180 protein-coding genes, 4 tRNA genes, 1 rRNA gene, 2 pseudogenes and 1 riboswitch are annotated in these 189,261 nt (G+C 70.2%); of the genes and pseudogenes, 135 read left to right on the plus strand and 52 right to left on the minus strand.

What is annotated here, in order from left to right; all coding sequences use genetic code 11:
• The first annotated feature begins 148 nt into the window (after positions 1-148).
• The 9 genes from rrf to J2Z30_RS38855 all read left to right on the plus strand — a co-directional run bounded on the left by rrf (position 149) and on the right by J2Z30_RS38855 (position 7,297).
• Positions 149-265 (plus strand): 5S ribosomal RNA (gene rrf / locus J2Z30_RS38815).
• 76 nt (positions 266-341) lie between these two features.
• Positions 342-998, plus strand: coding sequence for an HAD family hydrolase (locus tag J2Z30_RS38820; RefSeq protein WP_044571902.1), 657 nt, complete (start codon positions 342-344; stop codon positions 996-998).
• Positions 999-1,022: 24 nt separating this feature from the next.
• Complete coding sequence (locus tag J2Z30_RS38825; RefSeq protein WP_044571900.1) at positions 1,023-2,231, plus strand: MFS transporter; 1,209 nt, start codon at positions 1,023-1,025, stop codon at positions 2,229-2,231.
• Positions 2,200-3,372 carry an acetoin utilization protein AcuC gene (locus tag J2Z30_RS38830; RefSeq protein ID WP_044571899.1) on the plus strand — a complete coding sequence of 391 codons (1,173 nt, stop codon included), beginning with the start codon at positions 2,200-2,202 and terminating at the stop codon, positions 3,370-3,372. The genes J2Z30_RS38825 and J2Z30_RS38830 overlap by 32 nt, the downstream gene beginning before the upstream one ends.
• Before the next feature lie 223 nt (positions 3,373-3,595).
• Positions 3,596-4,411 (plus strand): phosphatase, encoded by an 816-nt coding sequence (locus tag J2Z30_RS38835; RefSeq protein WP_044571897.1) that lies wholly within the window; start codon positions 3,596-3,598, stop codon positions 4,409-4,411.
• 129 nt (positions 4,412-4,540) lie between these two features.
• Positions 4,541-4,750, plus strand: a complete 210-nt coding sequence (locus J2Z30_RS38840) for a helix-turn-helix domain-containing protein (RefSeq protein ID WP_014053989.1) — start codon at positions 4,541-4,543, stop codon at positions 4,748-4,750.
• 128 nt (positions 4,751-4,878) lie between these two features.
• Positions 4,879-4,977 (plus strand): 30S ribosomal protein bS22, encoded by a 99-nt coding sequence (locus J2Z30_RS38845; RefSeq protein ID WP_003948845.1) that lies wholly within the window; start codon positions 4,879-4,881, stop codon positions 4,975-4,977.
• A gap of 215 nt (positions 4,978-5,192) precedes the next feature.
• Entirely contained in the window at positions 5,193-6,236 is a 1,044-nt protein-coding gene (locus tag J2Z30_RS38850; RefSeq protein WP_044571895.1) for an NAD-dependent epimerase/dehydratase family protein, read from the plus strand.
• A gap of 14 nt (positions 6,237-6,250) precedes the next feature.
• Positions 6,251-7,297: a lysophospholipid acyltransferase family protein gene (locus tag J2Z30_RS38855; RefSeq protein WP_044571893.1), complete on the plus strand. Its 1,047-nt coding sequence runs from the start codon at positions 6,251-6,253 to the stop codon at positions 7,295-7,297.
• A 103-nt stretch (positions 7,298-7,400) separates the two neighbouring features.
• Here J2Z30_RS38855 and J2Z30_RS38860 read toward each other — a convergent pair whose 3' ends face one another.
• The 4 genes from J2Z30_RS38860 to J2Z30_RS38875 form a co-directional block, all read right to left on the minus strand.
• Positions 7,401-8,645 carry a DUF5667 domain-containing protein gene (locus tag J2Z30_RS38860; RefSeq protein ID WP_044571891.1) on the minus strand — a complete coding sequence of 415 codons (1,245 nt, stop codon included), beginning with the start codon at positions 8,643-8,645 and terminating at the stop codon, positions 7,401-7,403.
• 217 nt (positions 8,646-8,862) lie between these two features.
• A complete protein-coding gene (locus J2Z30_RS38865; RefSeq protein ID WP_044571889.1) occupies positions 8,863-9,669 on the minus strand; it encodes an ECF subfamily RNA polymerase sigma factor, BldN family in 807 nt (268 codons plus the stop codon).
• Between the two features lie 515 nt (positions 9,670-10,184).
• Positions 10,185-11,108 (minus strand): HAD family hydrolase, encoded by a 924-nt coding sequence (locus J2Z30_RS38870; RefSeq protein ID WP_044571888.1) that lies wholly within the window; start codon positions 11,106-11,108, stop codon positions 10,185-10,187.
• Between the two features lie 129 nt (positions 11,109-11,237).
• The gene (locus tag J2Z30_RS38875; protein ID WP_044581600.1) at positions 11,238-11,516 is read right to left on the minus strand and encodes a glutaredoxin family protein; all 279 of its coding nucleotides are present in this window, start codon (positions 11,514-11,516) and stop codon (positions 11,238-11,240) included.
• 355 nt (positions 11,517-11,871) lie between these two features.
• Here J2Z30_RS38875 and J2Z30_RS38880 point away from each other — a divergent pair, with 355 nt between their 5' ends.
• The 5 genes from J2Z30_RS38880 to hemB are packed head-to-tail and all read left to right on the plus strand — an operon-like array spanning position 11,872 to position 17,819.
• Positions 11,872-12,675 (plus strand): redox-sensing transcriptional repressor Rex, encoded by an 804-nt coding sequence (locus J2Z30_RS38880; RefSeq protein WP_044571886.1) that lies wholly within the window; start codon positions 11,872-11,874, stop codon positions 12,673-12,675.
• Complete coding sequence (locus tag J2Z30_RS38885) at positions 12,672-14,159, plus strand: glutamyl-tRNA reductase (protein ID WP_044571885.1); 1,488 nt, start codon at positions 12,672-12,674, stop codon at positions 14,157-14,159. The genes J2Z30_RS38880 and J2Z30_RS38885 overlap by 4 nt, the downstream gene beginning before the upstream one ends.
• Entirely contained in the window at positions 14,156-15,145 is a 990-nt protein-coding gene (gene hemC / locus J2Z30_RS38890; RefSeq protein ID WP_044571883.1) for a hydroxymethylbilane synthase, read from the plus strand. Before J2Z30_RS38885 ends, hemC begins: the two co-directional genes overlap by 4 nt.
• Positions 15,142-16,806, plus strand: a complete 1,665-nt coding sequence (locus tag J2Z30_RS38895; RefSeq protein WP_044571881.1) for a bifunctional uroporphyrinogen-III C-methyltransferase/uroporphyrinogen-III synthase — start codon at positions 15,142-15,144, stop codon at positions 16,804-16,806. The genes hemC and J2Z30_RS38895 overlap by 4 nt, the downstream gene beginning before the upstream one ends.
• Positions 16,803-17,819 (plus strand): porphobilinogen synthase, encoded by a 1,017-nt coding sequence (gene hemB / locus J2Z30_RS38900; RefSeq protein WP_044571879.1) that lies wholly within the window; start codon positions 16,803-16,805, stop codon positions 17,817-17,819. Before J2Z30_RS38895 ends, hemB begins: the two co-directional genes overlap by 4 nt.
• 62 nt (positions 17,820-17,881) lie before the next feature.
• Here the strand turns inward: hemB and J2Z30_RS38905 are convergent, their stop codons facing one another.
• The 3 genes from J2Z30_RS38905 to J2Z30_RS38915 form a co-directional block, all read right to left on the minus strand.
• A complete protein-coding gene (locus J2Z30_RS38905) occupies positions 17,882-18,652 on the minus strand; it encodes a LysR substrate-binding domain-containing protein (protein ID WP_245388947.1) in 771 nt (256 codons plus the stop codon).
• Positions 18,652-19,272 carry a nucleoside/nucleotide kinase family protein gene (locus J2Z30_RS38910; protein ID WP_044571878.1) on the minus strand — a complete coding sequence of 207 codons (621 nt, stop codon included), beginning with the start codon at positions 19,270-19,272 and terminating at the stop codon, positions 18,652-18,654. The genes J2Z30_RS38905 and J2Z30_RS38910 overlap by 1 nt, the downstream gene beginning before the upstream one ends.
• Before the next feature lie 129 nt (positions 19,273-19,401).
• Positions 19,402-20,085, minus strand: a complete 684-nt coding sequence (locus J2Z30_RS38915; RefSeq protein WP_044571875.1) for a haloacid dehalogenase type II — start codon at positions 20,083-20,085, stop codon at positions 19,402-19,404.
• Positions 20,086-20,224: 139 nt separating this feature from the next.
• On the opposite strand from J2Z30_RS38915, the gene ilvD reads away from it, so the two are divergent.
• The 5 genes from ilvD (at position 20,225) to J2Z30_RS38940 (ending at position 26,106) form a co-directional block, all read left to right on the plus strand.
• Positions 20,225-21,868, plus strand: coding sequence for a dihydroxy-acid dehydratase (gene ilvD / locus J2Z30_RS38920; protein WP_044571873.1), 1,644 nt, complete (start codon positions 20,225-20,227; stop codon positions 21,866-21,868).
• 35 nt (positions 21,869-21,903) lie between these two features.
• Entirely contained in the window at positions 21,904-22,572 is a 669-nt protein-coding gene (locus J2Z30_RS38925; protein WP_044571871.1) for a GntR family transcriptional regulator, read from the plus strand.
• 77 nt (positions 22,573-22,649) lie between these two features.
• Positions 22,650-23,093, plus strand: a complete 444-nt coding sequence (locus tag J2Z30_RS51920) for a dihydrodipicolinate synthase family protein (RefSeq protein WP_078956739.1) — start codon at positions 22,650-22,652, stop codon at positions 23,091-23,093.
• A 566-nt stretch (positions 23,094-23,659) separates the two neighbouring features.
• The gene (locus J2Z30_RS38935; protein WP_044571869.1) at positions 23,660-25,027 is read left to right on the plus strand and encodes an MFS transporter; all 1,368 of its coding nucleotides are present in this window, start codon (positions 23,660-23,662) and stop codon (positions 25,025-25,027) included.
• Positions 25,028-25,224: 197 nt separating this feature from the next.
• A complete protein-coding gene (locus J2Z30_RS38940; protein WP_044571867.1) occupies positions 25,225-26,106 on the plus strand; it encodes a D-alanyl-D-alanine carboxypeptidase family protein in 882 nt (293 codons plus the stop codon).
• A gap of 132 nt (positions 26,107-26,238) precedes the next feature.
• Here J2Z30_RS38940 and J2Z30_RS38945 read toward each other — a convergent pair whose 3' ends face one another.
• Positions 26,239-26,826: an AMIN-like domain-containing (lipo)protein gene (locus J2Z30_RS38945; RefSeq protein WP_044571865.1), complete on the minus strand. Its 588-nt coding sequence runs from the start codon at positions 26,824-26,826 to the stop codon at positions 26,239-26,241.
• Positions 26,827-27,041: 215 nt separating this feature from the next.
• On the opposite strand from J2Z30_RS38945, the gene J2Z30_RS38950 reads away from it, so the two are divergent.
• Positions 27,042-28,535: an alpha/beta hydrolase gene (locus J2Z30_RS38950; RefSeq protein WP_044571863.1), complete on the plus strand. Its 1,494-nt coding sequence runs from the start codon at positions 27,042-27,044 to the stop codon at positions 28,533-28,535.
• A gap of 77 nt (positions 28,536-28,612) precedes the next feature.
• On the opposite strand, the gene argS is transcribed toward J2Z30_RS38950, so the two are convergent.
• On the minus strand, positions 28,613-30,403 hold the full coding sequence (gene argS / locus J2Z30_RS38955; protein WP_044571861.1) for an arginine--tRNA ligase: 1,791 nt from the start codon (positions 30,401-30,403) through the stop codon (positions 28,613-28,615).
• Positions 30,404-30,559: 156 nt separating this feature from the next.
• On the opposite strand from argS, the gene lysS reads away from it, so the two are divergent.
• Positions 30,560-32,308: a lysine--tRNA ligase gene (gene lysS, locus J2Z30_RS38960; protein ID WP_078957337.1), complete on the plus strand. Its 1,749-nt coding sequence runs from the start codon at positions 30,560-30,562 to the stop codon at positions 32,306-32,308.
• 94 nt (positions 32,309-32,402) lie between these two features.
• On the opposite strand, the gene J2Z30_RS38965 is transcribed toward lysS, so the two are convergent.
• From J2Z30_RS38965 to J2Z30_RS38975, 3 genes are all read right to left on the minus strand, one after another.
• Complete coding sequence (locus J2Z30_RS38965; RefSeq protein ID WP_044581598.1) at positions 32,403-33,857, minus strand: DUF2637 domain-containing protein; 1,455 nt, start codon at positions 33,855-33,857, stop codon at positions 32,403-32,405.
• Between the two features lie 97 nt (positions 33,858-33,954).
• Positions 33,955-34,659, minus strand: a complete 705-nt coding sequence (locus J2Z30_RS38970; RefSeq protein WP_044571858.1) for a hypothetical protein — start codon at positions 34,657-34,659, stop codon at positions 33,955-33,957.
• Positions 34,660-34,806: 147 nt separating this feature from the next.
• Positions 34,807-35,778 carry a hypothetical protein gene (locus J2Z30_RS38975; RefSeq protein ID WP_044571856.1) on the minus strand — a complete coding sequence of 324 codons (972 nt, stop codon included), beginning with the start codon at positions 35,776-35,778 and terminating at the stop codon, positions 34,807-34,809.
• A gap of 163 nt (positions 35,779-35,941) precedes the next feature.
• Between J2Z30_RS38975 and J2Z30_RS38980 the strand changes: the two genes are divergently transcribed.
• The 3 genes and pseudogenes from J2Z30_RS38980 (at position 35,942) to J2Z30_RS38990 (ending at position 38,868) form a co-directional block, all read left to right on the plus strand.
• On the plus strand, positions 35,942-37,135 hold the full coding sequence (locus tag J2Z30_RS38980; RefSeq protein ID WP_044571854.1) for an RtcB family protein: 1,194 nt from the start codon (positions 35,942-35,944) through the stop codon (positions 37,133-37,135).
• A gap of 210 nt (positions 37,136-37,345) precedes the next feature.
• Positions 37,346-38,083 (plus strand): annotated as a pseudogene (locus J2Z30_RS38985) (FHA domain-containing protein); the annotation flags it as partial.
• 251 nt (positions 38,084-38,334) lie between these two features.
• Positions 38,335-38,868, plus strand: a complete 534-nt coding sequence (locus tag J2Z30_RS38990) for a hypothetical protein (RefSeq protein ID WP_078956737.1) — start codon at positions 38,335-38,337, stop codon at positions 38,866-38,868.
• 240 nt (positions 38,869-39,108) lie between these two features.
• Here the strand turns inward: J2Z30_RS38990 and J2Z30_RS38995 are convergent.
• Together J2Z30_RS38995 and J2Z30_RS39005 are read right to left on the minus strand one after the other, a co-directional pair.
• Positions 39,109-39,835, minus strand: a pseudogene (locus tag J2Z30_RS38995) (FAD-dependent oxidoreductase); the annotation flags it as partial.
• 329 nt (positions 39,836-40,164) lie between these two features.
• Positions 40,165-40,920: an SDR family NAD(P)-dependent oxidoreductase gene (locus J2Z30_RS39005; protein WP_044571853.1), complete on the minus strand. Its 756-nt coding sequence runs from the start codon at positions 40,918-40,920 to the stop codon at positions 40,165-40,167.
• 256 nt (positions 40,921-41,176) lie between these two features.
• Between J2Z30_RS39005 and J2Z30_RS39010 the strand changes: the two genes are divergently transcribed.
• Positions 41,177-42,496: a hypothetical protein gene (locus tag J2Z30_RS39010; protein ID WP_209469020.1), complete on the plus strand. Its 1,320-nt coding sequence runs from the start codon at positions 41,177-41,179 to the stop codon at positions 42,494-42,496.
• Here J2Z30_RS39010 and J2Z30_RS39015 read toward each other — a convergent pair.
• The gene (locus J2Z30_RS39015; RefSeq protein ID WP_020869425.1) at positions 42,486-42,818 is read right to left on the minus strand and encodes a YnfA family protein; all 333 of its coding nucleotides are present in this window, start codon (positions 42,816-42,818) and stop codon (positions 42,486-42,488) included. The genes J2Z30_RS39010 and J2Z30_RS39015 overlap by 11 nt on opposite strands.
• 86 nt (positions 42,819-42,904) lie before the next feature.
• Here J2Z30_RS39015 and J2Z30_RS39020 point away from each other — a divergent pair, with 86 nt between their 5' ends.
• The 3 genes from J2Z30_RS39020 to J2Z30_RS39030 are packed head-to-tail and all read left to right on the plus strand — an operon-like array spanning position 42,905 to position 45,342.
• Positions 42,905-43,348 (plus strand): effector-associated constant component EACC1, encoded by a 444-nt coding sequence (locus J2Z30_RS39020; RefSeq protein WP_052701431.1) that lies wholly within the window; start codon positions 42,905-42,907, stop codon positions 43,346-43,348.
• Positions 43,345-44,763: a caspase family protein gene (locus J2Z30_RS39025; RefSeq protein ID WP_052701430.1), complete on the plus strand. Its 1,419-nt coding sequence runs from the start codon at positions 43,345-43,347 to the stop codon at positions 44,761-44,763. Before J2Z30_RS39020 ends, J2Z30_RS39025 begins: the two co-directional genes overlap by 4 nt.
• 42 nt (positions 44,764-44,805) lie before the next feature.
• Positions 44,806-45,342: a DinB family protein gene (locus J2Z30_RS39030; RefSeq protein ID WP_044581595.1), complete on the plus strand. Its 537-nt coding sequence runs from the start codon at positions 44,806-44,808 to the stop codon at positions 45,340-45,342.
• A 31-nt stretch (positions 45,343-45,373) separates the two neighbouring features.
• Here the strand turns inward: J2Z30_RS39030 and J2Z30_RS39035 are convergent, their stop codons facing one another.
• Positions 45,374-45,922 carry a hypothetical protein gene (locus J2Z30_RS39035; protein ID WP_078956736.1) on the minus strand — a complete coding sequence of 183 codons (549 nt, stop codon included), beginning with the start codon at positions 45,920-45,922 and terminating at the stop codon, positions 45,374-45,376.
• A gap of 117 nt (positions 45,923-46,039) precedes the next feature.
• Between J2Z30_RS39035 and hemL the strand changes: the two genes are divergently transcribed.
• The 7 genes from hemL (at position 46,040) to ccsB (ending at position 53,999) form a co-directional block, all read left to right on the plus strand.
• The gene (hemL, locus tag J2Z30_RS39040) at positions 46,040-47,356 is read left to right on the plus strand and encodes a glutamate-1-semialdehyde 2,1-aminomutase (protein ID WP_044571847.1); all 1,317 of its coding nucleotides are present in this window, start codon (positions 46,040-46,042) and stop codon (positions 47,354-47,356) included.
• 8 nt (positions 47,357-47,364) lie between these two features.
• Entirely contained in the window at positions 47,365-48,051 is a 687-nt protein-coding gene (locus J2Z30_RS39045; RefSeq protein ID WP_209469021.1) for a histidine phosphatase family protein, read from the plus strand.
• A gap of 284 nt (positions 48,052-48,335) precedes the next feature.
• Complete coding sequence (locus J2Z30_RS39050) at positions 48,336-49,523, plus strand: polysaccharide deacetylase family protein (protein ID WP_044571844.1); 1,188 nt, start codon at positions 48,336-48,338, stop codon at positions 49,521-49,523.
• 121 nt (positions 49,524-49,644) lie between these two features.
• Positions 49,645-50,262 (plus strand): TlpA family protein disulfide reductase, encoded by a 618-nt coding sequence (locus J2Z30_RS39055; RefSeq protein WP_044571842.1) that lies wholly within the window; start codon positions 49,645-49,647, stop codon positions 50,260-50,262.
• A 6-nt stretch (positions 50,263-50,268) separates the two neighbouring features.
• On the plus strand, positions 50,269-51,033 hold the full coding sequence (locus J2Z30_RS39060; RefSeq protein WP_044571840.1) for a cytochrome c biogenesis CcdA family protein: 765 nt from the start codon (positions 50,269-50,271) through the stop codon (positions 51,031-51,033).
• Between the two features lie 3 nt (positions 51,034-51,036).
• The gene (resB, locus tag J2Z30_RS39065) at positions 51,037-52,908 is read left to right on the plus strand and encodes a cytochrome c biogenesis protein ResB (protein ID WP_044571838.1); all 1,872 of its coding nucleotides are present in this window, start codon (positions 51,037-51,039) and stop codon (positions 52,906-52,908) included.
• Positions 52,905-53,999 (plus strand): c-type cytochrome biogenesis protein CcsB, encoded by a 1,095-nt coding sequence (gene ccsB, locus J2Z30_RS39070; RefSeq protein ID WP_044571836.1) that lies wholly within the window; start codon positions 52,905-52,907, stop codon positions 53,997-53,999. Before resB ends, ccsB begins: the two co-directional genes overlap by 4 nt.
• 103 nt (positions 54,000-54,102) lie before the next feature.
• Here ccsB and J2Z30_RS39075 read toward each other — a convergent pair whose 3' ends face one another.
• On the minus strand, positions 54,103-54,597 hold the full coding sequence (locus J2Z30_RS39075) for a PLD nuclease N-terminal domain-containing protein (RefSeq protein WP_044571834.1): 495 nt from the start codon (positions 54,595-54,597) through the stop codon (positions 54,103-54,105).
• Positions 54,598-54,687: 90 nt separating this feature from the next.
• On the opposite strand from J2Z30_RS39075, the gene J2Z30_RS39080 reads away from it, so the two are divergent.
• From J2Z30_RS39080 to J2Z30_RS39090, 3 genes are all read left to right on the plus strand, one after another.
• On the plus strand, positions 54,688-56,139 hold the full coding sequence (locus J2Z30_RS39080; RefSeq protein WP_044571832.1) for a menaquinone biosynthesis decarboxylase: 1,452 nt from the start codon (positions 54,688-54,690) through the stop codon (positions 56,137-56,139).
• Positions 56,136-57,059: a menaquinone biosynthesis prenyltransferase MqnP gene (gene mqnP, locus J2Z30_RS39085; RefSeq protein WP_044571831.1), complete on the plus strand. Its 924-nt coding sequence runs from the start codon at positions 56,136-56,138 to the stop codon at positions 57,057-57,059. Before J2Z30_RS39080 ends, mqnP begins: the two co-directional genes overlap by 4 nt.
• Positions 57,060-57,140: 81 nt before the next feature.
• Complete coding sequence (locus tag J2Z30_RS39090; RefSeq protein WP_044571829.1) at positions 57,141-57,815, plus strand: UbiX family flavin prenyltransferase; 675 nt, start codon at positions 57,141-57,143, stop codon at positions 57,813-57,815.
• Here the strand turns inward: J2Z30_RS39090 and J2Z30_RS39095 are convergent.
• Positions 57,812-57,988, minus strand: coding sequence for a hypothetical protein (locus tag J2Z30_RS39095; RefSeq protein WP_209469022.1), 177 nt, complete (start codon positions 57,986-57,988; stop codon positions 57,812-57,814). The genes J2Z30_RS39090 and J2Z30_RS39095 overlap by 4 nt on opposite strands.
• Before the next feature lie 112 nt (positions 57,989-58,100).
• Between J2Z30_RS39095 and J2Z30_RS39100 the strand changes: the two genes are divergently transcribed.
• From J2Z30_RS39100 to J2Z30_RS39125, 6 genes are all read left to right on the plus strand, one after another.
• A complete protein-coding gene (locus J2Z30_RS39100) occupies positions 58,101-58,562 on the plus strand; it encodes an Lrp/AsnC family transcriptional regulator (RefSeq protein WP_044571827.1) in 462 nt (153 codons plus the stop codon).
• A gap of 46 nt (positions 58,563-58,608) precedes the next feature.
• Entirely contained in the window at positions 58,609-59,787 is a 1,179-nt protein-coding gene (gene mqnE, locus J2Z30_RS39105; protein ID WP_044571826.1) for an aminofutalosine synthase MqnE, read from the plus strand.
• A 110-nt stretch (positions 59,788-59,897) separates the two neighbouring features.
• Positions 59,898-60,557: a UdgX family uracil-DNA binding protein gene (locus tag J2Z30_RS39110; RefSeq protein WP_044571824.1), complete on the plus strand. Its 660-nt coding sequence runs from the start codon at positions 59,898-59,900 to the stop codon at positions 60,555-60,557.
• A 144-nt stretch (positions 60,558-60,701) separates the two neighbouring features.
• On the plus strand, positions 60,702-61,226 hold the full coding sequence (locus J2Z30_RS39115; RefSeq protein ID WP_044571822.1) for a GNAT family N-acetyltransferase: 525 nt from the start codon (positions 60,702-60,704) through the stop codon (positions 61,224-61,226).
• A gap of 122 nt (positions 61,227-61,348) precedes the next feature.
• A complete protein-coding gene (locus J2Z30_RS39120; protein WP_044571820.1) occupies positions 61,349-61,615 on the plus strand; it encodes a DUF4229 domain-containing protein in 267 nt (88 codons plus the stop codon).
• 375 nt (positions 61,616-61,990) lie between these two features.
• The gene (locus J2Z30_RS39125; protein ID WP_209469023.1) at positions 61,991-63,316 is read left to right on the plus strand and encodes a dicarboxylate/amino acid:cation symporter; all 1,326 of its coding nucleotides are present in this window, start codon (positions 61,991-61,993) and stop codon (positions 63,314-63,316) included.
• A gap of 61 nt (positions 63,317-63,377) precedes the next feature.
• Here the strand turns inward: J2Z30_RS39125 and J2Z30_RS39130 are convergent, their stop codons facing one another.
• Both J2Z30_RS39130 and J2Z30_RS39135 read right to left on the minus strand, forming a co-directional pair.
• A complete protein-coding gene (locus tag J2Z30_RS39130; RefSeq protein WP_044571816.1) occupies positions 63,378-63,698 on the minus strand; it encodes a DMT family transporter in 321 nt (106 codons plus the stop codon).
• Positions 63,699-63,731: 33 nt separating this feature from the next.
• A riboswitch (guanidine-III (ykkC-III) riboswitch) is annotated at positions 63,732-63,796 on the minus strand.
• 7 nt (positions 63,797-63,803) lie between these two features.
• Positions 63,804-64,820 (minus strand): alpha/beta hydrolase, encoded by a 1,017-nt coding sequence (locus J2Z30_RS39135; RefSeq protein ID WP_044571815.1) that lies wholly within the window; start codon positions 64,818-64,820, stop codon positions 63,804-63,806.
• Positions 64,821-65,042: 222 nt separating this feature from the next.
• Here J2Z30_RS39135 and J2Z30_RS39140 point away from each other — a divergent pair, with 222 nt between their 5' ends.
• Positions 65,043-65,657, plus strand: coding sequence for a TetR/AcrR family transcriptional regulator (locus J2Z30_RS39140; protein ID WP_078957336.1), 615 nt, complete (start codon positions 65,043-65,045; stop codon positions 65,655-65,657).
• A gap of 35 nt (positions 65,658-65,692) precedes the next feature.
• Here the strand turns inward: J2Z30_RS39140 and J2Z30_RS39145 are convergent, their stop codons facing one another.
• Both J2Z30_RS39145 and J2Z30_RS39150 read right to left on the minus strand, forming a co-directional pair.
• Positions 65,693-66,862, minus strand: coding sequence for a lipase family protein (locus J2Z30_RS39145; RefSeq protein ID WP_044571811.1), 1,170 nt, complete (start codon positions 66,860-66,862; stop codon positions 65,693-65,695).
• Positions 66,863-66,964: 102 nt separating this feature from the next.
• Entirely contained in the window at positions 66,965-68,056 is a 1,092-nt protein-coding gene (locus J2Z30_RS39150; RefSeq protein WP_044571809.1) for an AraC family transcriptional regulator, read from the minus strand.
• 196 nt (positions 68,057-68,252) lie between these two features.
• Here J2Z30_RS39150 and J2Z30_RS39155 point away from each other — a divergent pair, with 196 nt between their 5' ends.
• Positions 68,253-68,699 carry a cupin domain-containing protein gene (locus J2Z30_RS39155; protein ID WP_044571807.1) on the plus strand — a complete coding sequence of 149 codons (447 nt, stop codon included), beginning with the start codon at positions 68,253-68,255 and terminating at the stop codon, positions 68,697-68,699.
• 132 nt (positions 68,700-68,831) lie between these two features.
• Here the strand turns inward: J2Z30_RS39155 and J2Z30_RS39160 are convergent, their stop codons facing one another.
• Positions 68,832-69,035 (minus strand): cold-shock protein, encoded by a 204-nt coding sequence (locus J2Z30_RS39160; protein WP_030834854.1) that lies wholly within the window; start codon positions 69,033-69,035, stop codon positions 68,832-68,834.
• A gap of 362 nt (positions 69,036-69,397) precedes the next feature.
• On the opposite strand from J2Z30_RS39160, the gene J2Z30_RS39165 reads away from it, so the two are divergent.
• From J2Z30_RS39165 to J2Z30_RS39190, 6 genes are all read left to right on the plus strand, one after another.
• Positions 69,398-70,249 carry a menaquinone biosynthetic enzyme MqnA/MqnD family protein gene (locus J2Z30_RS39165; RefSeq protein ID WP_078957335.1) on the plus strand — a complete coding sequence of 284 codons (852 nt, stop codon included), beginning with the start codon at positions 69,398-69,400 and terminating at the stop codon, positions 70,247-70,249.
• An 80-nt stretch (positions 70,250-70,329) separates the two neighbouring features.
• The gene (locus J2Z30_RS39170; RefSeq protein WP_044571802.1) at positions 70,330-72,096 is read left to right on the plus strand and encodes a serine/threonine-protein kinase; all 1,767 of its coding nucleotides are present in this window, start codon (positions 70,330-70,332) and stop codon (positions 72,094-72,096) included.
• A gap of 125 nt (positions 72,097-72,221) precedes the next feature.
• Positions 72,222-73,421 carry a cyclic dehypoxanthinyl futalosine synthase gene (gene mqnC, locus J2Z30_RS39175; RefSeq protein WP_044571800.1) on the plus strand — a complete coding sequence of 400 codons (1,200 nt, stop codon included), beginning with the start codon at positions 72,222-72,224 and terminating at the stop codon, positions 73,419-73,421.
• Positions 73,421-73,870, plus strand: a complete 450-nt coding sequence (locus J2Z30_RS39180; protein ID WP_044571798.1) for an imidazolonepropionase-like domain-containing protein — start codon at positions 73,421-73,423, stop codon at positions 73,868-73,870. Before mqnC ends, J2Z30_RS39180 begins: the two co-directional genes overlap by 1 nt.
• A gap of 55 nt (positions 73,871-73,925) precedes the next feature.
• Positions 73,926-74,618, plus strand: coding sequence for a demethylmenaquinone methyltransferase (locus J2Z30_RS39185; protein WP_044571796.1), 693 nt, complete (start codon positions 73,926-73,928; stop codon positions 74,616-74,618).
• Between the two features lie 222 nt (positions 74,619-74,840).
• Positions 74,841-76,151 carry a geranylgeranyl reductase family protein gene (locus tag J2Z30_RS39190; RefSeq protein ID WP_209469024.1) on the plus strand — a complete coding sequence of 437 codons (1,311 nt, stop codon included), beginning with the start codon at positions 74,841-74,843 and terminating at the stop codon, positions 76,149-76,151.
• A gap of 114 nt (positions 76,152-76,265) precedes the next feature.
• Here J2Z30_RS39190 and J2Z30_RS39195 read toward each other — a convergent pair whose 3' ends face one another.
• On the minus strand, positions 76,266-77,048 hold the full coding sequence (locus tag J2Z30_RS39195) for a VOC family protein (protein ID WP_044571793.1): 783 nt from the start codon (positions 77,046-77,048) through the stop codon (positions 76,266-76,268).
• A 266-nt stretch (positions 77,049-77,314) separates the two neighbouring features.
• Between J2Z30_RS39195 and J2Z30_RS39200 the strand changes: the two genes are divergently transcribed.
• Complete coding sequence (locus J2Z30_RS39200) at positions 77,315-77,734, plus strand: CBS domain-containing protein (protein ID WP_044571791.1); 420 nt, start codon at positions 77,315-77,317, stop codon at positions 77,732-77,734.
• Positions 77,735-77,815: 81 nt separating this feature from the next.
• On the opposite strand, the gene J2Z30_RS39205 is transcribed toward J2Z30_RS39200, so the two are convergent.
• Positions 77,816-78,631 (minus strand): C40 family peptidase, encoded by an 816-nt coding sequence (locus J2Z30_RS39205; protein WP_078956735.1) that lies wholly within the window; start codon positions 78,629-78,631, stop codon positions 77,816-77,818.
• A gap of 712 nt (positions 78,632-79,343) precedes the next feature.
• Here J2Z30_RS39205 and J2Z30_RS39210 point away from each other — a divergent pair.
• Genes J2Z30_RS39210 through nuoN form a run of 14 tightly spaced genes read left to right on the plus strand, consistent with a single transcriptional unit; the run spans position 79,344 to position 95,466 of the window.
• On the plus strand, positions 79,344-79,703 hold the full coding sequence (locus J2Z30_RS39210) for an NADH-quinone oxidoreductase subunit A (protein WP_020869381.1): 360 nt from the start codon (positions 79,344-79,346) through the stop codon (positions 79,701-79,703).
• Positions 79,704-79,735: 32 nt separating this feature from the next.
• Complete coding sequence (locus J2Z30_RS39215) at positions 79,736-80,290, plus strand: NuoB/complex I 20 kDa subunit family protein (protein WP_020869380.1); 555 nt, start codon at positions 79,736-79,738, stop codon at positions 80,288-80,290.
• Positions 80,287-81,030 carry an NADH-quinone oxidoreductase subunit C gene (locus J2Z30_RS39220; protein ID WP_044571790.1) on the plus strand — a complete coding sequence of 248 codons (744 nt, stop codon included), beginning with the start codon at positions 80,287-80,289 and terminating at the stop codon, positions 81,028-81,030. The genes J2Z30_RS39215 and J2Z30_RS39220 overlap by 4 nt, the downstream gene beginning before the upstream one ends.
• Complete coding sequence (locus J2Z30_RS39225; protein WP_044571788.1) at positions 81,030-82,364, plus strand: NADH-quinone oxidoreductase subunit D; 1,335 nt, start codon at positions 81,030-81,032, stop codon at positions 82,362-82,364. Before J2Z30_RS39220 ends, J2Z30_RS39225 begins: the two co-directional genes overlap by 1 nt.
• Before the next feature lie 17 nt (positions 82,365-82,381).
• Positions 82,382-83,191, plus strand: a complete 810-nt coding sequence (nuoE, locus tag J2Z30_RS39230) for an NADH-quinone oxidoreductase subunit NuoE (RefSeq protein ID WP_044581592.1) — start codon at positions 82,382-82,384, stop codon at positions 83,189-83,191.
• Positions 83,191-84,573, plus strand: a complete 1,383-nt coding sequence (nuoF, locus tag J2Z30_RS39235) for an NADH-quinone oxidoreductase subunit NuoF (protein ID WP_044571781.1) — start codon at positions 83,191-83,193, stop codon at positions 84,571-84,573. The genes nuoE and nuoF overlap by 1 nt, the downstream gene beginning before the upstream one ends.
• Positions 84,570-87,059, plus strand: coding sequence for an NADH-quinone oxidoreductase subunit G (locus tag J2Z30_RS39240; RefSeq protein ID WP_044571780.1), 2,490 nt, complete (start codon positions 84,570-84,572; stop codon positions 87,057-87,059). Before nuoF ends, J2Z30_RS39240 begins: the two co-directional genes overlap by 4 nt.
• A 26-nt stretch (positions 87,060-87,085) precedes the next feature.
• A complete protein-coding gene (gene nuoH, locus J2Z30_RS39245; RefSeq protein WP_245388965.1) occupies positions 87,086-88,411 on the plus strand; it encodes an NADH-quinone oxidoreductase subunit NuoH in 1,326 nt (441 codons plus the stop codon).
• Positions 88,404-89,018 carry an NADH-quinone oxidoreductase subunit NuoI gene (nuoI, locus tag J2Z30_RS39250; protein WP_308280231.1) on the plus strand — a complete coding sequence of 205 codons (615 nt, stop codon included), beginning with the start codon at positions 88,404-88,406 and terminating at the stop codon, positions 89,016-89,018. The genes nuoH and nuoI overlap by 8 nt, the downstream gene beginning before the upstream one ends.
• Positions 89,015-89,941, plus strand: coding sequence for an NADH-quinone oxidoreductase subunit J (locus J2Z30_RS39255; protein WP_044571777.1), 927 nt, complete (start codon positions 89,015-89,017; stop codon positions 89,939-89,941). Before nuoI ends, J2Z30_RS39255 begins: the two co-directional genes overlap by 4 nt.
• Entirely contained in the window at positions 89,938-90,237 is a 300-nt protein-coding gene (gene nuoK / locus J2Z30_RS39260; protein WP_009715954.1) for an NADH-quinone oxidoreductase subunit NuoK, read from the plus strand. The genes J2Z30_RS39255 and nuoK (J2Z30_RS39260) overlap by 4 nt, the downstream gene beginning before the upstream one ends.
• A 16-nt stretch (positions 90,238-90,253) precedes the next feature.
• A complete protein-coding gene (gene nuoL / locus J2Z30_RS39265; protein WP_044571776.1) occupies positions 90,254-92,149 on the plus strand; it encodes an NADH-quinone oxidoreductase subunit L in 1,896 nt (631 codons plus the stop codon).
• Between the two features lie 3 nt (positions 92,150-92,152).
• Positions 92,153-93,817, plus strand: coding sequence for an NADH-quinone oxidoreductase subunit M (locus tag J2Z30_RS39270; RefSeq protein ID WP_044571775.1), 1,665 nt, complete (start codon positions 92,153-92,155; stop codon positions 93,815-93,817).
• Complete coding sequence (nuoN, locus tag J2Z30_RS39275) at positions 93,814-95,466, plus strand: NADH-quinone oxidoreductase subunit NuoN (protein WP_044571774.1); 1,653 nt, start codon at positions 93,814-93,816, stop codon at positions 95,464-95,466. Before J2Z30_RS39270 ends, nuoN begins: the two co-directional genes overlap by 4 nt.
• 311 nt (positions 95,467-95,777) lie before the next feature.
• On the opposite strand, the gene J2Z30_RS39280 is transcribed toward nuoN, so the two are convergent.
• The 8 genes from J2Z30_RS39280 to fahA all read right to left on the minus strand — a co-directional run bounded on the left by J2Z30_RS39280 (position 95,778) and on the right by fahA (position 104,888).
• Positions 95,778-98,570: a fumarate reductase/succinate dehydrogenase flavoprotein subunit gene (locus tag J2Z30_RS39280; RefSeq protein WP_044581591.1), complete on the minus strand. Its 2,793-nt coding sequence runs from the start codon at positions 98,568-98,570 to the stop codon at positions 95,778-95,780.
• 176 nt (positions 98,571-98,746) lie between these two features.
• Positions 98,747-99,538, minus strand: a complete 792-nt coding sequence (locus tag J2Z30_RS39285) for an ABC transporter ATP-binding protein (protein ID WP_209469026.1) — start codon at positions 99,536-99,538, stop codon at positions 98,747-98,749.
• Positions 99,535-100,434, minus strand: a complete 900-nt coding sequence (locus J2Z30_RS39290; protein WP_245388952.1) for an ABC transporter permease — start codon at positions 100,432-100,434, stop codon at positions 99,535-99,537. Before J2Z30_RS39290 ends, J2Z30_RS39285 begins: the two co-directional genes overlap by 4 nt.
• Entirely contained in the window at positions 100,431-101,789 is a 1,359-nt protein-coding gene (locus tag J2Z30_RS39295; RefSeq protein WP_044571773.1) for an ABC transporter substrate-binding protein, read from the minus strand. Before J2Z30_RS39295 ends, J2Z30_RS39290 begins: the two co-directional genes overlap by 4 nt.
• 11 nt (positions 101,790-101,800) lie before the next feature.
• Entirely contained in the window at positions 101,801-102,028 is a 228-nt protein-coding gene (locus tag J2Z30_RS39300) for a 4Fe-4S dicluster domain-containing protein (RefSeq protein ID WP_014054080.1), read from the minus strand.
• A gap of 52 nt (positions 102,029-102,080) precedes the next feature.
• The gene (locus J2Z30_RS39305) at positions 102,081-102,851 is read right to left on the minus strand and encodes a GntR family transcriptional regulator (RefSeq protein ID WP_044571770.1); all 771 of its coding nucleotides are present in this window, start codon (positions 102,849-102,851) and stop codon (positions 102,081-102,083) included.
• Positions 102,852-103,079: 228 nt separating this feature from the next.
• Positions 103,080-103,577: a hypothetical protein gene (locus tag J2Z30_RS39310; RefSeq protein ID WP_044571768.1), complete on the minus strand. Its 498-nt coding sequence runs from the start codon at positions 103,575-103,577 to the stop codon at positions 103,080-103,082.
• Positions 103,578-103,637: 60 nt separating this feature from the next.
• Positions 103,638-104,888 carry a fumarylacetoacetase gene (fahA, locus tag J2Z30_RS39315; protein WP_044571765.1) on the minus strand — a complete coding sequence of 417 codons (1,251 nt, stop codon included), beginning with the start codon at positions 104,886-104,888 and terminating at the stop codon, positions 103,638-103,640.
• Between the two features lie 339 nt (positions 104,889-105,227).
• Here fahA and J2Z30_RS39320 point away from each other — a divergent pair, with 339 nt between their 5' ends.
• The 6 genes from J2Z30_RS39320 (at position 105,228) to J2Z30_RS39345 (ending at position 112,563) form a co-directional block, all read left to right on the plus strand.
• Positions 105,228-106,451 carry a carboxylate--amine ligase gene (locus J2Z30_RS39320; RefSeq protein ID WP_044571764.1) on the plus strand — a complete coding sequence of 408 codons (1,224 nt, stop codon included), beginning with the start codon at positions 105,228-105,230 and terminating at the stop codon, positions 106,449-106,451.
• A 22-nt stretch (positions 106,452-106,473) separates the two neighbouring features.
• Entirely contained in the window at positions 106,474-107,676 is a 1,203-nt protein-coding gene (locus tag J2Z30_RS39325) for an FAD-dependent oxidoreductase (RefSeq protein WP_044571762.1), read from the plus strand.
• Positions 107,677-108,028: 352 nt separating this feature from the next.
• Positions 108,029-109,039: a polyprenyl synthetase family protein gene (locus J2Z30_RS39330; RefSeq protein ID WP_044571760.1), complete on the plus strand. Its 1,011-nt coding sequence runs from the start codon at positions 108,029-108,031 to the stop codon at positions 109,037-109,039.
• A gap of 265 nt (positions 109,040-109,304) precedes the next feature.
• On the plus strand, positions 109,305-110,549 hold the full coding sequence (locus tag J2Z30_RS39335; RefSeq protein WP_044571758.1) for a LolA family protein: 1,245 nt from the start codon (positions 109,305-109,307) through the stop codon (positions 110,547-110,549).
• A 72-nt stretch (positions 110,550-110,621) separates the two neighbouring features.
• Positions 110,622-111,605, plus strand: a complete 984-nt coding sequence (locus J2Z30_RS39340) for an ABC transporter ATP-binding protein (protein WP_044571757.1) — start codon at positions 110,622-110,624, stop codon at positions 111,603-111,605.
• The gene (locus tag J2Z30_RS39345) at positions 111,592-112,563 is read left to right on the plus strand and encodes an ABC transporter permease (RefSeq protein ID WP_078956734.1); all 972 of its coding nucleotides are present in this window, start codon (positions 111,592-111,594) and stop codon (positions 112,561-112,563) included. The genes J2Z30_RS39340 and J2Z30_RS39345 overlap by 14 nt, the downstream gene beginning before the upstream one ends.
• Positions 112,564-112,624: 61 nt before the next feature.
• Here J2Z30_RS39345 and J2Z30_RS39350 read toward each other — a convergent pair whose 3' ends face one another.
• From J2Z30_RS39350 to J2Z30_RS39390, 9 genes are all read right to left on the minus strand, one after another.
• A complete protein-coding gene (locus J2Z30_RS39350) occupies positions 112,625-113,566 on the minus strand; it encodes a M28 family metallopeptidase (RefSeq protein WP_044571754.1) in 942 nt (313 codons plus the stop codon).
• Between the two features lie 195 nt (positions 113,567-113,761).
• Complete coding sequence (rarD, locus tag J2Z30_RS39355; protein ID WP_044571752.1) at positions 113,762-114,871, minus strand: EamA family transporter RarD; 1,110 nt, start codon at positions 114,869-114,871, stop codon at positions 113,762-113,764.
• Between the two features lie 136 nt (positions 114,872-115,007).
• Positions 115,008-115,865, minus strand: coding sequence for an SDR family oxidoreductase (locus tag J2Z30_RS39360; protein WP_044571751.1), 858 nt, complete (start codon positions 115,863-115,865; stop codon positions 115,008-115,010).
• Between the two features lie 89 nt (positions 115,866-115,954).
• On the minus strand, positions 115,955-117,979 hold the full coding sequence (locus J2Z30_RS39365) for an APC family permease (RefSeq protein WP_044571749.1): 2,025 nt from the start codon (positions 117,977-117,979) through the stop codon (positions 115,955-115,957).
• Between the two features lie 105 nt (positions 117,980-118,084).
• Positions 118,085-119,167 carry a 2-oxoacid:ferredoxin oxidoreductase subunit beta gene (locus J2Z30_RS39370; protein ID WP_044571747.1) on the minus strand — a complete coding sequence of 361 codons (1,083 nt, stop codon included), beginning with the start codon at positions 119,165-119,167 and terminating at the stop codon, positions 118,085-118,087.
• Complete coding sequence (locus J2Z30_RS39375; protein WP_044571746.1) at positions 119,160-121,112, minus strand: 2-oxoacid:acceptor oxidoreductase subunit alpha; 1,953 nt, start codon at positions 121,110-121,112, stop codon at positions 119,160-119,162. Before J2Z30_RS39375 ends, J2Z30_RS39370 begins: the two co-directional genes overlap by 8 nt.
• A 251-nt stretch (positions 121,113-121,363) precedes the next feature.
• A complete protein-coding gene (locus tag J2Z30_RS39380) occupies positions 121,364-122,077 on the minus strand; it encodes a response regulator transcription factor (protein WP_044571744.1) in 714 nt (237 codons plus the stop codon).
• 74 nt (positions 122,078-122,151) lie between these two features.
• Positions 122,152-123,495 carry a sensor histidine kinase gene (locus J2Z30_RS39385; protein ID WP_044571743.1) on the minus strand — a complete coding sequence of 448 codons (1,344 nt, stop codon included), beginning with the start codon at positions 123,493-123,495 and terminating at the stop codon, positions 122,152-122,154.
• Between the two features lie 220 nt (positions 123,496-123,715).
• Complete coding sequence (locus J2Z30_RS39390; protein ID WP_044571742.1) at positions 123,716-124,978, minus strand: sensor histidine kinase; 1,263 nt, start codon at positions 124,976-124,978, stop codon at positions 123,716-123,718.
• Between the two features lie 180 nt (positions 124,979-125,158).
• On the opposite strand from J2Z30_RS39390, the gene J2Z30_RS39395 reads away from it, so the two are divergent.
• The 12 genes from J2Z30_RS39395 to J2Z30_RS39450 all read left to right on the plus strand — a co-directional run bounded on the left by J2Z30_RS39395 (position 125,159) and on the right by J2Z30_RS39450 (position 136,976).
• The gene (locus tag J2Z30_RS39395; RefSeq protein WP_044571740.1) at positions 125,159-125,581 is read left to right on the plus strand and encodes an NADH-quinone oxidoreductase subunit A; all 423 of its coding nucleotides are present in this window, start codon (positions 125,159-125,161) and stop codon (positions 125,579-125,581) included.
• Positions 125,572-126,255 (plus strand): NADH-quinone oxidoreductase subunit B, encoded by a 684-nt coding sequence (locus J2Z30_RS39400; RefSeq protein ID WP_078956732.1) that lies wholly within the window; start codon positions 125,572-125,574, stop codon positions 126,253-126,255. The genes J2Z30_RS39395 and J2Z30_RS39400 overlap by 10 nt, the downstream gene beginning before the upstream one ends.
• Positions 126,252-127,754: an NADH-quinone oxidoreductase subunit C gene (locus J2Z30_RS39405; protein ID WP_245388954.1), complete on the plus strand. Its 1,503-nt coding sequence runs from the start codon at positions 126,252-126,254 to the stop codon at positions 127,752-127,754. The genes J2Z30_RS39400 and J2Z30_RS39405 overlap by 4 nt, the downstream gene beginning before the upstream one ends.
• A complete protein-coding gene (locus tag J2Z30_RS39410) occupies positions 127,751-128,716 on the plus strand; it encodes a complex I subunit 1/NuoH family protein (protein WP_044571732.1) in 966 nt (321 codons plus the stop codon). Before J2Z30_RS39405 ends, J2Z30_RS39410 begins: the two co-directional genes overlap by 4 nt.
• On the plus strand, positions 128,716-129,345 hold the full coding sequence (locus J2Z30_RS39415; RefSeq protein WP_044571730.1) for a NuoI/complex I 23 kDa subunit family protein: 630 nt from the start codon (positions 128,716-128,718) through the stop codon (positions 129,343-129,345). The genes J2Z30_RS39410 and J2Z30_RS39415 overlap by 1 nt, the downstream gene beginning before the upstream one ends.
• Positions 129,342-129,956: an NADH-quinone oxidoreductase subunit J family protein gene (locus J2Z30_RS39420; RefSeq protein ID WP_044571728.1), complete on the plus strand. Its 615-nt coding sequence runs from the start codon at positions 129,342-129,344 to the stop codon at positions 129,954-129,956. Before J2Z30_RS39415 ends, J2Z30_RS39420 begins: the two co-directional genes overlap by 4 nt.
• Entirely contained in the window at positions 129,956-130,357 is a 402-nt protein-coding gene (gene nuoK / locus J2Z30_RS39425) for an NADH-quinone oxidoreductase subunit NuoK (protein ID WP_044571726.1), read from the plus strand. The genes J2Z30_RS39420 and nuoK (J2Z30_RS39425) overlap by 1 nt, the downstream gene beginning before the upstream one ends.
• Positions 130,354-132,372, plus strand: a complete 2,019-nt coding sequence (locus J2Z30_RS39430; protein WP_044571725.1) for an NADH-quinone oxidoreductase subunit 5 family protein — start codon at positions 130,354-130,356, stop codon at positions 132,370-132,372. The genes nuoK (J2Z30_RS39425) and J2Z30_RS39430 overlap by 4 nt, the downstream gene beginning before the upstream one ends.
• Before the next feature lie 3 nt (positions 132,373-132,375).
• Positions 132,376-133,974, plus strand: a complete 1,599-nt coding sequence (locus J2Z30_RS39435) for a complex I subunit 4 family protein (protein ID WP_044571723.1) — start codon at positions 132,376-132,378, stop codon at positions 133,972-133,974.
• The gene (locus J2Z30_RS39440; protein ID WP_044571721.1) at positions 133,971-135,554 is read left to right on the plus strand and encodes an NADH-quinone oxidoreductase subunit N; all 1,584 of its coding nucleotides are present in this window, start codon (positions 133,971-133,973) and stop codon (positions 135,552-135,554) included. The genes J2Z30_RS39435 and J2Z30_RS39440 overlap by 4 nt, the downstream gene beginning before the upstream one ends.
• Positions 135,555-135,720: 166 nt before the next feature.
• A complete protein-coding gene (htpX, locus tag J2Z30_RS39445; protein ID WP_020869341.1) occupies positions 135,721-136,587 on the plus strand; it encodes a zinc metalloprotease HtpX in 867 nt (288 codons plus the stop codon).
• Entirely contained in the window at positions 136,584-136,976 is a 393-nt protein-coding gene (locus J2Z30_RS39450) for a YccF domain-containing protein (RefSeq protein WP_044571720.1), read from the plus strand. Before htpX ends, J2Z30_RS39450 begins: the two co-directional genes overlap by 4 nt.
• Positions 136,977-137,049: 73 nt before the next feature.
• Here the strand turns inward: J2Z30_RS39450 and J2Z30_RS39455 are convergent, their stop codons facing one another.
• Positions 137,050-137,538, minus strand: a complete 489-nt coding sequence (locus tag J2Z30_RS39455; RefSeq protein WP_037963620.1) for a YajQ family cyclic di-GMP-binding protein — start codon at positions 137,536-137,538, stop codon at positions 137,050-137,052.
• A gap of 189 nt (positions 137,539-137,727) precedes the next feature.
• Between J2Z30_RS39455 and J2Z30_RS39460 the strand changes: the two genes are divergently transcribed.
• Together J2Z30_RS39460 and J2Z30_RS39465 are read left to right on the plus strand one after the other, a co-directional pair.
• Positions 137,728-137,809 (plus strand) — tRNA-Tyr (locus J2Z30_RS39460).
• Between the two features lie 175 nt (positions 137,810-137,984).
• The gene (locus tag J2Z30_RS39465; protein WP_044571715.1) at positions 137,985-138,959 is read left to right on the plus strand and encodes a quinone oxidoreductase family protein; all 975 of its coding nucleotides are present in this window, start codon (positions 137,985-137,987) and stop codon (positions 138,957-138,959) included.
• Between the two features lie 106 nt (positions 138,960-139,065).
• Here the strand turns inward: J2Z30_RS39465 and J2Z30_RS39470 are convergent, their stop codons facing one another.
• Positions 139,066-140,586 carry a glycoside hydrolase family 30 protein gene (locus J2Z30_RS39470; protein ID WP_052701429.1) on the minus strand — a complete coding sequence of 507 codons (1,521 nt, stop codon included), beginning with the start codon at positions 140,584-140,586 and terminating at the stop codon, positions 139,066-139,068.
• Positions 140,587-140,946: 360 nt separating this feature from the next.
• On the opposite strand from J2Z30_RS39470, the gene J2Z30_RS39475 reads away from it, so the two are divergent.
• On the plus strand, positions 140,947-141,393 hold the full coding sequence (locus tag J2Z30_RS39475; protein ID WP_044571714.1) for an MscL family protein: 447 nt from the start codon (positions 140,947-140,949) through the stop codon (positions 141,391-141,393).
• Between the two features lie 24 nt (positions 141,394-141,417).
• On the opposite strand, the gene J2Z30_RS39480 is transcribed toward J2Z30_RS39475, so the two are convergent.
• Positions 141,418-142,656 (minus strand): amidohydrolase family protein, encoded by a 1,239-nt coding sequence (locus J2Z30_RS39480; RefSeq protein WP_044571712.1) that lies wholly within the window; start codon positions 142,654-142,656, stop codon positions 141,418-141,420.
• A gap of 172 nt (positions 142,657-142,828) precedes the next feature.
• On the opposite strand from J2Z30_RS39480, the gene J2Z30_RS39485 reads away from it, so the two are divergent.
• Both J2Z30_RS39485 and J2Z30_RS39490 read left to right on the plus strand, forming a co-directional pair.
• Positions 142,829-143,674 carry a DUF1206 domain-containing protein gene (locus J2Z30_RS39485; protein ID WP_372453380.1) on the plus strand — a complete coding sequence of 282 codons (846 nt, stop codon included), beginning with the start codon at positions 142,829-142,831 and terminating at the stop codon, positions 143,672-143,674.
• Positions 143,675-144,074: 400 nt separating this feature from the next.
• Positions 144,075-144,542: a DUF3574 domain-containing protein gene (locus J2Z30_RS39490; RefSeq protein ID WP_044571707.1), complete on the plus strand. Its 468-nt coding sequence runs from the start codon at positions 144,075-144,077 to the stop codon at positions 144,540-144,542.
• Between the two features lie 27 nt (positions 144,543-144,569).
• Here J2Z30_RS39490 and J2Z30_RS39495 read toward each other — a convergent pair whose 3' ends face one another.
• Positions 144,570-145,235 carry an NAD(P)H-binding protein gene (locus J2Z30_RS39495; protein WP_044571706.1) on the minus strand — a complete coding sequence of 222 codons (666 nt, stop codon included), beginning with the start codon at positions 145,233-145,235 and terminating at the stop codon, positions 144,570-144,572.
• A gap of 24 nt (positions 145,236-145,259) precedes the next feature.
• The gene (locus J2Z30_RS39500; RefSeq protein ID WP_044571705.1) at positions 145,260-146,540 is read right to left on the minus strand and encodes an amidohydrolase family protein; all 1,281 of its coding nucleotides are present in this window, start codon (positions 146,538-146,540) and stop codon (positions 145,260-145,262) included.
• 228 nt (positions 146,541-146,768) lie between these two features.
• Between J2Z30_RS39500 and J2Z30_RS39505 the strand changes: the two genes are divergently transcribed.
• The 6 genes from J2Z30_RS39505 to J2Z30_RS39530 all read left to right on the plus strand — a co-directional run bounded on the left by J2Z30_RS39505 (position 146,769) and on the right by J2Z30_RS39530 (position 149,428).
• Positions 146,769-146,841, plus strand: a tRNA-Thr gene (locus J2Z30_RS39505).
• A 59-nt stretch (positions 146,842-146,900) separates the two neighbouring features.
• Positions 146,901-146,973 (plus strand) — tRNA-Met (locus J2Z30_RS39510).
• An 87-nt stretch (positions 146,974-147,060) separates the two neighbouring features.
• Positions 147,061-147,225, plus strand: a complete 165-nt coding sequence (gene rpmG / locus J2Z30_RS39515) for a 50S ribosomal protein L33 (protein WP_009715907.1) — start codon at positions 147,061-147,063, stop codon at positions 147,223-147,225.
• An 84-nt stretch (positions 147,226-147,309) separates the two neighbouring features.
• Positions 147,310-147,780 carry a MaoC family dehydratase N-terminal domain-containing protein gene (locus J2Z30_RS39520; RefSeq protein WP_044571704.1) on the plus strand — a complete coding sequence of 157 codons (471 nt, stop codon included), beginning with the start codon at positions 147,310-147,312 and terminating at the stop codon, positions 147,778-147,780.
• A complete protein-coding gene (locus J2Z30_RS39525) occupies positions 147,777-148,211 on the plus strand; it encodes a MaoC family dehydratase (RefSeq protein ID WP_044571702.1) in 435 nt (144 codons plus the stop codon). Before J2Z30_RS39520 ends, J2Z30_RS39525 begins: the two co-directional genes overlap by 4 nt.
• Positions 148,212-148,372: 161 nt before the next feature.
• Positions 148,373-149,428, plus strand: a complete 1,056-nt coding sequence (locus J2Z30_RS39530; protein ID WP_044571701.1) for a UDP-N-acetylmuramate dehydrogenase — start codon at positions 148,373-148,375, stop codon at positions 149,426-149,428.
• 21 nt (positions 149,429-149,449) lie between these two features.
• Here J2Z30_RS39530 and J2Z30_RS39535 read toward each other — a convergent pair whose 3' ends face one another.
• Together J2Z30_RS39535 and J2Z30_RS39540 are read right to left on the minus strand one after the other, a co-directional pair.
• The gene (locus tag J2Z30_RS39535; RefSeq protein WP_044571700.1) at positions 149,450-150,469 is read right to left on the minus strand and encodes an adenosine deaminase; all 1,020 of its coding nucleotides are present in this window, start codon (positions 150,467-150,469) and stop codon (positions 149,450-149,452) included.
• Between the two features lie 236 nt (positions 150,470-150,705).
• Positions 150,706-151,944: a pyridoxal phosphate-dependent aminotransferase gene (locus tag J2Z30_RS39540; protein ID WP_044571698.1), complete on the minus strand. Its 1,239-nt coding sequence runs from the start codon at positions 151,942-151,944 to the stop codon at positions 150,706-150,708.
• Positions 151,945-152,125: 181 nt separating this feature from the next.
• Here J2Z30_RS39540 and J2Z30_RS39545 point away from each other — a divergent pair.
• The 16 genes from J2Z30_RS39545 to J2Z30_RS39620 all read left to right on the plus strand — a co-directional run bounded on the left by J2Z30_RS39545 (position 152,126) and on the right by J2Z30_RS39620 (position 171,914).
• A tRNA-Trp gene (locus tag J2Z30_RS39545) sits at positions 152,126-152,198 on the plus strand.
• A 107-nt stretch (positions 152,199-152,305) separates the two neighbouring features.
• Positions 152,306-152,596: a preprotein translocase subunit SecE gene (gene secE / locus J2Z30_RS39550; protein ID WP_044571697.1), complete on the plus strand. Its 291-nt coding sequence runs from the start codon at positions 152,306-152,308 to the stop codon at positions 152,594-152,596.
• 83 nt (positions 152,597-152,679) lie between these two features.
• The gene (gene nusG / locus J2Z30_RS39555) at positions 152,680-153,516 is read left to right on the plus strand and encodes a transcription termination/antitermination protein NusG (protein ID WP_044571695.1); all 837 of its coding nucleotides are present in this window, start codon (positions 152,680-152,682) and stop codon (positions 153,514-153,516) included.
• Between the two features lie 180 nt (positions 153,517-153,696).
• Entirely contained in the window at positions 153,697-154,131 is a 435-nt protein-coding gene (rplK, locus tag J2Z30_RS39560) for a 50S ribosomal protein L11 (RefSeq protein ID WP_044571693.1), read from the plus strand.
• Between the two features lie 95 nt (positions 154,132-154,226).
• Positions 154,227-154,946: a 50S ribosomal protein L1 gene (gene rplA / locus J2Z30_RS39565; RefSeq protein ID WP_044571692.1), complete on the plus strand. Its 720-nt coding sequence runs from the start codon at positions 154,227-154,229 to the stop codon at positions 154,944-154,946.
• A gap of 151 nt (positions 154,947-155,097) precedes the next feature.
• A complete protein-coding gene (locus J2Z30_RS39570; RefSeq protein ID WP_486389179.1) occupies positions 155,098-155,988 on the plus strand; it encodes an SCO4651 family lipoprotein in 891 nt (296 codons plus the stop codon).
• 275 nt (positions 155,989-156,263) lie between these two features.
• Positions 156,264-156,827, plus strand: a complete 564-nt coding sequence (gene rplJ, locus J2Z30_RS39575; protein WP_044571690.1) for a 50S ribosomal protein L10 — start codon at positions 156,264-156,266, stop codon at positions 156,825-156,827.
• An 84-nt stretch (positions 156,828-156,911) separates the two neighbouring features.
• Positions 156,912-157,301 (plus strand): 50S ribosomal protein L7/L12, encoded by a 390-nt coding sequence (gene rplL, locus J2Z30_RS39580; RefSeq protein ID WP_044571688.1) that lies wholly within the window; start codon positions 156,912-156,914, stop codon positions 157,299-157,301.
• 608 nt (positions 157,302-157,909) lie between these two features.
• Positions 157,910-161,392, plus strand: a complete 3,483-nt coding sequence (gene rpoB / locus J2Z30_RS39585; protein WP_044571687.1) for a DNA-directed RNA polymerase subunit beta — start codon at positions 157,910-157,912, stop codon at positions 161,390-161,392.
• 98 nt (positions 161,393-161,490) lie between these two features.
• Complete coding sequence (locus J2Z30_RS39590; protein WP_044571686.1) at positions 161,491-165,405, plus strand: DNA-directed RNA polymerase subunit beta'; 3,915 nt, start codon at positions 161,491-161,493, stop codon at positions 165,403-165,405.
• A gap of 330 nt (positions 165,406-165,735) precedes the next feature.
• Positions 165,736-166,107 carry a 30S ribosomal protein S12 gene (rpsL, locus tag J2Z30_RS39595; RefSeq protein ID WP_014054153.1) on the plus strand — a complete coding sequence of 124 codons (372 nt, stop codon included), beginning with the start codon at positions 165,736-165,738 and terminating at the stop codon, positions 166,105-166,107.
• Positions 166,108-166,109: 2 nt separating this feature from the next.
• On the plus strand, positions 166,110-166,580 hold the full coding sequence (gene rpsG / locus J2Z30_RS39600) for a 30S ribosomal protein S7 (RefSeq protein ID WP_014178748.1): 471 nt from the start codon (positions 166,110-166,112) through the stop codon (positions 166,578-166,580).
• Between the two features lie 38 nt (positions 166,581-166,618).
• Positions 166,619-168,739 (plus strand): elongation factor G, encoded by a 2,121-nt coding sequence (gene fusA, locus J2Z30_RS39605; protein WP_044571684.1) that lies wholly within the window; start codon positions 166,619-166,621, stop codon positions 168,737-168,739.
• A gap of 226 nt (positions 168,740-168,965) precedes the next feature.
• Positions 168,966-170,159 carry an elongation factor Tu gene (gene tuf / locus J2Z30_RS39610; RefSeq protein WP_037952879.1) on the plus strand — a complete coding sequence of 398 codons (1,194 nt, stop codon included), beginning with the start codon at positions 168,966-168,968 and terminating at the stop codon, positions 170,157-170,159.
• 113 nt (positions 170,160-170,272) lie between these two features.
• Complete coding sequence (locus tag J2Z30_RS39615; protein WP_044571683.1) at positions 170,273-170,833, plus strand: hypothetical protein; 561 nt, start codon at positions 170,273-170,275, stop codon at positions 170,831-170,833.
• Positions 170,826-171,914: an SRPBCC family protein gene (locus J2Z30_RS39620; RefSeq protein WP_044571682.1), complete on the plus strand. Its 1,089-nt coding sequence runs from the start codon at positions 170,826-170,828 to the stop codon at positions 171,912-171,914. Before J2Z30_RS39615 ends, J2Z30_RS39620 begins: the two co-directional genes overlap by 8 nt.
• 308 nt (positions 171,915-172,222) lie before the next feature.
• Here J2Z30_RS39620 and J2Z30_RS39625 read toward each other — a convergent pair whose 3' ends face one another.
• The 3 genes from J2Z30_RS39625 to J2Z30_RS39635 all read right to left on the minus strand — a co-directional run bounded on the left by J2Z30_RS39625 (position 172,223) and on the right by J2Z30_RS39635 (position 176,639).
• Positions 172,223-174,376: a PIG-L family deacetylase gene (locus J2Z30_RS39625; RefSeq protein WP_044571680.1), complete on the minus strand. Its 2,154-nt coding sequence runs from the start codon at positions 174,374-174,376 to the stop codon at positions 172,223-172,225.
• Positions 174,377-174,571: 195 nt separating this feature from the next.
• A complete protein-coding gene (locus tag J2Z30_RS39630) occupies positions 174,572-175,075 on the minus strand; it encodes a RipA family octameric membrane protein (RefSeq protein WP_052701428.1) in 504 nt (167 codons plus the stop codon).
• Positions 175,076-175,829: 754 nt separating this feature from the next.
• Complete coding sequence (locus J2Z30_RS39635) at positions 175,830-176,639, minus strand: DUF3152 domain-containing protein (protein WP_044571679.1); 810 nt, start codon at positions 176,637-176,639, stop codon at positions 175,830-175,832.
• A gap of 624 nt (positions 176,640-177,263) precedes the next feature.
• Here J2Z30_RS39635 and rpsJ point away from each other — a divergent pair.
• From rpsJ to J2Z30_RS39750, 23 genes are all read left to right on the plus strand, one after another.
• Complete coding sequence (gene rpsJ, locus J2Z30_RS39640) at positions 177,264-177,572, plus strand: 30S ribosomal protein S10 (protein WP_003948644.1); 309 nt, start codon at positions 177,264-177,266, stop codon at positions 177,570-177,572.
• Between the two features lie 13 nt (positions 177,573-177,585).
• Positions 177,586-178,230 (plus strand): 50S ribosomal protein L3, encoded by a 645-nt coding sequence (gene rplC, locus J2Z30_RS39645; RefSeq protein WP_044581586.1) that lies wholly within the window; start codon positions 177,586-177,588, stop codon positions 178,228-178,230.
• An 8-nt stretch (positions 178,231-178,238) separates the two neighbouring features.
• On the plus strand, positions 178,239-178,892 hold the full coding sequence (rplD, locus tag J2Z30_RS39650) for a 50S ribosomal protein L4 (RefSeq protein WP_044571677.1): 654 nt from the start codon (positions 178,239-178,241) through the stop codon (positions 178,890-178,892).
• Entirely contained in the window at positions 178,892-179,218 is a 327-nt protein-coding gene (rplW, locus tag J2Z30_RS39655) for a 50S ribosomal protein L23 (RefSeq protein ID WP_044571675.1), read from the plus strand. The genes rplD and rplW overlap by 1 nt, the downstream gene beginning before the upstream one ends.
• A 48-nt stretch (positions 179,219-179,266) precedes the next feature.
• Positions 179,267-180,103, plus strand: coding sequence for a 50S ribosomal protein L2 (gene rplB, locus J2Z30_RS39660; RefSeq protein WP_030835102.1), 837 nt, complete (start codon positions 179,267-179,269; stop codon positions 180,101-180,103).
• A gap of 12 nt (positions 180,104-180,115) precedes the next feature.
• Positions 180,116-180,397: a 30S ribosomal protein S19 gene (gene rpsS / locus J2Z30_RS39665; RefSeq protein WP_020869258.1), complete on the plus strand. Its 282-nt coding sequence runs from the start codon at positions 180,116-180,118 to the stop codon at positions 180,395-180,397.
• 40 nt (positions 180,398-180,437) lie between these two features.
• Positions 180,438-180,785 (plus strand): 50S ribosomal protein L22, encoded by a 348-nt coding sequence (rplV, locus tag J2Z30_RS39670; RefSeq protein WP_044571671.1) that lies wholly within the window; start codon positions 180,438-180,440, stop codon positions 180,783-180,785.
• Positions 180,785-181,615, plus strand: a complete 831-nt coding sequence (gene rpsC / locus J2Z30_RS39675; protein WP_037952894.1) for a 30S ribosomal protein S3 — start codon at positions 180,785-180,787, stop codon at positions 181,613-181,615. Before rplV ends, rpsC begins: the two co-directional genes overlap by 1 nt.
• 4 nt (positions 181,616-181,619) lie before the next feature.
• Positions 181,620-182,039: a 50S ribosomal protein L16 gene (gene rplP, locus J2Z30_RS39680; protein ID WP_014178774.1), complete on the plus strand. Its 420-nt coding sequence runs from the start codon at positions 181,620-181,622 to the stop codon at positions 182,037-182,039.
• Positions 182,039-182,263, plus strand: coding sequence for a 50S ribosomal protein L29 (gene rpmC / locus J2Z30_RS39685; protein WP_009715874.1), 225 nt, complete (start codon positions 182,039-182,041; stop codon positions 182,261-182,263). Before rplP ends, rpmC begins: the two co-directional genes overlap by 1 nt.
• Positions 182,263-182,550, plus strand: coding sequence for a 30S ribosomal protein S17 (rpsQ, locus tag J2Z30_RS39690; protein WP_014054172.1), 288 nt, complete (start codon positions 182,263-182,265; stop codon positions 182,548-182,550). Before rpmC ends, rpsQ begins: the two co-directional genes overlap by 1 nt.
• A 103-nt stretch (positions 182,551-182,653) precedes the next feature.
• Positions 182,654-183,022 carry a 50S ribosomal protein L14 gene (gene rplN / locus J2Z30_RS39695; RefSeq protein ID WP_003998823.1) on the plus strand — a complete coding sequence of 123 codons (369 nt, stop codon included), beginning with the start codon at positions 182,654-182,656 and terminating at the stop codon, positions 183,020-183,022.
• A gap of 3 nt (positions 183,023-183,025) precedes the next feature.
• Entirely contained in the window at positions 183,026-183,349 is a 324-nt protein-coding gene (rplX, locus tag J2Z30_RS39700; protein WP_014054173.1) for a 50S ribosomal protein L24, read from the plus strand.
• On the plus strand, positions 183,349-183,909 hold the full coding sequence (gene rplE / locus J2Z30_RS39705; protein WP_020869255.1) for a 50S ribosomal protein L5: 561 nt from the start codon (positions 183,349-183,351) through the stop codon (positions 183,907-183,909). Before rplX ends, rplE begins: the two co-directional genes overlap by 1 nt.
• A gap of 3 nt (positions 183,910-183,912) precedes the next feature.
• On the plus strand, positions 183,913-184,098 hold the full coding sequence (locus J2Z30_RS39710; RefSeq protein WP_003948630.1) for a type Z 30S ribosomal protein S14: 186 nt from the start codon (positions 183,913-183,915) through the stop codon (positions 184,096-184,098).
• Between the two features lie 209 nt (positions 184,099-184,307).
• Positions 184,308-184,706, plus strand: a complete 399-nt coding sequence (gene rpsH, locus J2Z30_RS39715; RefSeq protein WP_044571663.1) for a 30S ribosomal protein S8 — start codon at positions 184,308-184,310, stop codon at positions 184,704-184,706.
• A 20-nt stretch (positions 184,707-184,726) separates the two neighbouring features.
• Entirely contained in the window at positions 184,727-185,266 is a 540-nt protein-coding gene (gene rplF / locus J2Z30_RS39720) for a 50S ribosomal protein L6 (RefSeq protein ID WP_044571661.1), read from the plus strand.
• Between the two features lie 3 nt (positions 185,267-185,269).
• Positions 185,270-185,653 carry a 50S ribosomal protein L18 gene (gene rplR, locus J2Z30_RS39725; protein WP_044571659.1) on the plus strand — a complete coding sequence of 128 codons (384 nt, stop codon included), beginning with the start codon at positions 185,270-185,272 and terminating at the stop codon, positions 185,651-185,653.
• A gap of 43 nt (positions 185,654-185,696) precedes the next feature.
• Positions 185,697-186,302: a 30S ribosomal protein S5 gene (gene rpsE / locus J2Z30_RS39730; protein ID WP_020869250.1), complete on the plus strand. Its 606-nt coding sequence runs from the start codon at positions 185,697-185,699 to the stop codon at positions 186,300-186,302.
• Between the two features lie 2 nt (positions 186,303-186,304).
• Positions 186,305-186,487 carry a 50S ribosomal protein L30 gene (rpmD, locus tag J2Z30_RS39735; RefSeq protein ID WP_044571656.1) on the plus strand — a complete coding sequence of 61 codons (183 nt, stop codon included), beginning with the start codon at positions 186,305-186,307 and terminating at the stop codon, positions 186,485-186,487.
• A 1-nt stretch (position 186,488) separates the two neighbouring features.
• Complete coding sequence (rplO, locus tag J2Z30_RS39740; protein ID WP_044571655.1) at positions 186,489-186,944, plus strand: 50S ribosomal protein L15; 456 nt, start codon at positions 186,489-186,491, stop codon at positions 186,942-186,944.
• Positions 186,945-187,148: 204 nt separating this feature from the next.
• Positions 187,149-188,462: a preprotein translocase subunit SecY gene (gene secY / locus J2Z30_RS39745; RefSeq protein ID WP_044571653.1), complete on the plus strand. Its 1,314-nt coding sequence runs from the start codon at positions 187,149-187,151 to the stop codon at positions 188,460-188,462.
• On the plus strand, positions 188,462-189,118 hold the full coding sequence (locus J2Z30_RS39750; RefSeq protein WP_044571652.1) for an adenylate kinase: 657 nt from the start codon (positions 188,462-188,464) through the stop codon (positions 189,116-189,118). Before secY ends, J2Z30_RS39750 begins: the two co-directional genes overlap by 1 nt.
• Positions 189,119-189,261: the final 143 nt, after the last annotated feature.

Raw genomic sequence — 189,261 nt, forward strand, 5'->3', positions numbered from 1 at the left:
GCCGGGTGACCGGTGGAGTTGACTGGTACTAATAGGCCGAGGGCTTGTCCTCAGGTGCTCGCGTCCACTGTGTTGGTTCTGAAGCAACGAACCGTCTGATCCCCATATCTTTGGGTGTGGGTGGGTCCGGTTTGGTGTTTCATAGTGTTTCGGTGGTCATTGCGTTAGGGAAACGCCCGGTTACATTCCGAACCCGGAAGCTAAGCCTTTCAGCGCCGATGGTACTGCAGGGGGGACCCTGTGGGAGAGTAGGACGCCGCCGAACAAATCTTACGAAAAGCCCGGTTGGGAGCTTCAGCTCTCGACCGGGCTTTTCTCATTTCTGTTTGTAGGCTGGCCATATGCGCTATGACCTGGTCATCTTCGACAACGACGGAGTGCTCGTCGACAGCGAGCCCATCTCCAACCGGCTCCTCGCCGCCTACCTCACCGAGTTGGGGCACCCCACCAGCTACGAGGACTCCATACGCGACTACATGGGCTCCGCCATGCACCGCATCCACGACCTGGTCCTCGAGCGCTCGGGCCGGCGGCTTCCGCCGGACTTCGACACCACCTTCCACGACCGGGTCTTCGACGCCTTCCGCCGCGAGCTGCGGCCGGTGACCGGTGTGGCCGAGGTGCTGGAGAAGCTGCGGGCCGACGGCGTGCCGTACTGCGTCGCCTCGTCCGGAAGCCATGAGCGCATCCGTGTCGCCCTCCGTACGACCGGGCTGTACGACCTCTTCGGTGAGGACCACATCTTCAGCTCCGAGGACGTGGGCCGGGGCAAGCCCGCCCCGGATCTGTTCCTGCATGCGGCCGAGCGCATGGGCGTGGCGCCCGAGCGCTGTGCCGTCGTCGAGGACAGCCCGCTCGGGGTCCAGGCCGCCCTGGCCGCCGGGATGGATGTGTACGGCTACACGGCCATGACACCCGCCGCCAAACTCTCCACGGCCCGGGGCCTCTTCGTGGAGATGGCCGAGCTGCGAGGGCTGCTCACCTCTACCCACAGGTAGCCTGGGGCCGTACGCTCCACGGCCATGACGGATTCGCGTCCGAGCCCCCGGCTACGGCACGGCCGGGCCTCTTTGGCCATCAGCTTCTTCGTCCAGGGCGCGATCTTCGCTCTGTTGGTGACGCGCATACCCGCGCTCCAGGACCGGTACGGGATATCCGATGGGCTGCTGCCCCTCTTCCTGGCCGCCGTGCCGATCCTCGCCGGGGTGGGCAGCGTCGCCACCGAGCATCTCGTCAAGCGGATGCGGCCGGGGCTGGTCCTCCGCGTGGTGCAGCCCGTCGTCTCCCTCGCCCTGCTGTCCGCCGGATCGGGGACGGCGGTGTGGCAGCTCGCCTTGGCGCTCGCCGTTTTCGGGCTGACGGTCGGGGCGCTCGACGCGTCGATGAACATGCTCGGGGTGAGCCTCCAGCGCGCGTACGGGCGCAGCATCATGCTCGGCTTCCACGGCGCGTACAGCCTGGGCGGGATCGCCGGGGCCTCGCTCGCCTGGGTGGGGGCGCACTGGGACCTGCCGCTGCCCACGCTCTACGCGCCGCTGGTGGCCACCCTGGTGCCCGCCGCGCTGATCGCCGGCCGCTGGTACGTCGATCACCAGGGCGCCGAGCCGACCGAAGTGGTGAGGGACGAGACGACCGTGAGCATGCGCGTGCTGCTGCCGCTCTGTCTCGTCATGGCCTTCGCCTACATCGGCGACTCCACCGTCTCCAACTGGAGCGCCAAGTACCTGGAGGACGTGCTGCACAGCTCCGAGCAGCTGGCCACGGTCCCGTACAACGTCTATATGGTCACCACGCTCCTCGGCCGCTCCTTCGGCGACCTCGGGGTGCGGCGCTTCGGCGCGGTCGCGGTGGTCCGGGCCGGGGCGCTGCTCGCGGGCGGCGGCTTCGCGGTGGTGGCGGCGGCGCCCGGCGCCTGGGTGGGGATGGCCGGATTCACGCTGCTGGGGCTCGGGTTGTGCGTGCTGGTGCCGCAGACCTTCGCGGCCGCGGGGCGGCTCTTCCCCGGGGCGTCCGATGCCGCCGTCGCGCGCCTCAACATCTTCAACTACGTGGGCTTCCTCATCGGCTCCCCGCTCGTCGGTGCGCTGGGCGGGGCGTGGAACTATCGTGCGGCGATGCTGGTGCCGATGGTGCTCGTGCTGATGACGATCCGGTACGCGAGGTCGTTCAGCCCTGTACCAGCCGGATACGGTGACGGGCATGAGCGGCCGCGCACAGTTGATGTGGGATGAGGAAGTAACCGGATACGACTTCGGCGCCGGGCATCCGATGGACCCGGTGCGGTTGGCGCTGACCATGCGGTTGGTGCAGGCGTACGGGCTGGACCGGGCGGTCCGGGTGGTGGCCGCCAAGCCGGCCGGGGAGTCGACGCTGCGCCTGGTCCATGGGCAGGAGTACATCGAGGCGGTACGCCGCGCCTCGGCCGCCCCGGAGGCGGCGGACGGCTCCTACGGTCTCGGGACGATCGACGATCCGGCCTTCGCGGGGATGCACGAGGCGTCCGCGCTGATCGCCGGGCAGTCGGTGGGCGCGGCCGAGGACGTATGGCGCGGAGAGGCGCTGCACGCGGTGAACTTCGCGGGCGGGCTGCACCACGCCATGCCGCGGGGCGCGTCCGGGTTCTGCATCTACAACGACGCGGCGCTGGCGATCGCGCGGCTGCTGGAGCTGGGGGCGGAGCGGGTCGCGTACGTGGATGTGGACGTCCACCACGGGGACGGGGTGCAGGCGGCCTTCTGGGACGATCCGCGGGTGCTGACGATCTCGCTGCACGAGCACCCCCGGACGCTGTTCCCGCAGACCGGCTGGCCGGAGGAGGCGGGCGGGGAGGGCGCCGAGGGCTCGGCGGTCAATCTGGCGCTCCCGGCCGGGACCGCTGACGCGGGCTGGCTGCGGGCCTTCCACGCGGTGGTGCCGGAGCTGCTGGCGGCGTTCCGCCCGCAGGTGTTGGTGACCCAGCACGGCGCGGACACCCATGTCGAGGACCCGCTGGCCCACTTGGCGGTGACCGTCGACGCGCAGCGGGCGGTCGCCGAGAGCTGTCACCGACTGGTGCACGAGCACGCGGACGGGCGCTGGGTGGCGCTCGGGGGCGGTGGCTACGCGGTGGTGGACGTGGTGCCGCGGTCCTGGACGCATCTGGTCGCGATCGCGGCGGGGCGGCCGGTGGAGGCCACCACGCCGGTGCCGGAGGAGTGGCGGCAGGAGGTGTACCGGCGGACCCGGATGGACGCGCCGCGGCGGATGACGGACGGGCGGGAGCCGGACTGGCAGGACTTCCACGAGGCCGGGTACGACCCCGCGGACCGGCTGGACCAGGCGATCCTGGCGACGCGCCGGGCGGTCTTCCCGCACCACGGACTGCTGCCGTAAAAGGCCTGCGGCGGGCTGCTCCCCTACCCGCCCCTTCCCGGCAGCATCGATATGCGGCTCCGCCGCGTGGGGGGCTCCGCCCCAGACCCCGCTCCTCAAACTCCCCCAGCTACCGCTGGGAGGTGCCCCCTGGAGGGGCTGGAAATAGCAGGCGTTACGCCAACCGTGGGGTCTGTCCGCGTATCCGGGCGGCCGAGGGGGTGGGTCCGCCAGCATCGGTGGCGTGTTGAGTACCGCGGCGCTGCGCGCGCATCTGCTGGCGGCGCGGCTCGCCGGGCCCGTGGCCACGAGCCGGGAGGAGAGCCTGCGCCGCTATCGGCTCTTCGCGGCCCGGGACCCCCGGGTGCTGCTCGGGTTGGAGCCCGAATACGACTGGTCCTTTATGGAATTGCTCGGCCTGATGAGCGAGAAATGCGGGGTTTCGGCCGACCCGGCCAACGTTTCGGGGCCGGATGTGATCGATCCGGAGCTGACGATCGCCGCGCTGGACGCCTTCGCGGACCGGCTGCGTGGTGCCGCCCGGGACCGGCTCCCGGTGCTCCTCGGCACCGGCCACCCCCACCGTCTCCTCGGCTTCTACGCCGCGTTGGCGTCGGCGCTCTCGGCGGCGGGCTGCCGTGTCCTCACTCCCGCGCGGGGTAGATGTATCGACATAACGACGCGGTTCGGCGTACGTACCCACCAGCTCACCTACGTACGAGGTGTCGCGATGGTGCGGGCGCCCGGCGCTCGCCCGACCGCGAGTGAGCCCGGCGCCCACAGCCATTCGCCGCTCCCGGTTCGGGTCGCCCTCGGCTGCGCAGCGGCGTCCGGCGGGCCCCTGCCGGGGCTCGTCATCGGGGACCATGGATGGGTCTGCGGAGCAGGTCAGCTGGGCTTTGAGGCCATCGGGCCAGGGGACACGGACGACCCCGCGCTGTTCGTCGGGGAGGCCGAGGGACGGGTGTCCGTCGCCGTTCCGCTTGATGACGGTGTGCGGTCTGGTTACTACCGGCCGATTACTCGCTATGTACTCAATCGAGCGTGTCTGTCACAGTAGGCGTCCGATCGCTACTCCTCTTCCCCACTTGCATCACCCGCCCCTAACCTGGGGTGGAGCGCGCATGCGACCAGGAGTCACCGGAGGGGAAGCCGGTGCCCGACATGTGCGGAAGGTTCAGGTGTTGTCATGGCTGCTGGCGAACGGCCTCTGAACGAGGTTCAGTTTCTGACCGTGGCGGAAGTCGCCTCGGTGATGCGAGTGTCCAAGATGACCGTGTACCGCTTGGTGCACAGTGGTCATCTGCCGGCGATCCGGGTGGGCAGGTCTTTCCGGGTCCCAGAGCAAGCGGTTCATGAATACCTCCGCGAATCGTATGTGGGGGTGGAGTCCGCCTAGGCCGTTTCCGGGCCCGGGGAGGACCCTCGGATTACGTGGTTCGCTCGGTGCCGGGTAGGCTGGCCCGATGTAGGTCGTGTGGGCTCGGACGCCCCGCACCGAGTGAATCGAAGTGAGCGAGGGTAGTCGTGGGCTCTGTTATCAAGAAGCGGCGCAAGCGGATGGCCAAGAAGAAGCACCGCAAGCTGCTCAAGCGCACGCGCGTCCAGCGTCGCAACAAGAAGTAAGCAAGCGACGCTGTGTTCGTCCCACAGCCCTCCCACCACCGGTGGGAGGGCTGTGGTGCGTGGGTGCCACCGGTCTGAAGCCACGTTTTTCGCCTCTTTGGCCCCGGCTTAAAACGTCGCACCGCGCGGCGAGTGGTCATCACAGCGCAACATCGACCGGTTACGGTGTTCGGCACAGCCCAGCTCGGACGAGGGTGGGAAGGAAGGCGCTGATCTTGGGAAAGGTCGTGCTCGTCACCGGAGTCGCTCGCCGGCTGGGAGGCCGCTTCGTCCGGCGCATACAGCGCGAACCCGATGTGGAGCGGGTGATCGGCGTGGACGCCGTGCCACCCGAACACCACCTCGGCGGCGCCGACTTCGTCCGGGCCGATATCCGTCACCCCACGATCGGGAAACTGCTCGCCGAATACGGCGTCCACACCGTTGTCCACATGGATATCAACGGCACTCCGCTGGGCGCGCGCGGCAATCGCGCCTCGGTCAAGGAGACCAATGTCATCGGCACCATGCAGCTGTTCGGCGCCTGCCAGAAGGCCCCGTCGGTGCAGCGGCTGGTGGTGAAGTCCAGCACCAATGTGTACGGCTCCGCGCCCCGCGACCCCGCCGTCTTCAGCGAGACCACCCCGCCCAAATCCCTCCCCAGCGGCGGCTTCGCCAAGGACACCGTCGAGGTCGAGGGGTATGTCCGCGGCTTCGCCCGGCGCCGCCCCGATGTCGCGGTGTGCGTGCTGCGCTTCGCCAACATCCTGGGGCCGTGCGCGGACTCCCCGCTCGCCGAGTACTTCGCACTGCCGGTGCTGCCCACCGTCATCGGCTACGACCCGCGGCTCCAGTTCGTCCATGAGAAGGACGCCATCGAGGTGCTGCGGATCGCGGCCTCCGAGCCACGCCGGTCCACGCTCAACAGCGGCACGTTCAACATCGCCGGAGACGGGGTGCTGCTGCTCTCCCAGGCCGCCCGGCGGCTCGGCCGCCCCACCCTGCCGCTGCTGCTGCCCACCCTGCGCTGGGCTCGCACCGCGCTGCGGTCCCTCGGCATCACCGACTTCTCGCCCGAGCAGATCCGGCTGCTCACCCACGGCCGGGTCGTGGCCACCACCCAGATGCGCGAGACCCTGGGATTCGAACCCGAGCACACCACCGCCGGCGCCCTCGCGGACTATGCGCACAGCCGCGGCCCCGGGCTGCTCCCGCCCGAGACCCTCGCCCGTTCCATCGACCGGCTCGCCGCGCTGCTACCCGCCGGCGCCCAGCCTTAAGGAGCGCAACCACCATGGCGGACGCCAAGGTCATTCCGTTCGGTGAGGAACCCCGGTCGTCCCGGAAGAAGGTCCCCCGGCTGGGCCGCGGCGGCCGCTCCCAGGGCTCGCTCAAGCCCGTACCGCAGCAGCGCGACGAGGCGCTCGAGCAGCGCCCCCAGACGGCGGCCGCGGCCGTGCCGCCCCTGCCGCCCGACTCGCCCAAGCCCGCCCCGGGCAGCGGCGACTGGGAGCGCAAGCTGGCCCATGGGCTGAGCTTTCTGCGTCGCCGGATCACCGGGGACTACGAGGTCGACGACTTCGGCTACGACCACGATCTGACCGAGCAGGTGCTGATGTCCCTGCTCCGCCCGCTGTCCGACAAGTACTTCCGGGTCGAGGTGAAGGGGATCGAGAACATCCCCGACAGCGGTGGCGCGCTCGTCGTCGCCAACCACTCCGGGGTGCTGCCGCTGGACGGGCTGATGCTCCAGGTCGCCGTGCACGACAACCACCCGGCCAAGCGCCATCTGCGGTTGCTCGCGGCCGATCTGGTCTTCGTGCTGCCGGTCGTCAACGAACTGGCCCGCAAGGCCGGGCACACTCTCGCCTGCGCCGAGGACGCCCAGCTGCTGCTGGAGCGCGGTGAGGTGGTCGGGGTGATGCCGGAGGGCTTCAAGGGGATCGGCAAGCCGTTCTCGGAGCGGTACAAGCTGCAGCGCTTCGGGCGGGGTGGCTTTGTCTCGACGGCGCTGCGCGCGGGGGCGCCGATCGTGCCGTGCTCGATCGTGGGCGCGGAGGAGATCTACCCGATGGTGGGGAACGCGAAGACCCTGGCCCGGCTGCTCGGCATTCCGTACTTCCCGATCACGCCGACCTTCCCGCTGCTCGGGCCGCTGGGCGCGGTGCCGCTGCCGACGAAGTGGACCATCCAGTTCGGCGAGCCCATCCCCACCGACGGGCATCCGCCGGAGGCGGCGGACGACCCGATGCTGATGTTCAACCTGACCGACCAGGTACGAGAAACGATCCAGCACACGCTCTACAAGCTGCTCGTCCAGCGCCGGTCGGTGTTCTTCTGACGGCTGCTCGGCGAGGGCCGTGATGTGGCGCGGCCGCGCGGCCCGACGGATGGAGTTGACAGGGGAGGTCCGGGGGTGGGCGGTGTGCCCACCCCCGGCATTTTCACCTCGTGTCGTCGCCGTCGATGCTCAGGCCCGGCAGCAGGTCCGGGAGCAGCGGGGGGATGGTGATGTCCGGCTGGGACGGCTTGCCGCCCGGGTCGCCCTTGCCCGTGGACGGGCTGGGGCTGGATCCGCCGCCGAGTGGCGGGTCCAGCAGGTCGCCGGCCCCGCCCACCAGGCCGCCGCTCTGGCTGTGGGTGCTCGCCGAGGACGACGGGTGCGGGCGGGGGGCCGTCTTCTCGTCGGTGCGGCTGCCGCTCGGGGTGGCCGAGGCGGACGCCGGGTGGTCGTCCGGGCCCATCCCGCCCGCACGCTGCGGCGTGTGGCCGGTCTGCGGGCCGGACTGGGCCTGCTGCTCCTTCTTCGTGGGCAGCAACGCCCGCAGCGGACCGACCTCTTGGTCTATGGCGTCGAAGACCGAGCTCACGTCGTCGCCGACGTCCATGAGCTGGACCGGCAGCTGCTCGCGCAGTCGGCTCCAGCCGTCGCGGTGGGCCTGGGAGAAGGTGGACAGCTGCTGGATCGGGCCGAGCGAGCCGTCGCGCTCGTAGACCTGGTGCAGCAGCCGGTGGCCCTCGGAGGCGTCATGGCGCATCCCGGCCAGGACCCGGCGGATCTCGCCCAGCGAGTCATGGTCCAGATCGCCGGTGCGGGTCCGCTCCATCAGGCGGCGCGCCTCGCTCATCCGGGTGGACGCCTGGTCCAGATAGATCCGGCCCCGGTCGGCGTCGCCGTCCGCCATCTCGAGCTTGAGGTCTTCCATACCGCGCTTGAACCCGTAGAGGGTGTCGCCCGGCAGCGCGTTCGAGCTGGCCGCGGCGACGCCGCCGAATGCGCCCGCCGCCACGCCGACCGTGAGCCCCCCGGCCGCGAGCCCCTTGGACCAGCGGGAACGGGGGCGGAATCTTGCCACCGGGGGTTTGGCCCGGTGGGCGCCACTGGGGCGGCGGCGCTGCTCGGGCACGCGCGGTGCCCCCTCGGCGAAGGCCGCCTCCATGGCGGCGAGCAGCTGCGCCCGCTGGGTGGCGCGGACCTCCGGGTCCAATGTCGGTGCCGGCAGCTCGCCCAGCCCGCTCGCCAGGGCCAGCAGCCGTCTCCGCTCGGCGCTCTCCGCCGGTGGGGAACCTGGCTGTTGCTGCGGCGTCTCGTCCCGGGCGGCCTGGTGGTTGCTCTCCAGGGCCTCCAGGGCCTCCAGGGCCTTGGCGAAGGCGTTCGCCCGCCGGTGTGCCGATACGTTTGCGATCACAGGCGGCACCTCCTCTCGTCGTGACGGTCGACTCCCCAGGACACCCGAGGGTTCCGTGCCATGCGCGCGTCCACCCGATCGAGTGAGTGGATCACGGGCAGGGTACGACCACAAGGCGCCTGCATCCCGCACAACGAGCGGCGCAGCACCCGGGTTACGCCCTCCCCGAGGGCCCTCCCGACTGGCGGACGGACCGTGGCCGGGAGGCTACGGGCGGTCAGCGGGCGTCGTCCGGAAGAAGCCGGGCCAGGGTGCGGACGGCCCGGTACTGAAGCGTTTTGATCGCACCCTCGTTCTTCCCCATGACCCGGGCGGTCTCGGCGACCGAGAGGCCCTGGAGGAAGCGGAGCGTCACGCACTCCTGCTGCTGCGGGTTGAGTTTTCGCACCGCCTGCAGCAGGGCGGCGTTGGACAGCGATTCGAGGACGGAGTCCTCGGGGCTGCGCTCGACCTCGTTGGCGTCCAGCATCTCGCCGGTGGTGACCTCCAGCCGGAAGCGGCTGGACTTGAAGTGGTCGGCGACGAGGTTGCGGGCGATGGTCACCAGCCAGGCGCCGAAGTCGCGGCCCTGCCAGGTGAAGGTGCCGATGCGGCGCAGGGCGCGCAGGAACGTCTCGCTGGTGAGGTCCTCGGCCGTGGCCCGGCCGCCCACGCGGTAGTAGATGTAGCGGTAGACCGTGTCGGCGTACTGGTCGTAGAGCCTGCCGAACGCCTCGGCCTCCCCGGCCTGGGCGCGCTCGACGAGGTCCATCATGCGGCGGCTGTCGCTGTCGGCGCCGGGGCGCCGGGCGGTGGGGGTGGAGCCGCGGGAGCGTCTGCTGACCGCGGCGCCGCCGTCCGCCAGGGCGTAGCACGGACCGGCCTGGCCGGGGCGGTCGACCGTGCCGACGGCTGGGCTGACGGGCTGTGGGGTGGCGAGGGCGGGGACGGCATACGCGGTGGGGACAAAGCCGCGCAGACAGTCGAGGACCGTTGCGCGCAGCGTAGCCAGGCCCGAGGCGTCAACCCCGACGTGTGGGTACACGGGACTCCCAGAGGCAGAGCTTCCATCACGTGCAGTACGGGACCGTCACCCGCCGTAGGGACGCGTGGGTACCGGTTTGCGTCTAAGGAGAATAACGCTTCGTACAGGCGGCACTACACCCAGTTGCTCAAATCATCGTTTCCGTTCGCTCTGTTATGGATTGATGACGCATCAAGTATCGAATGCGTACCGCCAATTGACCGGAACTGTTCGTGGGTTGTGCGATTGTGTGGCGTGTTGTGACAAAGCGGCGGTAAGGGGACTGGCGGGGGCGCTGTGGGGTAGGAAGCGCGGAATGACCGAAACAGGGCGGGCGCGTTCGGTTGGTGACGCTGTGTATCGATGGGTACGTCGTCACGGAGCGCGATCGGCGGTCAACCTTGACCGTCCTCGGTCACGGTCGTACGCAGGCGGTCAGCACCGCCCGAACGGGGCACTCCGGAAGGGGCTCAACGGGAGGTCAGGCGGGGGATCAGGGGTGACGCCAGGGAGCGAGCGGGCCCCGGCCGCGGTGGTCAGCGGCGCCGGCGGTGCAGGGCCACGGCGGCCGCCGTGCCGCCCGCCACCGCGCCCACCCCGGCCGCCGCCGGGATGCCGATCTTGGCCGCTTTACGTCCGGTGCGGTAGTCGCGCAGTCGCCAGCCGTGCTCACGGGCGTGCCTGCGCAGCCGGGTGTCCGGATTCACCGCGTACGGATGGCCCACGATCGACAGCATCGGGATGTCGTTGGCGGAGTCGCTGTAGGCCGCGCAGCGGGTCAGGTCCAGCCCCTCGGCCCCCGCCAGCGCCCGTACGGCCTCGGCCTTGGCCGGGCCGTGCAGCGGCTCGCCGACCAGCCGGCCGGTGTAGATGCCGCCCACCGACTCGGCCACCGTGCCCAGCGCCCCGGTCAGCCCCAGTCGCCGGGCGATGATCGTCGCGGTCTCGACCGGCGCGGCGGTCACCAGCCAGACCCGCTGCCCGGCGTCCAGATGGGCCTGGGCGAGGGCGCGGGTGCCGGGCCAGATGCGGTCGGCCATGTACTCGTCGTAGATCTCCTCGCCGATCGACATCAGCTCGGCGACCCGGTGGCCCTTGACGATGGACAGGGCGCTGCTGCGCACGTCCTCCATATGCGCCGGATCCTCGACCCCGGCCATCCGGAACCAGGTCTGCTGCCAGGCGAAGCGGGCGAGCTCGCGCTTGCGGAAGAAGTGCCGCTTGTAGAGGCCGCGGCCGAAGTGGAAGAGGGCGGCGCCCTGCATGACCGTGTTGTCCAGGTCGAAGAAGGCGGCGGCCCGCTCGTCCCCGACAACGGGGAACTCCGGTTCGGCGGGGGGCTGTGCCGCGGGGGTCTCGGCCGACGACTTGCGCGCGGCCTCGGCCGATGCCTCTCCGGCGAGGACGCTCCGCTCGGTGGCGGGTCGTCGACGTCGGGTGAACCATCCCAGTGCGGCCATGGGGCGAGCATAGCCAGCGCTCCGGCGCATCCCGTTACGCCCGGGTGTCGGGCCGATTCAGGTTACGCGAAAGGGATGCGCGCAAGGGATGCGCGCAAGGGTGGGACGAGCCCGCGCCGGGGGCCGGAATCAGCCGCCGAGCGCGGTGCGCAGCCGCTGGGGGTTCACCCGCCAGAAGTCGTGCTGCTCGCCGTCGATCAGCACCACCGGGATCTGCTCCCAGTAGGCGCGGTACAGCTCCTCGTCCTGGGTGATGTCCTTCTTCTCCCAGGGGGTGCCCAGCTCGCCGCAGACCTCCTCGACCACGGCCTCGGCGGCCTCGCACAGATGGCAGTCGGGCTTGCCGATCAGCGTGACCGTGCGCTCGGTGGGCTTCTTGCGCGGGGCGCGGCGCAGCAACGGACTCATGCTCACCATTCTGCCCGCCCGCGCGAGCGGCGGGTCCGCTCCCGGCGAGTTCGGAAGTGGGCTCTCGGTCGATTACGATCGTGGGCGTTTTGTTGCTGTCCGGGGGTAAAAAGGTGAGGAGTGAGGGCCTGTGCTCCCGTCGGCGGCCCAGCGGGGCGGGCGAGCCCGCGGGGAACGGTGCGACGCAGGTAGTGGTTCCGCGGCTGGCTCGATAGGGCGCGTGACACCGGTCACTTTGCCAGGACAAAGCGGACACCATCTTTGTGCACGCGTTCACAAAGACATAGCCTGCTGTCGATGGGGCGGTCATGAAACACCCGGCCGCCCGCAGCCTCGCTCTACCCGCAGGAGCACCGTGGCAACTGGCCGAACTCACCGACCGGCGACCCGCAGCCGAGGGATCCCCGAGGCCACCGTCGCCCGGCTACCGCTGTATCTGCGTGCGCTGACCGCTCTCTCCGAGCGTTCGGTGCCCACAGTGTCCTCGGAGGAGCTGGCCACCGCGGCCGGCGTCAATTCGGCCAAGCTGCGCAAGGACTTCTCCTATCTCGGTTCGTACGGCACCCGCGGTGTCGGCTACGACGTGGAGTACCTCGTCTACCAGATCTCGCGGGAGCTCGGGCTCACCCAGGACTGGCCGGTTGTGATCGTCGGCATCGGTAACCTCGGCGCCGCGCTCGCCAACTACGGCGGCTTCGCCTCCCGTGGCTTCCGGGTCGCCGCGCTGATCGACGCCGACCCCGCGATGGCCGGGAAGCCGGTCGCGGGCATCCCGGTGCAGCACACCGACGAGCTCGAGAAGATCATCACCGACAACGGCGTCTCGATCGGCGTCATCGCCACCCCGGCGGGCGCGGCCCAGCAGGTCTGTGACCGGCTGGTGGCCGCCGGGATCACCTCGATCCTCAACTTCGCGCCCACCGTGCTGTCCGTTCCGGACGGGGTGGACGTGCGCAAGGTCGATCTCTCGATCGAGCTGCAGATCCTCGCCTTCCACGAGCAGCGCAAGGCGGGCGAGGAGGGCAGCGCCCCCGAGGAGGCCGCGGGGGCGGTTCCACCGCCGCCCGCGGCGCCCCACCGAGCGCCCTCCGGCGCCCCCGGCGCCGACAGCGGCCGGCAAGGACCTGACGGGGACGTGCCCGCCGTGATGCCGGCATGAGTCTCCTCGTCGTCGGACTGAGCCATCGCAGCGCGCCCGTGAGCGTGCTGGAGCGCGCCGCCCTGGTGGGGGACGAGCCCGCGAAGCTGGTGCAGGACACCCTCGCCGCCGAGCCCGCCACCGAGGCCGCGGTGCTGGCCACCTGCAACCGCATCGAGCTCTACGCCGACGTGGACAAGTTCCACGCCGGGGTCGCCGAGCTGTCCACGCTGCTCGCCCAGCACACCGGCGTCGGACTGGACGAGCTCACCCCGTACCTCTACGTCCACTACGAGGACCGGGCCGTCCACCATCTGTTCTCGGTGGCCTGCGGGCTGGACTCGATGGTCGTGGGCGAGGGCCAGATCCTCGGCCAGATCAAGGACGCGCTGGCGCTGGGGCAGGAGCTGCACACCGCCGGGCGGCTGCTGAACGATCTCTTCCAGCAGGCACTGCGGGTCGGCAAGCGGGCCCACAGCGAGACCGGGATCGACCGGGCGGGCCAGTCGCTGGTCACCTTCGGCCTGGAGCAGCTGGCCCAGGGCGCGCCGGTGGCGGAGTGGGCCCGGGGCAGGCGTGCCCTGGTGATCGGCGCCGGTTCGATGTCCTCGCTGGCCGCGGCGACGCTCGCGCGCGCCGGTGTATCAGAACTGGTGATCGCCAACAGGACGTTGGAGCGGGCGCTGCGCTTGGCCGAGTCCCTGGCCCAGCAGCACGCCGCCACACCGGCCGCGATCACCCCTGTCGGTGATGACACCTCCGCCGGTGCGGAAACGTTGCGCGAGGGCCTGGTGGCCCGCGCCGTGCCCCGGGACCGGGTCTCCGCCGAGCTGCCGCACGCCGACATCGTCGTGTCCTGTACGGGCGCGACCGGGCTGGTCCTGACCGCCGCCGAGCTGCGCACCGCGCTCGCCCAGCGCGCGGCCTGCCCGCCCGGGGCGCACCGCGCGGAGGCGGACGTCTCGCTGCTGGATCTGGCGATGCCGCGCGACATAGACGCGGCGGCGCACCGGATCGAGGGGCTGCACCTGGTCGACATCGAGTCCCTCGCCGAGGCGGCCGCCGAGCCGTCCGGCGCGCCGGGCTCGTCCGCCGGGGCGATGGCCGCCGACGTGGACAGGGTGCGGGCCATCGTCTCCGAGGAGGTGGCCGCCTTCGGGGCGGCCCAGCGTGCCGCGCACATCACCCCGACGGTGGTCGCGCTGCGTACCATGGCGGCGGACGTCGTCGCCAGTGAGATCGCCCGCCTCGACGGGCGGCTTCCCGATCTGGACGACAAGCAGCGGGCCGAGATCACGCAGACCGTGCGCCGGGTCGTCGACAAGCTGCTGCACGCGCCCACCGTGCGGGTCAAGCAGCTCGCGAGCACTCCGGGAGGCGCCGGTTACGCGGACGCGCTGCGGGAGCTCTTCGACCTCGATCCGCAGGCGGTCGCCGCCGTCAGCCGCGCCGACGGCTCGGCCCGCACCGCAGAACCGAACGACCCGAAGGGAGGCCGGGCATGAACCCCACCCCCTCACCCGCCGCCTCCGGCGGCGCTCCGCCGCTGCGCCTGGGCACCCGCCGCAGCGCGCTCGCCATGGCCCAGTCCGGTCTGGTCGCGGACCTGGTCCGCGAGGTCACCGGGCGCCCTGTCGAGCTCGTCGAGATCACCACGTACGGCGACACCTCGCGGGAGCACCTCGCACAGATCGGCGGCGCCGGCGTCTTCGTATCGGCGCTGCGCGAGGCGCTGCTCAGGGGCGAGATCGACCTGGCCGTGCACTCGCTGAAGGACCTTCCCACCGCGCAGCCGGAGGGGCTGACGCTGGCCGCGGTCCCGCGCCGGGAGGATCCGCGCGACGCGCTGATCGCCCGGGACGGGCTCGCCTTCGCCCAGCTTCCGCCGGGGTCCCGGATAGGCACCGGATCCCCGCGCCGCGCGGCCCAGCTGAACGCGTGGGCCCGCTCCCTCGGCCTCGACATCGAGACCGTGCCGATACGCGGCAATGTCGGCACCCGCATCGGCTACGTCCGCTCGGGACGGCTGGACGCCGTGGTGCTCGCCGCCGCCGGTCTGATCCGTCTGGGGCGGATCGGCGAGGCGACCGAGCTGCTCGACGCCGACCATGTTTTGCCCGCCCCCGGCCAGGGGGCCCTGGCAGTGGAGTGTGCCGCGTCCAGCGTGCCGCTCGCTGCCCGGCTCGCCGAGATCGACGACCCGTCCACACGGGTCGCCGTGACCGCCGAGCGATCCCTGCTCGCCGCCCTGGAGGCCGGCTGCAGCGCACCCGTGGGGGCGCTGGCCGACCTGTTGGGCGACGGTCAGGCTGTCACCGAAATGCGCCTGCGCGGCGTCGTCGGCACGCTCGACGGCACGACGCTGGTGCAGCTGTCCACCACCGGTCCCGTACCCGCATCGCCCAGTGCGGCCGCGGACCTCGGTCGCGTACTCGCTGCCGAGATGCTCGCCAAGGGTGCGGCCGGTCTTATGGGGGAGCGAGCACTTTGAACCCCACCGCCCCGAATCACCCCGGCTGCGGACACGTCACCTTTCTCGGTGCGGGCCCCGGAGATCCGGGCCTGCTGACCTTGCGCGCCGTGGAGGCACTCGCCACCGCGGACGTGTTGATCGCCGACCCTCAAGTGCTCGACGTGGTGCGTCAGCACGTCAGGCCGGGCGTGGCCGCGGAGGCTCAGGGCACGCCGCAGCAGGCGGACGCTGATGGGTCGTCAGGCACCGCCACCGTCCCGGTACTAAGGGACAGCGCCAATCTTGTCATGACGGCCGCGCGCGGCGGCAAGCGGGTCGTGCGCGCGGTCGCGGGCGACCCCGGCCTCGACGGATACGCCGCCGACGAGATGCTCGCCTGCGCGGCCGAGGGCATCGTCTTCGAGGTGGTGCCCGGTGTGGCCGCCGCGGTGGGCGTGCCCGCCTACGCGGGGGTGCCGCTGCGGGACGCCCACAGCGCGGATGTGCGCTTCGTGGACGCCCTGAGCGCCGACGAGCGCTGCTGGAGCGAGATCGGCTCGTCCGACGCGACCGCCGTGGTCTCCGCGACCCTGGAGACGGTGGCCGCCGCCGCGGGTGAGCTGGTGGCCGCGGGCCGCAAGCCGGACACCCCGCTCACCGTCACCGTCGCGGGCACCACCACCCGCCAGCGGACCTGGACCGCGACGCTGGGGACCATCGCCCAGGTGCTGAAGGCGGCCAAGGTACTGCCGTCGCCGCAGGGCGCCCAGTCGGTGATAGCCGTGGTCGGCGAGCAGAGCGCGGCCGGCCGGCGCGATCAGCTGTCATGGTTCGAATCCAAGCCGCTGTTCGGCTGGAAGGTCCTGGTGCCGCGCACCAAGGAGCAGGCCGCCTCGCTCTCCGATCAGCTGCGCGGCTACGGCGCGGTGCCCAGTGAGGTGCCGACCATCGCCGTGGAGCCGCCGCGCACCCCGCAGCAGATGGAGCGCGCGGTCAAGGGCCTGGTCACCGGGCGCTATGAGTGGATCGCCTTCACCTCGGTCAACGCGGTCAAGGCGGTGCGCGAGAAGTTCGAGGAGTACGGGCTCGACGCCCGCGCGTTCGCCGGGATCAAGGTCGCGGCGGTGGGCGAGCAGACCGCGAAGTCGCTGATCGACTTCGGGGTGAAGCCGGATCTGGTGCCCAGCGGTGAGCAGTCCGCGGCCGGGCTGCTGGAGGACTGGCCGCCGTACGACCCGGTGTTCGACCCGATCGACCGGGTGTTCCTGCCGCGCGCCGACATCGCGACGGAGACCCTGGTCGCCGGGCTGATCGAGCTGGGCTGGGAGGTCGACGACGTGACCGCGTACCGCACCGTGCGCGCCTCGCCGCCGCCGGCCGAGACCCGTGAGGCCATCAAGGGCGGCGGGTTCGACGCGGTGCTCTTCACCTCGTCGTCCACTGTGCGGAACCTCGTCGGCATCGCGGGCAAGCCGCACAATGTCACTGTCATCGCCTGTATCGGCCCGGCCACCGCGAAGACCGCGGAGGAGCACGGACTGCGGGTGGATGTGCTGTCGCCCGAGCCCTCGGTGCTCAAGCTGGCCGAGGCGCTCGCGGACTTCGGGGCGGCGCGGCGGCAGGCCGCGATCGAGGCCGGGGAGCCGGTCACCCGCCCGAGCGAGCGACGGCCTGGTTCGCGAAGGAGGGCACGCTCTTGAGCATCTCGTACGGCAGCTTCCCCGGTACGCGGCCGCGTCGGCTGCGCACCACGCCCGCGATGCGGCGCATGGTCGCGGAGACCCGGCTGCACCCGGCCGAGCTGATCCTGCCCGCGTTCGTCCGCGAGGGCGTGAGCGAGCCGGTGCCGCTCCAGTCGATGCCGGGCGTGGTCCAGCACAGCCGGGACACGCTGCGGAAGGCGGCGGCCGAGGCGGTCGCCGCTGGGATCGGCGGGATCATGCTCTTCGGGGTGCCGGAGGAGTCCAAGAAGGATGCGGTCGGCACCCCCGGCACCGACCCGGACGGCATCCTCCAGGTGGCGATCCGCGATGTGCGCGCCGAGGTCGGCGACGACCTCGTGATCATGTCCGACCTCTGTCTGGACGAGCACGTCGACCACGGCCACTGCGGGGTCCTGGACGCCGAGGGCCGGGTGGACAACGACGCCACGCTGGAGCGGTACGCGGAGATGGCGCGCGTCCAGGCCGACGCGGGCGTCCACACCGTGGGCCCCAGCGGGATGATGGACGGGCAGGTCCGGGTGGTCCGTGAGGCGCTGGACGGCGCCGGGCACCAGGACGTGTCGATCCTCGCCTACACCGCGAAATACGCCTCCGCCTTCTACGGCCCGTTCCGCGAGGCGGTGGGCTCCTCGCTGAAGGGCGACCGCAAGACCTACCAGCAGGACCCGGCCAACGCCCGCGAGTCGCTGCGCGAGCTGGAGCTGGACCTGGCCGAGGGCGCGGACATGGTCATGGTCAAGCCGGCCCTGCCGTACCTGGACATCCTGCGGCAGTTCGCCGACGCCGTGGACGTGCCGGTGGCCGCGTACCAGATCTCCGGCGAGTACGCGATGGTCGAGGCGGCCGCGGCCAACGGCTGGATCGACCGCGACCGCGCCATCATGGAGACGCTGACCTCGGTGCGGCGCGCGGGCGCGGGGCTGATCCTCACGTACTGGGCGACCGAGGTGGCCCGGCGGCTGAACCGGGGGGAGCAGCCCGGCGGCTGACCTGGAGTCGTCGTCTGCCGTGCCGGGGGCTGACCTGGAGTCGTCGCCGCCGTGCCTGAGGCTCACCCGGCGCGGCCGTCTCCCGTGCCTGATCGGCCTGGGTCCGTGGCCGACGGGGCGAGGACGGTGGCCGCCAGGTGGTCGTGGAACCAGCGGTGCCCCGGGTCGGCCGAGTTGCGGGGGTGCCAGGCCATGGCGAGGTCGACGGGTGCCAGGTCGAGGGGGATGGGGAAGGTGCGCAGCCTCAGGGCCGAGGTGGCGTCGGGGAGCCAGTCGCCCAGGGTGAGTGCGACGAGGTCGGTGTCCCGGGCGAGCATCATCGCGCTCGTGTGGCTGGGTACGACGACCGCGATCCGGCGCCGCAGTCCGCGTTCGGCGAGTGCGCTGTCAATGGGGCCGAGGCGCTTGCCGTGCCGGGAGATACCGATGTGGTCGGCGGCGGCGTAACGGCGGGCGTCGATCCGCCCGTCGAAGAGGGGATGACCGCCGCGGGCGATGCCGGCCATCGTCATCCGGGTGAGCGGTCGGCTTCGGATCTCCGGGTCCAGGGGTCCGAGGACGCCCAGTTCGACGTCCACCCACCCCTGCCGCGCCGAGGCCGCGGCTCCCGGCCGCGGCCCCCCAGCCCCGGCCCAAGCCCCGTGCGTGGCCCCCGGCTCCGGCCCCGGCGGGCGGGGCGGGGGCCCAGGGTTGGGCATTGAGCGCCCGGCGAGGAAGAAGTCACCGGTGGTGTGGTCGGCCCGCTTGGTGATCAGGCCGATGGCGGTGATCGCGCCGAAGGAGACGGTGAGCAGGGACCAGTCGACGGCTCCGAGATTCGGGGCGCCGGTCATCATCGGTCCCCGACCACGAAGTCGGCGGCCGCCCGCCCGGGGGCGACCAGCCGGGCGTTGGCCTCGTCGGAGCTGAGGACGAAGCGCTCGGCCTCCTCGCGCGGCTTGCCGAACCGCTCATGGCGGTCGATCAGCCGGCGCACCCGCTCCTCGGTGTCCAGGTCGACCCACCAGGTCTCGTCCAGCAGTTCGCGGACCGGGAGCCAGGGCGCCTCGTCGAGCAGCAGGTAGTTCCCGTCGGTGATCACCAGCGGGATCTCCGGCGCCACCGGGATGGAGCCCGCGACCGGCTGCTCGAGCTCGCGGTCGAACCCCGGCGCGTAGACGACCTCCCCGGTGCGCGGCGCCCGCAGCCGCCGCAGCAGCGCGGTGTAGCCGTACGGGTCGAAGGTCTCCGGTGCGCCCTTGCGGCTGATCAGGCCGAGTCGGCGCAGTTCGGCGTCGGCGAGGTGGAAGCCGTCCATCGGCACCAGGACGGCCCGGTCGGCGCCGAGGGCGTCGACCAGGTACGCGGCGAGGGTGGTCTTACCGGCCCCGGGCGGTCCGGCGATGCCGAGCAGGCGGCGGCCGCCTGCGTCGGCCAGGCGCTGGGCACGCTCAAGGAGTTGCTGGGGAGTCATGGCGGATGCTTTCGGCGGTTTCGGAGATTCTGTCGTGGTGAGCTTCCCCCTCTTTTCGCCTTCGTCCCTGCTGCACATCGCAGCCGGCCGACGGGGTCGTGACGACCCCACCAGCGGCTCCGGATCACGTCAGGGGCGCGGGGTGCCAGTCAGCTCGGCGAGCGAGCCCAGGTGCATGTCGAACCGGTCCCCGGCGGCGGGCGGGTCGCCGCCGGGCCGCTCGAGGTAGGCGGTACGCAGGCCGATCGCCTGCGCGCCGCGCAGGTCCCAGGCGTGCGCGGCAACCATCAGCATCCGGTCCGGGGACCCGCCCGCGCAGTCGATCGCCAGTTGGTACACGGCCGGGTCGGGCTTGTAGGTGCCGACGGCCTGTGTGGACAGCGCAGTGTGCCAGCGCAGACCGGCGGCCGCGTTCATCCGCAGCAGTGCCGTCACATCCGCGTTGGACAGGCCGATCAGCTCGTGGTCGGCGCCGAGCCGGGCCAGCGCGTCCGCGGAGTCGGACCAGGCGGGCCGCTGCCGGGCGGCGCGGACCAGCGTGTCGACGACGGCCGGGTCGGACAGACCCGTGGCGTCGACGACCACCTGCGCGGCCTCGCGGTCCAGCACCGCGCCGGGCACATAGGCCCGCTCGAGGTCGACGATCCGGCGGTGCTCGGTGGAGATGTGGCGACCCCAGAGTGTGACCAGGTCGTCGACCCGCCCGGGGTCGGGGACAAGCTCGGCCAGGGCGGCGCGCAGGCCCGCGGTGTCGTCCACGAGGGTGCCGAGGATGTCGAAGACGATCGTGTCAACGTCGTGCAGGGGCGGCATGGCTCTCCCATATGCGTCATCGGTTGGGGGGCGATTCTGCGTGCCCTGGCTGTAAAAAGTAAAGTGTTGACATTTTCCATGTCCACTCCTAGCGTCGTCGGACAGTGATTGACGCCTTGACGAAGTGGAGACGGAGCCGATGAATTCGCGCCGCAGCTGGGTCCGGTACCAGGGCACCGACCGTGCGTTCGCCCGGTCGTGGTTCTACGGAACCGGACGCACCGAGGAGGAGCTGCGGCGCCCCCTGGTCGCCGTGGCCTGTGCATGGAACGAGATCGCCGCCGAAAATGTCCACCTCGAGCGGGTCGCCCGCCGGGTCAAGGACGGGGTGCTTGCGGCGGGCGCGACCCCGATGGAGTTCGGGGTCATCCACGCGACCGACGTCCTCAGCGAGGCCAGCGAGGGGATGCGCTATGTCCTGCCTGCCCGGGAGACGATCGCGGACTCCGTGGAGCTGATGGTCCAGGCGCACGCGTTCGACGCGCTGGTCGTGATCGCCGGTGGCGACAAGGTGACCCCTGGCATGCTCATGGGGGCACTGCGCTGCGAGTTGCCGACCGTCTACGTCTACGCGGGCACCACCGAGACCGGAGTCCTCGACGGGGAGGAGCTCTCCTGGGAGACCGTGTTCGAGGGTATCGGCCGCGTGCACGCCGGCGAGATCGACGCGGCCCAGCTCGCCCGCCTCGAGCTGGCGCAGATGCCCGGCGCCGGGGGCGGTGCGAGCGCGTACACCGGCAACACGATGGCACTGTGCGCCGAGGCGATGGGCCTGTCGCTCCCGGGTGCGGGCAGCGTCGTGGCCGGCAGCGCCGAGCACCTGCGGATCGCCTACGCCAGCGGGCGCGAGATCGTCTCCCTGCTCGAGAAGGAGCTCACGATCGACCAGGTCGTCACCTCCGAGGCGATCCGGAACGCGGCCCGGGTGGCCCTGGCAGTGTGCGGCTCGACGAACATCTCGCTGCACCTGCCGGCGATCGCGCACGAGGCGGGGGTGAAGTTCGACTGGCACGACTTCGGGTTGCTCGCCGCCAGCACGCCGACGCTGGTCAAGCTGCGCCCGTCCGGCGAGGTCTCGCTGCCGCAGTTCCACCGGGCCGGGGGTGTGCAGGCGCTCCTGCGCGAGCTGGCCCCGCTACTGGAGGACAGTGCGCGGATCCGCCCGGTCGCCGACGCCGACCCGGGCTGGACCGAGGGCGTGATCGCGCCGCTGGACGAGCCGCTGGACACGACGGGCGGGCTGACCGTGCTGCGCGGCTCGCTCGCCCCGAGTGGCGCCATTGTCAAAAGCGGTGGCGTTCCGGCTCAGTTGCTGCGCCACACGGGCCCGGCCAAGGTGTTCGAGAACGAGGAGGACGCGATCGTCGCCATCCACGGCGGCCGGATCCATTCCGGCGACGTGGTGGTGATCCGCAATGAGGGCCCCCGGGGTGGCCCCGGCTTCCGTGAGATGCTGGGCGCGACCGCGGCCATCGTCGGCATGGGGCTGGCCGAGACCGTCGTACTGATCACGGACGGCCGGTTCTCCGGCGCTTCGCACGGCGCGGCCATCGGCTACGTCTGCCCGGAGGCGGCCTCCGGCGGGCCCATCGCCTTCGTCCGGGAGGGCGACCAGGTCTCGATCGATCTTGTTGACGGACGGCTCGACATCGACGTCGACGAGGCGACCCTGCGGGCCCGCACGCCGTCGCCCGGCCGTCAGGTCCCGGAGAAGGGCGTGTTGGCACGCTACGCACGGTCGGTATCGGAAGCATGTGATGGCGCCGTCACAACGAACCAGTGACAGGCGGGCGGGACGAGGAGAGGCACGGTGCGGTGATGCGCAAGGTCGAGCACAAGCTGCTGTTCGAATCGGTGGCGGACACGCTGCGACAGGCCATCCTGAACGGCGACTTCCAGCCCGGCGAACGCCTCAACGAGGTGTCGATCTCGCGGACCCTGAACCTCTCCCGCGGGCCCATCCGGGAGGCACTCCGCCAGCTCGCGCAGGAAGGGATGATCACGCTCATCCCGCAGCGCGGAGCGCGCGTCGTGGAGGTCGACCAGCGGGAAGCGCTCGCGGCGCTCGCCATCCGCGAGCTGCTGGAGACGATGGCCGCCGAGGACCTGTGCGAGGTCATCACCCCCAAACAGATCGGCCACCTGCGTGATCTCACCGAACGCATGCGACGGGCGGAACAGGACCGGGAGTTCGTCGACATGGTGAGCCTGGACTTCCAGTTCCACCGGGACCTGATGGACATCGCCTCGACCGACACCGCGAGGCGCACCTGGACCATCCTGAGTGGCAAGCTGATGCTGTTCCAGTCGATCGGTGACCGGACCTTCGCCGCGAGCCTGTCGGTGAGCGACTCGCACTGGCCGATCATCGACGCGCTCGAGAGGCACGACGCGAAGCGATTCCGCACGACCATGCTCGGCCATATCGAGGAGAACCGGAGCTCGGTGCTCGGATTCCCCGAACCGTCGGCAGACGACGGCCACTAGGGCGGGCTGTGCCGGTCCGGCCCGCGCCGCCCCCAGCTGCCGGATCGGGTATCGCCGCCTGGAAAGGGTTCGCCACCATGAACAACAGCAATCCCGCACCGAGCGGCTCGATCGTCGCCGCCGTCACGCCGTTCCACCCATCCGGCGAGATCGACGAGGAGGTCTTTGCCGAGCACGGGGGGCATCTCCTCGGCAAGGGTGCCGATGGCGTTCTCGTCGAAGGCTCGACCGGCGAGGTCCGGGCCCCCGAACGGAACGAGAAGACGCGGCTGGATCAGGAGGAGAAGACGCGGCTGCGCGCCCTGGACCGGCGACGCCGTCGGCCCGGACGCCCAACTCGCCCGGGGTCCCAGCGGAATCCGCACCGGCGGAACCTTGGCGGCCTCCCTCGCGACCCGGGCGGCCGGTGCGGACGCGGCACTGGTCGTCCCGCCGTAGTTCGTCGACCGCATCCGGGAGGCGGGGCGCGGGCGCTTCCGACGCAGCGGCCCCGGCGAGCGTTACCCCACTTACCCCAGTGAAGCCTGCAAGGCCACTGTGACCACAGCAAACGTCGCGTACGTCGCGTACGTCGAGCACGTCGAGCACGTCGCGTAGGAGCGTTCCCGCACGCCGCGGTGGTGCGCGATCGGCCGTCGCGGACACCAGGTGACCTGCTGTACGTCTCGGGACAGCGCCGCTGCCCCTGACACCTGACGTTCCTCCCGTGCGACCTGAACACACTTCCGGGTCCCCGCACCGCCCAACGCGCCGACACCTCCATCGTCGACAGCATCGGGGAGCACGAGCTGCCCGCGTCGACGGGGTACGTCCCCGACGGCTTGCCCGAGGTTGTCGCCGAGACCGGCGAAGTGCCGGCCGGTGTGAAGCCCGGTCGTGAGAACACCGGCGTCATCTCCGCGCTGGGCGCGTCCTCTCCGCAATGGGCGCGTCCTCTCCGCGCTGGGCGGACGGCGACGGTGACCGAACTTCCTCAGCCCCCTGACTGGTGCCACGAGGCGCCACGAAGAGAGCCGCATCCGCACCACACTCACCTCCTCCCGGCCCGATCGGGCTTCCTCGCCCGGCAACAGCACAGGAGTTCCCCATGACAGCATCAAGCGTCCTGGACGATGCGCCGCTGAACGGATTCCACAAGAAACTCGCCCTGTACTCCTCCGGAGGCCCCTTCCTCGACGGCTACATCCTGAGCATCGTGGGCGTTGCCATCGTGCAACTGGGGCCGCAGATGCATCTCTCCGATGCCGCCCTGGGGCTGATCGGCGCTTCCGCCCTCATAGGCATCTTCTTCGGCGCCTTCCTCGGCGGATACCTGACCGACAAGTTCGGCAGGCAGGTGTTGTACACCATCGATCTGATCGCCATCATCGGATGTTCGGTGGCGCAGTTCTGGGCCACCGATCCGGTATGGCTGTTCGTCCTGCGCCTGCTGATCGGCATGGCCGTGGGCGCCGACTACCCGATCGCCACCTCGCTCCTGGCCGAGTTCACGCCGCGCCGCTACCGAGGCCCGCTCCTCGGCGGCCTGATGGTGATGTGGTTCGTCGGCGCGGCGACCGCCTATGTCGTCGGCGAAGCCCTGTTGACCGTCGACGGCACCGGCTGGCGGTGGATGCTTGCCAGCGCCGCGTTGCCTGCCCTCCTCATCGTGCTGCTTCGGCTGGGCACTCCCGAGTCCCCGCGCTGGTTGGCCAAGAAGGGGCGCGTCGACGAGGCCAATGCCGTGATGCGCAAGGTGTTCGGCGACCAGGCCAGCATTTCTGACCTGCCCGAAGAAGAGCACGAGAGCGTCGGCCTGATGCTGCTGTGGCGGTCCGGCTACGTCGGACGCATGCTGTTCGTCAGTGCCTTTTGGACATGCTCGATCGTGCCGCTGTTCGCGGTGTATGCCTTCGGACCCCGCATCCTCGGCGCGCTCCACCTCAACGGCCACCTGGCCAACATCGGCTCGGCCCTGATCACGGTCTTCTTCGTGGTCGGCTGTGTCCTCGCCATGGTGGTCATCAACCGCATGGGCCGGCGGGCCCTGATCATCCACAGTTTCACCTGGTCCGGTCTGGCACTTCTGGTGCTCGGCCTGTTCCCCTCCGCCCCCGCCGCCGTGATCATGATCTTGTTCGCCGCCTACGCCGTCCTCATCGGAGGCGCCCAAAACCTCCAGTGGATCTACCCGAACGAACTGTTCCCCACCGAGGTTCGGGGAACCGCTGTCGGCCTCGCCTCGTCGCTGAGCAGGGTCGGCGCGGCGATCGGTACCTATCTCGTCCCGCTCGCCCTGACCTCGTGGGGAATCGGCCCGACGATGCTCGTGGCAGCGGCCATCACCCTGCTCGGAGCAGGCATCTCGATGCGATGGGCCCCGGAGACGCATGGCCTGGCCCTCCACGAATCCGCTGCTCTGGCCGAACCGGCGACCGCCAACGCTGAGCCTCGATCCACGCATCACGTCATGTGACGGTGAACCGCACTCTCTGCGCGGTTCCTCCTCGCCCCCCGTGGCCGGGGGCGCCCAGGCGTACAGCCGGGGGAATTTCCAGGAAATCTCGGCAGAGGGCACATCCATCGGGCCCTTCCGGACGTCTGATCAGGGAGCGGCCCTGTGATGTGGCCGCAGGCCAGGGGCATTTGGAGATATTCACGTTGAAAACCGGCATGAAGGGTCTACGTCGCGTATCCGCGGTCACGATCACCGCTGGAGCCGTGCTGGCGGCGGGGGCGTTCACCGCCTCCGCGCAGGCCGCGACGACCGCAAGTCCCACGATCGCCGCCAAGGGCGGGTTCGTGATGAACAACGCCACGGGGAAGAGCCTGTTCACCAAGGCCGCGGACAACCGTCTTTCCACCGGCTCCACCACCAAGATCATGACCGCCCGGGTGGTGCTCGCGCAGCCGAACCTGAACCTGGACGCCAAGGTCACGGTCCAGAAGGCGTACAGCGACTACATCGTCGACAACAACTGGGCCTCCTCGGCCAAGCTGATCGTCGGCGACAAGGTCACCGTCCGCCAGCTGCTGTACGGGCTGATGCTGCCGTCCGGCTGTGACGCGGCGTACGCGCTGGCGGACAAGTTCGGCACCGGCTCCACCCGGGCCGCGCGGGTGAAGTCGTTCATCGGCAAGATGAACACCACCGCCAAGTCCCTCGGGCTGACGAACACCCACTTCGACTCGTTCGACGGCATCGGGCACGGCGCCAACTACTCGACACCGCGCGATCTGACCAAGCTGGCCAGCAGCGCGATGAAGTACTCCACGTTCCGCTCGGTCGTGAAGACGAAGTCGACCAAGCAGAAGGTGACCACGAAGAGCGGTGGCTACCGCTACATGTCGTGGACCAACACCAACAACCTGCTGGGCAGCTACTCGGGCACCATCGGAGTCAAGACCGGCTCGGGTCCGGAGGCCAAGTACTGCCTGGTCTTCGCCGCCACCCGGAACGGGAAGACGATGATCGGCACCGTCCTCGCCTCCACCTCGGTGGACAACCGCACAAAGGACGCGAAGAAGCTGATGGACTACGGCTTCAGCAGGTAGCCGTCACCCGCGGCACAGCGAGGGGCCTGCCCCGTGAACCCATCGGGTCGCGGGGCAGGCCCCAGTGTCCTTCTTCCACGGAGATCCGCCAGAAGGACCCTGGCCGTGGCCCGGCGTGGCCCGGCGCCGTGCTCAGCGCACCGCGTTCCAGGAGTGCGCCACGTCCACCACGACATGCCCGCCGGTCTGGAAGGCCCGGAACGGCAGCCGTGCCCGCACCCCGAGGCCGACCTGGGTCTCACCCTCGAAGCTGGCGCCGAAGCGGGTGTCCCGGAAGGTCTGGTAGCCGGAGATGTCCACGCCCGGCAGCGGCTTGCGCGCCCGCCCCGGGTACGACTCCGCGCCGCTGCCCGGGTCATAGCTCGGCGCGGACACATGGATGTCCAGGATCGCGCCGCCGCGGACCGGGATCTCCTCGCCCGAGCCGTCCTGGTACAGGGTGTTCACGTACCCCACGCGGTAGCCGACGGGATCGGCGGCCGTGGCCCCCTTCACGTCGAACACGATGCGGTCGTAGCACGCGTGCCGGCCCGTCCTGATGTTCCCCAGCGGTGCGTGTCCCGCCGGCTGGGCCGTCTTCTCGCCGCTGCCCCAGCCGGTCTCACAGGTCGTCGCCGCCTTGGCCGCGGTCGGCGTGACGGCCCCGGCCGTCCCCGCCGTCGCCGCCAGCGCGCCGCCCGCGAGCGTCATCGCCGCGAGTGCGGTCCCCCACCGTCGCATGGTCGAGCCCCCAATGGTCCGTTGTCCGTTGATGACAGGTGATTCACGGGGTTGGACGGGCCGGGGCGGTGAGAGGTTGTCCCGGTCCGGGAAATGTGTCCCGAATGCTACGTGCGCGGGGGGTACTCATGGCGGTCGTCCGGGGGTTTTCCCCCGAGCGGGTCGGCCGGTTGCCCGGATGGGACGGGAGAGCCGGTTCGACAAGTCTTGTGCATATGAGACCGACGACCGGCAGAACCGCCGCACTGGCCCTCGCCACCGCCGCCACCGCCTCCCTCCTCGGGGTCGCGTCCGCGAACGCGACCCCGGACCCGGCGGCCGACCCGACCGCCGCCGCGCCCGACTGGGGCGCCTGCGAGGGCACCGGGCTCGACCCCCGTCAGGAATGCGCCACGATCAAGGTGCCGCTGGACTACCGCGACCCCGGCGGCAAGCGGATCTCCCTCGCCGTCTCCCGCATCCCCAGCGAGCGGCCACAGGCCCGCCGGGGCGCCCTGCTGCTGATCCCGGGCGGCCCCGGATCGCCGGGTCTTGACCGGCCAAGCACGCTCGGCAAGCGGCTGCCGAAGTCGGTGCGGGACGCCTACGACATCGTCAGCTTCGACCCGCGCGGCCTGGGGAAGTCCACGCACACCGGATGCGATCTGAACACCGACGATCTCTCGCTGCTCGCCTCCCGCCCCTGGCCCGCCCCCGGCGGGGACATCACGCGGAACATCACCACCGGCCGTCGCATCGCCGACACCTGCGCCCGCAACGGCGGCGAACTGCTGCGCAACATCAGCACCGTCAACGAGGCGCGGGACATCGACAGCGTCCGCCGGGCGCTCGGCGAGCGGAAGCTGTCCGCGTGGGGCGTCTCCTACGGGACGTATGTGGGCTCCGTCTACGCGCAGATGTTCCCCGAGCACACCGACCGCTGGGTGCTGGACAGCAATGACGACCCGAACCCGGAGCGGGTGGAGCGCGGCTGGCTGGCCAACTACGCCGTGGGCGTCGAGGACACCTTCCCCGACTTCGCCCGCTGGGCCTCCGCGCCCGACAGCCCCGTGCGGCTCGCCGGGACCCCCGACGGGGTGCGGCGGCGGGTCCTGGACCTCGCCGCCCGGCTGGACGCGAAGCCGCTGCCGTGGCCCGGCGCCAACCCGCCCGAGCTGAACGGCAACGCGCTGCGCCAGAGCATGCTGGACGCTCTGTACTCCCGGGACGACTTCGAGAGCCTGGCCCGGCTGATCGTCGACGCGGACGCGGGCAAGGTGCCCGCCGAGGCACCGGCCGACCCCCCTCAGGACGCCGCGGCCGTGTCCCTCGCGACCATCTGCAACGACGTGGAGTGGCCCACCTCCCTGCCCGGCTACGCGCGGGATGTCGCCGCCAGCCGTAAGAGCCACCCGCTCACCGCGGGCATGCCGGTGAACGTCACGCCGTGCACGTTCTGGCACGACGAGCCGCGGGACAAGCCGGTGCGCATCACCGACCAGGGGCCGTCGAACGTCCTGCTGGTGCAGAACAAGCGCGATGTGGCCACCCCGTACAGCGGGGCGCTGGGCCTCCGGCGCTCTTACGGAGACCGGGCCCGGATGGTCAGCGTGGACGCGATGGGTCATGGCGCGGCGTACCTGGAGAACGGCAGCGCCTGCGCGGACCGGAGGGTCACGGACTTCCTGCTGACCGGGGAGCGGCCGAAGCGCGATGTGCTCTGCCGGTGACGCCTGTGACGAGCCACCGATGAACGCGGAGAGCCCCGCCCCGGGAAACCGGGGCGGGGCTCTTCACACGCGGTGGCTCAGAGGCGCTCGGGGGTGCGGATGCCCAGCAGGGACATGCCCTGTCCCAGCGTGCGCGCCGTGATGTCGCACAGGAAGAGGCGGTTCTCCACCTGGGACGGGCCGCCCTCCGCCTTCAGGACCGGGCACTGGTCGTAGAAGGTCGTGTAGAGCGAGGCGAGTTGGTAGAGATACCCGGCCAGCTTGTGCGGCTCGTACCCGGTGGCCACCTCGCGCAGCGTCTCCCCGAACTGGTCGAGGTGCAGGCCCAGCGCCCGCTCGGCCGGGGCCAGCGGAAGCTCCGGGTGGGCCAGCGGCCGCTGGTCCTCCCGGGCGAGCCGCAGGATCGACTTGATCCGGGCGTACGCGTACTGGAGATAGACCGAGGTGTCCCCGTTGAGCGAGACCATCTGGTCGAGGTCGAACTTGTAGTCCCGCGAGGCGGAGGTGGACAGATCGGCGTACTTCACCGCGCCGACACCGACCTGGGCGCCGCGTTCGAGGATGTCCTCCTCCGTGAGGCTGAGCTTCTTCTCGCTCTTCTCCCGGACCACGGCCGCGGCCCGCTCGGTGGCCTCGTCCAGCAGATCCTCCAGCCGCACCGTCTCGCCCGCGCGGGTCTTGAACGGCTTGCCGTCCTTGCCCAGGACGGTGCCGAAGGCGAGCTGCGCGGCGTGCACCTGGTCATTGAGCCAGCCGATCCGGCGGGCGGTCTCGAAGACCATCTTGAAGTGCAGCGACTGCCGGGCGTCCACCACATACAGCAGGGTGTCGGCCTTCAGGTGCTGCACCCGGTCGCGGATCGCGGAGAGGTCGGTGGCCGCATAGCCGAAGCCGCCGTCGGACTTCTGGACGATCAGCGGCACCGGATTGCCCTCGGGGCCCTTGATGTCGTCGAAGAAGACGCACAGCGCGCCCTCGGAGCGCACGGCGACACCGGACTCCTCCAGCAGCCGGCAGGTCTCGGCCAGCATGTCGTTGTAACCCGACTCACCGACCACGTCGGGGTCGTGGATCTCGATGTCCAGCTTGTCGAAGACCGAGTAGAAGTAGATCTTCGACTCGTCCACGAACTTCCGCCACAGGGCGATGGTCTCCTCGTCGCCCGCCTGGAGGTCCACCACCCGCCGCCGGGACCGCTCCTTGAACTCCGCGTCGGAGTCGAAGAGCACCCGCGCGGCCTTGTAGAGCCGGTTGAGGTTGGACATGGCCTCCTCGCCGGAGGAGGCGTCCTTGTGGTCCAGCTCGTGCGGGTGCTCGATCAGATACTGGATGAGCATGCCGAACTGGGTGCCCCAGTCGCCGATGTGGTGGCGGCGGATCACCTGCTCACCCGCGAACTCCAGGATCCGCACCACCGCGTCGCCGATCACCGCCGAGCGCAGATGGCCGACGTGCATCTCCTTGGCCACATTCGGCTGGGCGTAGTCGATCACGGTGGTGCCGGGCGCCTGCGCGAACGGCACGCCGAGGCGGTCGTCGGCGGCGCGGGCGGCGAGGGTCGCGGTGATCGCGGAGTCGGCGATCGTGATGTTGAGGAAGCCGGGGCCGGAGACCTCGATGTCGGCGATCACCGGATCGGGGTCGGCCGAGGTGGCGGCGACCGGAAGGTGCGCCACGACCTTGGCGGCCAGCTCACGGGGGTTTCCCTTGAGCTGCTTGGCCAGCGCCAGCATCCCGTTGGCCTGGAAGTCGGCCCGGTCGCTTCGTCGCAGCAGCGGATCCGCGGAGCCGGCCTCCGGCAGAGCAGCCGAGAGGGCGTCCGCGACGCGCTGATGGACCGTAGCGGCGAGGGAAAGGACCGATGCCATGGATGAGGTGCCATTCCGATAGTGGTGGTATGGACAACCCAGTATTTCACGGCGGGTCCAACGATTTCCCCGGCCTGTGGACAACCCGGGCTCGCCCGGCGGGCCCTGTGGGCAAATCCGGAGGGGCCTGTTCCGTCTGGGACAATGGGCGGTGCCATGACCGCAAGGAAGGAAGTGCCGACCGTGGCTCAGAGCACCGAGACCGACTGGGTCTCCCGATTCGCCGACGAGGTCATTGCCGAGGCGGAGCGCCGCGCCCCGGGCAAACCTGTCGTCGTCGCCTCGGGCCTCAGCCCGTCCGGCCCGATCCACCTCGGCAATCTGCGCGAGGTCATGACCCCGCACCTGGTCGCCGACGAGATCCGGCGCCGGGGCCGCGAGTGCGTTCACATCCTGTCCTGGGACGACTACGACCGGTATCGCAAGGTTCCGGCCGGGATCGACCCCTCCTGGTCCGAGCACATCGGCAAGCCGCTCACCTCGGTCCCGGCCCCGCCCGGGTCCCCGTATGCGAACTGGGCGGAGCACTTCAAGGCGCCGATGGCCGAGGCGCTGCGGGAGATGGGCATCGAGTTCCACCCCGTCAGCCAGACCGAGATGTACACCTCGGGGGCGTACCGGGAGCAGATCCTGCACGCGATGCGCCACCGCCGGGAGATCGACGCCGTCCTGGACCGGTACCGCACCAAGGACAAGCCCGGCGCCAAGAAGCCCAAGCAGCAGCAGAAGCCGGTGGACGAGGCCGAGCTGGTCGCCGCCGAGGGCTCGGGCGCGGCCGCCGAGGACGACGGCAGCGCGGGCGCGGCGGGTTACTACCCGTACAAGCCGTACTGCTCGGTCTGCGAGCGCGATATGACCACGGTGACCTCGTACGACGACGAGACCACCGAGCTGGCGTACACCTGCGCGTGCGGCCACGGCGAGACCGTCCGCCTGAGCGAGCACAACCGCGGCAAGCTGGTCTGGAAGGTCGACTGGCCGATGCGCTGGGCGTACGAGGGCGTGGTCTTCGAGCCCTCGGGCGTCGACCACTCCTCGCCCGGCTCGTCCTATGTGGTCGGCGGCCAGATCATCCGCGAGGTCTTCGGCGGGGACCAGCCCATCGGGCCGATGTACGCGTTTGTGGGCATCAGCGGCATGGCCAAGATGTCCTCCTCCAAGGGCGGTGTGCCCACCCCGGCCGACGCGCTGGAGATCATGGAGGCGCCGCTGCTGCGCTGGCTGTACGCCCGCCGCCGGCCCAACCAGTCCTTCAAGATCGCCTTCGATCAGGAGATCCAGCGGACCTACGACGAGTGGGACGCGCTGGAGCGGAAGATCACCGAGTCCACGGCCCAGCCCGGGGACGCGGCCGCGTACCGCCGCGCGACCCGCACCGCCACGGGCGAGCTGCCCAGCACCCCGCGCCCGCTGCCGTACCGCACGCTGGCCTCGGTGGTGGACATCACCACCGGCCATGACGAGCAGACGCTGCGCATCCTCGGCGAGCTCGACCCCGACAATCCGGTGAAGTCCCTGGAGGAGACCCGGCCCCGGCTCGACAAGGCCGAGCGCTGGATCACCACCCAGGTCCCGGCCGATCAGCGCACCCGGGTCCGGGACGAGCCGGACACGGAGCGGCTGGCCGCGCTGGGCGACACCGAGCGGGAGTCGCTGCGGCTGCTGCTCGACGGCCTGGACGACCACTGGTCGCTGGACGGCCTCACCACGCTGGTCTACGGGGTGCCCAAGATCCAGGCGGGGCTGTCGCCGGAGGCCAAGCCGACGCCGGAGCTGAAGGTCGCCCAGCGGTCGTTCTTCGCACTGCTCTACACCCTGCTGGTCGGGCGGGACACCGGCCCCCGGCTGCCCACGCTGCTGCTGGCGGTGGGGGCGGACCGGGTGCGCAAGCTGCTCGCGGCCTGACCTCCGCCACCCCCGGGCGCCGGGCGGAATGGCCTTACGGCCGCCGCCCGGCGTTCCGGCTTCGCGAAGTGGTTGCGGGACGGCTGCGGGACGGCTACGGGATGGCCTCGCGCTCCAGGCGGACGCGCTCCTTGAAGTCCTCGACGTACCCGGCCAGCTCGCTGTTGCTGAGGTCGGTCACGCCGTAGGTCTCTCGCAGCCGCTGCCCGAACTGGTACGCGGAGGGGTACCGGCTGTGGTCGGCGAGGAACTGGCGGAAGGTCGCGTAGTAGACCTCCTCGCGCGGCACGTCGTCCGGCAGCTGGTTGAGCTGCTGCTCCGGCTGCAGCTCCTCGTACGCGAACCGCTCGGGCTCGCGCTGCTCCGGTACGTAGACGCCCTGATGGCTCCCCACGCCCTCACCGCCGAGCGGCCGCACCCGGCCGCCGGGCCCGACCGGCACGGTCAGCTGGGGCTGCGGGGGCTGTGGCTGCTGGAACTGCTGCGGCTGCTGCTCGGGCTGCGCCGCCTGGCCCGGGACCTGCTGGTCCTGCGGCTGGAGCTGCTGCGGCTGCTGTGCCTGCTGCGGGTGCTGGAGCTGCTGGGGCTGTTGCTCGACCGGCGCGGGGTGGGCGGCCGCCGGGTCGAAGGGCACGGCGTTCCGGCCGTCATGGCCCTGCCCGGCGGGCTGCTGGTACACCGGCAGGGGCAGCGAGAGCGGCAGCTCCTGCGTCTGGGGCTGCTGGGGGTGCTGCTGCGGGCCCAGGTCCACCAGGGCCCCCGGCGCGCCGTACGGGCCCGGCTGGGCCTCCAGGGACGCGCTGCTGGGCCGCGTCCCGTCCGCCGCGGCCGACCGGCCAGGGGGGAGCGCGGTCGCCGACACCGTGGACGGGTCCAGACCGGCCGCCGCGAGCCCCGCCGGTGCGGTGTCCGCCAGTGGCACCCCGTACCGCGCCAGCCGCAGCGGCATCAGCGACTCCACGGGCGCCTTACGGCGCCAGGACCGTCCGTAGCGGGCCCGCAGCCGGGCCTGGTAAACCAGCCGGTCCTGCTCCAGCCTGATGACCTCCTCGTAGCTGCGCAGCTCCCACAGCTTCATCCGGCGCCACAGCCGGAAGGTGGGCACCGGCGCGAGCAGCCAGCGGGCGATGCGGACCGACTCCATGTGCCGGTCGGCGGTGATGTCGGCGATCCGGCCGACCGCGTGCCGGGCGGCCTCGACGGAGACGACGAACAGGATCGGGATCACGCCGTGCATGCCGACGCCGACCGGGTCCGGCCAGGCGGCCGCGCCGTTGAAGGCGATGGTGGCCGCGGTCAGCAGCCAGGCGGTCTGGCGCAGCAGCGGGAAGGGAATGCGGATCCAGGTGAGCAGCAGATCCAGCGCGAGCAGGACCACGATCCCCGCGTCGATGCCGATCGGGAAGACATTGGCGAACTTGCCAAAGCCCTTGTCGAGGGCGAGATCGCGCACCGCGGCGTAGGAACCGGCGAAGCCGATCCCGGCGATCACCACCGCCCCGGTGACGACCACCCCGGCCAGTATTCGGTGCATCCGTGTCAGTTGCATCGCGGCCACCCGCGACCCCTCCCCGTCCTCAACAACAGCCGCATCAGAGTCGCATACACGTCAAGGCTCAGGGGCGGGAAGGGGTCGTGTCGGCGAATCAGGCCCCGCTCTTGGCGCCCTTACCGATGGCGCCGACGGTCTCCTTGGCCGCGGACTTGGCGTCCTTGAGCAGGTCGGCCGCGTCCGGCGCCTTGGCGGTCTCATAGCCCGCGCCGTCGTACTGGAGGGTGATGACGACATTGGCGGTGCGGACCACGACCGTCTGGTCGCGGAAGTCGTCGCCGTCCTTCTTCTCCTTGGTGCTGACCGTGGTCGCCTCGTCGCCGATGCCCGCGACCTTCTCGGTCTTGGGGTCGGTCACCTTGCCGGCGGTGGCGGCCCTGCTCGCCTGCTGGGCGGCGTACTCCCCGGCGCGCTTGTCGCCGGAGCCGAGCCCCGGGTCGGAGCGGAACAGCTTGAGGGAGACGGTCAGCGAGCGGTAGTCGAACTTGTCGAGGCCGCTCCACAGGCAGCTGGCCGACGTATTGGTGTCGGCCGAGGGAAGGGCCTTGCCCTTCTTGTTCTGAGCCTTGGGGACGAGATCGTCGACCGTCTTCCCGGAAAGCGTGGAGCACACATCGGGCAGCTTGCTGAACTTCGCTGCCGCGACGGTGGGTGAAGCGCTGGGCGAGCCGGGTCTCGCTGAGCCACCGGCGTTCTTGTCGTCCTTCTTGTCCGAGCCGGAGGAGCAGCCGGCGACGAGCACCACCGGTACGGTCGCGCAGGCGAGTATTCGGGCGAGTCGCGGGGCTGAACGGTGCATGGGTCCTTCGCTCATTCTCTGTCGATGGGCGGACGTGCCGCCCGCGTCATTAGTCGGCACGGTACGCGGCCGACGCGCGGGCGTCCCAATTTCCGAGGTCTCCGCGGGGAGGGGCCGGGGTGCTCGCGGGGGTGCGGCGAGGACCCGTTATTCGTTGAGGCGACCGGTCAGTTCATCGGCCAAGTCCTGGGCGCTTTCCTGCAGTTCCTGGCTGTTGGGAATGTGCTTCTTGTCGGTCGTCCACTGGTCGTACTCAATGGTGGCAATCACATTCGAGGACCGGAACACGACGGTGATGTCGCGGTGGATACCCGAGTCCTTGGTGATCAGTTGGTCGTTGAGAAAGGCGTCGTCACCGAGGTCGTCCAGCCGGCGCGGGGCGGTGTCCTCCGAGGTGGTGTCACTTTCGTCACTTCCACCGCTCGCATCGGCGCCCGCGGAGGGGCTATCGGTGCTTTTGCCCCCCTTGTCGCCCTTACCCGCTTCATCGCCCTTGTCGCTCTGGCTGCCCTGGCCGCCCTGGCCGGGCTCATCGGCGCTCGAACTGGCGGAGGCGGAGGAGTTGCCCGCGCCGCCCTCGTCGCCCGCGCCACCCTCGCCGCCCGCGTCGCCGCCCGAGCCGCTCGCCGAGCTGGAGGGGCTCGAGGGAGGGCTCGTGGCGTCCGGGATGTCGGCGGCGACGGCCTTCTTCTCGTACGTCTCCTGAGCCCGGTCGTCATCGCTGACCGAGGGGTCGTACGAGACCACCCGCTGGAAGTCGATCGTGAGGTAGCGCGTGCCGCTCGTGGTCTCCACCTTCCAGCGGCAGCCGTCCCGGCGGTCTATGTCATACGTCACGGCCGCCTGGCCGTCGTACACCTTGTCGTCCTGCTCGGCGCCGGGCAGCAGGGCCTGGAGGGTCTTCCGGCTCGCCGCGCCGCATGCCTCGGGCAGCGTGCGATAGCGGCCGGGCTCGGCCGAGACGGCCGTCCCGGAGTCGTCGGAGGCGCCGTCGTCCGGGTCGGTCGTCGAATCGGAGCCAGTGCATCCGCCGAGCCCCGCGACGGCGAGCACGGTGATGAGCACGGCTACGACCGGGGTGGCCCGCCGTCCGTACGCCCTTCGCTGCGCTGGCTGCACTGTCCGTGTCCCTTCGAGCGACGGAAAACTCCTTGCCGCCCGCGGGCGGTGGCTGGACACAATGTCTATCGCACGCACTGCCGTGCCTGCCGGTCGCCCGCCGTCTATGGGGTACTGGCCCGGCTTTTGCGTTTTCAGTCTTTTACGGGGGAATGAGTACATCATGTCGTATGTCGAGGTGCCCGGCGCGCAGGTGCCGATCCGGATGTGGACCGACCCCTCGACGGTTGAGGGCGTGGCCATGCAGCAGCTGCGCAATGTGGCCACCCTGCCCTGGATCAAGGGCCTCGCCGTGATGCCGGATGTGCATTACGGGAAGGGTGCCACGGTCGGCTCGGTGATCGCGATGCAGGGCGCGGTGTGCCCGGCGGCGGTCGGGGTGGACATCGGCTGCGGGATGTCGGCCGTCAAGACGTCGCTGACCGCCAACGACCTTCCGGGGGACCTCTCGCGGCTGCGGTCCCGGATCGAGCGGGCGATCCCGGTGGGGCGCGGAATGCACGACGACCCGGTGGACCCGGGGCGGCTGCACGCGTTTCCGACGACGGGGTGGGACGACTTCTGGAGCCGGTTCGGGGGAGTGGCCCAGGCGGTCAGGTTCCGCCAGGAGCGGGCCGTCAAGCAGATGGGTTCGCTCGGATCCGGTAACCACTTCATCGAATTCTGTCTCGATGACGAGGGTTCGGTCTGGCTGATGCTGCACTCCGGCTCCCGCAACATCGGCAAGGAGCTGGCCGAGCACCACATCGGCGAAGCCCGGAAGCTGCCCCACAACCAGAATCTGGTCGACCGCGACCTGGCCGTCTTCATCGCGGACACCCCCCAGATGGCCGCGTACCGGCACGATCTCTTCTGGGCGCAGGAGTACGCGAAGTACAACCGCGCGATCATGATGGCGCTCTTCCAGGACGTGGTGCGCAAGGAGTTCAAGAAGGCCCGCCCGGTCTTCGAGCCGGTGATCAGCTGCCACCACAACTACGTTGCCGAGGAGCGCTACGAGGGCATGGACCTTCTCGTGACCCGTAAGGGCGCCATCCGCGCCGGAGGCGGGGACTACGGGATCATTCCGGGCTCGATGGGCACCGGTTCGTACATCGTGCGCGGTCTGGGGAACGAGGCGTCGTTCAACTCGGCCTCGCACGGAGCGGGCCGGAAGATGAGCCGTAACGCGGCGAAGAAGCGCTTCTCGGTCCAGGATCTGGCGGACCAGACGCGGGGTGTGGAGTGCCGTAAGGACTCCGGCGTCGTGGACGAGATCCCGGGGGCGTACAAGCCGATCGAGAAGGTCATCGACCAGCAGCGGGACCTCGTCGAGGTGGTGGCGAGGCTCAAGCAGGTGGTGTGCGTGAAGGGCTGAGCTCAGGACCGTACGCGATCGACAGGCCCCGGACCGGCGACGGTCCGGGGCTTCTGCCTGCTCGGGCGGAGTGCCGTACGACGTGGTGCGCGATTGTGGTGTCGGTGCCACGTTCCCGCCGGCGGCGGCTGGGGTATGTCCGAGTCTGGCGGCGATGTCACATCGTCGAGTGAGCAGGAGGCCGGTAGCACTGGGCCAGGGAGGTGCTCATTGGGAGGAATGAAACGCTTCGAGCAGCGTCTCGAAGGTCTGATGAGCGGCAGCTTCGCCAAGGTTTTCAACTCCCAGCTCCAGCCCGCCGAGATCGCGGGAGCGCTCCTGCGCGAGTGTGACAACAACGCCACGATCTGGAACCGCGACCAGACCGTCGTACCCAACGACTTCGTCGTGGAGTTGAGCGCTCCGGATAACGAGCTCCTCAGTCCCTACGTCGACCGACTCGGCGACGAGCTCGCCAACATGGTGCGCGACTACGCCAATCAGCGGCGGTACACCTTCATGGGCCCCGTCAAGGTCCACCTGGAGAAGACGGCCGACCTCGACACCGGCCTGTACCGGGTGCGCAGCCGTACGCTCGCCGGCTCCACCAACCGGCAGGCTCCCGGGTCTGCCCCGGCCGACCCCCAGTCCGACCGCGATGAATCCCCGCCCACTGTGGCGCGGTCCCGTGCCCAGGTGCGCCACTGGATCGAGGTCAACGGCACCCGCCACCAGATCTCCCGCCCGACGCTGGTGCTGGGCCGCGGTATGGATGCCGATGTGCGGATCGACGGCGTCGGCGTCTCCCGTCGGCACTGCGAGATCCGGATCGGAACGCCCTCGACGATTCAAGATCTCGGGTCCACCAACGGCATGGTGGTGGACGGACAGCACACCACCCGCGCTACGCTCCGCGACGGCTCGCGGATCGTTGTGGGTGGCACCACCATTGTTTACCGGCGAACCGAGGAGCCAACGCTCACCCCCGGCATGGATCAGCAGGGCGCGCGAGGCCATCAGCAGGACACCCGAGGCCCCGAGCGCTCCGCTCCGGCTTCCGGTCAAGGCACCCGCGGCGGCTATGAAGTCGAAGACGTCATCCCGGCCGCTGATTCGCTGGACAGCGCGCTCGCGCGACTCTTCCTTCGGCTGGGCCCCCCGCCTGAGCTGACGGGTCTTCAAATCACCCCTGTGGGGTCTGATGATGGAGGGGCACAGGAGTGACAGACCCGGCTGAAAACCATCCAGATCCGAACATCAATGTTGGGTTGGCTATCGCCGCGCAATGGGGCGAGGCTCTTGGGGCGGAAAAACTCGAAATCGCTTTGAAGGCGCTTGAACCCCAGCTCAAGCGTGAGCATCAGGCGCGCATGAAGCAGCTCGACAATGAGCGTGCCCTGGCAGCGCAGCAGCATGCCGCTGCCGAAGCTGCCGCGAGTCGGGCGGCCGAGGTGGAGAAGGCCGCGGGGGGACGAGCCGCTCGTGACGCTGAGCGGCGACGTAATCATGTGTACCGAATGAGCGGGCTGATATCCGGAGTCGTGCTGTCGCTGGCGCTGCTCGGCGCCGGTGTTGTGGTTGCGCCCACTCAACCGTGGCTGTCGGCATGTCTGTGTGGGCCGAGTCTTCTCGCCCTCGCGAAAATCTTTGTCCTGCGGCGCAGTGATGCGGAAGACATCCGGGCGTCGGAGCGGGCAGCCCGGGAGGCTGCCACCGCGGTTGCTCCTCCACGGCCCCCGCAAGGTGCTGTGTGAGCTGCGCGCCCTTGCGTGCCGCAGGTGTCCGCGCGCCCTTCCGTGGCGCGGGCGTCATGATCCGTCGGACGCCCCCTGGCGCTTGAGGCCGTCGTACGCGACGGCCAGGTGCCGCGGCCCTCTGAGGACGGCGTCGCGGCGGTACGGACGCCTCCCTCGACGGCCGGACCGGCCTGCTCATCGGCCCCGAGGCCACCCCCGTCCCCGCCTCCCGCGCAATCCAGCGCCGTCGCGCGCCCTGACGAGGATCTGGTCGGCCATGTTCGGTACCCCGACGGACTTGATGTTGACGCCGAACTGGGCCGACCAGAAGTACGGCGTCCACGGGTGCGGGCGGCGCCGCTCACCGGGGCTGATCATGTTGTGGGCCCCCACCTCGGCCTGCGCGACCGCGTTGCCCCAGTGCTCCAGGGACAGGAACTGGTAGCCGAACAGCGGATGCGGGGAGCGGGCCACGTCCCCCGCGACGCCATTCGGCGTTGCGCGTCGCGCCCAGGGCGACGACGGCCACCTCCGCGTCCAGCGCGTCGCCGTCGGATAGGTCGGAGAAGTGGGCCCGCCGCAGCCTGCCCGCGCCGTCGCCTTCCAGCCCGGTGACCATCACACCGCGGCGCAGATCGACGCCGTACTGGTGCTGCAGCTCGGCGGCCACCTCGCCGATCACACCGCCCGGGGCGCCCATCAGGGGAGCCGGGCCGCGTTCGGCGACCGTGACGGGCAGCTCCCGCTCACGGCAGACGGAGGCGATCTCCGAGCCGGTGAACCCGGCGCCGATCACCAGCACCGGCGGGGCCCGGCCCGCAGCCGGTCGTACGGCTCGTACGGCTCGTCACCGATCATGGTGAGCGTGCCGGTGAAGCCCTCCTCCCGGAGCGTCTCGGCGGCCCGCAGCCCCGCCAGGGATGCGCCCACGACGGACGATGTGGCCCTCGCGCCGGAGCCGCTCCAGGGAGCCGTCAAGCGCCATCGGAGGCACCCACCCGGTCCGCCGTCCACCTGCCGCCCGCGCCCTCCACGGTGATGGCCCTGACCGGGCACGCCGCCACCGCCCGCGGCACGTCCGCGCGCCGCGCGCCGCGCGTCGTCCGGCCGCGCGTCGTACAGCAGCGCTTCCTCACCGTACATCGCGAACACATCGGGGGCGAGGAAGGCGCGCTGCGCGACTGCCGGCATCGGAGCGCCCCCGGGGCGGCGCAGACACACTGAGCCGAACGGGGGACGGCGGGCTGTGTTGTGGCGGGGCTGTCGAAGCAGGGCTGGGAGGGGCCGTGGAGGGAGGGACGAGGGCGGACGGGCTCAGCGCTCGCGGTGGACCTTGTGCTGGGCGGCCTGGGCGCGGGGGCGGATGACCATCATGTCGATGTTCACATGCGAGGGGCGGGTGACCGCCCACTCCACCGTGTCGGCCACGTCATCGGCGGTCAGCGGCTCGGCCACGCCCTCGTAGACGGCCGCGGCCCGGCTCTCGTCGCCGCGGAAGCGGTTCACCGCGAACTCGTCGGTCCTGACCATGCCCGGGGCGATCTCGATCACCCGCACCGGCTCACCGCACAGCTCCAGGCGCAGGGTGGCCGCGATGGCGTGGGAGCCGTGCTTGGCCGCCACGTACCCGCCGCCGCCCTCGTACGCCACATGGCCCGCCGTGGAGGACAGCACGACGATCGTGCCGTCGCCGGAGGCGGTGAGGGCGGGCAGCAGGGCCTGGGTCACCTGGAGCACGCCCACCACATTGACCTCGTACATCGCCCGCCAGTCGGCCGGGTCGGCGGTGGCCACGGTCTCGGCGCCGACCGCGCCGCCCGCGTTGTTCACCAGGACGTCGCAGCGGTCCAGACCGGCGGCGAAGGACTCCACGGCGGCGCGGTCGGTGACGTCCAGGACGAACGCCTCGGCCTCGTGCCCCGCCTCGGTCAGCTCGGCGGCGAGCGCCTCGATGCGCTCCTTACGGCGGGCGGCGAGGACGACGCGGAATCCGGCGGCCGCCAGGCGGCGCGCGGTCGCGGCTCCGATCCCGCTGCTCGCGCCGGTGATGACTGCGGTTCGGGTGGTCATCGGCCCTCCAGTGGCGACGTGGCGCAAACGGTGGTGTGTGCGCATGATCCATATGCAGGATATGACGGCCCGATTTACCTCCAACCGGGGGACTGAAGATAGGAATCCGCTAGGGGCTCTCGGGCTCGGGGAAGGGTGCACTGCGTCCGGCGCGGCGCCGGTAGTTGGAGCACCCATGCCCAAGGAGTGAATTCAGGTAATGACCCAGCAGAGCAGATTCCTTCAGCGGTCCCGTCGTTCTTTCCAACGCTGGGGCGTGGCCTCGGCGGGCGCCATCGCGGCGGCGGCCCTGGTCGCCGGTGCTCCGGGAACCGCATGGGCCTCGGGCAGCACCCCCGACCCGCACTCGGCGCAGGGCAACCACTGTCCCCAGGACCGGGCGCACGGTGACAACAAGGAGAACCACGACAAGGGGAACCACGAGAACGGCCGTCACGAGGACAAGAAGGGCCAGCACGAGCACGGCCGCTACGAGGTGAAGGACCCGAACGGCCGTCACGAGGACAACGGCCACGAGGACAACGGCCACGAGGACGGCCGCTACGAGGCGAACAGCCACGAGGACCCCAACGGCGGCCGCCACGATGACCACGCCCGGGACGACCAGGGCGGTCGTCACGACGAGGGCGGGCGGTACGAGAAGAAGGAGAGCGACCCGCGCGAGGAGAGCGACCAGCGCGAGGACCACGGCCAGCGCGAGGACCACGGCCGGTACGACGAGAAGATGGACAGCGGTCGTGAGGACAGCGGCAGCAAGGAGGACAGCCGCAAGGAGGACAGCCGCAAGGAAGACAGCGGCCAGGAGGACAGCCGCAAGGAGGAGAGCGGCCAGCGCGAGGACCAGGGCCGTCAGGACCCGACTCGCTACTTCCCCGCCGGGAAGTACTGGCACGGCATCCAGGGCCGCAGCGCGGCGCGCCCCGAGCAGGTAGCGCAGCCGGAGCAGGCCGCGCAGCCGGAGCAGGCGACGCAGTCCGAGCAGGTGGCTCAGCCCGAGCAGGCCGCGCAGCCGTACGAGGCCGCCCAGTCCGGTGAGGAGGCCCAGGGCCGCGGTGCCGTCCGTCCCGTCGCCGTTCCCGTCCACGAGGACGACCAGGCGCGCCACGGCCAGGAGCACAAGGAGCACCAGGACCAGAAGAAGCAGGACCAGAAGAAGAACGACCCGGTGACGCTCGCCGAGGCGGTCGAGATCGCCGAGTGCGAGGTCGGCGGCCAGGCGGTCAGCGCCGAGCTGGTGGACTGCCCCGAGGACGACCCGCACCACAAGGGCAAGCACGAGGACGGCCGTAAGGACGACCGCAAGGACCCGCGCCACCACGACGACCACCGCAAGGACGACCAGCGCAAGGACGAGCACAAGGACCCGCACAAGAAGGAGGTCAAGCAGGTGTGGGTCGTGGAGGTCGAGTGCGACCACACCATCACGACCGTCTTCATCGACCCGGACACCGGCTGCGTCCTCGGCACGGAGCAGGAGCAGGACGACCACCACGGTGACCACGGCCAGCAGGGCAAGGACAACCACGGCGACCATGAGGGCAAGGGCGGCCACGGCCGGCCGATGGTTACCGCCTAGGCACGTACATGATCACGGCGACTCCGGCCAGACAGATCAGCGCTCCGAGCACATCGAAGCGGTCGGGCCGGTAGCCGTCGGCGACCATGCCCCAGGCGAGCGATCCGGCGACGAACACGCCGCCGTACGCCGCGAGGATGCGGCCGAACTCCGCGTCCGGCTGGAGCGTGGCCACGAACCCGTAGGCGCCAAGAGCGATGACCCCGGCGCCGATCCACGCCCACCCCCTGTGCTCACGCACGCCCTGCCAGACGAGCCACGCGCCGCCGATCTCCAGGAGCGCGGCCACGGCGAACAGAGCGATGGAACGTGCGATGAGCATGGGGGAAGGGTACGGCCCGCCCATGCGAGGCCCCGTAGCGGAGCGGAACGCTACGATCGGCGCCCACCACAGGATCACACCGGGGGATGGGTGCCGTGCAGTTCCGCCTTCGAGTCGACGCCGCCGAGGGGTCTCCGGGCGTCCTCGACCTCTATCGCTGGCTGACCGGGGACCCCGACGTCGCGTGCGCCGCGGAGGTGGCGCTGGTGGACGAGGAGGGCCGCGACGACACCCTGGGCGGCCTCGAGGTCATCTCCATCGTCGTCTCGAACCTCACGTCCCTCGGCAATCTGCTGCTCGCCGTGGCCACCTGGCGTGACGCTCGGGCGCGCGGCGCGGACACCCGGGTGGAACGCGATGGCGTCTCCCTGCGGGTCGAGAGCACCGACCCGGAGACGATCCGCCGCCTCCTCCGGGAATTGGAGACCCCGGAGGGCTCCCAGCCCCCAGAGGATTCCCCGGACAATTCCGACCGCCCGGACAATTCCGACCGCCCGGAGGACTCCGACCGCCCCGAGAACCCGGCATGACCTGGCGCTCTGGCACCTCCCGTACCTCCCGTACCTCCCGTACGACGGGAGAGACCACGGCACCGGCGGCACGCCTCTCCGACCCCTCCGCGTCCCGGGCCGTCCTCATCGAGGCCCACGCCTTCACCCGGGGCGGGGCCGCCTCCCGGGACCGGCAGCGGCATCTGGACGACCGGCCGTCCGTGGCGGCGGGCTGTCGGCGGCTGGCCGGGCTGTTCCGGGATCCGGAGGTGTGGGGCCTCCCCGAGGAGCACTGCACGGTCGTCTCGCAGCCGACGCGCGACAGCATGCTGGAGGCCGTCCACCGCGCGGCCGCCGAGGCCACGGACACGCTCGTCGTCTACTACGCGGGCCATGGCCTGCTGTATCCGCTCAGCGGCGGCTTACATCTGGCCGTACCGGAGACGACGAAGGACAAGTCGTTCACCGCGGTGAAGTACGACGATCTGCGCGAGATCCTGCTGAGCGCCACCCGTGTCCGCCGTAAGGTCGTCATCCTCGACTGCTGCTTCAGCGGCACCGCCCTGCGCGGCCATCTGTCCGCCGGGGGTGACACGATCCGGCTGGCCGACGTCGAAGGCACCTCGGTCCTCGCCGCCTCCCACGCCACCAAGCAGGCGCTGGCGCCCCCGGGGGAGCGGTACCCGGCCTTCACCGGCGAGTTGGTCGCCCTCCTCGAAGAGGGCGACCCGGACGCGCCGGAGTTGCTCACCATGGCGGACCTCTACGACCGCGTGGACCGCGCCCTGATGCGCAAGAACCGCCCACGCCCCCAACAGCTGAACCGCGACCGCGGCGCCCATATCTCCATCGCCCGCAACCGCGCTCCCCGCCAGGAACCCCCGGAGCCCGACGAGACCGCCGCCGCCCCCAAAGCCCACCGCCTGAGCACACGCCAACGCACCCTCGCCGCGGCCACCCTGGCCCTCGCCGTCATCGTCGGCCTGACCTTCTGGCTCCTGCCGAACGGCGACGGTGAGCGCGGGGCCGACGGCAAGGGTCTGAGTTGCGGCAAGGCGCACTCGACCTTCGACTGGGGAGACGGCACCCAACGCCGCGAGCCATCCGTCGACTCCGTGCACAACGCGGCGTGCCGGGGCGACTTCGACACCATGGAAGTGGCCATGGACCGCGGGGGCTTCGACGGCACGGGCTTCTCGGCCGAGGCCCCGGACGAGGTCATCGCCTCCTGGAAGAAGCGCTCGGACCGAGCGTCCTTCCTCCGCGGCCTGGCCACCCTGTTGGAGAGCGAACCGACGGTCGATCAGGGCGGCTTGACCTTCTCCAACGGCGATCAGATGGCCACCTGGCAACGGGGGCCGGGCACCGTGCCCGACAGCCACTACCGCTGGACGGGCTACTTCCTCTGCGACGGCCCGGACTCCCGCCACCCGGTCTGCGAGCCCCGTGAATGAAATTCCCTTTGCGCGCATCCACCCGTGTGCCAGGGTCGGCTGATGACGACTCCGACGACCTCCCGCCGCGCCTTACTCCGCTGGCAGTCCGACCTGATCTGGTCGCTCTTCGAGTACCACCTGGAGCGATTGGAGCCCGAGGACTTCCTGTGGGAGCCCACGGCCCACTGCTGGACGGTGCGTCAAGGCGCCGATGGATCGTGGCTGCCGGACTGGGCGGAGACCGAGCCCGACCCCGTGCCCGTCCCCACCATCGGCTGGCTGACCTGGCATATCGGCTGGTGGTGGAGCGTGACCATCGACCATGCGGAGGGACGCGAGCCGCGGGAGCGGACCGAGGTCGGCTGGCCCGGCGACGGTAAGGCGGCCATCGAGTGGCTGCGCGGGCTGCGGGCGGAGTGGACGGCCGTACTGGACCGGCTCACCGAGGAGGACCTGGACGCCATAGCGCCGTTCCCCTGGGACCGGGACCCCGAGCACACCATCGCCCACATGGCCGCCTGGGTGAACGCCGAGCTGATGAAGAACGCCACCGAGATCGGCCAACTCCGCCTGCTGCGCGCCGCCTCCGCGCCGTAGGGGCCATGACCTCAGGGCCACAGCCCTCGGCTCAGGGCCAGACCAGGCAGTACGGCTGGTGCCCCGCCTCGTGCAGCCGGTGGCTGAAGTCCTGCCACTCGTGAAGCAGTTGATAGACCGTGAAGGCGTCCCGGGGGCCGCCGCGGTCGGGGACCGTGGACCAGATGAAGGCCGCGGCGCCCACCGCCTCCTCGCCGACGCCGCGCAGCGGATCGACGGCGGTCATCGGGAGTTTGACGACGGCGTAGTCCGGGTGGAGGACGACCAGTTCGAGCGGGGGAACCTTGTGCAGCGGGACGCCCTCGATGCCGGTGAGGACCATCGCCGCCACCGTTTCCGGCTTGATCTTCGTGAACATGCCGTGGCCGAGCTCATCGCCGCCGAGCTCCTCGGGGCGCATGGAGATGGGGACCCTGGCCGCGGTGGCGCCGTCCGGCGCACCGAAGTACTTGTAGGTCACCCCCATGCGGCCCCCGCTTCTGCCAGCCCTGCCCGCCTCGTCCCGCCGATGGCGTCCGGGCCGGGACCGCTCGGGGCCTCGGTCGTCAGTCCCTTCACCCAGTTCGCCACCGCGATGCATATCTCCACCCGACCACTCGCGGCCACTACCGCGCAACCCGATCTCTGTTCACAGAGACCTCCCCCACCATAGAGCTGTGAAACGCCCGGCCGCGGGGATACGTCCGCCTCTGACAACATGGCGTGCGTGAGCTATTCGTACGCAGCCCCAGTTTCGCAGACGCTTTTCGATCGCGCGGCCGCCGTGACGCCCGGCGGCGTGAACTCTCCGGTGCGGGCGTTCCGCGCCGTGGGAGGTACGCCCCGGTTCATGGTGTCCGGGGACGGTCCGTACCTCACCGACGCCGACGGGCGCGAGTACGTGGACCTCGTGTGCTCGTGGGGACCGATGATCCTCGGCCACTCCCACCCCGAGGTCACCGCGGCCGTGCAGGCCGCCGTCGCCCGGGGTACGTCGTTCGGCACGCCGGGCGAGGGCGAGGTCGAGCTCGCCGAGGAGATCGTGGCGCGGGTCGCCCCGGTCGAGCAGGTGCGCCTGGTGTCCTCCGGTACCGAGGCGACGATGTCGGCGATCCGGCTGGCCCGTGGGTTCACCGGGCGGTCGAAGGTGATCAAGTTCGCCGGTTGTTACCACGGGCATGTGGACGCCCTGCTGGCCGCGGCCGGGTCCGGGGTGGCGACCTTCGGGCTGCCGGACACTCCGGGGGTGACGGGAGCGCAGGCGGGGGAGACCGTGGTGCTGCCGTACAACGACCTGGAGGCGGTTCGGGCGGCCTTCGCCGCGCACCCCGGGGAGATCGCCTGTGTGATCACCGAGGCGTCGGCGGGCAACATGGGCGTGGTGCCGCCGCTGCCCGGGTTCAACGCGGGCCTCAAGCAGCTCTGCTCCGACCATGGCGCGCTCTACATCTCCGACGAGGTCATGACCGGCTTCCGGGTCTCCAGGGCCGGGTGGTTCGGGCTGGACGGCGTGGAGCCGGACCTGATGACCTTCGGCAAGGTCATGGGCGGCGGGTTCCCGGCCGCGGCCTTCGGCGGGCGCACCGACGTCATGGAGCGCCTGGCCCCGGCCGGCCCGGTCTACCAGGCGGGCACCCTGTCCGGGAACCCGGTCGCCACGGCCGCGGGCGTCGCCCAGCTGCGGCTGCTGGACGACGCGGCGTACGCACGGGTCGACGCGGCTTCCGAGCGGCTGCGGGCGATGGTGACGGAGGCGCTCTCCAAGGAGGGCGTGGCGCACCGGGTCCAGGTCGCGGGCAACATGTTCTCGGTCTTCTTCACCGCCGACGAGGTCACCGACTACGAGAAGGCCAAGGCGCAGGAGGCGTTCCGCTTCACCGCCTTCTTCCACTCCATGCTGTCCCAGGGCGTCTACCTCCCGCCGTCCGCCTTCGAGTCGTGGTTCGTCTCCACGACGCACGACGAGAAGGCGCTGGAGCGGGTGGCGGCGGCTCTGCCGGGGGCGGCGCGGGCCGCCGCCGAGGCCACTGAATGATGGATGACATGACACAGAGCGAGAACGACATCACCGTCGTCCATGTGATGCGCCACGGCGAGGTCCACAACCCGGAGGGCGTGCTCTACGGCAGGCTGCCCGGCTACCACCTCTCCGAGCTGGGGCGGCAGATGGCCGACCGGGTCGCCGAGCACCTCGCCGACCGTGACATCACCTATGTGGTCGCCTCCCCGCTGGAGCGGGCGCAGGAGACGGCGGCGCCGATCGCCAAGGCGCACGGCCTGGACGTGGCCTCGGACGAGCGGCTGATCGAGGCGGCGAACGTCTTCCAGGGCAAGACCTTCGGTGTCGGCGACGGCGCGCTGCGCAAACCGGGCAACTGGCGCCATCTCACCAACCCGTTCCGCCCGTCCTGGGGTGAGCCCTATGTCGACCAGGTGGTGCGGATGATGGCGGCGCTGGGCCGGGCGCGGGACGCCGCGCGCGGGCACGAGGCGGTGTGCGTCAGCCATCAACTGCCGATCTGGATCGTGCGCAGCTTCGTGGAGCGGCGGCGGCTGTGGCACGACCCGCGCAGGCGGCAGTGCACGCTGGCCAGCCTCACCAGCTTCACCTTCCGCGGCGACCGGATCGTCTCGGTGGGCTACAGCGAACCGGCCCGTGATCTCGTTCCGCCCCATCTGCGCGCGGGCGCCAAGCCGGTGAAGGGCGCTTCCAAGGGCTATGGCGCCTGAGCGGTGCGCCCGGCCGCGGCCGGGCCGGGGGGTGCGGGCCGCCGTGTGCGGCCCGCGATGCGCGGCCCGCGGTGTGCGGCCCGCGATGTGCGGCCCGCGATGTGCGTGACGGGCGCATGGCCGTGGGATGACCGTTGGGTCGCGCGGCGTGGCACCGAATGGAGACATTGTGTCCGCCGTGTAATTGACCGCGTTCTTTCGGAACCTCGCTATTCGCCTCGCCATCTCCAGGGTTGTCCGGACACCCCGGGCAATCAGAACGGCGAGTGCGAATTGAGGACGTTATGCGTGAGGTCAGCCGGAGGGGGATCCTCGGTCTTGGTATGGGAGCGGCGGCATCACTGGCCGTCGCCGGCTGTTCCTCGGGGTCCGGATCCGGTACGCCGAAGCCCGCGAAGACGACCCAGGCGAAGCCGATCGGTGACGGCTCCACTTCGCACGGTGAGCGGCGTAAGGAGGCCCCGAAGCCGGAGCGGCTGGAACGGGGGCAGAAGCCGCCGCAGTTCGTGGTGTTCTCGTGGGACGGAGCGGGAGAGGTCGGCAACGGTCTCTTCCCGCGGTTCCGCAAGCTGGCCCAGGACCACGGCGTGACCATGACCTTCTTCCTCTCCGGTATCTACTGCCTTCCGGAGTCGAAGAAGTCGCTCTACCGGCCGCCGAACAACCCGGTGGGCGCCTCCGACATCGGCTATCTCACCGATGAGCACATCAAGGCCACGCTGCGGAACGTGCGCGAGGCGTGGCTCGAGGGCCATGAGATCGGCACCCATTTCAATGGCCACTTCTGCTCCGGAAGCGGCTCGGTGGAGAACTGGACGTCCGCGCAGTGGAAGTCCGAGATCGATCAGGCCATGTCCTTTGTCACGGAGTGGCGGACGAATACGCGCTTCACCGATGTGGATCCGCTGCCCTTCGACTACCACAAGGAGCTCATCGGCGGCCGTACGCCGTGTCTGAAGGGCCAGACCAATTTGCTGCCGACCGCCCGGGAACTCGGCTGGCGCTATGACGCCAGTTCGCCGGGCGGACTTCAGGTGTGGCCGTCGAAGAAGCAGGGCGTCTGGGACTTCCCGCTGCAGCAGATTCCCTTTCCGGGGCACTCCTTCGAGGTGCTCTCGATGGACTACAACATCCTGGCGAACCAGTCGAAGAATTCCACCAATGCCCCGCCCGCGAACTACCCGGGCTGGCGCAAGCAGGCCGCCGAGGCGTACATAGCCGGTTTCAAGCGGGCCTATGAGACCAATCGCGCTCCGTTCTTCATCGGAAACCACTTCGAGGAGTGGAACGGCGGCATCTATATGGACGCCGTCGAGGAAGCGCTCAAGCACATGGCCGATGAGAAGCACGAGGACGTCCGGCTGGTCTCCTTCAAGCAGCTCACCGACTGGATGGACGCACAGGACCCCGCGGTCCTGGACGAGCTGCGCGGGCTCGGTGTGGGCCAGGCGTGGAGCGCGAACGGCGGCTGACGGCCCCGGTGGGCGCGGGGCGAGCCGGGAGTGAGCCGGGGGCGAGGCCCCGCAGGGGCCCGCCGGGGTGCCCGGAGGGGGGTGGCGAAGATCCGCAAAAGGGCCATGCGAAACTTTTCACATGAGTGCCTGCCGTGCCCCTCGGGGCCTCGCGACCCGTCGTCGCGCAACCGTGCTGGCCGTCGGGGCCACGGTTGCCACGCTGTCCCTGACCGCCTGCGGCGGGGGCGGCACCTCGGGCGGCTCCGCCGACACCAAGTTCGTCCAGGGCAAGGGTGGCGTGGACACCGTCGCCAAGGAGAACCGTAAGGACGCACCGCAGCTCTCGGGCAAGACCCTGGAGGGCAAGCCGCTGGACGTGGCGGACTACAAGGGCAAGATCGTGGTCCTGAACGTCTGGGGCTCCTGGTGCGCCCCCTGCCGGGCCGAGGCGTCGAACCTCGCCAAGGTGGCCAAGGACACCAAGGCCAAGGGCGTGCAGTTCATCGGGATCAACACCCGTGACTCCAACCGCGCCCCCGCGCTGAGGTTCGAGAAGGAATACGGCGTCGACTACCCGAGTCTGTACGACCCGATCGGGAAGCTCATGCTGCGCTTCCCCAAGGGCAGCCTCAACCCGCAGGCCATCCCCTCGACGATCGTGCTGGACCGGGAGGGCAGGATCGCGGCCCGCGCTCTGACGCCGCTCAGCGAGGAGCGCCTGCGCACGATGGTCACCCCGCTGATCGCGGAGAAGTGACCTTTCGTGAACACGCTGGCCGCCGCGACCGATCCCAACCAGACCGTCCTGACCGGGGCGCTGCTGCTGGCGCTTCCGGTCGCCGTGCTCGGCGGACTGGTCTCCTTCTTCTCCCCCTGTGTGCTGCCGCTGGTGCCCGGCTATATGTCGTACGTCACAGGGGTCACGGGCACGGACCTTGCCGAGGCCAAGCGCGGCCGGATGGTCGCGGGCGCCTCGCTCTTCGTGCTCGGCTTCACCGCGGTCTTCGTCTCCGGGGGCGCGCTCTTCGGCAACTTCGGCTGGACGCTCCAGGAGCACAAGGAGACCATCTCCAAGATCCTCGGGGTCGTCACGATCGTGATGGGCCTCGCCTTCATGGGGGTGCTGGGGGGCTTCGGACAGCGGGAGTTCCGCTTCCACATCAAGCCCACGCTGGGGCTCGCGGGGGCGCCGGTGCTGGGCGCCCTGTTCGGCGTCGGCTGGACGCCGTGCCTGGGACCGACGCTCACCGCCGTCAACGCCCTGGCGTTCAATGAGGCGAGTGCGGGGCGCGGGGCCCTGCTCACCGCCGCGTACTGCGTGGGGCTCGGGCTGCCGTTCGTGGTGGTCGCCGTGGCCTACCGCCGGGCGCTGGGTGCCTTCGGCTGGGTCAAGCGGCACTACGTCTGGGTGATGCGAGCCGGGGGCGGCATGCTCGTCGCCCTGGGGGTGCTGCTGCTCACAGGTGTCTGGGACACCATGATGGGCTCCATGCAGACCTGGGCTCAGGGCTTCAACGTTGGGATCTGATCGATGTCCACCACCGATACCGACACCGCGGCCGGCAAGGGGGCCGGCACGCCGCCCGAGGGTGGCGCGACCGCCGAGGAGCGCGAGCTCGGCGCCGCGGGGTCGCAGCTGTCCACCGCCCCGGCCGAGGAGATCAACATCCCCTCGCTGGGGCCGCTCGGCTGGGCCCGGTGGTTCTGGCGGCAGCTGACCTCGATGCGGGTGGCGCTGCTGCTGCTCCTGCTGCTCACCCTCGCCACGATCCCCGGTTCCCTGGTCCCGCAGACCAGCATCGACCAGCTCAAGGTGCAGGACTTCCAGGAGCGGCACCCGACGCTCACCCCGATCTACGAGAAGCTCCAGCTGTTCCACGTCTACAGCTCGGTGTGGTTCTCTGCGATCTACCTCCTGCTGTTCATCTCGCTCATCGGCTGCATCGTGCCGCGCACCTGGCAGTTCATCGGCCAGCTGCGCGGCCGCCCGCCGGCCGCGCCCCGCCGGCTGACCCGGCTTCCCGCATACACCACCTGGCGCAGTGAGGCCGAGCCGGAGCAGGTGCTGGCGGCCGCCCGGAAGATCATGAAGGGGCGCCGCTTCCGCATCGAGGCCTCGGGTGACGCGGTGGCCGCGGAGAAGGGCTATCTGCGCGAGGTGGGCAATCTGCTCTTCCACAGCGCGCTGATCGTGCTGCTGGTGTCCTTCGCCGCCGGGCAGTTGTGGAAGACCGAGGGCAGCAGTGTGATCACCGAGGGCGGCGGCTTCTCCAACAGCCTCACCCAGTACGACGACATCAAGACGGGGCAGCTGTTCAACAGCGACGATCTCGCCCCCTTCGGCTTCCAGCTGGACCGCTTCACCGCGACCTACGAACGCAGCGGTCCGCAGATGCGCACCCCGCGCACCTTCCGCGCCGATGTGAGCTACTGGGACGGCGCGGACGGCGCCAGCCACAAGACCTCCATCGAGGTGAACGAGCCGCTCGAGATCGCGGGCTACAAGGTCTTCCTGCTGAACCACGGCTACTCGCCGGTGGTCACCATCCGGGACGGCAAGGGCGATGTGGTGCACCAGGGCCCGGTGGTCGGCCTGCCGATCGACGGGGCCAACCTCACCGAGAGCATGGTCATCAAGGTCCCGGACTATCGGGACAAAAACGGCAAGAAGGATCAAATCGGCTTCCAGGGGCAGTTCCTGCCGACCTGGGTGCGCAGCCAGGGCATGTTCTCCGTCTTCCCGGCGCTGGACAATCCGACGCTGGTCCTGACGGCCTACCACGGCAGCCTCGGCGTGGACGGCGGCACTCCGCAGAGCGTGTACCAGCTGGACAAGTCGCGGATGAAGCAGTTCAAGGAGTCCGACGGCAAGACCAAGTTCGCCCGAGCGCTCAAGGTCGGCGACACCATGAAGCTGCCGAACGGCGCCGGAACGCTGTCGTTCGACGGCGTCAAGGAATGGGCCAGCTTCCAGATCTCGCACAAGCCGGGTGACCAGGGCGCGCTCATCGGTGCCGTGGCCGCCCTGGTGGGCCTGGCCGCCTCCCTGTTCATCCAGCGCCGCCGGGTGTGGGTGCGCGCGGTGACGGGCGACGACGGCACCACCGTGGTCGAGATGGCGGGGCTCGGCCGCAGCGAGTACGCCAAGCTGCCCGAAGAACTCGCCGATCTGGCCGTCCGTCTCCAGGCGGACGCGCCCCCGGCCCCGGAAGCGGAACCCGGCCCGGAGCCCGACCGGAACTCCACCGAGGACCCCGGTAAGGATTCCACCGAGGACCTCGGTAAGGACTCCACCGGAGACTCCGGTAAGGACTCCGCCAAGGAATCCACCGAGGACTCCGCCTCGGAATCCGCATCCGACACCGCAGATCCCGCAGATCCTGCCGAAGGAGCGCGCGCGTGAACCTCGCCGCCGAAGTCAACGAGAACCTGGCTCATTACAGCAACGTGCTGATCTACTCGGCGATGGCGGTCTACACCCTCGCCTTCCTGGCGCATATCGCCGAGTGGGTGTTCGGCAGCCGCAGCGCCGTCGGCCGCACCGCCGCCGCGATCACCGCCGACGCCGAGACCGCCCAGCGCGCCAAGGTGACCGTGCGGGTCGGCGGGCAGGGCGGTGGCACCGCCGTCCTGGACCGGCCGAAGATCGTCACCCGCTCCGCGGCGGGCAGCCGCGACGTCCCGGACGGGCCGGGCGCCGCGGGCGGTACCGAACAGGGCGATGTGTACGGCCGGATCGCGGTGGGCCTGACCGTACTTGCCTTCCTCTTTCATGCCGCGGGCGTCCTCCTCCGCGCGCTGTCCGTGCAGCGGGCGCCGTGGGGCAACATGTACGAGTTCTCCACGACCTTCGCCATGGTCGCGGTGGCCACGTATCTCGTGCTGCTGGCGCTGAAGAAGAATGTGCGCTGGATCGGGCTGCCCCTCGTCACCACGGTCCTCCTCGACCTCGGTCTCGCCGTCTCTGTCTTGTACACCGCGAGCGACCAGTTGGTTCCGGCCCTGCACTCGTACTGGCTGTGGATCCACGTCAGCTGCGCGATCGTCTCCGGCGCCTCGCTCTACATCGGGGCCGTCGCCACGCTGCTCTACCTCTTCCGCGACCGCTACGAGGTCCAGCTGGAGAACCCGGAGGGCAAGCAGTTCGGCCGGTTCGCCAAGTCCGTTCTGGAGCGGGTGCCCTCGGCGGCGTCGCTGGACAAGTTCGCGTACCGCATCAACGCCACGATCTTCCCGCTGTGGACCTTCACGATCATCGCGGGCGCGATCTGGGCCGAGGCCGCCTGGGGGCGCTACTGGGGCTGGGACCCCAAGGAGGTCTGGTCCTTCATCACCTGGGTCGCCTACGCCTGCTACCTGCACGCCCGCGCCACCGCCGGCTGGAAGGGCCGCAAGGCCGCCTACCTGGCCCTGATCGCCTTCGGCTGCTACCTGTTCAACTACTACGGCGTCAACATCTTCATCACCGGCAAGCACTCCTACGCCGGGGTCTGACACCGGACAGCGCAACGGCCGGTTCCCCTGACCTCGGTCAGGGGAACCGGCCGTTGTCGCGCTTCTCCGGCCGCCTGGCCGCTCCTCAGGACGCGGCCGTTCTTCAGGACGCGGCCGGCGGGGTGTCCTCCGGACCGGACCCGGAGCCGGAGCCGGAACCCGAACCGGAGCCCGGCCCCTCACCCTTGCGGCGTAGCTCCTCCTCGCGGCGGCGGAGGTCGGCCTCCCAGTCCTTCAGCCGCTCCTCGTCGCTCTCGCGGTCGCCGGGCGGGTCGGCCGGTTCGTTCGCGTCGTCCTTACGGCCCTTGTCGTTCAGGGACTTGAGGAACTCGGGGTTGTCGTCCGGCGCGACCCAGCCGCCCCCGCCCCGGCCGCCGCCCGTGCCCCGGACGCCGGGCCGGCCGGCGCCTCCGGGGACAGCGCGCTTGCGGCCCGCGATCAGCCAGGAGACGGAGCCCACGATGGGGAACAGCAGGACGAGGATCGCCCAGATGGGCTTGGGGATATAGCGGATGTCCTGTTCGTCGGTGGTGATGCAGTCGATGAACGCGTAGATGCTCAGTGCCAGCGGCACCAGGATCATCAGCACCCGTAGCATGAGGCGATTCCCCCTGCGTGTGGTGTTCGGGGCGGTGGCTCGGGCCCCCAGTTACGGGACCAGGGTAGTGCGTACCGGATACTGGGACGTATGGCTTATGACGATCTTCGTTCCTTTCTGCGGGCGCTCGACAGGGAAGGCGACCTCAAGAGGGTCAAGGCCGAGGTCGATCCCTATCTCGAGGTCGGGGAGATCGTCGACAGGGTCAACAAGGCGGGCGGCCCCGCGCTGCTCTTCGAGAACGTCAAGGGCTCGGCGATGCCGCTGGCCATGAATGTCTTCGGCACCGACCGCCGCCTCCTGAAGGCACTGGGACTCCGCTCGTACGACGAGATCAGCGAGAAGATCGGCGGGCTGGTCAAGCCCGAACTGCCGCAGGGGTTCGTGGGGCTGCGCGAGGCGTTCGGGAAGCTGGGCTCGGTGGCCCATGTGCCGCCGAAGAAGGTGAAGGAGGCGCCCGTCCAGGAGGTGGTCCTCACCGGCGACGACGTCGATCTGGACCGGCTTCCGGCGCTGTTCACCTGGCCCGAGGACGGCGGGTCGTTCTTCAACCTCGGCCTGACCCACACCAAGCACCCGGAGACCGGGGTGCGCAACCTCGGCCTCTACCGCCTCCAGCGCCATGACCGCCGCACCATCGGCATGCACTGGCAGATCCACAAGGACAGCCGCAACCACTACCAAGTGGCCGCCCGGCGCGGGGAGAAGCTCCCGGTGGCGATCGCCTTCGGCGCGCCGCCCGCCGTGACCTACGCCGCGACCGCGCCGCTGCCCGGCGACATCGACGAGTACCTCTTCGCGGGGTTCGTCCAGGGACGGCGGGTCGAGATGGTCGACTGCGAGACGGTGCCGCTCCAGGTCCCGGCGGCCGCCGAGGTCGTCATCGAGGGCTGGCTGGAGCCGGGGAAGACGCTGCCGGAGGGCCCGTTCGGCGACCACACGGGCTTCTACACGCCCCAGGAGCCGTTCCCGGCCCTGACCATCGACTGTGTGACGATGCGGCGGCGGCCGCTGCTCCAGTCGATCGTGGTGGGCCGTCCGCCGACCGAGGACGGGCCGCTGGGGAGGGCGACCGAGCGGTTCTTCCTCCCGCTGCTCAAGATCATCATCCCGGACATCGTGGACTACCACCTCCCCGAGTCCGGCGGGTTCCACAACTGCGCGATCGTCTCGATCGACAAGAAGTACCCCAAGCACGCGCAGAAGGTGATGCACGCCATCTGGGGCGCCCACATGATGTCGCTCACCAAGCTGATCGTCGTGGTCGACGCCGACTGCGATGTCCACGATCTGCACGAGGTTTCCTGGCGCGCTCTGGGGAACACCGACTACGCCCGCGATCTGACCGTGGTCGAAGGCCCCGTCGACCATCTCGACCATGCCTCGTACCAGCAGTTCTGGGGCGGCAAGGCGGGTATCGACGCCACCGCGAAATGGCCCGAGGAGGGCTATACGCGCGACGGCGGATGGCCGCGCATGGTCATGTCCGATCCGGAGACCGCCGATCGGGTGACAAAGCGATGGAAGGAGTACGGGCTGTGAGCGCCGATTCCGCGACCCCCGATCTCTTCGGCCCCGAACCGGCGCCGCCCGGCCGGGTCCGCGCGTTTCTGCGGCTGGTGATGATCGAGCACTCGGTCTTCGCGCTGCCCTTCGCCTACATCGCCGCGCTGACCGCGATGCACCTGGAGGGCGGCACCGTCCACTGGACGCGGCTGCTGCTGATCACGATCGCCATGGTGGGCATGCGCACCTTCGCGATGGCCTGCAACCGGATCATCGACCGCGAGATCGACGCCCGCAATCCGCGCACCGCCGGCCGTGAGCTGGTCACCGGCGCCGTGTCGGTGCGCACCGCGTGGACCGGCGCGCTCATCGCGCTCGCCGTCTTCCTTGGCTCGGCGGCGCTCCTGAACCCGCTCTGCCTTGCGCTGGCGCCGATCGCGGTGGTGCCGATGGTGGTCTATCCGTACGGCAAGCGGTTCACCGACTATCCGCACGCCATCCTGGGCGTGGCCCAGGCCATCGGCCCGGTCGGCGCCTGGATCGGGGTCACCGGCGAGTGGTCGTGGGACGCGGCCATCCTGGGGCTCGCGATCGGCATCTGGATCGGCGGTTTCGACCTGATCTACGCCTGCCAGGACGTGGCGGCCGACCGGGCGCACGGGGTGCGGTCGGTGCCGGCCCGCTTCGGCATCGCGGGTGCCCTCTACGGGGCGCGCGTCTGCCATGTGGTCACCACGGCCCTGCTGGTCTGGTACGCGCTGGCCACGGACGCCGGGGCGTTCTTCTGGGTCGGGCTGGCGATCGTCGCGGCGGCGTTCGCGTACGAGCACACGATCGTGCGGCCGGGCGATCTGTCCCGGCTGAACCGCGCCTTCTTCACGGTCAACGGCTTCATCGGGATCGCCCTGTTCTGCTGCGCGCTCCTCGACCTGATGGTGCGGGGCCTCGGCCTGTGAGACCCGCCGGATAGGCTCGGTGCTGTGGAGACGCCGCACGAGCCTTACGGGCCGCATGAGCCGTATGGGCCGCACGAAGAAGTGAGCGGGCGCCGTCCCTGGGTGGTCGGTGTGTCCGGCGCGTCCGGGACGCCGTACGCCGCCTCGGTGCTGCGCACGCTGCTGGCGGCGGGGGAGGCGGTCGACCTGGTGGTCAGCCGGGCGTCACGGCTGACGCTGCTGGACGAGACGGGGATCGGGTTCCGGGACGCCCACTGGCGCGACGATCTGTGCCGCTGGCTGGCGCGCGGCGCGGACGGCACGCCCGACGCCTTCGAGGTGCCCGCCGAGGTGGCGGACGTGACCCACTGGGCACCCGGGGACCTGGCTGCCGGGCCGTCCTCCGGCTCGTATCCGGCCAAGGGGATGCTGATCGTCCCGGCCAGCACCGCGTGTGTGGCCGGGGTGGCGCTCGGGCTGTCGAAGGATCTGCTCCAGCGGGCCGCGAGCGTCACGCTCAAGGAACGGCGCAAGCTCGTGGTGGCGGTGCGCGAGACACCGCTGAGCGGACAGACGCTGAAGGCTCTGGTGACGCTGGACGAGGCGGGCGCGGTAGTGCTCCCCGCCTCGCCGGCGTTCTACGCGGGGGCGACGCACATCCAGGATCTGGTGGACTTCGTCGCGGGGCGGGTGCTGGACGCGGCAGGGGTGCCGCACAAGCTGTACCGCCGGTGGGAGGGGGAACTCGGTGGGGACCGGGACCGGGGAACGGCCTAGCGGGTCCAGCGCCGCCTGGTGCGCGCGGTGCGGGCGGCGACGACCGCCGCGCGGCGGGCCGCGCGGGAGACGGGCCGGTCGGTGGTACGGGCTGCACGCGAGCGGTTGGCCAGGTCCCGCAGCTTGCGCATGCGGGCCTCAAGACCCTCGATCGTGTACACGGTGAGTCTCATCTCCTGAGGGATGGTCGATCGCCTAAAAGATTTACAGGCCTTGTGGTCCTGGTGCCTTAGATTCTACATGTAATCTTGCTCAAACTTTGAATAATGGAAGGCGTACGTGCTTATGGACGCGGTGGACAGGCAGCTCATCCAGGCCCTGCGGGAGAACGGCCGGGCCTCCTACGCGGAGCTCGGCAGGCTCGTCGGCCTCTCGGGGCCCAGCGTCACGGACCGGATCAACCGCCTGGAGGCCGCCGGTGTGATCACCGGCTATCGCGCGACCGTGGACGCCGCCTCCCTGGGGCTCGGCGTCACCGCGCTGATCGGCATCCAGCTCTCGGACGCCACCGACCACGAGGAGGTGGCCCACCGGTTGCGCGACCTCGCCGAGATCGAGGACTGCTGGTTCATCGCGGGCGACGACTCCTACATGCTCAAGGTGCGCGCATCCGACGTGGACGGCCTGGAGCGGACCATCCGCCGGCTCTCCGGCACCAAGGGCGTCTCCCGCACCCGGACCACGATCGTGTTGTCCACGAAGTGGGAGAACCGGGTCGGCGAGCTTCCCGAGGACATCGAGGCGTAGTCTCGGCGAAGGCTGGCATCAGCAGACGTATTGGGAGGCGACCGGGGTGACCGGGACCACACACGACGCGGGTTTCAAGAGGGAGTTGGAGCAGAAGGTCCGCGCGGGCGAGCGGCTCTCGCGGGAGGACGGCATCGCCCTCTACGAGTCCGACGATCTGGCCTGGCTGGGCGGTCTCGCCCATGAGGTGCGCACCCGTAAGAACGGCGACGTCGTGCACTTCAACGTCAACCGCCACCTCAACATGACGAACGTGTGCACCGCGTCCTGCGCGTACTGCTCCTTCCAGCGCAAGCCCGGCGAGAAGGACGCCTACACGATGCGCATCGAGGAGGCCGTCCGCCTCGCCAAGGCGATGGAGAACGAGAACCTCACCGAGCTCCACATCGTCAACGGCCTGCACCCGACCCTCCCCTGGCGCTACTACCCGCGGTCGCTCAAGGCGCTCAAGGAGGCCCTTCCGCAGGTCTCCCTCAAGGCGTTCACCGCCACCGAGATCCACCACTTCGAGAAGATCTCCGGTATGCCGGCCTCGGAGATCCTCGACGAGCTGATCGACGCCGGACTGGAGTCGCTCACCGGCGGCGGCGCCGAGATCTTCGACTGGGAGATCCGGCAGCACATCGTCGACCACGAGACCCACTGGGAGGACTGGTCGCGCATCCACCGGCTCGCGCACGAGAAGGGGCTCAAGACGCCCTGCACGATGCTCTACGGGCATATCGAGGAGCCCCGCCACCGGGTGGACCACGTGCTGCGCCTGCGTGAGCTCCAGGACGAGACCGGCGGCTTCCAGGTCTTCATCCCGCTGCGCTACCAGCACGACTTCGTGGACATGAAGGACGGCAAGATCCGCAACCGTCTTCAGGCCCGCACCACCATGGCCACCGGCGCGGAGGCCCTGAAGACCTTCGCGGTCTCGCGGCTGCTCTTCGACAACGTGCCGCACGTCAAGGTCTTCTGGGTGATGCACGGCGTGCAGACCGCACAGCTCGCGCTCAACCACGGCGCGGACGACATGGACGGGTCGGTCGTCGAGTACAAGATCACCCACGACGCCGACGCCTACGGGACGCCCAACAAGCTCACCCGGGACGATCTGCTCGACCTGATCCGGGACGCCGGGTTCCGGCCGGTGGAGCGGAACACCCGCTACGAGGTCCTCCGCGAGTTCGAGGGCCCGGACCCGGCCCGCCGCGAGACCCCGCAGCCGATGCGGGTGTGATCCGTACGGTGGGTGTGGCGCACATCGCGGGCGTACCGGCGGTGTGACCCGTATCGCCCTCCGCCCGGCGGTCGCTGTCTGACGGCCGCCGAGCGGGGCACTCGGGGGCCATGGCCGGTACGAGGAGCCCCGAGGACGAGTACACCGCCGCCCCCTTCGTCCCGGAGGGCGCCGACCTGGGCGCGCTCCGGGAAGCGGCGGCCGGATGCCACGGCTGCCCGCTGCACCGCGACACCACGCAGACCGTCTTCGGCGCCGGGGACCCGGACGCCCGGGTCGTGCTCGTCGGCGAGCAGCCGGGCGACCAGGAGGACCGGCAGGGCAAGCCCTTCGTGGGCCCGGCGGGCAAGGTCCTCGACCGGGCCCTGGACGAGGCCGGGATCGACCCGGACGAGACATACATCACCAACGCGGTCAAGCACTTCAAGTTCACCCACGTCCCCGAGCGCGGCAAGCGGCGCATCCACAAGCCGCCGAGCCTGCGCGAGCTCTCCGCCTGCGGGCCCTGGCTGGCGGCCGAGCTGGAGCTGATCGAGCCCGAAGTGGTCGTGGCGCTCGGCGCCACGGCGGGGAAGGCGCTGCTGGGCTCGTCGTTCCGGGTGACCAAGCAACGCGGCACGCGGCTGGAGGGCGACCCGTCGGGACCTGCGCGCGGCGCCCTGATCGTCCCCACGATCCACCCCTCCGCGGTGCTGCGGGCCGATGACCGGGAGGCCGTGTACGAGGGGCTGGTGGCCGATCTGAGGGTCGCGGCGGAGGCGCTGGGCTGAGCAGCCGGACCGCAGTGCGTACGGTCTCGGGGCGCGAGGGCGCGAGGGCGCGGGGACCCGGGTGCGCGGGGACCCGGGTGCGCGAGGATCCGGGGGCGCGGGTGCGCGGAGGCGCTGACAGACCCCCTGGGTATCGTCGATCGCATGTCCCTGCGCTGTGAACTCGACCCCGAGACCACCCCCGAGCTGCTCGACTCGGTCTGCGCGCTCTGGACCGACGTCTCGAACGCGGGGGGCGCCGTCGGCTTCGTACCGCCGGTGGTCAAGGACGACATACGCCCCGAGCTGATCCAGCACCTCGCCGCGATGACGGAGGGCCGGACCCGTCTGCTCGTCGGCCGCGACGGGGACGGCGCGTTGGCCGCCACCGCCTTCTTCACCTTCAACACCCACCGGCTGATGCGCCACTGGTGCTGGCTCTACACCGTGATGGTGCACCCCTCCCACCAGGGCAAGGGATACGGCCGCGCCCTTATGGCGGCCGCCGAGGACGCCGCGCGCGATATGGACGGCATCCGGGGGATACGGCTCACCTGCCGCGGCGGCACCGGGGCGGACCTCTTCTACGAGCGGTGCGGCTACAAGGAGGTCGGGCGGGTGCCCGGCGCGATCAAGGTCACGGACGACAACTTCCGGGACGACGTCACCATGTGGCTGCCGCTGAATTGATCAGAAACCGGCCGTGGTTCACTGGGAGGACAGCTTTTCCCAGCAGCAGCCCCGGAAGAACTCCGGCAGACCAGCCGAACTCCCAGGAGAGAGGACGAGTCGTGTCCTTCACGCCGAGTGCCATGTTCCGCTACACCCTCATGCGCCTGGGAATCTTCGTCGGCTCGTTCCTGGCCATCTGGGCCCTGGTCTACTTCCGGGTGCTGCCCTCCGGCCTCGGCGACTCCAATCTCTTCTGGGTGGCGCTGCTCGCGCTGGTCGTCTCCGCGCCGCTCAGCTGGGTGACGCTGCGCAAGCAGCGGGACGCCGTGGCCATCCAGGTCGCCGAGAAGGTGGACCGCGCCAAGGAGCGGCTGGCGGCGAACCAGAGCCAGGAGGACGGCGTCTGACCGGCGCTGGGCTGTAACCCTCCTCACACCACCCCACACACTCCACCGACGCCCCTTGGGCCAGTTTCCGCTGGTGCAGGGGGCGTTGATGTCTTTTCGCCCCTCGGGCGCCCCCAAATACCCTCAGGCACCCCCAGAAGTCAAAGATTTCCTTTGGGTTCCCCAAAGCGGCGGTGTTAATGTACTTGTCATGAAGACAGCAGCCGCGCCCCACATCGCAGCGAGCGTTCCGCTCGTGGCGCGCCTGCACATCGATCTTTGCCGCTGTCTGTCCGCGGCCTGTCGTCGCCGCTGATCCACTTCGCGCACAGCGGCCGGAGATCCCGTACGGACTCCTGGCTTTCTCCCTCTCTTACCTCCACCGGAGTGTGTCCGTTGTCGTCCGCCCTCAAGGCGTCCCCCCAGGGGTCGTCGTCCTTCCGCCTGCCCAAGGTGCCCTTCTGGGCGCAGATCCTGCTGGGCCTCGTCCTCGGTGTGGTGCTCGGCTGGATCGCCCGTAGCGGTGATGTCGGCTGGCTGGTGACCACGCTCGACAAGATCGGCACCATCTTCGTCCAGCTGCTGAAGCTGGCCGTCGCCCCGCTGGTGTTCTTCGCGATCCTGATCTCGATCACCAACCTGCGGAACGTCAACAACGCCGCCCGGCTGGCGACCCGCACCCTGCTGTGGTTCATGGCCACCTCGCTCATCGCCGTCGCCATCGGCCTGGCGATCGGCCTGGTGACCAACCCGGGCGCGGGCACCGATCTGACCTCCAAGGACGGCGCCAAGCCCGACCACGCGGGCTCCTGGCTGGACTTCCTCACCGGCATCGTGCCGACGGACGTCATCAGCCCGTTCACCGAGCTGAACGTGTTGCAGATCGTCTTCATCGCCGCCGTCGCGGGCGTCGCCGCCCTGCAGCTGGGCGAGAAGGCCCAGCCGATCCTCACCCTGAGCCAGTCGGTGCTCGAACTGCTCCAGAAGGCCCTGTGGTGGGTCATCCGCCTCGCCCCGCTGGGCACCCTGGGCCTCATCGGCACCGCCATCGCCGACTACGGCTGGAACCTGATCGGCAAGTACGCGACCTTCACCGCCGACATCTACATCGGCTGCGCGCTGGTGATGTTCGGCGTCTACCCGCTGCTGCTCGCGACGGTCGCCAAGGTCAACCCCCTGAACTTCTTCAAGGGCGCCTGGCCCGCCATCCAGCTCGCCTTCGTCTCCCGCTCCTCGGTCGGCACCATGCCGCTGACCCAGAAGGTCACCGAACGGCTGGGTGTCCCCAAGGAGTACGCCTCCTTCGCGGTGCCCTTCGGCTCGACGACGAAGATGGACGGCTGTGCCTCGATCTACCCCGCGATCGCCGCGATCTTCATCGCCCAGATCTTCGACGTGAACCTCGGCGTCGGCGACTACCTCCTGATCGCCTTCGTCTCGGTGATCGGCTCCGCCGCCACCGCCGGCCTTACGGGCGCCACGGTCATGCTGACCCTGACCCTCTCCACCCTGGGCCTCCCCCTGGAGGGCGTCGGCCTGCTGATGGCCATCGACCCGGTCCTGGACATGATGAGGACCGCCACCAACGTGGCCGGGCAGTCGCTGATACCGGTGATCGTCTCGGCCCGCGAGAAGATCCTCGACCACGAGGCGTACGCCCACGCCAGCGCCTCCCCGCTGGACGACCACGACGAGCCGGAACCCCAGCTGGCCGCCGCGTAACACCTGCCGGGCGACAAGTGGTGCCCCCGGACCTCTCCGCGGTCCGGGGGCACCGTGCTGTTCACTCGCCCGCCGTGGCCTCCAGGCCCACGATGGCCACCACCAGCAGGAGCAGGAAGAACATCCGGGCCGGGGTGACCGGCTCCTGGAAGAGGAGCATGCCCAGCAGGGCGGTGCCGACCGCGCCGATGCCGACCCAGACGCCGTAGGCCGTGCCGATGGGCAGGCTCTTCACCGCCGCGCTCAGCAGCCCCATGCTCACGATCAGACCGGCGACGGTGAACACAGTGGGCCACAGCCGGGTGAAGCCGTCGCTCAGCTTCATGCCGATCGACCAGCAGATCTCGAACAGCCCGGCCGTGAGCAGCAGGACCCATGCCATGACGGCACCTCCGTGAAGTCTCTCGATTACGGGGGTGCGTCGTCTTTGCGGGTCCCGGTACGGCGCGTCTCGTCGGGCCCTCCCGACCGTAGCAAACCTCCCGTGTCAGACGAGCCCGGCGGTGAGCAGGGGGAGGGCGCGGGTGAGTTCGCGTTCCCAGTAGGGCCAGGTGTGGGTGCCGGGTCCGTAGAGGTGGGCGGTGACGGCCAGGCCGTGGGCGCGGGCGCGGCGTACCCAGAGCTGGGCCATCTCGCCGAGGCCGCGCTCCAGGGCGTCCTCGGGGCGGCCCGGCGGGTCGAGGGGGCCGGGGGCGCCGTTGCCGCAGGCGACGTAGAGCGGGTAGCCGCGGGGGAGCCGGGGGATGAGGGCGTACGGGTTGTGGGCGTCCCAGAGCGCGGACTCGGCGGTGGGGTCTCCCCAGAGGGCCGTCGGGTCGGCGCCTTGGCTCGTAAGGATGTTCGACACGCCGGTGGGGTCCAGGGTGGTGTGGATGACCCCGCTGAAGGAGGCCGCCGCGCGGAAGAGGCGGGGGTGCCGGGCGGCGTAGGAGAGGGCGCCGAAACCGCCCATGGACAGACCGGCGATCGACCGGCGGCCGTTGGCCCGCAGGGCGCGCTCCAGCAGGGGGCGCAGCTCGGCCAGGTGGAAGGTCTCCCAGGCGGGCGGGCCGTAGTTGCCGCCGTTCCACCAGTTGGAGTAGAAGCCGACGGGGCCGCCCTCGGGGGAGACGATCAGGGCCGGGGTGGCGGCGGTGATGGCCTCGACATCGGTGTTGCGGGTCCATGCCTCCCAGCCGGGGCCCGGGTCGCAGCAGCCGTGGAGCAGATAGAGGACGGGCCAGCGGTGGTGGGGTCTGCGGTCGTAGCCGGTGGGGAGGAGGACGCGGGCATGGCCCTCGCGGCCCAGGGCGGGCGAGTCGATCGTCAGGTCCAGGACGCGCTCGCCGACCCGCTCCGCGGCGACGAGGCGCGCGCGGGTGGGCGCCGTGCGTCCGGAAAGGGCTTCCGGGGGCCGGGCCTTCGAGGAGCCGGGCTCCGGGGAACGGGCTTCCGCGCGGGCGGTGAGGAGCGGTGCGGCGGCCAGCGCGGTCAGCGCGGCGAGCGTGCGACGGCGGTTCGGCATCGTTCGTTCTCCTTCGCGGCACTGCGTTACGGAGCTGAACGGGGCACGGTGCGTGGTCAGTTGAAACTTTGATGTCGTCGGGCGGCCGTGGCAAGAGCGCTGACAGTGGTCCCACGTAGGCTTGTTCGCGATATGTGTGCGGGGGCACGATCGAAGGGGGCGGCCTGCGTGGGCGGGGCGACGGGGAGCAAGCGCGTGCCACGGGCGGTGCGGGAGCAGCAGATGCTGGACGCGGGGGTGCGGGCCTTCGCGCGCAGCGGCTATCAGAAGGCCTCGATGGACGACATCGCCGAGCTGGCCGGAGTCTCCAAACCGCTGGTCTATCTCTATCTCAACTCCAAGGACGAGCTGTTCACGGCGTGCATACGGCGGGAGGCCACGGCGCTGGTGACCGCGGTCCGGGCCGCCGTGGAGCGGGACGCGCCCGCCGACCGGCAGTTGTGGAGCGGGCTGAGCGGCTTCTTCGCGCACACGGCCGAACATCCCGAAGGCTGGACGCTGTTGCATGTGCAGGCCCGTACGCAGGGGCGGTCCTTCGCGCGTGAAGTGGTCGCGATGCGGGCGGAGATCGTGGAGTTCGTGACGCAGCTGATAGGCGCGGCGGCGCGGGAGCAGGCACGCGGCGAGGCGCGCGCCCGGACCCTCGCGGGCACCGAGGTGTCCGGGCTCGCGCACGCGCTGGTGGGCGCGGCCGAGTCGCTCGCGGACTGGACGGCGGACGGACGAGCGGGTGGGCCGTCGGCCAAGGAGGCCGCGGCCACCCTGATGAACTTCGCCTGGGCCGGGCTGGGGAATCTGCTCCAGGGGCAGGGGTGGTCGCCCGAGCGGGTCGGCTGACGGGTGGGGCGGCGTCGTACGGTGTCAGCCGGGCCTCACACGGCGCAGTTGCCCCGCGTCGGCTCGTCCGCCAGCCGTCCGGCCATCCACTCCAGGGCCGTCGGTATCCCGGTCAGCGCCGTGGTGACATGGTCCAGCGGATAGTCCTTCCACTCCACCGGCACACCCCGGGCGCACCAGCGGTCGCGCAGCGCCGCGCCGACCCGGTACGGGATCAGCTCGTCCAGCGTGCCCTGGTAGAGGTAGACGGGGCGGTCGGGGGAGCGAGTGCCCAAGAAGGAGGCGCGGAGCGCCAGTTGCCAGGCCGGGCTGGCCAATGGGTCCCTTACGGTCACCTCGGACCTGTGCTGGAAGAGCCCGCCGATGGTGCTGAGCGGCACGCAGTTCCGCTTCATGAAGTCCAGATAGCCGCGGCCCCGGTCGTTGAGGTACGAGTCGAGCCGCAGCGCGGGGAAGGCCGCGTCCTGTCCGGTGAGCGCCATAAGGGCGAGCCCGGCGCCCGGTCCGCCGTCGTTGTACTCCAGCGTCGTGGGGAGGTCGGCGGGCACGCCTCCGGCGACCGTGCCCTTGAGCCGCAGCTCGGGGGCGTACGAGGCATGCAGTTCGGCGGCCCAGCCGGCCGCCTGGCCGCCCTGGGAGTAGCCCATGATGCCCACGGGCGCGTCCGGTGAGAGCCCGGCCTCCGGAAGCCGCTGGGCGGCGCGCGCCGCGTCCAGGACGGCATGGCCCTCGGACCGGCCGGCCGTATAGGTGTGGTCGTCCGGGGTGCCCAGGCCCTCGTAGTCGGTGACGGCCACGGCCCAGCCACGGCGCAGCGCGAGGTCGATCAGCTGGGCCTCGCTCGAGGTGCCCCGCGGGAACCGGCCGGACACCGCGCAGTCGTCGGCGAGGCCGACCGCGCCGATGCCCCAGGTGAGGAGCGGCCGGGAGCCCTGCTTGCCGTCGTCGGGGACGAGGACCGTGCCGGAGACGACGTCGGGACGGCCGGTGGCGGTGGTGGACCGGTAGGTGATGTGCCATGCCTTGGTGGCGGTCGGCACCCCGGGCTGGGTGCGGAAGGCGGTGGGGGCGGAGGTGACGATGTCGCCGGGTCTGCCGGTGAAGGCGGCCGGGGCGCCCGACGCGGCGGCGGCCGGGGCGGCGGGTAGCGCCGAGGTCAGGGCGAGGGCGGCGAGGCTGGCGAGCACGGTGGTGCGGATGCGCATACGGCTCTCCCAACGGTGCGGGCGGTGCGCCTTGTTGGTGGTGCTGAGTCGCTCTGCGAGGACCGTAGGGACGAGCGGGGCATCTGTGGCTGACCGCGGCGCTCAGATGTGCTGACTCCACGTCTCATGTCGGTATGCGCCCGGTGTTGTCCCGGTCCAGCGCCGGAACGCCCGGTGGAACGCCGTGTCCGCGGAGAAGCCCAGCCGTAGGGCCAGATCGGCGATGGGCTCGCCCCCCTCGGCCAGGCTGCTGACCGCCTCGTCACGCCGCACGGTGTCCTTCAGCTCCTGGAAGGACGTGCCCTCCTCGCGCAGCCGCCGTCGCAGCGTCGCCGGGCTGACCGCCAGCCGGGCGGCGACCTCGGGCAACTCCGGGAGCCGCGCGGTGTGCCGGGCGCGTGGCACGTCGGCCGGGCCGACGCGCGTCCGCAGCGCACCCGTGACCACGTGCCGCACCTGCTCGGCCACGGTCGTGCCGTAGTCACGGCGGCTGAGCAGCCCGGCGGGCGCGTGCCGCAGCAGCGTCTGGAGCGTGGACTCGTCCTGGACGACGGGGGCGGTCAGCCAGCGGCGGTCGAAACCGGCCGCGGTGCGCGGTGCCCCGAAGCGGGGCGGGCAGCCGAAGAACGGCTCGTAGTCCTCGGCGTACGGGGGCGGGGGATACGCGAACTGGGCCCACAGCAGCGGGATCCGGCGCCCGATCAGCCAGCCCGCGACCCGGTGCCAGATGAGCATGAGCCATTCGGCGACGATATGGCTCTCGGCCGCCGTAAGGGCCTCCTCATGCGGGCCCAGCCCGCCGCGCAGGGCGAACACCGCCTCCCGGCCCCGGCCCGCACCGCGCTCCAGGGCCAGATTGGGGCCGCCCGGGAAGAGCCGGTAGAAGCGGGCGCCGCGCTCCACCGCCGTGCCGAGGTCGGGGCAGCCCAGGGAGGCGTAGCACATCATCGCGAAGGTGCCGGGCCGGCTGCGGATGGTCCCCAGCCCCAGGAACTCGTCCCCCGTGGCCCGGTGCAGGGCGCGCACCAGCCGGGCGAACTGCTCGGGGGAGACGCGGGCGCGGTCGTCGGTGAGCAGCAGTGGGGGTATCCGGGCCCGCTGCAGCAGGGGGACGGTGTCGAGGCCGAGCCGCTGCGCACCGCGCAGCGCGGCCCGCACATGGTGCACCGTCACCGTCCGCCGCCCGTGCCCCATGGTCGAAACCGTAGCCCGAGCGGGCGCGCCGCGTCAGCGGTGCGTCGCGGGGCCCCTACACGCCGTGAGCACCGTAAGGACGACATCGGTGCTTCAGGGGCGGCTTCAGGGGCGGTGCAGGCGCCTTGAGACGGGCGTGAGGCCCTACGGGCTATCCTCGACGGGCCCGGACGGACGTGTGAGAGCGGGGAGCGACATGGCCACGACCCGACGGCCCGCGACGGCCGAATGGCTCGGTCTCGAGCCCCATCCGGAGGGCGGCTGGTACCGGGAGACCTGGCGCAGCGATGTCACGGTGCGGCCGCCGGGGTACGACGGCGAGCGCGCGACCGCCACGGCGATCTACTTCCTGCTGACTCCCGGTGAGGAGTCCCGCTGGCATGTGGTGCGCTCGGCCGAGCTGTGGCTGTGGCACAGCGGCGGTCCGCTGCGGCTCCGGCTGGGCGGTACGGGCGACACCCCGGAGGCGGCCCCCACGGAGGTGCTCCTCGGCCCCGATATCGCCTCCGGCCAGCGTCCCCAGGTCGTCATCCCGCCGGGCGTCTGGCAGGCGGCCCGTCCGGAGACGGACGAGGAGGTCCTGGTGAGTTGTGTGGTCTCCCCGGGCTTCGACTTCGCCGACTTCCGGTTGCTGGAGGACTGATCACATCCGGGCACAGGGCCCAGAGCCACGGGCTCCGAAACCACCGGCCTCCCAAGGGAGGAGCCCCAAAAGGCAGGAGCCCCGCCTCCCCGCTGGGCGGGGAGCAGGGCTCCTTGGGTGGTGCTGCTTGAATCAGACGGCGCTGACGTTCTCCGCCTGCGGGCCCTTCGGGCCCTGGGTGACGTCGAAGGTCACGGCCTGGTTCTCCTCGAGAGAACGGAAGCCGGTCGCGTTGATCGCGGAGTAGTGAACGAAGACATCGGGGCCGCCGCCGTCCTGGGCGATGAAGCCGAAGCCCTTCTCGGCGTTGAACCACTTGACGGTTCCGGTAGCCATAAGCCCTCCTTGGGCCAAAGGGTTGCCCTGCTCCAGAACCTGCAAGAAGTCTGAAAACTACAAAAGCCTGCGGTTACATGCTCCGCAGGCTCTGTACTGCAAGGAAACCAAACTGCAACTTGCGGCGAGCCTAGCACGCTCCGTGTGCGCGAGGAAAGAGCCGAAGATCACGAAAACGAGGGGTTTCCCGGGCCTCTGAGGTGGATAAGATCGCAGGTCGAGCGCTTACGCGCCAGTCAGCGCAAGGCTACCGGACCACCCCGCCGCCATTACCCGGGGCGAGCGGGGCTAGCCTCCGAGACGTGGACAATTCACCGAGTTCCCCCTCGCGGAGTACACAGGACGCCTCGGAAAGCCTCGGACTGCCGGGCGGTCATCGGCTGAGTCGGCCAAAAGTGGGGCACATCCAGTACCTCAATTGCATGCCGTTGTACTGGGGCCTCGCCAGGACCGGATCCCTCCTGGATTTCGACCTCACCAAGGCATCTCCCGACGCCCTGAACGACCTGCTGGTCCGCGGCGATCTCGACATCGGGCCGATCAGCCTGGTGGAGTATCTGCGCAATGCCGACGATCTCGTCGCGCTTCCGGACATCGCGGTGGGCTGTGACGGGCCCGTCATGTCCTGCGTGATCGTCTCGCAGCTGCCGCTCGAGCAGTTGGACGGGGCGCGCGTCGCACTCGGTTCCGCCTCGCGCACCTCCGTGCGCCTGGCCCAACTGCTGCTCGCCGAGCGGTACGGACTCGCCCCCGACTACTACACCTGCCCGCCCGACCTCAGCCTGATGATGCAGGAGGCCGAGGCGGCGGTGCTGATCGGCGACGCCGCGCTGCGGGCCAACCTCCATGACGCGCCCCGGCTGGGCCTGCGGGTCCACGACCTGGGCCAGATGTGGAAGGAGTGGACCGGACTCCCCTTCGTCTTTGCGGTGTGGGCCGCCCGCCGTGAGTATCTGGAGCGGGAACCGGAGATCGTCCGGCAGGTCCACGAGGCGTTCCTGTCCTCGCGGAACCTCTCCCTGGAGGAGGTCGGCAAGGTCGCCGAGCAGGCGGCGCGCTGGGAGCAACTCGGGGCGCCGGTGCTGGAGCGCTACTTCACCACCCTCGACTTCAGCCTGGGCCAGGCGCAGTTGGAGGGCATCGCCGAGTTCGCCCGCCGTACGGGGCCGACGACCGGATACCCCGCGGACGTCCGGGTCGAGCTGCTGAGCTGACCTTCCCGACCGCACGACCTGCGGTGGATGGCCGCAACACCCCCTAAGCTGGACCGGCGCACGGAGGGGGAGGCAACGCGATGGATCCGCTGGGAGCGGACGATCCGCAGGTCATCGGCGCCTATCGGCTGCTCGGTCGGCTCGGTTCGGGCGGTATGGGCCGGGTCTTTGTGGGCCGCAGCGCGGGCGGGCGCACGGTAGCGGTGAAGGTCGTGCACGCCCAGTTCGCGCTGGACGAGGAGTTCCGCGCCCGTTTCCGGCGCGAGGTCGACGCCGCGCGCCGGGTTGGCGGCGCCTTCACCGCGCCGGTCCTGGACGCCGACCCGGAAGCACGCATTCCGTGGGTGGCCACCGGCTATGTGGCGGGCCCTCCGCTCAACCAGGCCGTGTCCGACGAGGGGCCGCTGCCCGAGTCGTCGGTGCGGGCGCTGGGCGCGGGGCTCGCCGAGGCACTGGCCGCGGTGCACGCCCTCGGCCTGGTCCACCGCGACGTCAAGCCGTCCAATGTGCTGCTCGCGCTCGACGGCCCGCGGCTGATCGACTTCGGTATCGCCCGAGCCACCGAGGGCACGGTGTCGCTGACCTCGACCGGCGCCTCCATCGGCTCGCCCGGCTATATGGCGCCCGAGCAGATCCTGGGCGAGAACGTCGAGGGCGCGGCCGATGTCTTCTCGCTCGGCGCGGTGCTGGCGTACGCGGCGACCGGTGAACCGCCGTTCCCGGGCGACACCTCGGCCGCGCTGCTGTACAAGGTGGTGCACGACGAGCCCCGGTTCGGCCGCGGGCTGACCGGGGAGCTGCGCGATCTGGTCGCCGCGTGCCTCGCCAAGAACCCGGCCGACCGCCCCACCCCCGAGCAGATCGTGCGGCGCCTCGCCCCGGAGGACGGCGCCTCGGGGCTGGCACGGCCGGGCTGGCTGCCGGGGCCGCTGGTCGAGCGGGTGAGCCGGCAGGTGGTGGAGCTGCTCGACCTGGAGGCGGAGGCCGTGGCCCCGCCGTCCGCGCCCGAGCCGACCGATGTCCGGCCGTCCGGCGCCCGGCCGTCCGTCACGGAGCCGCCCGCCGCCGGGCCCTCCGGCGCCGCACCGTCCGCCGAGGACCGCCCGACCCCGCCGCCCACCCCGGCCCTGGGACCGGCCCCGGCCGCGCCCGTGCTGGGCGCCTTCGGCCCGCCCGACCCGTCGTACGCCGACAGGCCGCAGGAGAAGGACCGGTCCGCCGCCCACCCGCTCCCGGCCCCGCCGTCGTCGAAGCCGGGCGGCGGCCGTAGCGTCTCGCTCTCCGCCGCCGTCGGCGGTAAGAAGCGCCCCAAGGCGCTGAGCTGCACGCTGGTGCTGTCCGTCGCGGGCGCGCTGGCCGCCGCGACGACCGCTGCCGTGCTCTTCCAGGTGCTCCCCGGCGGCTCCGACGACAGTGCCGACCAGAACGCCGGGAGACCCCATCCGTCCGCCACGGAACAGGAGCCGGGAGCCGGGGACACCGGATCCGGGAAGGGCGATGTGCCCAAGAGGTTCATCGGCACCTGGCAGGGCGATCTGACCTCCGACTCGGGCATTCCGGTGGGCACCCTGACCATCACCTTCCGCCAGGGGCACACCGGGCGGGACGTCGCCAGTGGCCGGGTCAAGCTGTCGGTGCTGCGCTGCGACAGCACCTGGAAGCTGGTCTCGGCGGGCCCGAAACAACTCCACCTCGACGCGCGCCTCAAGGGTTCCGAGCCCCAGCAGGGGTGCAGTGACGCCTCGACGGACGAGCAGTTCACCCTCACCTCCGAGGGGACGATCAGCTACAAGGCGAAGGACAAACAGGCGGGCGATCCCACGGGCACCCTTCGCAAGCTCAAATGAGCGCGGAGCGAAGGATGCGGTGGCTACAGGGGTCGCAGATGTGCCCGACACGTGCTCGTACGGGCGTAAAGGCCCTGGCGTACTCTGGGTCGGTCCACCCATAAAGCTCCGAAAGGTACGCCCCGGTGACCGCAAACGCAGAGGTGCAGGCACTCCTCGACCGCGCCGCCGAGGGGGGGCGGATCACCCCACAAGAGGCCCTCGACCTTTACCGCTCGGCTCCGCTGCACGCGCTGGGGGCCGCGGCCGACGCGGTCCGGCGCCGTCGCTACGCGGGCACCGAGCACATCGCGACGTACATCATCGAACGGAACATCAACTACACCAACGTCTGCGTGACGGCGTGCAAGTTCTGCGCCTTCTACGCCCCTCCGAAGGACACCGCGAAGGGCTGGACCCGCGACCTCGACGACATCCTGCGCCGCTGCGCGGAGACCGTCGAGCTGGGCGGCACGCAGATCATGTTCCAGGGCGGCCACCACCCGGACTACGGGGTGGACTACTACGAGAAGCACTTCTCGGCGATCAAGCAGGCGTTCCCGCAGCTGGTGATCCACTCGCTGGGGGCCTCCGAGGTCGAGCACATGGCGCGGATCTCGGGCGTCTCGGCCGAGGAGGCCATCCGCCGCATCCACGCGGCCGGGCTTGACTCCTTCGCGGGCGCGGGCGCCGAGCTGCTCCCCGAGCGGCCGCGCAAGGCCATCGCGCCGCTGAAGGAGTCCGGTGAGCGCTGGCTGGAGATCATGGAGATCGCCCACAACCTCGGCGTGGAGTCCACCAGCACCATGCTGATGGGCACCGGCGAGACCAACGCCGAGCGGATCGAGCACCTCCGCATGATCCGCGACGTACAGGACCGGACGGGCGGCTTCCGCGCCTTCATCCCGTACACCTACCAGCCCGAGAACAACCACCTGAAGGGCCAGACGCAGGCCACTGTCTTCGAGTACCTGCGGATGATCGCCATCGCCCGGCTGTTCCTCGACAACGTGGCGCACATCCAGGGTTCCTGGCTGACCGTCGGCAAGGAGGCCGGCCAGCTGGCCCTGCACTACGGGGCGGACGACCTCGGCTCGGTGATGCTGGAGGAGAACGTGGTCTCCTCGGCGGGCGCCCGCCACCGGTCGAACCGGATGGAGCTGCTCCACCTCATCCGTGCCGCCGGGCGGATTCCCGCACAGCGCGCCACGACGTACGAGCACCTGGTGGTGCACGACGACCCGGCGAACGACCCGGTCGACGACCACGTCGTCTCGCACCTGTCCTCGACGGCGATCGACGGTGGCACGGCCCACCCCGAGCTGACGGTGATCCAGGCGTCCTGATGCTCACGCTCCACGCCGCGCCCGTCGTCCGGGTCACCCCCGGCGCCGCGGCGCCGCTGCACGACGCCGCCGTAGCGGTCGACGGCGACCGCATCGCGGCCATCGGCCCCCTGGCGGAGCTGCGGGAGACCTATCCGCGGGCCCGGGTGCGGGAGTGGCCCGGGGAGCTCGGTCCGGCCCTGGTCCACGAGGGCCCGGTGCCGGACGCGCCCAGCCCGCGGGAGCGGATCCACGCTCTGCTGCGGCGGGGCGCGACCGCCGTCCTGGCCCACCACCTCGGCGACGCCGAACTGCGCGCGGCCGCCCACCGGGGCGGCATCGCCGTCCTGGACCGGCCACGGCCGCCCGCCCTCGCCCCGGCGGGCCGCGCCGACCTGGCCGTCTTCGACGCGGACGGTGCCTGCCTGGCCACGGTGGTGGCGGGGCGGCTGGTGCACCGGCGCCGCTGATGGCACGCCGGGCCCCGGGCGGGGACGCGGGACCCGCGAGGTGAACAATGGGGGCGTGAGCCGAGCATCCCTGGACAAGCAGCCGCACGAAGTCGCCGCCATGTTCGACGACGTGGCGGCCAAATACGACCTCACCAACGATGTGCTGTCGCTCGGGCAGGCCCGGCTGTGGCGCAAGGCCGTCGCTCGGGCCGTGGACGCGCGCGCCGGTGAGCGGGTGCTGGACCTGGCCGCCGGTACGGGGACGTCCTCGCTCCCGTTCCGGGACGCGGGCGCGTACGTGGTGCCGTGCGACTTCTCGCTCGGGATGCTCCGCGAGGGCAAGAAGCGTCATCCGGCGCTGCCGCTGACGGCGGGCGACGCGACCCGGCTGCCCTTCGCGGACGGGGTCTTCGACGCCGTCACCATCTCGTTCGGGCTGCGGAACGTCCAGAACACACAGGGAGCGCTGGGCGAGATGCTGCGGGTGACCCGGCCCGGCGGACGGATCGTCATCTGCGAGTTCAGCCACCCCACATGGCAGCCGTTCCGCACGGTCTACACCGAGTACCTGATGCGCGCGCTGCCGCCGATCGCGACGTCGGTCAGCAGCAACCCGGACGCGTATGTCTACCTCGCCGAGTCCATCCGGGCCTGGCCGGACCAGCCCGGTCTCGCCGCCCGGCTGCGGTCGGCCGGCTGGGAGCGCCCGGCCTGGCGCAACCTCACCGGCGGCGTGGTGGCCCTCCACCGGGCGTACAAGCCGTAAGGCGGCCGGTAACCGGGATACAAGCCGTAAGGCGGCCGTACGACCCGTAAGGCGGCCGTACGACCCGTAAGGCGGCCATGGGCGGTCCCGGGGCCGGTCCGCGGGGGCGAGGGCGGGGATGACGGCCCTTCGCGAGTGCCGGAGTACCGCCCCCCATAGACTGCAGCTGTCCAGTGCCCGGCGTGACCGGCACGCCGTTACCGAGGCTTGGGGAGACCCCGCGTGAGCGAGACCGCACCCACCGAGAGCGCGTCCTCCGGGATCTCGGAGCGCAGCGCCGATGTGATCGTCGTCGGCGCCGGACCGGCCGGCTCCACCACCGCGTACTACCTCGCCAAGGCGGGGCTGGACGTGCTGCTGCTGGAGAAGACGGCCTTTCCGCGCGAGAAGGTGTGCGGTGACGGCCTGACCCCGCGCGCCACCAAGCAGCTCGTGTCCATGGGCATCGACATCTCCGAGGAGGCGGGCTGGCTGCGCAACCGCGGCCTGCGGATCATCGCCGGCGGGGTGCGGCTCCAGCTCGACTGGCCGGAGCTGGCCGCGTACCCCAACTACGGCCTGGTCCGTAAGCGCGATGACTTCGACGAGCAGCTGGCGCGGCAGGCGCAGAAGGCCGGGGCCCGGCTGTACGAGCGCTGCACTGTGGGAGCCCCGATCATCGACGGGCGCACCGGCCGGATCACCGGGGTCGAGGCCAAGCTGGGCGAGGAGAAGACGCCCGTCACCTTCCACGCCCCCCTGGTGGTCGCCGCCGACGGCAACTCCACCCGGCTCTCGCTCGCCATGGGGCTGCACCGGCGCGAGGACCGTCCGATGGGCGTGGCCGTACGGACGTACTTCACCTCGCCCCGCCATGACGACGACTACCTGGAGTCCTGGCTGGAGTTGTGGGACCGGCGCGGCGCGGAGGACCGGCTGCTGCCCGGCTACGGCTGGATCTTCGGCATGGGCGACGGCACGAGCAACGTTGGCCTTGGCGTCCTCAACACCTCGTCCTCCTTCAAGGAGCTCGACTGGCGCGAGGTGCTCAAGGCGTGGTGCGCCTCGATGCCGGAGGACTGGGGCTACACCCCGGAGAACATGACCGGCCCGATCCGCGGCGCCGCGCTCCCCATGGCCTTCAACCGCCAGCCGCACTACACCCGCGGGCTGCTGCTCGTCGGGGACGCGGGCGGCATGGTCAACCCGTTCAACGGGGAGGGCATCGCCTATGCGATGGAATCCGGGCAGATCGCCGCGGACGTGATCGTCCAGGCTCATGCCCGCGCCACCGCCTCCCAGCGCGAACTGGCCCTCCAGCGCTACCCGAAGGTCCTCAAGGACACCTACGGCGGCTACTACACGCTGGGCCGGGCGTTCGTGAAGCTGATCGGCAATCCGAAGGTCATGAAGCTGGCGGCGCAGCGCGGGCTGACGCATCCGATGCTGATGCGGTTCACGCTCAAGCTGCTGGCGAATCTGACGGATCCGACGGGCGGCGACGCCATGGACCGCATCATCAACGGCCTCACCAAGGTGACCCCGCGCGCCTGACGGCGCCCCGAAAGGGGCGCGGGGAACTGCGCGCCCAGCCACAACGGCGCCGCAGCCGACCGACAACCCACCGCGGCGCTTCCAACAACGTATTGCGGCCCTCCCAGCGGAGCGCTACGCGCCGGGGCCGCCGCTCGCTATGACTCCGAACGGCGCCCGGCCCGCATCCGTCAGCCAGGCCATCCGGCCGATCCCCTCGGCCGACATGGCCGGCATCAGCACCGAGCCGCCCAGATCCTGTCCCCTGGCCACCACCGCGTCGCAGTCCGTCACCTCGAAGTACGGCAGCCACTGCGGCGGTGTCGAATGCCCCTCCTGGAGCTGGGCGACGCCGCCGAAGGAGCCCTCCCGGCCGGCGCCGGACGTCATCAGCACCGTGTACGACCCGCCGGGGAAGGGCATCTCCTCGGTGTCCCAGCCGAAGATCTTGCGGTAGAAGGCGAGGTCCTTGGCCGGATCGGGGGAGTGCAGCTCGGTCCAGCACAGGGTGCCCGGGTCGGTGACCGCGTCCAGCCCCGCCGTCCTGCCGGGCTGCCAGACGGCGAAGCGGGCGCCGCCGGGGTCGGTGAACTGGGCCATCCGCCCTTCCTCGAAGACGTCGAACGGAGCGAGCCGCACCGTGCCGCCCGCCTGCTCGACGGTCTTCGCGGTCGCCTCGGCGTCGGGGGTGTGGAAGTACGGCGTCCAGGCGGCGCGCGCGCCCTCCTCGGTGAGCGGCCCGACGGCCGCGACGGTCTTCCGGTCCAGGGTGAAGAAGCCGTACCCGCCCGCTTCGGGGCCTGCCGACTCGAAGCGCCAGCCCAGCAGGGAGCCGTAGAAGGCCACGGCCGCTTCGGTGTCGGGGGCGCCCAGATCGAGCCAGTTGGGGGCGCCGGGGACGTAATCGGTGGTGAGCATGGGGCGCTCCTTCGACGGTCGGGCGCGAAGGCGCAGGGAGTTCTGCAGGAGTGTTCTGCCGGAGATTGTCTCGTTCTGTCCGGGACTGCCTTGTTACTCAGTCTGGCACCGGGTACCGACAGCCGCCGCCGGGCTCGACATGACGCCGCCGTGCGGCGGTGGTGACAATGAAGTCAGGGGGCGCCGTGTGCGCCAGCCGCGGCGACGCCGGACCGATGGCCCACAGGGCCGGATCCACCGCCGGTGGGCCTGGCAGGAGGTACACCATGACGAAGGCAGCGGACATCATGCACCCGGGCGCGCAGTGGGTACCGGAGAACGAGACGGTGCTGCGTGCCGCCCAGCTGATGCGGGAGCTGGGCGTGGGGGCCCTGCCGGTCAGCGACGCCAACGAGCGGCTGTGCGGCATCGTGACCGACCGCGACATCGTCGTCGGTTGCATCGCGGAGAGCGCCGACCCCTCGGGGACGCCCGTCGGGGCGCTCACCAAGGGCACCCCGCGCTGGATTCCCGCGGACGCCGATGTCAGGGACGTCCTGCGGGAGATGGAGGAGCACAAGATCCGCAGGCTTCCGGTGATCGACCAGAACAAGCGGCTGGTCGGAATGATCTCCGAGGCGGATCTGGCCCATCACCTCAGCGACGACCTCCTCGGCCAGTTCGTGGAGAAGGTCTACGCGCAGTAGGCGGTAGGACGGGAAGGACGTGAGGCCGCCGTCCACGGCGGGAACGGCGGCCTCAGGATCCACATATGACCGGCGGGCGTCTTACAGGACGCGCACGGCCCCGGTGGGCGTGTCGTAGTCCAGCGGGCGCTCGACGATCCCGGTGCTCGAGTTCTGGGCGCCGATGAACTTGCCGCCGCCGACGTAGACGCCGACGTGGTACGCGCTGCCCGCGCTGCCCCAGTAGAGCAGGTCGCCCGGCTGCAGGGAGTCCAGCGAGACCGGGGTTCCGGCGGTGGACTGGTCCTGCGAGACCCGCGGCAGGCTCACGCCGACCTGCTTGAAGGCGGCCTGGGTCAGCCCGGAGCAGTCGTAGGAGGACGGACCGCTGGAGCCGAGCACGTACGCCTTGCCCAGCTGCGCCTTGAGGAAGCTGATCAGGGCCGCGGCATTGCCGGAGGCGTTGCTGACGCTGGTGGTCGAGAGCGTGGTGCGCTCGGCGGAGCGCGACGCCTTCGCCGCCTGGGTCTTGGCCTCGGCCGCCCGCTTGGCGGCCGCCTTACGAGCCGCCTCCCGGGCTTCCTTCGCCTTGCGGTCGGCCTCGGCCTTGGCCTTCTTGGCGGCGATCTTCGCGTGGGCGGCCGCCTGGTCCTTCTGGGCCTGGAGCTCGTAGTCGGACGCCGCCTGCTGGGTGGCGTCCGCGGTCTGGGCGGCCGTGTTCGCCAGCGTGGCGCTGACGGTCGGCATCTCCAGGGTGGACTCGGCGGGAGCGGCGTTGTTCTCCGTGGCGGAGGCGGGCACGGCGGCACCGGCCACCGCGAGGGTGAGGAAGCCACCGGTCACCCCTGCGCGGAGCGCACGCGTCGACGTGGCACGGCGGGGCTTCCGGTGGCTGGGTATGTGTGCGACTGGGGACATAGGTCACTGGCTACCAGGGCCCTAAGGCCCAGATCAACAAAAGTGGGGTGCGCCACATTTGGCGTGCACACGCCCAAAAACCGGGCCAAATGATCTCCACGGCCCACTCAGCCGGCTTGCCCGGATTTCGCGATCATGTGTCTACGCACGGCATTTGACGGCCAAACCGGGGCAGCGCGGGACCTACCACCGATCTGACCCTCGTACAAAGGATTCCCGTGAAATCTAGATCCACAACCCGTCTCGGCGTGGGATACCTCACTCGCTCCGACCCGCTCGTGAACGCGTGCGCGGAGCGGTGATCGCGAACGTGCGCCAACCCGTGATCCTTCGTCCCGGGACGAAGGTCACTCATGAGAATGGAAGGCAGCTATCAGCTGACGTCGGCCAGGGCAAATTTGCATGTATGTACCATGTCTTGGTAGGGGCGCAACGCGCTCACCTGTGATGACGTCTCTGAATGTCACTTCTCGTGGTCGTTCGGATGCTTCATGTACAAGATCACCGCTCATCCGACTTCATGATCGTTCGTCAGGTGGTGGAGATCACAAAGACGTTGTCGTACCCCGTGTCGCAGATCACAGACCGACGGGCATAGGATGCAGGCGAAACGGGCTTGTGAACTGCCTCACATGTACGCGATCTTCGTGGGGCGGCGGCATGTCCGTGCGGTCCGCCAAGCAGTCATCGTCGACTGAAGGGAGCGAGGACGGTGAACGCATACGCGCCCATCCTCGTACTGGGAGCCCTCGGGGCTGGTTTTGCGATCTTCTCGGTTTTCATGGCCGCGATCATCGGCCCCAAGCGCTATAACCGGGCCAAGCTCGAAGCCTATGAGTGCGGCATCGAGCCGACTCCGCATCCGGCCGGCGGTGGGCGCTTCCCCATCAAGTACTACCTGACGGCGATGCTCTTCATCGTCTTCGACATCGAGATCGTCTTCCTCTACCCCTGGGCCGTCACCTTCGACGCCCTCGGCCTGTTCGGGCTCGTGGAGATGCTCCTCTTCGTGCTCACGGTCTTCGTCGCCTACGCCTACGTGTGGCGGCGTGGCGGCCTGGAGTGGGACTAAAGGGGCTCTAGAGGAGATAGGGGAAACATCGCATGGGTATCGAAGAGAAGCTCCCGAGTGGGTTCCTGCTCACCACCGTGGAACAGGCCGCCGGGCTGGCCCGTAAGTCCTCCGTCTTCCCGGCCACCTTCGGCCTGGCCTGTTGCGCCATCGAAATGATGACCACCGGCGCGGGGCGCTACGACCTCGCGCGCTTCGGCATGGAGGTCTTCCGCGGCTCGCCCCGCCAGGCCGATCTGATGATCGTCGCCGGGCGCGTCAGCCAGAAGATGGCCCCGGTGCTGCGCCAGGTCTATGACCAGATGCCGAACCCGAAGTGGGTCATCTCCATGGGCGTCTGCGCCTCCTCCGGGGGGATGTTCAACAACTACGCGATCGTGCAGGGCGTCGATCACATCGTCCCGGTCGACATCTATCTGCCCGGCTGTCCGCCGCGGCCCGAGATGCTCATGGACTCGATCCTCAAGCTGCACGAGAAGATCCGCGAGGAGAAGCTCGGCGTCAATCGCGAGCGTGCGGCCCGTGAGGCGGAGGAAGCGGCGCTGAAGGCGCTGCCGATGATCGAGATGAAGGGGCTTCTGCGTTGACCGAGGCCAATGGGTCCAACGGGGTCAACCCGGACAAGGACCTCAACGCCGAGAACCTCCCCGGCCGCCGCGGCGACCAGGGCGAGCCCATCCGCGTCCAGCGCGGGATGTTCGGCGCCAACAACGGCGGCGACACCACCGGCTACGGCGGTCTTGTGCGCCCCGTACGGCTGCCCGGCCAGGCCACCCGGCCGTACGGGGGCTGGTTCGACGAGGTCGCCGACGAGCTCGAGGGCGCGCTCGAGGAGCAGTCGCTGCTCCCGGAGAACGCGATCGAGAAGACCGTCGTGGACCGCGATGAGCTGACCTTCCACATCGCCCGGGAGCACCTCCCGCGGGTCGCCCGGACCCTGCGCGACGACCCGGCGCTCCGCTTCGAGCTGTGCACCGGCGTCAGCGGAGTCCACTTCCCCGGCGACAAGGGCCGTGAGCTGCACGCCGTCTACCACCTGCGGTCGATCACCCATGGCCGGGTGCTCCGGCTGGAGGTGAGCGCTCCGGATGACGACCCGCACATCCCGTCGATCGTCGATGTCTATCCGACCAACGACTGGCATGAGCGCGAGACCTACGACTTCTTCGGCCTGATCTTCGACGGTCATCCCGCGCTGACGCGGATCATGATGCCCGACGACTGGCAGGGCTTCCCGCAACGCAAGGACTACCCGCTCGGCGGCATCCCCGTCGAGTACAAGGGCGCCCAGATCCCGGCTCCGGACCAGCGGAGGTCGTACAGCTGATGACTGCCCCCCATGCAACGCCTTCCGCCTCCGCCCGCGAGACGACAGAAGGCACCGTCTACACCGTCACCGGCGGCGACTGGGACGAGGTCGTGGCCGCCGCGGCGAGGACCGACGACGAGCGGATCATCGTCAACATGGGTCCGCAGCACCCCTCCACCCATGGGGTGCTCCGGCTGATCCTGGAGATCGACGGTGAGACGGTCACCGAGGCCCGCTGCGGAATCGGTTATCTGCACACCGGAATCGAGAAGAACCTCGAATTCCGGAACTGGACGCAGGGCACCACCTTCGTGACGCGCATGGACTATCTGACGCCCTTCTACAACGAGGCGGCGTACTGCCTGGGCGTCGAGAAGCTGCTCGGCATCGAGGACCAGGTCCCGGACCGCGCCTCGGTGATCCGGGTGCTGCTGATGGAGCTCAACCGGCTCTCCTCGCATCTGGTGGCCATCGCCACCGGGGGTATGGAGCTCGGCGCGACGACCATCATGATCTACGGCTTCCGGGACCGCGAGCTGATCCTGGACATCTTCGAGCTGATCACCGGTCTGCGGATGAACCACGCGTACATCCGGCCCGGCGGGCTCGCCCAGGATCTGCCGCCGGGGGCGGTCGACCAGATCCGGGCCCTTCTGAAGACGATGCGGAAGAACCTGCCCGAGTACGACAAGCTCGCCACCGGGAACCCGATCTTCAAGGCCCGGCTGCAGGACGTGGGCTACCTCGACCTCGCCGGCTGCATGGCACTCGGCATCACCGGCCCGATACTGCGGGCCACCGGGCTGCCGCACGATCTGCGCAAGACCGATCCGTACTGCGGCTATGACACCTACGACTTCGAGGTGCCGACCGCCGAGACCTGCGACGCCTACGGCCGGTTCCTGATCCGGCTGGAGGAGATGCGCCAGTCGCTGCGGATCGTCGAACAGTGCCTGGAGCGGCTGGAGCCGGGCCCGGTGATGGTCGCGGACAAGAAGATCGCCTGGCCCGCGCAGCTCGCGCTCGGCCCGGACGGCCTCGGCAACTCCCTGGACCACATTAAGAACATCATGGGCACCTCCATGGAGGCCCTGATCCACCACTTCAAGCTGGTGACCGAGGGATTCCGGGTCCCGCCCGGACAGGCGTACGCGGCGATCGAGTCGCCCAAGGGCGAACTGGGCGCCCATGTGGTCAGCGATGGCGGCACCCGCCCGTATCGCGTCCACTTCCGCGACCCGTCCTTCACCAATCTGCAGGCCGTGGCGGCGATGTGCGAGGGCGGCCAGGTCGCCGATGTGATCGTCGCCGTCGCGTCCATCGACCCCGTGATGGGAGGAGTGGACCGGTGACTGATGTCCAGCTGGGGATGCCGGAACTGCCGGCCCCCGACTACCCGGCCGAGGTGCGCACCCGGCTCGAGGAGGACGCCCGGGAGGTGATCGCCCGCTACCCGGACAGCCGCAGCGCGCTGCTGCCGCTGCTGCATCTGGTGCAGTCCGAGGAGGGCCATGTCACCCGCACCGGCATGCGGTTCTGCGCCGAGGTGCTGGGCCTCACCACCGCCGAGGTCACCGCGGTCGCCACCTTCTACACGATGTACCGGCGCAAGCCCTCCGGCGACTACCAGGTGGGGGTGTGCACCAACACCCTGTGCGCGGTGATGGGCGGCGACGCGATCTTCGAGGAGCTGCAGAGCCATCTGGGGGTGGGCAACGGGGAGACCACCGAGGACGGCAAGGTCACCCTGGAGCACATCGAGTGCAACGCGGCCTGCGACTACGCACCCGTGGTGATGGTCAACTGGGAGTTCTTCGACAACCAGACCATCGAATCCGCCAAGGCGCTGGTGGACGAGTTGCGGGCGGGCCGGACCGTCGAGCCGACCCGGGGCGCGCCGCTGTGCACCTACAAGGAGACCGCCCGCATCCTGGCCGGCTTCCCCGACGCCCGTCCGGGCGCCGTCGAGGCCGGTGGCTCCGCGGGGCCCGCCTCGCTGGTCGGGCTGCGGCTGGCCAAGGGCGAGGTCACCCCCGGCCGGGTCGTCTCGCCGAGGTCCGCGGACGCCCCGCAGGACGAGGCGCCGCCGACGCATCCCAGCTCGCATGACGCGCCGCAGCGGACCTCCGCCTCCGATCCGCACCACCCGGCCGGTCCGGTCGCCGAGGAGGGGGAGTGATGACCGTGACAACCGAGATCAATGGGCACAGCCCCGAGAAGCTGCTGGCACCCGTGCTCTCCGCGTTCTGGGACCAGCCGAACTCCTGGTCCCTGCGCACCTATCTGCGCCACGAGGGCTACGAGGGCATGCGCAAGGCCCTCGCGATGGACCCCGACGCGGTGATCGCGCTGGTGAAGGACGCGGGTCTGCGCGGCCGCGGCGGCGCCGGCTTCCCCACCGGGATGAAGTGGCAGTTCATCCCGCAGGGCGACGGCAAGCCGCACTATCTCGTCGTCAACGCCGATGAGTCGGAACCGGGCACCTGCAAGGACATCCCCCTTCTCTACGCCAATCCGCACTCCCTGATCGAGGGCATGATCATCGCCTGTCATGCCATCCGCTCCGAACACGCCTTCATCTATCTGCGCGGCGAGACCGTCCCGGTGCTGCGGCGGCTGCACGAGGCCGTGCGCGAGGCGTACGAGGAGGGCTACCTCGGCACCGCGGAACAGCGGCGGCAGAAGCTCGGGGTGGATGGACTGCCCGGTCTCGACATCACCGTGCACGCGGGCGCCGGCGCGTACATCTGTGGTGAGGAGACCGCGCTGCTGGACTCGCTGGAGGGCCGCCGCGGCCAGCCCCGGCTGCGGCCTCCCTTCCCCGCGGTCGCCGGTCTGTACGCGTGCCCCACTGTTGTCAACAACGTCGAATCCATCGCCTCGGTTCCCGCGATCCTCAACAAGGGCAAGGAATGGTTCCGTTCGATGGGCAGCGAGAAGTCCCCGGGCTTCACGCTCTACTCGCTGTCCGGCCATGTGGCCAACCCCGGACAGTACGAGGGCCCGCTCGGGATCACCCTGCGCCAGCTGCTCGACATGAGCGGCGGGATTCGCCCCGGCCACCGGCTGAAGTTCTGGACCCCGGGCGGCTCGTCCACCCCGCTGCTCACCGATGAGCACCTCGACGTCCCGCTGGACTACGAGGGCGTGGGCGCGGCCGGTTCGATGCTGGGCACCAAGGCGCTCCAGTGCTTCGACGAGACCACCTGTGTGGTGCGGGCCGTGACCCGCTGGACCGAGTTCTACGCGCATGAGTCCTGCGGCAAGTGCACACCCTGCCGCGAGGGCACGTACTGGCTGGTCCAGCTGTTGCGCGACCTCGAGGCCGGTAAGGGGCGCATGGAGGATCTCGACAAGCTGGCGGACATCGCCGACAACATCAACGGCAAGTCCTTCTGCGCTCTCGGCGACGGCGCGGCCAGTCCCATCTTCTCCTCGTTGAAGTACTTCCGTGAGGAGTACGAGCAGCACATCACCGGCGGAGGCTGTCCGTTCGACCCGGCCAAGTCCACTGTGTGGGCCGACGAGCCGCGCTCCACTCACCTGGGGGTGAACGCATGACCGTGACCACCAACGCACCCTCGTCGGGCGGGGAGGCGGCGGTGCCGCGAGAAGATCTGGTCTCCGTCACCATCGACGGGATCGAGATCTCCGTCCCCAAGGGGACGCTGGTCATCCGCGCCGCCGAACTGCTCGGCATCGAGATCCCGCGGTTCTGCGACCATCCGCTCCTCGACCCGGCCGGCGCCTGCCGCCAGTGCATCGTCGAGGTGGAGGGCCAGCGCAAGCCGATGGCCTCCTGCACCATCACCTGCACCGACGGCATGGTGGTCAAGACGCAGCTCACCTCGCCGGTGGCCGAGAAGGCCCAGCGCGGGGTGATGGAGCTGCTGCTGATCAACCACCCGCTGGACTGCCCGGTCTGCGACAAGGGCGGTGAATGCCCGCTGCAGAACCAGGCGATGAGCGCCGGACAGGCCGACAGCCGGTTCGAGGGCCAGAAGCGGACGTTCGCCAAGCCGGTCCCGATCTCGGCCCAGGTGCTGCTGGACCGCGAGCGCTGTGTGCTGTGCGCGCGCTGCACCCGCTTCTCCAACCAGATCGCGGGCGACCCGATGATCGAGCTGCTGGAGCGGGGCGCGCTGCAGCAGGTGGGCACCGGCGAGGGCGACCCGTTCGAGTCGTACTTCTCCGGGAACACCATCCAGATCTGCCCGGTGGGCGCCCTGACCTCGGCGGCGTACCGATTCCGCTCCCGCCCCTTCGACCTGGTCTCCTCGCCAAGCGTGTGCGAGCACTGCGCGGGCGGCTGCGCCACCCGCACCGACCACCGGCGCGGCAAGGTCATGCGGCGGCTGGCGGCGGACGACCCCGAGGTCAACGAGGAGTGGATCTGCGACAAGGGGCGCTTCGGCTTCCGCTACGCCCAGCTGCCGGAGCGGCTCACCATCCCGCTGGTGCGCGACCGCGAGACGGGGAAGCTGGAGCCGGCGAGCTGGCCCGCGGCGCTCGACGCGGCGGCCGAGGGGCTCAGCATGGCGCGCGGCCGCACCGGCGTGCTGACCGGCGGCCGGCTGACCGTCGAGGACGCCTACGCCTACGCGAAGTTCGCGCGGCTCGCCCTGGACACCAACGACATCGACTTCCGGGCCCGCCGGCACAGCGACGAGGAGGCCGACTTCCTGGCCACCCACATCGCGGGCCGGGGGCGTGACCTGGACGGCGGCGGACTCACCTACACCGCGCTGGAGAAGGCACCGGCCGTGCTGCTGGTCGGCTTCGAGGCGGAGGAGGAGTCGCCCGGCGTCTTCCTGCGGCTGCGCAAGGCGCACCGCAAGCACGGACAGCGCACCTTCTCGCTCGCCACCCACGTCACCCGGGGCCTCGAGAAGGCGGGCGGCACTCTGCTGCCGGCCGCCCCCGGCACCGAGACCGAGTGGCTGGACGCCATCGCGGGCCGCACCGGCCTGGACGCGGACGGGGAGCGGGCCGCCGAGGCGCTGCGCGAAGAGGGCGCGGTGATCATCGTCGGCGAGCGGCTGGCGTCCGTGGCGGGCGGGCTGACCGCCGCCGTACGGGCCGCCGCCGCCACCGGGGCCACACTCGCCTGGATCCCGCGCCGGGCGGGGGAGCGGGGCGCGATCGAGGCCGGGGCGCTGCCCGGACTGCTGCCCGGCGGCCGCCCGGCCCATGACCCGCGGGCCCGCGAGGAGGTCTCCTCCGTCTGGGGCACCGTCGACCTGCCGCATCAGGTGGGCCGGGACACCGGCCAGATCATCGAGGCCGCGGCGGTCGGCGGGCTCGGCGCGCTGCTGGTCGCGGGCGTCGAGGTCGCCGATCTGCCCGACCCCGCGCGGGCTCTGGAGGCCCTGGACGCGGTGGACTTCGTGGTCAGCCTGGAGCAGCGGCCCTCGGAGGTCAGCGAGCGGGCCGATGTGGTGCTGCCGGTCGCGGCGGTCGCCGAGAAGTCCGGCACCTTCCTCAACTGGGAGGGCCGGGCCCGGCCGTTCGAGGCCGCGCTCAAGCCCGACCAGATGACCCGCCGCCATACGCTCCCGGACGCCCGGGTGCTGCACATGCTGGCCGACGCGCTGGACGCGCCCCTGGACCTGCCGGACGTCGAGGCCGTACGGGCCGAGATGACCCGGCTCGGCACCTGGCAGGGACCGCGCGCCACCGCCTCGCTGGAGACGGGCGGTCCGCTGCCCCGGCCGGCCGAGGGCGAGGCGGTCCTCGCCGGCCATCGGCTGCTGCTCGACCAGGGCCGGCTCCAGGACGGCGATCCGGCGCTGGCCGGGACCCGCCACGCGGCCGTGGCCCGGCTGTCGGCGGCCACGGCGGACGAGGCCGGGGTCGAGGACGGCCAGCTCCTCCGCGTCACCGGCCCGGCCGGCTCGGTCCAACTGCCGCTGAGCGTCACCGCGATGCCCGACCGGGTGGTCTGGCTGCCGCTGGCCTCGGTCGGCGGCGGTGTCCAGCGCGATCTGGGGGCCCGCCCCGGCGATGTCGTGACGATCACTGCCCCCGCGACGGAGGTGACCCAGTGAGGATTCTCGCCGCAGAGGACCTGTCGATGTTCGGCCGCGACCCGTGGTGGCTGATCGTGATCAAGGCCGTCTTCTGCTTCGCGTTCCTGATGGTGACCGTGCTCATCTCCATCGTCATGGAGCGCAAGGTGGTCGGCTGGATGCAGCTGCGCATCGGGCCCAACCGCCACGGCCCCTGGGGCATGCTCCAGTCCCTCGCGGACGGCGTGAAGCTGATGCTCAAGGAGGACGTGGTCGTCAAGGGCGCGGACAAGGCGGTCTACGTCCTGGCGCCGGTCGTCGCGGCCATCCCCGCCTTCATGGCGGTCGCGGTGATGCCGTTCGGCCCGGCCGGCGGCGAGGTCTCGGTCTTCGGGCACCGCACCGCGATGCAGCTGACCGATCTGCCGATCGCCGTCCTCTACATCCTCGCCACCGCGTCGGTCGGCATCTACGGCATCGTGCTGGCCGGCTGGTCCTCCGGATCGACGTATCCGCTCCTGGGCGGTCTGCGTTCCTGCGCCCAGATGATCAGCTACGAGATCGCGATGGGGCTCTCCTTCGCGGCGGTCTTCCTCTACTCCGGGTCGATGTCGACCTCGCAGATCGTGGAATCGCAGCAGGACCGCTGGTACGCGGTGCTGCTGCCGGTCTCGTTCCTCATCTACATCGTCTCGATGATCGGTGAGACCAACCGGGCGCCGTTCGACATGCCGGAGTCCGAGGGCGACCTGGTCGGCGGCTTCAACACCGAGTACTCCTCGATCAAGTTCGCGATGTTCATGCTCGCCGAGTACATCAACATGGTCACCGTCTCGATGGTCGCCGTCACCCTCTTCCTCGGCGGCTGGCGGGCGCCCTGGCCGATCAGCACCTTCTGGGAGGGCGCCAACCACGGCTGGTGGCCGCTGCTGTGGTTCGTCGGCAAGGTCGTGACATCGCTCTTCGTCTTCATCTGGGTGCGCGGCACGCTTCCTCGTGTCCGCTACGACCAGTTCATGAAGCTGGGCTGGAAGGTGCTCATCCCGATCTCGATGGTCTGGCTGATGCTGGTCGCCACCGTCCGGGCACTGCGCAACGAGAACTACGACTACCAGGACATCGTGCTCTACGTGGGCAGCGCGGTGATCGCGCTGCTGCTGCTGTCCTTCGTGGTCGACTTCTTCCGCGACCGCTCGGCGCAGGCCGAGCCCGGAGCGGAACAGGGACCGGAGCCCGCCTTCGATCCGATGGCGGGAGGTTTCCCGGTGCCGCCGCTGCCCGGCCAGACCTTGCCGCCCGTCCCCCGCCGACGTCCGCACACCGAGCGTGAGTTGATTGTCAGTGGTGGCCCCGACACTGTCAGTGACGGAAAGGAGGCCGACGGTGTCTGACTTCCAGAATCCGGTGGCCGGCTTCGGCGTGACCTTCAAGGCCATGTTCAAGAAGCGGCTCACCGAACAGTACCCAGAGGTGAAGAAGCCCACCGCGCCCCGCTTCCACGGACGCCACCAGCTCAACCGGCACCCGGACGGGCTGGAGAAGTGCATCGGCTGCGAGCTGTGCGCCTGGGCCTGCCCCGCCGACGCGATCTACGTGGAGGGCGCGGACAACACCGACGAGGAGCGCTACTCGCCCGGTGAGCGCTACGGCCGCGTCTACCAGATCAACTATCTGCGCTGCATCCTGTGCGGCCTGTGCGTCGAGGCGTGCCCCACCCGGGCGCTGACCATGACCAATGAGTACGAGCTCGCCGACCGCACCCGCGAATCGCTCATCTACACCAAGGAGGAGCTGCTCGCGGGCCTCGAGGACGGGATGGTCGACTCCCCGCACGCCATCTACCCCGGCACCGACGAGCAGGACTACTACCGGGGCCTGGTGACCGAGGCCGCGCCCGGCACCACCCAGCAGGCCGCGGTCAGCAAGGGCGAGACCCTGTCCGACCAGGCCGCGGGGAACGAGGAGTCGCAGGAGCGGCAGCAGGGGGTGCAAGGATGAGCGGCGGCGCTCTGGCCGCGGCGGCCTCCACCACCTCCACCGGTGAGGCCCTCCAGTTCTGGGTGCTCGGCACCGTCGCCGTGATCGGCGCGCTGTGCACGATCCTGATGCGCAAGGCCGTGCACAGCGCTCTGTGTCTGGCGGGCACCATGATCGTCCTGGCGATCTTCTACCTCGCCAACGGCGCGTACTTCCTGGGCGTCGTCCAGATCGTCGTCTACACCGGCGCGATCATGATGCTCTTCCTCTTCGTGGTGATGCTGGTCGGTGTCACGGCCGCCGACTCCCTCAAGGAGACCCTGAAGGGGCAGCGCTGGCTCGCCGCCCTCTGCGGGCTCGGCTTCGGCATCCTGCTGTGCGCCGGGATCGGCAACGCCTCGCTGAAGACGTGGAACGGCCTGGGCCAGGCCAACTCCGGCGGCAATGTGGAGGGTCTGGCGTCGCTGATCTTCACCAAGTACGTCTTCGCCTTCGAGATCACCGGCGCGCTGCTGATCACCGCGGCGGTCGGCGCGATGGTGCTGACCCACCGCGAGCGCACCGAGCGGGCCCGTACCCAGCGCGAGCAGTCCGAGGCGCGGGTGCGCACCGGGCGGAACGTGCCGCCGCTGCCGGCGCCCGGTGTGTACGCGCGGCACAACGCGGTGGACATCCCCGGTCTGCTGCCCGACGGCACCCCGTCCGACCTCACGGTCAACGCGACGCTGCGCGGCCGTGGTCAGATCCGGGATGTCTCCAGCGAGGCGCTGGCCGAGCTGGCGGCGCTGGAGCAGCGCTCGCAGCGCTGGCTGGGCCGGAAGGGCAACGGGACCGGCAAGCCGTCCGGAGGCCCCGGGAAGCCGGGCACTTCCGAGAACGGCGAGAACGGCGAAGACGGCGAGAACGCGGGCAGTGCGCCGAATCCGAGGGGAGTCGCCAAGTGAATCCGGTCAACTACCTCTACCTGGCCGCCCTGTTGTTCACCATTGGTGCGGCCGGCGTCGTCATCAGGCGGAACGCGATCGTCCTCTTCATGTGCGTCGAGCTGATGCTGAACGCGTGCAACCTGGCGTTCGTCACCTTCTCCCGGCTGCACGGCAATCTCGACGGCCAGATCATCGCCTTCTTCACGATGGTCGTGGCCGCGGCGGAGGTTGTGGTCGGTCTCGCGATCATCGTGACCGTCTTCCGCTCCCGCCACTCGGCCTCGGTCGACGACGCCAGCCTGATGAAGCTCTAGAAGGGGTCGCGTTCAAGTGGAGAACCTCATCGGATTGCTTGTAGCGGTCCCGCTGCTCGGCGCGGCCCTGCTGCTGTGCGGAGGGCGGCGGCTGGACGGCAAGGGCCACTACATCGGCACGGTGCTCGCCGGCGCCTCCTTCGTCATCGGCGCGGTGCTCTTCGCCGACATGCTCGGCCGCGGCGAGCACGACCGGGCCCTGCACAGCAAGGTCTTCAGCTGGATCCCGGTGGGCGGCTTCCGCGCGGACGTCGCCTTCCAGCTCGACCAGCTGTCCATGACCTTCGTCCTGCTGATCACCGGTGTGGGCACGCTGATCCACATCTACTCGATCGGCTATATGGAGCACGACGAGCGCCGCCGCCGCTTCTTCGGCTATCTCAATCTCTTCCTCGCGGCGATGCTGCTGCTCGTCCTCGCCGACAACTACCTGCTGCTGTACGTCGGCTGGGAGGGCGTCGGCCTCGCCTCGTACCTGCTCATCGGCTTCTGGCAGCACAAGCCCAGCGCGGCCACGGCGGCGAAGAAGGCGTTCATCGTCAACCGCGTCGGCGACGTCGGCCTGTCGATCGCGATCATGCTGATGTTCACGACGTTCGGGACCTTCACCTTCGCCCCGGTGCTGACGAACGCGGACCACGCGAGCGAGGGCAAGCTCACCGCGATCGGGCTGATGCTGCTCCTCGCGGCCTGCGGCAAGTCGGCCCAGGTGCCGCTGCAGTCCTGGCTCGGGGACGCGATGGAGGGCCCGACCCCGGTCTCGGCCCTCATCCACGCGGCGACCATGGTGACCGCGGGCGTGTATCTGATCACCCGCTCCGGCGCGATCTTCAACGCCGCGCCGGACGCACAGGCCGCGGTGGTCGCGGTCGGCGCGGTCACGCTCCTGTTCGGTGCGATCGTCGGTTGCGCCAAGGACGACATCAAGAAGGCCCTGGCCGGGTCCACCATGTCGCAGATCGGCTACATGATCCTGGCCGCCGGGCTCGGCCCCATCGGCTATGTCTTCGCGATCATGCACCTGGTGACCCACGGCTTCTTCAAGGCGGGGCTCTTCCTCGGGGCCGGGTCGGTCATGCACGCCATGAACGACGAGGTCGACATGCGCAAGTACGGCGGTCTGCGCAAGTACATGCCGGTCACCTTCATCACCTTCGGGCTCGGCTATCTCGCGATCATCGGCTTCCCCGGACTGTCCGGCTTCTGGTCCAAGGACAAGATCATCGAGGCGGCGTTCGCCAAGGGCGGCACCGAGGGCTGGATCCTCGGCGGCGCGGCCCTGCTGGGCGCGGCCATCACCGCGTACTACATGACGCGGGTGATGCTGCTGACCTTCTTCGGCGAGAAGCGCTGGGTGCCGGACGAGGAGGGCCACGAGCCGCATCCGCACGAGTCGCCCTCGTCCATGACCATCCCCATGATCGTCCTGGCCGTGGGATCGGTCTTCGCGGGCGGGCTGTTCAGCGTCAACGACGCGTTCCTGAAGTGGCTGGAGCCGGTCACGGGTCACAGCCACGGCGACTCCCCGCTCAGCGCCGCGGCGGTCACCGCCGGGACGATGGTGGTGCTGGCGATCGGCGTCGCCCTCGCCTGGGCGCAGTACGGACGCCGGCCGGTGCCGCGCACCGCCCCCCGCGGATCCCTGCTCACCCGGGCCGCCCGGCGCGATCTGCTCCAGGACGACTTCAACCATGTCGCGCTCGTCAAACCAGGCCAGTATCTGACCCGCGGTCTGGTCTATGTCGACCACAAGCTGGTCGACGGGGTGGTCAACGGCACCGCGGCCTCGGTCGGCGGGCTCTCCGGCCGACTGCGAAAGCTGCAGAACGGCTATGCCCGTACGTACGCGGTCTCGATGTTCGGCGGTACGGCGGTGCTCATCGCCGCGACCCTGCTGATGAGGGCGGTCTGAGTCATGTCATTTCCCCTGCTGACGGCCACGGCCGTGGTACCCGCGCTCGGCGCGGTGGCCACCGCCGCCATGCCCGCCGCCCAGCGCGCCGCCGCCAAGTGGGTGGCGCTGGGCTTCTCCCTGGTCACCCTCGCCCTCGCGGCGGTCATGCTGGTCCGCTTCGACCCCGGCGGTGCCCGCTTCCAGCTCACCGAATCCCACGCCTGGATCAAGGACTTCGGCGTCCGCTACGAACTGGGCGTGGACGGGATCGCGGTCGCGCTGATCGCGCTCACCGCCGTGCTCATCCCCTTCATCATCCTGGCGGGCTGGCATGACGCCGATCCGCTGGAAAGCGCCCGCCCCAACCGCCGCTGGCGGCCCACCCAGGGCTTCTTCGCGCTGATCCTGATGGTCGAGGCGATGGTGGTGATCTCCTTCGAGGCCACCGACGTCTTCCTCTTCTACATCTTCTTCGAGGCCATGCTGATCCCGATGTACTTCCTCATCGGGGGCTTCGGGGACCGGGCCGGGGGCCGCTCCGAGGAGGAGACGGCCACTCAGCGCTCGTACGCCGCGGTGAAGTTCCTCCTCTACAACCTGGCGGGCGGGCTGATCATGCTCGCCGCGGTGGTCGGTCTGTACGCGGTCACCGCCGATCAGCTCGGCACCGGCACCTTCTCGCTCCAGGAGATCGTCCAGGCGCGGGCGGGCGGCCGGCTGGACATGGCGTCCGGCACCGAGCGGCTGCTCTTTCTCGGCTTCTTCTTCGCCTTCGCGGTGAAGGCGCCGCTGTGGCCGCTGCACACCTGGCTGCCCAATGCGATGGGGGAGTCCACCGCCCCGGTCGCCGTGCTGATCACCGCGGTGGTCGACAAGGTCGGCACCTTCGCGATGCTCCGCTTCTGTCTCCAGCTCTTCCCGGAGGCCAGCAAGTGGGCCACCCCGGCGATCATGATCCTGGCGCTCATCAGCATCATCTACGGGGCGCTGCTGGCGATCGGCCAGCGGGACATCAAGCGGCTGATCGCCTACGCCTCGATCTCCCACTTCGGCTTCATCATCCTGGGCATCTTCGCGATGACCACCCAGGGCCAGGGCGGCGCCACCCTCTACATGGTCAACCACGGCGTCTCCACGGCCGCGCTGATGCTGGTGGCCGGGTTCCTGATCACCCGGCGCGGTTCGCGGCTCATCGCCGACTACGGCGGGGTGCAGAAGGTCGCCCCGGTGCTCGCCGGCACCTTCCTGATCGGCGGGCTCGCCACCCTCTCGCTGCCCGGACTCGCGCCGTTCATCAGCGAATTCCTGGTCCTGGTCGGCACGTTCAGCCGCTACCCGGCGTTCGGCGTGATCGCGACCGTCGGAATAGTGCTGGCGGCGCTCTACGTCCTGATCCTCTACCAACGCACCATGACCGGTCCGGTGAAGGCCGAGGTGCGGTCCATGCCCGATCTGCGGGTGCGTGAGCTGGTCGTCGTGGCCCCGCTCATCGCGCTGCTGATCTTCCTCGGGGTCTATCCGAAGCCGCTGGCCGACATCGTCAACCCGGCGGTCGACCACACGATGTCCGTGGTGGACAAGAAGGATCCCAAGCCCGATCACCCCGTCACCGACGCGGGCTGGTTCAGCTACAGCCCGAAGTCCGAGGGTGCTTCCCACGACGGTGCTTCCGGAGGTGCCAAGTGACCCACGCGGCCACTGTCCACAGCCTGTGGACAACAGCGGCGGCGGCGCCCGACAAGATCCCGTCGCCCGATATCGAGTACGGGCAGCTGTCGCCCACGCTGATCGTGCTCGGCGCCGCGATCGTCGGCGTCCTGATCGAGGCGTTCCTCCCGCGCCGCCAGCGGTATGTGGCGCAGCTGTTCGTCTCCGTGGTCGCCCTGGCCGCGGCCTTCGCCGCCGTGATCGGCCTCGCCGCCGGTGACTACGGCACGAGTAAGGCCCATGTCGCGGCCATGGGCGCGATCGCGGTCGACGGACCGGCGCTCTTCCTGCAGGGGACCATTCTCCTGGTGGCGCTGGTGGCGGTGTTCACCTTCGCCGAGCGGCGGCTGGATCCGGTGGTGCACGGCAACCGCGTCGACTCCTTCGCGGCCCAGGCCGCGGCCGTGCCCGGCGGCGACGCCGAAAAGGCCGCCGTCAAGGCGGGGTTCACCACCACCGAGGTCTTTCCGCTGGTCCTCTTCGCGGTCGGCGGCATGCTGGTCTTCCCGTCCGCCAACGATCTGCTGACACTCTTCGTGGCGCTGGAGGTCTTCTCCCTGCCGCTGTACATCCTGTGCGCGCTGGCCCGGCGCCATCGCGCGCTGTCGCAGGAGGCCGCGGTCAAGTACTTCCTGCTGGGCGCCTTCTCCTCGGCGTTCCTGCTCTTCGGCATCGCCCTGCTGTACGGCTACGCGGGCACGGTCGCCTACTCCGGGATCGCGGACGTCGTCGACGGCCAGGTCAGGAACGTCACCCCGGCGCTCGCCGGGACCATGGGCAATGACGCGCTGCTGCTGATCGGCGGGGCGATGGTGCTGATGGGGCTGCTGTTCAAGATCGGCGCCGTGCCGTTCCACATGTGGACCCCCGACGTCTACCAGGGCGCCCCCACCCCCGTGACCGGTTTCATGGCGGCGGCCACCAAGGTCGCGGCCTTCGGCGCGCTGCTGCGGCTGCTCTACGTCGTGCTGCCCGGATTGCGCTGGGACTGGCGGCCGGTGATGTGGGGCGTCGCCATCGTCACCATGCTGGGCGGCGCGATCGTGGCCGTCACCCAGACCGATGTGAAGCGGCTGCTGGCGTACTCCTCGATCGCCCACGCCGGGTTCATCCTGGCCGGTGTCATCGCCACCACGCCCGACGGCATCTCCTCCGTCCTCTTCTACCTCGCCGCGTACTCCTTCGTGACCCTCGGCGCCTTCGCGGTGGTCACCCTGGTGCGGGACGCGGGCGGCGAGGCCACCCACCTGTCCAAGTGGGCCGGTCTCGGCCGCCGTTCGCCCCTGGTGGCCGCCGTCTTTGCGGTCTTCCTGCTGGCCTTCGCCGGTATCCCGCTGACCAGCGGCTTCGCCGGAAAGTTCGCGGTCTTCAAGGCGGCGGCCGACGGTGGGGCGGGCCCGCTGGTGGTGATCGGTGTGATCTCCTCGGCGATCGCCGCGTTCTTCTACATCCGGGTGATCGTGCTGATGTTCTTCAGCGAGCCGCGCACGGACGGCCCGTCCGTGGCCGTGCCGTCCCCGCTGACCTCGTCGGCCATCGCGATCGGGGTGGCGGTCACGCTCGTCCTGGGCGTCGCCCCGCAGTACTTCCTGGACCTCGCGAGCCAGGCGGGCGTCTTCGTCCGCTAGCCATCCCCCACCCCGCCCCAACCCGAACCCATGGGGCTCCGCCCCTGGCCCCCGGCCGGGCCCGGACACCACCACGGTGCCCGCGCCCGGCCGGAGCCATTCCCCACCCCGCCTCTCCCCGAACGTGGGGGGCTGGGCCTCTTGGCTTCCGGCCGGGCGGGGATACCGCGTCGGGGTGCAATTCCAGCCCCTCCGGCGATTGAGGAGCGGGGTCCGGGGCGGAGCCCCGGCGGGGGTCAGGGGGGCGGAGCCCCCTGGTTCGGGAAGGGGCGGGGTGGGGCAAGCCCGCCGCAGGCGTCGATGCGCCGACGCTAGGCCGTCGCCTTGGCCGCGTACGCGCGGACGTCCGCGTCCGGGTCGGAGCGGACCGAGGACAGGGCCTCCCGGGCACCCGGCTCCCGCTCAGCCAGCGGCAGCAGCGCCAGCACCGCCGCCTTACGGACGTCGGCGTGCGAGTCGGCCAGGGCACGGGCCAGCGCCGGGACGCCGACTTCCGGCGCGGCGGCGGACAGCGCCGTCGCCGCCCCCTTGCGCACCTGCCAGGCGGCATCGCCCAGCGCCGCCACCGCCTCGGCGTCCAGCGGCGCCGGGCACCCGGCCGAGGCCAGGGCCTCCAGGGCGGCGGCCCGGACGAGGACGTCCGGGTCCCGCAGCAGCGGGGCGAGCAGCCGCCGGGCGTCCGCCGCCCGGCCACCGGGCGCCAGGGTCCCCAGCGCCCCCGCCGTCGCCACCCGCACCTCACGCGACGCGTCCACCGCTCCCGGCTCCAGAGAGGTGAGCGCGTCCACCGACACCAGCGCCCGTACGGCCTGGATACGGACCCCGATCGCCGCGTCCGTCAGCGCCCGCGCGAAGAGTTCCGCGTCGCCGAGGCCCAGCGCGCGCAGGACGTCCAGCGCCGCCGCCCGCACCACCGGATCGGCCACGGCCAGCCCGTGGACCAGGGGTTCGCGCAGAGCGGGCTCCGGAGGCAGCACCTCGACCAGCTCGCGCAGCGAGGCCGCCGCGTCGGCGCGTACGGCGACGTCCGTGTCGGCCAGGGCCGCCGCGAGGGCCGGGCCGGTGCCCGGCGGGGCGGTCTCGGTCAGCGCGGCGACGGCGGCCCGGCGTACCGACGGGTCGGCGTCGGCCAGATAGGGCCGGAGCGCGCCGAGTTCGGGCTGCTCCTCGGCGAGGGCGAGCAGTTCGAGGATGCGCGGGGAGGCGGCAGAGGCGGCAGAGGCGGCAGAGACGGCAGAGTTGGCAGAGGTGGCAGAGACGGCCGTGTCGACGGCCGAGGCGCCCGTCCCCTCCTTACGGCCTTCATCGGCCCGTCCCGCCCCCGCCCATGGCGCACTCTCGCGCGGCCCCGCCGTGGCCACCTGCTCCGGCCGCACCTCGCCGAGCGCGCGGGACGGCCCGCCCGCGGGCGCGTACTCCGCCACCGGGACGAGATACGGGGCGACGGGACGCGCGGTGAACTCCATCGCCCCCGACGCCGACTTGCGCAAGTCCAGATGGTGCAGCCAGCCCTCGTCGTCGCGCAGCGGATGGTCGGTGCGCTCGTGGTAGAGCCCCCACCGGCTCTCCGTCCTGGCCAGCGAGGAGCGCGCGGCCATCTCCGCGCAGTCGCGGATGAAGCTCACTTCGGCGCAGCGCATCAGCTCATGGGGGGTGTGGGCGCCCATCGCCGCGATGTCCCCGCGCATCCGCTCGAACGCCTCGATGGCGAGCGACAGCCGGGCGCCGCTCTTGGGCGGGGCCACATAGTCGTTGACCAGGCGCCGGAGCTTGTATTCGACCTGCGGCTGCGGCGGCCCCCCGGGGTTCCGCAGCGGGGCGTAGATCAGCTCATGCGCCTCGGCGAGCTGTTCGGGGGGCAGTTCGCCCCGGTACGCCGTCTGGCGGGAGGCGTCCTCGCCCGCCAGATCGCCGAAGACAAAGGCCCCGATCATGTAGTTGTGCGGTACGCAGGCCAGGTCCCCGGCCGCGTACAGCCCGGGGACGGTGGTCCGGGCGTGGGCGTCGACCCGCACCCCCGAGGCCGAGTGGCCGCCGCACAGCCCGATCTCGGAGATGTGCATCTCCACGTCATGGGTGCGGTAGTCATGGCCGCGTCCCGCGTGGAAGGTGGCGCGGGTGGGGCGTTCGGTGGAGTGCAGGATGGATTCCAGCGCGGCCACCGACTCCTCCGGCAGATGGCTGAGCTTGAGGTAGACCGGGCCGCGCTCGCTCGCCACCTCCGCCGCGAACTCCGACATCATCTGCCCCGACCAGTAGTCGGAGTCGACGAACCGCTCACCGTGCCGGTTGACCTGGTAGCCGCCGAAGGGATTGGCGACATAGGCGCAGGCCGGGCCGTTGTAGTCCTTGATCAGCGGATTGATCTGGAAGCATTCGATCCCGGTCAGCTCGGCGCCCGCGTGATACGCCATGGCGTAGCCGTCGCCCGCGTTGGTGGGGTTCTCGTACGTCCCGTAGAGATAGCCGCTCGCGGGCAGGCCGAGCCGGCCGCAGGCGCCGGTGGCCAGGATCACCGCCCCGGCGCGCACGGTGACGAAGTGGCCGGTGCGGGTGTGGAATCCGGCGGCGCCGACGGCCCGGCCGCCCGCGGTGAGGACCCGGACCGGCATCACCCGGTTCTCGATGCGGATCCGCTCGCGCATCTCGCGCCGCCGCAACTGCCGGTAGAGGACCTTCTTGACGTCCTTGCCCTCGGGCATCGGCAGTACGTACGAGCCGGAGCGGTGCACCTGGCGGACCGCGTACTGGCCGTGCTCGTCCTTCTCGAACTTCACGCCGTACCGCTCCAGCCGCTGGACCATGGCGAAGCCGCGGGTGGCGGTCTGGCGCACGGTGGACTGGTCGACGATGCCGTCGTTGGCGCGGGTGATCTCGGCCACGTAGTCATCGGGTTCGGCGCGGCCGGGGATGACGGCGTTGTTGACGCCGTCCATGCCCATGGCGAGCGCGCCCGAGTGGCGGACGTGCGCCTTTTCGAGGAGGAGGACGGAGGAGCCGTGTTCGGCGGCGGTGAGCGCCGCCATGGTTCCGGCCGTGCCGCCGCCGATGACGAGGACGTCGCAGGTCAGCTCCTCGGCCGCGGCGAGGGCGGGGATCTCCACGGTCGCGGCGTCCGCGCCGTGCTCCCCGCCTGCCACGCGTTCCCTGTCTGTCCCGTACTCCCCGTCCGCCACGTTCTCCCCGTTCTCTGCGTGCTCCCTGCGCTCCGGACGCTCCCTGTGCTCCCTGCGCTCTCTGTGCTCTCTGTGCTCCCTGTTGTTCACGCCAGTTGGGCCTTTCACATGCCGAGGGATTCGAGGACCTGGCGGCGCAGCGCGACGGTCGCCGCGGCGTCATGGGCGGCGCGCTCGCGCGGATGCGGGATGTCCAGCACCCGGCCGCCGCCCTCCGCGCCGCCCAGCAGCGCCACCCGGTCGCCGAGGAACAGCGCCTCGTCCACGTCGTGGGTGACGAAGACGACGGTGGCGCGGGTGCCCTGGAGCACCTCGACCAGCAGCCGCTGCATTCCGGCGCGGGTCTGTGCGTCGAGCGCGCCGAACGGCTCGTCCATCAGGACGGCGCGCGGTTCGCCGACGAGCGCTCGGGCGAGCTGGGCCCGCTGCCGCTGGCCGCCCGAGACCCGGTGCGGCAGCCGCCCGCTGTGCTCGGCGAGCCCGACGCGCTCCAGCCATGCCTCGGCCCGGCCGCGGCGCTCGGCGCGCGGTACGCCCCTTATGGCGAGCGGGAGTTCGACGTTGGCGCGCAGGGTGCGCCAGGGCAGCAGCGCGTCCTCCTGGAAGATCAGCGCCCGGTCGGCGTGCGGCCGGGTGATCGGGGTGCCGTCCTGGGTGACCCGCCCGCCGAGGGCCGGCAGCAGCCCGGCGAGTGTGCGCAGCAGGGTGGACTTGCCGCATCCGGACGGGCCGACGACCGTAAGGATGTCACCGGGCGCGACCTCCAGGTCGAGACCGTGGAGGACGGGTGCGCCGGGGCGCCCGAGAGCGGTGTCCGCCAGGCGCAGCCGCACGCCCGGCGGGGCGGCTTCGGCGGTCGGCGCGGCCGCGGTGGTGGTGACGTCGGATGTGCTCACGGGGTGGCTGCCTCCTTGCGCGCTGGCGCCGGCCGGCCCGTGGTCTCCGTACGGGGCAGCCATCGGGTCAGCCGCCGTCCGGCCAGCTCGACCGCCGTGGAGGTGAGCCAGCCGAGCACGCCGATCGTGGTCATGCCGACGAAGACGCCCGGGTAGTCGACGATCGTGTAGTCCTGCCAGGTGCGGTAGCCGACCCCGTAGGCGCCGGAGATCATCTCGGCGGAGATCACACAGATCCATGAGACGCCGATGCCGACGGAGAGCCCGCCGAGGATCCCGGGCAGCGCCCCCGGCAGGACGACGGACACCAGGACGCGTCCGCGCCCGCCGCCCATGGTCAGCACCGCCTCCTCCCAGACCGGGGCCAGCGCGCGGACGGCGTGCCGGGTGCTCACCATGACCGGGAAGAAGGCGGCGGTGAAGGTGATGAAGACGATCCCCTGCTCATTGCTGGGGAACATCAGGATCGCCACCGGCACCAGCGCGATGGCCGGGATGGGGCGGCACACCTCGAGGACGGGGCCGAGCAGATCGGATACGAGCGGGGAGCGGGCGATGGCGGTGCCGACCGCCACGCCCAGGACGGCGGCGAGCGCGAATCCGGTGAGGATGCGGCTGAGGGAGTCGGTCAGGTCCTGCCAGTAGGCGCCGGTGCCGAGACGGTCGGCGAACTCCCGGACCACATCGGTGGCGGACGGGAACTGCGCGAAACGCAGCCACAGGTTGACATCGAGGGCGGTGAGCGACTGCCACAGGCCGAGCGCGGCCAGCAGCGAACCGGCCCGCAGGGTGTAGCGGACCCAGGGGCGGCGCCGAAGCGGCCGGGGCGCGGCGGCGCGGGCTCCGGGGGCCTCCGGGGCCGGGCGGGACCGTAGGGACGAGGTGGGCGCGCTCATCGGGCCGCCGCCAGGGCCGCCGGGTAGCTGAGGGTGCGGGCGCCGTGGTGTCCGGCGATCCAGCCGCGGGCGTTGTCCGGGGTGACGAAGGCCCGCAGATCGTGGCCGTCGCGGACCCAGATCGCCCGGTCCGCGAACCACCGGGTGCCGGTGGCCGCGTCGGGTACGTAGGCGGCCCGGACGCGGTCACGGTGGCTTCCGGCGAAGCGCAGCAGCTCGGTGGGGGTGGCGAAGGTGCGGAGCCGGTCCTCGCCCTTGAGCCAGAGCTGGTTCGGGGAGGCGGGCGGGGTGGCGCGCAGCGCCTTGGCGTAGGCGTCCGCGCTTCCGTACGCCCGTTTGAGATAGCGGTCGTCGACAAAGGACGACACGTCGACCGGGCCGACCAGTTTGGCGTCACGCAGCACCGGGACGTCCTTCTTGAGCGCTGCGGTCAGCCGCGGCTTGAGGGTCGGGTCGAAGGTCGCGATGCCCCCGGCGCCGTTGTAGAGGTAGACCACTTCGGGCGGCAGCCCGGTCGCGGTGGCGACCTTACGGGCCGCGTCGAGCGGATGGGCGCGCAGATAGCGGGTGGCGTCGATCTGGGCGGCGAGGAACGCCTGGACGACGGCCGGGCGCTCGTCGGCGAACGCCTTGCGCGTGGTGACCCCGTGGAAGGTGGGGAGGTTCAGCCGGGCGCCGTCGTACAGCGCCTTGGCCTTGCCCTGGAAGGCGAGCAGCCCCGGCCAGGCCACGAACTGAGAGAGGGCGTCCGCGCTGCCCGCCTCGAGGGCCGAGGCCCCCACGGCGGGCTGCTGGTTGAGCTTGTGGATGCCGTCCTCGGGGTCGATGCCCGCCTGTCGCAGGGCGCGCACGAGCGTGCCGTCCGCGGCGGAGCCGACGCTGGTGGAGACGTTCTTGCCGCGCAGCCCGGACAGGGCGCGCAGCTTGGAGCCGGGTGCGGTGAGGACCGTATTGAGGCCACCGCGCAGGTTGTAGCCGGTGACGGAGACGAGGCGGGTCGGCGCGTTCAGCTGGGTGCCGCGCCCGGAGTTGATCAGGAGCGGGAAGTCGCCCATCGATCCGATGTCGACCTTACCGGCGACCATCTGCGCGGTGATGGGCGCTCCGGTGGCGTAGTCCTCCCACTTCACCTTGTACGTATGGCCGTCGCGGCGGCCCAGGGCGCGCAGCTCGCGCTCGAAGGCGCCGAGCGAGCGCAGCAGGGTGCCCGCGGTCACGGTGTTGATGGTCTTGGACTGGTAGCCGACGGTGACGGTCACGGTCTTGCCGTCCGCGTCCGCGTCGCCGCCGCAGCCGGTGAGGGACAGCAGCAGGGCGCCGGCGGCGAGAGCCGACGGGAGGGTCGTGCGCTGCATCGAGGGGCCTTTCACCTCAGGAGATAGGGCATGTTGACCGTGACCGCGCCGGTGGGACAGCGGGCGGCGCACGGGCCGCAGTACCAGCACTCGTCGACGTGCATGTACGCCTTACCGCTGTCGGGGTGGATCGCGAGGGAGTCGAGGGGGCACATGTCCACGCACAGGGTGCAGCCGTCGATGCACTTGGACTCGTCGATCGTCACCGGCACATCGGCACGTTGGGGCGCCAGAGGCATGGCTGTCTCCAGGGAAGGGCGTGAAGGGGCAGAGGGGTGTGGTGGGTGGGTCTCAGGCGGTGCGGCGCAACTGGCCGCTCATGGTGATCCGGTCGCCGCGGAACCGGATGAACTCCAGGTCCACCGGGCGTCCATCGCACAGATGGGTGAGCCGCTCCAGCATCAGGACCGCCGCACCGCGCGGGGCCTGCAGAACGGCGGCCGAGTGGGAGTCGGCGTTGACGGCCTCGAGGGTGATCTCGGCGGTGCCCAGGGGCTGTCCGGTGATCTTCTCGATCAGCCGGAAGACATCGGTGTTCTCCAGGTCGGCGCCGATGAGGTCGGCACCGATGTCCATCGGGAGGTAGGTGAGGTCGAGGGAGAGCGGGAGTCCGCCGAGCCGGCGCAGCCGCTCGACGTAGAGGACATCGGAACGGGCGGGGACGCCCAGCCGGTCGGCCACGCAGGCGGGCGCGGGGACGGGGCCGACGGTGCGTACCTCATTGGTGACCCGGCCGTGCTCGTGGAGGGTCTCGGCCAGGCCCATCAGCCGGTCCAGGCCGTGTAGGTACTTCTCCGCGACGACGACCGTGCCCACCCCGGGCTGCCGCTCCACCAGGCGCTCGGAGCGCAGCAGGTCGAGCGCCTGGCGCACGGTGTTGCGGGAGGTGCCGTAGTCCTGGCCGAGCGCGTCCTCCAGGGGGAGCACACCCCCGGGGAAGCCGCCGGTGAGGACCTGGTGGCGGAGCAGATCGGCGAGTTGCCGTGCCCGGTCGGCACGGAGCCGCCGGCGGCGCGCGGCGGCGACCGGCGGGGCGTGCTCGCGGGGGCGTTCGGCTGGCATCGGCCGGCTCCGGGGGTGTGCTGGTCGGCGGGGTCGTATCGGGACCATACCGACGGGGCCGGGCCGATGGTGTTGCCGAAGTATTGCGCCACCTGACGGCGGCTTTCCTACCGCTTCTGCCTGCGGTTTCGTGTCCGCGGCGGCAAGATCTGCCACCGTGCGCGGCGGGCCCCCGGCGCGCCTGCGCGCCAGGGGCCCGGAGTGCCGGAGGGAGTCCGGCGCCGTGGTTCAGCCGGTCGGGAGGCCGGTCGGCACATCGGTCGGGAGGCCGGAGGGCAGCGACGTCGGCAGGCCCGAGGGGAGGTCGCCGGGCGAGGTCGCCTTGACGAACGTGTCGTTCTTGGCGAGCGCGTCCCAGTCGACCGTGAGGGTCTTGCCGTCCGCGCTCGCGGTGACCTTGCCCGCGCTGCGGTCGGTGTTTCCGTCGGCGCACTTGAGCATGAGCATCTTCCCGCCCATGTCTGCGTACTCGCCGTTGCAGATGTGCTTGTCGGCCATCAGGACGGCCTTCTTGCCGCTGATGGACAGGATGACCGCCCCCTCACCGGCCTTCGCCACATAGGTGCCGGAGACCTTCGCGTCCGCGCCCCCCTCCGCCGGGGCGCTCGACGCGGAGGAGGGATCCTTGGAGGTGTCCTTCTTGTCGTCGCCACCGTCGCTGCCGCATGCGGTCAGCAGCAGGGCGGCCGCGGCCGCCGTGCCGGCGATGCTCACTGCCTTCTTCACGTGCTTCTCCTTGGTCGTCCGGGATCGTCAGGGCAGGAGCACGACAAATTAGCAGCCGCGTCAGGGCGTGGCCGGGACGACCTGGCCGGTCACCTCGCCCAGGCCGATACGGGTCCCCTGCGGACCCGGCGCCCAGGCCGTGACGGTCACCTCGTCGCCGTCCTCCAGGAAGGTCCGGGCGCCGTCGGGGAGCCGCAGGGGGTCGCGGCCGCCCCAGGTGAGTTCGAGGAGACAGCCGAGCTCGTCCGGGCGCGGACCGCTGACCGTGCCGGAGGCGAAGAGGTCGCCGGTGCGCAGCGAGGCGCCGTTCACCGTCAGGTGGGCGAGTTGCTGGGCCGCGGTCCAGTACATGGCGGAGAAGGGCGGGCGGGAGATCGTGTGGCCGTTGAGCGCGACCTCCAGGCGCAGATCGAGCCCGCCGGGCTCGGCCGCGCTGTCGTCCAGGTAGGGGAGGGGCGGGACATCGCGGGCGGTAGGGCCGGTACGGGCCGCGGCGAGGGCGTCCAGCGGGGTGACCCAGGCGGCGAGGGAGGTGGCGAAGGACTTGCCGAGGAAGGGGCCGAGCGGGCGGTACTCCCACGCCTGGATGTCACGCGCGGACCAGTCGTTGAGCAGACAGACGCCGAAGACGTGGTCGTGGAACCCGGAGAGCGGCACCGGTGTATTCACAGTGGAAGGAGCGCCGACGACGAAGGCCACCTCCGCTTCGAAGTCGAGGCGCAGGGAGGGGCCGAAGACCGGAGTGGGGGAGGAAGCGTGTGGTGCGGAGGTATCGGCCGGGGGCAGATGCTGGCCCTGCGGGCGGACGATGGGCGTGCCCGAGACGAGGATGGTGCCGGCCCGGCCGTGGTAGCCGATCGGCATGTGCTTCCAGTTGGGGGTGAGCGCCTCGCCGCCGGGGCGGAAGATCCTGCCGGTGTTGGTGGCGTGGTGCTCGCTCGCATAGAAGTCGGCGTAGTCGGCCACCTCGAAGGGGAGGTGGAGCGCCACGGTGGGGAGGGGGTGCATCAGGGGCTCGATGGTCGAGCGGTGCGCAGGGTCGGTCAGCCAGTCGAGCACCTCGGCGCGCACGGCCTGCCAGACCGGGCGGCCCGCGGCCATCAGCGGGTTGAGGGTGTCGGCGCCCAGCGGCTCGGCGTGCGGGGAGGCGGTGGCGGCCGCGGCGGCGCCCACATCGAGCACATGGTTTCCGTAGCGCACCCCGATCTTCCGCAGATGAGGAGCGTGCGGCGCGGTGAAGACGCCATAGGGGAGGTTGTGCGGGCCGAAGGGGTCGCCTTCGGGCAGGTCCAGCGGGGATCGCTGCGGCATCGGGGCTGCCTCGCCTTCTCCTCGTCACTGTGGGACGCAGCACACCCTAAGGCGCGCGGAGCGCGGGAAAGGCCCAGGGCAAGGCCGGTGGTCAGGGCGGCGTCGATGGCCGGGGAAGGGCCGGTGTCCAGGGCGGCGCCGGTGGCCGGGCGCGGGCCATGGCGGAGGCCGGGGACAAGGAGGATGACACAGTGTCGGCTACTCCCTAAAGAGATGGCAATGTCCGGAAAATCCTTGCTGGAGGCGGCGATTCCGAAGTAGCGTCCTTCATCAGGGTCACGCACAGTGGGGGGGCCACTGCGCTGCGGTGACCAAGGGGGACTCGTGGCGAGCAGTGCCATGCCGTTCGCGGTGGACCGTTCCGTGCCCGCTCTCATCGTGAAGATCGGCCACTATCCGCTGCATCACGGCGGCGTCGGCGCCATCCGGTCCCTGGGGCGTCTCGGTGTCCCCATGTACGCGGTCACCGAGGACCGTTGGACCCCGGCGGCGCTCTCGCGCTATCTGAGGAGGGCCTTCGTCTGGCCGACCACCGGCGAGGAGCGGCCGGAGCGGCTGGTGGAGGGGCTGCTGCGGATGGGGCGGGCGATCGGCCGGCCGACGGTGCTGCTGCCCACCGACGAGGAGGCGGCGGTGCTGATCGCCGAGCACGCGGACCAGCTCGCCGGGGAGGGCCGCTTTCTCTTCCCGCGCGCCGAGCCCGAGTTGCCCAGACGGCTGGCGAGCAAGCGGGGGCTGCACGAGCTGTGCGTCAAGCACGGGGTGCCCACGCCCGAGGGTGCCTTCCCGGACACCTATGCCGATGTCAAGGCGTTCGCGGCCGTCGCCCGGTTTCCGGTGGTCGCCAAGAACCGGGAGGCGTTCGAGCGGCGGAAGAAGCCCGCGGTGTGCGGCACCACGCGGATCGAGGGCCCGCGGGAGCTGATGGAGCTGGCGCGGCGGTGGGGGCCGCGGCCAGGGGTGGTCCTGCAGGAGTATCTGCCGAGAGAGGAGGCCGAGGACTGGATCGTGCACGCGTACTTCGACGCCCGGAGCACACCGCTGGCGATGTTCACCGGGGTCAAGGTGCGGTCCTGGCCGCCGCACGCGGGCATGACGGCGTGCGCCTATGTGGTGGAGAACGAGGAACTGGCGCGGATGGCGGCCCGGTTCGTCCAGCGGATCGGCTTCAGCGGCATCGTCGATCTGGACTGGCGCTTCGACCGGCGTGACGGACGGTACAAGCTGCTGGACTTCAATCCGCGGATGGGCGCCCAGTTCCGGCTGTTCGAGAACGCGGCGCGGATCGATGTCGTACGGGCACAGCATCTCGATCTGACCGGACGCGCGGTCCCCGCGGCCCGGCAGCGGCCGGCCCGGCGGTTCCTGGTCGAGAACATCGACCTGCCCGCGCTGCTCGCCTACCGCCGCAGTGGTTACACCACCCCGCACGCCCCGGCGCGGGCGAGCGGGACCGAGCTCGCCTGGGCCGCGCGGGACGACATGAGGCCGTTCTTCACCATGCTGGCCCGCTCGCTGCGGCCCGGCACGGCACAGCTGTACCGGCTGTGGCGCGCCAAGTGAACGCGACACCTTGGGGGGATTCATGAACGATCCGGTAGCGGTCATCGGCGCCGGTCCATACGGTCTGTCGACCGCCGCACACCTACGCGCCCGTGGACTGCCGGTCCGTGTCTTCGGGGAGCCGATGGTGAGCTGGCGGGAGCAGATGCCCGCGGGCATGCTGCTCAAGTCCACACCGGTCGCCTCGAACATCGACGCACCGCAGCCGGGGCACACCCTGCTCGACTTCTGCCATGCGGTAGGCGGCCCGCGCTATGAGTCCGACTGGGACCTCATCCCCGTGGAGACCTTCTCGGCCTATGGACTGTGGTTCCAGGAGCGGCTGGTGCCGGAGCTGGAGCGGGTGCGGGTGGTGGCGGTGGACCGGCGGGGCGGCCGGTTCGAGCTGAAGCTGGACTCGGGGGAGCAGTTCACGGCGCGCGCCGTCGTCGTCGCCAGCGGGCTCAGCGGGCTCGCCCACCTCCCCCGGGAGCTGGCCGCCGCCGTACCGGATGGACCCGCTCCGGGCGGCCCCGTCTCCCACAGTTCGCAACATCGCGACCTCGGCCGCTTCCGGGGGCGTGAGGTGGTGGTCGTCGGGGCCGGGCAGTCGGCGCTGGAGAGCGCGGTGCTGCTGGCCGAGGCGGGCGCCGCCGCGGTGCGGGTGGTGGCCCGGGAGCCGCGCGCGGTCGCCTTCGGCACCCCGCCGGACCGCCAGCCCAGGCTGCGGCCCGAGTCGCCGTTCGGCCGCGCCTGGTCGCTGTACGCGCTGTCCTACCACGCCGTGGGCTTCCGGCGGTTGCCCGCACCGGCCCGGGAGTATCTGGTGCGCAGGGTGCTGGGGCCCAAGGGCGCCTGGTGGCTGAGGGACCGGTTCGCCGGGCGGGTCCGGGTCACCGAGGGGCGGCGGATCGGCCGGGTCACGGTGGGGGACGACGGCCGGCCGGTACTCACCCTGCGCGGGGACGGCCGGATCGGTGAGCTGGCCGCCGACCATGTGATGGCCGCTACGGGCTATCGGATGAGCGTCGCGGCGCTGGACTTCCTCGGTCCCGGGCTCCGCTCCGAGTTGATCACCGGAGCCGGGGGACCGTGGCTCGACGCCGGTTACGGCTCCTCGGTCCCGGGGCTGTACTTCACCGGGCTGCCCGCGGCGGCGAGTTTCGGCCCGGTGATGCGGTTCGTCTGCGGTACGGAGTACGCGTCGCCACGGCTGGCGAAGGCGGTGGCCGCCATGCACGGATGAGCGGGCCCCGCCCGCGGCCATCGGCCTGCCCCGGCCGGTGACCAGCCCCGGCCGGTGACCAGCCTCGGCCGGTGACCAGCCCCGCTCGACGGCCGGCTCGGCGGACCGTCCGGCGGTCCGGCCGAGCGGACGGCGGGATCCGGCCGAGCGGCCGGGTGGGGTCCGGGGCATGAATGATCTGCTGCGATCGCGGTACTGCGATGTGAAGCGGTCGGTTCGGGAGAGAACGCTGAGAGGCGCACAAGGCGGGAAGGCGCCAACAGTGATCGATACCCGACCGGATACGCTGCCTGTTGGTGGAGGCAGCGACACATCGACATTCGCGTCATTCGTAGGCAGACAGGAGTACCCCGTGAGCTTCGTCGGGCCCTTGGGGCTGAGCGTGCGGGACCGGACTCTGGAAGCCGACACCCTGGCCGGGCTGACGGCGGTCGAAGAGGGCCTGCTGGAGGCCACCAAAAGCGATGTGCCCTTCATCACGGAGGCCGCCCAGCATCTGGTACGGGCCGGGGGGAAGCGGTTCCGGCCCCTGCTGGTGCTGCTGGCCGCGCAGTTCGGTGACCCCCACGCCCCCGGAGTGGTGCCCTCGGCCGTGGTCGTCGAGCTCACCCATCTGGCGACGCTGTACCACGACGATGTGATGGACGAGGCGGAGGTGCGGCGCGGCGTCTCCAGCGCCAACGCCCGCTGGGGCAACTCGGTGGCGGTCCTCACCGGCGACTTCCTCTTCGCCCGCGCCTCGCACATTCTGGCCGACCTCGGCCCCGAGGCGGTGCGGATCCAGGCCGAGGCGTTCGAGCGACTGGTCACCGGCCAGATCCTGGAGACGGCGGGTCCCCGCGACGGCCGTGACCCCGTCGAGCACTACCTGGATGTGCTGGCCGGCAAGACGGGCTCGCTGATCGCCGTCTCCGGCCGGTTCGGCGCGATGATGGCGGGCGCCGACGAGAGCATCGTCAGCATCCTCACCCAGTACGGCGAGCGGCTCGGCATGGCCTTCCAGCTCGCCGACGACGTACTGGACATCGCCAGCGACAGCCGTGAGTCCGGCAAGACCCCCGGCACCGATCTGCGCGAGGGCGTGGCCACGCTGCCCGTGCTCTATGTGCGGGAGCAGGCCGAGGCGACCGGTTCGGCCGAGGACCGCGAGCTGTGCGAGCTGCTCGCGGGCGATCTCACCGATGACGCGCGCCATGCCGAGGTGCTGCGGCGGCTGCGCGCCCATCCGGCGCTGGAGCGGGCCCGCCGGGTCACGGTCCGCTATGCGGCGGAGGCCCGTTCGATGCTGACGCCGCTGCCCGGGGGCCCGGCGAAGGCGGCCCTCGAGGGGCTGTGCGACGCGGTGGTCCACCGGGCCGGGTGATCCCCGGCGGCGCCCGTTCCGCCCGGACCGGGCCTCTGATCCCGGGGAGCCCGCCCGTGACTCCCGGGGGAGTAGGACCCTGACTCCCGGTGGAGCGGCGTCATACCCGAGCATTACGCCGAGGTGATCCTGCGGGCTGACGCGCCACGTCGAACGATTTGGTGGGATGAAAAGACCACCACATGGCGGGATCGGGTGACAATGGCCCGAGAGGTGGACGAGTGCAAGCTGACGAACCGCCGCCGACGACGGAGGTAGAGCACACATGGCACGGATCCGACCGACACAGGTCGCCGACGACGGCTTCTGGGATGAAGAGCGGCCATCACGAGGAAAGAAGGCCGCCCGGTACGCCGCTCCGGTCGCCGTCGCGGGCATCGCGGCGGCGACCATAGGACTGGTCCCGGCGCTCGCCAGCACCGGCGACCCCGATCTGCCGAAGATCTCGGCGCAAGAGCTCATCAGCAAGATGGCGGCATCGGACGCCCAGCAGATGTCCGGTTCGGTGAAGATCACCACTGATCTGGGCATCCCCTCGCTCCCCGGCGGCGGCTCCCTCGCCGACCTCGGCGGGGCGCGGGGCGGCGACGCGTCCGCCGCGCCCGAGTCCAAGCTGATGGAGCTGATCTCCGGCTCCCACACCCTCCGGGTGGCCACCGACGGCCCCGACAAGCAGCGGGTGTCGATCGTCGAGAACGCCGCCGAGTACAGCATGGTCCACAACGGCGACGACGTCTGGGCGTACGACAGCGGGAGCAACTCCGCCTATCACGCCACCGCCCCGAAGGACGCGAAGGCCAAGGGCGACCACCGGCAGGAGGTGCCGAAGGACCTGCGGGACGCCACGCCCCAGGAGATCGCCAAGACGGTGCTCTCCTCCGTGGACGACACCACCGATGTGACCGTCGACGGCACCTCCCGGGTCGCCGGGCGGGACGCCTACGACCTGCTGATCAAGCCCAAGCAGAACAGCGACTCCACGATCGGATCCGTCCGTATCGCGGTGGACGCGGACAACGGTGTCCCGCTGAAGTTCACGCTCTCCCCGAAGAGCGGTGGCAAGGCGATCGTCGACGTGGGCTTCACCGATGTGGACTTCGGCAAGCCCAAGGCGAGCACCTTCGACTTCACGCCGCCCAAGGGCGCCAAGGTCACCGAGGAGCCCAAGGCCGACCGCAAGGACGCTCCGAAGAACTTCGGCACCAAGGACTTCAAGGACGCCCAGGGCGCCCTGTCCGGACTGAAGGTCGTCGGCGAGGGCTGGGACTCGGTCGCCCGGCTCGACACCCCCGGCGGTGCCGCGGCGTCCACGACACCCGGCGGCGACAGCGGCCCGGGTGCGGCCTCCGGCCTCCTCGGCGGCTTCGGCAAGGAGGTCAAGGGGAAGTTCGGCTCGGGCACCGTGGTCAGCACCCGGCTGGTGAACGCGCTGCTCACCGACGACGGCAAGGTGTTCGTCGGCGCGGTCGACAAGGACGCCCTGGTCAAGGCCGCCAACGCGGCCAAGTGAGCCCACTGGGCGCATAAGGCGCGGTGACGGACGACGTAGGGCGCGGATACGACGCAGAACGAAGGGGAGCCCGTGGATCAGCGGTCCACCGAGGGGGACGATGCCGTGGTGGAGACCCGCGGGCTCACCAAGCGCTACCGGGGCGGACAGCTCGCGGTCCACGCGCTCGACCTGTCCGTGCCGCGTGGCAGTGTCTTCGGCTTCCTCGGGCCCAATGGCTCGGGGAAGACGACGACCATCCGCATGCTCATGGGTCTGATCGAGCCCACCTCGGGCAGAGCCAGCCTGCTCGGCGAGCCGATGCCGCGCGCCGCCCGGAGCGTGCTGCCCAGGGTGGGCGCCCTCATCGAGGGCCCCGCCCTCTACCCCTTTCTGACCGGCCGCGACAATCTGCTGCGCTACGACGCGGCCGACCCCACCGCCGACCCCCGCACCCGCGCCCCCCGCGTGGCGGCCGCCCTGGACCGGGTCGGGCTGGCCGCCGCGGCCGGGAAGAAGGCCCGTGCGTACTCGCTCGGCATGAAGCAGCGCCTGGGTCTGGCCGCCGCACTGCTCCAGCCGCGAGAGCTGCTGGTGCTGGACGAGCCGACGAACGGCCTCGATCCGCAGGGCATGCGCGAGATCCGCGCCCTGGTGCGCGAGCTGGCCGAGGAGGGCACCACCGTCTTCCTCTCCTCCCATCTCCTCGACGAGATCGAACAGGTGTGCACACATGCCGCCGTGATGGCTCAGGGCCGTCTGATCACCCAGGGCACGGTGGCCGAGCTGGCGGCGGGCAGCCGTGGCCGACTGGCCGTCACCACCCCGGACCCGGTGGACGCCGTCCGGGTGCTCAAGGAGCACGGGGTGACGGACCTGGTGGTCCTGGACGAGCGCGTCTCCGGCGAGCTGCCGGTGCCCGGCCCCGGGGTGGACGACGCACCGCTGGAGCTGGCCGATCTCAACGCCGCCCTCGTACGCGCCGGGGTGCGGGTCCGGGCCTTCGGGGCCGAACGCGCCTCGCTCGAGGACGCCTTTGTCGCGCTGACCGGGGAGGGCTTCGATGTCGCGGGCTGACGAAACGAGGGTGGCCGACACCGGCGTAGCAAAGACGGCCGACACCGGCGTAGCAAAGGCGGCCCACACCGGCGCACCGGCCGGGAGGGCCGCGAATCAGCCCCGCCCGAGCCCGCTGTGGGCCCTGGCGCTCTTCCGCTCCGAGCTGACCATCACCCTCCGCCGCTGGCGGACCCTGGCCCTGCTCGGGGTGCTCGCGCTGATCCCGATCCTCATCGGCATCGCGGTGAAGATCGAGACGAGCGACGGCGGCAGCTTCGGCGGCGGCCGTGGGGGAGAGGGGCAGGGCCCCGCCTTCTTCCCCCAGATCACCAACAACGGGATCTTCCTGGTCTTCGCGTCACTGGCGGCGACGCTGCCGGTCTTCCTGCCGATGGTGATCGGCGTGATCGCCGGTGACGCCATCGCAGGTGAGGCGGGCTCGGGGACGCTGCGCTATCTGCTGGTCGCCCCCGCCGGGCGGACCCGTCTGCTGCTGGCCAAATTCACCACCACCATGGCCTTCTGCCTGATCGCGACCCTGGTGGTGGCCCTCTCGAGCCTGGTGACGGGGGCGCTGCTGTTCCCGCTCGGCGATGTCACGCTGATCTCGGGCATCACCGTCTCGTTCGAAGAGGCGCTGCTCCGGGCGCTCGGCGTGGCCGCCCTGGTGGCCCTGTCGCTGGTGGGGATCGCCACGGTGGGGCTGTTCATCTCCACCCTCACCAACAGCGGGATCGCGGCCATGGCCACGACCGTGGGGCTGGTGGTCACCACGCAGATCCTCGACACCATCCCGCAGCTGCACGCGATCCACCCGTATCTCTTCCCGCACTACTGGCTGAGCTTCGCCGATCTCCTCCGCGAGCCGGTCTACTGGGACGAGCTGGTCAAGAATCTGGGGCTGCAGGGGCTGTACGTGGCCGTGTTCGGCTCGGCGGCCTGGGCCCGGTTCACCGCGAAGGACATCACGGCCTGAGTGGCCTGGGCGGCCTGGGCGGCCGGAGCCGGCGGAGCCGAACACGGCACGTCATCCGGGATCAGGCGCCGCCGAGCGACCAGACCGCGTAGGCGATGGCGTCGCTGTTGCGGTCCAGGGCGGTGTCGTCGATGTTGCCCGAGGTGTCGCAGGAGCGGTGGTAGCAGCGGTCGAACGCCTGACCGGAGGTGCCGCCCCACTTCTGGGCCTGGGCGGCGGTCTTGATGTAGTCGGCGCCGCTGAAGAGGCCGCCCACCGGGATGCCCTTGTTCTTGAACGGAGCGTGGTCGGAGCGGCCGTCGCCCTCGGTCTCGATCTCGGTGGGCACGCCCTTGGCGGAGAAGAACGCCTTGAAGACCGACTCGATCCCGGGGTCGTCGTCGTACACGAAGTAGCCGGGGTTGGGCGAGCCGATCATGTCGAAGTTGAGATAGCCGTCGATCTTCGCCCGTTCGGATGACGGCAGGTTGTTGATGTAGTAGGTGGAGCCGACCATCCCCCGCTCCTCGGCGCCCCACCAGGCGAACCGCAGATGCTTGGTGGGCTTCGCGCCCTGGCGGGCCACGGTGAGCGCGGTCTCCAGGATTCCGGCGGAGCCCGAGCCGTTGTCGTTGATCCCGGGGCCCGCGGTGACGGAGTCGAGGTGGGCGCCGGAGAACACCACGTTGTTGGTGTCGCCGCCGGGCCAGTCGGCGATGAGGTTGTAGCCGGTGGCACCGCCGGAGGTGAACTGCTGCACGGTGGTGGTGTATCCGGCGGCGTCCAGCTTGCCCTTGATGTAGTCGAGCGACGCCTTGTAGCCGGAGCGGCCATGGGCCCGGTTGCCGCCGTTGGCGGTGGCGATGGACTGCAGCTGGGTCAGATGGGCCTTCACATTGGCCACGGAGATGTCGGGTGCCGCGAGGGTGGTACGGGCGTCCGCCGGGTGCCGTGCCGATGCGGCGGCGGAGGTGGCGGGGGCGGCCGAGACCAGGGCGGCGACCGCCGTACCGGCGGCGGCCATGGCGGCCGTACGCCGTATCAGGGATCTTCGGGGGCGGGCTTGCGCGCATGAGGACATGGGGGGCTCCGGTTCCGAACGTGGACAGGACGGAATGACGTGACGCTGTGTGGTGCACGTGCCCGTGGGGCGGTGGAGCGGCGAACGTGCTGATGCTCCGGGCGTGGCTGACTCCGCGTCAAGGGCGGAAACCGGACATCACCCGCCGGATATCGGTCCCGGCCGGACATCGGGCCCGACGGCGTCCGATGCCGCGACCTCCGGCGCGACCGCCTCCGGCGCGACCGCCTCCGGGACGACGGCCTCGGGCACAACAGCCTCCGGAACGACATCAGCCTCCGGAACCACAGCGGCCTCCACTGTCGCCGACAGCGCCCCCGCCCGCGCGGCGGCGTCGGCCAGCGCCCGCCGCGCCCGCCGGGCGGTGCGCAGCGCGTCCCAGGTCAGCAGCGCGAGCGCGAGCCAGACGAGGGCGAAGCCCGCCCACCGTTCGGGTGGCATCGACTCGTGGAAGACGGTGAGCCCGAGTGCGAACTGGAAGGTCGGCGCCACGTACTGGAGCATCCCGATCGTCGACAGCGGCAGCCGCACCGCCGAGGCCCCGAAGCAGATCAGCGGCAGCGCCGTGACGAAGCCGCAGCTCGCCAGCAGCGCCGCGTGCCCGGCGCCCTCGCGTCCGAACGTGCTGCCGCCGTGCGCCCCGAGCCAGATCAGGAAGCCGAGCGCGGGCAGGAACTGCACGGCGGTCTCGGCGGCCAGCGACTCCAGCCCGTCGAGACCGACCCGCTTCTTGGCCAGGCTGTATGTCGCGAAGGTGAAGGCGAGGGTGAGCGCGATCCACGGCGGCTTGCCGTAGCCCACCGTCAGCACGGCCACGGCCACCACTCCGACGCCGACCGCCGCCCACTGCGCGGGCCGCAGCCGCTCACGCAGCAGCAGCACCCCGAAGGCGATGCTGACCAGCGGGTTGGTGAAGTATCCGAGCGCGGTCTCCACCACATGCCCGCTGTTGACGCTCCAGATGTACAGACCCCAGTTGACCGAGATCACGGTCGCGGCGAGCGTGATCATGCCCAGTCGCCTGGGCTGCCGCAGCAGCGGCCGTATCCAGCTCCAGCGGCGCAGCACCAGCAGCACCAGACCGACGGCCGCCAGTGACCACACCATCCGGTGGGCGAGGATCTCCATCGCCGCGGCGGGCTCCAGCAGCGGCCAGAAGAGCGGCACCAGACCCCAGATGCCGTATGCCGCGAAGCCGTAGAGGAGACCGGCGCGATCGACGCGGTCCTGCTGGTTCTGCGGCGTCACGGCACCCTCTCCGACGGCATGACGAACCTCCGGCGGGCCCGTTCCGAGGGTCCGAAGGTAGCGCTGGTGAGGCCCGCCTGTCATTTCCGTATCGGAATACGGTCATGACAGGCGGGCCGCGGCGCGTACGGGTGGGTCAGCCCTTGAGCGCGGCCGCCACCGAGTCCGCGATGGGCGTGGTCGGACGGCCTATGAGCCGGGACAGCTCACCCGGGGTGGCGTCCAGCCGGCCGCGCCCGATGGCCGCCTCGACATCGGAGAGGATCACGGCGAGCGGCTCGGGGACGCCCGCGCCGGTGAGGATGGACTGGTACTCGGCGGGGGAGACGGCGCCGTAGACGATCTCCTTGCCGGACTGCCGGGCGACCACCTCGGCGTACTCGGCGAAGCCCCAGGCGGTGTCGCCGGACAGCTCGTACGCCTTGCCCTCGTGGCCCTCACTGGTCAGGACGGCGACGGCGGCCGCCGCGTAGTCGGCGCGCGCGGCGGAGGCGACCCGGCCCTCGCCCGCGGCGCCCACGACGGCGCCGTGCTCCAGGACGGTGGAGAGGTTCTCGGTGTAGTTCTCGTTGTACCAGCCGTTGCGCAGCAGTACGTACGGCAGGCCGGAGTCGGTGATCGCCTGCTCGGTGGCCTTGTGCTCCTCGGCCAGCGAGAAGTCGGCGGCGGGGCCGCCCAGGACGCTGGTGTAGGCGAGCAGCGCGACACCGGCCTCCTTGGCGGCGTCGATGACGGCCTGGTGCTGCGGCACCCGCTGCCCGACCTCGCTGCCGGAGATCAGCAGCACCTTGTCCCCGGCGGCGAAGGCGCCGGGGAGCGTCTCGGGCCGGTTGTAGTCGGCCACATGCAGCCGCACCCCGCGGTCGGCGAGGGCGGCGGCCTTCGCGGTGTCGCGCACGACCGCGGTTATCCGGTCGGCGGGGACCTTCTCCAGCAGCCCCTCGACGACGAGGCGGCCGAGGTGGCCGGTGGCTCCGGTGACGACGATGCTCATATGCGTGACTCTCCTGGTTCGGGATCGGCACACCCACTCTAAGGGAAGCGCTAACCAAGAGAAAGGTACTTCCGGTTAAGTAAGTGTGTTCATTCGGGGCCGGGCCGCTCCCCGGGCCCCCGCTCCCCGGCATCCCGCTCCCCGGCATCCCTCTCCCCGGGCCCCCGCTCCCGCGCCGCGAGGCTGACGGCGAACGGCAGGATCGTCACCGCGACGCCCGGCAGCCGCTCCAGCGCTTTGGCCAGCGACTCCGCCGTGCCCCGGTGCAGCAGCTTGCCCAGCGGGGAGGCGTAGGTGCGGCGCGGCACCAGCAGGGTCAGCGCGGTCCGCCCGTCCTCGGTGGTACGGGCCGCCAGCTCCATCACGGCGTGGCGCAGCCGCCGGTCCGGGCACTCCACGACCTCCAGCGGCACCGTCACCCCCGCCGTGGCCTCCCATCGCGCCATCAGCCGCCTGGCGTGCGTCTCGTCCACCATGAAGTGCACCGCGCGGACCTCGTCGGGCCGCAGCTCGTGCGCGTACCGCAGCGCCTTGACCGTCGCGAGGTCGATGCTGTCCGCCAGGACGAAGACCACATGGCGCCGCCAGCGCGGGACGTCGTCCCCGGGGCGCTCCACCGCCTCCAGGGCGGCCGCCTCCGCGCGGTACTCGCGGTTGATCCGGATCAGCGCCCAGACCCCGAGCGGGAAGACCACCACGACCAGCCAGGCGCCCTCGGTGAACTTGGTGATCCCGAAGATCAGCACCACGGCTGCGGAGACCACCGCGGTGCTGAGGTTCACCGCGACCTTCCACATTCGCCCCGGCTCCCGGCGCCGCAGGTGATGGGCCGTCATCCCGGACCCGGCCATGGTGAAGGCGGTGAACACCCCGATCGCGTACAGCGCCACCAGCCGGTCCACGTTGGCCTTGGTGACCACCAGCAGCGCCAGCGCCACCACGGTCAGCGACACGATCCCGTTGGAGAAGGCCAGCCGGTGGCCGCGCCGGGTCAGCTGCCGGGGCAGAAAGCGGTCCTCGGCCACGAAGCTGGCCAGGAACGGGAAGCCGGTGAAGGGCGTGTTGGCGCCCGTGTAGAGGATGAGCGCGGTCGCCAGCTGGACGAACGCCAGCCCCAGGGCGCCCGGCACCCCGCCGCCGAAGACCAGATGGGCCTCCTGCGCGAGGACGGTCGGGGTGCCGTCCCGGTACGGGATGGCGTGGGTGAAGTGGGCCAGGGCGGAGACCCCGAGGACCAGCGTGCCCAGGACACAGCTCATCGTGACCAGCGTGCGGCGGGCGTTGCGGCCCTTGGGGTCGCGGAAGACCGAGACGCTGTTGGAGATCGCCTCCAGACCGGTCAGCGACGAGCCGCCGTTGGCGAACGAGCGCAGCACGATGAAGAGCGAGGCGCCGTAGAGCCAGCCGCTGTCCGGAGTGCCGAGGTGCACGGCGCCCGCGGCGTGCATATCGGCGTGCGGCAGCGTCCCGGTGAGTCCGCGGATCACGCCGACCACCAGCATCAGGCCGATGGCGAGGATGAACAGGTAGGCGGGCACCATGAAGACCCGCCCGGCCTCCCGCAGTCCGCGCAGATTGCCGTAGGCGAGGATCAGGATCACCAGGGCGCTCAGCGGCAGTTGGAGATGGTCGATACCGGTCCAGGTGCCGCCGACGAGATGGGCGAACGAGATGATCGCGTTGGTGCCCGCCGAGACCTGGACCGCGACGGTGACGATGTAGTCCACCAGCAGTGCCACGGACGCGATCTGGGCGATGTCCGGGCCGAAGTTCTCCCGCGCCACCACATACGAGCCGCCCGCCCGGGTGTAGATCATCACCACATCGCTGTAGCAGAGCGTGACCAGCAGCAGTACCAGCAGGATCGCCCCGGTCACCGGGAGGATCATGGTGAACGCCGCGACCCCGATGACCGGCACCAGCACCCGCAGCATCTCCTCGCTGCCGTACGCCGTCGAGGAGATGCAGTCGGAGGCCAGCACGCCCAGCGCGGCCGGGTTGCTCAGCTTCTCGCGCCGGATCCGCTCGGTGACCAGGGGCGGGCCGAGCAGCAGCCGCTTGAGGCGGTAGCCGGGGCGGTCGGGCGGCTGGAGCGGGGCGGCGGTGTCGGCCATGCGGATAGCAGAGCGGGTGCCCGGCCGGGGCGCGGTCAGACGCTCCGGCCGGGCACCCGCCTGTGCCCGGATGTACGAACGCGCCCGCCGGGCGCCTTACGGGGGTCAGCCCACGACGGTCCAGGTGTCGCCGCCCGCGAGCAGCGCACCGAGGTCGCCCTTGCCCTTGAGCTCCACGGCGTTGTCGAGCTGGTCGGACATCTGGGTGTCGTAGACCGGGCGCTCCACATCGCGCAGCACCCCGATGGGGGTGTGGTGGAGGGTGTCGGCGTCGGCGAGCCGGGTCAGCGCGAACGCATTGGTGGGCGAGGCCGCGTGGGCGTCGTGCACCAGCACCTGGTGCTCGTTCTCGGCGGTGACGGTGACCACTTCGAGGTCGCCGGTGCGCTGGTCGCGGACGACGCCCTTGGACTGGTCGGTGCCGAAGCGGATCGGCTGCCCGTGCTCCAGCCGGATCACGGCCTCCTGGGCCTGATCCTTGTCCTTGAGGGTCTCGAAGGCGCCGTCGTTGAAGATGTTGCAGTTCTGGTAGATCTCCACCAGCGCGGTGCCCGGGTGGGCCGCCGCCTGCCGCAGCACCTCGGTCAGGTGCTTGCGGTCGGAGTCCACGGTGCGGGCCACGAAGCCCGCCTCGGCGCCCAGCGCGAGCGACAGCGGGTTGAACGGCGCGTCCAGGGAGCCCATCGGGGTCGACTTGGTGATCTTGCCGACCTCGGAGGTGGGGCTGTACTGCCCCTTGGTCAGGCCGTAGATGCGGTTGTTGAAGAGCAGGATCTTCAAGTTCACATTGCGGCGGAGTGCGTGGATCAGGTGGTTGCCGCCGATCGACAGCGCGTCGCCGTCACCGGTGACGACCCATACCGACAGATCGCGGCGGGAGGCGGCCAGGCCGGTGGCGATGGCCGGGGCGCGGCCGTGGATGGAGTGCATCCCGTAGGTGTTCATGTAGTACGGGAAGCGCGAGGAGCAGCCGATGCCGGAGACGAAGACGATGTTCTCCTTCGCCAGGCCCAGTTCGGGCATGAAGCCCTGGACGGCGGCGAGGACCGCGTAGTCACCGCAGCCGGGGCACCAGCGGACCTCCTGGTCGGACTTGAAGTCCTTCATCGTCTGCTTGGTGTCGCTCTTGGGCACCAGGGAGAGCGCGTGCCGAGCCGATGCCGCGCCCTCGGCGATGGTGTCAGTCATCGATGGCCTCCTTGAGGGCGGTGGCGAGCTGTTCGGCCTTGAAGGGCAGTCCGCGGACCTGGGTGAAGGAGCGGGTGTCGACCAGATAGCGGGCGCGCAGCAGCGTCGCCAGCTGCCCCAGGTTCATCTCCGGCACCACGACCTTCTCGTAACCCGCAAGCACCTTGCCGAGGTTGGCCGGGAAGGGGTTGAGATGGCGCAGATGGGCCTGGGCGATCCGGTCGCCCGCGGTGCGGACGCGGCGCACCGCCGCGGTGATCGGGCCGTACGTGGAACCCCACCCCAGGACCAGGGTGCGGGCGTCGCCGGTCGGGTCGTCCACCTCGATGTCCGGCACCGCGATGCCGTCCACCTTGGCCTGGCGGATGCGGACCATGTGGTCGTGGTTGGCCGGGTCGTAGGAGATGTTCCCCGTGCCGTCCTGCTTCTCGATACCGCCGATCCGGTGCTCGAGACCGGGCGTTCCGGGCACGGCCCAGGGGCGGGCCAGCGTCTTGGGGTCGCGCTTGTACGGCCAGAAGACCTCGGTGCCGTCGGCGAGTTCGTGGTTGGGGCCGGCCGCGAACTGGACGCGCAGATCGGGCAGCTCGTCGACGTCCGGCACCCGCCAGGGCTCCGAGCCGTTGGCCAGATAGCCGTCCGACAGCAGGAACACCGGGGTGCGGTAGGTCAGGGCGATCCGGGCGGCCTCGAGCGCGGCGTCGAAGCAGTCGCCCGGGGTCTTCGGGGCCACGATCGGCACCGGGGCCTCGCCGTTGCGCCCGTACATGGCCTGCAGCAGGTCCGCCTGCTCGGTCTTGGTGGGCAGCCCGGTGGAGGGGCCGCCGCGCTGGATGTCGATCACCAGCAGCGGCAGCTCCAGCGACACCGCGAGCCCGATGGTCTCCGACTTCAGCGCCACACCGGGGCCGGAGGTGGTGGTCACGGCGAGGGAGCCGCCGAAGGCCGCGCCCAGCGCGGCACCGATACCGGCGATCTCGTCCTCGGCCTGGAAGCTGCGCACGCCGAAGTTCTTGTGCTTGGACAGCTCGTGCAGGATGTCCGAGGCCGGGGTGATCGGGTACGACCCCAGGAACAGCGGCAGATCCGCCTGGCGGGAGGCCGCGATCAGCCCGTACGACAGCGCCAGGTTTCCGGAGATGTTCCGGTAGGTCCCGGTGGGGAACGCGGTGGTGGCCGGGGCGACCTCGTAGGAGACGGCGAAGTCCTCGGTGGTCTCGCCGAAGTTCCAGCCCGCCCGGAAGGCGGCCACGTTCGCCTCGGCGATCTGCGGCTTCTTGGCGAACTTCTGGCGCAGGAACTTCTCGGTGTTCTCGGTCGGCCGGTGGTACATCCACGACAGCAGCCCGAGCGCGAACATGTTCTTGCTGCGCTCGGCCTCCTTGCGGGACAGCCCGAATTCCTTCAGCGCCTCGATGGTCAGCGTGGTGAGCGGCACCGGGTGGACGCGATAGCCGTCCAGCGAGCCGTCCTCCAGGGGGCTTTGGTCATAGCCGACCTTGGCCATGGGGCGCTTGGTGAACTCGTCGGTGTTGACGATGATTTCCGCCCCGCGCGGCACATCGGGGAGGTTGGCCTTCAGTGCGGCCGGGTTCATCGCCACCAGCACGTTCGGCGCGTCACCTGGTGTGAGGATGTCGTGATCGGCGAAGTGGAGCTGGAAGCTCGACACTCCGGGCAGCGTGCCGGCGGGGGCGCGGATCTCCGCCGGGAAGTTCGGCAGGGTCGACAGGTCGTTTCCGAACGACGCCGTCTCCGAGGTGAACCGGTCACCCGTGAGCTGCATACCGTCGCCGGAGTCCCCCGCGAACCGGATGATCACCCGGTCCAGACGGCGGACCTCCTTGCCACCGTCTGCTGATCGCTGCCCCCCGGCGGGCATCTGCCCGCCCTGCTGATCGGCTGGTTCGGCCTGCTCGGCCGGGCTACTGACCTGGCTGGTCACTGCTTCGGACCTCCCTTGAGGCGGCGCTCCTGGACAGTCGGTGCCGACCGGTTGTTGTCCCATGACCATCGTACGTCGGTAAGGGTGGCCTTCCTTGGCCGGATCACATGGTGGACGCCGAAAGAAGAACCATATATGTCCTGGTTTGGCACGACGTGTCCCTCCCCCCTTGCTGTCATTCCTGCTGATCCCCCGTTCAGCCTTTGGCCCCGCTTTGGCGCGCGGGAGTCTGCTTTCAGGAATTGAGAGTCTCAGGAATTGAGATAAGTGAGGACGGCGAGCACCCGACGGTGATCCCCGTCACTCGGCGACAGGCCGAGCTTCAGGAAGATGTTGCTCACATGCTTCTCGACCGCGCCGTCGCTCACCACGAGCTGCCGGGCGATGGCCGAATTGGTACGGCCCTCCGCCATCAGCCCCAGGACCTCCCGCTCCCTCGGGGTGAGCCCGGCCAGCACATCCTGCTTGCGGCTGCGGCCCAGCAGCTGGGCGACCACCTCCGGGTCGAGCGCCGTGCCGCCCTGGGCGACCCGCACCACCGCGTCCACGAACTCGCGCACCTCGGCCACCCGGTCCTTGAGCAGATAGCCCACGCCCCGGCTGCTCCCCGCCAGCAGCTCGGTGGCGTACTGCTCCTCCACGTACTGCGACAGGACCAGCACCGCGAGACCCGGGTGGTCGCGGCGCAGCCGGACGGCCGCCCGCACCCCCTCGTCGGTGTGCGTGGGCGGCATCCGGACGTCGGCCACCACCACATCCGGTGGCGCGCCCTCGTCGGCCAGCTCCCGCACCGACTTGATCAGCGCTTCCGCGTCCCCGACGCCCGCGACCACGTCATGGCCCCGGTCGGTCAGCAGCCGGGTCAGCCCCTCCCGCAGCAGCACCGAATCCTCGGCGATGACTACCCGTACTCTGTCCGCCACGATGCTCGGCCCCCGTTTCACTCGGTTCGTCGGGACCAGCATCCCAGGGTTCGGCCGCTCGCGTCGCGCAGAACCGGCCGCGTACGGGCCGCGTACAAGTGGAGGGGTGTGCGCCGTCAGCGCCAGGGGAGCTCGGCGGTCACCGTGGTCGGGCCGCCCGCCGGGGAGTGGACGACGAGGACCCCGTCCACCGCGTCGATCCGCTCGGCCAGCCCGGCGAGACCCGAACCGGTGGAGGTGTCGGCCCCGCCCCGCCCGTCGTCCGTGATCTGGATCAGCAGCCGGTCCTCGGTGCGCCAGACGTCGACCTCGGCGGTGCGGGCGCCGCTGTGCTTGCTGATGTTCTGCAGCAGCTCGGAGACGGTGAAGTAGACGATGCCCTCGATCGCGGGCGCGGGCCGCTGCGGAAGGTCCACGGTCGCCTTCACCGGGACGGTGCAGCGGGCGGCGAGGGCGGAGAGGGCGGGGTCGAGGCCGCGGTCGGTGAGGATGGCGGGGTGGATGCCGCGGGCGAGGTCGCGCAGTTCCTGGAGGGCGAGCTTCACCTCGCCGTGGGCCTCGTCGACCATCTTCGCGGCGGCCTCCGGGTCCTCGTCCAGCTTCTCCTTCGCCAGGCCCAGATCCATGGCGAGGGCGACCAGCCGGGCCTGGGCGCCGTCGTGGAGGTCGCGTTCGATCCGGCGCAGGTCGGCGGAGGCGGTGTCCACCACCGTCCCCCGGTCCGACTCCAGCTCCCAGACCCGGCTCGCCAGCCGGGACGGGCCGAGCAGCCCGGTCACCATGATCCGGTCGACCGAGGTCAGCGCCCGCATGATCCACGGGGTCAGCAGCAGGACCAGCACCCCGGCGGCGCAGGTCACGGCGATCTCGAACGGGGTGTCCAGATAGAAGTCGTGCCCGCGGTCGTCCCCGAAGACCTGCAGACCCGGCTCGTCCAGATACCGCGGGAAGACCCAGCGCCACAGCGGATAGGTCGCGAAGCCCCAGCCGTAGGAGGTGAACGCCACCGCGAAGCCGAAGGAGAACACCGCCCACGGCAGATGGATCAGCGCGTAGATCACATGCCGCCAGGACGTGCCGCTCCTGAGCAGCGCGCCCACCCAGGCGACCGGCCCGCGCCTGCCCCCGCGACCGCCCCTCCGGCCGAGCACGGGCTCGGGCTCGGCCACCTCCAGCCCCAGCAGCGCCCTGGCGCGGGCCCGCTCGACGACGCCGAGCGCCCGGCAGCCCGCGAGGGCGGCGCCGAGCACCGGGACGCCGAGGAAGGTGATCAGCAGTCCGGCGCCGAGCGCGATCATCGTGACCGTGTAGACGAAGGTGAGGATGGCCATCGGCAGGCTGATCAGGACATAGAGGAACTCGCGCCACACGCGGCCCTGGAACGGCGCCTTCAGCGCTGCGGGCAACAGATGGCCACGGGGCTCGGTCCCCGGCTCGTAGGGGCGGTATGCGGTGGCCATCGTCTCGTCCGTCCTCCGGGGGCCTGATCGGTCGCGCGTCTGCGTAACCCCAAGAGTCCCGGAGCGGGGTCGGCCCGGCCATCGGGTGGGTCGGCCTCTTCACCGGGGGGTTAGCCCTACCTCGAGGGGTGCGGTCAGGACCTCGAGGGGTGCGGTCAGGACCTCAAGGGGTGCGGTCAGGACCTCAAGAGGTCAGGACCTCAAGGGGTGCGGTCAGGGGTCAGACCCTTCGCCCGGACCGTGCCACCGCCGCGCCCGCCGCCGACCCGGTCCGGTGGCGCCAGGGCAACTCGGCGGTCACGGCGGTCGGCCCACCGGACGGCGAGTCCACCACGAACAGCCCGTCCACCGAGCCCAGCCGCTCCGCCAGGCCCGCGAGCCCCGTGCCCCCGTCGGTGGACGCCCCGCCGCGCCCGTCGTCCCGCACCTGGATCAGCAGCCGGTCCTCGGTGCGCCACAGCTCGACCTCGGCGGTCCGGGCGCCGCTGTGCTTGCTGATGTTCTGCAGCAGCTCGGAGACGGTGAAGTAGGCGATGCCCTCGATGGCCGGCGCAGGGCGTTCGGGCAGCTCGACCGCCACCTTCACAGGCACGGTGCAGCGGGCCGAGAGCGCGGAGAGGGCGGGGCCGAGGCCGCGGTCGGTGAGGATGGCGGGGTGGATGCCGCGGGCGAGGTCGCGCAGTTCCTGGAGGGCGAGCTTCACCTCGCCGTGGGCCTCGTCGACCATCTTCGCGGCGGCCTCCGGGTCCTCCTCCAGCTTCTCCTTCGCCAGACCGAGCCCCATGGCGAGGGCGACCAGCCGGGCCTGGGCGCCGTCGTGGAGGTCGCGTTCGATCCGGCGCAGGTCGGCGGCGGCGGTGTCCACCACGGTGCCCCGGTCCGACTCCAGCTCGGCGATCCGCCGCTCCAGCTCGTCGGAGGGGAACAGCAGCCCGCGCACCATCGCCCGGTCCGCATGCGTCAGCCCCCGGGCGATCCACGGGAGCACCGGCCAGGCCGCGAACAGCGAGGTCAGTGTGATCGCGAAGGTGACCACCGACCACGGCAGCCGGATCAGGGCGTAGAGCGTGGCCCGCCAGCCGACCGGGTCCCGCAGACTCGTCCACAGCCTGCCGAGGAAGCTGCTGTCCGGCTGGTACGGCAGGGGGCTGGGCTCATCGATGTGCACCGAGAGCAGCGCCCTGGCGCGGTTGCGCTCGAACCGGCCGAGCAGCCGGCTGAACCGCAGTCCCAGGGCCAGCAGGGGCAGGCCCACCACCGTGACGGCCAGTCCCAGACCCACGGCCAGCCAGACCAGGGTGAAGACGAAGCACACGATGCCCACCAGCAGATTGGCCAGGAGATGCGCGATCTCCTTCCAGGTCTGCGTGGGAAAGGCGAACGCGGGCGGGCGCGGCAGCCGCTCGTCGGCGCGGCCACGGCCGCCGCCGTCGGGGCCGTCGGAGCCGTCGACGGGCCCGTCGACGGGGGAACTGGAGGTCATGACAGCAAGACTGCCCGGCCCCGCGGGGGCTCCGCCATGGGGCTACCCCCACCGCATGGCGGACGGGCCGCCCGGCCGGGTGGCGGCAGGGCCTAGACTTCCCGTCCGTACGGATCGTCGAACACGCGAGGTCGACGAGGAGCGGACAAGCACCACGAGACCAGGGAGCGAGGGGCGGACGTGCCGGAGGCGACGACCGTACGCACCACCAGCGTCACCAGCGTCCAGCTCGCGGCCGACTACTTCCATGGCTATACGGTGGTCGGACTGCTGGCGGCGATCGGCGTGATCTTCGTCGCCGTGGCCTTCGGGGCCGGGCGGCTGCTACGGCCTGTCGTGCCCACGCCCGAGAAGCTGCTGACCTACGAGTGCGGAGTGGACCCCGTGGGCGAGGGCTGGGCCCACACCCAGGTCCGCTACTACGTCTACGCTTTTCTGTATGTGATTTTCGCCGTGGACTCGATCTTCTTGTTCCCGTGGGCGACGGTCTTCGCGGCGCCCGGCTTCGGGGCCGCCACGCTGGTGGAGATGTTCATCTTCCTCGGGTTCCTCGCCGTAGGTCTGCTGTACGCATGGAAGAAGGGCGTCCTGGAGTGGACGTGACACCGAACCCGACGCCGACGCCGACGCCGACGACGGCCTCCGGGCCGCCGATCCCCGCGCCCGCCCCGGTGGACCTGCCGGAGCCGCGCCGCCTCGGCACGCTGGCCCGGCTGGCCCCCGAGCCGATGAAGGTGGTCCTGAACTGGGGCCGCCGCTACAGCCTGTGGGTCTTCAACTTCGGGCTCGCCTGCTGCGCGATCGAATTCATCGCGGCGTCGATGGCCCGCCACGACTTCATCCGGCTCGGCGTGATCCCCTTCGCGCCGGGGCCGCGCCAGGCCGACCTGATGGTCGTCTCCGGCACGGTCACGGACAAGATGGCGCCCGCGGTGAAGCGGCTGTACGAGCAGATGCCGGAGCCGAAGTACGTGATCTCCTTCGGAGCCTGCTCGAACTGCGGCGGCCCCTACTGGGACTCGTACGCCGTGACCAAGGGCGTCGACCAGATCATCCCCGTCGACGTCTACGTCCCCGGCTGCCCACCCCGGCCCGAGGCGCTGCTCCAGGGCATCCTCAAGCTGCAGGAGAAGATCGCACGCGAGTCGCTGGGCGAGCGCTACGGCAATTCCGGCGCCGCCGCCTCAACGACAGCGGCCGGGGCCGCGGGCCGCCCGTCGGCGGCCGCGCTGCGCAGCGGGCTGGTCACGCCCCCGGGGCGGGAAGACACGCGATGACCGAGCGGAACGAGGCCAACGAGCCGAGCGGGACGGCGAACGAGCCGAGCGAGACGGCGGGGCCGAGGGCGGCCGTGAGGCCGAGCGGGACCGGGCCGACCGGGGCCGTGGCGCCGAGTGGGGCCGAACCGACCGAGGCCGGGCCGACCGAGGCCGAGCCGACCGGGGCGGCGCAGGCTGCGGGGGCCGCGAAGTCGACCGGGGCCGTGGAGGCGACCGGGGCGGCGGAGGCCGCGGAGGTCCCGGAGACCGAGGCATCCGGGACGGAGCCCGCGGCAGAGGCGGCGCCGCCCGTGGGCTGGCTGCCGCGTTCCGCCGCCGAACTGTTCGGCGAGGGCGCCACGGCGGCGGAGGCGTACGGCCTGCTGACCGTCGACGTCCCCGCCGACTCCTGGATCGCGGCGCTGGAGACGGCCCGCGACACCCTTGGCTGCACCTACTTCGACTGGCTGAGCGCGGTCGACGAGCCGGGCACCGGCTTCCGGGTGGCCGCGCGCGTCGTCGCCCTGGGAGCCCCCGGGGCAACGCCTGGGGCCACGCCCGGGGCTGGGCCCGGGGCCGGGCCCGCGGTGCGCGGTCTGCTGCTGCGCACCACCGTGCCGCACGAGGTCCCCGCGCTGCCGACCGCGACCGGCGTCTACGCCGGGGCGGCCTGGCACGAACGCGAGACCCACGAGATGTTCGGCATCGGTTTCCCCGGCCATCCCGGTCTCGCGCCGCTGCTGCTCCCCGACGGCTTCGAGGGGCATCCGCTGCGCAAGGACTTCGTACTGGCGGCCCGGGTCGTCAAGGCGTGGCCGGGCGCGAAGGAGCCGGGGGAGTCCGAACACGGCGGCCCCAAGCGGCGGCAGATGCTGCCACCGGGCGTCCCCGACCCCAACGAGTGGGGCCCGCTCAAGGGTCAGCTGCCCCCTGCCCCGGCCCGCCCGGCGCGGGGCGCCCGCGCGGCGGGCGCCGCCGCGGGCGAGCGTCCCGCCCGCCGCACCCGCAGCGCGACGGCGGGCTCGGCGAGCCAGCGCCCGGCGGGCGCGGAGGCGGCTGCGGAGAGCCAGCCCCCGGCGGCCGAACGCCCGGCCCGGCGCTCCCGCAGTGCGGGCGAGGGTTCGGCGAGCCAGCGTTCGGCGGGTGCGGAGGCTGCGGCCGAAGCCTCGGCCACGGACGCTGCCGCAGACGAGCCGTTGGCCTCCGCCGAGCCGACAGCGCCCGAGGCCCCGGCCCGCCCGCGCCGCCCCGCGCCGCAGAGCCGCTCGTCCGACGCTCCCTGGCACCACGCGCGCCCCGCGCGGGACGAGGACGCCGAGTCAAAGCGTGAGCCACAGGCACAGGCACATGAACCGGAACCGGAACCGGAACCGGAAGCGGAGACCGAGGCAGCCGGAGACGGACGCGGCGCGAAACCCGCACCCGCACCCGCACCCGCACCCGAACCCGGCGCCCCCGGCACCCCGGACGCCACCCCCGACAACGACACCGACGACCAGCCAGGAGGCACCGCGTGAACGACGTCCTCGACGTCGCGCTGCGACTGCTCGCCCTCCTGCTCGCCTTCCTCGTGCTGCCCCTGGTCGTGGGGCAGACCGAGCACAAGGTCATGGCCCATATGCAGGGCCGCCTCGGGCCGATGTACGCGGGCGGCTTCCACGGATGGGCCCAGCTGGTCGCGGACGGCGTGAAGTTCGCGCAGAAGGAAGACGTCGTACCGGCCGGTGCCGACCGGCGGATCTTCCAGCTCGCGCCCGCCGTCGCCCTGTTGCCGTACCTCCTCGTCCTCGTCGCGATCCCGATCGGCCCCGCCGAGGGCGCGGTCGGCCAGGTCGTGGACGCGGGCATCTTCTTCGTGCTCGCCGTGATGGGCGTCGGGGTGCTGGGTTCGCTGATGGCGGGCTGGGCCTCGGCGAACAAGTTCTCCCTCCTCGGCGGCCTGCGCACGGCCGCCCAGCTCATGGCGTACGAGCTGCCGATGCTGCTCACCGCCGCCTCCGTGGCGATGGCGGCGGGCACGGTCTCGCTGCCCGGCATCCTCGACGCGTTCGAGTGGTGGTGGGTGCCGTGGCAGATCGTCGGCGGGGTGGTGTTCTTCACCGCCGGTCTCGCCGAGCTCCAGCGCCCGCCGTTCGACGCGCCGATCGCCGACTCCGAGATCATCTTCGGTGCGTACACGGAGTACACGGGCCTGCGGTTCGCGCTCTTCCTGCTCGCCGAGTACGCGGGCATCGTCGTCCTGTGCGGGCTGACCACCATCCTCTTCCTCGGCGGCTGGCACGGTCCGTCCGCCGACGGCCTCGGCTGGCTGTGGACCCTGCTGAAGACGGCCGTCCTCGCCTTCATCGTGATCTGGCTGCGGGTCAGCTATCCGCGGCTGCGTGAGGACCAGCTGCAGCGGTTCGCCTGGACCTGCCTCATTCCGCTCTCACTGGCCCAGATCGCCCTCACCGGCGTCGTCAAGGTGGTGATCTCCTGATGGGCATCCCCGGATCCGGTCTGGCCAAGGGCCTGGCCGTCACCCTCCGCACGATGACCCGGAAGTCGCACACCGCGCAGTATCCGGACGCGCAGCCCGAGCTGCCGCCCCGCACCCGCGGGGTGATTGGGCTGTTCGAGGAGAACTGCACGGTCTGCATGCTGTGCGCCCGCGAATGCCCGGACTGGTGCATCTATATCGACTCGCACAAGGAGACCGTGCCCCCGGTCGTCCCGGGCGGGCGCGAGCGCAGCCGCAATGTGCTGGACCGGTTCGCGATCGACTTCGCGCTGTGCATGTACTGCGGTATCTGCATCGAGGTGTGCCCTTTCGACGCGCTGTTCTGGTCGCCGGAGTTCGAGTACGCGGAGGAGGACATCCGCGATCTCACCCATGAGCGGGACAAGCTCCGCGAGTGGATGTGGACGGTGCCCGCGCCGCCCGCGCTCGACCCGCGCGCCGAGGAGCCCAAGGAGCTCGCCGCCGCCCGTAAGGCCGCCGACAAGCTTGCCGCCGCCGAGGCCGCACAGGCCGCCGAGGCCGCGCAGGCGGAGGCCGAGCGCGGACCCGGCGGGACCGAGAACGGGAACGAGAACGGGACCGAGAACGGGAACGGAGCCGCCTCGTGAGCCCTGCGGTCCACTTGGCCGCTACCGGCCACGGGTTCCTGTCGCCGACCGGAGTCGAGATCGCCTTCCTGCTGGTGGGCATCGCGACCTTCGGCGCGGCCATCGTCACCGTCACCACCAAACAGCTGGTGCACGCCGCCCTGTGGCTGGTGGTGGCGCTCGGCGGCCTCGCCGTGGAGTACCTCCTGCTCACGGCGGAGTTCATCGCCTGGGTGCAGGTGCTGATCTACGTCGGCTCCGTCGTCGTCCTCCTCCTCTTCGGGCTGATGCTCACCAAGGCGCCCATCGGCCGCTCCCCGGACGCCGATTCGGGCAACCGCCCGGCCGCGCTCGCGGTGGCCGTGGCCGCCGCGGGCGTCCTGGTGTGGGTGGTCGTGGACGCCTTCCGGACCACCTGGATCGAGCTGGACAAGGGCGTGCAGGGCTCCACCGCCGTCTCCGGTGAGAGCCTCTTCCGCCACTGGGTGCTGCCGTTTGAGGCGCTGTCCGTGCTGCTCCTCGCCGCGCTCGTCGGCGCGATCGTCCTCTCCCGCAAGAGCGGCCACGACAGCGGCCCAGGTGTCGGCCACGAAAGTGGCCCACGCGCCGGCCACGGCAAGGAGATGCGCTGATGCACCTCGCCTACCCCGCCGTGCTCGCCGTCCTCCTCTTCTGCACCGGTCTGTACGGCGTCCTCGCCCGCCGCAACGCGATCCTGATGCTGATGTCGGTCGAGCTGATGCTCAACGCCGTCAACCTCAACCTCGTCGCCTTCGACGTCTGGCTCCGCGACACCCTGCACGCGGGCCAGGCGCTGACCCTCTTCACCATCGCCATCGCCGCCGCCGAGATCGGCATCGGCCTCGCCATCGTCCTGCTCGTCTATCGCAACCGCGGCACCTCCGACGTCGACCGGCTGCGGGACCTGGCCGACCCCCCGTCGGCCGGCCAGGACCCGATGGACGACAGCATGGCAGCACCCACTGACAACGACGCCGACCAGGCACGACGCGCCCGGAGGCAGACCGCGTGACGACCACGACCGCCGCCGTTCTCGTCCCCCTCCTGCCGTTCCTCGGCGCCGTCGCCGGGCTCCTGCTCGGCCGCCGCGCCCCCGGTTTCGTCCGCCCCCTCGCGGTGCTGCCGACCCTCGCCGCGGCCGGGCTCGCCGTGCTCGTCGCCGTGCGGCAGGGCGGCGGAGCGGGCGGCGGCACGGCCCCGCTCACCGCCGTGACCCGGCTCGCCGACACCGGCTCGGTCCCCGTCGACCTGGCCCTCCAGGTCGACGGCTTCGCCGCCCTGGTCGCGGTCCTCGTCGCCGTCGTCGCCTGCTGTGTGCAGATTTACTCGACCGGCTATCTGCGGGACGACCCCCGCTACCCCTCCTACGCCGCGCTCGTCTCCCTCTTCACCGCCGCGATGCTCCTCGTCGTCTACTCCGACGACCTGATCGTGCTGCTCGTCGGCTGGGAGATCATGGGCATCTGCTCGTACTTCCTGGTGGGCCACTACTGGGAGACCGCGGCCGCGCGCTCCGCGTCCCTCAAGGCGTTCCTGGTCACCAAGCTCGGCGACGTTCCGTTCCTGATCGGCATCTTCGCGCTCGCGGGCGACACCGGCACGTTCCGCATCAGCGAGATCCACACCCGGCTGACCTCCGGGACCGCCGGGGCGCCGCTGGACCACCCCACCCTGATCGCGCTGCTGCTGCTCGCCGGGGTCGCGGGCAAGTCCGCGCAGTTCCCGCTGCACACCTGGCTGCCGGACGCGATGGCCGGTCCCACCCCGGTCTCCGCGCTGATCCACGCGGCCACCATGGTCGCCGCCGGTGTCTATGTGGTGGCCCGGCTGCTGCCCGTCTTCGCCTCATCCGCCGCCGCGCTCGCCGTACTGGCCGCCATGGCGGCCGTGACGATGGTCGGCTCGGCGCTCGCCGCGCTCGCCCAGGACGACATCAAACGCGTCCTCGCCTACTCGACCGTCGGCCAACTCGGCTATATGACGGGCGCGCTGGCCGTCGACGACCGGGGCGCCGCCGTCTTCCACCTCATCACCCACGGCGCGTTCAAGGCGCTGCTCTTCCTCGGCGCGGGCGTGGTGATCCACGCCGCCGGCAGCAACTCCCTGGCCGCCATGTCCCGGATGAGCGGCCTCGCCCGGCGCATCCCCGACGCCTTCTGGACGATGACGGTCGCACTGCTCGCGCTCGCCGCCATCCCGCCCTTCGCGGGCTTCTTCTCCAAGGAGGCCGTCCTCGGCGCGGCCGAGCACGCCGCCACCGGCCACACTTCCGGCGTTCCGGAGGGCGTCGGCTGGACCGTGCTTCTCGCCGGACTGCTCACCGCGCTCCTGACCGCCGGATACGCGGCCCGGCTGTGGCTGCTCGCCTTCCGCGGCCAGGGCGAGCCGGTCCCCGACCACGGCAAGCAGCCGGTGGCCATGAACGTCGTCCTATGGGTGCTGTTCCTCCCCACGGCCGCCCTCGGCCTCGCCTACGGCACGCTGCCCGACTGGTTCGACGGCGAGTCCCTCACCCCGACCCTCACCACGTCCGTCCTCGGCACCGGGCTGGCCCTCGGCGGCGCCCTCGTCATGTACGGCGCCTGGCGGCACAGTTCGGCGAGCGCCCGCCGGGTCCCGCTCGGGGCGGTGGCTGCCCACCCGGAGGCCGCCGACGCCGTCTCCGAGGCCGAGGCCATCGCCACTCACGAGGCGGCCTACGGCTCCATCGCGGGCGCCAGCGACCCCGCCGACCCCGGGCGGCTGCTCCTGGGCCCGCTGCACCGCCACGCGGCCGTCGGCTTCCACCTCGACGCCGTCTACAGCGCCCTGTTCGTCCGGCCCGTGCGGGCCGCCGCCCGGCTCGTCCACTTCCTGGACCGCGAGGTCGTGGAGACGTACGTACGCGGCGCGGGCGGTGCGCCCCGGCTGCTAGGCGCGGCCGTGCGCCGCGCCCAGACCGGCAATGTGCAGACCTACCTCGGCGCGCTGCTCGCGGGCTCCCTCGTCCTGGCCGTGGCCGCCGTCCTCGTCGCAGCGGGAGCCTGACCCGTGAACCACACCGTCCAGCAACTCCTCCTCGCCGCCCTGGTCGTGCTCCCCCTGCTCGGCTCCGTCGCCGCGCTGCTCCCGGCCCCGCCCGGACTGCGCGGCCGCGGGCCCGACCAGGCCGTCATGCGCCACGGCGTGACCGTCACCGGTGTGGTGCTCGCCGCCGCCATCGCCCTGGCCGCCGGTTTCGACCACGACCACCCGGCCAGGATGCAGGCCCAGACCGACATCGGCTGGATCCCGGCCCTGGACATCCGCATCCACCTCGGCGTGGACGGCGTCTCGCTGCCGCTGCTCGTGCTGACCGCGCTGCTGACCTTCCTCAGCGCGCTCTACGCCTACTTCAACCGGCCCTCCGGACCGTCCCCCAAAGCGTTCGTGGCGCTGCTGCTCCTCCTGGAGTCCGGCACCCTGGCCAGCTTCGCGGTGCTGGACCTGATGCTGTTCTTCCTGGCGTTCGAGATGGTCCTCATCCCGATGTACTTCCTCATCAACCGGTGGGGAGGCGCCGAACGGGAGCGCGCCGCCTGGCGGTTCATCCTCTACACGCTGCTCGGCTCCGTCGTCATGCTGCTCGGCCTCCTCCTCGTCGGGCTCAAGGGCGGCACCTTCGACATGGTGGCACTCGCCACCGATGCGTCTGACGGCGCCTCCGGACTGAGTCACACCACCCAGCTCATCGCGGCCCTCGCCATCATCGCCGGACTCGCCGTCAAGGCCCCGATGTGGCCGCTGCACAGCTGGCTCCCGGACGCCCACACCGCCGCCCCCACCGTGGGCTCGGTGCTGCTGGCGGGCGTGCTGCTCAAGATGGGCACGTACGGCCTCGTCCGCATCGTGCTGCCGATGACCCCCGACGCGGCCCACACCTACGCGCCCTACCTCGCCGCGTTCGCCGTGGTCGGCATCATCTACGGATCCCTCGCCTGCCTCGCCCTCGCTCGCGCGGGCGCCAAGGGCGACCTCAAGCGGCTGATCGCCTACTCCTCCGTCGGCCATATGGGCTTCGTGCTGCTGGGCATCGCGACCCTCACCCCCACCGGCGTGAACGGCGCGCTCTTCGCCAACATCGCCCACGGCCTGATCACCGGACTGCTCTTCTTCCTCGTCGGTGCCCTCAAGGACCGCTCCGGCACCACCGACCTCGACCAGCTCTCGGGCACCAGCGGCGCCGCCCTCTACGGCAGGGCGCCGCGCCTCGGCGGGCTGCTCGCCTTCGGCGCCGTGGCCTCCCTGGGGCTGCCCGGACTCGCCGGGTTCTGGGGCGAGATGCTCGCCATGTTCGGCGCCTTCGACCCCGCCGACGGGCTCAGCCGCCCGGCGTATCTCACCTATATGGCGCTCGCCGCCTTCGGCACCCTGCTCACCGCCGCCTACATGCTCATCGTCGTACGGCGCGTCTGCATGGGCGACCATCCGATCGAGCCCGGCACCGGGAGCGAGGCCGAGCGGCCCGCCCTGGCCGACGTCCACGGCCATGAATTCGCCGCCTGGAGCCCTCTGGTGGCCCTCACCGTCCTCGCGGGACTGTGGCCCGCGGCCCTCCTCGGCCTCACCGACCCGGCCGTGCAGCAGCTCCTCGCGGGAGGCACCCGATGACTCCGAACGCCTCGAGTCTCGCCACGAGCCTCGTCCAGTCCGTCGACTGGCTCGCCGTCGCACCGCCCACCATCGCGGCCCTGGCGGGCCTCGCCGTCCTCGTCGCGGACCTCTTCCTGCCCGAGCGCAGAAAGCACCTGCTGGGCTGGGGAGCGATAGCGGGACTGGCCCTGGCCGCGCTCGCACTGCTGCCGCTGCTGGACGGCGACCGCTCCACCTTCTGCCTGACCACCGGCGCCCACGCGTGCAGCTACACGGCCGACACGTTCGCGCTCGTCATCCAGTTCCTGGTGCTCGGCGGGGCGCTGCTCACCGCGCTGCTGTCCTTCAGCGCCCTCGACGACCTCAAACTCCCCGCGGGCGAGTTCTGGTTCCTGCTGCTGTCCTCCGCCGCCGGGGCCGCGCTGCTGCCCGCCTCCCGCGATCTGGCCACCCTGGTCATCGCCCTCGAAGTGGCCTCGCTCCCGGCCTTCGCCCTCGTGGGCCTGCGCCGCGGCGACCGCCTCTCCTCCGAGGCCGCGCTGAAGTTCTTCCTCTCCTCGGTCACCGCGACGGCCGTGATGCTGCTCGGCGTCAGCTTCGTCTACGCCGCCACCGGCAGCCTCCACCTGTCCCGGATCGCCGACGCCCTCACCCATGTCGACCCGCGGCTGGACACGCTCGCCCAGGCGGGCGTCGTGCTCACGCTGGTCGGCTTCGCGTTCAAGACCGCCGCCGTGCCTTTCCACTTCTGGGTGCCCGACACCTATGTCGGCGCGCCGGTGCCCGTCGCGGCGTATCTGTCCGTCGTCGGTAAGGCGGTCGGGTTCTCCGGCCTCATCCTGGTGACCGTCCTCGCCTTCCCCTCCTACGCCGATGTGTGGGGCCCGGCCGTGGCGGTCCTGGCCGCCCTCACCATGACCGCGGGGAACGCCGCGGCGCTGCGCCAGCGCCCGGAGCGCTCCTTCAGCGCCGTACGGCTGCTCGCCTGGTCGTCCGTCGGCCAGGCGGGCTATCTGCTGGTCCCGATCGCCGCCGCCGGCTACGCCGACTCGGACCAGGACGCGTCCCGTGCCATCGGCTCCACGGTCGCGTACGCCCTGATGTATGCGGTCGTGAATCTCGGTGCCTTCGCCGTGGCCGCCCTGGTGGCCCGTACGAGCCCGGCCAACCGGCTCACCGACTACCGCGGCCTGTACGCGGCCCGTCCGGCCGCCGCCCTGGCCCTCGGCTTCTTCCTGCTGTGCCTGGCCGGGCTGCCCCCGGGGGTCATCGGCCTCTTCGCCAAGGTGACCGTCTTCTCGGCGGCGGTGGACGCGGGGCTGGGCTGGCTCGCGGTGGTGATGGCGCTGAACGTGGTGGTGGCGCTCTACTACTACCTCCAGTGGACGACGGTGCTCTTCCGCGCCCCGGAGCCCGCCGCGGAGCCCGCCCCGGAGCCCGCCGCGGAGACGGAGCCCGTGCCCGCCGCCGGGCCTGCCACCACCCGCCCCCGCGCCGTCCCCCTTACGGCCGCCATCGCCCTCACCGCGGCCGCCGGCATCGCCCTCTCCGGAGCCCCGCAACTCGTCCTCCGGTTCGCCTCGAGCACCCTGCTGTAAGCATCCCCGCGGCCCCGTGGGTCACCCCACGGCCCCCACGCGGCCGCGCCCATGTGCACAAGGGAACTGGTGCCCTTCGCCTGGCGTTGACTTTTTCAGGAGGGTCCACTGGAAGGTGGAGACACCAGGCAAAGGGTTCCCCTGCGGCACATCGGGAGGGCACACCGTGCACCGCCGGCACAACGGGCTGAAGACCGCCGTACTCCTCGGTGGTCTGTCCGCGCTCATCATCGTCATCGGCAGCCTCTTCGGCCGTACCGGACTGATCATCGCGGTGATCGTCGCACTCGGGACCAACGCGTACGCCTACTGGAACAGTGACAAGCTGGCCCTGCGCGCGATGCGCGCCCGCCCCGTCAGCGAGTTCGAGGCGCCAGGGCTGTACCGGATAGTGCGCGAGCTCTCCACGGCCGCGCGCCAGCCGATGCCCCGGCTCTACATCTCCCCGACCGAGGCCCCCAACGCCTTCGCCACCGGCCGCAACCCCCGTAACGCGGCGGTGTGCTGCACCGACGGCATCCTGCGGCTGCTGGACGAGCGCGAGCTGCGCGGGGTCATCGGCCATGAGCTCAGCCATGTCTACAACCGCGACATCCTGATCTCCTCGATCGCGGGCGCGCTGGCCAGCGTCGTCATGTTCCTGGTGAACTTCGCCTGGCTGATCCCCATGGGCCGGTCCGACGACGACGACGGCCCCGGCTTCCTCGGCATGCTGCTGATCATGCTCCTGGGCCCGCTCGCGGCCTCCATCATCCAGCTCGCCGTGAGCCGCTCCCGCGAGTACGAGGCGGACGCCTCCGGCGCCCAGCTCACCGGCGACCCCCTGGCCCTCGCCAGCGCCCTGCGCAAGCTGGAAGCGGGCACCAAGCAGCTTCCGCTGCCGCCCGAGCCCCGGCTGGAGACCGCCAGCCATCTGATGATCGCCAACCCTTTCCGCGCCGGTGAGGGCATGGCCAAGCTCTTCTCCACCCACCCGCCCATGCGGGAGCGCATCGCCCGCCTCGAACAGATGGCAGGAGGCCGCCGACCGTGAAAACCCTTCTGAACCTGATCTGGCTGATCCTCTCCGGCATCTGGATGGCGATCCTCTATCTCCTCGCCGGGGTCCTGCTCTTCATCACGATCATCGGCATCCCGTTCGCGATCGCCTCCTGGCGCATCGCCGGCTTCGCCCTGTGGCCCTTCGGCCGCACCGCCGTCCCCCGCCGCGACGCCGGAGCCCCCTCCTGCGTCGGCAATGTCCTCTGGCTCGTCCTCGCGGGCTGGTGGCTGGCGCTCGGCCACCTCCTCACCGGTGTGGCCCTCTGCGTCACGATCATCGGCATCCCCCTGGGCCTGGCCAACTTCAAGCTCATCCCGATCTCCCTGGCCCCCTTGGGCCACGAAATCGTCCCCACCGACCAGCCCTTCGCCCACCGCTGAGCGGGGACGCCGACAACACCAGGGGCGGCACGGCCATGCCGCGCCGCCCCTGCCGCACCGGTCCGGGCACTGCCTACCGGTAGTTGACGAACTGCACCGCGAAGTCGAGGTCCTTGCCCTTGATCAGGGCGATCACGGCCTGAAGGTCGTCCCGGCTCTTGGAGGTCACCCGCAGCTCTTCGCCCTGCACCTGCGCCTTGACGCCCTTGGGGCCCTCGTCGCGGATGATCTTGGCGACCTTCTTCGCGTTCTCCTGCGAGATCCCCTCCTGCAGCGAGGCGAAGATCTTGTACTCCTTGCCCGACGCCTGCGGCTCGCCCGCGTCCAGGGCCTTCAGCGAGATCCCGCGCTTTACCAGCTTGGACTGGAAGACGTCGAGGATCGCCTTGACCCGCTCCTCGGAGTTGGCTCGCATCTCGATCCGCTCGCCCGACCACGCGATGGAGGCGCCGACGTTCTTGAAGTCATAACGCTGGGAGATCTCGCGGCTCGCCTGGTTCAGAGCGTTGTCGACCTCCTGCCGCTCGACCTTCGAGACGATGTCGAAACTGGAGTCGGCCATCTTGAGTTGGCTCCTCGTACGTAGATCCGTCAGTGGCACGGCCCAGCGGACCGCTCCGGCCAGCCTAGCGATCTCGGCCATGATCGAGCGGCGATCAACCGGGTGGCGAAGCACCCCTGCGCATCAGGTATTGTTTACGTCGTTGCCAGGGAGCAGCGCCGCGAGAGCGGGGCACCTGGCCACATCCCAGGCGGTGTGCCCGAGTGGCCAATGGGAGCGGACTGTAAATCCGTCGGCTTAGCCTACCCAGGTTCGAATCCTGGCGCCGCCACACTCAAGAAACGGCCCCCGAGCTGCGAAAACGCAGCCGGGGGCCGTTTTCTTTTATGCCCGAACCCCGGGCCCGGCCTCGTTCTGCGGGCGTCGCGGTTGCGCGTGATGATCGGTGGAGGGGGACCTGCCGCACTGGCGAGCCGATCACCAATCCGACTGAGAGAGGTGCCATCATGCGTGCTCTGCGTTTCGACCGCTTCGGCGATCTCCAGGTCCTGGGCCTGGCCGAGGTGCCCGACCCCGTGGCGGGGGACGGTGAAGCGGTCATCGAAGTCAAAGCGACCTCGGTGAGCCGCTCGGACCTGGTGAACATCGCCGGCGGGTTCGAGGAAACGACTCTTCCCCGCATCCCGGGTCGTGACTTCGCCGGCGTTGTCGTCGATGGGCCGCCCGACTGGGCCGGTGTCGAGGTCTGGGGGACCGGCGGAGACGTCGGGTTCACCCGCGATGGTTCACATGCGCAGATGATCAAGGTTCCGGCGGCGGCGCTGGCCCGTAAGCCCGAGCGGCTGAGCTTCGAGGAGGCCTCGACCGTGGGGGTCAGCTTCGTCACCGCCTGGCTCGGCGCCGTCGAGGCCGCCGACCTGGGCAAGGACGAGGCCATAGCCGTCTTCGGTGTCTCCGGTGGGGTGGGCGGCGCCGTCGCGCAGATCGCCCATACCCTCGGCGCCTGGGTGATCGGCGTGGACCGGGTCCGTCCCGCCGAGGGATCCCCGGCCGCGGCGATCATCAGGGATTTCGTGGCGCTCGGCGGAAGCCCTCAGGAGGCCGCCTCGGAGATCAAGCGGGTCACCGCGGGCAAGGGCGCGGATGTGGTGTACGACGCGGTCGGTGGCGTCACCACACCCACGGCGCTGGCGTCGCTGGCCCGCCGGGGCCGACTCGTGGTGATCAGCGCCGTGGGCTCGGGGACCGTGGAGATCGACCTGGTCGGGCTGTACCGCAACGAGACCCGGGTCTACGGATGCAACAGCGCGCATTACGACCTCGTGGAGTCGGGCGCCCGGCTCCAGCGACTCGCCCCGTTCTTCGACTCCGGTGACCTCCGGCCCCAGTCCATCGCCGGCCGCCACAGCCTGGAGGACAGCGTGGACGCCTACCGCGCGGTGGAGAACCGGGTGCGGGGCAGGTCGGTCATCTGCCCCTGAACTGGTGGGTCCCTGAATCCGGTCTGCCAGAGAGATGGCCCCTGAGCTTCGGGAACGCGGTCAGGGGCCATTGGCGTGCACGCGGGGCCGCGTACCGGCGCCGCGCTTACGACTGGTTGCCGGTCCAGGTGAAGGTGGCGGAGGCTCGGGCGGGGAGCTGGTAGCTGAAGGACTGGCTGCCCCAGTTGACCTTCAGGGTCTGCTGGCTGCCGGTGTCGTTGTAGGCGATCAGAGCCTTGGAGCCGTCCGGATTCTTCCAGGCCACGTTCGGCACCGTGGAGCTGGCGCTGGAGTCGATGCGACGGGCTCCGGGCTTCACGAACTTCGTGAGGTGGCCCATCGTGTAGTACTCGACGGTGTAGTCGACCCGGCCGCTCTGGCTGTCGCCGTTGTGCACGGTGACCAGCCCGGTGCAGGTTCCGCAGCCGCCGTTGTGCGGGCCCTTGTTCTGGTCGACGGCGAGGCTCCACTTGATCCAGCTCTTGCCCCAGTTGCGGGTGTAGTCGATCAGGTTGTGCATGTCCTCCTGCTGCTGATTGGCGATCCAGGTGCCGCCGGAGTGCTCGGTGTCGAAGGCGTCCACGTTCGGGTACTGGTTGTGGACTGTCGTCTGCTGGCCGACGCTGCCGCCGTAGCCGTGCCAGGCGATGCCGCCGAAGTTGGGGTGGTTGCGGATGGCGGCGTCGTCCACGACGGGCGCGCCGTAGCCCGCCCACTGGTCCCAGTTCCAGTCGAGGGCGAGCACCTTGGTCTTCAGGCCCGCGTTCGCCAGCTTGGGCAGCAGCTCACTCTTGGTGAAGTAGTTGAGCCCGGAGCCGTTCCACTGCATCGAGGGGTAGCCGGGGCAGCAGGTGGGCTCGTTCTGCACGGTCACGTAGTCGATCGGCACACCCCGGCTCTGGTACTCCTGGATGTACTTCACGAAGTAGTTGGCGTACGTGCCGTAGTACTGCGCCTCCAGCCAGCCCTGGTTGAGCTGGTCGTTGTCCTTCATCCAGGCCGGGGCGGTCCATGGCGAGGCCATGACCTTCAGTGCCGGGTTGAGCTGCCTGGCCTGCTTCGTCAGCGGCAGGACGTCGGCCAGGTCGTGGTTGATGGAGAACTTGGCGAGGCCGGGGTCGGTCTGCCCGGCCGGTACATCGTCGAAGGTGTAACCGAAGCGGGCCAGGTCGGAGCCGCCGAGCGGGTTGCGCAGAAAGCTCACCCCGATGCCGTCCGTGGGCGAGAAGAGCTTGCGCATCACCTCGTCGCGGGTGCTCTGGCTCAGCGCGCCGCTGCTGTTGAACAGCCATGCGGCGGTGTCCGTGAACGACGCCCCGGCGCCCGAGAACTCCTGGTACGTCCTGGATTCGTCGACGGTGACACTGCCACCCCCGCCCGAGCCGAACCGGATGGGTGCCTGCTGCTCCAGGCCCTTCACGACGGTGCGGCCGTCGGAGCCGGAGGTGGTGGTCAGATAGACGTTGACGGTCTCGCCCGCCGATGCCGAGCCGGTGTGGGCCACCTGGGCGCCTGCTGGAGAAGTCAGCCAGGGGCCGACGGCCACCGCGACCGCCGCGAGAGCGCCCACCAGCGCGGAGCGCGGTGCGGCAGGTCTTGTCAGGGCCCTGACAGGTCTGTATCTCATGAAAGTCGATGCCTTCCTGTGCGGACAGGGACGGCCGGTGCGGTCACGGCCGCAAGGGGGAGAGCGAGCCCGATGGCCGGTAGGTTCACGGCCGCGTCGGACGGAGCGCCGGTGTGGTCACGGTGCTCGGTGACTGAATGATTCAAGGCCGGGCGAAGGACGTCAATCCTCGCGGCACGGCTTATTTCATTCCATGACTTAAGTCGTTTCGGAAAGTCCTCGGTGGTCGAGGCCCAGTTCCGGCGTTGTGCGCGGGGACCTGCCGCCGTACGGGCGGCCGTCCGTCGTGGCGCGCCCTGGGCTCCGCGGTACCGCTCCTAGGGTGGTGATTCCCCCGTATCAGGACAGAGAGGGCGGATCGTGCTCAGGGGCTTCAAGAACTTCCTCATGCGCGGTGATGTCATCGTCGTCGCCGTCGGCCTGGTCACAGCGCTGGCGTTCTCGACGCTGATCAAGGCTTTCACCGACTCCGTGATCAACCCGATCATCGCCCGGCTCCAGGGCGGCAAATCGGCCGGGCTCGGCTGGCAGCTCGGCGACCAGGGGAACACCTCGACCTACCTCAACATCGGGTCGTTCATCTCCGCCCTGATCTACTTCATCATCTTCATGGGCGTCATCTACTTCCTGATCGTCGTGCCGTACAAGTACACCCAGCGCCGCCGGGGCGCCGAGGTCTTCGGGGAGCCCGGCCCGCTCAAGACCTGCCCGGAGTGCCTCGCCGAGGACATCCCCGAGGCGGCGCGCAAGTGCCGCTACTGCGGCTCGGACCAGCCGCGCACGAGCGAGCCGCCGCGCACGGCCTAGTCGCCGCGCACGGGGCTGCCGGGGCTAGCCGCCCGCCCCCGCCCGCCGCCCCCGGTCGAGGTCCAGCTCCAGCATGCGGATCGCGTTGCCGCGGAGGATCTTGTACGTGGTCTCGGGGGAGAGGTCGGCCACATGCTCGGCGGCGATGCGGCGGGTGTGCGGCCAGGTGGAGTCGACGTGGGGGTAGTCGGTCTCGAAGGTGGCGTTGTCCACGCCGACCGTGTCCAGCGAGGCGACCCCGTGCTTGTCGCGGAAGAAGCAGCAGAAGATCTGCCGGTAGTAGTACGTGGACGGCGGCTCGGGGATGAGGTCGCGGACGCCGCCCCAGGCGCGGTGCTCCTCCCAGACGTCGTCGGCGCGCTCCAGGGCGTAGGGGATCCAGCCCATCTGGCCCTCGGCGTAGGCCAGCTTCAGGCGCGGGAAGGAGACCAGGACGCCGCTGAAGAGGAAGTCCATCATCGACGCCATGGCGTTGTTGAAGCTCAGCGCGGCCTGGACGGCCGGCGGGGCGTCGGGGGAGGCGGCGGGCATCTGGGAGGAGGAGCCGATGTGCATGCACACGACCGTCCCCGTGGCCTCGCACTCGGCGAAGAACGGGTCCCAGTAGCCGCTGTGGATGCTGGGAAGCCCCAGGTAGGTGGGGATCTCGCTGAAGGTCACCGCGCGGACGCCGCGGGCCGCGTTGCGGCGGATCTCCTGCACGGCGAGGTCGACGTCCCACAGGGGGATCAGGCAGAGCGGGATGAGGCGGCCGCCGCTGTCGCCGCACCACTCCTCGACCATCCAGTCGTTGTACGCGCGGACGCACGCGAGCCCGACCTCCTTGTCCTTCGCCTCGGCGAAGGTCTGGCCGCAGAAGCGGGGGAAGGTCGGGAAGCACAGTGACGCCTCGACATGGTTGAGGTCCATGTCGGCGAGGCGGTCCTTGGGGTCCCAGCAGCCGCGGCGCATCTGCTCGCGGGTGATGCCGTCGAGGGTCATCTCGTCGCGCGAGAAGCCGACGGCGGCGATGATCCGCTTGTAGGGGAAGAGGTCGCCCTCGTAACTCCACCAGTCGGTCAGCTGGCCTTCCGGGTCGGTGGTGAACTTGTACTTGCCGCCGATGTAGGCAAGTTCGCCGATCCCGGCAGTAAGGGGTTTGGGGCCGCGGTCCCGGTACTTGGCCGGGAGCCAGGTCTCGAAGAGGTGCGCGGGCTCGATCACATGGTCATCGACGCTGATGACCAGGGGCAGCTCGGTGGTGCCGTTCGTCTCGCCGGTCATCTCGCCATCTCTCCCCGGTCTCCTCGTGGTGGTCCTGTCCGTTCCCTCGATCTGACGGTTCGTCAGATTCGGTGGCGGCAGCGTAGGGCGGATCGCTTCAACCAACAAGAGAAAGTCCCGTTTCCGCATGTACGTCCAGGGCAAACGATGAGCGACAACTGGGGAGGAAACGGTGAACGCATCGTCGATCGCACGCGGATTGGGTTCGGCAACGCGCACACGCACCCCGCGCCAGGCGGGCACCCGGGCCATCGAGGCGGCGGCCCGCTGGGGGCTGACCACCCGGGGAGTGCTCTATCTGCTCATCGGCGTCCTGGCGCTGCGCATCGCCTCGGGCGACCACGGAGAACAGGCCGACCGGGGCGGGGCGCTCCAGATCCTCGCCAAGCAGCCGTTCGGCGCGGCGCTGGTCTGGGCGGTCGGCATCGGGCTGGCCTCCATGGCGCTGTGGCGGCTGTCCGAGGCGGTCTTCGGGGCGGCGGGCCCGGACGGGGGCGCGGCGCGGAAGCGGCTGGCGGGGGCCGTCCGCGCGGTCTTCTACGGCGTCGTCGCGTACTCGGTGCTGTCCTTCGCCACCGGCGAGCAGGGCAGCGGCTCCAGCGACCGGCAGTCGAAGGACGTGACGGCCCGCGCGCTCGACCTGCCGTACGGCCGGTGGCTGGTCGCCGCCGCCGGAACCGCGGTGGCCGTGGCGGGGGTGTGGATCGCGGTACGGGCGATCCGGCGCGGCTTCCGCAAGCACCTCAAGGTGGGCGCGATGTCCCGGCGGGCGCGGCGGGCTGTGGAGGCGCTCGGGATCTGCGGCGGGGTGGCCCGCGGGGCGGTGTTCGCGGTGGCGGGCGGCTTCGCGCTCACGGCGGCGGTGCGCTACGACCCGGGCAAGGCGAAGGGCATCGACGACACCCTGCGAACCTTCGCCGGGACGGCGGCGGGCCCCTGGCTGCTGATGGCGGTGGCGCTGGGGCTGGCGCTCTTCGGGGTGTTCTCGTTCGCGATGGCCCGGTGGCGCAGGGTCTGAGCGACGTCCTGGGCCGGGTGGTCCCGGAGCGGGCCGCTGCCGCCTGACACCGGGTCGGACCAGCCCCCGTGCCTCGCGCGGACGTGTCGCATGTCTCGCACGGATGCGCCCCGCGCCTCGCGCGGACGTATCGCACGTCTCGTAAGGAGGCGTCCCGCGTCCCGCGGGGATGTGCCTCGCGTCTCGCGGGGATGTGCCTCGCGTCTCGCGGGGATGTGCCTCGCGTCTCGCGGGGATGTGCCTCGCGTCTCGCGGGGATGTGCCTCGCGCCTCGCGCGGACGCGCCTCACGTCTCTCACGGATGCGTCCCGCGCCTCGCGCGAATGCGCCCCGCGCCTCGCACGGATGTGCACCGTAAGGCGCTCTTCCCGAGGGGCCCCGGCGTCGGGACGATCGGACGATGCCGACCATGAAGCCACGCGTCCGTCTCGCCGCCGTCGGAGCGGCCTTCGCCTTCGCCGCCGCCACCCCCGTCGCCGCCTACGCCGCGCTGGACGACCCGCCCGCCGCGGCGGCCTCCGGCGCCGTGGGCCGGGGCAAGCCGTATGTCGAGACCCGGCTCTTCTTCGGCACCGAGCGCCCCGACGGCGGGCCGCCCGTCACCGAGAAGCAGTTCCTGGCCTTCGTGGACCGGCGGATCACCCCGCGCTTCCCCTCCGGCCTGACGATCCACGACGGCCGGGGGCAGTGGCGGGACCAGAACGGGACGATCGAGCGGGAGCGCTCGTACGAGGTGGTCCTGTTCTACCCGGCCTCCGAGGCGGGGGCGCAGGACCCGCGGATCGAACGGATCCGGACGGCGTACGAACGCCAGTACGCCCAGGAGTCCGTGGCTCGGGCCGACGCCCCGGCCCGGGTGGACTTCTGAGCGTTCGGGCCGGGCCGACCCGGCCCATCACCCCCGGTCGGCGACCGCCCCCACCGCGTCCGCCACCGCCGTGTCGCCGTTGATCAGTTCCAGCGTGCGGCCCGCCGTACGGGGCTCGTCCAGGAGGGCGACCAGGACCGCGGCCACGTCGTCGCGGGTGATCTCGGCGCGGCCGGTGCGTTCGGCCAGCTTCACCCGGCCCGTGCCCGGCTCGTTCGTCAGCCGTCCCGGGCGCAGCACGGTCCAGTCGAGGCCGTCCCGGGCGCGGATGTCGTCGTCCGCCGCGGCCTTGGCGCGCAGATAGGCGGCGAAGACCGGGTCGGTGTCCGGTGGCGGCTCGTGGGAGGCGCCGGTCGAGGAGACGATCAGGAAGCGCCGGGCCCCGGCCCGTTCGGCCGCGTCCGCGAAGAGCACCGCGGACCGGTGGTCGACGGTGTCCTTACGGGCGACACCGCTGCCGGGGCCCGCTCCGGCGGCGAAGACGGCCGCGTCCGCGTCCTCCAGATGCTTGACCACGTCCTCGAGCGAGGCCGACTCCAGGTCGCAGACGACCGGTTCGGTGCCCGACGCCAGCAGGTCGCCCGCCTGTTCCGGCTTGCGGACGATGCCCGCCACTTCGTCTCCGCGCGCGGTGAGCAGCCGCTCCAGCCGCAGCGCGATCTGTCCATGTCCACCAGCGATGACAATGCGCATGATCCCGACCGTACGCCGTGCGGCCTACTGTTGCTCGCCGCCGCTCTGCGGCCGCGCCTGCCGGGGCAGATCCAGTGCCACCGCGGCCGCCGAGTCGCAGTACTCCCGCACCGCGCTGGTACGGGCCACCACCCGCCCCCGGTGCACCACGACCCTGCTGTACGCGAGCGAGAGCACCCCCGCGAGGCCGTCCCCGCGCACCGCGAGCAGCTCCGCCGGGAACCCGGCCTCCACCCGCACCTCGGCGAGCCCCATCGCGGCCCGCGCCCGCGCGCACACCGCCTCGTACGCCTCCTCCGGGCGCAGCTCGCCCCGGGACGCCAGCAGAAAGGCGGCCTCCAGGGGATCGCCGCGCCCCACGGGGTTCACCGCGTCCCGCAGCGCCCCGCTGCCCGCGGCCACCCGGACGCCCGCGGCGCGCAGCAGCCGCACCGGCGCGCAGGCGCGGGTGCGCGCTCCCCGCATGCCCTGGTGCTCCAGCCCGGCGCAGTCGCCCTGGGGGAGGCAGACGACGGTCACCCCGGCCGCCGCCAGCCGCTCGGCGGTCCTCCTCGCCGTCTCCGCGGGCAGCCGGGAGAGCCCGCCGCAGGGGCCGATGGTGACGCCCGGCCGCAGGCCCCCGGCCATCGCCGCGAGCCGGGCGAGGCGGGCCGGGTCGTCACCGTCCGTGTGCAGATCGACGGCGCAGCCGTGGCGGGCGGCGAGGTCGAGGACGGCCTCGGCGTGGCCGGTCGGATCCGGGTCGAGGTCGGGGCAGCCGCCGATGACCGACGCGCCCATCTTCACCGCGTCCCGCAGCATCGCCAGACCGTCCGCCCCGGCGGCGCCGGTCAGCACCCGGGGCACCGCCACCGCGCTCAGTTCCGTGAGCCCGCGCAGCGTCCGGCCGGCCTCCAGGACCGCGTCCAGGGAGCGCAGTCCGTGCACCCCGCCGATGCGGACATGGGTGCGCAGCGCCGTGGCGCCGTGGCCGAGTTGGAGCAGGGCGGCCTCGACGGTACGGCGCTGGACGTCCCCGGGGGCGTACGGGACCGGACCCGTCATGTCGGCCGTAAGGGCGGTGTCGCAGTGGGCGTGGGGTTCGGCGGGGGCGGGCAGCAGCAGATAGCCGCCGAGGTCCAGCCGGGTGCCGGGGACGAGGCTGCCCGCCGTGCCCACGGCCTCGATCCGCCCGCAGCTGAGCCGGACGTCCACGGTGCGTCCGTCGGCGAGCCGGACGCCGCCGAGCACCAGGGCGGTGGGCTCGCCGGGGGCCGCTCCGCCGTTCCTGGGCGGCTGTTGCGGCTGCTGCTGGCTCTCGGGCATCGCGCTCCTGGGATTCGCGCCGAGCACGTGACGGGTGACGCGCCGGGCACGCGTCGGATGCGTGCGCGGCCAAGATCACGTGGGTGCGAAGCGAAGCCTAGGACGAGGTGGGGGCGGCTTCGCGGAGGAGCCGAATAGTCGTACCGGTGTGGTGCATGAGTCCAGGGTGACGAGGGGCCGATACGGATTTCACCTTCGGCGGCCGACCGTGTAATGTCTTCATCGCTCGCCCCAATAGCTCAGTCGGCAGAGCGTCTCCATGGTAAGGAGAAGGTCTACGGTTCGATTCCGTATTGGGGCTCTGATGTGTGAGGCTTCTCGTTCCGCTACGCTGGTTGAGCGGGGAGTCACTCGCATCACAGCGGTGTAGCTCAGTCGGTAGAGCAAGCGGCTCATAATCGCTGTGTCACCGGTTCAAGTCCGGTCACCGCTACTGACAGTAGCCGATTGTGGGGTCGGTCCTTCGATCGGCTACTCTTTCTGCGTTAATCCCCTAATCCGTTCGTCAAGGAGCACTCACGTGGCTGCCACCGACGTCCGCCCGAAGATCACGCTGGCCTGCGTGGAGTGCAAGGAGCGGAACTACATCACCAAGAAGAACCGGCGCAACGACCCGGATCGTCTTGAGATCAAGAAGCACTGCCCGCGTTGCAACGCGCACACCGCGCACCGTGAGACGCGATAGCAATAAACTCTCATTCGAGGCCGCCCCCACTCGCGGGGGGCGGCCTCGTTTCGTTGGTAATTCAATCGCAGGAGGTGTGCGCCGATGGCGCTCGACCAGTCCTTCGTGGGGCGGACCTACCCGCCCACCGCCGCGTACGAGGTCGGCCGGGAGAAGATCCGGGAATTCGCCGAGTCCCTCGGTGACACCAACCCGGTCTACACCGACCCCGAGGCGGCCCGGGACCTCGGCTACCCCGATGTGATCGCCCCGCCGACGTTCATCTTCACGATCACCTTCAAGGCGGCCGGGAAGCAGGTTGTCGAGGACCCGCAGCTGGGGCTGGACTACAGCCGGGTGGTCCACGGCGACCAGCGGTTCGAGTACACCCGCCCGGTCCGTGCGGGAGACCGCCTGAAGGTCACCTCGATCATCGACTCGATCAAGTCGCTGGCCGGCAACGACATCCTGTCCGTCCGCGGCGAGGTCCACGACGAGGCGGGTGATCATGTAGCGACGTCGTTCACGACGCTGGTGGCCCGCGCCGCTGACGCAGAGGTGGAGGAGAGCAGATGACGGCCAAGATCTCGTATGACGCCGTGGAGGTCGGCACCGAGGTGCCGACACGTGAGTTCCGGGTGAACCGCGCCGACCTCGTGCGCTACGCGGGCGCGTCGGGCGACTTCAACCCGATCCACTGGAACGAGAAGTTCGCCAGAGAGGTCGGCCTCCCCGACGTCATCGCGCACGGCGCCTACACCATGGCCGAGGCGGCCCGGGTGGTGACCGAGTGGGCCGGCGACCCCGGCGCCCTCGTCGAGTACGGCGTCCGCTTCACCCGGCCGGTCGTGGTCCCCAACGACGACAAGGGCGCGGTCATCGAGATCGGCGCCAAGGTGACCGCCAAGCTGGACGACGAGGCCCGTACGGTGCGCCTCGACATCACGGCGACCAGCGCCGGCCAGAAGGTGCTGGGCCGGGCCCGCGCCGTGGTACGGCTCGTCTGAGCCCCCGACCGCGCCCGATGCGGCCCCCGGGCGGATGAGAGCAGGCCGGAGCGCGCGCGGCCCGTCCGAGCCCCTTACAGCCCGCAGGCCAGCCCCCGGACCCCCACACCGGGGGCGGCCGCCTCCAGGGGCCCAGGGGGCGCCCCCGTACTCTTGAGCGCGTGCAGGAACTCCACGACGCCCCTCTCGCGCCCCTCACCACCTTCCGTCTCGGCGGACCGGCCAACCGGCTGCTCACGGCCACCACCGACGACGAGGTCATCGCCGCGGTCCGTGCGGCCGACGCGGCCGGGACCCCACTGCTGGTGATCGGCGGCGGCAGCAATCTGGTCATCGCCGACAAGGGCTTCGACGGCACCGTCCTGCACATCGCCACCAGCGGCTTCACGCTCGACGGCTCCCGCCTGGAGCTCGCCGCGGGCGAGAACTGGTCGGCCGCCGTGGCCCGTACGGTCCGGGCGGGGCTCGCGGGCATCGAATGCCTCGCCGGAATCCCCGGCTCCGCGGGCGCGACGCCCATACAGAACGTCGGCGCCTACGGCCAGGAGGTCTCGGCCACGATCACCGAGGTGATCGCCTACGACCGCCGCGCCGACGAGGTCGTCACGATCCCGAACGCCGACTGCGCCTTCTCCTACCGCCACAGCCGCTTCAAGGCCGACCCCGACCGCCATGTGGTGCTCCGGGTCCGCTTCGAGCTGGAGGACGCGGACGGGCTCTCCGCACCCGTCCGGTACGCCGAGACCGCGCGGGTGCTCGGCGTCGAGGTGGGGGACCGGGTGCCGGCCGCCGTCGCCCGCGAGACGGTCCTGGGGCTGCGCGCGGGCAAGGGCATGGTGCTCGCCCCCGAGGACCACGACACCTGGTCGGCTGGGTCGTTCTTCACCAACCCGGTGCTTGACCAGGACGCCCACGCCGCCTTCCTGGCCCGCGTCGCCGAACGCCTGGGGCCTGACACCGCGCCGCCCGCCTTCCCGGCGGGCGACGGCCTGGTCAAGACCTCCGCGGCCTGGCTGATCGACAGGGCGGGCTTCACCAAGGGCTACGGCACCGGCCCGGCCCGGATCTCCACCAAGCACACCCTCGCCCTCACCAACCGGGGCCAGGCCACGACCGAGGATCTGCTGGCGCTGGCCCGCGAGGTGGTGGCCGGGGTCGAGGAGGCGTTCGGGATCCGGCTGGTCAACGAGCCGGTGACGGTCGGCGTGAGCATCTGATGTGAGTACTCACATGAGTACTCAGCCCGCCAGCCAGCCGTCGATGTCCGCCAGCATCCGCCGCCGGACCTCCTCCGGCGCGGCCGAGCCGCGTACCGACTGACGTGCCAGCTCGGCCAGTTCGGCGTCCGTGAAGCCGTGGTGCTCGCGCACCAGCTCGTACTGCGCCGCCAGCCGCGAGCCGAAGAGCAGCGGGTCGTCCGCCCCGAGCGCCATCGGCACCCCCGCGTCGTACAGCGTGCGCAGCGGGACGTCCTCCGGCTTCTCGTAGACCCCGAGCGCCACGTTCGACGACGGGCACACCTCGCAGGTCACCTCGCGCTCGGCGAGCTTGGCGAGCAACCGTGGGTCCTCCGCCGCGCGCACCCCGTGGCCGACCCGGGCCGCACCGAGGTCGTCCAGGCAGTCCCGCACGCTGCCGGGGCCCGACAGCTCGCCACCGTGCGGCGCCGCCAGCAGCCCGCCCTCCCGGGCGATGGCGAAGGCCCGGTCGAAGTCGCGGGCGAATCCGCGCCGTTCGTCGTTGGAGAGGCCGAAGCCGACGACGCCGCGGTCCGCGTAGCGCACCGCGAGCCGGGCGAGGGTGCGGGCCTCCAGCGGATGCTTCATGCGGTTGGCGGCGACCAGGACCCTGATCCCAAGACCGGTGTCCGCGGAGGCGCTCTCGACCGCGTCCAGGATGACTTCCATCGCCGGGATCAGCCCGCCCAGACGCGGGGCGTACGAGGTGGGGTCCACCTGGATCTCCAGCCACTGGGCCCCGTCCCGCACGTCCTCCTGGGCCGCCTCGCGCACCAGTCGCCGGATGTCGTCGGCCTCCCGCAGACAGGAGCGTGCGATGTCGTACAGCCGCTGGAAGCGGAACCAGCCGCGCTCATCGGTGGCGCGCAGCTTCGGCGGCTCACCGCCGCTCAGTGCCTCGGGGAGATGGACGCCGTACTTGTCGGCGAGTTCCAGGAGGGTTCCGGGGCGCATGGAGCCGGTGAAGTGAAGATGCAGATGCGTCTTGGGCAAGAGGCGGACATCACGAACGCGTACCATCAACTCTCCGTTACTGCTAGGCTTCACTCCGTGCCATTGGGCGCCGGGCAGGGCTTGTCCGTCATGAGACCGCACAGCGGTCGAGTGAGAAGCCCCTTCGGGGGAGGAGTCACCTGCAGATACTGCCGTACGAATCTGCGGACAGGCAGCCCGTTCTCTGAACGAGGACTGGCCTGAACATATGAGCGGGCTCCCGGCCTCGGCCGGGAGCCCGCTCATATGCGGCTCATGATGCCTTACGCGCTCGCCTCGCCCAGCAGCTTCTGCAGCCGGGAGACGCCCTCGACGAGGTCCTCGTCGCCCAGCGCGTAGGACAGCCGCAGATAGCCCGGGGTGCCGAACGCCTCACCCGGCACCACCGCGACCTCGGCCTCCTCCAGGATGATCTCGGCCAGCTCCACGGTGGTCCGCGGCCGCTTGCCGCGGATCTCCTTGCCGAGCAGCCCCTTGACCGAGGGGTAGGCGTAGAAGGCGCCCTCCGGCTCCGGGCACTCGACGCCGTCGATCTCGTTCAGCATCCGCACGATGGTGCGGCGGCGGCGGTCGAACGCCTCGCGCATCGCGGCCACGGCGTCGAGGTCGCCCGAGACGGCGGTCAGCGCGGCGACCTGAGCGACATTGCTCACATTCGAGGTGGCGTGCGACTGGAGGTTGGTCGCGGCCTTGACGACGTCCTTGGGACCGATGACCCAGCCCACCCGCCAGCCGGTCATCGCGTACGTCTTGGCGACACCGTTGACCACAATGCACTTGTCGCGCAGCTCGGGCACCACGACCGGCAGCGAGTGGAACTGGGCGTCGCCGTAGACCAGGTGCTCGTAGATCTCGTCGGTCAGCACCCACAGCCCGTTGTCGGCGGCCCAGCGGCCGATCGCCTCGACCTGCTCACGGCTGTAGACCGCGCCGGTGGGGTTCGAGGGGGAGACGAAGAGCAGCACCTTGGTGTTCTTGGTGCGGGCCGCCTCCAGCTGCTCGACGGAGACGCGGTAGCCGGTCGTCTCGTCGGCGACGACATCCACCGGGACACCGCCGGCCAGCCGGATCGACTCCGGGTAGGTGGTCCAGTAGGGCGCGGGGACGATGACCTCGTCGCCCGGGTCCAGGATCGCGGCGAACGCCTCGTAGATCGCCTGCTTGCCGCCGTTGGTCACCAGGATCTGGGCCGCCTCGACCTCGTACCCGCTGTCACGCAGCGTCTTCGCGGCGATCGCGGCCTTGAGCTCGGGGAGTCCGCCGGCCGGGGTGTAGCGGTGGTACTTCGGGTCGCGGCACGCCGCGGCCGCGGCGTCGACGATGTAGTCCGGCGTGGCGAAGTCGGGCTCACCGGCGCCGAAGCCGATCACCGGACGGCCCGCGGCCTTGAGGGCCTTGGCCTTGGCGTCGACGGCGAGGGTCGCGGACTCGGAGATCGAACCGATCCTGGCCGAGACCCGCCGGTCGGTCGGGGACTGTACTGGGGGAGTAGCAGCGGTCATAGATGCATCGTCGCAGACGGGCGAAATGGGTGGCACACGGGTTTGCGGAGACTTCGCGCGCTTCTCGTTCGACGCCCGGCCGTCAAGCACGTACACTCATCCGTCGTTGGCCGATCAACAGCCGGATCCGACCGCACACTCCGTGCAGCCGGATGTATGCGGTAGGTTGGGAGTGCCACAAAGGGTCGTAGCTCAATTGGTAGAGCACTGGTCTCCAAAACCAGCGGTTGGGGGTTCAAGTCCCTCCGGCCCTGCTACACGCACTGTGATGAGGGTGCGTGCATGCGTACGCAAGGACAAGCACCGCTGTGCGGCCGGGCCGGACGCGGCACGGCCACGACCCGGATTCAGGTGAGGACGAGTGACGGAAGCCCTTGGCTCCACCGCGACGCCTGAGAGCGGTCGTCCCGAGGATGAGGAGACGACCAAGCGGGGTCGTCGTGGTGGCAAACGCGCGAAGAAGGGGCCCTTCGGCCGGCTCGCGCTTTTCTACCGCCAGATCATCGCTGAGCTGCGGAAGGTCGTCTGGCCGACGCGCAATCAGCTGTCGACGTACACCAGCGTGGTGATCGTTTTCGTCGTCATCATGATCGGCATCGTGACCGTGATTGACTATGGGTTCAACAACGCCATCAAGTACGTTTTTGGCTGAGACCCTCGCGAAAGGCGGCCGCTGTCCCGGCGTCGCCTCTTTCGCACGTTCCACCCCTTTGAAGCCAGGAAGAAGCAGCCACAGTGTCTGACCCGAACCTGAACGACGCCGCCGAGCCCGTCGAGTCCCGTGAGGACGAGCTCGACATCGTCGAGGCGGCGGACTCCGACCAGGCTGAAGCGGCCGACGCCTCGGCGGGCGTTCCCGCCGAGGAGGACGCGCTGCGCGTCGAGGACGAAGACGCCCTCGAGACCGAGGCGGCCCAGGCGGACGACGCGGTCGAGACCGAGGCCGAGGCTGAGGTCGACCCGGTCGAGGCGCTCCGCGAGGAGCTGCGCGGGCTGCCCGGCGAGTGGTACGTGATCCACACCTACGCGGGCTACGAGAAGCGCGTGAAGGCCAACCTGGAGCAGCGTGCCGTCTCGCTGAACGTCGAGGAGTTCATCTACCAGGCCGAGGTCCCCGAGGAAGAGATCGTCCAGATCAAGAACGGCGAGCGCAAGAACGTCCGGCAGAACAAGCTGCCCGGCTATGTGCTCGTCCGCATGGATCTGACGAACGAGTCGTGGGGCGTCGTCCGCAACACCCCGGGCGTCACCGGCTTCGTGGGCAACGCCTACGACCCGTACCCGCTGACCCTGGACGAGATCGTCAAGATGCTCGCCCCCGAGGCCGAGGAGAAGGCCGCCAAGGCCGCCGCCGAGGAGAGCGGTGTGCCGGCGCCGAGCCGCAAGGTCGAGGTCCAGGTGCTGGACTTCGAGGTGGGCGACTCGGTCACGGTCACCGACGGCCCGTTCGCGACCCTGCAGGCGACGATCAACGAGATCAACGCCGACTCGAAGAAGGTCAAGGGCCTGGTGGAGATCTTCGGCCGGGAGACCCCGGTCGAGCTGAGCTTCGACCAGATCCAGAAGAACTGAGTCTCTTCAGAGCTGAGTCTCTTCACGAGAACTTCCGACAGGTCAGACGGGCTTATGCGGCCGGTCTGACCTGCTCGGTTTTAAGGCGCACAGCTATACCCGTTATCGTTGTGCGGTATGCCTCCATCCGGATGATCCGGTTCGGAGGCGAACACCCTCTCACTAGGACCCGGAGAGAGCATGCCTCCCAAGAAGAAGAAGGTCACGGGGCTGATCAAGCTCCAGATCCAGGCCGGCGCCGCGAACCCGGCCCCGCCGGTCGGCCCCGCGCTGGGTCAGCACGGCGTCAACATCATGGAGTTCTGCAAGGCCTACAACGCCGCGACCGAGTCGCAGCGCGGCATGGTCGTGCCGGTGGAGATCACGGTCTACGAGGACCGCTCCTTCACCTTCGTGACCAAGACTCCGCCGGCCGCCAAGCTGATCCTCAAGGCCGCGGGCGTGGAGAAGGGCTCCGGCGAGCCGCACAAGACCAAGGTCGCCAAGATCAGCCGCGACCAGGTGCGTGAGATCGCCACCACCAAGATGCCCGACCTGAACGCCAACGACCTGGACGCCGCCGAGAAGATCATCGCCGGCACCGCCCGTTCCATGGGCATCACGGTCGAGGGCTGACACCTCCCGCGTGGGGGCCGACAGCCCCCGCGGCCACCTGTGGCAGGGCCAAGCGCTGGCCCGGACCACGAACTCCACAGACATCAGGAGCAAGAGTGAGCAAGCGCAGCAAGACCCTCCGCGCTGCGGACGCCAAGATCGACCGGGAGCGCGCATACGCCCCGCTCGAGGCCGTCCGGCTGGCGAAGGACACCTCCGTCACCAAGTTCGACGCGACCGTCGAGGTCGCCATGCGCCTGGGCGTCGACCCGCGCAAGGCCGACCAGATGGTCCGCGGCACCGTGAACCTGCCGCACGGCACCGGTAAGACCGCCCGGGTCCTGGTCTTCGCGACCGGTGACCGTGCTGCGGCCGCGGAGGCCGCCGGCGCCGACATCGTCGGCTCCGACGAGCTCATCGACGAGGTGTCCAAGGGCCGTCTGGACTTCGACGCCGTCGTCGCCACCCCGGACCTCATGGGCAAGGTCGGCCGCCTCGGCCGGGTGCTCGGTCCGCGTGGTCTGATGCCGAACCCGAAGACCGGCACCGTTACCCCGGACGTGGCCAAGGCCGTCACGGACATCAAGGGCGGCAAGATCGAGTTCCGCGTCGACAAGCACTCGAACCTGCACTTCATCATCGGCAAGCTCTCGTTCGACGAGACGAAGCTGGTGGAGAACTACGCCGCGGCGCTCGAGGAGATCAACCGTCTCAAGCCGTCCGCCGCTAAGGGCCGCTACATCAAGAAGGCGACCCTGACCACCACGATGGGCCCCGGCATCCCGCTGGACGCCAACCGCACCCGCAACCTGCTGGTCGAGGAAGACGTCATCTGAGGCAGTCCCCGATCAGCGCACCATGGTGTGCAACCGCCGGGCCCCCGCACCGCGTCGAAGGTGCGGGGGCCCGGCGTCTTCCGCTGTCGGCCCCCTCCGCTAGAGTCACTCTGCAGACGTAGTAAAAGAGAAATAAAAACTAGGGGGAGCCGTGCGCGGTACTCATGTCGGTGCGCGATGGGCGATAGCCGCTGGAAGCCTTGTTCTGATGGTCGGCCTCACCGCGTGCGGGAGCGAGAAGTCCGATGACGACAAGGCCGGCGACAAGACCGGCGGCGACAAGTCCGGGCAGTCCGCGATGAGCCCGCTGGCGGCACTCAAGCTCGCCTCGCAGCAGACGGACAAGAAGAACTCGGCCAAGGTCGAGGGCACCACCAAGATGGGCGAGCAGAACTCGCAGATGTCCGGCGACATGGACTGGGCCGACGGCATCCGGGCCAACATGTCCATCACGCAGAACGGTGGCGCCATCGCCTCCTCCCCGATCGCGGGCAAGCCGATGGACGCCAAGTACACGCCGGACGCCATGTTCCTGAACATGGGCGACGAGTTCGCCGCCCAGGCGGGCAGCGGCAAGCACTGGGTGAAGTACGACTACGACGTGCTGGCCCAGAAGGCGGGCCCCTCGGGCGCCTTCCTGAAGGACCAGATGCAGAACAACAACCCGTCGCGCTCGGTGGAGCTGCTGCTCGCCACGGGCAAGGTCAAGAGCGTGGGCAGCGAGGACGTGAAGGGCGTCAAGGCCACCCACTACACGGGTACGGTCAAGGTCTCCGAGATCGCCAAGATGCAGTCCAAGGAGCTCAGCCAGTCCGACCTGGACGCCCTCCAGAAGCAGCTGGAGACCTCCGGTATGGACACCGAGACCATCGACCTGTGGGTGGACGGGGAGAACCTGCTGGTCAAGAAGCGTGAGCAGGCGCAGAGCAACAGCGGCGCCTACGACTCCACGGTCTTCTACTCGGACTACGGCACCAGCGTGACCGTCACCGAGCCGTCCTCCTCGGACACCGTGGACTTCCAGGACATGCTCCAGCAGTAGAGCCGATTTGCCTGGCCGCGGCCCGTTCGCGTAATCTCTCAACGAAGCCAAAGACCGCTGGTTGTCGCTGTGTCCCGCAAGGGATCCGGTGGCTGAAGGATCCGCTAGCTGCGGGCGACCTGCGTAGGTGACTGAGGTTGCACTCCCGAACGGGCCGTGGGTCCGAGTCGGTCGAGTTACGCCCCGAGCGCCTGCGCCGGGGCGTTTTCGCATTGTCTCAGTCTCCTTCCTTCAGACCGAAGCGGTCCTCATCACCCGGAAGGAGGCCGAGGCTCATGGCGAGTCCTGACAAGGTCGCAGCCGTCGACGAGATGCGGGAGAAGTTCCGCAACGCGAACGCGGCCCTTGTGACCGCGTACACCGGTCTCACCGTTGCGCAGCTGAAGGAGCTGCGCCGTTCGCTCGGTGAGAACGCTCAGTACCGTGTGGTGAAGAACACGCTGACCAAGATCGCGGCCAACGAGGCCGGGATCAACCAGCTCGACGACCTGTTCTCGGGTTCGTCGGCCGTCGCCTTCGTGACCGGTGACCCGGTCGAGGCGGCGAAGGGTCTCCGTGACTTCGCCAAGGACAACCCCGCTCTCGTGATCAAGGGCGGTGTCCTTGATGGCAAGGCGCTGTCCGCCGACGAGATCAAGAAGCTCGCGGACCTCGAGTCCCGTGAGGTGCTGCTCGCCAGGCTGGCGGGTGCGATGAAGGGCAAGCAGTCCCAGGCTGCCGCGCTCTTCCAGGCCCCGCTGTCGAAGTTCGTCCGGACCGCCGAGGCGCTCCGGCAGAAGCAGGCCGAGCAGGGCGGTGCCGACACCCCGGCTCCCGCCGAGGCCGAGGCCGCCGAGTAGTCAGGCCCCGGTCGCAGCGGGCCCGGAAGCCCGCCGACATGTACATCCGGCACCACCTGCCGAATTAGTGGAAGGACCGCCACCATGGCGAAGCTCAGCCAGGACGACCTGCTCGCGCAGTTCGAGGAGATGACCCTCATCGAGCTCTCCGAGTTCGTGAAGGCCTTCGAGGAGAAGTTCGACGTCACCGCCGCCGCCCCGGCCGCCGTGGTCGCCGCCGCCCCGGGTGCCCCGGGTGCCGCTGCCCCGGCCGAGGAGGAGAAGGACGAGTTCGACGTCGTCCTCACCGGCGCCGGCGACAAGAAGATCCAGGTCATCAAGGTCGTGCGTGAGCTGACCTCCCTGGGTCTGAAGGAGGCCAAGGACCTCGTCGACGGCACCCCGAAGCCGGTCCTCGAGAAGGTCAACAAGGAGCAGGCCGACAAGGCCGCCGAGTCCCTCAAGGCCGCCGGCGCCTCCGTCGAGGTCAAGTGACCCCTCGAGGTCGGATGACCTCGCGGCCCGCCGCCACACGCCGGTAGGACGTCCGGCGGCGCGGCCCGGTTCCAAGCCAGGGGCGATCACCCGTTCGGGTGGTCGCCCTTCGGCGTTCCCGTGACGGTTACATTGCCTTATGGGTTTGTGGAGGTAGGGTGATCTTCGTTGCCCGTCGCCACGCCCTGTGACGATCTCGCCGGAGTGGGGGGCCTTGACGAACGGCACGCAGCGCGCAATTCTCAGGACGCGACGCCACACCGATCCAAAAGTCCGAGGCATGGATCGCCGGCGAAGCGGGCAGTATCGATATGCGCATCGACAGCGCGGGCTGCCGACAGGGCGTGAGAAGACAACGAGGGGCGCGCCCCCTCACCGGAGGGAGAGATTGGCACTGCCGGTCTCAGAAACTCGGCGCTGGACATCAGTGTGCCAAGTGGCTACACTGACCCTTTGCGCTGCCTGTTAGCTGCTCCCTGCCCGTCACCAGGGGCATACCTACCTTCGAGCACTACCGATGAAGACTCCCTGACCAGGGATTTCATCCATGGGCTCTCGGTGGGACCGGTACGCGCGTAGTGAGTCCGAGCCCTCGGAAGGACCCCCTCTTGGCCGCCTCGCGCAACGCCTCGACTGCCAATACGAACAATGGCGCCAGCACCGCCCCGCTGCGCATCTCCTTTGCGAAGATCAAGGAGCCTCTCGAGGTTCCGAACCTCCTCGCGCTGCAGACCGAGAGCTTCGATTGGCTGCTCGGCAATGCCGCGTGGAAGGCTCGCGTCGAGGCTGCGCTGGACAGCGGTCAGGACGTCCCCACCAAGTCCGGTCTGGAAGAGATCTTCGAGGAGATCTCCCCGATCGAGGACTTCTCCGGGTCGATGTCCCTGACCTTCCGTGATCACCGTTTCGAGCCGCCGAAGAACTCGATCGACGAGTGCAAGGAGCGTGACTTCACCTACGCCGCTCCGCTCTTCGTCACGGCCGAGTTCACCAACAATGAGACCGGCGAGATCAAGTCCCAGACGGTCTTCATGGGCGACTTCCCGCTCATGACCGACAAGGGCACCTTCTGCATCAACGGCACCGAGCGTGTCGTCGTCTCGCAGCTGGTCCGCTCGCCGGGTGTCTACTTCGACTCCTCCATCGACAAGACGTCCGACAAGGACATCTTCTCGGTCAAGGTCATCCCCTCCCGTGGTGCCTGGCTGGAGATGGAGATCGACAAGCGCGACATGGTCGGTGTCCGCATCGACCGCAAGCGCAAGCAGTCCGTCACCGTCCTCCTGAAGGCGCTCGGCTGGACCACCGAGCAGATCCTCGAGGAGTTCGGCGAGTACGAGTCCATGCGCGCCACCCTGGAGAAGGACCACACCCAGGGCCAGGACGACGCGCTGCTCGACATCTACCGCAAGCTGCGTCCGGGCGAGCCCCCCACGCGGGAGGCCGCGCAGACGCTGCTGGAGAACCTCTACTTCAACCCGAAGCGCTACGACCTCGCGAAGGTCGGCCGCTACAAGGTCAACAAGAAGCTGGGTTCGGCCGCTCCGCTGGACGCGGGCGTCCTGACGGTCGAGGACGTCATCGCCTCGATCAAGTACCTGGTGAAGCTGCACGCCGGTGAGACCGAGACCGTCGGGGACAACGGCCAGTCCGTGGTCGTCGAGACCGACGACATCGACCACTTCGGCAACCGCCGCATCCGTAACGTCGGCGAGCTGATCCAGAACCAGGTCCGCACGGGTCTGGCGCGTATGGAGCGCGTCGTCCGCGAGCGCATGACCACTCAGGACGTCGAGGCGATCACGCCGCAGACCCTGATCAACATCCGGCCGGTCGTCGCCTCCATCAAGGAGTTCTTCGGCACCAGCCAGCTGTCGCAGTTCATGGACCAGACGAACCCGCTGTCGGGTCTGACCCACAAGCGCCGGCTGAACGCGCTGGGCCCCGGTGGTCTCTCCCGTGAGCGGGCGGGCTTCGAGGTCCGTGACGTGCACCCCTCGCACTACGGCCGCATGTGCCCGATCGAGACGCCCGAAGGCCCGAACATCGGTCTGATCGGCTCGCTCGCCTCGTACGGCCGGGTCAACGCGTTCGGTTTCATCGAGACCCCGTACCGCAAGGTGGTCGACGGTGTCGTCACCGACGAGGTGCACTACCTGACGGCCGACGAGGAGGACCGCTTCGTCATCGCGCAGGCCAACGCGCCGCTGACGAACGATCTGCACTTCGCCGAGAACCGCGTCCTGGTCCGCCGCCGTGGCGGTGAGGTCGACTACATCCCCGGCGACGACGTCGACTACATGGACGTCTCGCCGCGCCAGATGGTGTCGGTCGCGACCGCGATGATCCCGTTCCTGGAGCACGACGACGCCAACCGCGCGCTCATGGGCTCGAACATGATGCGCCAGGCCGTGCCGCTGATCAAGGCGGAGTCCCCGCTGGTCGGCACCGGCATGGAGTACCGCTGCGCGGTCGACGCCGGCGACGTCATCAAGGCCGAGAAGGACGGTGTCGTCCAGGAGGTCTCCGCCGACTACGTGACGGTGGCCAACGACGACGGCACCTACACCACCTACCGGGTGGCCAAGTTCTCCCGCTCCAACCAGGGCACCTCCTTCAACCAGAAGGTCGTCGTGGACGAGGGCGCGCGGGTGATCGCCGGCCAGGTGCTGGCCGACGGCCCGTCCACCGAGGACGGCGAGATGGCGCTCGGCAAGAACCTCCTGGTGGCGTTCATGCCGTGGGAGGGCCACAACTACGAGGACGCGATCATCCTCAGCCAGCGTCTGGTGCAGGACGACGTCCTCTCCTCGATCCACATCGAGGAGCACGAGGTCGACGCCCGGGACACCAAGCTGGGCCCCGAGGAGATCACCCGGGACATCCCGAACGTCTCCGAGGAGGTCCTGGCCGACCTCGACGAGCGCGGCATCATCCGCATCGGCGCCGAGGTCGTGGCCGGCGACATCCTGGTCGGCAAGGTCACCCCGAAGGGTGAGACCGAGCTGACCCCGGAGGAGCGCCTGCTGCGCGCGATCTTCGGCGAGAAGGCCCGTGAGGTCCGTGACACCTCGCTGAAGGTGCCGCATGGCGAGATCGGCAAGGTCATCGGCGTGCGCGTCTTCGACCGCGAGGAGGGCGACGAGCTGCCGCCGGGCGTGAACCAGCTGGTCCGCGTCTACGTCGCGCAGAAGCGCAAGATCACCGATGGTGACAAGCTCGCCGGCCGCCACGGCAACAAGGGCGTCATCTCCAAGATCCTTCCGGTCGAGGACATGCCGTTCCTGGAGGACGGCACCCCGGTCGACATCATCCTCAACCCGCTGGGTGTCCCGTCCCGAATGAACCCGGGGCAGGTCCTGGAGATCCACCTCGGCTGGCTGGCCTCCCGGGGCTGGAAGGTCGAGGGCTCCGAGGAGTGGATGCAGCGGCTGCAGGCGATCGGCGCGGACGAGGTCCAGCCCGGTACCAACGTCGCGACCCCGGTCTTCGACGGCGCCCGTGAGGACGAGATCGCCGGTCTCTTCGATTCGACGATCCCGAACCGCGACGGCGACCGCCTGGTCCAGTCGTCCGGTAAGGCCCGGCTGTTCGACGGCCGCTCCGGTGAGCCGTTCCCGGACCCGATCTCGGTCGGCTACATGTACATCCTCAAGCTGCACCACCTGGTGGACGACAAGCTGCACGCCCGGTCCACCGGTCCGTACTCGATGATCACCCAGCAGCCGCTGGGCGGTAAGGCTCAGTTCGGTGGCCAGCGATTCGGCGAGATGGAGGTGTGGGCGCTGGAGGCTTACGGCGCCGCGTACGCCCTCCAGGAGCTGCTGACCATCAAGTCCGACGACGTGACCGGCCGCGTGAAGGTCTACGAGGCCATCGTCAAGGGCGAGAACATTCCCGAGCCCGGCATCCCCGAGTCCTTCAAGGTGCTCATCAAGGAGATGCAGTCCCTGTGCCTCAACGTGGAGGTGCTGTCGTCCGACGGCATGTCCATCGAGATGCGCGACACCGACGAGGACGTCTTCCGCGCTGCGGAGGAGCTCGGTATCGACCTGTCCCGGCGCGAGCCGAGCAGCGTCGAAGAGGTCTGACGGGTCTGGCCGGGGCACTCGCCACAGGGCGCCCCGGCCTCTCCCCGGACCCCCAGTCAGACCCGAAGACACGACCCTGAAAGAGGGATTGACGACAAGTGCTCGACGTCAACTTCTTCGACGAGCTGCGGATCGGCCTCGCCACCGCTGATGACATCCGTCAGTGGTCCCACGGTGAGGTCAAGAAGCCGGAAACCATCAACTACCGCACCCTCAAGCCCGAAAAGGACGGACTCTTCTGCGAGAAGATCTTCGGTCCGACCCGGGACTGGGAGTGCTACTGCGGGAAGTACAAGCGCGTCCGCTTCAAGGGCATCATCTGTGAGCGCTGCGGTGTCGAGGTCACCCGCGCCAAGGTGCGCCGTGAGCGGATGGGCCACATCGAGCTGGCCGCTCCCGTCACCCACATCTGGTACTTCAAGGGCGTGCCCAGCCGTCTGGGCTACCTGCTCGACCTCGCCCCGAAGGACCTCGAGAAGGTCATCTACTTCGCCGCCTACATGATCACGTGGGTGGACGAGGAGCGCCGCACGCGCGACCTGCCCTCGCTGGAGGCCCATGTCTCCGTCGAGCGTCAGCAGATCGAGCAGCGCCGCGACGCGGACCTCGAGGCCCGCGCCAAGAAGCTGGAGGCGGACCTCGCCGAGCTCGAGGCCGAGGGTGCCAAGGCCGATGTGCGCCGTAAGGTGCGCGAGGGCGCCGAGCGCGAGATGAAGCAGCTGCGCGACCGCGCCCAGCGCGAGATCGACCGTCTCGACGAGGTGTGGAACCGCTTCAAGAACCTCAAGGTCCAGGACCTGGAGGGCGACGAGCTGCTCTACCGCGAACTGCGTGACCGCTTCGGCACGTACTTCATGGGCGGCATGGGCGCCGCGGCGCTGCAGAAGCGCCTGGAGTCCTTCGACCTCGACGAGGAGGCCGAGAAGCTCCGCGAGATCATCCGGACCGGCAAGGGCCAGAAGAAGACCCGTGCGCTCAAGCGCCTGAAGGTCGTCTCCGCCTTCCTGCAGACCCGGAACAGCCCCAACGGCATGGTGCTGGACTGCATCCCGGTGATCCCGCCGGACCTGCGTCCGATGGTGCAGCTGGACGGTGGCCGCTTCGCGACCTCCGACCTGAACGACCTGTACCGCCGTGTGATCAACCGGAACAACCGGCTGAAGAGGCTCCTGGACCTCGGTGCCCCCGAGATCATCGTCAACAACGAGAAGCGCATGCTTCAGGAGGCTGTTGACGCCCTCTTCGACAACGGCCGCCGCGGCCGCCCGGTCACCGGCCCCGGTAACCGTCCGCTGAAGTCCCTCAGCGACATGCTGAAGGGTAAGCAGGGCCGGTTCCGTCAGAACCTGCTCGGTAAGCGTGTCGACTACTCGGCCCGTTCGGTCATCGTCGTCGGCCCGCAGCTCAAGCTGCACCAGTGCGGTCTGCCCAAGGCCATGGCGCTGGAGCTCTTCAAGCCGTTCGTGATGAAGCGCCTGGTGGACCTGAACCACGCGCAGAACATCAAGTCGGCCAAGCGCATGGTCGAGCGCGGCCGCACGGTCGTGTACGACGTGCTCGAAGAGGTCATCGCCGAGCACCCGGTGCTGCTGAACCGTGCGCCCACCCTGCACCGCCTCGGTATCCAGGCGTTCGAGCCGCAGCTGGTCGAGGGCAAGGCCATTCAGATTCACCCGCTCGTCTGCACCGCGTTCAACGCGGACTTCGACGGTGACCAGATGGCCGTGCACCTGCCGCTGTCCGCGGAGGCGCAGGCCGAGGCCCGCATCCTGATGCTGTCCTCGAACAACATCCTCAAGCCGGCCGACGGCCGTCCGGTGACCATGCCGACCCAGGACATGGTGCTGGGCCTGTTCTTCCTCACCACCGATGAGGAGGAGCGCGAGGTCGTCGGTGAGGACCGTTCCTTCGGCTCCACCGCCGAGGCGATCATGGCGTTCGACGCCCGGGAGCTCTCGCTCCAGGCGAAGATCGACATCCGCTTCCCGATCGGCACTGTCCCGCCCCGTGGCTGGACCCCGCCGGTGGCCGAAGAAGGGGCCGACGGCGTCGGCGGAGGTGTCTGGCAGCCCGGTGACAGCTTCCGGCTGCGCACCACGCTGGGCCGCGCGCTCTTCAACGAGCTGCTGCCCGAGGACTACCCGTTCGTCGACTACTCGGTGGGCAAGAAGCAGCTCTCCGAGATCGTCAACGACCTCGCCGAGCGCTACCCCAAGGTCATCGTCGCGGCGACGCTGGACAACCTGAAGGCGGCCGGTTTCCACTGGGCCACCCGCTCCGGTGTCACCGTCGCCATCTCCGACGTGGTCGTGCCCGAGGCCAAGAAGGCCATCATCGAGGGCTACGAGGCGCAGGACGAGAAGGTCCAGAAGCAGTACGAGCGCGGTCTGATCACCAAGGACGAGCGCACCCAGGAGCTGATCGCGATCTGGACCAAGGCGACCAACGAGGTCGCCGAGGCGATGAACGCGAACTTCCCGAAGACCAACCCGATCTTCATGATGGTCAACTCGGGCGCGCGCGGAAACATGATGCAGATGCGTCAGATCGCCGGTATGCGTGGTCTGGTGTCCAACGCGAAGAACGAGACCATCCCGCGGCCCATCAAGGCGTCGTTCCGTGAGGGTCTCTCCGTGCTGGAGTACTTCATCTCCACCCACGGTGCCCGTAAGGGTCTCGCCGACACCGCCCTGCGTACCGCCGACTCGGGTTACCTGACCCGTCGTCTGGTGGACGTCTCGCAGGACGTCATCATCCGCGAGGAGGACTGCGGCACCGACCGCGGCCTCAAGCTGGCGATCGCGTCCAGGGGCGCGGACGGCGTGCTCCGCAAGACGGAGGACGTCGAGACCAGCGTGTACGCGCGCTGCCTCGCCGAGGACATCGTCGTGGACGGGAAGGTCCTGGCCCCGGCCGGTACCGACCTGGGCGATGTGCTCATCGACGAGCTGGTCCGCCACAACGTGGAGACGGTCAAGACCCGCTCGGTGCTCACCTGCGAGTCCGCCGTCGGCACCTGCGCGATGTGCTACGGCCGCTCGCTGGCGACCGGCAAGCTGGTGGACATCGGCGAGGCGGTCGGCATCATCGCCGCCCAGTCCATCGGTGAGCCCGGCACCCAGCTGACGATGCGTACCTTCCACACCGGTGGTGTGGCCGGTGACGACATCACCCAGGGTCTGCCGCGTGTCGTCGAGCTCTTCGAGGCCCGTACGCCCAAGGGTGTCGCCCCGATCTCGGAGGCGGCCGGCCGCGTCCGGATCGAGGAGACCGAGAAGACCAAGAAGCTCGTCGTCACTCCGGACGACGGCTCCGACGAGACGGCCTACGGCGTCTCCAAGCGATCCCGTCTGCTGGTGGGCGAGGGCGACCACGTCGAGGTCGGCCAGCCGCTGACCGTGGGTGCCGTCAACCCGCACGACGTGCTGCGCATTCTCGGCCAGCGCGCCGTCCAGGTGCACCTGGTGGGCGAGGTCCAGAAGGTCTACAACTCGCAGGGCGTGTCGATCCACGACAAGCACATCGAGATCATCATCCGGCAGATGCTGCGCCGTGTGACGATCATCGAGTCCGGTGACGCGGAGCTGCTGCCGGGCGAGCTCGTGGAGCGTTCGCGCTTCGAGGGTGAGAACCGTCGTGTGGTCCAGGAAGGCGGCCACCCGGCCTCCGGCCGTCCGCAGCTGATGGGTATCACCAAGGCCTCGCTGGCGACCGAGTCCTGGCTGTCGGCGGCGTCCTTCCAGGAGACGACCCGGGTGCTCACCGACGCGGCGATCAACGCCAAGTCGGACTCCCTGATCGGCCTCAAGGAGAACGTGATCATCGGTAAGCTCATCCCGGCCGGTACGGGCCTGTCCCGCTACCGCAACATCCGGGTCGAGCCGACCGAAGAGGCGAAGGCCGCGATGTACTCGGCCGTCGGCTACGACGACATCGACTACTCGCCCTTCGGCACGGGCTCCGGCCAGGCGGTTCCGCTGGAGGACTACGACTACGGTCCGTACAACCAGTAGGTCCGAGGACGGCTGGTAAACGTTCACAGGGCGGTCACCCCATGGCGGGGGTGGCCGCCCTGCGGCTATGCTCCGGGTTGGTGTGTCCAGCGCGTGTGCATTTGTTTTGACCGGAGCCGATGCTATAGGTACGCTCTGACCTTGTGCCTGGGGTGTCCCTGGGCTCCTGTGCGCGCTTCCAGACCGCTCGGGGGCCCGAGGTGTCGACACCAACAATCTGCACTCTCTGACTTTCGCAGAGGGCTGCGGTGCGCGACACACCCGACCGCGTGGGTCGGCGAAACTCCAGGTTAGCTTTATCGAGACTGGCACACAGAAACCGGAGAAACGGTGCCTACGATCCAGCAGCTGGTCCGCAAGGGCCGCCAGGACAAGGTCGAGAAGAACAAGACCCCCGCCCTCGCGGGGTCGCCGCAGCGCCGTGGTACATGCACTCGCGTGTTCACCACGACGCCGAAGAAGCCGAACTCGGCGCTCCGCAAGGTCGCGCGTGTCCGGCTGAGCAGTGGGATCGAGGTCACCGCCTATGTCCCGGGTGAGGGACACAACCTGCAGGAGCACTCCATCGTGCTCGTGCGCGGCGGTCGTGTGAAGGACCTGCCGGGTGTTCGTTACAAGATCATCCGCGGCTCCCTCGACACGCAGGGCGTCAAGAACCGCAAGCAGGCTCGCAGCCGCTACGGCGCCAAGAAGGAGAAGTAAGAATGCCTCGTAAGGGTCCCGCCCCGAAGCGCCCGGTCATCATCGACCCGGTCTACAACTCTCCTCTGGTGACGTCCCTCATCAACAAGGTCCTGCTGAACGGCAAGCGCTCCACTGCCGAGCGCATTGTCTACGGCGCCATGGAGGGCCTGCGCGAGAAGTCCGGCAACGACCCGGTCATCACCCTCAAGCGCGCGCTGGAGAACGTGAAGCCGACCCTCGAGGTCCGCTCCCGCCGTGTCGGTGGCGCCACCTACCAGGTGCCGGTCGAGGTCCGTCCCGGTCGCTCCTCCACCCTCGCGCTGCGCTGGCTGGTGGGTTACTCCCGCGCCCGGCGCGAGAAGACCATGACCGAGCGCCTGATGAACGAGCTGCTGGACGCCAGCAATGGTCTGGGCGCCTCCGTCAAGCGTCGCGAGGACACCCACAAGATGGCCGAGTCCAACAAGGCCTTCGCGCACTACCGCTGGTAGTCGCTACCCCATCGAGAACCGAGAGAAGACTGAGCCATATGGCCACCACTTCACTTGACCTGGCCAAGGTCCGCAACATTGGGATCATGGCCCACATCGACGCGGGCAAGACGACCACCACCGAGCGGATCCTCTTCTACACCGGCGTGAGCTACAAGATCGGTGAAGTCCACGATGGCGCCGCCACCATGGACTGGATGGAGCAGGAGCAGGAGCGCGGCATCACCATCACGTCCGCCGCGACGACCTGTCACTGGCCGCTCGAGAACGTCGACCACACGATCAACATCATCGACACCCCGGGGCACGTCGACTTCACCGTTGAGGTGGAGCGCAGCCTGCGCGTGCTCGACGGTGCCGTGACGGTGTTCGACGGCGTGGCCGGCGTCGAGCCGCAGTCCGAGACGGTGTGGCGTCAGGCGGACCGCTACGGCGTTCCGCGTATCTGCTTCGTCAACAAGCTCGACCGCACCGGTGCGGAGTTCCACCGCTGCGTCGACATGATCACGGACCGCCTGGGCGCGGTTCCGATCGTCATGCAGCTGCCGATCGGCACCGAGGCCGACTTCAAGGGCGTCGTCGACCTCGTCTCCATGAAGGCGCTGGTCTGGTCCGCCGAGGCGACCAAGGGCGAGATGTACGACACCGTCGACATCCCGGACACCCACACCGAGGCCGCCGACGAGTGGCGCGGCAAGCTGCTGGAGACCGTCGCCGAGAACGACGAAGAGATGATGGAGCTGTACCTGGAGGGCGAGGAGCCCACCGTGGAGCAGCTCTACGCGGCGGTCCGCCGTATCACCATCGCTTCGGGCAAGGGTGAGGGCACCACCGTCACTCCGGTGTTCTGTGGCACCGCGTTCAAGAACAAGGGCGTGCAGCCCCTGCTCGACGCCGTGGTCCGCTACCTGCCGTCGCCGATCGACATCGAGGCGATCGAGGGCCACTCGGTCAAGGACCCCGACGAGGTCATCAAGCGGCGTCCCTCCGAGGAAGAGCCGCTGTCGGCCCTGGCGTTCAAGATCGCGAGTGACCCGCACCTCGGCAAGCTCACCTTCATCCGGGTCTACTCGGGCCGTATGACGGCCGGCACGCAGGTGCTGAACTCCGTCAAGGGCAAGAAGGAGCGCATCGGCAAGATCTACCGGATGCACGCGAACAAGCGTGAGGAGATCGAGTCGGTGGGTGCCGGTGACATCGTCGCCGTCATGGGTCTGAAGCAGACCACCACCGGTGAGACCCTCTCCGATTCGTCGAACCCGGTGATCCTGGAGTCGATGGACTTCCCGGCCCCGGTCATCGAGGTGGCCATCGAGCCGAAGTCCAAGGGCGACCAGGAGAAGCTGGCCGTCGCGATCCAGCGGCTTGCCGAGGAGGACCCGTCCTTCCGCGTCAAGACCGACGAGGAGACCGGCCAGACGATCATCTCCGGCATGGGCGAGCTGCACCTCGATGTGCTGGTCGACCGCATGCGCCGTGAGTTCAAGGTCGAGGCCAACGTCGGCAAGCCCCAGGTGGCCTACCGCGAGACGCTGCGCAAGCAGGTCGAGCGGTACGACTACACGCACAAGAAGCAGACTGGTGGTTCCGGCCAGTTCGCCAAGGTGCAGATCGCGCTGGAGCCGCTCGAGGGCGATGGCTACGAGTTCGAGAACAAGGTCACCGGTGGCCGCATCCCGCGGGAGTACATCCCGTCGGTGGACGCGGGCTGCCAGGAGGCCATGGAGTTCGGCGTCCTCGCGGGCTACCCGCTGACCGGTGTGAAGGTCACCCTGCTCGACGGTGGCTACCACGAGGTCGACTCGTCCGAGATGGCGTTCAAGATCGCCGGTTCGATGGCCTTCAAGGAGGCCGCCCGCAAGGCCAGCCCGGCCCTGCTCGAGCCGATGATGAAGGTCGAGGTCACCACGCCCGAGGACTACATGGGTGACGTGATCGGCGACATCAACTCCCGTCGCGGGCAGATCCAGTCCATGGAGGACCGGAGCGGCGCCAAGCTGGTTACCGGCCTGGTTCCGCTGTCGGAGATGTTCGGCTACGTGGGCGACCTGCGCAGCAAGACGTCCGGCCGCGCCAGCTACTCCATGCAGTTCGACTCCTACGCCGAGGTTCCGCGGAACGTCGCCGAGGAGATCATCGCGAAGGCCAAGGGCGAGTAAGGCGGGTTCATCCGCATTCCTCACCCTTTAGGCTGGAAGCACAAGGCATCGGGGCATTCCGTCGTGGAGCGCGTTCACCGCGTTTCATGGCGGGCCCCGGGCGCCGTTTCCCCAGACGAATACGGCGAAGGGCATCCCCCTCGGGGTCCTGGCCGGTTCGGTAAGACCACCTGAACCCATCCGCAAAGCGTGGATGCGTACAGAACCACTCCACAGGAGGACCCCAGTGGCGAAGGCGAAGTTCGAGCGGACTAAGCCGCACGTCAACATCGGCACCATCGGTCACATCGACCACGGTAAGACCACGCTTACCGCTGCGATCACCAAGGTGCTGCACGACGCGTACCCGGACCTGAACGAGGCCTCGGCCTTCGACCAGATCGACAAGGCTCCTGAGGAGCGCCAGCGCGGTATTACGATCTCCATCGCGCACGTCGAGTACCAGACCGAGTCGCGTCACTACGCGCACGTTGACTGCCCCGGTCACGCGGACTACATCAAGAACATGATCACCGGTGCGGCGCAGATGGACGGCGCCATCCTCGTGGTCGCCGCCACCGACGGCCCGATGCCGCAGACCAAGGAGCACGTGCTCCTGGCCCGCCAGGTCGGCGTGCCGTACATCGTTGTCGCCCTGAACAAGGCCGACATGGTGGACGACGAGGAGATCCTGGAGCTCGTCGAGCTCGAGGTCCGCGAGCTGCTCTCCGAGTACGAGTTCCCGGGCGACGACGTCCCGGTCGTCAAGGTCTCGGCGCTCAAGGCGCTCGAGGGCGACGCCGAGTGGGGCAAGTCCGTCCTCGACCTGATGAAGGCCGTCGACGAGTCGATCCCGCAGCCGGAGCGCGACGTCGACAAGCCGTTCCTGATGCCGATCGAGGACGTCTTCACCATCACCGGCCGCGGTACGGTCGTCACCGGCCGTATCGAGCGCGGTGTGCTGAAGGTCAACGAGAACGTCGACATCATCGGCATCAAGCAGGAGAAGACCTCGACCACCGTCACCGGTATCGAGATGTTCCGCAAGCTGCTCGACGAGGGCCAGGCTGGTGAGAACGTCGGTCTGCTGCTCCGCGGCATCAAGCGCGAGGACGTCGAGCGCGGCCAGGTCATCATCAAGCCGGGTTCGGTCACTCCGCACACCGAGTTCGAGGCCCAGGCGTACATCCTGTCCAAGGACGAGGGTGGCCGCCACACGCCGTTCTTCAACAACTACCGTCCGCAGTTCTACTTCCGTACCACGGACGTGACGGGCGTTGTGACCCTCCCCGAGGGCACCGAGATGGTCATGCCGGGCGACAACACCGAGATGTCCGTCCAGCTGATCCAGCCGGTCGCCATGGAGGAGGGCCTGAAGTTCGCCATCCGTGAGGGTGGCCGGACCGTCGGCGCCGGCCAGGTCACCAAGATCAACAAGTGACCTGACGCTCCCCGGAGCAAAGAGCCCCATTCGCCTTTGGCGGGTGGGGCTCTTTCGTATGTGGGTACCCGGCCGTCCACATCGAAGCCGCGTTCGACTTCGGGAGCGAACAGATGATGACAAATGGCAAGATCACGGTCGCGGTCGTGGGGGGTTACCTCCTCGGGCGTACGAAGAAGGCGAAACTCGCTATCGGGCTGGGCATGTTGCTGGCCGGTAAGAAGATCTCGCTGGATCCGCAGCAGCTGAAGAAGTCCCTCGCCCAGGCGCCGCTGCTGAGCGGCCTCAACTCGGAAGTGCGCAAGGAGCTCGCCGACGCCACCCGGCAGGCCGCGACCAAGGCCGTCTCCGACCGGGTGAGCGGCCTCGCCGACTCGCTGCACGAGCGCACGGCGCTGCTGCGCGGTGCAGGCGGGGACGAAGGCGAGGATGAAGGCGAGGGCGAGGGCGAGAGCGAGGAGGCCGAGGCCCCGGCCCGCCCGGCGAAGAAGACCGCCGCGTCCGGTTCCGGTACGGCTAAGAAGGCGGCGGCCAAGAAGACCGCGGCGAAGAGGCCCGCGGCGGAGAGGCCCACGGCGAAGAAGACCACGGCGAAGAAGTCCGCGGTGAAGAGGCCCGCGGTGAAGAGGCCCGCGGCGAAGACCGCCAAGACCGCGGGGGGCCGCAATGGCTGACACGCTCGGCAAGCTCAAGGACGACATCGTCAAGAATCCGGCCACCGACCGTCTGAAGGACGAGCTGCGGAACTATGTCCAGGCACGGGCGACCCATGCGATCTCCGGCCTCGGCTCGGGCCTCGCCAAGGGCGCGCAGTCCCTCTCCGAGGGCAAGTCTCCGGGACAGGCCCTGATGAAGGCCGGTACGTCCCAGTTGAAGGACTCGCTCAAGGAGTCGCTGAAGGAGAAGGTCAAAGGTGTCTTCGGCAAGGGCGGCCGGGGCAAGAGCGGGGGCGGCAAGTCCAAGAGCGTGACGGTCGTCGAGGACATCGACGTCGGGGTGCCGGTCCGCGAGGCGTACGACCAGTGGACCCAGTTCCAGGAGTTCAGCACCTTCGCCAAGGGGGTCGTCAGCGTCGAGAAGGCCGACGACACCAGCAGCAACTGGAAGGTGAAGGTCGCCAAGTCCACCCGCAGCTGGCGGGCGAACGTCACCGAGCAGGTCGCCGACGAGCGGATCAGCTGGACCACGGAGGGCGCCAAGGGCACCGTCAAGGGCGTCGTCACCTTTCACCCGCTCGGTGACAATCTCACCCGGGTGCTGCTGGTTCTTGAGTACTTCCCCAAGGGTCTCTTCGAGAAGACCGGCAACATCTGGCGGGCCCAGGGCCGACGGGCCCGGCTCGATCTGAAGCTCTACCGGAAGTTCATCATGATGCGCGGCGAGGCCACGGACGGCTGGCGCGGCGAGATCCGGGACGGCGAGGTCGTGCGGGACCACGAGACGGCCGTGGAGGAGGAAGAGCGCGAGCAGACCGACGAGGCCGGTGCGGGCGAGGAGACCGGGGGAGACGCCGATGAGCCGGACGAGGCGGCTGAGGCTGAGGACGAGTACGAGGAGGAGCCCGAAGGCGCCGAGCCCGAGGAGTACGACGAGGAGTACGAGGAGGAGCCGGAGGCCGCCGAAGAGCCGGAGGAGGCCGAAGAGCCGGAGGAGGCCGAGGAACCCGAGGACGCCGAGGCGTATGAGGAGTCCGAGGAGCCCGAAGAGGAGCCCGAGGAGGAATCCGGCCGCCGCACCGCCGCGGCCCGCGGCTGAGCACCCCCGGCGACCGCCGGACACGACCGGGCCCCACCCAGACGCGAGACGCCGGGTGGGGCCCCGGCCACGCCGCCCGCCCATCGGCGAAACCGCACGGCGAACGCGAATCGGGCGGGGCAGGGGACGCGGTCGGGCCACGTCGCCCGGCCGCCGGGCCGGTGAGGACGACGGCCGGTGGCGACGCCCCTGGCCGGGGGCCGGGGCAGACCCGGCGCCACCCGGACGTCGCGCGGGGCGTGGGCCGGATGACGCGGGCTGGGGGGGGGTGTCCCCGGCCCCGCCTCGCCCGGTGGCAAGCCGGGCCGTCAGGCCCGTTTCGTGGGGCGGGGGCGCCAGATCCAGGGGGTGGCGTCGGGGGACAGGCCCACCACGCAGACGCCCTGGTGGCCGTCGTCCGCCAGGAGGGCCGGAGCGCCGACCGGGGTCAGATGGCCGGGGGAGCGCAGCGGCTTGGCGTCCGGGCCGGTGCCGTACTGGACCTGGACCTCCCCGCCCAGGTCACGCCCGGCCAGCAGCAGCGTCTTCGCCTCGTGGCGGCCGGACGGTTCGGTCACGGTGTGGGCGGCGATCGCCCCGTAGCCCTCGAAGTGCCGCACCGTGAGGGAGGTTTCCCCGTGGACGGCGGGCACGGTGGCCTTGGGGGTGCGGTAGATCAGCGCGAGCGTGCCGTCGGGGGCCACCGCGGCACCCAGCGGATCTCCGCCGGGGCGCGGCAGACCGGACGGCGGGCGCAGGGCGACCGGGCCGCCGGTCCACTCCTGGGCCCAGTGGTGGACGCTGTCACGGCCGGGGGCGAGGACGTGGACCTGCCCCTCCGAGTCCAGCAGCGCGGTCAGCCCGTCCTGGATCTCGGCGCCGCCGAGCCGCTGCCAGGGACCCCAGTGGCCGCTGGCGTCCCGTACCCGGGTGGCCAGGCTCTTGTCCGCGGTCCGTACGAAGAGGTGCACCAGGCCGTCCGGGGTGGCGACCGCCGCCGGGCAGCCGACCCGGCGGCCGCGCTCGGGGTCGCTCTCGGGGGTGCCGAGGCCGGTCCAGGCGCGGAACGGGCCGTCCGGTCGGCGCTGCTCCAGCACCACGATCTCGCGGAGGTCGCCCGCGCCCTGCCCGGCCAGCGCCGCGAACCGCAGGGCGAACAGCACCTGCCGCCCCGCGCCGTCCCGCACCGCGGCGAGCGCCGGGGCGAGCGGTCCGCCGCCGAGCCCCTGAGGCGCCCCGAACCGTCCGCTGCCGGGCGCCGTCTCGCGCCACCGCACGGCCTGGGTGCCGAGCACGCCGTACGCCACGAGCCGCCCCTGGGCGTCGGTGGTGGGGGCGGGCAGCGAGGTGGGGTAGCGGTAGTGGGTGGAGCGGATCCAGCCCTTGCGGTTCCGCAGCGGGCGCACCCCGCCCTGGCTGTAGTCGCCGCAGCCGGCCGCGTTGCCGCAGTCCCAGTCCGGCGCACCGCCGTAGGACTTGATCGCCCGCGCCTTCTGGGCGAGCACCGCGGGCGGCAGATTGTGCGGCCAGCGCTGGTTGTAGTAACCGCGGAACGCGGTGGTGGTGAAGCGCGGGGCGTGCTTGTCGCGCTGCGTGGACGCGGCCACCCACTGGGCGATCGCCTTCCAGGTGAACAGCGCGACCGGGGTGTGGTCGCGGTGGTCCGAGCAGCCCGGCTGATCGTTGTCCCTGGGGTGCAGCACGTCGTGCACCTGGAAGTCGGGGTCCGGGTCCAGCGTGTGGATCAGTGTGGGCCGGTAGCGGTCCATGATCCCGGCGAGCACGTCGACCAGCGTCCGATGGCCGTACGAGCTGGGGTGCGCCACGGGGGAGCCGGTGGCCAGGAGGGTGCGCATCACGGTGCCCGGGGTGTCCCACAGTGCCGGTATCCGTACGCCGCCGTCCGACAGCATCGCGATGTTGAGGAAGATCAGCCGGGCGCTGCGGGCGCCGTTGGCCAGCGTGTTGGTCTCCGCCGTGACCCCGCCGGGCAGCCGCAGCACCGACCGCTGCCAGGGCGCGAACTGGTTCAGCCCCATCATCTGCGCGTACGCCTGCCGCAGCCCCTGGTGGCGGGAGGCGGAGTACGCGGCCTTGTCGGCGTCTGGGATCGGCGTCCCCGCCTGATGGTTGATCCCCCGGGCCTCACCGGCCGTGACGTACACGCACACCACCGGGACTCCGGAGCGCAGCACATGCTCGGCGTCCGGGTTCATGAAGTACAGATCGTCGTCGGGGTGCGCCATGATCTGCAGCAGCAGCGCCCGCTTGTCGCTCACCGTCGAGGTGAACGGCTCCGCCGCTCCGGGCGCACTGGCCCGCGCCGGCCCGGCTGCCGCGCCGCGCGAATGTCCGGCCCCGCATCCGGCGATCCCGGTGACCCCGGCAACCCCCACGGCTCCCCCGGCGGTGAGCGCCGCCAGCGCGGCGAGCGTCTGCCTGCGGGTGGTCCGCGTCCCCCGCGATGTCCATCGACTGTTCAATTTGGTGACCCTGTCACTTCGGCAGCGCGTAGTCTCCGGCTGCTCCGAGTGAAGGGACGGTTGGTGATCTTGACAGGTTGTCCGATGGCCGGGAGGTGTCGGTCACAGGTTGGGCACATCGTCGCCACGGGGCCGACGCATCCCGCCGGGGTCCACCCCCGAGGGCCGGTCGGCCCTTCGGCTACGTCGGCTACGTCAGTCGGCGATCAGCACCCCGAGCACCGCGAGCCAGCAGGCCGCGACCAGCACCGGCAGCAGCATCATGATCGCGCCGGTCGGGGACACCTTCAGATAGGCGGCGCCGGGGTTGCCCGTGCGGCGGTTCACTATCCGCTCGCCGCCGTGCCAGGCCATGTACTCCTCGAGCTCGATCACGGCCTCCTTGCGCGCCAGGAGGTAGTGGCGCCCGAACCGCAGCATCAGCGAGAAGCCGAGCGACACCCCGATGCCGATGACCGCGATGATCATCGCCAGCCCTTTGCCGAGGGAGCCGCCCGCGCCCTCCTTGCCGAGGCAGAAGGCGGTGGCGGCCGCAAGGCCCGCGGTGATGTAGAAGAAGTTGTTCAGCTTCTGCCAGTTGAGGTTGTCCTCGTGCTTGTAGAGGTCCACCGCGATCCCGTACTGCGCGTGCAGCATCGCCTCACGCGGCTTGCGCCACACCCACACCACCCGGGGCAGCCCGTCCGGCGGTTCAGCCATTCGTCCGGCTCGACCTGGTCGGAGCTGTAGGCCAGCAGGAACGCCAGCACATGCCTGCCCTTGACCGCCACATAGAAGTGCTCGGCGGTCTCCAGCCGGGCGCGGTAGTCGGCCTCGGCGTACGCCGAGACCAGGAAGCCCCCTCCACCGGCCCCTGGGCGCCGTCCGGCCCGTTCAGACTCCGTGACTCGGCGAGCCGGGCGATCCGCTCCACATGCGCCGATCGTGATGCCCTCCCCGTAGACGAAGGCCGGGGCCGGAGTCGGGGCCGGTGGCCGGGTGCGGGGTTCGTTTCGCGCCTTCGGCGCCATTGAGCAGCGGAGCAGGGAGTGGGGGCGCGGGCCGCGTCGCCGGGCGCCGGGCCGGTCGCGGCGGGCGCCGGTGGCGGCATCCGCGCCTGGGAGGGCGGGGCCGTCGCCGGACTGCCGGGGGGCGGGGTACCCCTGGAAACTGTCTGACAAATTAGTTGCGTCAGATCAAGCGTTTTCGAGAGGGGTACCCGGAGGGGCCGCCCCGGATCCACCGGATTCCGGTTCGGACGTCGCTCCCGGCCGCCGAGCCGCCACGGCCTCAACACCCAACCGGCCCGGCAGTCGGCGGCGGCGCCCCGCCCCCCATCCCCCGGACCCATGCTCACATGCGCCGAAGGCGCGAGACGGTGCCGCACCCGACCGAGCCGCGCAGTCAGGCGGCGGTGGGCGTGTCGGCCTGCTCGGGTTCTCGGCAGTCCCGGCCCACCGATCGCAGGTGGTCGTCACGGGACCGCCGGGCCCTCGATGTACCTGCCCTTCGCGCTGTAGGGCCACTCGTTCGCGACACAGCCCTTGAGCCCGTATATCTGCTGCATCATCACCGGCGCCCGTTTGCCCTTCCCGGGGCAGGACTCGTGGCCGTGGCCGATGCGGTGGCCGACCTCGTGGTTGACGATCAGCGCCCGGTAGCCGCTGAGGGGGCCGGAAAACTCCGGTGAGCCGGTGTTCCAGCGCTTGAGGTTGACCATGATCTGGGTGCCGGCGTCGCAGTTGACCTCGCCATGGGTGTCCAGACCCACGGCGCCGCAGATCTCGTCGACCGTGTCCGGGGTGGCGATCTTCACCTCGAAGTCGGAGGGGCCGTCGGCGACCAGCTGGAAGGAGTGCCTGCCGTCGTTGGTCCAGCCGCGCTTGGCGGCGAGGATTGCCGAGATTTCGGCCGCGGCCCGCTTCGCGTTGATGCCGGTGCCCTGCTCCACCATGACCTTGAACCGCCGCAGATCGCGTCCCTTGCCGATCACCGCGCCGGAGGACTTCGCGGTGACGAACTCGCCGGTCGCGGTGGTGGGGGAGTCCGGGCGAGGGGGCCTGGACGTGGCCGAGATGGCGTCGGGCGGCTGGGCTGCCGGGGCCGTGGCGCGGGCCTGGCCCTTGCCGTCGCCGTCACGTAACGCGAACACGACCCCGGCGATCAGCGCCACACCGGCGGCCAGTGCCACCGCCACGTTCCGGGGGCGGGCACTCCGGGTGGTGCGCCCCCGTCGTCCTGGGGGTGAGGTGGACGGGCCGGGGGCCTGCGCGGTGGAGGTCATGGGGGGCGCTTCCAGGGGGTGTCAGCGGGGCGGGTGAATCAGCCGTGCGCGCGCATGCCGCGTGAGCATGCCGGTGTCCCGGAGTGCGGGCGTGCCGGGTGTTCCCCTGGAGGGAGACGTGTGGGGAGGGTGACCGGTTGGGGCTGGTGCCCTGTTGTGCGCGGGGTCACATTGGGCGATATCCCGAATCTCACACTTGTACGTGACGCCGTGTCCCGGTCTCCGGTGCGCGCCGAGTTTGAAGCGGGCCCCGCAGGGGGTACGCTTCCGGGCCCCTGATTGGCGTCCGGAGCAGCCGCTATGGCACACTAACCAGGTTGCTCGGTTGAGTGCCGATGCTGCGCGCCTCCCGCCGGGAGGACCGGAAGCGAGTCCCACAGTACTCGTCGCCTCTGATCAGGGGCGGAAGTACGGGAATCTTCCGGGAAGCGTCAGCGGGGCCCCAGCCAGGCGCCCGGTGGGTGACTTTCTCCCCCAGCAACCCCCTTCATCAGGGATCTCCATGCGGAGATTTACGGGAAGGGCTGCGACACGCCCGACCGCGTGGGTCGGAAGTGAGGTGGAGGAGGGCACGAACGCCATCGGGTCCCAGAGCGTTACGAGAGACAGGACTACGAAGTAGCCATGGCGGGACAGAAGATCCGCATCCGGCTCAAGGCTTACGACCACGAGGTCATCGACTCCTCGGCGAAGAAGATCGTCGAGACGGTGACCCGGACTGGTGCGTCGGTCGCGGGCCCGGTGCCGCTGCCCACAGAGAAGAACGTGTACTGCGTCATCAAGTCGCCGCACAAGTACAAGGACTCGCGCGAGCACTTCGAGATGCGTACGCACAAGCGCCTCATCGACATCCTCGACCCCACGCCGAAGACGGTTGACTCGCTGATGCGTCTCGACCTGCCGGCCGGCGTCGACATCGAGATCAAGCTCTGAGGTGACGCGCGAGATGGCTAAGCAGATCAAGGGCGTCCTGGGCGAGAAGCTCGGCATGACGCAGGTGTGGGACGAGAACAACCGCGTCGTCCCGGTCACCGTCGTCAAGGCCGGTCCCTGCGTCGTGACCCAGGTCCGCACCGATGACGCGGACGGCTACAGCGCCGTCCAGATCGCCTTCGGCGAGATCGACCCGCGCAAGGTGAACAAGCCGCTCAAGGGCCACTTCGCCAAGGCGGATGTGACCCCGCGCCGCCACCTGGTGGAGCTGCGTACCGCCGACGCCGGTGAGTACACGCTCGGCCAGGAGGTCAAGGCCGAGGTGTTCGAGTCCGGTGTCAAGGTCGACGTGACCGGCACCAGCAAGGGCAAGGGCACCGCCGGTGTCATGAAGCGCCACGGCTTCGCCGGCCTCGGCGCCGGCCACGGCACCCAGCGCAAGCACCGCTCGCCGGGCTCCATCGGTGGCTGCGCCACCCCGGGCCGCGTGTTCAAGGGCCTGCGCATGGCCGGCCGCATGGGCAATGAGCGGGTCACCACCCAGAACCTGACCGTCCACGCCGTTGACGCGGAGAAGGGCCTGCTCCTGATCAAGGGAGCGGTTCCTGGTCCGAACGGCGGCCTCGTCCTGGTCCGTACCGCGGCCAAGGGGGCCTGAGGTAACCGATGAGCACCATTGACATCCTTTCGCCGGCAGGCGACAAGGCCGGGTCCGTCGAGCTCCCCGCGGAGATCTTCGACGCGCAGGTCAGCGTTCCGCTGATCCACCAGGTCGTCGTCGCCCAGCTGGCCGCTGCCCGCCAGGGCACGCACAAGACCAAGACCCGTGGTGAGGTCCGCGGCGGTGGCAAGAAGCCGTACCGCCAGAAGGGCACCGGCCGCGCGCGCCAGGGTTCGACCCGCGCGCCGCAGTTCGCCGGCGGTGGCGTCGTGCACGGCCCCGTGCCGCGCGACTACAGCCAGCGCACCCCGAAGAAGATGAAGGCCGCCGCGCTGCGCGGTGCCCTCTCCGACCGGGCGCGTCACGAGCGCATTCACATCGTGACCGGCGTGGTCGACGGTGAGATCTCCACCAAGGCCGCGAAGGTCCTGCTGGGCAGGATCAGCGAGCGCAAGAACGTGCTCCTGGTCGCCGAGCGGAGCGACGAGGCCGCGTGGCTGTCCGCCCGCAACCTGCCCCAGGTGCACATCCTGGAGCCGGGCCAGCTGAACACGTACGACGTGCTCGTCTCCGACGACGTGGTCTTCACCAAGGCCGCCTTCGAGTCCTTCGTGGCTGGTCCCAAGGCCGCTGAGAAGACCGAAGGGAGCGCCGCCTGATGAGTGAGGCGACCGCTGTCACCAGCAAGACCTTCACCGACCCCCGCGACGTCCTCGTCAAGCCGGTGGTCTCGGAGAAGAGCTACGCGCTGCTCGACGAGAACAAGTACACGTTCATCGTCGCGCCCGGCGCCAACAAGACCCAGATCAAGCAGGCCGTCGAGGCGGTCTTCTCGGTCAAGGTCACCGGGGTCAACACGATCAACCGGCAGGGTAAGCGCAAGCGCACCAAGACCGGTTACGGCAAGCGCAAGGACACCAAGCGCGCCATCGTGACCCTCGCCGAGGGCGACCGCATCGACATCTTCGGCGGCCCGACCTCCTGACGGAGGCCGGAATCGTCCAGAAGTCCGGAATCTTCCGAGGACTGAGAAATGGGTATCCGCAAGTACAAGCCGACGACCCCGGGCCGTCGTGGCTCCAGCGTCGCCGACTTCGTCGAGATCACGCGGTCCACGCCGGAGAAGTCGCTGGTCCGCCCGCTGCACAGCAAGGGTGGTCGTAACAACGCCGGCCGCATCACGGTCCGCCACCAGGGTGGCGGTCACAAGCGTGCGTACCGCGTGATCGACTTCCGCCGTCACGACAAGGACGGCGTCCCGGCGAAGGTCGCACACATCGAATACGACCCCAACCGCACCGCGCGCATCGCGCTGCTGCACTACGCCGACGGCGAGAAGCGCTACATCCTCGCCCCGCGTGGCCTGAAGCAGAACGACCGGATCGAGAACGGCCCCGGCGCCGACATCAAGCCCGGTAACAACCTCGCGCTGCGCAACATCCCGGTCGGTACCACGCTCCACGCCATCGAGCTGCGGCCCGGCGGCGGCGCGAAGTTCGCCCGCTCCGCGGGTGCCTCCGTGCAGCTGCTGGCGAAGGAGGGCTCCATGGCCCACCTGCGCATGCCGTCCGGTGAGATCCGCCTGGTCGACGTCCGCTGCCGCGCCACCGTCGGCGAGGTCGGCAACGCCGAGCAGTCGAACATCAACTGGGGCAAGGCCGGCCGCATGCGCTGGAAGGGCGTCCGCCCGACCGTTCGTGGTGTGGTCATGAACCCCGTCGACCACCCGCACGGTGGTGGTGAGGGCAAGACCTCCGGTGGTCGCCACCCGGTCTCGCCGTGGGGTCAGAAGGAGGGCCGTACGCGCTCGCCGAAGAAGGCCAGCAACAAGTACATCGTCCGCCGCCGCAAGACGAACAAGAAGCGCTAGGAGCGGGTTTAGATGCCGCGCAGTCTCAAGAAGGGGCCCTTCGTCGACGACCACCTGATCAAGAAGGTGGACACGCAGAACGAAGCAGGCACCAAGAACGTCATCAAGACCTGGTCCCGCCGCTCGATGATCGTCCCGGCCATGCTCGGCCACACGATCGCGGTGCACGACGGCCGCAAGCACGTCCCGGTGTTCGTCACCGAGTCGATGGTCGGCCACAAGCTCGGCGAGTTCGCGCCGACCCGCACCTTCCGCGGCCATGAGAAGGACGACCGCAAGTCGCGTCGTCGCTGATCAGCGGAAAAGACTCATGACAGACACCGAAGGGACAACCATGGAAGCCAGGGCCCAGGCGCGGTACATCCGCGTCACGCCCATGAAGGCCCGCCGCGTGGTGGACCTCATCCGTGGCATGAATGCCACGGAGGCCCAGGCGGTCCTGCGTTTCGCCCCGCAGGCCGCGAGCGTGCCGGTCGGCAAGGTGCTGGACAGCGCCATCGCCAACGCCGCGCACAACTACGACCACACCGACGCCGACAGCCTCGTCATCTCCGAGGCGTACGTCGACGAGGGCCCGACTCTGAAGCGGTTCCGTCCGCGCGCCCAGGGCCGTGCCTACCGGATCCGCAAGCGGACCAGCCACATCACCGTGGTCGTCAGCAGCAAGGAAGGAACCCGGTAATGGGCCAGAAGGTAAACCCGCACGGGTTCCGGCTCGGCATCACCACCGACTTCAAGTCGCGCTGGTACGCCGACAAGCTGTACAAGGACTACGTCAAGGAAGACGTCGCCATCCGCCGGATGATGACGAAGGGCATGGAGCGCGCCGGTATCTCCAAGGTGGAGATCGAGCGCACCCGTGACCGCGTCCGCGTCGACATCCACACCGCCCGGCCGGGCATCGTCATCGGCCGCCGCGGCGCGGAGGCCGACCGTATCCGCGGCGAGCTGGAGAAGCTCACCGGCAAGCAGGTGCAGCTGAACATCCTCGAGGTGAAGAACCCCGAGGTGGACGCTCAGCTGGTGGCCCAGGCCGTCGCCGAGCAGCTCTCCTCCCGCGTCTCCTTCCGTCGTGCGATGCGCAAGTCGATGCAGAGCTCGATGAAGGCCGGTGCCAAGGGCATCAAGATCCAGTGTGGTGGCCGTCTCGGCGGCGCCGAGATGTCCCGCTCGGAGTTCTACCGCGAGGGCCGCGTGCCCCTGCACACGCTCCGCGCGAACGTCGACTACGGCTTCTTCGAGGCCAAGACCACCTTCGGCCGCATCGGCGTCAAGGTGTGGATCTACAAGGGCGACGTGAAGAACATCGCCGAGGTCCGCGCCGAGAACGCCGCTGCCCGCGCCGGCAACCGCCCGTCGCGTGGTGGCAGCGACCGCCCGCAGCGCCGCGGTGGCGAGCGCGGTGGCCGTGGCCGTAAGCCGCAGCAGTCCGCCGCGCCCGCCGAGGCCGGTAAGGCCGAGGCGCCGGCCGCGGCGGCGGCCGAGCCCAGCGCAGCCGGAAAGGAGAGCTGACCCCATGCTGATCCCTCGCAGGGTCAAGCACCGCAAGCAGCACCACCCCAAGCGGTCCGGCATGGCCAAGGGCGGTACGGAGCTGGCGTTCGGCGAGTACGGCATCCAGGCCGTCACCCCGGCGTACGTCACCAACCGTCAGATCGAGGCCGCTCGTATCGCGATGACCCGCCACATCAAGCGTGGCGGCAAGGTCTGGATCAACATCTACCCGGACCGTCCGCTGACGAAGAAGCCTGCGGAGACCCGCATGGGTTCCGGTAAGGGCTCGCCGGAGTGGTGGATCGCGAACGTCAAGCCCGGTCGGGTGATGTTCGAGCTGTCCTACCCGAACGAGAAGACTGCGCGTGAGGCGCTCACCCGCGCTGCTCACAAGCTCCCGATGAAGTGCCGGATCGTTCGGCGCGAGGCAGGTGAGTCGTGATGGCGGCCGGTACCAAGGCGTCCGAGCTGCGTGAGCTGAACAACGAGGACCTCGTTGGCAAGCTGCGTGAGGCCAAGGAAGAGCTGTTCAACCTCCGCTTCCAGGCGGCGACCGGACAGCTCGAGAACCACGGCCGGCTGAAGGCCGTCCGAAAGGACATCGCCCGGATCTACACCCTGATGCGGGAGCGCGAGCTCGGCATCGAGACGGTGGAGAGCGCCTGATGAGCGAGACGAATGTGACTGAGAACGCAACGCAGAACCGCGGCTTCCGCAAGACCCGTGAGGGTTTGGTCGTCAGCGACAAGATGGACAAGACCGTCGTCGTCGCAGTCGAGGACCGCGTCAAGCACGCGCTGTACGGCAAGGTCATCCGCCGTACCAACAAGCTCAAGGCGCACGACGAGCAGAACGCCGCGGGTGTCGGCGACCGTGTCCTCCTGATGGAGACCCGGCCGCTGTCCGCGACCAAGCGCTGGCGCGTCGTCGAGATCCTCGAGAAGGCCAAGTAATTCTTCCTGCGGGCAATAGTCCGCAGGACAGTTCCGCCAGGCTCGGCGGGGGCCGGATATATCCAGCCCCCGCCGGGAACCGGCAGACGATCAGGAGATAGACGTGATCCAGCAGGAGTCGCGACTGCGCGTCGCCGACAACACGGGCGCGAAGGAGATCCTTTGCATCCGTGTTCTCGGTGGCTCCGGTCGCCGCTACGCGGGCATTGGTGACGTCATCGTCGCCACCGTCAAGGACGCGATCCCCGGTGGCAACGTGAAGAAGGGTGACGTCGTCAAGGCGGTCATCGTGCGCACCGTGAAGGAGCGCCGCCGCCCGGACGGTTCGTACATCCGCTTCGACGAGAACGCGGCCGTCATCCTCAAGAACGATGGCGACCCCCGCGGCACCCGTATCTTCGGCCCGGTGGGCCGTGAGCTGCGCGAGAAGAAGTTCATGAAGATCATCTCGCTCGCGCCGGAGGTGCTGTAACCGATGAAGATCAAGAAGGGCGACCTGGTCCAGGTCATCACCGGTAAGGACAAGGGCAAGCAGGGCAAGGTCATCGCGGCCTTCCCGCGCGAGGACCGGGTCCTGGTCGAGGGTGTCAACCGGGTCAAGAAGCACACCAAGGCCGGACAGACCGCTCGTGGTTCGAAGACCGGCGGCATCGTGACGACTGAGGCCCCGATCCACGTGAGCAATGTGCAGCTCGTGGTGGAGAAGGACGGCAACAAGGTCGTCACCCGCGTCGGATACCGCTTCGACGACGAGGGCAACAAGATCCGCGTTGCCAAGCGGACCGGTGAGGACATCTGATGACTGCCACCACCACTGCACCGCGCCTCAAGGCGCGCTACCGCGAAGAGATCCAGGGCAAGCTGCAGGAGCAGTTCTCCTACGAGAACGTCATGCAGATCCCGGGTCTGACCAAGGTCGTGGTCAACATGGGTGTGGGCGACGCCGCCCGCGACTCCAAGCTGATCGAGGGCGCCATCCGCGACCTCGCCACGATCACCGGTCAGAAGCCCGCCGTCACCAAGGCCCGTAAGTCCATCGCGCAGTTCAAGCTGCGTGAGGGCCAGCCGATCGGCGCCCACGTCACCCTCCGCGGTGACCGCATGTGGGAGTTCCTGGACCGTCTGGTGTCGCTCGCGCTTCCGCGCATCCGCGACTTCCGCGGTCTGTCGCCGAAGCAGTTCGACGGCCGGGGCAACTACACCTTCGGTCTCACGGAGCAGGTCATGTTCCACGAGATCGACCAGGACAAGATCGACCGTGTCCGGGGTATGGACATCACCGTGGTGACCACGGCGACCAACGACGAAGAGGGCCGGGCCCTGCTGCGTCACCTCGGCTTCCCGTTCAAGGAGGCGTGAGCCGTGGCGAAGAAGGCTCTCATTGCCAAGGCCGCCCGCAAGCCCAAGTTCGGCGTGCGTGGTTACACGCGCTGCCAGCGCTGTGGACGTCCGCACTCCGTGTACCGCAAGTTCGGCCTGTGCCGCGTGTGCCTTCGTGAGATGGCTCACCGCGGCGAGCTGCCGGGCGTGACCAAGAGCTCCTGGTAATCAGCCCTTACGGGTTGATACCGGGCTCTCGGTAAGCAAATGGATGGCGAGCCCCGCCCGTCCACTCCCGTAGAGTGGAACGGTTGGGCGCTCGCCGCCCAGAATCCTTACTACGCCGTAGGTCCCCGCGCCGCACCCGTGCCCGCCATTGAGCGGGTGAGAGGGATGGCGCATACAGGAAACCCCGGCGAGAGAGGCCGAAGGCCATCATGACCATGACCGATCCGATCGCAGACATGCTGACGCGTCTGCGAAACGCGAACTCGGCGTACCACGACACCGTCGAGATGCCGCACAGCAAGATCAAGTCGCATATCGCGGAGATCCTCCAGCAGGAGGGCTACATCACCGGCTGGAAGGTCGAGGACGCCGAGGTCGGCAAGAACCTCACCCTCGAGCTGAAGTTCGGGCCGAACCGCGAGCGCTCGATCGCCGGCATCAAGCGGATCTCGAAGCCGGGCCTGCGGGTCTACGCAAAGTCCACCAACCTGCCGAAGGTGCTCGGCGGCCTGGGCGTGGCGATCATCTCCACGTCGCACGGGCTCCTCACCGACAAGCAGGCCGGCAAGAAGGGCGTGGGTGGGGAAGTCCTCGCCTACGTCTGGTAACCAGGGAACGGAGGAAGCACATGTCGCGCATTGGCAAGCTGCCCATCCAGGTTCCCGCTGGTGTGGACGTCACCATCGATGGCCGCACGGTCGCCGTGAAGGGTCCCAAGGGCTCTCTCTCGCACACCGTCGCCGCGCCGATCGAGGTCGCCCAGGGTGAGGACAACGCTCTCGTTGTCACCCGCCCGAACGACGAGCGTCAGAACAAGGCCCTGCACGGCCTGTCGCGCACGCTGGTGGCGAACATGATCACCGGCGTGACCCAGGGCTACAGCAAGGCGCTCGAGATCAGCGGTGTCGGCTACCGCGTCCAGGCCAAGGGCTCCAACCTGGAGTTCTCCCTGGGCTACAGCCACCCGATCCTGGTCGAGGCCCCGGAGGGCATCACCTTCAAGGTGGAGTCCCCGACCAAGCTGAGCGTCGAGGGCATCGACAAGCAGAAGGTCGGCGAGGTCGCCGCGAACATCCGCAAGCTGCGCAAGCCCGACCCGTACAAGGCCAAGGGCGTGAAGTACGCGGGCGAGGTCATCCGCCGCAAGGTCGGAAAGGCTGGTAAGTAAGCCATGGCATACGGTGTGAAGATTGCCAAGGGCAACGCTCGCAAGGCCGCTGCCGTCAAGCGGCGTCACATCCGCGTCCGCAAGCGGGTCTCGGGTACGCCGGTCCGCCCCCGCCTCGTGGTGACGCGGTCCAACCGTCACATGGTGGCGCAGGTCATCGACGACATCGCGGGCCACACCCTGGCCTCGGCGTCGACGCTGGACAGCTCCATCCGGGCGGCCGAGGGCGACAAGAGCGCCCTGGCGCAGCAGGTCGGGGCCCTGGTGGCCGAGCGGGCGAAGGCCGCGGGCATCGAGGCCGTCGTGTTCGACCGTGGTGGCAACAAGTACGCCGGGCGCATCGCCGCTCTGGCGGACGCCGCCCGCGAGGCCGGGCTGAAGTTCTGAGCCCCGGTTCCAACGCAATGCGGAAACGAGAGAGGTAAATCCAATGGCTGGACCCCAGCGCCGCGGTGGCGGCGCCGGTGGCGGCGAGCGGCGGGACCGGAAGGACCGGCGGGACGGTGGCGCTGCCGCCGAGAAGACCGCTTACGTCGAGCGTGTTGTCGCGATCAACCGCGTCGCCAAGGTTGTGAAGGGTGGTCGTCGCTTCAGCTTCACCGCGCTGGTCGTGGTGGGCGACGGTGACGGCACCGTGGGTGTCGGTTACGGCAAGGCCAAGGAGGTGCCGGCCGCGATCGCCAAGGGCGTGGAGGAGGCCAAGAAGCACTTCTTCAAGGTCCCCCGGATCGCCGGCACCATCCCGCACCCGATCCAGGGTGAAGAGGCCGCGGGTGTCGTGCTGCTGAAGCCGGCGTCCCCCGGTACCGGTGTGATCGCCGGTGGCCCGGTGCGCGCCGTGCTGGAGTGCGCGGGCATCCACGACGTGCTGAGCAAGTCGCTCGGCTCCTCGAACCCGATCAACATCGTGCACGCCACGGTGGCCGCTCTGCGGGGCCTTCAGCGCCCTGAGGAGATCGCCGCCCGCCGTGGTCTGCCGCTCGAGGACGTCGCTCCCGCCGCTCTGCTGCGGGCGCGTGCCGGGGTGGGTGTGTGAGCATGGCCCGCCTCAAGATCACGCAGACGAAGTCGTACATCGGCAGCAAGCAGAACCACCGCGACACTCTGCGTTCGCTCGGGCTGAAGAGGCTCGGCGACGTGGTCGTCAAGGAGGACCGCCCCGAGTTCCGCGGCATGGCGCAGACCGTGCGGCACCTCGTGACGGTCGAGGAGGTCGACTGACATGGCGGAGAACAACCCGCTGAAGGTCCACAACCTCCGGCCCGCCCCGGGCGCCAAGACCGCCAAGACCCGTGTCGGTCGTGGTGAGGCGTCCAAGGGTAAGACCGCTGGTCGTGGCACCAAGGGCACCAAGGCCCGCTACCAGGTTCCGGAGCGCTTCGAGGGTGGGCAGATGCCCCTCCACATGCGGCTCCCGAAGCTCAAGGGCTTCAAGAACCCCTTCCGCACCGAGTACCAGGTCGTGAACCTGGACAAGCTGGCCGCGCTCTACCCCGAGGGTGGCGAGGTCACGGTGGCCGGTCTGGTCGCCAAGGGTGCGGTTCGCAAGAACCAGCTCGTCAAGGTGCTGGGCTCCGGTGAGGTCTCCGTGGCGCTCCAGGTGACGGTCGACGCCGTCTCCGGCTCCGCCAAGGAGAAGATCACCGCCGCCGGTGGCACCGTCACCGAGCTCGTCTGAGCACGGTGCGTTTCTGACCGGGGGTGCCCCAGATACGGGGCATCCCCGGTTGGTCGTTCCAAGCGGGGCCGGGTCGCCGGTAAGGTGGCTGGCGTTGTTACCTTCCGCGCGGTACGCCTCCGCGCGGGTCCTGGCTGATAAGTATCCGTCGATCCTCAAGACCGTCACCTCTCGCGAAGCGACGCGGGGGGCGCAGGAGGCACCGTGCTCACCGCGTTCGCCCGGGCGTTCAAGACGCCCGACCTGCGCAAGAAGCTGCTGTTCACGCTGGGCATCATCGTGCTCTTCCGGCTCGGGCAACATATCCCGATCCCGGGCATCGACTACAAGAACGTCCAGACGTGCATGGACCTAGCCAAGGGCCAGCAGGGGCTGTTCGGCCTGGTCAACATGTTCAGTGGTGGCGCACTGCTCCAGATCACCATCTTCGCGCTAGGGATCATGCCGTACATCACGGCGAGCATCATCCTGCAGCTGCTGACCGTGGTGATCCCGCGCCTTGAGGCCCTCAAGAAGGAGGGCCAGGCCGGTCAAGGAAAGATCACGCAGTACACCCGCTACCTGACCATCGCGCTGGCGATCCTCCAGGGCACCGGCCTGGTGGCCACCGCCCGCAGCGGCTCGCTCTTCCAGAGCTGCCCGGTCGGCGGTCAGATCGTACGGGACGACTCGATCTTCACCACCGCCGTGATGGTCATCACGATGACCGCGGGCACCGCGCTGATCATGTGGCTCGGTGAGCTGGTCACCGACCGCGGCATCGGCAACGGCATGTCGATCCTGATGTTCGTCTCCATCGCCGCCGGTTTCCCGAGCGCGATGTGGAGCATCAAGCAGCAGGGCAAGATCATGGACGGCTGGCTGGAGTTCGGCCTGGTGATCCTCTGTGGTCTGGCCATGGTCGGCCTGGTGGTCTTCGTCGAGCAGGCCCAGCGCCGGATCCCCGTGCAATATGCCAAACGCATGATCGGCCGTCGCTCGTACGGCGGTACGTCCACCTACATCCCGATGAAGGTGAACCAGGCGGGTGTGATCCCCGTGATCTTCGCCTCATCGCTGCTGTACATCCCGGCGCTGATCGTCCAGTTCTCCAATTCGAAGGCGGGCTGGGCGACCTGGATCTCGCAGAACTTCGTCAAGGGCGACCACCCGGTCTACATCGCCACGTACTTCCTGCTGATTGTCTTCTTCGCATTCTTCTATGTCGCCATCAGCTTCAACCCCGAAGAAGTTGCCGACAACATGAAGAAGTATGGTGGGTTCATCCCGGGTATCCGGGCTGGTCGTCCCACCGCGGAGTATCTGAGCTACGTGCTGAACCGCATCACGTGGCCCGGTGCGCTCTATCTGGGCTTGATCGCCCTGGTGCCCACGGTGGCGCTGGTGACGCTCAATGCCAATCAGAACTTCCCGTTCGGCGGCACGAGCATCCTGATCATCGTGGGTGTCGGCCTGGAGACTGTGAAGCAGATCGAGAGCCAGCTTCAGCAGCGACACTACGAAGGGTTCCTCCGCTGATGCGAATCGTCCTCGTCGGGCCTCCGGGAGCCGGCAAGGGTACGCAGGCCGCGTACCTCGCCGAGAAGCTGTCGATCCCGCATATCTCCACCGGCGACTTGTTCCGCGCGAACATCAGCCAGGGCACCCCCCTCGGCAAGCAGGCTCAGGAGTACATGCGGGCCGGGCAACTGGTACCGGACGAGGTCACCATCGGCATGGCGGAGGACCGGCTGGACCAGGAGGACGCGCAGCCGGGCTTCCTGCTGGACGGGTTCCCGAGGAACCAGATCCAGGCCGAGGCCCTGGACACCTACCTGGGGCAGCGCGGTGTCTCGCTGGACGCGGTGCTGGACCTGGAGGTCCCCGAGTCCGAGGTGATCAAGCGCATCGCGGGCCGTCGTACCTGCCGCAACGACAGCTCGCACACCTTCCACGTGGAGTACAAGCCGCCGAAGGCCCAGGGCGTGTGCGACGTCTGCGGCGGCGAGCTGTACCAGCGCGAGGACGACAGCGAGGATACGGTCCGCAAGCGCCTCGAGGTCTACCACCGGGAGACCGAGCCGATCATCGACTACTACAAGGCCAAGGGCCTGGTCGTGACGATCTCGGCGCTGGGCAAGGTGTCCGAGGTCACCCAGCGGGCGATGGACGCCCTGGCCGCCAAGGCGGCCTGACGGCCGCGAGAACCAGTGCAGTATGGCCGTGGGGGGGGGGGGGGGGGGGGGGGGCGGGGGGGGGGGGGGGGGGGGGGCGCGCCCCCCCCCCCCCCCCCCCGCCCGCCCCCCCCCCCCCCCCCCCCGGGGCCGCTCCACCCCCC

It is taken from the genome of Streptomyces iranensis (assembly GCF_017874715.1).
Classification (GTDB): Bacteria; Actinomycetota; Actinomycetes; order Streptomycetales; family Streptomycetaceae; genus Streptomyces; species Streptomyces iranensis.

What these genes read in the sequence shown, in the direction of transcription:
- J2Z30_RS38820 (WP_044571902.1), top strand. Translation starts at nt 342, where the DNA reads ATGCGCTATGACCTGGTCATCTTCGACAACGACGGAGTGCTCGTCGAC.
- J2Z30_RS38825 (WP_044571900.1), top strand. Translation starts at nt 1,023, where the DNA reads ATGACGGATTCGCGTCCGAGCCCCCGGCTACGGCACGGCCGGGCCTCT.
- J2Z30_RS38830 (WP_044571899.1), top strand. Translation starts at nt 2,200, where the DNA reads ATGAGCGGCCGCGCACAGTTGATGTGGGATGAGGAAGTAACCGGATAC.
- J2Z30_RS38840 (WP_014053989.1), top strand. Translation starts at nt 4,541, where the DNA reads ATGGCTGCTGGCGAACGGCCTCTGAACGAGGTTCAGTTTCTGACCGTG.
- J2Z30_RS38855 (WP_044571893.1), top strand. Translation starts at nt 6,251, where the DNA reads ATGGCGGACGCCAAGGTCATTCCGTTCGGTGAGGAACCCCGGTCGTCC.
- J2Z30_RS38870 (WP_044571888.1), bottom strand. Translation starts at nt 11,108, where the DNA reads ATGGCCGCACTGGGATGGTTCACCCGACGTCGACGACCCGCCACCGAG.
- J2Z30_RS38875 (WP_044581600.1), bottom strand. Translation starts at nt 11,516, where the DNA reads ATGAGTCCGTTGCTGCGCCGCGCCCCGCGCAAGAAGCCCACCGAGCGC.
- J2Z30_RS38885 (WP_044571885.1), top strand. Translation starts at nt 12,672, where the DNA reads ATGAGTCTCCTCGTCGTCGGACTGAGCCATCGCAGCGCGCCCGTGAGC.
- hemC (WP_044571883.1), top strand. Translation starts at nt 14,156, where the DNA reads ATGAACCCCACCCCCTCACCCGCCGCCTCCGGCGGCGCTCCGCCGCTG.
- J2Z30_RS38905 (WP_245388947.1), bottom strand. Translation starts at nt 18,652, where the DNA reads ATGACCGGCGCCCCGAATCTCGGAGCCGTCGACTGGTCCCTGCTCACC.
- J2Z30_RS38910 (WP_044571878.1), bottom strand. Translation starts at nt 19,272, where the DNA reads ATGACTCCCCAGCAACTCCTTGAGCGTGCCCAGCGCCTGGCCGACGCA.
- J2Z30_RS38915 (WP_044571875.1), bottom strand. Translation starts at nt 20,085, where the DNA reads ATGCCGCCCCTGCACGACGTTGACACGATCGTCTTCGACATCCTCGGC.
- ilvD (WP_044571873.1), top strand. Translation starts at nt 20,225, where the DNA reads ATGAATTCGCGCCGCAGCTGGGTCCGGTACCAGGGCACCGACCGTGCG.
- J2Z30_RS38925 (WP_044571871.1), top strand. Translation starts at nt 21,904, where the DNA reads ATGCGCAAGGTCGAGCACAAGCTGCTGTTCGAATCGGTGGCGGACACG.
- J2Z30_RS51920 (WP_078956739.1), top strand. Translation starts at nt 22,650, where the DNA reads ATGAACAACAGCAATCCCGCACCGAGCGGCTCGATCGTCGCCGCCGTC.
- J2Z30_RS38935 (WP_044571869.1), top strand. Translation starts at nt 23,660, where the DNA reads ATGACAGCATCAAGCGTCCTGGACGATGCGCCGCTGAACGGATTCCAC.
- J2Z30_RS38940 (WP_044571867.1), top strand. Translation starts at nt 25,225, where the DNA reads ATGAAGGGTCTACGTCGCGTATCCGCGGTCACGATCACCGCTGGAGCC.
- J2Z30_RS38945 (WP_044571865.1), bottom strand. Translation starts at nt 26,826, where the DNA reads ATGCGACGGTGGGGGACCGCACTCGCGGCGATGACGCTCGCGGGCGGC.
- J2Z30_RS38950 (WP_044571863.1), top strand. Translation starts at nt 27,042, where the DNA reads ATGAGACCGACGACCGGCAGAACCGCCGCACTGGCCCTCGCCACCGCC.
- argS (WP_044571861.1), bottom strand. Translation starts at nt 30,403, where the DNA reads ATGGCATCGGTCCTTTCCCTCGCCGCTACGGTCCATCAGCGCGTCGCG.
- lysS (WP_078957337.1), top strand. Translation starts at nt 30,560, where the DNA reads ATGACCGCAAGGAAGGAAGTGCCGACCGTGGCTCAGAGCACCGAGACC.
- J2Z30_RS38965 (WP_044581598.1), bottom strand. Translation starts at nt 33,857, where the DNA reads ATGCAACTGACACGGATGCACCGAATACTGGCCGGGGTGGTCGTCACC.
- J2Z30_RS38970 (WP_044571858.1), bottom strand. Translation starts at nt 34,659, where the DNA reads ATGCACCGTTCAGCCCCGCGACTCGCCCGAATACTCGCCTGCGCGACC.
- J2Z30_RS38980 (WP_044571854.1), top strand. Translation starts at nt 35,942, where the DNA reads ATGTCGTATGTCGAGGTGCCCGGCGCGCAGGTGCCGATCCGGATGTGG.
- J2Z30_RS39005 (WP_044571853.1), bottom strand. Translation starts at nt 40,920, where the DNA reads ATGACCACCCGAACCGCAGTCATCACCGGCGCGAGCAGCGGGATCGGA.
- J2Z30_RS39015 (WP_020869425.1), bottom strand. Translation starts at nt 42,818, where the DNA reads ATGCTCATCGCACGTTCCATCGCTCTGTTCGCCGTGGCCGCGCTCCTG.
- J2Z30_RS39020 (WP_052701431.1), top strand. Translation starts at nt 42,905, where the DNA reads ATGGGTGCCGTGCAGTTCCGCCTTCGAGTCGACGCCGCCGAGGGGTCT.
- J2Z30_RS39025 (WP_052701430.1), top strand. Translation starts at nt 43,345, where the DNA reads ATGACCTGGCGCTCTGGCACCTCCCGTACCTCCCGTACCTCCCGTACG.
- J2Z30_RS39030 (WP_044581595.1), top strand. Translation starts at nt 44,806, where the DNA reads ATGACGACTCCGACGACCTCCCGCCGCGCCTTACTCCGCTGGCAGTCC.
- J2Z30_RS39035 (WP_078956736.1), bottom strand. Translation starts at nt 45,922, where the DNA reads ATGCATCGCGGTGGCGAACTGGGTGAAGGGACTGACGACCGAGGCCCC.
- hemL (WP_044571847.1), top strand. Translation starts at nt 46,040, where the DNA reads ATGGCGTGCGTGAGCTATTCGTACGCAGCCCCAGTTTCGCAGACGCTT.
- J2Z30_RS39045 (WP_209469021.1), top strand. Translation starts at nt 47,365, where the DNA reads ATGACACAGAGCGAGAACGACATCACCGTCGTCCATGTGATGCGCCAC.
- J2Z30_RS39050 (WP_044571844.1), top strand. Translation starts at nt 48,336, where the DNA reads ATGCGTGAGGTCAGCCGGAGGGGGATCCTCGGTCTTGGTATGGGAGCG.
- J2Z30_RS39055 (WP_044571842.1), top strand. Translation starts at nt 49,645, where the DNA reads ATGAGTGCCTGCCGTGCCCCTCGGGGCCTCGCGACCCGTCGTCGCGCA.
- resB (WP_044571838.1), top strand. Translation starts at nt 51,037, where the DNA reads ATGTCCACCACCGATACCGACACCGCGGCCGGCAAGGGGGCCGGCACG.
- J2Z30_RS39075 (WP_044571834.1), bottom strand. Translation starts at nt 54,597, where the DNA reads ATGCTACGGGTGCTGATGATCCTGGTGCCGCTGGCACTGAGCATCTAC.
- J2Z30_RS39080 (WP_044571832.1), top strand. Translation starts at nt 54,688, where the DNA reads ATGGCTTATGACGATCTTCGTTCCTTTCTGCGGGCGCTCGACAGGGAA.
- J2Z30_RS39095 (WP_209469022.1), bottom strand. Translation starts at nt 57,988, where the DNA reads ATGAGACTCACCGTGTACACGATCGAGGGTCTTGAGGCCCGCATGCGC.
- J2Z30_RS39100 (WP_044571827.1), top strand. Translation starts at nt 58,101, where the DNA reads ATGGACGCGGTGGACAGGCAGCTCATCCAGGCCCTGCGGGAGAACGGC.
- J2Z30_RS39110 (WP_044571824.1), top strand. Translation starts at nt 59,898, where the DNA reads ATGGCCGGTACGAGGAGCCCCGAGGACGAGTACACCGCCGCCCCCTTC.
- J2Z30_RS39115 (WP_044571822.1), top strand. Translation starts at nt 60,702, where the DNA reads ATGTCCCTGCGCTGTGAACTCGACCCCGAGACCACCCCCGAGCTGCTC.
- J2Z30_RS39120 (WP_044571820.1), top strand. Translation starts at nt 61,349, where the DNA reads ATGTTCCGCTACACCCTCATGCGCCTGGGAATCTTCGTCGGCTCGTTC.
- J2Z30_RS39130 (WP_044571816.1), bottom strand. Translation starts at nt 63,698, where the DNA reads ATGGCATGGGTCCTGCTGCTCACGGCCGGGCTGTTCGAGATCTGCTGG.
- J2Z30_RS39135 (WP_044571815.1), bottom strand. Translation starts at nt 64,820, where the DNA reads ATGCCGAACCGCCGTCGCACGCTCGCCGCGCTGACCGCGCTGGCCGCC.
- J2Z30_RS39140 (WP_078957336.1), top strand. Translation starts at nt 65,043, where the DNA reads ATGCTGGACGCGGGGGTGCGGGCCTTCGCGCGCAGCGGCTATCAGAAG.
- J2Z30_RS39145 (WP_044571811.1), bottom strand. Translation starts at nt 66,862, where the DNA reads ATGCGCATCCGCACCACCGTGCTCGCCAGCCTCGCCGCCCTCGCCCTG.
- J2Z30_RS39150 (WP_044571809.1), bottom strand. Translation starts at nt 68,056, where the DNA reads ATGGGGCACGGGCGGCGGACGGTGACGGTGCACCATGTGCGGGCCGCG.
- J2Z30_RS39155 (WP_044571807.1), top strand. Translation starts at nt 68,253, where the DNA reads ATGGCCACGACCCGACGGCCCGCGACGGCCGAATGGCTCGGTCTCGAG.
- J2Z30_RS39160 (WP_030834854.1), bottom strand. Translation starts at nt 69,035, where the DNA reads ATGGCTACCGGAACCGTCAAGTGGTTCAACGCCGAGAAGGGCTTCGGC.
- J2Z30_RS39170 (WP_044571802.1), top strand. Translation starts at nt 70,330, where the DNA reads ATGGATCCGCTGGGAGCGGACGATCCGCAGGTCATCGGCGCCTATCGG.
- J2Z30_RS39180 (WP_044571798.1), top strand. Translation starts at nt 73,421, where the DNA reads ATGCTCACGCTCCACGCCGCGCCCGTCGTCCGGGTCACCCCCGGCGCC.
- J2Z30_RS39195 (WP_044571793.1), bottom strand. Translation starts at nt 77,048, where the DNA reads ATGCTCACCACCGATTACGTCCCCGGCGCCCCCAACTGGCTCGATCTG.
- J2Z30_RS39200 (WP_044571791.1), top strand. Translation starts at nt 77,315, where the DNA reads ATGACGAAGGCAGCGGACATCATGCACCCGGGCGCGCAGTGGGTACCG.
- J2Z30_RS39205 (WP_078956735.1), bottom strand. Translation starts at nt 78,631, where the DNA reads ATGTCCCCAGTCGCACACATACCCAGCCACCGGAAGCCCCGCCGTGCC.
- J2Z30_RS39215 (WP_020869380.1), top strand. Translation starts at nt 79,736, where the DNA reads ATGGGTATCGAAGAGAAGCTCCCGAGTGGGTTCCTGCTCACCACCGTG.
- J2Z30_RS39225 (WP_044571788.1), top strand. Translation starts at nt 81,030, where the DNA reads ATGACTGCCCCCCATGCAACGCCTTCCGCCTCCGCCCGCGAGACGACA.
- nuoE (WP_044581592.1), top strand. Translation starts at nt 82,382, where the DNA reads ATGCCGGAACTGCCGGCCCCCGACTACCCGGCCGAGGTGCGCACCCGG.
- nuoF (WP_044571781.1), top strand. Translation starts at nt 83,191, where the DNA reads ATGACCGTGACAACCGAGATCAATGGGCACAGCCCCGAGAAGCTGCTG.
- J2Z30_RS39240 (WP_044571780.1), top strand. Translation starts at nt 84,570, where the DNA reads ATGACCGTGACCACCAACGCACCCTCGTCGGGCGGGGAGGCGGCGGTG.
- nuoH (WP_245388965.1), top strand. Translation starts at nt 87,086, where the DNA reads ATGTTCGGCCGCGACCCGTGGTGGCTGATCGTGATCAAGGCCGTCTTC.
- J2Z30_RS39255 (WP_044571777.1), top strand. Translation starts at nt 89,015, where the DNA reads ATGAGCGGCGGCGCTCTGGCCGCGGCGGCCTCCACCACCTCCACCGGT.
- J2Z30_RS39270 (WP_044571775.1), top strand. Translation starts at nt 92,153, where the DNA reads ATGTCATTTCCCCTGCTGACGGCCACGGCCGTGGTACCCGCGCTCGGC.
- J2Z30_RS39290 (WP_245388952.1), bottom strand. Translation starts at nt 100,434, where the DNA reads ATGAGCGCGCCCACCTCGTCCCTACGGTCCCGCCCGGCCCCGGAGGCC.
- J2Z30_RS39295 (WP_044571773.1), bottom strand. Translation starts at nt 101,789, where the DNA reads ATGCAGCGCACGACCCTCCCGTCGGCTCTCGCCGCCGGCGCCCTGCTG.
- J2Z30_RS39300 (WP_014054080.1), bottom strand. Translation starts at nt 102,028, where the DNA reads ATGCCTCTGGCGCCCCAACGTGCCGATGTGCCGGTGACGATCGACGAG.
- J2Z30_RS39305 (WP_044571770.1), bottom strand. Translation starts at nt 102,851, where the DNA reads ATGCCAGCCGAACGCCCCCGCGAGCACGCCCCGCCGGTCGCCGCCGCG.
- fahA (WP_044571765.1), bottom strand. Translation starts at nt 104,888, where the DNA reads ATGCCGCAGCGATCCCCGCTGGACCTGCCCGAAGGCGACCCCTTCGGC.
- J2Z30_RS39320 (WP_044571764.1), top strand. Translation starts at nt 105,228, where the DNA reads ATGCCGTTCGCGGTGGACCGTTCCGTGCCCGCTCTCATCGTGAAGATC.
- J2Z30_RS39325 (WP_044571762.1), top strand. Translation starts at nt 106,474, where the DNA reads ATGAACGATCCGGTAGCGGTCATCGGCGCCGGTCCATACGGTCTGTCG.
- J2Z30_RS39335 (WP_044571758.1), top strand. Translation starts at nt 109,305, where the DNA reads ATGGCACGGATCCGACCGACACAGGTCGCCGACGACGGCTTCTGGGAT.
- J2Z30_RS39345 (WP_078956734.1), top strand. Translation starts at nt 111,592, where the DNA reads ATGTCGCGGGCTGACGAAACGAGGGTGGCCGACACCGGCGTAGCAAAG.
- J2Z30_RS39350 (WP_044571754.1), bottom strand. Translation starts at nt 113,566, where the DNA reads ATGGCCGCCGCCGGTACGGCGGTCGCCGCCCTGGTCTCGGCCGCCCCC.
- J2Z30_RS39360 (WP_044571751.1), bottom strand. Translation starts at nt 115,865, where the DNA reads ATGAGCATCGTCGTCACCGGAGCCACCGGCCACCTCGGCCGCCTCGTC.
- J2Z30_RS39365 (WP_044571749.1), bottom strand. Translation starts at nt 117,979, where the DNA reads ATGGCCGACACCGCCGCCCCGCTCCAGCCGCCCGACCGCCCCGGCTAC.
- J2Z30_RS39370 (WP_044571747.1), bottom strand. Translation starts at nt 119,167, where the DNA reads ATGACTGACACCATCGCCGAGGGCGCGGCATCGGCTCGGCACGCGCTC.
- J2Z30_RS39380 (WP_044571744.1), bottom strand. Translation starts at nt 122,077, where the DNA reads ATGCTGGTCCCGACGAACCGAGTGAAACGGGGGCCGAGCATCGTGGCG.
- J2Z30_RS39385 (WP_044571743.1), bottom strand. Translation starts at nt 123,495, where the DNA reads ATGGCCACCGCATACCGCCCCTACGAGCCGGGGACCGAGCCCCGTGGC.
- J2Z30_RS39390 (WP_044571742.1), bottom strand. Translation starts at nt 124,978, where the DNA reads ATGACCTCCAGTTCCCCCGTCGACGGGCCCGTCGACGGCTCCGACGGC.
- J2Z30_RS39405 (WP_245388954.1), top strand. Translation starts at nt 126,252, where the DNA reads ATGACCGAGCGGAACGAGGCCAACGAGCCGAGCGGGACGGCGAACGAG.
- J2Z30_RS39415 (WP_044571730.1), top strand. Translation starts at nt 128,716, where the DNA reads ATGGGCATCCCCGGATCCGGTCTGGCCAAGGGCCTGGCCGTCACCCTC.
- nuoK (WP_044571726.1), top strand. Translation starts at nt 129,956, where the DNA reads ATGCACCTCGCCTACCCCGCCGTGCTCGCCGTCCTCCTCTTCTGCACC.
- J2Z30_RS39440 (WP_044571721.1), top strand. Translation starts at nt 133,971, where the DNA reads ATGACTCCGAACGCCTCGAGTCTCGCCACGAGCCTCGTCCAGTCCGTC.
- J2Z30_RS39455 (WP_037963620.1), bottom strand. Translation starts at nt 137,538, where the DNA reads ATGGCCGACTCCAGTTTCGACATCGTCTCGAAGGTCGAGCGGCAGGAG.
- J2Z30_RS39465 (WP_044571715.1), top strand. Translation starts at nt 137,985, where the DNA reads ATGCGTGCTCTGCGTTTCGACCGCTTCGGCGATCTCCAGGTCCTGGGC.
- J2Z30_RS39470 (WP_052701429.1), bottom strand. Translation starts at nt 140,586, where the DNA reads ATGAGATACAGACCTGTCAGGGCCCTGACAAGACCTGCCGCACCGCGC.
- J2Z30_RS39480 (WP_044571712.1), bottom strand. Translation starts at nt 142,656, where the DNA reads ATGACCGGCGAGACGAACGGCACCACCGAGCTGCCCCTGGTCATCAGC.
- J2Z30_RS39490 (WP_044571707.1), top strand. Translation starts at nt 144,075, where the DNA reads ATGCCGACCATGAAGCCACGCGTCCGTCTCGCCGCCGTCGGAGCGGCC.
- J2Z30_RS39495 (WP_044571706.1), bottom strand. Translation starts at nt 145,235, where the DNA reads ATGCGCATTGTCATCGCTGGTGGACATGGACAGATCGCGCTGCGGCTG.
- J2Z30_RS39500 (WP_044571705.1), bottom strand. Translation starts at nt 146,540, where the DNA reads ATGCCCGAGAGCCAGCAGCAGCCGCAACAGCCGCCCAGGAACGGCGGA.
- J2Z30_RS39520 (WP_044571704.1), top strand. Translation starts at nt 147,310, where the DNA reads ATGGCGCTCGACCAGTCCTTCGTGGGGCGGACCTACCCGCCCACCGCC.
- J2Z30_RS39525 (WP_044571702.1), top strand. Translation starts at nt 147,777, where the DNA reads ATGACGGCCAAGATCTCGTATGACGCCGTGGAGGTCGGCACCGAGGTG.
- J2Z30_RS39535 (WP_044571700.1), bottom strand. Translation starts at nt 150,469, where the DNA reads ATGGTACGCGTTCGTGATGTCCGCCTCTTGCCCAAGACGCATCTGCAT.
- J2Z30_RS39540 (WP_044571698.1), bottom strand. Translation starts at nt 151,944, where the DNA reads ATGACCGCTGCTACTCCCCCAGTACAGTCCCCGACCGACCGGCGGGTC.
- rplK (WP_044571693.1), top strand. Translation starts at nt 153,697, where the DNA reads ATGCCTCCCAAGAAGAAGAAGGTCACGGGGCTGATCAAGCTCCAGATC.
- rplJ (WP_044571690.1), top strand. Translation starts at nt 156,264, where the DNA reads ATGGCGAGTCCTGACAAGGTCGCAGCCGTCGACGAGATGCGGGAGAAG.
- rplL (WP_044571688.1), top strand. Translation starts at nt 156,912, where the DNA reads ATGGCGAAGCTCAGCCAGGACGACCTGCTCGCGCAGTTCGAGGAGATG.
- rpsG (WP_014178748.1), top strand. Translation starts at nt 166,110, where the DNA reads ATGCCTCGTAAGGGTCCCGCCCCGAAGCGCCCGGTCATCATCGACCCG.
- fusA (WP_044571684.1), top strand. Translation starts at nt 166,619, where the DNA reads ATGGCCACCACTTCACTTGACCTGGCCAAGGTCCGCAACATTGGGATC.
- J2Z30_RS39615 (WP_044571683.1), top strand. Translation starts at nt 170,273, where the DNA reads ATGATGACAAATGGCAAGATCACGGTCGCGGTCGTGGGGGGTTACCTC.
- J2Z30_RS39620 (WP_044571682.1), top strand. Translation starts at nt 170,826, where the DNA reads ATGGCTGACACGCTCGGCAAGCTCAAGGACGACATCGTCAAGAATCCG.
- J2Z30_RS39630 (WP_052701428.1), bottom strand. Translation starts at nt 175,075, where the DNA reads ATGGCTGAACCGCCGGACGGGCTGCCCCGGGTGGTGTGGGTGTGGCGC.
- J2Z30_RS39635 (WP_044571679.1), bottom strand. Translation starts at nt 176,639, where the DNA reads ATGACCTCCACCGCGCAGGCCCCCGGCCCGTCCACCTCACCCCCAGGA.
- rpsJ (WP_003948644.1), top strand. Translation starts at nt 177,264, where the DNA reads ATGGCGGGACAGAAGATCCGCATCCGGCTCAAGGCTTACGACCACGAG.
- rplC (WP_044581586.1), top strand. Translation starts at nt 177,586, where the DNA reads ATGGCTAAGCAGATCAAGGGCGTCCTGGGCGAGAAGCTCGGCATGACG.
- rplD (WP_044571677.1), top strand. Translation starts at nt 178,239, where the DNA reads ATGAGCACCATTGACATCCTTTCGCCGGCAGGCGACAAGGCCGGGTCC.
- rplW (WP_044571675.1), top strand. Translation starts at nt 178,892, where the DNA reads ATGAGTGAGGCGACCGCTGTCACCAGCAAGACCTTCACCGACCCCCGC.
- rplB (WP_030835102.1), top strand. Translation starts at nt 179,267, where the DNA reads ATGGGTATCCGCAAGTACAAGCCGACGACCCCGGGCCGTCGTGGCTCC.
- rpsS (WP_020869258.1), top strand. Translation starts at nt 180,116, where the DNA reads ATGCCGCGCAGTCTCAAGAAGGGGCCCTTCGTCGACGACCACCTGATC.
- rplV (WP_044571671.1), top strand. Translation starts at nt 180,438, where the DNA reads ATGGAAGCCAGGGCCCAGGCGCGGTACATCCGCGTCACGCCCATGAAG.
- rpsC (WP_037952894.1), top strand. Translation starts at nt 180,785, where the DNA reads ATGGGCCAGAAGGTAAACCCGCACGGGTTCCGGCTCGGCATCACCACC.
- rplP (WP_014178774.1), top strand. Translation starts at nt 181,620, where the DNA reads ATGCTGATCCCTCGCAGGGTCAAGCACCGCAAGCAGCACCACCCCAAG.
- rpmC (WP_009715874.1), top strand. Translation starts at nt 182,039, where the DNA reads ATGGCGGCCGGTACCAAGGCGTCCGAGCTGCGTGAGCTGAACAACGAG.
- rpsQ (WP_014054172.1), top strand. Translation starts at nt 182,263, where the DNA reads ATGAGCGAGACGAATGTGACTGAGAACGCAACGCAGAACCGCGGCTTC.
- rplX (WP_014054173.1), top strand. Translation starts at nt 183,026, where the DNA reads ATGAAGATCAAGAAGGGCGACCTGGTCCAGGTCATCACCGGTAAGGAC.
- rplE (WP_020869255.1), top strand. Translation starts at nt 183,349, where the DNA reads ATGACTGCCACCACCACTGCACCGCGCCTCAAGGCGCGCTACCGCGAA.
- rpsH (WP_044571663.1), top strand. Translation starts at nt 184,308, where the DNA reads ATGACCATGACCGATCCGATCGCAGACATGCTGACGCGTCTGCGAAAC.
- rplF (WP_044571661.1), top strand. Translation starts at nt 184,727, where the DNA reads ATGTCGCGCATTGGCAAGCTGCCCATCCAGGTTCCCGCTGGTGTGGAC.
- rplR (WP_044571659.1), top strand. Translation starts at nt 185,270, where the DNA reads ATGGCATACGGTGTGAAGATTGCCAAGGGCAACGCTCGCAAGGCCGCT.
- rpsE (WP_020869250.1), top strand. Translation starts at nt 185,697, where the DNA reads ATGGCTGGACCCCAGCGCCGCGGTGGCGGCGCCGGTGGCGGCGAGCGG.
- rpmD (WP_044571656.1), top strand. Translation starts at nt 186,305, where the DNA reads ATGGCCCGCCTCAAGATCACGCAGACGAAGTCGTACATCGGCAGCAAG.
- rplO (WP_044571655.1), top strand. Translation starts at nt 186,489, where the DNA reads ATGGCGGAGAACAACCCGCTGAAGGTCCACAACCTCCGGCCCGCCCCG.
- J2Z30_RS39750 (WP_044571652.1), top strand. Translation starts at nt 188,462, where the DNA reads ATGCGAATCGTCCTCGTCGGGCCTCCGGGAGCCGGCAAGGGTACGCAG.